We start from the raw sequence: 230,686 nt of genomic DNA on the forward strand, positions 1-230,686 counted from the left end.
TGACTCTGCTGACTCTGCTGACTCTGCTGACTCTGCTGACTCTGCTGACTCTGCTGACTCTGCTGACTCTGCTGACTCTGCTGACTCTGCTGACTCTGCTGACTTTGCTGACTCTGCTGACTCTGCTGACTCTGCTGACTCTGCTGACTCTGCTGAAGCAGTCGCTCTTACTGCATACCCAATATAATCAAAGGGCCACCCGGTTGGATGGCCCTAAAATAGACTAAAATAATAAAATCAGTGGATTACCTGTGAAAGGAATGCACGGGTTCTCTCAGACTTAGGATTAGAGAAAAACTCTTGTGGCGGTGCCTGTTCGACGATCTCCCCGCGATCCATAAAGATCACTCGATCCGCAACGGTGCGAGCAAAGCCCATTTCATGGGTAACACACAGCATTGTCATCCCGTCTTCAGCCAGACCAATCATCGTGTCCAGCACTTCTTTCACCATTTCTGGGTCCAGCGCGGAGGTAGGTTCATCAAACAGCATGATCTTTGGCTTCATGCACAGCGAGCGCGCAATCGCTACGCGCTGCTGCTGGCCACCCGACAGCTGGCCGGGAAACTTATGTGCATGTTCAGCAATGCGGACGCGTTCCAGATAATGCATAGCCAGCTCTTCTGCCTCTTTTTTCGGCGTTTTACGAACCCAGATTGGCGCAAGCGTACAGTTCTGCAGCACGCTAAGATGCGGGAATAAATTAAAATGCTGGAAAACCATGCCCACTTCCGTGCGCACGCGCTCAATATTGCGCAGATCGTCGTTAAGCAGAGTTCCATCAACCACAATGCGACCCTGCTGATGCTCTTCCAGATGATTGATACAGCGGATCGTGGTGGATTTACCGGACCCCGAAGGACCGCACAGAACGATTCGCTCGCGTGGTTTGACCGCCAGATTAATATTCTTCAGCACGTGGAACTGCCCGTACCATTTATTAACGTTTTCGAGCGTAATCATCATCGCATCGTCAGAAGGGGTAATAATTTGAGTCATTTAATTAACCTCAGTGCGGCGTACGCCCGGTGTGAAAGCGCTTTTCCAGATGCTGGCTGTAGCGCGACATGCTAAAACAGAAAATCCAGTAGACCAGTGCAGCAAAAACGTATCCTTCGGTCGACATACCCAACCAGGTGGGGTCGACGGTCGCCTGCTGCACGCTACTAAACAGATCGAATAGTCCGATGATGATCACCAGACTGGTATCTTTGAACAGGGCAATAATGGTATTTACCAGCCCCGGAATTACCAGTTTCAACGCCTGAGGCAGGATAACCAGCCCCTGCGTTTTCCAGTATCCCAGCCCCAGCGATTCTGCGGCTTCGTACTGACCCTTTGGCAGCGCCTGCAGGCCACCGCGAACCACTTCCGCCACATAGGCCGACTGAAACAGGATCACCCCAACCAGTGCGCGGATAAGCTTATCAATGGTGCTGCCTTCCGCCATAAACAGCGGCAACATAACTGAGGACATAAATAGCACGGTGATGAGAGGAACTCCCCGCCAGAACTCAATAAACAGGATGCACAGCGTACGGACAACCGGCATGGTTGAGCGACGACCCAATGCCAGCAGGACCCCCAGCGGTAGCGCCCCGGCAATCCCCACTGACGCAATAATCAACGTCAGCGTCAATCCCCCCCACTGACGAGTTTCAACCCGATCCAGGCCGAAATAGCCACCATACATCAGCAGCCAGACGACTATCGGGTAGGTAATTGCCCAGGCGGCAATATAGCGGCCTCTGCGCGGTAATCTGCTGACGAACATAGGCACGATCGATATCAGCCCGATAATCAGGGCCAGATTGATGCGCCAGCGCAGTTCATGCGGATACAGGCCATACATAAACTGGCCGAAGCGCGCATGGATGAATATCCAGCAGGCTCCTTCCTTAGTACAGTCTGCCCGGGTGGTGCCAAACCAGTTAGCCTGGAAGATCAGCCAGTTCAGAGCCGGTGGGATAACCGACCACATCACCCACAGACAAAACAGAGTCAGCAGGGTATTACCCCAGCTGGAAAACAGATTCTTCCTGGCCCAGGTCACCGCACGCGCAAGCGCGTTGGGAGCAGCGGGCGAAGTTTCATGAGTGACAACAGTCATAATTATCCGTTCTCTTAGCGCTCAATGAGGGCGATCTTGCGGTTATAAATATTCATGAGCAGCGATATCGACAGGCTGATAATGAGGTAAACCCCCATCGTAATGGCGATCGTTTCGATAGCCTGGCCTGTCTGATTCAGTACCGTTCCGGCAAACAGCGACACCATATCCGGGTAGCCAATCGCCGCAGCCAGAGAAGAGTTCTTCACGATATTGAGATACTGACTGGTCAACGGCGGAACGATGACCCGCATGGCCTGCGGAATAATTACCTGACGCAGCGTGACGGGGTTTGGCAGGCCCAGCGAACGGGCCGCTTCATGCTGACCGTAAGGCACTGACTGAATACCCGAGCGGATAACTTCTGCGATAAAGGAAGAGGTGTAAATTGACAGTGCCAGCGTTAACGCCGCCAGTTCCGGTATCAGCACAAAACCACCGCGGAAGTTGAAGCCGCGCAGCTCAGGGACATCCCAGTGCATTGGACGGCCTGCAAACAGCGATGCCACAAGCGGAAACAGGATCAGCATAGCGATAGCTGCAGGCCAGGTACGACGCAGTTGGCCGGTCTTCAACTGATGCATTCTGTTGTAGCGGAAGAGAGCGACGGTGATCACGACAGCCAGCAAAATCGCGATCAGGAACGGCCACGTTCCCGGCGCATACTCAGGCCAGGGAATGTACAGTCCGCGATTGCTGACAAACGCGAGGTCGAAGGCGCTGAGTGCCTGGCGAGGGCCGGGTAAATTACGCAATACGGCAAAGTACCAGAAGAAAATCTGTAACAGCGGCGGGATATTGCGGAACGTCTCAATATAGATATTAGAGATTTTACGCAACAGCCAGTTGTCAGATAACCGCGCCAGTCCAATAAAGAAGCCGAGAAACGAGGCAAACACAATACAGAGTGCGGAAACCAGCAGCGTATTGGTCAGGCCGACCAGAAAAACGCGAGCATAGGTATCGCCTTCACTGTAATCAATCAGATGCTGAACAATACCAAAGCCTGCACTGCGTTCCAGGAAGCCAAAACCGGAGGTAATTCCCCGGTTTGCAAGGTTGATGATGGTGTTATGGATCAGGTAGCCAGCAACGATAAGTACCGCGGCGATCGCAGCGATCTGATAAAACCATGCGCGAACCGCAGGATTACTGAATGAAAAATCCCTTTTTACGGTTGGGCGTTGAGACATGTTGAAACCTCAGTAACGAAAATTCTGATGTGGGCACCGCTGGAGCGGTGCCCGGTATTCGGAGGAATTAACGTACTGGCGGTGCGTACTGAATGCCGCCATTGTTCCATAGCGCATTCTGACCACGGGCAATTTTCAGCTGACTGTCTTTACCGACGTTACGGTCAAAGACTTCCTGATAGTTACCGACCTGCTTAACGATGTTGTAAGCCCATTTGTTGTCGAGCTTCAGATCTTTACCAAAATCACCTTCGGCACCCAACAGGTGAGCCATATCAGGCGTCGTAGGCTTCGCAGCCATCTGGTCAACATTTTTAGAGGTGATACCCATCTCTTCGGCATTCAGCATGGCGAACAGTGACCATTTCACAATCGTGAACCAGTCATCATCGCCGCGGCGTACCACTGGTCCCAGAGGCTCTTTCGAGATGACTTCCGGAAGAACGATAAATTCATCAGGCTTGCCCAGCTTGATACGCAGGGCATACAGCTGAGACTGGTCGGAGGCCAGCGTATCGCAGCGGCCGGTATCCAGCGCCTTAGCGGATTCGTCTGAACGGTCAAAGGTGACCGGCGTGTACTGCATTTTGTTCGCTTTAAAGTAATCAGCCACGTTCAGTTCGGTATCGGTACCGGCCTGAATACAAACCGTTGCGCCATCCAGCTCTTTTGCACTTTTCAGGCCTGCTTTCTGGTGGGTCAGGAAGCCGATGCCGTCGTAATAGTTAACGCCGGCGAAAATAAAGCCCATACCACCGTCGCGCGCAGAGGTCCAGGTGGTATTACGCGACAGAATATCAACCTCACCGGATTGCAGTGCGGTAAAACGCTCTTTCGCAGTCAGCGGGGTATATTTCACTTTTTCCGCATCACCAAACACCGCTGCGGCTGCAGCACGACATACATCCACATCAATACCGGTAAATTTGCCGCTGGCATCCGCATAGGAGAAGCCCGGCAAACCATCACTGATACCACATTGAATGAAGCCTTTCTTTTTAATGGCATCCAGAGTGGTGCCCGCGTGGGCCTGATTGGCAACGGCAAACAGTGTTGCAGCGGCAATCAACGTGGAGAGCATCATTTTTTTCATAAAGCATCCTGTGTGGCGGGATCATATTGTTATGTTTTAACGCACGCTTTGGTGCGCTTGCCTGTCTGGCTATTCACTGCTTTGCAAACACGGTGCCAGGTTTGCATTGCGCTGAATTCCTTGGAAAGCTTTACTAATAATCAGAAGGGAATTGAAAGTTTTATTAATATCGCGCACTGGGGCGGGGCAAAAATAGATGGCTTGGTCACAGATGGTGCAAACAGTTTCACTATATGGAAACGCTGTGAGAAAGGTAACAATTTTGTAAGGGTTTTGTAGGGAAATAGATAAAAGCCAGCGAGGATACGCTGGCTTTCATAATTCAGAGAGGGCTATTAGTAGAGAGAAGTCGCCCCTGCCGGGCGAGTTTTAAAGCGGCGATGCAGCCACATATACTGGTTTGGCGCGCGCATGATCTCGCGCTCAATCACGCGGTTCATATAGGCTGCTGCCTGCTGCTCGTCATCGATCGGATAATCTTTCAGTTCTGGTTGGATGACCAGTTCATAGCCGCTGCCATCCTCTTTGCGGATCAGCACGACGGTCACCATCGCCGGTTTTGCCATACGGGCCAGCATCCATGTACCGCTGGTGGTGGCGGCCTGGGGGACGGCGAACAGCGGCGCAAACACGCTGCCTTTCGGGCCGTAATCCTGGTCTGGAGCAAACCAAACGGCTTCACCCTGTTTTAGAGCCTGGACCATGCCACGTAGATCACGGCGGTTGATCATCGCCTTGTTAGAACGCATACGTCCTTTGGTCTGAACCCATTCCATCAGCTTGTTATTGTGCGGGCGGTACATGGCCATCATCGGCTGGCAGAGGCCCATCGCCCGGCCACCCAGCTCAAGCGACATGAAGTGCACGCCAATCACTAAGGCGCCGCGGCCCTCGCTCTGTGCAGCCTGAAGATTATGCAGGCCATTAACCTTGAACCAGCGCTTAACGCGACGATCTGACCAAAACCATGCCATTCCAGTTTCAATCAACCCCATCCCAAGGGATTCAAAGTTTCCGACGATGCGGTGCTCCAACTGCTCCCGATCCATATCCGGGAAACAGAGTTCCAGGTTACGGCGGGCAATCGAGACGCGGCGCTTCATAAAGCGCATTGAAGTGCGCCCCATCCAGCTGCCAAGTCGGTGTAATAACGGATACGGCAGCTGTACCAGCAAAAACAGTACGCTGACGCCAAACCAGGTAAGCCAGTAACGCGGGTGCAGATAGCCCCTCTGGAACTTAGGTGAATGCTTCATAATTACTCGTATAGCGTTAAGGGATGGTGAATCTGTATTGCATTAATGAAACGAATAGCTGCGGTACAGTAACTCAGACACCCAATCAGGACGATGGTTTAACCGGGTTCCGCTACCGGCAAAAACTTTACATTCGTGGGGCGTTACGCACTGCGGTCAGAAAGGTGAGGGCGGCGGGCCTGCGAAGGCATTTCCATTGGCGCTGAGTGTACACAGGTTACAGGCCATCCAGGAAGGGGGTAAGCCGAATAATCTGAGAAGAATTTCAAGAGCGAAAACTGTCAGGTCAGAGTCATTGAATTATCGACAAAAAATGCACTATCAGATTGACTCAATTTCTTCTGCCGAACGGAGCGTTTAAGCAATTTATCAGGCTATTAAAAAAGGCGCTTCCCATGCCGAGGAGCGCCTTTTATCAAACATATCACTGATTAGTATCAGTTCATGCCGTATTTTTTCAGTTTCTTACGCAGTGTTCCGCGGTTGATACCCATCATCAGGGCTGCACGGGTCTGGTTGCCACGGGTGTATTGCATCACCATGTCCAACAGAGGCTGTTCTACTTCAGCCAGTACCAGCTCATACAGGTCATTCACATCCTGACCATTCAGTTGAGCAAAATAGTTCTTCAGTGCCTGCTTGACCGAATCACGCAGTGGCTTTTGGGTCACCTGATCCTGTGAGTTCACGGTAGATACGGTCAGTACGTCAGAATTTACGCGTTGTTCGAACATAGTTCTGTCAGCTCTTTATTTCTAATTACGCAAGATTTTCGAAGTATGCCTCCAACGCCTCCAGCTGTTCGCTGGCATCCTCAATGGCGTTGAATGTGCGCCGAAACTGGTCGTTTGGGGCATGCTCCTGGAGATACCAGGAGACGTGCTTTCGGGCAATACGGTATCCTTTGCGGTGACCATAAAAGTCGTGCAGTTCCCGTAAGTGCTCGATGAGCAAGCGCTTTACTTCAGCCAGTGGCATCGGTGCCAGCAGCTCCCCAGTGTCCAGATAATGCTGGATTTCCCGGAAGATCCACGGTCTTCCCTGAGCCGCGCGTCCTATCATCAGGGCATCAGCCCCCGTATAGTCAAGCACAGCTCTGGCTTTATGCGGGTCAGTAATGTCTCCATTCGCGATAATCGGAATGGATACGTTCTGCTTAACTGTCCGAATGCTGTCGTACTCAGCTTCGCCGTTGAACAAACAGGCGCGTGTGCGTCCATGAATTGTCAGGGCCTGAATACCGCAGCGTTCAGCCAATTGGGCAATCTCTACGCAGTTGCGGTTGTCGCTGTCCCAGCCGGTGCGAATCTTTAACGTTACCGGTACGTCAACTGCATTGACCACCGCCGAGAGGATAGACTTCACCAGCTCAGGGTGCTGCAGCAGTGCCGAACCTGCCATTTTCCGATTCACTTTTTTGGCCGGACATCCCATGTTGATGTCAATGACCTGCGCACCTGATGCTGCATTGATACGCGCGGCTTGTGCCATCTCTTCCGGGTCACAACCTGCAATTTGCACGGTACGAATACCTGGCTCATCACTGTGTACCATACGCAACCGTGATTTATCGCTGGCCCAAACTTCAGGGTTAGACGACAACATCTCGGATACGGTCATTCCAGCGCCCATTGAATAGCAAAGGGTCCTGAACGGCCTGTCGGTGATCCCGGCCATCGGGGCTGCAATCAATCGATTACGAAGCTGGTGATTTCCTATGCGCATGAAAAAAAAGTGACCATAGTGTGTCCGCAAGGCGGCGTATATTACGCATTTTTTCAGGAAGATGAAAGGCCAAACTTTGAACAATCTAACGCTAGCGGTCAATGTCGTGCGTAGCTCAGCCCATGTTGTATATTTTAATTCATATAAAACAATAAATTAAAAAATTATGCTGAAATTGTGTACAAAGATTTTTCTTTTTTTGTGACCAATATAACAACATTTTTCACGTCAGATTGGGTGTTATTTGGCACATGTGACGCAAAGAACGCGCTGACACAGTTCTAATGACCTGCGCCAGCGAAATTTTAGTGGCGGATACCGGTAATACGGCACCACTCCTCTTTCTCGGCGACCGGGTCGAGAGTAAAGGTGTCTGCGTAGGCTTCACAGACGCTTTCTGCCTGGCTCGCCAGTACGCCGGAAAGTCCCAAATGACCACCGCTTTTTGGTAACACGCTAATCAGCGGTGCCAGTTCGCGCAGCGGGCCTGCGAGGATATTGGCAACTACCACGTCGGCACTCAGGTTGTCCGGCTGCTGGTGGGGCAGGTACAGCGACAGGCGTTCAGAAACACCGTTACGTTCAGCGTTGTCACGGCTTGCCTGAATAGCCTGAGGATCGATATCAATGCCAATCGCCTGTGCAGCACCCAGCTTCAGCGCCGCAATGGCCAGAATGCCGGAGCCGCAGCCAAAATCGATTACTGTTTTACCCACTAGGTCCAGGCCATCCAGCCATGCGAGGCACAGCGCTGTGGTGGGATGGGTGCCGGTGCCAAAGGCGAGCCCCGGATCGAGCATGACGTTAACCGCCTCAGGGTCCGGTACATCACGCCAGCTTGGGCAAATCCACAGACGCTGACCAAAGCGCATCGGGTGGAAGTTGTCCATCCACTCGCGCTCCCAGTCTTTATCTTCGATCTGCTCGATCTTATGGTGGAAGCTCGATCCCAGCAGCGGATGTTGTTCCAGTCCGGCGATCACGTCCGGCATCTCGGTTTCTGCATCAAACAGACCGATGACGTCGGTATCACCCCACAGGCGGGTTTCGCCCGGCAGCGGTTCGAAAACCGGATTATCGTGCGTATCCTGGAAGGTCACCGATACCGCGCCGTTTTCAATCAGTGCGTCACCGAGTTCTTCAGCCTGAGCGCCGGTCGTATTAATCTTCATCTGTATCCAGGGCATAGCAATTCTCTTATTCAAACAGGGTGGAGGCCTTCTGCGGTTCAGCAGCAGAGTGGCCAAAACGGTTGCCGGCAATAAAGGCCAGCAGGCTCAGCAGCAGCGCAGGCACAATGGGGTGGAAACCCATCGGCTCAATGTGCAGGCTGGCCAGCAGTGTGTAACAGGCTGCACCGGTAATCATGCTGCTCAGTGCGCCAGCGGCATTGGCCTTTTCCCAGTACAGCCCCAGCACCAGCGGCCAGAGGAATACGGCTTCAAGCCCACCGAACGCCAACAGATTCAGCCAGATAATCATATCGGGTGGATTCCACGCCGCCAGCAGCAGAAGCAGACCCAGCACCAGCGTTACCAGACTGGAGAAGCGTTTAAGCAGGCGCTCGTTCGCCATATGCTCGGGTCGTACACGCAGGTAGAGATCTTTCACGATCGTTGCCGATGATTGTAGCAGCTGGGCATTGATCGTTGACATGATCGCCGCCATCGGTGCGGCAAGAAAGATCCCGGCGGCCAGCGGTGGCAGTACCTGGATCATCAGCGTCGGGATCACCTGGTCGGGGATCGCCAGATCCGGCAGCACGGCGCGGCCCAGAGCACCGGCCAGATGCATCCCCAGCATCAGCACGGCGACCACGATGGTACCGAGGACGATGGCCATATGCACCGCTTTGCTGTCTTTATAGGAGATACAGCGCACGGCGGTATGTGGCAGGCCAATCACCCCGAAGCAGACCAGAACCGAGAAAGAGGCGAGGAACGTTGGCGTCAGAATATTATCCACACCGGAAGGCGTAATCAGCCGGGGATCGATCGCTTCCAGTTTGGCAACAGCACTGTGCATTCCGCCTGCCGCGTGGATCACCGCATACAGCAGCAGAAACGTTCCCAGCAGCATCACCAGGCCCTGCATTGCATCGTTCAGCACGCTGGCGCGGAAGCCGCCAAAGGCGGTATACAGGGCAATGCTGCCGCCGAAGATCAGCAGGCCGGTATCGTAAGGTATCCCTGCTGCCGTCTCCAGCAGGCGCGCGCCGCCGATAAACTGCACCGTCATCGCGCCGATAAAGGCAACCAGCAGACTCAGACTCGCCAGCCACACCAGCAGGGGGCTGCGGTAGCGGGCATACAGCATATCGTTGAGCGTGACGGCGTTATAGCGACGGGCAAGAATCGCGAACTTTTTCCCCAGTACGCCCAGCGCCAGCCAGACAGCGGGAACCTGTACCATCGACAGCAGCACCCAGCCGAGGCCGTATTTATAGGCGGCACCCGGGCCACCGATAAAGGAACTGGCGCTGATATAAGTGGTGGTCAGGGTCATCGCCAGCACAAAGCCGCCCATGGAACGGCTACCAAGGAAATACTCGGTGAGGAAACTGCCTTCGCGGCGCTTGCGCATGGCAAATACCGACAGACCGGCGACCAGCAGTAAATAGCCAATCAGCGGTAAAATAATCTCAAGCTTCACTGTCATCCTCCAGAGGAATATCGCGGAAAACCACGCGAACCATCAGCCAGCAGAGAAATATAAACAGGCCGGGCACCAGCAGGCAGGAGAGCTCAAACCAGTGTGGCAGCCCGGTGATGCCGGGGCGTTCGTCCCACAACCAGGCAGTCAGCACCCAGCAGGCAAGATAAGCCACCGCCAGCCAGAATGACCAGCGTGCTTCTTTATTCGCCTGTAGAAAACGCGTATCCATCCGTATCTCCTCAGAGTGACGGCAAAGGTTCATTTATGCAGGGATGGCAGAGTTAAGGCTCATGACCCGGCAACACCTTTAGAAGTGACTTACGGGGAAGGAGAATGGGCCTGACGATGCAGGCCCACGAGCAGGCAGGATTACTTCTCTTGCAGGCCGAGTTTCTTCTCCAGGTAGTGGATGTTGGTTCCACCGTGCTGGAAGTTCTCGTCTGACATGATTTTCATCTGCAGTTCGATATTGGTTTTAATCCCGTCAATAATCAGCTCCGCCAGCGCATTTTTCATGCGGGAGATAGCAACATCGCGGGTTTCACCGTAGGTGATCAGCTTGCCAATCATTGAATCATAGTACGGCGGCACGCTGTAACCGGCGTAGATATGTGATTCCCAGCGCACGCCAAAACCACCAGGCGCATGGAAGCGGGTGATCTTGCCTGGGCTTGGCAGGAAGGTGTTCGGGTCTTCGGCGTTAATACGGCATTCCACCGCATGGCCGCGAACGGTCACTTCTTCCTGTTTGATTGACAGCGGTTGACCGGCAGCGATACGCAGCTGCTCTTTGATCAGATCCACGCCGGTGATCATTTCAGTAACCGGGTGCTCAACCTGAATACGGGTGTTCATTTCAATGAAGTAGAACTCACCGTTTTCAAACAGGAACTCGAACGTACCCGCACCGCGATAGCCGATATCCACACAGGCTTTAGAGCAACGCTCGCCGATATAGCGACGCAGTTCTTCAGTAATGCCCGGTGCTGGCGCTTCTTCCACCACTTTCTGGTGACGACGCTGCATGGAACAGTCGCGCTCGGCCAGATAGATAGCGTTGCCCTGACCATCGGCCATAACCTGGATTTCGATGTGGCGTGGATTTTCCAGGTACTTTTCCATGTACACCATGTCGTTGTTGAAAGCCGCTTTGGCTTCCGCTTTCGTCATGGTGATGGATTGCTCCAGATCTTTGTCGCTGCGCACAACGCGCATACCGCGACCGCCGCCGCCGCCGGAGGCTTTGATAATCACCGGATAACCAATGCGTTTTGCAAAGGCACGGTTTTTATCCATGTCCTCGGTCAGTGGACCGTCTGAACCTGGCACGGTAGGCACACCGGCTTTCTTCATCGCGGTGATAGCGGAAACTTTATCGCCCATCAGGCGGATGGTATCCGCTTTTGGTCCGATAAAGATAAAGCCAGAACGCTCAACCTGCTCGGCAAAGTCTGCATTCTCGGACAGGAACCCGTAACCCGGATGGATAGCCACCGCACCGGTGATTTCCGCCGCAGAGATCAGCGCCGGAATATTCAGATAGCTTTTTACCGACTGAGCCGGGCCGATGCAGACGGTTTCGTCTGCCAGCAGCACGTGCTTCAGGTCGCGATCCGCAGTGGAGTGCACGGCAACGGTTTTGATGCCCAGCTCTTTACAGGCACGCAGAATACGCAGCGCAATCTCACCACGGTTAGCAATTACAATTTTATCAAGCATGGTTCGCCTCGTTATTCGATGACTACCAGCGGCTCGTCAAATTCAACTGGCTGACCGCTTTCGACCAGGATCGCTTTCACAACGCCGGATTTATCGGCTTCGATCTGGTTCATCATTTTCATGGCTTCAACGATGCACAGAGTGTCGCCGGCGTTAACTTTCTGGCCAATTTCAATGAAGGCTTTGGCATCCGGGCTTGGGGTACGATAGAACGTCCCTACCATTGGAGAGCGCACGATGTGGCCGCTGATCTCAGCTGCCGCTGGTGCTTCCATAGCCGGTGCAGAGGCAGGAGCCACGGCGGCGGCCAGAGCGGGCTGTGGCTGCTGCATCATTGGCGCAGCGTAAGCCTGCTGCATCATTGGATAGCCAACGTTAGCCGGGGAACGGCTGATACGAACTGACTCTTCGCCTTCAGAGATTTCCAGTTCAGCGATACCTGATTCTTCAACCAGTTCGATCAGTTTCTTAATCTTACGAATATCCATAAGTGTGGTTCCGTACTCTGTTTAATTAGATGGTGACAGGCGTTTTACCGCTGTCTGTAAAGCCCAGGAATAACCGTCGACGCCAAGTCCACAGATCACGCCGGCAGAAATATCAGAAAGATATGAATGATGGCGAAAAGGCTCACGGGCATGCACATTTGACAGATGAACTTCGATAAATGGGATGCTAACTGCCAGCAGCGCATCACGCAGTGCTACGCTGGTATGGGTGAATGCCGCCGGGTTGATGACGATATAATCGACATTGCCTTTTGCCTCATGTATGCGATCAATCAACGCATGTTCCGCATTGGACTGGAGATGGCTCAGGGTAACGTTCAGCGCTGCGGCCTGTGTCGTCAGATCGCTGACAATCTCGCCCAGCGTCGTGTGGCCATACTTTTCCGGCTCACGCGTACCCAGCAGATTCAGGTTGGGACCGTTCAAAAGGAGTACATGAAACTTATCCGTCATCTTGCTGCTATCTCCTGCGATAATTGAGGCATCGCACAAAATACATCGCCAAAGCCGGTTTGTCACCTCATTCAGATGAAATTTGATGTCGGCTGGCAAACGAAGTCGGGCATTATAACGATATCAACGCAATTAGCAGCTAAATACTGGTCTTATCAGCGAAGATAATCCACAGCGCCCGTGAAAAAGACGCCGAAGATTTATCCTGTTGTGACAGAGAACACGCTATCTGCGGGGGCAGAACCGATTACCACGGCCACCACTTGCGGAATGTTTTATAACGGAATGCCAGCAGGATCGCGGCAAGTAACGCATAAATCCACGGCTGTGGCGAAAGCACTTTCACCGACCAAAGATAGTGAATGGGTGCCAGAATTGCCACCAGGTAGACGGTGTAATGCAGCGTTTGCCAGCGTTTCCCTAATCGACGCTGGGCTTTCTGGAAGGAGGTAGCGGCCAGCAGCAGCAGGATAACCCAGCTGATCAAGCCGAAGGTCAGATACGGTCGGTAAATCAGTTCCGAACCCAGCAGGCCAATATTGTCGATCCCCAGCTCCAGTAGCGAATAGCTGACCAGGTGCAGGGTCGCCCAGGCAAAGCACCAGAGCCCCAGCAATCGGCGTACGCGGATCAGCAGGGGCTGCTTTCCATAGCGAGCAACAGGTGTGACGGCCAGGCTGGCCAGCAGAAACTTCAGCGCCATTCTGCCGGTAAAATGCTGGATATCCTTCGCCGGATCGGCGCTGAACCAGCCCTGGTCAATAGAGAGCAGCAGCCAGAGGAACGGCAGGAAGCCGGCCAGATGCAGCAGAACCTTCAGGACGGTTATTTGTTTCGCATTCAGGCGCATCACTTAAAAATTTTCCCGTAAATCAAGGCCACGGTAGAGCGAAGCCACCTGTTCAGCATAGCCGTTATAGAGCAGCGTCGGCTGGCGCTTAACATCAAGAATACCGCCTGATCCAATCACGCGCTCGCTGGCCTGCGACCAGCGTGGGTGATCGACGTGTGGATTCACATTGGCATAGAACCCGTATTCGTTGGGTGCCAGCTGGTTCCAGGTTGTGGGCGGCATATCTTTGACCAGACTGATTTTTACGATGGATTTAATCCCTTTAAAGCCGTACTTCCAGGGTACGGTCAAACGGATCGGCGCGCCGTTTTGCGGCGGCAGCGCTTTGCCATAAACGCCGGTGGTCAGCAGAGTCAGCGGATGCATGGCTTCATCCAGCCGTAATCCTTCTACATAAGGATAATCCAGCCCGCCGCCGATAAAACGATCCTGCTGACCGGGCATTTCATCCGGGGCATAGACCGTCTGGAAGGCGACATAGCGTGCATTGCTGGTGGGTTCGGCGGCTTTTAGCAATTTACCCAGTTCGAAGCCAATCCACGGCACAACCATTGACCAGGCTTCAACGCAGCGCATGCGGTAGATTCGCTGCTCCAGTGGAAAGCGCTTAAAGATATCATCCATATCTAAAGTCAGTGGTTTTGCCACTTCACCGTCGATGGTGATTTTCCAGTCGGTGGTTTTTAGCGTGCCCGCATTGGCGGCAGGGTCGGCTTTATCCAGCCCGAATTCGTAGAAGTTATTGTAGCCGGTGACCTTATCTTCCGGCGTTAGCGGTAAATCGGCCTGGTACTGCGCGGGCTTACTGAATTCCAGTGCCTTACCCGGCATCGCTTTTGGGCGATCGTTGCCTTTAAACCATGAAAGCACATCGGCTCTGGCAGCACCGGGCAGGGTGAAAGCCGCAGCCCCAAGTCCTAAGGTTTTTAACAGCGTCCGCCGGCGGGTATTAAACACGCTCTCCGGCGTGACGTCGTTTTCAGACAGTGTGTTTACGGTTTTCATGGGGAATTCTCGATAAAGACTGTGGATATTAGAGCATGGCCTGGCGAAGAAGTTTCAGCGAGCATTCAGGTAAAATGGAGCATTTGCGGTTAAATCAGCCCCGGCAAATAAACCGGGGCGAAAGGATTAGCGAACCCGTACCAGCGTCCGGCCGGTTATCTGATTATTTAACAATCTTTCTGCGGCCTCAGGGGCCTGTGACAGCGAAATCTCCGTAGTGGCCTGTTGATAGAACGAGGCAGGTAAAACCTTGACCAGGCGTTTCCAGGCGGCAATACGTCGTGCGGTCGGGGCCATCACTGAATCGACCCCCTGCAGGCGCACATTACGTAAAATAAACGGCATCACGCTGGTGGGCAGATCGAAGCCACCGGCAAGGCCACAGGCGGCTACCACGCCGCCCCAGGAGGTTTGCGCCAGAACGCTGGCCAGTACCTGGCCACCTGCGGCATCGATTGCCCCTGCCCAGCGCTGTTTTTCCAGCGGGCGGGAGGCTTCGCTGAACTCGCTGCGTGGCAAAATGTGGGTGGCGCCCAGCTGCTGTAAATAGTCGTGGGTAGATTCACGCCCGCTGACGGCAGTCACTCGGTAACCCAGCGCGTGCAGCAGTGCAATTGCCGTGCTGCCCACGCCGCCGCTGGCTGCGGTTACCAGTACCTCTCCGCTTTCCGGAGTCACTCCACCTTCTTCAAGTGCCATGACACAAAGCATGGCAGTCAGCCCGGCGGTGCCGATAATCATTGCCTGGCGAGCCTCCAGGCCTTCAGGTAGCGCAACCAGCCAGTCCGCTTTCACCCGCGCCTGTTCAGCCAGCCCGCCCCAGTGGTTCTCGCCAACGCCCCAGCCGGTGAGTACCACCGACTGGCCGCTGTGAAAGCGCGGATCGCTGCTGGTGTGTACTTTTCCGGCAAAATCAATGCCGGGAACCATCGGGAACTGGCGAATAATCTTTCCCTTACCGGTAATCGCCAGCGCGTCCTTATAGTTAATGCCTGACCACTCAATATCCACGGTAACGTCGCCGGGAGGGAGATCGCTGCTGTCAACCTGCTGGATGGAGGCCAGTGTTTTGCCGTCTGCCTGTTCGAGAACCAGTGCCTGCATGTGAATCTCCTGAAATCGCTTGTTCAATGAAAAAAGTACCTGGGACGACTATACTCGCAGAAACCTCTGATTATCTGACACCAGACAAGCAAACGGCATCCGGGTTATGGTATTTTTCCATTCCGTGTTACTCAGGCTAAGGGTGCCTGTTTCCGCCTGCCATTAATCTACGAGTGTACATTACCGTTAATGGCGTATCTGTCACCGCAGTTGAATGGGCACAAGGATGCGATTAACCACCAAACTTTCTGCGATTATCACACTGCTCTGCACATTAGGAATGTTGCTAATGCTGGTGGGCTGCGTGCTGAGCTTCTTCTATATTAGCAACCAGAGAGCAGAATTTCGGGTTGAACGGATGGCTGACGATGTCGATCTCGCCTTGTTAACCCAGTCCCCGCAGCAGATCTCTCCCTGGCTCCATCAGGTCATGAACCCCTTACAGATTGAGCGCATTGAGCTGAATGACGGCAACAACACTCTGTTGCAGGTCACCCGCCATCAGCAGTCACTGCTTGATGATGAACCGAACCGCTTTCGTCAGACCGATATTCATCTTCGCCAGCATCCTCATTTAACTCTGCGCATTATGTGGATCGATCCGACCAAAACGTGGTTCAGCTCGATGATTGGAGCCTCAACGCTATTGGCTATCGTTGCCGTGGTGGCGATCATGACATTTTTGCTGGTGCAGGCCCATCGCTGGCTTTACCGGCAGTTGAAAGGCCTGGAAAAGCTGGAGGTGCGTGCAGAAGCTATCATCAAAGGTGAGCGCGCCAGCGTACGTCCGGGGTCGATACATGAATGGCCGGCAAAAGCGAGTAGCGCAATTGATTTGCTGCTGGCGGATCTGAAAGAGGCGGGAGAGCAGCATTACCGCGTCGACACGCTGATCCGCACCTTCGCCGCTCAGGACCCGCGCACCGGGTTAAATAATCGCCTGTTCTTTGATAATCAATTGACCACGTTACTGGAAGATCCTGAGGCGGTTGGCACGCACGGGATGGTAATGATGATCCGCCTGCCGGATTTTGACACGCTGCGCGAGCGCTGGGGGCATACCGAGGTTCAGGACTATCTGTTTGCGCTGGTCAATCTGCTGTCGACCTTTGTTTTACGCTACCCCGGCGCGCTGCTGGCGCGTTACTTCCGCAGCGACTTTGCCGTGCTGTTGCCGCACCGCAGCATCAAAGATGCCGATGGCATTGCATCGCAGCTGATTAAGGCGGTGGATACGCTGCCGCCAACGCGCATGCTGGACCGGGACGATATGATTCATATCGGTATCAGCGGCTGGCGCAGCGGGCAGACTACGCAGCAGGTAATGGAAAATGCCGAACTGGCCACTCGTCAGGCAACTTTACAAGGTGGAAACGGTTGGTCGGTCGGTGAAGGTGCACTTCAGGATCTGGGGCGGGGCAGCGTGAAATGGCGCACGCTACTGGAAAATACCGTTAATCGTGGCGGCCCTCGCCTGTATCAGAAACCGGCGGTGACCAGCGAAGGCAAGGTTCATCACCGTGAGATGATGCCGCGCATATTTGACGGTGAAAAAGAGCTGCTGGCGGCGGAATACCTGCCACTGGCGCAGCAGCTTGGACTGGCAGAGCGCTACGACCGCCAGATGGTGACGCGGATCTTGACGCTGGTTGAACTGTGGCCCGAAGAGACGCTGGCGATTCCTCTGACACTGGACTCCCTGCTGCAGCGCAGTTTCCTCAACTGGCTGCGCGATAGTTTGCTGCAATGCACTAAATCACAAAGAAAACGTATTTTATTTGAACTTGCAGAAGCGGATGTGTGTCAACACTTCAATCGGTTAGACCCGGTGTTTCGTTTGATCTATGGTTTTGGCTGCCGCGTGGCCATCAATCAGGCAGGGTTAACCGTGGTTAGCACCGCTTATATACGACAGTTTCAGGTGGAGCTGATTAAGCTGCACCCGGGGCTGGTGCGTAATATCGAGCGGCGTACGGAAAATCAGCTGTTTGTACAGAGCCTGATTGAGAGCTGCAAGCACACATCAACACGGGTTTTTGCCGCCGGAGTGCGTTTTAAAGAGGAGTGGCAAACTCTGGTTGAGCTGGGCGTTACCGGTGGTCAGGGGGACTTTTTTGCATCCTCTCAGCCGGTCAACAGCAACGTGAAAAAATATTCGCAAAGATATCGAGTTTAGCCTGCCGTTAGCCGGGTTTTCACGTAGAATAGCCGCGCGGTGTGGTTCGAAGCGGCTTCCTTGCCAGCCGAAGCGAAACTAAAATGTTAAATATTATGTATGTTATGTCCGCTTTATCCGTCTAAACCCCAGGGCAGGATGCCGCGTTATAAGCATTTTTTGCAGAAGATGCTGCTGAAGGTTGTGACACCGGCGCGAGATAGCATGATTTTTCACCGAAGTAGACTGTTTTTGCGCCTTGTCGCTGCTTCGTGTGGTTGGTAAAGTAAGCGGATTTTATTTTCCGCCCCCAGCTTGCAGGATTATCCTTTAGTATGTTTAAAAAATTTCGTGGCATGTTTTCCAACGACTTGTCCATCGACCTGGGTACCGCCAATACCCTGATCTACGTGAAAGGACAGGGCATTGTTCTTAATGAGCCCTCCGTCGTTGCTATTCGTCAGGATCGTGCCGGTTCTCCTAAGAGCGTGGCGGCAGTAGGTCATGACGCAAAACAAATGCTGGGCCGTACGCCCGGCAATATCGCGGCTATTCGTCCAATGAAAGACGGCGTTATCGCTGACTTCTTCGTGACCGAGAAAATGCTGCAACACTTTATTAAACAGGTACACAGCAACAGCTTTATGCGCCCAAGCCCGCGCGTGCTGGTGTGTGTGCCCGTGGGCGCAACGCAGGTTGAACGCCGTGCTATCCGTGAATCTGCCCAGGGGGCTGGTGCGCGTGAAGTGTTCCTGATTGAGGAACCTATGGCCGCGGCAATCGGTGCTGGCCTGCCGGTATCTGAAGCGACCGGTTCGATGGTGGTGGATATCGGTGGCGGTACAACAGAAGTTGCCGTGATTTCCCTCAACGGCGTGGTTTATTCCTCTTCCGTACGTATTGGTGGTGACCGCTTCGATGAAGCCATCATTAATTATGTGCGTCGTAACTACGGTTCACTGATCGGTGAAGCAACCGCGGAACGCATCAAGCACGGTATCGGCTCGGCTTACCCGGGTGATGAAGTGCATGAAATGGAAGTCCGTGGCCGTAACCTGGCTGAAGGGGTTCCACGTGGTTTCACGCTGAACTCAAACGAGATCCTGGAAGCGCTGCAGGAGCCTTTGACCGGTATCGTGAGCGCCGTTATGGTCGCACTGGAACAGTGCCCGCCAGAGCTGGCATCTGACATCTCCGAACGCGGCATGGTACTGACCGGTGGTGGTGCGCTGCTGCGTAACCTGGACCGCCTGCTTATGGAAGAGACCGGCATTCCGGTAGTCGTTGCAGAAGATCCGCTGACCTGCGTAGCACGCGGTGGTGGTAAAGCGTTGGAAATGATTGACATGCACGGCGGCGATTTGTTCAGCGAAGAATAATTTGCCTGAAGGGAGTGGCGGGGCGCTGCCCGCACTCCTTTTTCATGTTGTCGAGGAAAACGCCGATTTTATGAAGCCGATGTTCAGCAGGGGGCCTTCCCTGCAGTTACGCTTATTTTTAGCGGTTATAGTGGCAATAGGCGTTATTGTTGCCGATAGTCGTATGGGGGCTTTCACCCAAATACGCACCTATATGGATACCGCCGTTAGTCCATTCTACTTTCTGGCCAATGGGCCGCGTCAAATTCTGGACGATGTTTCTGAAACATTGGCCTCCCGCCAGCAGATCGAGCTGGAAAATAAAGCCTTACGTCGTGAACTGATCCTGAAGAACAGCGAACTGCTGATGCTGGGACAATTCAAACAGGAAAATGCCCGCCTGCGCGAACTGCTGGGTTCGCCGCTGCGTCAGGATGAACACAAGATGGTGACCCAGGTCATCTCTACCGGTAGCGATCCTTATACCGATCAGGTAGTGATTGATAAAGGCAGCGTAAACGGTGTTTACGAAGGGCAGCCGGTTATCAGCGATAAGGGCGTCGTCGGACAGGTGGTTGCCGTCGGCAAAATCACCAGCCGCGTGCTGCTGATTTGCGATGCTTCCCATGCACTGCCGATCCAGGTGCTGCGCAACGATATCCGCGTTATCGCGGCGGGCAACGGCTGCACGGAAGATTTGCAGCTTGAGCATCTGCCGGGCAACACCGATATTCGTGTTGGTGACGTACTGGTGACGTCGGGCCTCGGTGGGCGTTTCCCTGAAGGCTATCCTGTCGGCGTTGTGTCGTCGGTGAAAGTGGATACGCAGCGTGCCTATACGGTGATTCAGGCTCGTCCAACTGCCGGACTGCAGCGTCTGCGCTATCTGCTACTGCTGTGGGGGGCCGATCGTAACGGCACCATGCCAATGGCGCCTGATGAAGTTCACCGCGTGGCAAACGAACGTCTGATGCAGATGATGCCTCAGGTACTGCCGCCGGTGAGCGAGATGGGGCCTCCGGCTCCGCCTGCCGTTAGTGATAGTGGTAGCACCGCGCCCGGCACGGCTGCCGTGACGGAACCCGTGCCAGCTCAAGCTGCGCCGGTTCGCCGCCAGTCACCGGTGCGTGGAGGTCAGCCTTGAGTAGCTATCGCAGTCATGGCCGCTGGGTCATCTGGCTCTCATTCCTCGTTGCGTTGGTATTGCAAATCATGCCCTGGCCGGAACAGATTTATATGTTCCGGCCATCCTGGCTGCTGCTGATCTTAATTTACTGGGTGCTGGCGCTGCCGCATCGGGTAAATGTCGGTACGGGATTCGTGATGGGATCTATAATGGACCTCATCTCTGGTTCAACGCTGGGCGTACGTGCGCTGGCATTGAGCATTATCGCGTATCTGGTGGCGTTTAAATTCCAGCTGTTCCGCAATCTGGCGCTGTGGCAGCAGGCACTGATGGTGATGGTGCTGTCGCTGGCGATGGATGTGATCGTCTTCTGGGCCGAATTCCTGGTAATCAACGTTTCGTTCAGACCAGAAATTTTCTGGAGCAGCGTCATCGACGGCATCCTCTGGCCCTGGTTGTTCTTACTGATGAGAAAAATTCGCCGCCAGTTTGCCGTACAATAAAGGACAATTATGGTATCCCTGTATCTGGCTTCTGGTTCTCCCCGTCGTCGTGAACTACTGACTCAGCTTGGTTTATCATTTGAGCGCATCTCTACTGAGGTAGAAGAGCAGCGCCGCGATGGTGAACAGGCCGAACACTACGTCCGTCGTCTGGCGCTGGAAAAAGCGCAGGCCGGCGTGGCCGTTGCCCGCCAGGATCTGCCCGTACTTGGGGCTGATACCATAGTCGTATTACATAATGAAGTGCTGGAAAAACCAGCCGATAAAGATGCTGCAGCCGCAATGCTGGCAAAGCTCTCCGGCCAGACCCATCAGGTGATGACGGCCGTAGCGTTTGCCGACAGCCAGCGGTCGCTTGATTGCCTTGTTGTCACCGATGTGACGTTTCGCTCACTGACACCAGATGATATCAGGAACTATATCGCCAGCGGCGAGCCGATGGACAAAGCCGGTGCGTATGGTATTCAGGGACTGGGTGGAAACTTTGTCAGAAAAATTAACGGAAGCTATTACGCAGTGGTGGGATTGCCTCTGGTTGAAACAGCTGAGCTGTTCAGCAGCTTTCTGGCGCTGCGTGACGTGAGAGGACAATATGACAGCTGAACTGCTGGTTAATATTACGCCGTCGGAGACCCGCGTTGCCTACATCGACGGCGGCATTTTGCAGGAAATTCATATCGAGCGCGAAGCGCGCCGCGGCATCGTCGGTAATATTTATAAAGGCCGCGTCAGCCGGGTACTGCCTGGGATGCAGGCGGCGTTTGTGGATATCGGTCTGGAGAAAGCGGCTTTTCTTCACGCCTCCGACATCATGCCGCACACCGAATGCGTCGCGGGCGATGAACAGAAAAACTTCTCGGTGCGGGATATTTCCGAGCTGGTTCGCCAGGGGCAGGATCTGATGGTGCAGGTGGTGAAAGATCCGCTGGGTACCAAAGGCGCGCGTCTGACCACCGACATTACGCTGCCATCACGCTATCTGGTCTTTATGCCGGGAGCTTCACACGTGGGCGTTTCACAGCGCATCGACAGCGAAGCCGAACGCGACCGCCTGAAAGCGGTGGTCTCCGGCTACTGCGATGAGCTGGGCGGCTATATTATCCGCACAGCGGCGGAAGGCGTGGGTGAAGAAGAGCTGGCCTCGGATGCTGCGTTCCTCAAGCGCCTGTGGACCAAAGTGATTGAGCGCAAGAAGCGCAATCAAACCCGCTACCGTCTGTACGGCGAGGTGGCGCTTTCACAGCGTATTCTGCGTGACTTTGCCGGTGCGGCGCTGGATCGCATTCGTATCGACTCACGTCAGACTTTCGAACACCTGGTGGAATTCACCAGTGAGTACATCCCGGAAATGACCGCCAAGCTGGAGCTGTACACCGGCAAGCAGCCCATTTTCGATCTGTTCGACGTGGAAAATGAAATTCAGCGCTCGCTGGACCGTAAGGTTGAGCTGAAATCCGGTGGTTACCTGATTATCGATCAGACCGAAGCGATGACCACCATCGACATCAATACCGGTGCGTTCGTTGGCCATCGCAATCTTGAAGAGACCATCTTCAATACGAATATCGAAGCCACACAGGCCATCGCCCGGCAGCTGCGGCTGCGTAATCTCGGCGGCATTATTATTATCGACTTTATCGATATGAGTAATGAAGACCACCGCCGCCGGGTGCTGCACTCGCTGGAGCAGGCGCTGAGCAAAGATCGGGTGAAGACCGGTATTAACGGTTTCTCCCAGCTTGGCCTGGTGGAAATGACACGCAAGCGCACCCGCGAAAGCATTGAACACGTGCTGTGCCAGGACTGCCCGGTATGTAAAGGGCGCGGTACGCTTAAAACGGTAGAAACCGTGTGTTACGAAATCATGCGTGAGATCGTTCGCGTACATCATGCTTATGATTCCGACCGATTCCTCGTCTATGCTTCTCCTGCGGTCGGTGAGGCACTGAAGAGCGACGAATCCCATGCGCTGGCAGAAGTGGAAATCTTCGTCGGAAAACAGGTTAAAGTACAGATTGAGCCGCTCTATACGCAGGAACAGTTTGACGTAGTGATGATGTAGAGTAAAAACTGTTACCCCGGAACGAAACAAGGAGAGGCATGTGAGGCAACTGCCGAGGATTTTGCTACTGGCTGGCGCAACGTTAGTTGTGGTTATTGCGCTGCTGGTCAGTGGCTTACGCCTGGTGATGCCGCATATGAATACCTGGCGCGAGCCGATTCTTGAGCGCGTATCGGCCGCGGCAGGCGGTAAGGTAACGGCCAGTTCGCTGTCTGGAAATTGGGAATCTTTCGGTCCGCGCCTGGAAATTAAGGATATTCAGGCGGCGCTGTCTGACGGCGGCAGCGTCAGCATTCAGCGCGTCACGCTGGCACTGGATGTCTGGCAGTCACTGCTGCATCTGCGCTGGCAGTTTCGCGATCTGACCTTCTGGCAGCTTAATCTGGTCACCAACACCCCGCTCACCGGCGGCGGCGGTCAAACCGATTTACAGGCCGATCGCCTCAACAACCTGTTCCTGCGGCAGTTCGATCACTTCGACCTGCGCGACAGTGAAATCAGCTTCGTTACCCCTTCCGGCCAGCGCGCCAAACTGGCGATGCCTCAGCTCACCTGGCTTAATGAAAGCAACCGCCACCGGGCTGAGGGGCTGGTCAGCCTCTCCAGCTTCACCGGCCAGCACGGCGAGGTGCAGGTTCGCCTCGATCTGAGTGACAGCAACGGTTATCTCGATACCGGCCGCGTGTGGATGCAGGCCGATGATGTGGATGTGAAGCCGTGGCTGGGGCAGTGGATGCGCGATAATACCAGCCTGGAAAGCGCAAAATTCAGCCTTGCCGCATGGATGGAAGTGAAAAACGGTGAGGTCTGGGGTGGCGATGTCTGGCTGAAGCGAGGCGGAGCAAAGTGGGAGGGTTCCGATCGGCCGCACCACCTGCGCGTGGATAACCTGACTGCGCATATCAGCCGCTTTAACCGTGGCTGGCTGCTTAACATCCCGCAAACGCGCTTTATCACCGACGACAATCCGTGGCCAAAGGGTCAGCTTTCCATGCTCTGGCTGCCGCAAAGCAGCGACCTGCCGGGGCCGGATAAGCAGGCGGAACTGCGCGTGCGCGCCACGCATCTGGATTTAGGTTCGCTTGACCCATTGGTTCCGCTGTTTGCCAAACTGTCGCCGGAACTGCTGGAAAACTGGCGCGCGCTGCAGCCGCGCGGTGAGATACAGTCGCTGGCCGCCGATGTGCCGCTGAACCAGCCCGAACTGACCCGTTTCCAGGCACGCTGGCAAAACCTCAGCTGGCAGCAGTGGAAGCTGCTGCCGGGCATGGAGCACCTTAACGGTTCGCTTTCCGGCAGCGCGGCGGACGGCCAGCTGGCGTTTGCCGTACAGCAGGCGACAATGCCCTACGGCGATATGTTCCGCGCTCCGCTGGAAATCAGCCGGGCTTCTGGTGCGCTGAACTGGCAGCATAATGCCGACGGATTGACGCTGTCCGGCGAGCAGCTTGACGTACAGGCCCGTTCGCTCTGGTCCCGCGGTGATTTCCATTACCAACAGCAGAAAGGTCAGTCCCCGCGCCTGGACATCCTGGCCGGTATCAAGCTGACGGATGCCGCCGATGCCTGGCGCTACTTCCCTGAACCGCTGATGGGCACGTCACTGACCAACTACCTCAGCGGCGCGCTAAAGGGCGGGCAGGTGGATAACGCTACGCTGATCTTCGCCGGGGACCCGCATCAGTTCCCGTTTAAACACAACGAAGGCATGTTTGAAGTGGCGGTACCGCTGCGAAAAGCCACCTACGAGTTCGAGCCCGGCTGGCCGCTGCTGGAAAACCTGGCGATCGATCTCGACTTTGTGAATAACGGCCTGTGGATGAAGGCGGAAGAAACAAAACTGGGTGAGGTGCAGGGGCTTAACATCTCGGCGGTCATCCCTGATTATCTGGAAGAGAAACTACTGATTGATGGTGAAATCAGCGGCGGCGGTGACCAGGTTCGCGACTATTTCAATGATTCGCCGTTGAAGCCTTCGCTGGGTGCTGCACTGGATGAACTGCAGGTCGGCGGCAATGTGAGTGGTAACTTACATATTGATATCCCGCTGGATGGCCAGCAGGTGCGCGCTACCGGCGACGTTAACTTCAGAAACAACTCGCTGCACATTAAACCGCTGGAAACCACCTTTGAGCAGCTTAGCGGGCGGCTCACCTATGATAACGGCGACTTGAAAAGTGACCAGATGCACGCCCGCTGGTTCGGTCAGCCGCTGGCGGTCAGCTTTAACACGCTGGAAGGCGAGAAAGACTATCAAATTGGCGTGGATCTGCAGGCCGACTGGCAGCCCGGCGAGGTCAATGCGATACCGGCAGCGGTAAGGTCGCAGCTGGCGGGGAATCTGCCGTGGCAGGGTAAAGTTCAAATCACGCTACCGCACGGCGGCGGTGCAAATTATCAGGTTGATATCGACAGCGACCTGAAAAATGTAAGCAGTCACTTACCTGCGCCGTTAGATCTCAGTAAACCCGCGAATACACCGGTCAAACTGGTGGCTAAAGGTAATCTCAACAGCTTCGACCTTAGCGGTTCAGTCGGCAGCAGCCATCGTTTTAACAGCCGCTGGCTGCTGGGCAAACAGCTGCGCATCGATCGCGGAATTTGGGAGAACGATGCCAAACGCACGCCGCCGCTGCCGGAGACTCAGGGCATGGTACTGAATCTGCCTCCGCTTGACGGTAGCGCATGGATGGGGCTTATGGCCGCGGCCGGTTCGGAGAGCGGAAAAGCGGGCAGCAGCGCGTTGCCGGGCGATATCCGGCTGCATACACCCGCTCTGACGCTGGCGGGGCAGCGATGGCAGGATCTCAACGTTACGCTAAGTCAGGATGTTGCTGGCGACACGACGGTCGCGGCGAAGGGGAAAGAAGTGGAGGGGACGCTGATGATGAAGCGCTCGGCCCCCTGGATCGCTCAGCTCAAATATCTCTATTACAATCCGCAGTGGCAGACCTCGGGCGGCGGTGCTCCGCTGCCGACTGATGCTTCCAGCATCGATTTCAGCCGCTGGCCTGCGCTGAATCTCAACTGCGCCGAGTGCTGGCTGCGCGGGCAAAAATTTGGCCGCATGCAGGCTTCTCTGACGCCGACGGGCGACACGCTGAAGCTGGAAAACGGACTGATTGACAGCGGTAACGCACGCCTGACGGTTAACGGTGAGTGGGTAAATCGCCCGGATGGTCAGCGCACCTCATTAAAAGGTGTCCTGAGCGGCAAAAAAATCAACGAGGCGACCAACTGGTTTGGCATCAGCAGCCCGCTGCGCGATGCGCCATTCAACTTCGACTACGATCTACACTGGCGCTCCGCACCGTGGCAGCCTTCGGAAGAAACGTTAAGCGGCGTGCTGAAATCGCACATCGGCGCCGGACAGATTACCGACGTCTCAACCGGGCGTGCCGGTCAGCTGCTGCGCCTCGTCAGTTTCGATGCGCTGATCCGCAAGCTGCGTTTTGATTTCAGCGACACCTTTGGTCAGGGCTTCTGGTTTGATTCGATCAACGGCACCGCCTGGATAGAAAATGGCGTGATGCACACGGATAACCTGCTGGTGGATGGGCTGGAAGCGGACATCGCCATGAAGGGCAAAATGGATCTCGTAAGACGGCAGATTGATATGGAAGCGGTGGTCGCGCCGGAGATTTCAACGACGGTCGGGGTTGGCGTGGCCTTTGTCGTTAACCCGGTTGTGGGTGCTGCCGTGTTTGCCGCCAGCAAGGTGCTGGGGCCGCTGTGGAATAAAATTTCAGTACTGCGCTATCACATCACCGGGCCAATTGATAAGCCTGAAATCAATGAGGTACTGCGCAAGCCGCGAGAAAACGACGATAAGTGAATTTGACGTGGCTATGGAATTGCCTCACGCTGTAAACATAGCGAACCTAAATGAATATCGAGGGCCAGTCGCATCTGGCTCATCCATACTGAGTGAGAATTCATGAGTCTGAATTTGGTGAGTGAGCAGCTACTGGCTGCCAATAACATTAGTCATAACGATCTGTTTGCCATTCTCGGCCAGCTCTCCGAGCGTAAGCTGGATTACGCCGACCTCTATTTCCAGTCCAGCTATCATGAATCCTGGGTGCTGGAAGATCGCATCATTAAAGATGGCTCCTACAATATCGATCAGGGTGTGGGCGTGCGCGCGGTAAGCGGTGAGAAAACCGGTTTTGCTTATGCCGATCAGATCACCTTGAATGCGCTGCACCAGAGCGCAACGGCGGCCAGAAGCATCGTGCGCGAGCAGGGTAACGGCCAGTCCCACACCTTAGGTGCGGTGCTGCATCGCCCGCTGTATCCGGCGCTCGATCCGCTGCAAAGCCTGACCCGCGAAGAAAAAATTGCCCTGCTGCACCGTGTTGACAGTGCCGCGCGCGCAGCAGATAAGCGCGTTCAGGAAGTTTCAGCCAGCCTGACCGGCGTTTACGAACTGGTGCTGGTGGCGGCCACGGATGGAACGTTGGCGGCGGATGTCCGTCCGCTGGTTCGTCTGTCCGTCAGCGTACAGGTTGAGGATAACGGCAAGCGCGAGCGTGGCTCCAGCGGCGGCGGCGGTCGTCATGGTTATGAGTTCTTCCTGGCGAATGAAGACGGTGAAGTTCGTGCCGACGCCTGGGCGCGTGAGGCGGTCCGTATGGCGCTGGTGAATCTGAACGCCGTAGCGGCCCCGGCAGGCTCCGTACCGGTGGTACTGGGCGCAGGCTGGCCGGGCGTACTGCTGCATGAAGCGGTGGGTCACGGCCTGGAAGGCGACTTCAACCGTCGTGGTACCTCGGTATTCAGCGGTCAGATGGGGGAGCTGGTGGCTTCCGAACTCTGTACCGTAGTGGATGACGGCACCATTGAAGGGCTGCGTGGTTCACTGGCCGTTGATGATGAAGGTGTTCCGGGACAGTACAACGTACTGATTGAAAACGGTATTCTGAAAGGCTACATGCAGGATAAGCTCAATGCGCGCCTGATGGGCGTTAAGCCAACCGGTAACGGCCGCCGTGAGTCCTATGCGCACCTGCCGATGCCACGGATGACCAACACCTATATGCTGGCCGGTAAATCGACGCCATCGGACATTATTGCCAGCGTTGAATATGGCCTGTACGCGCCGAACTTCGGCGGCGGTCAGGTTGATATCACCTCCGGTAAATTCGTCTTCTCAACCTCGGAAGCTTATCTGATCGAGAACGGCAAAGTGACCAAGCCGGTGAAGGGCGCAACCCTGATCGGTTCCGGCATTGAGGCGATGCAGCAGATTTCGATGGTCGGTAACGATCTGGCGCTGGATAAAGGCGTTGGCGTCTGCGGTAAAGAAGGGCAGAGTCTGCCGGTTGGCGTCGGCCAGCCAACGCTGAAGCTGGATAAAATCACGGTAGGCGGTACGGCGTAACTCAACGCCGGTTTTCTCGCAACGTTCTGTTATTTAACTCGGGCGATCGCACAGGCGGCCGCCCTTTTTTTTATTTCCCCGCTACACCTTGCGGAATTCCCGGTAGATCTCATCCACCTTATCGAAATAACTGATAAGGTAGTTAATACACACCTGAACTTTCAGCGGCAGCTTGTCTTTTTGCGTATAGAGCGCATAGACCGGGCGCGGCATCGAATGATAGTGGGTAAACAGGATCTCTACCTCACCGGCGTTAATCTCTTCAATTACCCACATCAGCGGCACGTAGGCGATACCGGTCCCGGCTTTCAGCCAGCGAATTAACGTCTGAGCATCATTGGTGGCAAAACGCCCCTGCGGCGATAAGCGAACGGACTTGCCTTCCGGCGAAGTCAGTTCAAAGTCGTTATCTGTCCTCACGCTGTATTCAAGCCATGAAAAATTACTGATATCCCCTGGATTTTCCGGCGTACCGTGCTGTGCCAGATAGCTTTTTGCTGCACAGACCACCATCGGCATCGATCCCAGACGTTTGGAAAACAGTCCTGAATCCTGAAGAGCGCCCACGCGGAGGACCAGATCCAGACCATCGGCAATCAGGTCAGGGGCGGGAATACCGGTGACCAGATTAATTGTCAGGCCGGGATATTCTTTCAGCATCTCCACCGTCATCGGGGCCAGCAGGTTTTGCGACATGGTGGAAGAGCTGCCGATGCGCAGCGTACCGATGGGCGTATTATTAAATGCCCACAGCTGTTCATGAACCTGTTGAACCTCAGACAGCATTCTCCGGCAACCCTGAAAATAGATCTTCCCTGCTTCGGTCAGGCCGATACTGCGCGTGCTGCGATTAAGTAACTTAACCTGCAGCTCATCTTCCAGCCGGGCGACGATCTGGCTGACCGCAGAAACGCTGAGCTGTAGCTGCTGTGCTGCGGCGGTGAACGAGCCCAGTTCCACCACTTTGGCGAAAACGGACATGCCTTTCAGTCTTTCCATTATTAACCCTGGCTTAAAAGTGATTTAGATCACATTTGGTAGATAACTTATAGTCAAGCGCGTTACTATAGCAGTGCCGGACTACCGTTCTGAAGTCCTACTCCCTATTTTAAAGCTCACTTTATAAGCTACTATTCTGTGAGTACCGGTTGTGATCCGGGCCCGACTTCGTGGCCATCATCAGCCTGAACTTTAAACTGCCCTGAAACAGGTGGGAGATCGTTATTGCGTCTTCGTATTCCGGCACTGTTTTTACAAGGATAAGAGATGAGTGTGCTTCCTGTTATCGTGGTTTTCGGGCTTTCTTTTCCGCCCATTTTCTTTGAAATCGTCGTGTCATTGATGCTGTTCTGGCTGGTTCGTCGCCTGCTTATGCCGACCGGACTCTATGACAGGGTCTGGCATCCAGCGCTGTTTAACACCGCGCTTTACTGCTGTCTGTTCTACCTTGTATCCCGCTTGTTCGTCTGAGGTCATCGTGAAAGCACTAATAAGAAAAATTTCCCGGTTCGCCATTACCCTGATTTTGGTGGCGATCGCGGTGGTTCTGATTTTCCGCGTTTGGGTGTTTTACACCGAATCCCCGTGGACCCGCGATGCGAAGTTCACCGCCGATGTGGTCGCGATTGCACCCGATGTGAGTGGCCTGATAACCGATGTGCGTGTGCGTGATAACCAGCTGGTTGAGAAAGGCCAGGTGTTGTTCGTGATTGACCAGCCGCGCTATCAAAAAGCGCTGGAAGAGGCGAATGCCGACGTTGCCTATTACCAGGCCATTCTGGATGAGAAACGTCGCGAAGCGTCTCGTCGTAACCGGCTTGGCGTTTCCGCCATGTCGCGTGAGGCTATCGATCAGGCCAACAATGATTACCAGACCACGGAGCATCAGCTGGCGAAATCCATCGCCACGCGCGATCTGGCGAAGCTGGATCTGGAACGTACCGTGGTGAAGGCACCGTCGGCGGGGTGGATTACCAACCTGAATGTCTATGCCGGTGAGTTTATCACCCGGGGCTCCACGTCAGTGGCGCTGGTCAAACAGGATTCGTTCTATGTACTGGCCTTTATGGAAGAGACTAAGCTGGATGGTATTCGTCCTGGCTATCGTGTTGAGATCACGCCGCTCGGCAGCAACCAGGTCATTCTTGGATCCGTTGACAGCGTGGCCGCCGGGGTGACGAACAGCAGCAGTACCGTTGACAGCAAAGGCATGGCGACCGTCGATTCGAATCTGGAGTGGGTTCGTCTGGCACAACGTGTGCCGGTGCGTATTCGCCTGGACAAGCAGCCGGGTAACCTGTTCCCGTCAGGCACCACGGCGACCGTTGTGGTAACCGGTGCGCAGGATCGCCAGGAAAAAGACATCTCCCCGCTGATGAAACTGATGCATCGCCTGCGCGAGTTTGGCTAAGGTGGAGTAAATGATGCAGTGGTATCGTCTGCGATTTCCCATCAAGCTGACTTTTGCCATCATTCTGGCGCTGTTTGTGGGCTTCGAATTCAATCTTGAAACTCCGCGCTGGTCGGTGATGACCGCCGCGATTGTTGCCGGCGGTACGGCCTTTGCCGCCGGGGGCGATCCCTTCTCCGGGGCGCTGCGCTATCGCGGTATGCTGCGTATTGTCGGGACCTTCATCGGCTGTATCGCGGCACTGACCATCATGATCGCCACCATCCGCGCGCCGCTGCTTATGCTGCTGCTTTGCTGCCTGTGGGCCGGCGTGTGCGTGTGGCTGTCATCGCTGATCAAGCTTGAGAACTCCTATGCCTTAGGCCTGGCCGGTTATACCGCGTTGATTATCGTGGTCAGCGTTGATTCCAGCGGTTCGCTGCTGCTTGCGCCGCAGTTTGCCGTAGAGCGCTGTAGCGAAATCATTATTGGTATTGTTTGCGCCATTCTCGCCGATATGCTGTTTTCGCCGCGATCCATCAAGCAGGATATCGACCGCGAGGCCGATGCACTTCTGCTGGAACAGTATCGGCTGATGCAGCTTTGCGTTGCCCATGCCGACAAGGATGAAGTGGATAAAACCTGGGCTGGGCTGGTTCGTCGTACCACGGCTCTGAAAGGAATGCGTTCGCTGTTGATGATGGAGTCGGGCGGATGGCCGAAGGTGGAGCGCCGAATGGCGGTGCTGAACACGCTTTCGCTGACGTTGATTACCCAGGCCTGCGAAACGTTTCTGATCCAGAATTCCCGCCCGGAATATGTGCCGCCACAGTTTCTGCTGCTGTTTGAAAAGCCGGTTGAAAGCACGGCAGACATCCATAAGCGGATGAAGATCATGCGCCGAATTATCACCGTCAGCGGCAGCAAAAATACACCGGCAACGATTCGCAGCTGGGTCGCTGCGGCCAGCCGCTATTTGTTGTTGCTGAAGGGTATCCACACCAACAGCAGCATCAGCCGTATCGAAGAAGAGGTGCTGAATGCCGAGCCGGTCGTCAGAATGCGTTCGGCTGAAAGCCGACATGCATTGATTAACGGTATTCGTACTTTTGTCGCGACGGCCGTCGGTTCAATTTTCTGGTTATGGACAGGATGGGCCTCCGGCAGCGGGGCGATGATTATGCTGGCGGTCATTACCGCTCTGGCTATGCGTATGCCAAACCCGTTGATGATGGCTAAGGATTTCCTCTACGGGATGATTTTTGCCGTTCCGCTTGGTGCGTTGTATTACATGGTGATCATGCCCGCGACGCAGCAAAGTATGCTGCTGCTGTGTATTGCTCTTGGCGTGATGGCATTTGTGGCTGGTATCTTTATTCAGCGGCGTCAGATCGGCACGCTGGGCGCGCTGGTTGGCACAATTAACATTTTGACGCTGGATAACCCGATGACCTTCCACGTCAGTACTTTCCTTGACGGTGCGCTGGGGCAGGCCATTGGCTGTTTTGTGGCACTGTTGGTGATTCTGCTTATTCGCGACAGCTCCAAGGCGCGTATAGGCCGCACGCTGCTGAATCGCTTTATGTATGCGGCGGTGTCAGCGATGACCACCAATACGGCAAGGCGGCGGGAAAACCATCTGCCTGCGCTGTATCAGCAGCTGTTCATGCTGCTGAATATCTTCCCCGGCGATATTGATAAATTCCGCCTGGCGCTGACGCTGATTATTGGCCATCAACGGCTGCGCGATGCGGATATTCCGATTAATGACGACCTGTCGGCCTTCCATAAACAGCTGCGCCACACTGCTGACCGGGTTATTTCGGCGAGTAGTGATGCCAAACGGCGTCACTATTTCACCCGTCTGCTGTCCGAGTTTGATATTTACCAGCAAAAACTGGCGCTGTATGAGGCACCGATCAGCGTGACCGAACCGGTTGCCCGACTTGCTCAGATGCTGAAAAAATACCAAAACACCCTGATTCAGATTTGATCCTTCCGCCGGTAGCACGGGCTACCGGCACCGCATTTTCCTCCTGCCGATATCACTCCGTCACAAAACGGCATGGGTTTGCCATCTATACTTATTGAGATAACGGCAATCAAAACAGGAGGAATCATGACGATCTCATCATTTAAGGATAATGAACTGTTCCAGACCGGATACCTGGCGGCAGGAGAGTGGCTGCAAACGGGGTCCACGTTCCCAGTATTCAACCCTGCCACTGGCGAAACCATCGCTGAAGTTGCTAAAGCCGGTAAAGCAGAAACCGAACGAGCGATTGCAGCCGCGGCGGCGGCCTTCCCCACCTGGCGAGCGAAAACGGCAAGCCAGCGCTCGGAAATTCTGTATCGCTGGTATCAACTGATGCTGGAAAATAAAACCTGGCTGGCGCAGCTGATGACCGCCGAGCAGGGCAAACCACTCAAGGAAGCTGAAGGCGAGGTGCTGTATGCCGCCAGCTTTATTCAGTGGTTTGCCGAACAGGCCAAGCGCGCCAATGGTGAAATTATTCCACCTGCCCGGCCCGGAACGCGCATTCTGGCCACCCGTGAACCGATCGGCGTGGTGGCGGCCATTACCCCCTGGAATTTCCCAATGGCGATGCTGACCCGCAAGCTGGGTCCTGCGCTGGCCGCAGGCTGCACGGGGATTATCAAGCCGGCCAACAATACTCCGTTGTCCGCATTCGCACTGTTAGCGCTGGCGAAAAAAGCCGGAGTGCCTGACGGTGTACTTAATGCGGTAGCCGGCGATACCGCCGCCATCAGTGACGCGATCATGGCCAGTAAAGAGGTGAGAAAAATCTCCTTCACCGGTTCCACGCAGGTCGGCAAGCTGCTGATGCGCAACGCAGCGGATACAATGAAAAAAGTGTCGATGGAGCTGGGGGGCAATGCCCCGTATATCGTTTTTGACGACGCGGATATTGATGCTGCGGTAAAGGGGGCGATTGCCAATAAATTCCGCAACGCCGGTCAGGTTTGCGTCAGCGTTAACCGCTTCTATATTCAGAACAGTGTTTACGATCGCTTCGTGGAACGGCTGGCCGAAGAAGTGAAAAAGCTGAAGGTTGGCAACGGAGTCGAAGAGGGGGTCGTTGTCGGGCCGTTGATTGAAGCTTCCGCATTGAAAAAGGTGGAAGAGCACGTTAACGATGCGGTGGCAAACGGAGGGCGCATCGTGGTCGGTGGTGCCCGGCACGCGCTGGGCGGAAACTTCTGGCAGCCTACGGTGATTGCCGATGCCAGTGAAAAGATGAAACTGGCGAAGGAAGAAACCTTTGGCCCGGTTGCCGCCTGTTTCCGCTTCGATGATGAAGACGAGGTGATTCGTCGTGCCAACGACACCGAGTTTGGTCTGGCGGCGTATTTTTACACGCAGAACCTGCAGCGGGTATTTCGCATATCGGCGGCGCTGGAAAGCGGCATGGTGGGCATTAATGAATGTGCAGTATCGACCGAACTGGCTCCCTTTGGCGGCGTAAAAGAATCAGGCCTGGGGCGTGAAGGGTCGGTGCTTGGGCTGGAGGAGTTTCTTGAGGTAAAAGCCCTGCATATCGGCGGACTGTAACCCGACGGGCGACGAGCGTTGTCCGGCAGTTTTTTCAGCGGAGCAGCCTTAATGAGAAAAGAGATTTTTGACTTTAATGTGATTGTCGATCGGGCGCATTTTTATCGTCAGTTCAGCGAGCGCTTCGCTCTTGAGCCACACGGTATTACCGATCTCGACAGCTTATGGGATGTGCTGATCGCGGCGAAGGTGCCGTTGCCGCTGGAAATTGAGTTTATTCATCTGGGAAGTGGGCAGAAGCGCCGCTATGGTGCGCTGATCCTGCTGTTTGACGAAGCTGAAGAGGAGCTGGAGGGCCAGCTCCACTTCAATGTCAGATAGTCTTTATCAAAAAGGGCCCCGGCGAACGGGGCCAAAGGGTTCGTCATAGGCGGCTATCAATGGATAGCCTCGACGAGGAATTACTTGTAAATCTCAGCGGTCACGTGCCAGTTGTCCTGATTGCGGGCTTCTACCACGCGATAGGCGCTGGCACCCTGCATATCTGCTTTCTGTGACAGCTGCTGGCGAATATCCGAGGGTACTCCGGCCACACCGCTTAGCGTAATTGTCCCCGCAGATTGCAAGTTCTCTGCCTGTTGGCTATTGACCAGTTCGGCGGCAGAAGCGCCGAAACCGATCATTGACAAAAGACTCAATGCAGCGATGGTTGTTTTGATTTTCATAGATTATCTCCCATTTGCAATCAACAACCTACGGGCTACAGCATAATGACCAGGTCGTCGATATCACCACCGGATGCTACGCATCCGGCACGATCAATTATTTGTACAGTTCAGCCGTGGCGTGATAGTTGCCATCGTTATGCGCTTCAATCACGCGATAAGAGGTTGCACCCTGCTGGTCAGCTTTATCTGACAACTGCTGGCGGATATCGCTTGGCGCCGCATCAATGCCGCTGACGCTGATGGTACCGACAGACTGCAGATTCTGTTGAGCAACCTGATCGTTAGTCACCAGTTGTGCAGCGCTGGCACCGAATGAAAGAACAGAAGCAAGACCTAAGGCAGCGATAGTAAATGTAGTTTTCATGATATTGACTCCAGATAATGTTTTTTCGATAACCGAAAGGGCTAAAAAGCATTTATTATTCTTGGGGTTACCGTACTGATCGTATTGATGCTGAATGATTTTTTTTAATCGGCCTTATTTATAGATCTCAGCGGTAGCATGCCAGTTACCGTTCTGATAGCTCTCGATAACGCGGTAGGCACTGGCACCTTTCTCCGTCGCTTTGCTATCCAGCGCCTGGCGAATATCCATTGGCGAACCGGCGATGCCGCTGACGCTGACCACACCGATTGACTGGAGATTCTGCGCCTGAGTAGCATTAACAGATTCGGCGGCAAATGTGCCGAATGACAGAGCAGAGAGTACGCTTAGAGCGGCAATAGTAGTTTTAACGTTCATGATTTTATTCCTCGTCAACTGTTTTTATCTTTTTAGTTACTGTGATTCTCATCACGGAAACAAGTATAGATCTGATAACGGGAAATATTAATAGCAGGCTAATAATATTTTTCTGGGATTTATTGCAACTGTGTGCGGTTTTAATAACCAGTAGTTATAATAAGTGCTTATATTTTGCTCTGGCTTTGTTAAATTCACGTAAAAACATCAACCTGGATTACTTTAACTATTTGTGCGGTTATTTGCGGGCGATCACACAGGTGAAATAAATTGTGCTTTACCAGACAGGCTGTTTTCTCGCGAAAAGCCAGTGATATCTGCTGATAGACGGGGGTGGTGGCTCGACAACTGAAGTAAGAGCTGCCTTGCGACAGCTCATAAATGCCCCGGTAACAGGTGTTAGCACGAGGTTAAGCAATGGGGCATAACAGGACTGCTTATAACTCTTTCCTTTAAAGCTCCTGTTCGAACAGGACCAGGATTGCATCATGCAGCTGCTTGACGGTAAAGGCGCGGGCAGGGGTAATAAAGATGGTATCGTCCCCGGCGATAGTACCAAGAATACCTTCGGCTTTTCCCAGTGAGTCGAGCAGGCGGGCAATCAACTGAGCGGCTCCCGGACTGGTATGGATCACGACCAGGGCATCATTGAAGTCGACATCCAGCACCAGGTTTTTCAGCGGGCTGGTGGTGGTGGGAACGCCAAGTTCAGCCGGCAGGCAGTACACCATTTCCATTTTCGCATTACGGGTGCGAACCGCGCCAAACTTAGTCAGCATCCGCGAGACTTTTGACTGATTGATATTCTCGAAGCCTTCTTCCTGCAGTGCATTGACGATTTCGCCCTGCGAGCTGAATTTTTCTTCTTTCAGTAAGGCCTTGAACGCCTTAATCAGTTCTTCTTGCTTTGATGGGTTACGCATAGGTTACCGATAAAAAGGAAGTGAATGGGGGAACCCCAAGCGGGATAGTACATTATTATGCAATTAAATGAATTTTTATGCAAACTTGAATTGTGGTGCGAGGTGAAAGCCTGGCAGGGAGCCGAAGTCTAACAAACTTTGGCACTGAAAAGAAATCTAACGGGCCGGTACTACTTTGCACAATAAGTGAACAATTTGTTATAAAATTGATGTTGTTCGGATAAGTGCTATAGGTGTAAGGTACGCCGGATCACGATGTCTGCATGTTGCAACGACTGGCGACCAGCGATAACAGGATGTAATGCGGGCATATCTTCAGCATTTGCTGCTTTTTAGTGCTTAAGCACGCAAAACCGTAAACCCGCTATCGTCATTATCCCGCAGGTCGTCTAAGGTCGTAAGCAGATGGATTTCCCGGCATAACATGCTCAAAATAATAAGGAGTTTAGGATGAAAGTTGCAGTTCTCGGTGCAGCGGGTGGTATCGGTCAGGCTCTGGCCCTCCTACTGAAAACCCAGCTTCCGGCTGGTTCAGAACTCTCTCTCTATGATATCGCCCCCGTCACTCCGGGTGTTGCGGTAGACCTTAGCCATATCCCTACAGCAGTCAAAATTGAAGGCTTCAGCGGTGAAGATGCGACCCCGGCTTTGCAGGGCGCTGATGTGGTTCTGATTTCCGCTGGCGTAGCACGTAAACCGGGTATGGACCGTTCCGACCTGTTTAACGTCAATGCGGGCATTGTACGCAACCTGATTGAACAGGTTGCTGCGACCGCGCCGAAAGCGCTGATTGGCATCATTACTAACCCGGTTAATACCACGGTGGCCATTGCGGCTGAAGTGCTGAAAAAGGCCGGAGTGTATGACAAAAACAAACTGTTCGGCGTGACCACGCTGGATATTATTCGCGCCAACACCTTTGTGGCTGCGCTGAAAGGCAAACAGCCGCAGGAGCTGAACGTTCCGGTCGTGGGCGGCCACTCTGGTGTTACCATCCTGCCTCTGCTGTCGCAGATTGAAGGCGTCAGCTTTACCGAGCAGGAAGCGGCGGATCTGACCAAACGCATTCAGAACGCCGGTACTGAGGTTGTTGAAGCGAAGGCGGGTGGCGGGTCGGCGACGCTTTCAATGGGCCAGGCTGCGGCACGCTTCGGGCTTTCTCTGGTTCGCGCGTTGAAAGGGGAAAGCGATGTTGTTGAATGCGCCTATGTTGAAGGCAGCGGCGAATACGCGCGTTTCTTCTCACAGCCGCTGCTGTTGGGCAAAAACGGTATTGTTGAACGTCGTCCGATTGGCAAACTGAGCGCGTTTGAACAGCAGTCTCTGGATCAGATGCTGGACACGCTGAAAAAAGATATCGCTTTGGGCGAAGATTTTATTAAGTAAGTCCACATTTCGCCCCGTCGTAAGACGGGGCGATACAAAAACTTTTCCCTACTGACTTTTGTTCTCTTCCGGGTATTCCAGTACCGTGACCGGTAGCGTCATCTTCTTATCGTTACGCAGGATGTCAACCTCTATGACTGTTCCAGGACGGATCTCCGCGACCTGATCCATGGTTTCCATGGCGGAAACGGCGGGAACATTATTCACCCGCGTAATCACATCGTGGATCTGCAAGCCGGCTATCTGTGCCGGGCCGGTAGGGTTCATACCGGTGATGACAATGCCCTGCGGATGCTCCAGCGTGGTATTCTGGCCGGTAAAGCGCGGGATTTCTTCCCCGGTGATACCGATATATCCGCGGATCACTCGTCCGTCGCGGATCAGCTTATCCATAATTTTGGTGGCCAGCCGTGTCGGGATAGCAAAACCCAGCCCTTCCGGCGTTTCGCCATCGCTGCTCTTATCGAATGAAAGCGTGTTAATCCCCATCAGTTCGCCCAGCGAGTTAATTAGCGCACCGCCGGAGTTACCGCGGTTAATCGAGGCGTCCGTTTGCAGGAAGTCCTGATGGCGTGATGGGCTCAACCCCACGCGGCCGGTTGCACCAATAATGCCCTGAGTGACCGTCTGACCGATGTTATAAGGATTACCAATCGCCATCACCAGATCGCCGATATGCGCCACGCGTTTCGGGTTGATCGGGATGACCGGCAGATTCGATGCGGTAATTTTCAGCACGGCAAGGTCGGTCAGCGAATCTGACCCCACCAGCATTGCTTCAAAGTAACGGCCATCCTGCAGGCGCACAATAATCTGGTTGGCATCGTTGATGACGTGCTTGTTCGTCAAAATATAGCCGCGAGGGTCCATGATGACGCCGGAACCCAGGACATCAGAAGAGTTGCTGGCGCTGCGGTTATAAACGTAAACCACCGCCGGTGCCGCACGCCGCACGGCATCGTTGTAGCTGACCGGTTCCTGGTCGGCGTTGTCGCCAGGCTGGGACAGCAGATCGCCGCCGAACTTAAGGCCCGGAACGGCTACCAGAAGAATACCCGCCACAATCAGGCCGAATATCACGGAACGTAAAAGTTTAAGAAACATGGTTTTAAGCGGTGAATGAATGAACTAAATGCAGGATAACATGAGTTGCGCGGACACAGTAGCCTGTGCCCGCGCAGGGGACTACTGAAGCAGTAAATAGATGCTGTCGCTACCGCGAATAATATTCAGCGCCAGTAGCGGAGGTTTGCCCTCCAGCAGCTTGCGCAGTTCAGCCAGATTCTGAACCGGGGTACGATTCAGACCGACAATGACATCATCTTTCTGCAGGCCTGCGAGCGCCGCAGGAGTGCCTTTCTCAACATTATCCACTTTGACACCTTTGGTACCATCGGCAGCCGCTCCGTCGCTGAGCGTTGAGCCCTGAAGGGCCGGGGCCAGCTGTTCTGCACTCACGGTGCTCTGGCTGCTGTTATCCAACTTAACGCTGACGGTCGCCGGTTTTCCTTCGTGCAGCAGGCCAACCTTCACCTCCTGTCCCGGTGCGGTGGTACCGATTTTCACCCGCAGTTCGGCAAAATTATTAACCGGTTTGCCGTCCACGCTGATGATAATGTCACCGGCTTTGATGCCTGCTTTTGCCGCTGCCGAACCTGCCAGCACTTCGTTGACGAAGGCCCCACGCTGGACGTCAACGTTAAAGGCTTTGGCCATATCGGCGGTCATTTCCGTGCCTTTAATGCCGAGCTGTCCGCGTTTTACTTCGCCAAATTTAATCAGCTGCTGGGCCAGATTTATTGCCATATTGCTCGGAATCGCGAAACCGATGCCGATATTGCCGCCCGCCGAGGAGAGAATTGCGGTATTTAAGCCAATCAGCTCACCGTTCAGGTTAACAAGCGCACCGCCGGAGTTGCCGCGGTTAATCGCGGCGTCGGTCTGGATAAAGTTTTCCAGCCCTTCCAGATTCAGGCCGCTGCGACCCAGCGCCGAGACAATGCCGGACGTTGCCGTCTGGCCTAAACCAAACGGATTCCCGATGGCAACGGTAAAGTCACCGACTTTTAGCTGGTCCGAGTCGGCAATACTGACCTGGGTCAGCTTGGTAGCGCCATTTAGCTGAATAAGCGCCACGTCGGTTTGCTCATCGTCACCAATCAGTTTGGCGTCAAATTCACGCCCGTCGCTGAGCTGGACTTTAATCTTGTCTGCGCCGTTCACCACATGGTAGTTGGTCAGCACATAGCCTTTCGCCGCATCGATGATGACACCGGAGGCCAGGCCTTCAAAAGGCTGCTTGGGTCCGTCATCCTGTTCGCCGTCCTGGCCCAGAAAACGTTTCAACTGTTCAGGGATCTGCTGTTCCTGCTTCTGTGTGCCTTCCACGTAGACGCTGACCACGGCAGGTAACACTTTTTCCAGCATAGGGGCCAGGCTGGGCAACGGTTGCCCTTCAACTTGCGAAGGGAGGGAAGCCAGGGCCGAAGGAGTCATCAGAGCCAGATTAAGGCCGAGACTGAATGCTAATGCGCTTAACAGAAATGACTTTTTTTTCATCGCTACGACGCTCTCGCTACCGGGGAAGTGATATGAATACCCTGCACATGCAGGCTCTGAGGTGTGACTGACAGCGATACTTGCAACGAAATGGGGTGCCAGGCACCCCATAAGAATGGCTTATTTTCCTGCGGGGCGTTCACCGCGCAGCAGGCCGGAAGCGCTGTCCGGGTAGTCCCTAGGCATCTGAACCGGTGCCTGATCGTTATCGGCTTCTGACTCAGTTAGCTGATAAGCAAAGGGATTTTTCTCTCCCGGCAGGTTCGGTAACAGGTCGTTAGACCCTTTTGCCATATGTTGGTACAGCTGGCGATAATCGCGGGCCATATTGTCCAGCAGCTCAGCGCTGTGGGCAAAATGGTTGGTCAGCTCTTCACGGTATTCCGCCAGCTCAGCTTTGCTTTTTTCCAGTTCATACTGCAACGAGCGCTGCTCACGCAGTTTCTTGTTGCCAAAACGCATTGCAACCGCGCCGATAATAATCCCAACAACTAACCCAATGAGCGCGTATTCCCAGGTCATAATAACTCCCGTTTTGTCTTCGTTGTTCCGTAGGGTCTTTCCATTCACTACTAGCCACTATAACCGCTAATGTTATGGAAGTGGAATCCTGTGGCCGCTTCGCTTAGTGTAGAACGACTTTTTTTTCGACGATCAACCCCCCGGCACGGCCATTTTTTCAGGGAATGTGACTAAATTATGCAAAAGATGTCCCCTCTGGCGCTCTATGAGCAGGCGCTGGAAAACGGCGAGTATCAGCCTGATGAAGTACAGCGCGCAGCAATCACCCAGCTTGACGGCATATGGCAGGCGTTAAGCGGTTCTCGTCCTGCTCCCGCCCCGAGCAGCGGTGGGTTGTTTGGCAAATTAAATAAGCTGTTAGGCAAAGGGAAAACCGACCCTCAGCCCCCGGCGCGTGGCCTGTATATGTGGGGTGGCGTTGGGCGTGGAAAGACCTGGCTGATGGACATGTTTTTTCAGGCAATTCCTGGTGAGCGCAAACAGCGTCTGCATTTTCATCGTTTTATGCTGCGTGTGCATGAAGAGCTGACCGAGCTGCAGGGGAAAAGCGACCCGTTGCAAACCGTCGCCGACCGCTTCAAGGCAGAGACGGATCTACTGTGTTTTGATGAGTTTTTTGTCTCCGATATCACCGACGCGATGCTGCTGGGGACACTGATGGAAGCGCTGTTCAGCCGTGGTATTACTCTGGTGGCAACGTCTAACATCCCACCAGACGATCTCTATCGTAACGGTTTGCAACGCGCACGTTTTCTGCCGGCTATCGAAATGATTAAGCAGCATTGCGACATTATGAACGTTGATGCCGGGATTGATTATCGCCTGCGCACGCTGACTTCTGCTCATTTATGGATGACGCCGCTGGACGCCTCCACCTCAAAAGAGATGGAACGGATGTTTGTCGCGCTGGCCGGTAAACCCCGTGAAGCGCATGCACCGTTGGAAATCAACCATCGCCAGCTCCCTACGCTCGGCATGGCGGAGGGCGTACTCGCAATGAGTTTCCTCACCCTGTGCGGTGAAGGACGAAGCCAGCACGACTATATTGAGCTATCTCGCCGTTTTCACAGCGTATTGCTGTATGATGTGCCGGTGATGATTTACAAAACCGAAGATCAGGCCCGGCGTTTTCTGGCGCTGGTGGATGAGTTTTACGAGCGTCACGTGAAGCTGGTGGTTTCGGCGGAAACATCACTGTATGAAATTTATCAGGGCACGCGGCTGAAGTTTGAGTATCAGCGCTGTGTTTCCCGCTTGCAGGAAATGCAGAGTGAAGAATACCTGCGCCTGCCGCATCTGCCCTGAGTAAAAAAGGACCTGGCGGAACGGCAATTTTATCGTAGAAAGTGTTCGATTTTTATGGGCGACTTCTCTATAATCTTGCGACCCCACGTTACAACAAAGGTTTTTTTCCCAAAACTCTTTGTGTTCCAGTAACTCTATCCGAAGGGGTGGGCTTACTGGTCAAGATGGTCGTGTGAGCTCCAACCGTTTATTCAAGCGTTTGGGATTTCACCAACGTGTAACTTAATTTGGGTAAGCTTTTAGATGAAAACTTTTACAGCTAAACCAGAAACCGTCCAACGTGACTGGTATGTTGTTGACGCAACAGGCAAAACTTTAGGTCGTTTAGCGACTGAACTTGCTCGTCGTCTGCGCGGTAAGCACAAAGCGGAATACACTCCGCACGTAGATACTGGTGATTACATTATCGTTCTGAACGCTGAGAAAGTTGCCGTAACTGGTAACAAGCGTACCGATAAAGTGTATTACCATCACACCGGCCACATCGGTGGTATCAAGCAAGCGACCTTCGAAGAGATGATTGCTCGCCGTCCTGAGCGTGTGATTGAAATCGCGGTTAAAGGCATGCTGCCAAAGGGCCCGCTGGGTCGTGCTATGTACCGTAAACTGAAAGTTTACGCGGGCAACGAGCACAACCATGCGGCACAGCAACCGCAAGTTCTTGACATTTAATCGGGATTACAGGCAATGGCTGAGAATCAAAACTACGGCACTGGTCGCCGCAAAAGCTCTACCGCTCGCGTATTTATCAAGCCGGGCAGTGGTAACATCGTAATCAACCAGCGTTCTCTGGAACAGTACTTCGGTCGTGAAACTGCCCGCATGGTAGTTCGTCAGCCGCTGGAACTGCTGGACATGGTTGGTAAATTCGATCTGTACATCACCGTTAAAGGTGGTGGTATCTCTGGTCAGGCTGGTGCGATCCGTCACGGTATCACCCGCGCTCTGATGGAGTTCGATGAGTCTCTGCGTGGCGAACTGCGTAAAGCAGGCTTCGTTACTCGTGATGCTCGTCAGGTTGAACGTAAGAAAGTCGGTCTGCGTAAAGCACGTCGTCGTCCACAGTTCTCCAAACGTTAATTTATTCTGCTTCGGCAGAGTCAGTTATCGAAAACCCGGTGCTCAGCGCCGGGTTTTTTATTTTCTGCTGGTGCAAAAAGCGCGAAAGTTATCTTGCTTTATCACTTTTCCCTCGTAAATCGGCATTCGTCTCCGCACAAGCTGACTAAAATCTGGTAGACTATGTGTCACTTTGTGCCCATTGGCCAGTCAACAATGACGTGCAGCTCCCGCTTACGGCTGGAGTGGTCAATCATCGGGCTAATGGCAATAACGAGTCGCCGCGTGGATGGCTATTCGCAGTAATTTTCTGGATAAACTTGGAGGTTTACATGGCTGTCGCTGCCAACAAACGTTCGGTAATGACGCTGTTTTCTGGTCCGACTGACATTTTTAGCCATCAGGTTCGTATCGTACTGGCTGAGAAAGGTGTAAGCGTCGAGATCGAGCAGGTTGAAACGGATAATCTGCCCCAGGATCTGATCGACCTCAACCCGTACCGCACCGTGCCGACACTCGTTGATCGTGAGCTGACGTTGTATGAATCTCGTATCATCATGGAGTATCTGGATGAGCGTTTCCCGCATCCTCCATTGATGCCGGTGTATCCGGTCGCACGTGGTGAAAGTCGTCTGATGATGCACCGTGTTGAGCAGGACTGGTACAGCCTGATGCGTAAAGTTGAGAACGGCACGGCGCAGGAAGCCGAAGCGGCTCGCAAACAGCTGCGTGAAGAGCTGCTGGCGATTGCCCCACTGTTCTCCCGCACGCCGTTCTTTATGAGCGAAGAATTCAGCCTGGTTGACTGCTATCTGGCTCCGCTGCTGTGGCGTCTGCCGCAGTTGGGTATTGATCTGAACGGTGCCGGTTCGAAAGAGCTGAAGGGCTATATGACTCGTGTCTTTGAGCGTGATTCATTCCTTGCTTCCCTGACGGAAGCCGAGCGTGAAATGCGCCTGCAAACGCGGGGCTGATTACGATGGAAATGTCGCAACTTACCGCACGTCGTCCTTATCTGTTGCGCGCTTTCTATGAGTGGTTGCTTGAGAACCAGCTCACCCCGCATCTGGTCGTCGATATTAATTTGCCGGGTGTGATGGTCCCCCTGGAATATGCGCGGGATGGTCAGATCGTACTGAATATCGCGCCGCGTGCCGTGGGGAATCTGGAGCTGGGCAACGATGAAGTTCGTTTCAATGCTCGCTTTGGTGGTGTTCCGCGCCAGGTGAACGTTCCGCTGGCAGCGGTGCTGGCGATCTACGCCAGGGAAAACGGTGCCGGTACGATGTTCGAACCGGAGCCAGCCTACGACGGTGCCGGGGAGTTTGATGCTTCAACCGAACAGGATGAGGCACCGGAAACCCTGATGTCGGTGATCGATGGCGATCGTCCTGATGATGAAAGTGACGATCACACGCCAGACGATGAGCCGCCGCCGCGCGGTGGCCGCCCGGCATTACGCGTTGTGAAGTAAGCCATTATTAAGCAGCATAAAAAAACGGGCCAGCTGGCCCGTTTTTTTTTAACTGCATATCGTCAATGGATGCGGACTGGCCCGCATCCAAGGGATGATTAATAAACGTCGCGCAGGTAGCGCTTCTCTTTCTTCAACTGATCGATGTAGTCAGCTGCGCGTTCTGCAGACATACCGCCAAACTGAGAAACGATTTCATACAGTGCTTTATCCACGTCTTTCGCCATGCGTGATGCATCGCCGCACACGTAGAAGTAAGCCCCTTCCTGCAGCCACGCAAACAGTTCAGCACCCTGTTCCAGCATACGGTTCTGCACGTAAATCTTTTTCGACTGATCGCGTGAGAAGGCCAGATCCAGATGGGTCAGCAGACCGCTTTCCTGCCAGCCGTTAAGCTCATCCTGGTAAATAAAGTCGTGTTCCTGGTGCTGATCGCCGAAGAACAGCCAGTTTTTACCGCTGGCGCCGGTTGCCTGACGCTCCTGAAGGAAGGCGCGGAATGGTGCAATACCGGTGCCCGGGCCGATCATGATCAGCGGTGCATTGCCGTTTGACGGTACGCGGAAAGCTTTGTTAGGCGAAATAAAGATTGCCGGCTTGCCGCCGCGGCCAACGCGCTCTGCCAGATAGGTTGAGCAAACGCCGTTACGCGCACGTCCTGCGCTGTGATAGCGCACGGAAGCAATAGTCAGGTGTACCTGATTAGGGTGCGCCTTCGAGCTGGACGAGATGGAGTAAGCGCGGTGCTGAAGCGGACGCAGCAGCGTAACAAACTCAGCGGTGGTCAGCGTACGGGTCAGATCCAGCTGCAGCAGATCCAGGGTGTCTTTACCCCACAACCAGACGCCAAGCGCATCTTTATCATCGTGCTGAAGCACGTGACGCAGCTCCTGGTTAGTGGTGTTCTGGCCCACCCATTCGATCAGCTTGCGTGAAGGCTCGGAGATTTCGAACTGATAGGTCAGCAGATCGCCCAGGCTGCGGTCAAAGCCAGGAACCGGGCTCTGATAATCGGATTTGAGCTGCGTCAGCAGCAGATCGACCAGCACCGGATCGTTGACCGGGATTACACCCAGTGCATCGCCGGCTTCATATTTCAGGCCGCTGTCGGTCAGATCGAACTCAAAGTGGCGAATGTCTTTACCGGACGCCTCGCCGGACAGGCGCTTATTGGTCACCAGGGCGGCGGCATACGGGTTGTTCTTGTTGCTGCCCGGGATCACCGGCGCTTCCGGCAGGTTCTCCAGTGCTGCACCGGTGCTGCCTGCACTGGCGGCAAACTGCGGCATTGAGCTGGCAATCCACTCACCGGCAGGTTCTTCATAATCAATGTCGCAGTCAATGCGGTCGAATACGCGCTTCGCACCCAGCTGCTCAAGACGCATATCGAAGAATTTACCCGCCTGGCAGAAACCGTCGTAGCCGGTATCACCGATGGCGAGAATAGCAAAGTGCATCTGCTCCATACGCGGTGCGGTGCTGGCAGAAAGCGCCTGCCAGAACAGCTCGGCGTTATCCGGCATTTCACCTTCACCATAGGTGGAGGTAATGATCAGCACGTGGCGCATGGTGGCGAAAACATCGATATCGACTTCACCCAGCCCCTGAACCACCGGTACCAGACCTTTGGCGCGTGCAGCTTTCGCGGCGCTCTGCGCTAACGCTTCAGCGTTACCGGTCTGTGAGCCAAACAGGATATGCAGCTGGGTGGTGGTTGCCGCGCCCGCGCTTGCTCCCGCCTGCGGTTTGTCTTCCAGCACCAGCAGACGTGAATGTAACCCGGCGAGGAAGCCTGCCAGCCAGAATTTCTGCTCACCATTAAATGGTGCATCTTCAGGAATATAAGGAATTTTCATGGGTTTTCTATACTCAATCCCGTTTCGTCATGTTCAGTAACCTGCATTCCGGCGCGGCATCCCGTGGGATATCGCGCCGGTTAACGCGGTTGATTCAGGCTGTTATCAGGCCAGTTTGCCTACCGCAGCGGCTAACTCCGGCAGCGCGGCGCGGGCAAACAGTTCCTCAAAGTCAGGCAATCCACCCAGCACCTGACGGTTGCTGGCATCCTGATAGATGATCCAGCCGTAGGTCGCCAGACTATCCATTGAGCGGATGTTACGCTGAGTCAGTGCTGCCTTGTAGTCCGCCATACGTTTGGCAGCAATCAGGCAGGACAGCTCTTCGTCGTTGTAGTTCTCAATCGCTGCGCGAGCGTGACGCTGCAGCTTAGAGATCAGGGCAAAGTCTTCTGTCATCAGCAGGTTACGTACCGCTTTTTCAACGGCGGCATCATCTACCGCAGTGCCTTTCGGCAGGCGGGAGAGTGCTAACTGCTGGGCAGAACTCAGCACGGTGTAGTTATTCAACAACACCAGCATTTCCGGCGTATCGGTGGCACCGTAGGCCGGTACTGCACCGTTAGCGATCGGCTTACCTTCACGCCATGCGGCTTTGAATTTCGCTACCTGATGGCCGGCCAGAGCGGTAGACAGCTCTTCCAGCAGATCCTTACGGGTTTTCGCTTTCAGGATCTCTGCGCTGTCCTGATACAGCAGCAGGGAGCGCGGCATCACGTAGACAAAGTTCTGGCACTCGGTTTCCCAGTGGTCCAGCAGCCAGGCGGCGCGAGGTGAGTTCGTTGCCTCCAGATGCCAGGTCAGCATGGTGAACACCGCCTGTTTGTGCACGCGGGCCATTTCATTGTCTTCGGCGATGGAGCCGAACAGCACGGAATCACCGGCAGCATGGCTGGCTAGCGATCCGTACGGATCGTACTGGTAGGCAAAGCCGCCGCTCATCCCGTTACCGAAACCTTTACCGAACGTACCGAGGTTCAGAACGGCACCGTTGGTCATATATTCGCAGCAGAAATCACCGACGCCTTCCACAACTGCGGTCGCACCGGAGTTACGTACCGCGAAGCGGTCACCGGCCTGGCCCTGAACGAACAGACGGCCACCGGTGGCACCGAACAGCGCGAAGTTACCGATCAGCACGTTGCCTTCAGCATCTTCAGAGCCGCCGCCAGGTGAAACAACGATAATCTCGCCGCCGCACTGGCCTTTGCCCACACCGTCGTTACAGGTGCCGGAATGCGTCATCTGCATCCCGTCGTTACAGAATACGCCATAAGACTGACCGGCAGATCCAGAGGTGAAGACGTTCACCGTGCCCGGCGCCAGGTAGCGGCGGCCGCGATCGTCGAGCAGCGCAGCCGGGATATCTGCCAGCTGTTCAGCGTTCAGCGTGTGGTTCAGCATACGCTCGATATCAATGGCCAGCTGGCCGCCGACGCTCTTGTTACGGTTGTTCAGCGTGATGCCATTGCCCAGGCGGATATCAGTGCTTCCCTGAACCACCAGCGAGTCGTTCAGCAGCTCCACCCAGTCGTTATCAAGGGCGAAGTCTTTTTCCAGATAAACTGGCTTGGCGATCTTCACTTCCGGTACCACGGTGAGCATGGCACGCAAATCGAGTTTGCCGACTTCAAGCGGGTGATCCATCAGGTGCAGCAGGTCAGAGCGTCCGCGCGCTTCGCGCAGAGAGCGTAATCCCAGGCGAGACAGCATCTCACGCACTTCATGCGCAACGTTGATGAAATACTGTGCCAGCTGGCGAGGATCGCCATCGAAGGCTTCGGCATTGGTGGTCAGACCGGCCGGGCACTTCACGTTACAGTTTTTCGCCATTACGCACTTCAGCATCATCAGCGCAGTAGTACCAAATTCGAAGCTGTCGCCGCCGAGCAGGGCCGATTTCACCACGTCGCTGCCGGTCTGCTGTGCGCCAGAGCAGCGCAGCAGTACTTTTTCGCGCAGGCCGTTGGCGCAGAGTGCCTGGTGCACTTCGGCAATACCGATTTCGGCAACGCGACCGGTGTATTTCAGACTGGTCACCGAGGCTGCACCGGTTCCGCCCGTGTTACCCGCCACGTTGATCACATCGGCACCGGCTTTCGCCACACCGACCGCGATAGTGCCGATCCCTTCAGAGGAAACCAGCTTAACGATGACGCGAACGCGCGCGGCCTTACAGTCGTGGATCAGCTGTGCCAGATCCTCGATGGAGTAGGTATCGTGGTGCGGAGGAGGGGATACCAGCTCCACGCCCGGCGTACCACCACGAGCAGCGGCGATCTCAACCGTCACTTTCGGCGCAGGCAGCTGACCGCCTTCACCCGGTTTTGCACCCTGACCAATTTTGATTTCCAGCTCTTCCAGCATCGGGTCGGCCAGATAGGCCGCCCAGACGCCAAAACGACCGGATGCCAGCTGTTTAATGCGAGAGGCACGGATGGTGCCGTGGCGCGAATAGTGCTCGCCGCCTTCACCGCAGTTGCTCATGCCACCAACCATGTTGGTGCCGTGGGCCACCGCTTCGTGAGCCGGAGCAACCAGCGCACCGTGGCTCATCGCACCGGAGGCGAATGTGCGGGTGATCTCGCAGGCCGGCTGCACTTCGCTCAGCGGCAGGGAAGGCTGAGTAGCGAAAATACGTGACAGATAGTCAGCCGCTTTGCCTTGTGCGGTGATCTGCAGGCCGTCAGCGGTAATTTCAGTGTGTTCAATTTCATCCAGGAAGCGGTTTTTCAGCGCAGTTGCCAGCACCAGCAGACGCTCGTGTTCCGGCTTCAGGCCTTCAATCGCATCGGTCAGGCGCAGAGTGAACTGGCCTGCACTTCCGGCTTCACAGGTCAGTCCGCGTACGGCGAAGCTGTTGTTCACCAGCGAATAGCGACCCAGCTTGCGGCTGAATTCAGCCAGGCTGTCAACGTGGGTCAGATCGCACGGGAAGGCGAGGATATCGCGCAGCGCGGCCGGGCGACGTTTACGCTCTTCGTGCATCAGGCTGGAGAACTGGCGGTAATCCGGCGTGATGGTGAAGGCGTTAATGACGTCATCAGGGATGCGCTCGAAGCTGCTGTCAGCAAAGGACTTCGCTTTGATATTGAAAGCGTTGTCCAGTTTGGCCAGCGTCAGCAGGCGAATAAACTGATCTTCTTCACGCTGCTTATCCGCGAAGCGAATAGGCTGCTCTGTCATGTCGATAAAGGTACGTACGGCGATGGTTCCGTAAGAGTGACCGGCACCTTCTGCACGTTCTTTAAACAGGCCCAGCAGCGGAACTTCAGCTTCTCCCTGAATTTTCAGGGCGCTCTGATGCCAGTCCACCGCCATCTGCGCGATAGAGGCAAAGCCTGCGCCACCCACCGGGGTTTTAATGTTCGGGAAGTATTTCTTCAGCACGCGATCTTCCGTATCGAGGAAGTTTGGCTCGAAGAATTCACCACAGCTGTAGCTTTCGACGGTACACAGGCCCACTTTGCCCATGGTTTTCATCAGTGCTTTTTCTGCGGCCTTGGCATAGCGCTTAAAGGCTTTATTGCCTTCTTCACCTTCACCATATTTCTCTTCGGCACGCATCTGCACGCCCAGCGGATAGATTGCTGAGGCACCAAAGCCCAGCGCAGCGGCGATGTGGTGCGAAGAGATACTCTGGCCGCTTTCAACCACCAGAGACACGTCAAGACGCAGACCTTCCTGCACCAGGCGCTGGTTGATGGCGGACACCACCAGCAGCATCGGCATCGCGGCTTGAGTCGAGGAGATATGGCGGTCGGTCAGTACTGCAATGCCGCCCTGTTCACGTGCAAAATCAACCACCTGCTGAGCAAGATCGTCAATTGCCTGCTCCAGCGTATCGGCATTTTTCTGGCGACTTTCTGCATCGCTGCCCAGCACCGGTGCATAGAGCATCTCAAAACGGGCATACGGTGCCACATCCTGTTCGCGCAGCTGTAGCATATCCAGGTGGGTCAGGATCGGCGTTGGCACGATGATCTGGCGACCTTTACTGCGGCCCAGATGCGGCTTCGCACCCAGCGCCACGCGCAGCGTCATGCCGTCAACTTCACGAATGGAGTCTAACGGTGGGTTCGTCACCTGCGCAAAGCGCTGGGAGAAGTAGTGCGCCATGCCGCCTTCATGATCGGATAAGGCGTTGATCGCGTTGCCGTAACCCATTGCTGAAATTTTTTCAGCTCCGGTGTTCAGCATCGGGTCCATCATGAATTTGAAGCTTTCCTGGTTGTAGTAGTAAGCCACAAATCGCTGATAGGTTTTCAGGTCGCCGCTGTAACGCAGCGGGGAGCCCTGTTTTTCCGCCGGGATTACCGGCAGCTCTTGCAGAGTAATACGAGCCTCAGCAACCAGTGCCGGGTAGTCTTTCTCTGCAGCGAGTTTTTCCAGCGCTTCTACGGTGGTGTAGCTGCGTTTCTCGCTGTGATCGTAGTACAGCATCCCGCCCGCTTCGATACGGCCGCGGCGCAGCACGCTTTCCGGTGGGAAGGCGATCTGGCCGGCTTCGGACATTGCACCGATGTATTCGGCGGTTTCCACCGAACGCAGCGGACGCAGGCCCAGACGGTCAAGGCGGGCACCGATGATTTCACCGTTACCAAAGATCAGTGCTGCCGGGCCGTCATTCTTCTCTTCATAAAGGGAGAAGTATTCGAGCATGGCGCGAACGTTATCGGAAAGAGATTCATCGTTTTCCCAGGCCGGTGGCATCATGGAAACCACGGCGTTAATCAGGTCGAGATTATCTTCCATCAGGCGGCTGTGGATGCTCTGGTCCAGACGCGAGCTGTCCGACTGCCCTTTAGGACGCACGATTTTCTTGCCGCGTGCGGACGCCAGTGCGGATTCCGCAATGCGGTTTTTACGGTCGGTATTCAGCTCACCGTTGTGCGCCATCAGACGGAACGGCTGCGCCATCGTCGTATGCGGATCGGTGTTGGTTGAAAAACGGGTATGGAAGAACAGACCGCGAACGCGATGATCGGGATCGGTCAGATCTTTGAAGTAAGGGATCACTTCATTCGAGTTCAGGCGTGCCTTGAACACCTGGGTACGTGAAGAGAGCGACAGCGGGTAGAGGCCGCCAAACTCGCTTTCGGTAAAGGCGCGGGCTTCAATATCCAGCAGGGCACGATAAATGCGTTTTTCGAAATCGTTTTGATTATCGATATCCTGAGGAATAGTGAAGATCCACTGTGCGATAGGCAGCTGTGAGACAATGGCTGCCGGACGCAGTACGTCAGTGTCCAGCGGCATATCACGTTTTAAAATCACCGACAGGCCGTAAGCCGCAAGGGTTTCCTCAACCAGACGCTCGGCATTTGCGCGCAGCGCACTGTCTTTCGGTACAAAGAAATTGCCTACGCCAAAACGACCCGACTCAAGCTGTTGACCGGTAATTTTGCGGAAGAAATGCAGAGAGATGTCGACGTTGACGCCCGCGCCGTCGCCCACGCCTTCAGCGGACATACCGCCGCGATGAGGAACGGTACACAGGGCACTGTGTGCCATCTGGAGGACCTCATGAGTTTGCTCGCCGTCCTTACGTGTAATGAAACCCACGCCACAGCTATCACTCTCTTTTGTTGGATCATACAAGCCATAGGGATAAGGTTTTGAGTCAGACATCGAGGGCCTCCTTAACTTCTTTTGTACATTACCTATATTGTTCAGGCACAGAACGCAGCTGAGCGGTCACCTCAGGGTCTGTATCAATTTTCTTTGCCGCTAAAACGCGGACACCATGACTCCGAGCATTTCATCCTGAGACATAAGTGCATCGTCCGTGAATGAAAAACTCTCTAGATTCCTGGTCTCATTAAATGGAGATATCCGGTATCACGAGGGAGTCGTCTAACTGCATATGTATGCCGAGACACTGGCCCGTAAGCAAAGCTTCCAGCGGATTCCCAACTTATCGGGAAAGCGTACAGAGGTCAAATACCGATCTTTCTTATGCCTTTTTATGAGTTTTTTAAGTTAACTTCATGATATGTAATTAAATATTGTCATATTTTACCCCTATGGATGGGGGGGCGTCGTGTAAAGAAGTGTGAGCTGTCTCACTATAGTGCAGTGAGCAAATCGCTGCACCATGCTGGAATAGCGTCCGGTTGCAGCATAATATGCTAAATGAGGGGTAATACCCACATCAACGCACTGTTTTTAATCAGTGGGGATATTTGAATTAAACAGGGGGGGTTATTAGCAAAATTAATCACCATGGGTGTGACTAGAATTTCGGATTTTATGAATGATTATTCGTTTGGATGTAACCAAGGAATAGTGAACGATCTGCATCATCACTATGAATTATATTGGCGAAGCGGGTTGCTCTGGATTTTGAGCGGCTTTATAGATTATGCAGTTATAAAATTTAGTCAATATGTACGACGGCAACTTTTTGCTCTGAAGGCAAAATAATTAAATTTTCTCTCAAGGGCCGCGCCAGTACAGGCTGTAAGACGAATCTCACCGGCAGAATCTAAACTTCTTCAGGCGACGAAAATTCCATAATAATACCTTTCAGGATATAGAGTGTGCTGCACTAATATTGTGCAATAGTTTCGTTAATAAAAAATCAATGAACCATAACTGTGCAATATATGTTTTGGTTAACATTTGATGAACTATAACCGTGCAAATGTTCCGTTCTTTATTGTGCATTGCACTATTTTTGTGCGTTTTTCTCATCGCGTTAACCTGTGGGACTTTTATCCGATTCCGGTATGATTGTGTGATTCAGACCGGAAAGGACCCTACATGAAACAAATTCGATTATTAGCCCAGTACTACGTTGATTTAATGGTTAAGCTGGGGCTGGTGCGCTTCTCTTTGCTGTTGGCCTCCGCCCTGGTGGTACTGGCAATGATTGTCCAGATGGCCGTGACCATGGTGCTGCGTGGGCATGTGGAAAGCATCGACGTGGTGCGTTCGGTGTTTTTCGGCCTGCTGATTACGCCCTGGGCGGTGTATTTCCTTTCGGTCGTTGTTGAGCAGCTGGAAGAGTCACGTCAGCGACTGGCACGGCTGGTCGATAAACTTGAGGAGATGCGCAATCGCGACCTTGAGCTGAATCAGCAAATGAAGGAAAACATCACACAGCTCAATCAGGAAATTGCCGATCGTATTAAGGCGGAAGAAGCGCGTCTGCAGGTGATGACCCGGCTGAAAGAGGAAATGGCACGTCGTGAGCAGGCGCAAATCGAACTGGAGCAGCAGTCGACCTTTCTGCGCTCATTTCTGGATGCTTCGCCGGATCTGGTCTTCTATCGTAACGCCGATCAGCAGTTCTCCGGCTGTAATCGGGCTATGGAGCTGCTGACGGGGAAAAGCGAGAAGCAGCTTATCGGGTTAACGCCTAATGACGTCTATGACGACGATGCCGCGTTAAAAGTGCTCGAAACCGACGAGAAAGTCTTCCGCCATAACGTTTCTCTGACCTACGAGCAGTGGCTACAGTATCCCGACGGCCGTAAAGCCTGTTTTGAGATCCGCAAGGTTCCTTATTACGATCGCGTGGGGAAACGCAGCGGCCTGATGGGCTTCGGACGCGATATAACGGAGCGTAAGCGTTACCAGGACGCGTTAGAGAATGCCAGTAGGGAGAAGACGACCTTTATCTCTACGATCAGCCACGAGCTTCGTACGCCGCTTAACGGCATTGTCGGACTAAGTCGCATTCTGCTGGACACCCATCTAAACCAGGAACAGCTCAAATACCTTAAAACCATTCATGTCTCCGCCATCACTCTTGGCAATATCTTCAATGATGTGATTGAGATGGACAAAATCGAGCGCCGGAAGGTGCAGCTGGATAATCAGCCACTTGATTTCACCGGTCTGCTTGCCGATCTGGAAAACCTGTCCGGCCTGCTGGCTGAACCTAAAGGACTGAAATTTATTCTGCAGCCTGAGCTACCGCTGCCGCACAAAATTGTGGCGGACGGGACGCGGTTACGGCAGATCCTGTGGAATTTGATCGGTAACGCGGTGAAGTTCACCCAGCGTGGCGAGATAGTCGTCCGGGTAGGTTACCTTGACGAAGACCGCCTCTATTTTGAAGTGGAAGATTCCGGAATGGGCATCCCGCAGGATGAACAGGATAAAATCTTTGCCATGTACTATCAGGTTAAAGACCAGCGCGGTGGGAAACCGGCAACCGGCACGGGTATTGGTCTGGCGGTATCTCGTCGTCTGGCGCAGGCCATGGGCGGCGATATCAGCGTGCGTAGCGCACAGGGGCAGGGTTCATGCTTTACGCTGACGCTGAGTGCGCCTCGGGTTGCGGAAGAGGTTGAGGATGAACAACCTGAAGACGACCTTCCTCTGCCTGCGCTGCATGTGCTATTGGTGGAAGATATTGAGCTTAACGTGGTGGTGGCGAGGTCGGTGCTGGAGAAGCTGGGTAACAGCGTCGAGGTGGCGATGACCGGGCAGGAAGCGTTGGATATGTTCGATCCGGATGAATTCGATCTGGTTCTGCTGGACATCCAACTGCCGGATATGACCGGACTGGATGTGGCGCGTGGCATTCATCAGCGCCATGCAGGGAAACAGTTACCGCCTCTGGTGGCACTAACCGCCAACGTGCTGAAGGATAAACGGGAATATCTGGATGCGGGAATGGATGATGTGTTGAGCAAACCTCTTGCAGTGCCTGCTCTCACAGCGATGATTAAGAAGTACTGGAACTATCAAAGCGAGGAGCAGGCGGTGCCTGCGCAGGAGATCAATATGGATGAGAAAAAACTGGCACTGCTGGATGTGGTGATGCTGGAGCAGTATATCGAACTGGTTGGGCCGAAGTTGATTCATCAAAGTCTGGAAATGTTTGAGCAGATGATGCCTGGTTACCTGGATGTTCTGGATTCCAACATGATGGCCCGCGACCAGAAAGGCATTGCGGAGGAAGGGCATAAGATTAAAGGCGCAGCAGGTTCAGTTGGGCTGGTACATTTGCAGCAGATTGCTAAACAGATTCAAAGCCCTGAGCTACCCGCCTGGTGGGACAATGTACAGGAGTGGATTGATGAGCTTAAACAGGAATGGCGTAACGACGTGAATGTGTTGCGTGAATGGGTTAAGGCCTCTGAAAAAAAATGACCCCGACCTAGGCCGGGGTGCGCGAATACTGCGCCAACACCAGGGAAAATGGAAACCCACGCTATTCTGATATGAATCGTCGGGAGCGCAGGCCGGGTATTGGGTAAAACTCTCAGTCACTACCTTAGCAAATCTAACATCACATGTTACCAGATTCATTAAAATGTGTGATGTTGAGCAGTGTTTGTAAATAGAAGACATCAAATTACTTTCTCAGTCAAGCAGGTAATTCATTTTGCTTTTTTTATGATGGATTATTGTACGATTGTTGTATTTTATTCATGGAAGTTCTTGACGGGTTACGTTGTCGGATTGGATTGTCCCGGCCCCGCAGCTGAAATGCTATTTCAGCATTTTCAATGCGTTTAATGTGCTGTTTGTACTGCGTTTTTTGTGGTTTTTGCTGAATTCTTCCGAAACGTTTTGGTTTCTGCTAGCACAAACAGGCTTCAGGGCGTGATTCGGCGAAAAAATGCTGACACAGTTCAGCAAGATAAATCTCACGATTTAATAGAAAACCCTGCAAACAAGATGTTCTTTCGTTTCATTTATCGATGGTTTTCTATTTCGAGTTTTGTGATTTCGAAATGTACCCAGTGAAATTTATAAGCAATGCAAATCAATTTGAAAATGTTTTTTCGCCCTGAATAGTAGCCCCCTAAAATGTATTAAACTATGGCGCGTCATGGAACCGATTCCTGGGCAAGCAGCTCATGGTAGGGACCTGACCAAAATAATTAGCTTTGTCTGAAGATGATGATAATGGAGTCGACGAATGAGCCGTAACCGACGCCCGGGGTGGGTATGGATGAAAAAGGCCGTGCTGCGTTTGCTGATGGGGATTGTCGGTCTTTGGCTGGTCGGTATTGTGCTCTTCGCCTTTATCCCTGTGCCTTTCTCCGCGGTTATGATTGAAAGGCAGCTTGGTGCCTGGCTACAGGGTGATTTTAGCTATGTTGCCCATTCTGACTGGGTCGGGCGCGATGAAATATCTCCATGGATGGCACTGGCCGTTATTGCTTCTGAGGATCAAAAATTCCCCACGCACTGGGGTTTTGATGTCGATGCCATTCAGTCTGTGCTGGATAATAACGGCGAAAACTCTCGTATGCGCGGTGCTTCAACGTTGTCTCAGCAAACCGCTAAGAATTTGTTTCTTTGGGACGGACGTAGTTGGGTGAGAAAGGGACTGGAAGCCGGGCTGACAGTCGGTATTGAAACCGTGTGGACTAAACGGCGTATTCTTACCGTTTATCTTAATATCGCTGAGTTTGGTGACGGTGTGTTTGGTGTGGAAGAGGCGGCGCAGCGTTACTTTAATAAGCCCGCCAGCCGGTTAACCATGTCTGAAGCGGCGCTGCTGGCAGCTGTTTTGCCGAATCCAATACGTTTTAAAGCCGCAGCACCTTCAGGTTATGTTCGCCAGCGTCAGCAGTGGATCATGCGACAGATGCGTCAGTTGGGTGGTGAAACTTTTCTTTCCAGAAATCACCTCAATTAGCTGGAAATTATCACAACCCTGGCAACTACTCTTCGTCGAATCCGGCATCGAACAGTTCAATAACTGCCGCCAGCGCTTCCGCTTCCTGCGGTCCGCTGGCCTCAATTTCGATATGACCGCCCTTGGCGGAATCCAGCATCAGTAGCGCAATAACGCTGCTGGCTTCGGCCTCCGTACCACTTTCGTTTCTCAGCAGCACTTCAGCGTCAAAGCTCTGCACCAGTTCAAAAAGCTTCATTGCCGGACGAGCGTGCATGCCCAGCTTATTCCTGATTTCCACGGTTTGTTTAACGGTCATGATTTACGTTTTTCCAGCGTACGGTGACGGGACTGCACGTTTTTACCACGCGAACGGAAGTAGTCGGCTAATTGCTCAGCGATATATACCGAACGGTGTTTACCGCCGGTACAGCCAATCGCCACGGTCAGGTAGCTGCGATTGTTGGTTTCCAGCATCGGCAGCCACAGTTCAAGGTAGCTGCGCGTCTGATAGATAAAATTATGCACCTCGGTATGGCGGTCGAGGAAGGCCGCTACCGGGCGATCGAGACCGGTCATCGGACGCAGTTTAGGGTCCCAGTGCGGGTTTGGCAGAAAGCGGACATCGAAGACATAATCGGCATCAATTGGGATTCCGTGCTTAAAGCCGAATGACTCAAATACCATTGTCAGCTCGCGCTCGCGCTTGCCTAACAGCCGGGTCCTCAACATCTCGGCCAGCTCATGAACTGACATTTCCGAAGTGTCGATAATCAAATCAGCACGGGAACGCAGCGGCTCCAGCAGATCGCTTTCTTCATCAATAGCGCTCTCCAGCGACAGGTTTTTGCTGGAGAGGGGATGCAGGCGACGAGTGTCACTGTAGCGACGGATTAACGTGTTGCGATCGGCATCCAGGAACAGAAGCTGCGGCGAAAAGCAGTCGGGCAGATTGTTGAGTGCGGTTTCGAAAACTTCGGGGGATTCCGGCATATTACGAACGTCAATACTGACCGCCGCAGACATATTGCGTTCAGAGAGCGAATTAGCAAGATCGGGAAGCAGCACCACGGGGAGGTTGTCCACGCAGTAGAATCCCATATCCTCCAGCGCACGTAACGCCACGGATTTACCTGAACCGGAACGACCGCTGACGATCATCAGCACCATTAACTCTTCCCCCAATTTAACCTGTTACCACGGATATCGTGGTGAATATACAACGGCTGGCTTAATCGTGATCTTCCGTGATGATCTCGTACAGCTCTTCATCGCTCTGGGCCGCGCGCAGACGTCGGCAAACGGTTTTATCTGCCAGACGTTTGGCTACCAGTGAAAGCGTATGCAGGTGAGTTTTACATTGGTCTGCCGGGACCAACAGGGCGAACAACAGATCCACTGGCTGATTATCAATGGCGTCAAAGGCAATCGGCTGATCCAGGTGGATAAATACACCAACCGCCCGCAGCGTATCTTCGAGTAATTTACCGTGCGGGATGGCGATCCCGTTACCGATACCCGTACTGCCCATTCTTTCGCGCGTCAGAATTGCTTCGAAAATAGTCTGATGCGGAAGGTTTAGCTGTTTGGCCGCCAGTTCGCTGATAATTTCCAGCGCCCGTTTTTTACTCTGGCAATGTACACCATTACGGGTGCAGGACAGGTTCAGGACCGAGCCCAGTTCCAGTTTTAGATCGTTGTTCATCATAGTTTCACTTACGTGTTCACATCCGCATGGCGATTAACTCAGGCCGTTTTAATGGCCGTCGTTGACCCCCTGATTGATTAGCGGCTCGTACCCTTGTAAAGATACGAGCCGCCGCTGACTTTAGCTTAACCCGATGTGGGATGCTGCAGAGACAATCAGCGCATGGTGAAATTTAGTGTTGTTTAAGCTTATCTTTGTGTTTATTTAACTGGCGAGCCAGCTTATCTACCAGGCCGTCAATCGCCGCGTACATATCTTTTTCTTCTGCGGTTGCATGCAACTCCCCGCCGTTCACATGCAGCGTCGCATCTGCAATTTGAGTCACTTTTTCCACCTTCAAAACAATATAGACCTGATTAATCCGGTCAAAATATTGTTCAAGTTTACCGAATTTCGCTGTCACAAATTCGCGCAGGGATTCGGTAATTTCAACGTTTAGTCCAGTGATATTGAGTTGCATGATGTCTTCCTTCTCAGTTCTTTCAGACCAGCTGTTTGCGCTGGTTTGATGGCGGGATGGATAAAGACTCTCGATATTTTGCCACAGTACGGCGCGCGACCATAATCCCCTGCTCAGAAAGCAGAGAGGTCAGCTTGCTATCGCTCAGCGGCTTGGCGGGATTTTCCGCCGAAATTAATTTCTTAACCAATGCACGAATAGCAGTAGAAGAGGCTTCACCCCCGCCTTCAGTGCTCACGTGGCTGGAGAAAAAGTACTTCAGTTCAAATATACCGCGTGGACTGTGCAGATACTTCTGCGTTGTTACGCGCGATATAGTTGATTCATGCATATCGACTGCGCTGGCTATGTCTGCCAGTACCATCGGCCGCATATATTCCTCGCCCTGTTCAAAAAATGCCTGCTGTTGATCGACAATACAGCGGGTCACTTTTAGCAGCGTGTCGTTGCGGCTCTCAAGGCTTTTAATCAGCCATTTTGCTTCCTGCAAATTACTACGGATAAATTGTGAATCACTGTCGTTACGGGTTGAACCGCCCAGTGCAGCATAGTGCTGATTGATCTTTAAACGCGGAACGCTGTCGGCGTTAAGTTCAACCGTCCAGCGCGCACCGACTTTGCGTACCAGCACGTCAGGAATGACATATTCAGGTTCCTGCGTATTGATCGACTGTCCGGGACGCGGGTCGAGTGACTGAATCAGCTGTACGGCACCCTTGAGAACGTCTTCTTTTAACTTTGTCAGACGCATCAGGCTGCGGAAATCATGATTGGCTAACAGATCGAGGTGATCGCTGACGATCAGCCGCGCTTCTTTCAGCAGGGGGGAATCGTCAGGGAACTGAGAAAGCTGGACCAGCAGGCAGTCGCGCAGATCGCGGGCACATACACCCACCGGATCGAATCGCTGTACGCGCTTCAGCACCGCTTCAACTTCATCCAGGCTGAGATCTTCATTCCCCATACTCTCGAGAATATCGTCCAGCGAGGTGGTCAGATAACCGGTTTCATCCACGGCATCGACGATTGAGGTGGCGATCGCCCGATCGGTGTCGGTAAAAGGCGTTAACTCTACCTGCCACATCAGATAATCCTGAAGTGACTGGGTGGTTTCCCCCTGATAAACCGGCAGTTCGTCGTCGTGGTAGTCAGTGCCGGTACCGGAAGGGGTACCCGCGGTATAAATTTCATCCCAGGTAGCATCCAGCGGCAGCTCTTCAGGCATATCCTTCTGTTCAAGCGCTTCTCGTGTGTCCAGCGCTTCGGTTTCCTGATATTCGCGAGAGTCGATTTCCTCGTGAACATCGCTCTGCTCGAGCAACGGGTTGCTTTCCAGCGCCAGCTGAATTTCCTGCTGTAGTTCAAGCGTAGAGAGTTGCAGCAGCCGAATGGCCTGCTGTAACTGTGGCGTCATGGCAAGCTGTTGGCTCAGCCTGAGTTGTAAACCTTGCTTCATATTCAGGATAATAATTCCCTAAAAAACAAACCTTATGGCCACCTTATCAGAGTCTGAACTCTTCGCCCAGGTAGACGCGTTTCACCTGCTCGTCGGCAAGGATTTCTTCAGGCGTACCGTGTGCGATAAGGTGCCCCTGGCTGACGATATAAGCGCGTTCGCAGACCGCCAGCGTTTCACGAACGTTGTGGTCGGTAATCAGCACGCCAAGTCCGCTATCACGAAGATGCTCGATAATCTTTTTAATATCAATAACGGAAATAGGGTCAACACCGGCAAAAGGTTCATCCAGCAGGATAAATTTGGGATTTGCAGCCAGCGCGCGGGCAATTTCAACCCTGCGACGTTCACCGCCGGAAAGCGCCTGGCCCAGGCTGTCGCGCAGATGTTCGATGTGGAACTCGGCCATCAGCTCATTGGCACGATCTTCGCGCTGTTCGCTGGTCAGATCTTCACGAATTTGCAGGACCGCCATCAAATTATCGTAAACGCTCAGACGGCGGAAAATGGAGGCTTCCTGAGGGAGATAACCAATCCCCCGGCGCGCGCGCGCGTGCAGGGGCAGGATACTAATATCTTCATCATCAATCACGATACGGCCTGCATCGCGCGGAACGATACCCACTACCATATAAAAGGTGGTGGTTTTGCCGGCCCCGTTTGGTCCCAGTAGTCCGACAATCTCACCGGATTTCACTTCCAGACTGACGTCTTCAACCACGCGGCGGCCTTTGTAGGCCTTCGCCAGATTTTCCGCAATTAACGTTGCCATGTTAGTTAGTTACTCTTCTTCTGACCGTTAGACGGTGTGCTTTTATCCTGCAGCTGTGACGGTACAAGTACGGTCGTCACGCGTTTGCCGGTGCTGCCGTAAGCCTGCATTTTCTGCTCTTTGACCAGATAGGTAATGCGATCGCCTTTGACATTGCTGTCCAGCTGCTCCAGATAGGCATTACCCGTCAACTCAACAAAATCTTTGGCCAGTTCATAGTGCATTTTCTGCGCGTGTCCCTGAACCGGTTTGCCGTTGTCCTGCATCTGATAGAAGGTTGCGGGATTGCCATAGGCATCCACGATGGTTTTATTGCTGTCGCCACCGGGACGAGTCACCACCACTTTATCGGCGGTGATCTTGATCGACCCCTGGGTGACGATCACTTTACCGGTAAACGTAGCCACGTTCCCCTGCATGTCCAGTGCCTGATTTTCCGAGTCGACATTGACCGGTTTGTCAGAATCCCCGGTCAAGGCCAAAGCCGGAACGCTGGCAGCGAGGAGCAGAGATGCCGTCAGGAACTTAAGGCTGTTTTTCATTTTGAATTTCATAAGATGTTTTGACCTTTTCAATCAACTCGGCAGTTTTCTTCCGTAAATTTCCGCGCATCTTCATTCCCGTGGAGTTAAAGCTGCGGCCATAAAGCGTAACTTGATCGTTAGAGGTGACATCCTGAGTCGTCAGGTTCACCAGCGCATTGTCGGTTGTAATTTTCTCCAACTGCGCATCTTTCGTCAGGCTTTTTACGACTACATTGCCGTACAGAAACAGCATACGATCGTTAGTCAGTTTGGCTTTATCGGCGCTTACTGACCAGGTAGCCACTTTGTTTTCATCGTAAGTCGTCATCTTCGGGTTGTCGAACCAGCTAACGGCGTCTGTTGAAAAGTAAGTCACCTTGTCTGAAATCAGTCTGTAGCTCAGCCCACCCTCGGGGTTGTAAACGACGGTATGTGAATTATCACTCAGATAGGTGGGTTCGCTATCGTTGTTGCTGACTGCACCGTCACCATTATCAGAATCCGCCAGATTCCAGCCTATCAATATGATGGCAATCAACGTCAGTAAAAGTGTAATCCAGCGTCTTGTTTTACTCATACAGACTGCCCTATGGCCTTATCAAACGTACCCTGAGAAATTAAGATCAGGTCACAAAGTTCCCGAACGGCTCCGCGTCCCCCGGCAATTCGGGTCACGTAGTCAGCTTTAGGCAGCAGTACCGGATGCGCATCGGCGACGGCCACGCTCAGGCCAACCTGGGCCATAACCGGCCAGTCAATCAGGTCATCACCAATGTAGGCAACCTGGCTGGCATTCAGCGCTAGTTTATCCAGAAGTTCGCGGAAGGCCAAAGTCTTATCAGACTGCCCCTGGTAAAGATGGGTAATACCCAGCGTGGTACAGCGATCTTCCAGCAGTTTTGCTTTGCGACCGGTAATAATCGCCACCTCCACATCCGAGGTCAGCAGGCAACGGATGCCGTAGCCGTCTCGAACATTAAATGCTTTCAGCTCTTCACCGTTGTTACCCTGATAGATCACGCCATCAGACATCACCCCATCCACATCACAGATCAGCAATTTAATTTGCTGTGCCTGCGCCATGACCTGCTGACTTATCGGGCCATAACAGGTGTCAACGGTGGCTGCTGGATTACTCATTCTCGTTTTATTCCTTATCAAACAACGCCGGCACGCAGCATATCGTGCATATGTACCACGCCCAACAGATGGTCGCCGTCGGCCACCATCACGGAAGTAATGTTCTTGTTCTGCATCAGATTCAACGCATCCACCGCCAGCGTATTGGGCCGGACGCGAATGCCACCAAGGGTCATCACGCTGGCAATACTGGCGTGCTGTATATCGATGCCCATATCAAACACGCGACGCAAGTCACCATCAGTAAAGATACCTTCGATTTTCATCAGATCGTTACAAATGACCGTCATACCCATATTTTTGCGGGTAATTTCCAACAGCGCATCGCGCAGTGATGCATCGCTACTGATATGCGGCATTTCGTCACCAGAATGCATAATATCATCAACCCGCAGCAGCAACTTACGCCCCAACGCTCCACCAGGATGCGACAGTGCGAAGTCTTCTGCGGTAAAGCCGCGAGCTTTAAGCAAAGCAACCGCTAAGGCGTCACCCATTACCAGTGTAGCCGTCGTGCTGGTTGTTGGTGCAAGGCCCAGCGGACAGGCTTCCTGCGGCACTTTAACACACAGATGAATATCGGCAGCACGCCCCATTGCGCTATCGGGGCGGCTGGTCATGCAAATCAGGGAAACATGCAGGCGTTTCAGCACCGGTATCAGGGCCAATATTTCGGAGGATTCTCCAGAATTAGAGATGGCGATAACCACATCATTGGGACTGACCATCCCCAGATCGCCATGGCTGGCTTCACCCGGATGGACAAAAAAAGCGGGTGTCCCGGTGCTGGCAAAGGTGGCGGCGATTTTTTTGCCGATGTGCCCGGATTTGCCCATCCCCATGACGACCACTTTGCCACGGCAGCGTGAAATCAGCGCACAGGCCTGGTTAAAATCACCGTTAATGTACTGATCGAGCTGCTCCAGTCCCTCTCGCTCGATCTGTAAAACCTCTTTTCCGGCCGTTATAAAGTCAAAATCAGAATCGGTAATGATATGCGCCATAACTCTTCAGTCCTTTTACCAGAAAGTCACTGAGGGGAAACCGTACAGCATGACCACCCAGAGGATAAATCCGCACAGCAGCAACGCACCGGCTATCCGACCAATCCGGCGGTTGCGTTGCAAACAGATCAGCGTAAACAGGGCGCTGACGCCCAGCATGACCCAGTAATCTCGGGCAAATGCGCTGGCATCAAAGCTGCCGGGATGAATCAGTGCCGGGATGCCCAGGACAATCACCATATTATAAATGTTAGACCCAATCAGGTTACCGATGGCGATATCATCTTCGCCTTTCAACGCGCCGGCGATCACCGTGGCCAGCTCCGGCAGACTGGTGCCAACTGAAATGATCGTCAGTGCAATAACCAGCTCGCTGATGCCGAAATAGTCGGCAATCACCGTGGCATTATCAATCACCATACGGGTTGAAACCGGCAGTAATATCAGCGCAACGGCCAGCCACAGGAAAGCTACCGTGTTGCCGACATCATCACGCGGTAGCTCGGCCAGCTGCTCGCGGGTCAGGGTGTCATTATTCTCACGCTCTGCACGGCGGGCGATCTTGATTGTGCACAGTAGCCAGCACGCGGCGATGGCAATCAGCCCCAGCCCGTCATTCCGGCTGAGGTGATTATCAAAGAGTATGATGCCGCACAGCAGAGTCACCAGCAGCATCAGTGGCAGCTCGCGGCGTATCAGGTTGGAATGTACGGTGAGTGGATGCAGCAGTGCTGCACCGCCGAGAATGAGCAGAATATTGGTAATATTGGAACCGATTGCTGTCCCAACGGCGATATCCATCTGTCCGTGCGTTGCCGCTGAAAACGAAACAATCAGTTCCGGCAGGGAGGTGCCAATGCCTACCACGGTCATCCCGATGATCAGCGGCGGGATACCCAGCGATCGGCATAAAATAGCGGCGCTAAACACCAGACGATCGGCCCCATAAACCAGTAAGGCTAAACCGATAATCAATAGTGCTATAGCTACGAGCATGAAATGTCCTTTTATCGGATATAATCGTCGGTTGCTGCATGTGACGAAGCGTTTCTGGTTACGTGTTTTTAATGCCCGTGATTTTGACGGTCTAAAGCTAAAAAGTAAAACTTATGCCAGCTTTCGCGAAGTGATTGCGGTAAGTTTCTGTAAAAGTGTCCAGTCCGGCGGTTAATGCGTTACCATCGGAAGTATATTTAACGCCTGAATTGAGGATCGAGGTAACTATGGGCCAGACGGAAACGAATTTGGTAGATGTCCGGGATGTCTGTTTCTCCCGTGGCAGCAGGCCTATTTTCGATAACATCTCGCTTACGGTGCCCAAAGGGAAAATTACCGCCATTATGGGACCCTCTGGCATTGGTAAAACAACGCTACTGCGTTTGATCGGCGGACAGATACCGCCCGACAGTGGTGAAATCTGGTTCAACGGTGAAAATATCCCTACACTTTCACGTTCCCGTTTGTATGCCGCCCGCAAAAAAATGAGCATGCTGTTCCAGTCCGGTGCATTGTTTACCGACCTGAGCGTTTTCGATAACGTTGCCTGGCCGCTGCGCGAGCACACTCAGCTGCCTGCGGCGTTGCTGCACAGCACGGTGATGATGAAGCTGGAAGCGGTGGGGCTGCGGGGTGCGGCAAATCTTAAGCCTTCCGAGCTGTCCGGTGGTATGGCGCGCCGTGCTGCGCTGGCACGCGCCATTGCGCTTGAACCCGATCTGATTATGTTTGATGAGCCATTTGTTGGTCAGGACCCTATCACGATGGGCGTGCTGGTAAAGCTTATCGACGAACTAAATCATTCGCTGGGTGTCACTTGCATTGTGGTTTCCCACGATGTGCCTGAAGTACTGAGTATTGCTGATTACGCGTATATCATTGCCGACCAGAAAGTGATCGCTCAGGGTACGGCACCTGAGCTGAGAGAGAATAATGATGCTCGCGTGCGTCAGTTTATTGATGGCATTGCTGATGGGCCGGTGCCGTTTCGTTTCCCGGCGGGAGATTATCTTCACGATTTAGTCGGCTCAGGGAGTTAACATACTGATGTTTCTACGAGCGCTGGCGTCATTAGGACGTCAGGGAATTAATACCTGTGCCGCCTTTGGCCGTGCCGGATTGATGCTTTTCCATGCACTTATCGGCGTTCCCAGTTTTCGCAAGCATGCGCCGCTGTTGGTAAAGCAGCTTTATAGCGTTGGCGTATTATCGCTACTGATTATCGTGGTTTCCGGCTTGTTCATTGGTATGGTGCTGGGTCTGCAAGGCTATCTGGTGCTGAATACCTATGGTGCCGAAACCAGCCTCGGGATGCTGGTGGCGCTCTCGCTGCTGCGCGAACTGGGGCCGGTGGTCACCGCGTTGCTGTTTGCCGGACGGGCCGGTTCAGCGCTGACCGCTGAGATTGGCCTGATGAAAGCCACGGAACAGCTCTCCAGCATGGAAATGATGGCGGTCGATCCGCTGCGGCGTATTGTCTCACCGCGTTTTTGGGCTGGGGCGATCAGTATGCCTCTGCTGACGCTGATTTTTGTCGCCGTGGGGATACTCGGCGGTGCGATGGTTGGCGTGAGCTGGAAAGGGATCGACAGTGGCTTCTTCTGGTCAGCGATGCAGAATGCGGTCGACGTGCGTACTGATATTATCAACTGCGTGATTAAGAGCCTCGTGTTTGCCATTACCGTGACCTGGATTGCGCTGTTTAACGGCTACGACGCCATTCCGACGTCTGAAGGGATTAGTCGGGCAACAACGCGTACTGTGGTACATGCCTCTCTGGCAGTACTCGGTCTGGATTTTGTGCTTACGGCACTGATGTTTGGGAATTGATTCGATGCAAACGAAAAAAAGCGAAATTTGGGTAGGTGCCTTCTTATTGTTAGCGCTTTGCGCGATCGTTTTTCTGTGTCTGCGCGTTGCCGATCTGAAGTCTCTCGGTAATGAACCGACCTGGAAACTCTATGCTACCTTTGACAATATCGGCGGCTTAAAATCAGGATCGCCGGTAAAAGTGGGTGGCGTTGTGATTGGCCGCGTAACGGATATCACGCTTGACCCGAAAAATTACTCACCGCGGGTCACTATGGATATTGATGAAAAGTATAACAATATCCCGGATACCAGCTCACTGGCGGTACGTACATCAGGCCTGTTGGGCGAACAGTTTCTGGCGATGAATATCGGTTTCGATGACCCGGAAATGGGTACCGCGACGCTGAAAGATGGCAGCACGCTGCAGGACACCAAGTCGGCAATGGTGCTGGAAGATCTGATCGGCCAGTTCCTCTACAAAAGCGGAAATGGCAACGATAAGAGCGCAGACAAAGCAGATGACAACGGTGCTTCTGAGCAACCGGCTGTGGCTAACACTCCAGGAGAGGATAAGTAATGTTTAAACGTTTACTGATGGTGGCAATGCTGATCGTTGCCCCGATTGCGGCTAACGCGGCGGCTGATAAAACTAACCCTTATTCGATGATGAATGAAGCGGCAGCAAAAACCTTCGATCGTTTGAAGAATGAGCAACCTAAGATCAAGCAGGACCCGAACTATCTGCGTCAGGTTGTTAAAGAAGAACTGCTGCCGTACGTGCAAATAAAATATGCCGGTGCGTTGGTGCTGGGCCGCTATTACAAAGAGGCCACTCCGGCACAGCGAGAAGCCTATTTTAGCGCTTTTGGTGACTATCTGGCACAGGCCTACGGTCAGGCTCTGGCGCTTTACAACGGTCAGACATACCAGATAGCTCCCGAGCAGCCGCTGGGGAATGCCGATATCATTGCTATCCGCGTTACCATCATTGATAAAAATGGCCGCCCTCCGGTACGTCTGGATTTCCAGTGGCGTAAAAACAGCCGCACTGGCGAATGGCAGGCGTATGACATGATTGCCGAGGGGGTCAGTATGATCACTACCAAACAAAACGAATGGAGTGACATACTGCGACAGAAAGGCATTGATGGTTTGACCGAGCGGCTGAAATCCTATGCGCAACAGCCAATCACGCTGGACAAACAGCAGTGAGCGACATGACGGCAGATTTGCTGAGTTGGACAGTCGACTCCGGCCTGCTCCGTCTTAGCGGTGAGCTTGAGCGCGAAACCCTGCTGCCGCTATGGCAGCAGCGGGATCAATTAATGCAGCAGGCTGAGGTTATTGATGTCTCCAGCCTGGATCGCGTTGATTCTGCGGGGCTGGCATTACTGGTGCATCTGCGGCAAATCGCGTTACAAAATGGTAAAACACCTCATTTCACCGGTATCCCCGATAAGCTCCGTTCTCTGATTACCCTGTATAATCTTCAGGAAATTATTGCCGATAATCGTTGATCCAGGATACGGCGGCTCAGGCCGCCGTGCTCTTGCGGAACATATTGAGTTCGTTGATCTTTGCTTTCCTTTTCGTTCCCCTCGATCCTCCAGGCCTGAGCGACGTATAGCGTTATTCATTCTCATTTAGCCTTTTTCTGACGATCCTGGCATTTATTGCTTGTTTAAGAGTAAGGCAGATTCCACTAATATGTGTGCCTGTTTATTATCAGGTGAATTTGAAAGCATCATGGAAAATAGTGAAATTCAGTCCGTGCTTATGAGCGCGTTACCGCTGCAGGAAGTCCACGTCACTGGCGATGGCAGCCATTTTCAGGTGATTGCCGTAGGTGAATTATTCGGTGAACTGAGCCGCGTGAAGAAGCAGCAGACGGTCTATGCACCCCTGATGGCCTACATTGCGGACAACCGTATTCACGCCGTTTCAATCAAGACTTACACTCCTGAAGAGTGGGCGCGTGACCGTAAGTTAAACGGTTTCTAAGCGGCAGCTGTCCACCACGCAATAATATGCGGGCGGGCTGAGCCGCAGATTTTTGGTCTGACAACAGAGAGCAGTTGCAATGGATAAATTTCGTGTGCAGGGTCCAACCCGGCTGAGTGGTGAAGTCACAATTTCCGGGGCTAAAAATGCTGCCCTGCCGATCCTGTTCGCTGCTTTGCTGGCTGAAGAACCGGTAGAGATTCAGAATGTCCCGAAACTGAAGGACATCGATACTACCATGAAGCTGCTGGGCCAACTGGGTGTAAAGGCCGAGCGTAACGGCTCGGTGCATATGGATGCCAGTAAGGTTGATGTTTACTGTGCCCCATACGATCTGGTGAAAACCATGCGAGCCTCTATCTGGGCGCTTGGCCCGCTGGTGGCGCGTTTTGGCCAGGGTCAGGTATCGCTTCCCGGCGGCTGCGCTATTGGCGCGCGTCCGGTCGATCTGCATATTACCGGCCTGGAACAGCTGGGTGCTGAGATCAAGCTGGAAGAGGGCTACGTTAAGGCCTCGGTTGATGGCCGCCTGAAGGGCGCGCATATCGTCATGGATAAGGTCAGCGTGGGCGCTACGGTAACCATCATGAGTGCCGCTACGCTGGCAACCGGCACAACGATTATCGAAAACGCCGCGCGCGAGCCGGAAATCGTTGATACCGCCAACTTCCTGAATACGCTGGGTGCAAAAATTACCGGCGCGGGCAGCGATCGCATTACCATCGAGGGCGTTGAGCGCCTGGGCGGCGGAGTATATCGCGTGCTTCCCGATCGTATCGAAACCGGTACGTTCCTCGTGGCGGCTGCGATTTCCGGTGGTGCAGTGGTCTGCCGTGCGGCTCAGCCCGACACGCTGGATGCCGTATTGGCCAAACTGCGTGAGGCGGGGGCTGACATTGAAGTGGGCGAGGACTGGATAAGCCTTGATATGCACGGCAAGCGCCCGAAAGCCGTGAACGTGCGCACCGCGCCGCATCCAGGATTCCCGACGGATATGCAGGCACAGTTCAGCCTGCTGAATCTGGTAGCAGAAGGAACTGGGGTGATCACTGAGACCATTTTCGAAAACCGCTTTATGCACGTACCGGAGCTGGTACGCATGGGCGCGCACGGTGAAATTGAAAGCAACACGCTGATTTGCCACGGTGTAGAAAAGCTATCGGGTGCCCAGGTAATGGCGACCGATCTTCGCGCATCAGCCAGCCTGGTTCTGGCTGGCTGTATTGCGGAAGGTACAACGATCGTCGATCGTATTTATCATATCGATCGTGGCTATGAGCATATCGAAGACAAGCTGATGGCTCTGGGTGCCAATATCCAGCGGGTCAGCGGTGACGAATAAACGTTGCCTGTAGTCTTTTAGCAAGGGCCGGTCTTCAATACCGGCCCTTTTTATTTTCTGATCAGTTTTTTACGATCGATCAACTGCTTTGTCTTAGGATCGTAATAGCGGCTGGGCCAGATCTCTGCCGGATGTATCTCCAGGGCGTCAGCAATCAGCCATTCCCCCTTCGGCCACGGCCGGCATAGCGTATTAGCCAGCGTTGATGAGCTTAAACCTGCGCGGCGCGACTGTTCGGCGAGAGTGGTGCCTCTTTTACGCAGGGCGGCAATGATATCGGCAGGATGCCAGTCTTGAGAATTATAGGCCACGTGCTCTTTCTCCTTGTGCACTTGTGGAAACAACAGGAAATAATCTGCACAGGGAAAGTCTTTTCCTGCGCATCCGTATTTACCGTATTAACCCTGACGATAGTAACGGAATTTATAAGAGCTTTATATCAACTTGTTTCCTTTAATTTCCAGTAATTTTTATGCAAAGAGCCAGTTTTGCGTAGCTCTACGCAAAAGTGGAGACAAATGATGTAACGTTACATTGTGCAGTAATATCAGGACTGGCGGTGGGGGAATGGCTAAGATGAATCATGAAAAGCGCGGATTTCCGCGCATTTTCAATCAGAATTCACGCTGTACAGACATATGAGCAAGTGCCTCAAGTGCACTGCGCCACGGAGATTCAGGCAGAATTTGCAGGGCAGTAATGGCTTTGTCCGCTTCCTGCTCGGCAGCACGACGCGTCCATTCCAGCGAACCGCACTGGTTCATGGTTTCCAAAACTGGTTCCAGTAAATGGCGGCCATTACCTTCCTCAATAGCCTTACGGATCATGCTGGTCTGCTCGGGAGTACCGTTACGCATGGCGTGCAGCAACGGCAGCGTCGGTTTACCTTCGCTGAGATCGTCACCCACATTTTTACCAAGCGTTGCACCATCAGCGCTGTAATCCAGCAGATCGTCAATCAGCTGGAAAGCGGTGCCGATGTAGCGTCCGTAATCCTGCAGAGCCTGTTCCTGCTCTGCGGTGGCACCTGCCAGTATCCCGGAAGACTGCGCGGCGGCTTCAAACAAGCGAGCCGTTTTGCTGTAAATCACCCGCATATAGCTTTCTTCAGTGATGTCCGGATCGTTACAGTTCATCAACTGTAACACTTCACCTTCGGCAATCACGTTAACCGCTTCAGACATCAGCGCCAGCACCCGCAGCGAGCCGAGGCTGGTCATCATCTGGAAGGCGCGGGTATAAATAAAATCACCAACCAATACGCTGGCCGCGTTGCCAAATGCCGCATTGGCCGTTGCTTTACCACGGCGCATATCCGATTCGTCGACCACATCGTCGTGCAGCAGCGTTGCGGTGTGGATAAATTCGATCAGTGCCGCCACGGCGATGTGCTGCTTGCCGTCGTAATTGTTGATAGCGCGTGCAGCAAGAACGGCAATCATCGGTCGGATACGTTTCCCACCGCCGCTAATAATGTAATGGCCCAGCTGATTGATAAGGGATACGTCCGAGTTCAGCTGGTCGAGTATTGTCGCGTTGACATCCGCCATATCCTGCGCGGTAAGTTCATTTATCTGTTCTAAGTTCATCAGTCTGTTCAGCTATCGCTCGCTCAGTTTGCTGGTATGATAAGCGCCTTTACGCGTGCCTGTGGCATGAAATGTATGACAGATTGTACTTGAAAAACACAACGGTGAAAGCGTCCCATGCACGTTGCGTTTTTTTTCTGCAATACAGCGTAACTGGCACTTGTCATTGGCAGCGAAGTTGCGTAGAATTCGCGCCCTATTGTGAATATTTATAGCGCAGCCTGATAATCAAAAAAAGGCAAGCGCGAGAGCGGAGTTTTATATGTACGCGGTTTTCCAAAGTGGTGGTAAACAACACCGAGTAAGCGAAGGTCAGACCGTTCGCCTGGAAAAGCTGGACATCGCAACCGGCGAAACTATTGAGTTCGACCAGGTTCTGATGATTGCCAACGGCGAAGACGTTAAAATCGGCGCGCCTTTAGTTTCAGGTGGCGTGATCAAAGCGGAAATCGTTGCTCACGGTCGTGGCGACAAGATCAAGATTGTTAAGTTCCGTCGTCGTAAGCATTACCGTAAGCAGCAGGGTCACCGTCAGTGGTTCACTGATGTGAAGATCACTGGCATCAGCGCCTAAGAGGAGATCTGACAAATGGCACATAAAAAGGCTGGTGGCTCGACTCGTAACGGTCGTGACTCCAATGCAAAACGTCTGGGCGTAAAACGTTTCGGCGGCGAATCAGTTCTGGCAGGTAGCATCATCGTTCGTCAGCGTGGTACTAAATTCCACGCCGGCACCAATGTTGGCTGCGGTCGTGACCACACCTTGTTTGCAACTGCAGACGGCAAGGTCAAATTCGAAGTTAAAGGCCCGAACAACCGTAAATACATCAGCATCGTTGCTGAGTAAGGTTTTCGAGCCGCAGAGTGATTTTTAAGTCACTTCTTGCTGCGAAATTAAAAGCCCCGCATCTCAGTGCGGGGCTTTTTACATTCTGCCCGTTAGGAATGCTACTGCGTCGACTGGCCTCGCAACAGATCCTGTTTTTGCTGTACACTTTATGTTCAGTGGTGGTGCTGCCGGTGAGGGGTATTCCTTTCATCGAACGGGTGGTACTGGTCAGCGAAAAAGAGACGCTGACGCCTTTACGCTGAAGTTTTCAGAATTATTATCGCCTGGCTGGTTCGAACGCTTTCCATTCCGCCTCTGAAGTTTCAGGGTTCAATCGGAGTGACTGGCGCCCGGCCAGGTGCCATATTTTCCGCAATGGGTCATCGCTTATGGCCACGGCGGAGCAATCCCGTTCCGGTGCAAAGACACTGGGCCACGGGCGAATGAGTGACGGAGAAGTAAAATGAAGTTTGTTGATGAAGCGACGATCCTGGCTGTAGCAGGTGACGGCGGCAATGGTTGCGTCAGTTTCCGTCGTGAGAAGTATATTCCTCGTGGTGGACCGGACGGCGGCGACGGCGGTGACGGCGGCGATGTTTACATGCAGGCCGACGAAAACCTGAATACCCTGATTGACTATCGTTTCGAAAAATCCTTCCGCGCGGAACGGGGTCAAAACGGCCAGAGCCGCGACTGTACCGGTAAACGCGGTAAAGATATCATTATTAAAGTTCCTGTCGGTACGCGTGTTATCGATCAGGGAACGGGTGAAACGCTGGGCGATATGACCCATCATCAGCAGCTGCTGATGGTCGCGAAGGGCGGTTGGCACGGGCTGGGTAACACCCGCTTTAAGTCATCCGTTAACCGTACTCCACGCCAGAAAACAATGGGTACGCCGGGTGAGAAACGTGACCTGCAGCTGGAACTGATGCTGCTGGCTGACGTAGGTATGCTGGGCCTGCCTAACGCGGGTAAATCGACCTTCATTCGCGCCGTATCTGCTGCAAAACCAAAAGTTGCCGATTATCCCTTCACTACGCTGGTACCAAGCCTGGGCGTGGTGCGTATGGACAACGAGCAGAGTTTTGTGGTTGCCGATATTCCGGGTCTGATTGAAGGTGCCTCTGATGGTGCTGGACTGGGTATTCGCTTCCTGAAGCACCTTGAGCGCTGTCGCGTTCTGCTGCACACCATCGATCTGGCACCGATCGACGAAAGCGATCCGGTAGAAAACGCCCGCGTTATTCTGGGTGAGCTGGAAAAATACAGCGAGAAGCTTTTCCAGAAACCGCGCTGGCTGGTGTTCAATAAGGTTGACCTGCTGGACAGCGAAGAAGCCGAAGCACGTGCGAAGGCGATTGCTGATGCGCTGGGCTGGACCGATAAGTACTACCTGATTTCTGCCGCGAATCGTGTAGGCGTTAATGCATTATGCTGGGACATTATGTCCTTCATGAATGCCAACCCGAAACAAGCTGAACTGGAAGCTAAGCAGCCAGAGAAAGTGGAGTTTATGTGGGACGACTACCATCGTCAGCAGCTGGAAGAAGCACAGCCTGCCGTCGAAGAAGATGACGATTGGGATGATGACTGGGATGATGAAGACGACGAAGGCGTTGAAATTATCTATCAGCGCTAATCTGCGATGAAAACAGGGACGCTATGGCGTCCCTGTTTATTTTCATTAGCCGATAATGGCAGTGGTCAGGCGCGAAATGCAGCATAACCGATCGCGATCGTCAAAGATCTCAATCTGCCATACCTGACTGGTCGTCCCGGCGTGTAAAGCACGACAGACGCCGCGTACCGTACCGCTGAATACACCCCGCAGGTGGCTGGCGCTGATTTCTGTACCTACCACGTTCTGCCCATGCTGCGAACATAACCAGCCCGCCATCGATCCCAGTGACTCCGCTAAAGCCACCGAGGCACCGCCGTGCAGCAGGCCAAACGGTTGATGGGTACGTGAATCAACCGGCATGGTTGCTTCCAGATGGTCATCGGCCAGTCGAGTGAAGCAGATCCCAAGCCCGGCAATCATATTACCCTGGGCCATCTGGTTCAGCGCCTCAGTATGACTTTGGCGCTTCCACAACGATTTCGGCTTATGCACCGAGCGTAGCCCCACCGTCAACCACAATATCCTGCATGATAATATGGCTGGCGCTCTCGGAAGCCAGGAACATCACCGCGCTGGCGATGTCATCAGGGCGGGCAATTTTCCCCAGCGGGATGCCCAGTTTGTACTGCTCCGGATAACCCGCAATCATCTGCTGTTCATCTGCCGGGGTTTGCCACAGGCTGCGCTGCATCGCGGTATCCGTTGAACCCGGCGAAACAATATTACAGCGCACGCCGTAAGGTGCCATTTCGAGAGCGACGGTCATGCACAGGCTGCGCAGCGCGGCTTTTGAAGCACCGTAAGCCGACATGCCGATACGCGGCGCATGAGCTGCGTTAGAAGCCACCGTGACTATCGCACCGGCACGCTGCTGACGAAATACCGGCAGAGTCTGCTGGAACAGGTTGAAAGCGCCTCCGGCATTAACCGCCAGGCAGGCCTGCCAGTCTGCAAATGCCAGTTCCTCGGTGGAGCCGGTACGTAAAATACCGGCAGCATTGACCAGCACGTCAAGATGTTGGGTATCGGAAAGTACTTTTTCGCAGACGCGCTTCACCTGCCACGGATCGGCGATATCGACGATCTCCCGCTGGAACGGATAATCGCTCTGCGAGAACTGTTTATCAAAGCCGACAACGGAAGCGCCAGCGGCAACAAAAGCCAGCGCGGTGTGGTAGCCGATGCCCTGGCCCGCGCCGGTAACCCAAACCTGCTTACCGGTAAAATCGAAACTGGCGGACATTATGCTGGCTCCCGTGACAGTAACTTCCACCAGCCATCGATACTCGGATCTTTGGCCAGAGAAATAAAATCGATATCGCTATGGATCTGGCGCCAGCGGGCGGCCAGCTCCATCATCCGCACGGAATCAAGACCGTAGTCCACCAGATTATCCGCATCATCCAGATCCTCTGCATCGTCATCCAGCAGCGGCAGTACCAGCGCGCGCAGCTGGGCTTTACTGGCTGGTGTTGTTGCCGGCAGCAGTTCAGAGGTCATCACCACCTTTCCGCTGCGCCCGGCGGTATAGTTCAGCGCCATCATGTGTTCCTCGCGGCTGAAATCTGCCAGCGCGTCGGCAACCATAAACGGTTTAATGTCGCGCATAAATGCATCGGTCGCGGTGGTCAGGCAGCCAATGTGGGCGTAAACGCCGCAAATAATCAGCTGATCCCGCCCGGTTTCTTTAAGGATCGACTCAAGCGGGGAGCGATGAAAAGCGCTGTAGCGCCATTTCACCAGTACCTGATCCTGCTCATCGGGTGCCAGCGCGCTGACCACTCGCTGCTGATCGGGATGCTTGTTGAGACCGGGGCCCCACATATCATTCAGCAGCGCGCGATCCTGGTCACTCTGCTGATTGGGTTGGGCGGTGTAAAACACCGGGATGTCCTGAGATTTACAGAACTGACGCAGGCGAGCAACGTTCTCCACTACCTGATCGATCAACGGGCTGTTTTCTCCCCAAAAGTTGAGGAAATATTCCTGCATATCATGAATTAACAGCGCCGCACGTGCGGGGTTAAAATCCCACTTCACTTTGTTTACCGGCAGCTCTGCCTGCGTAGGTAGCAGATAGGACTGGAGTTTAGGGATAGCCATGGTCTCTCCTGAAAATTAGAGGCTCTGAGTATGGGCAAGCTGCTGGCGCAGGCGTTTTTTATCTACTTTGCCGACCGGTGTGAGGGGCAGTGAATCAACACATTCGATGCGATCCGGCAGTTTGAACTCCGCCACGCCCAGCTCACGCAGATGGCGGCGAAGCGCCACCGGCTTCAGCACCCCCTGTGCCACAATAAAGGCACAGCTTTTCTCGCCCATCAGACTGTCTTCCATCGAAACCAGCGCGGCGTGGATCACCTGAGCGTGGCGGAGCAGCAGGTTTTCGATCTCCTCTGCCGCGATCTTTTCACCACCTCGGTTGATCTGATCCTTTTCACGCCCCTGCACGGTGATATAGCCATCGGGAGCGATGGAGATCAGATCGCCAGAGCAGTAAAACCCCTGACGATCGAAGCTGGCGGCATTATGTTCAGGGCTGTTGTAGTAGCCGCGAAACGTGTAGGGGCCACGGGTCATCAGACGTCCGGTTGTTCCGGCTGGGAGCTGATTGCCGAACTCATCGGCTACCCAGACCTCGTCATCTTCAGAGATTGGTCGCCCCTGGGTGGTCAGAATATGCTGGCTGTCGTCATCCAGGCGGGTGTAGTTAACCAGTCCTTCGGCCATACCAAACACCTGCTGTAGCTGGCAGCCGATTTCCGAGGGAATGCGAGCAGCAAGTGACTCACTCAGCCTGGCCCCGCCAACCTGCAGCAGGGTCAGGGAAGCCAGAGCGCGGTTGCTGCCCCACTCCTGGATAGCCTGTAGCCACAGGCTGACGGCTGGCGGGACCAGTGCGGCAACGTTGACCTGATGTTTTTCGATCAACGGGAAGCATAGGTTGGCGCTGGGATCGTTCGCCATTACTACACAGCCACCGGCGTAAAAGACACCCAGTGCGCCCGGGGAGCTCATCGCATAGTTATGTGCAGCGGGCAGGGCACAGAGATAGCGGGTGCTGCGGCTGAACTGACAAATATCAACGCTGCCACGAATGCTGTAGTAGTAATCATTGTGGGTTCGCGGGATGAGTTTCGGCGTACCTGTGCTGCCGCCGGAAAGCTGGAAGAAGGCCACCTCATCTGCCGCAGAAGGTGTTTCTGAGAAGCTTCCAGCTGCCTCATCGGCCATCCCCGCCAGTGACATCGCCACACCATGTTCATGACGTAAGGCGATCACGCTGAGTGCCGGAATAGCCTGTTTGAGCTGCTGCAGATAATCATCATTGCTGAAAAGCGGATGCTGTCGATCGGCAATGAGCAATGAAGGCTGCAGCTGTGACGCGTAGGCGTCCAGCTCGTTACGCTGGTGACTGAACAGCGCATTAACCGGTGCGACCCCGATTTTAAGCAGGGCGAAAAACACCATATAGAAATCGGCAACGTTGCCGAGCTGAACCAGCGCAGTATCCCCGCTTTTCAGCCCACGTCGCTTGAGTGCCGCAGCCAGTCTTTCGGACTGCTGTGCCAACTGTTGATAGCTGTAATGTCGATCGCCTTCGATAATTGCGATGGCGGAGCTATTGGCCTGCCGCAGCAGAATGTCCGTCATCGGCAGGTCCAGCCAGTAACCCTTCGCGCGATAGCGTGCGGCCAGCTCATCAGGCCAGCGAGTGTAAGGAATAGTCATGATTTACCTTTAATTGAGGCCAAATGCACGCAGCATGGTATTCAGTTTGACACCGGTCTCACGCCATTCGGATTCAGGCGTTGAGTCGGGAACAATTCCCGCCCCGGCAAACAGACGAACCCGGTTTCCGGCAACTTTCCCGCAGCGGATAGTGACCACCCACTCGCCGTTGCCATGCTCATCGCACCAGCCGACAATGCCGCCGAATAAATCACGCTCGAAGGGTTCCAGTTTGGCAATCATCTGCATTGCGCTGGCATGAGGATATCCGCTCAGCGCCGGAGTTGGATGCAGCAGGCAGGCCAGCGAAAGCGCGTTTTCTGCCGCATGACTGACTTCACCCTCTATCGGGGTGCCGAGATGCCACAGCGTGCCGGTGGTCAGCAGCTCCGGTTCCGCAGGGATGGCGAGGCGCTTGCTGCGCGATTGCAGCACATGGCGCAGAGCATCGATTACCAGTTGATGTTCATAGCGGTCTTTTTGCGAATTCATCAGTTGCTGACCGGCCGCGCGATCCCGTTCGCGATCGCTGTCCCGCTTTGCCGAGCCCGCCAGCGGGTGGGTGTAGTAGCGGCGATCGTGCATGCGCAGCAGCAGTTCCGGGCTGGCTCCCAGCAGGGACCCACCTTGCGCAAGCGGTACGTGAAAGTTGTAGCTAGTGGGGTTCTGCACGATGAGCTGTTGCATCAGGCCAGTAATGTCGACCGGTTTTTCCGTGACGATGTCCATCAGGCGCGAGAGCACGACCTTATCCAGCTGCGAGGAAGCCGTGGCCGCAATAGCTTCGCTGACCATTCGCATAAATTCAGGCTGCTCAGGTAGTGCAGTACGCCGCAGAATGTCGTTATGTGATGAGCCGTGTGTCTGTACCTGCCGCTGAAAGCTGCTGCGGTCAAAAAAGTGGCTGGTTTCAGGGATAAACAGAGCTGAAGGCTGGCGGACATCAAAAGGGATTGCTCCCACAACGACCGGATGACGTATTCCCTGCCGTTTTGCTTCTGACAGATGATGCCGGATATCGTGTTGAAAACGACCCGTCAGCATCTCACCTTCATATGCCGGCGTATTGATAGTGGTAAAGCAACCTTTCGCTGCGAGACTGCGCCAGGGAGACATAAAGAAAAAGCCACTGGCGGCAGCATCTGCGGCAAATTGCAGCGTGCTTTCTGAGGTTAACAATTCCATTCTACGTCCTTATTTAAATGATAAACTAAGTAAGAATTATTATCATTTGCTTTCAGGGCCAGTAAGCTACGTTGAATGCTGCGAAGTGTCAATAAAGGTAAATTGATTTATTAGGCTCGTACTCGTGAGGGAATAATCGCTTTTTACACTATTTTTAGCGGTTTTTCGTTGATCTGACAGGGTAATTACAGGTGATCGACTTTTAACGGGTTAGCGTTGCTAATTAAAATTCCAGAATGTTCTGTAAGAATTGCTGGCTCAGTTGAGCTGCTGCGGGAACCTGCATCGGGCATCAAGCCCGCTACGATCGGTGCGATTGGTCAGGCTTAGCTGGCCGTGGTGGAGTTGCACTATGCGCTGAACGATATTCAGACCCAGGCCGCTGCCGCCAAACCGCTGATCCATTCGGCGGAACGCTTTCACCACTTCCTGAACCTCGCTGGCATTAATGCCAGGACCTTCATCACGCACGGTCACTATGCTACCGCTTTCGCTGGATGTGACTATCAACGTGATAATGCTGCCCTGTGGGCTGTAGCGCGAAGCGTTCTCCAACAGATTACGTAGCATCAGGCGCAGCAGTACGGCATCACCCTGCACGCGGCGGCCGTCGCTGGTATCGTCAACAACAAGTCGTTGCTGGTTAAGCGCCAGCATCTCTTCCATCTCCTGACGCAGTGGCTGAATCACTTCTTGCCAGCTCAGAGTCTGGTAGTGACCACTTACCATCATTTGTCCGGCTCGCGACAGCATCAGTAGCTGCTCGATAACATGCATCAGCTGATCGACCCGTGCGACCAGCATCGTACCCAACGGGTTGCCGTCCTGCTCCAACAGCTCCAGGTGCAGCCGCAAGCCAGCCAGCGGGGTACGTAATTCATGAGCCGCATCTGCCGTAAACAGCCGCTCCTGCTGCAGCGTATGGTCCAGACGCGCCAATAGCTGATTCAGTGCGCCGGTAACCGCCACAATTTCATCCATATCCGAATGCAGCGGCAGGGGTGTCAGGTTGTCCGCAGAGCGTGAGGCCAGGCTGCTTTGCAGCGAGCGCAGAGGTCGAATTATCCAGCTGATTGCCCAGAAGGAGAGCAGAAGGGTAAAGCACACCATCACCAGGGACGGCAGCAGCAGCGAGGCAATGGCTTCGCGGATCTCATTTTCGACATGCTCATTGCGGGCATGATTAGTTAGCGTTTCATTTACCAGAAAACTGATTTGCTCTCGGCTTTCATGCCACAGCCAAAATGCACTCATCAGCTGACAGCTCAGCAGAATTAGCGCCAGCATAATCAATAAACGCCGACGCATGCTGTTCATTCGCGCTCTTCCAAACGATAACCGACGCCGCGAACGGTTTTGATGCGATCTTTGCCAAGTTTGCGTCGAAGATTATGGATATGTACTTCAAGTGTGTTCGAACTGGTGTCATCCTGCCAGCTGTAGAGATCCTGCTGTAGCGTTTCGCGATGAACCGTCTGGCCCAGGCGCATCAGCAGGCGAGTCAACAGGGCGAACTCCTTTGGCGTGACTTCAACGGGGAGATTCTCGACGGCCACCTGCTGAGATGTGAGATTTAGCGTGATGTCGCCGCGCTCCAGCAGATTATCGCTGTGGCCCTGATAGCGGCGAATCAGCGCCCGAACGCGGGCTTTCAGTTCAGCCAGTGCAAACGGCTTCACCAGATAGTCGTCAGCACCGGCATCCAGCCCTTCAACCCGATCTTCCAGCGCGTCACGTGCCGTCAGGATCAGCACCGGCAAATCGTTTTGTTCTTTACGCCACTGGCGCAGCAGTTCGGTACCGTCACGATCGGGCAAACCGAGATCCAGCACGATCAGGCTGTACTGGCCGCTGCGCAGGAATGCGACCGCCTGGGTCGCATTTGCCGCACAGTCCACAGCGTAACCTTCTCCGGTCATGGCCAGAGTCAGGCCTTTTTGTAGCAGTTCATCGTCCTCAACAATTAATATTTTCAATGATTAATTATTCCGGTAAACGTCCTTATACAGACGACTTTCAAAGCGAACCAGCGGGATGCGGCGCTGGCGTTGATCTTCGGGCGGCACGGCATAACCGGAGAGGAACTGTACAAAGGCTACCCGTTGCCCGCTGGCGGTGGTCATAAATCCGGCCAGGTTATATACACCCTGCAATGAACCGGTTTTGGCGGAGACTTTGCCGTCAACGCCCGCTTCATGCAGCCCGCCGCGATAGCGCAGCGTGCCATCATAACCGGCCAGCGGCAGCATCGAGATGATATTGAGCTGCTGATCGTTCTGTGCGATATATTGCAGTACCTGCATCATGGTAGCAGGAGAAATCAGATCGTGGCGGGATAGCCCGGAGCCGTCTACCTGAATACTATTGCCCAGATCGATATTGGCTTTCTGACGCAGGATTTGGCGCACTGCATCCGAGCCGGCGCGCCAGGTACCCGGTACGTTAAAGCGTTCATGACCAATCGTACGGAATACGGTATCCGCAATCATGTTATCTGACTTTTTCAGCATAATTTTCAGCAGGTCGCGAAGCGGCGCCGACTGAGTTTGTGCCAGTACGGTTCCTGGCTGGGTGACCTGAGTCTGGCGTATCAGATGGCCAGTGTAATCAATACCCGCATTTTGCAGTTCAGATTTCAGGATCGCTCCGGCATAGCTGGCGCCATCCTGGATAGCGAAAGCCAGCGGCAAGGGCTCAGAACGCTGGGTAAGGCAGCCGGTTAGCGTAAAGCGATTCAGTTCACCCGGAACGACATCCAGCTCACAATACTGCGCGTCTGCCGATCCTCTGGCCAGCGTTCTGACTTCGCTGAACATATTGACCGGATACCAGGAAGCCACGCGAATAAAGGCTTTTTCCCCCGGGGTCGGTGCGCTGTAGAGTGAAACCGAGAAGCAGTTACGGTCTACGATTGCAGCACCCGGCGGCGCGCTGAAGCACTGGGTCATATCGTTCCACGGCCAGCCGGGGGCCTTATCGTGGCTGGCAAAAACCGAGGTATCAATCACCAGATTCCCGGCAATATGTTCCACGCCCTGTTTTTTCAGGTTCGTGACCATATTACGGAGATCCTGGCGCGTTAACGTTGGGTCGCCGCCGAAACGGGCAACCAAATCGCCGCGCAGCGTATTGCCGCTAATGCTACCCTTGCTTTCCAACTGAGTGTTGAAGCGGTAATCAGGGCCCAGTTGTAACATAGCGGCCAGCGCTGTAATCACCTTCATTGTGCTGGCAGGCAGCGCCATCTGCTGGCTGTGATAATCAATAGAGGGCGTTGTCGCCCCAATTTTTTGCACTACGAGCGCCAGGTTTGCGCCGTCGGGAAGGTACTGGGTGTAGTCTTCGACGGGGGCTGCCTGCGCCTGCAGCATAAAAGCGCAGCTAAGGCCGGTAACAATTCGTGAAAATCGCATAATCTCGCGGTAACTGACAGGTGATGCTGTCATACTACGGTGCATTGCGGTGGAAAGTAAACGATGACCCCCAGGGAACTCTGGGGTAAAATGCGTATCAAATTGCAAAATAGATCCTGACCTGGAGTTTACTCCGGGTCAGGCTTCTTTTGTTTTAAATCAGTAGAAAGCGCCGCAGAACGCCTTTTCTGCATACCATCCGTCAGGACGACGACACTTTGAACAGGAAAGATTTTAAGAGGTATTGAGATGAATCAGATTCCGATGACGTTAAAAGGCGCAGAAAAATTGCGCGAAGAGCTGGAAGAGCTCAAAACTGTTAAACGCCCCAGGATTATTGCCTCAATTGCTGAAGCACGGGAGCACGGTGACCTGAAGGAAAATGCGGAATATCATGCTGCTCGCGAAGAGCAGGGATTCTGCGAGGGCCGTATCCAGGAAATTGAATCAAAGCTTTCTAATGCCCAGGTGATTGATGTCACAAAAATGGCTAACAACGCTAACGGCCGGGTGATTTTTGGTGCCACCGTTACCGTGTTAAATGTGGATACTGATGAAGAGTCTACCTATCGTATTGTGGGTGATGACGAAGCGAACTTTAAGCTTAATCTGATCTCCATCAATTCGCCGATGGCGCGTGGTCTGGTAGGTAAGGTTGTTGATGATGTTGCTATCATCAAAACGCCGGGCGGCGACGTGGAATATGAAGTGTTAAACGTCCAGTATCTCTGATATTGACTATCCTCATTATGGATGAGGGTTTTGTAAAGATAAGAAAAAGGCCGCACTGCGGCCTTTTATCGGAATGAGGAGCGTGGCACTTTCTCCTGACCTGAGTTTGTTCGGAAAGGCCGGTCAGCTGACCAGCCGCCCCCTCAGCGCGGAATGGAGATCTTGCGTTCCTTCGTTGGACGGTACAGCACCAGCGTCTTGCCGATTACCTGCACATTAACTGCACCGGTTTCGCGCACGATAGCTTCAACCACCAGGGTTTTCGTCTCACGGTCTTCCGTGGCGATTTTCACCTTGATGAGTTCATGGTGCTCCAGTGCATGTTCGATCTCGGCCAGCACTCCCTCGGTCAAGCCGTTGTTGCCCAGCATGACTACTGGCTTCAGCGGATGGGCCAGACCTTTCAGGTGCTGTTTTTGTTTGGTACTCAGATTCATCGTATTTTTTACTTACATTGGGATTGAAAACGGGTCATTCTACCGCCATCTCGAGTGTATCACCAAATCGGCTTCGCTGATTTGTGCGGTTATTTATCGCGAACAATGAATCATAGTTGGAAATTGTATGACTGGTAAAAAGCGTTCGGCCAGTTCCAGCCGCTGGCTACAGGAACACTTTAGCGATAAATATGTGCTTCAGGCGCAGAAAAAAGGGCTGCGTTCGCGCGCCTGGTTTAAACTGGATGAAATACAGCAGGGTGACAAACTTTTCAAACCCGGTATGACCGTGGTTGACCTCGGTGCGGCTCCGGGCGGTTGGTCACAGTATGTGGTAACGCAGATTGGGTCAAAAGGTCGTGTTATTGCCTGTGATATTCTACCGATGGACCCCATTGTTGGCGTTGACTTTCTTCAGGGCGATTTTCGTGACGAAAGCGTACTGAAAACTCTGCTGGAACGTGTGGGAGAGACCAAAGTTCAGGTTGTGATGTCGGATATGGCACCCAACATGACGGGTACACCTGCAGTTGATATTCCCCGGTCGATGTATTTATGTGAGCTTGCCCTGGATATGTGTCGTGACGTATTGGCACCCGGTGGCAGCTTTTTAGTAAAGGTGTTTCAGGGAGATGGTTTTGAAGAATACCTGCGGGAAATTCGCTCCCTGTTTACGAAAGTAAAAATTCGTAAGCCGGACGCTTCACGTTCTCGTTCGCGTGAAGTGTATATTGTAGCGACAGGGCGCAAACTGTAACCATCATCGCCGGATCAGCCGCAGTTTTGTAGCGATTCCAAGTGTGAAGGATATGTAGTACCCTACGCTGTCTGTTAACACAGTTGTAATAAGAGGTTAATCCCTTGAGTGACATGGCGAAAAACCTAATTCTCTGGTTAGTCATCGCAGTTGTGCTGATGTCTGTATTCCAGAGCTTTGGGCCCAGCGAGTCGAATGGCCGTAGGGTTGATTACTCAACCTTCCTGTCTGAAGTGAACCAGGATCAGGTCCGCGAGGCACGTATTAACGGGCGTGAAATTAACGTAACCAAAAAAGATAGTAATCGCTACACGACCTACATTCCCGTCAACGATCCCAAGTTACTCGATAACCTGTTGACTAAAAATGTGAAAGTAGTCGGTGAACCACCGGAAGAGCCAAGCCTGTTGGCTTCGATCTTTATCTCATGGTTCCCAATGCTGTTACTGATTGGTGTCTGGATCTTCTTTATGCGGCAGATGCAGGGCGGAGGCGGCAAGGGCGCGATGTCCTTCGGCAAAAGCAAAGCCCGCATGCTGACAGAAGATCAGATTAAAACCACCTTTGCTGACGTTGCAGGCTGCGACGAAGCGAAAGAGGAAGTGGGCGAGCTGGTTGAATACCTGCGCGAGCCTAGCCGTTTCCAGAAGCTGGGCGGTAAAATTCCGAAAGGCGTACTGATGGTCGGTCCTCCGGGTACCGGTAAAACCCTGCTGGCGAAAGCGATTGCAGGCGAGGCGAAAGTACCGTTCTTCACTATCTCTGGCTCTGACTTTGTTGAAATGTTCGTTGGTGTGGGTGCATCCCGCGTGCGCGATATGTTTGAACAAGCTAAGAAAGCCGCGCCGTGCATTATCTTCATCGATGAAATCGATGCGGTAGGTCGTCAGCGCGGTGCAGGTCTGGGCGGTGGTCACGATGAGCGTGAACAGACGCTGAACCAGATGCTGGTTGAGATGGATGGTTTTGAAGGTAACGAAGGCATCATTGTTATTGCCGCTACCAACCGTCCAGATGTGCTTGACCCTGCACTGCTGCGTCCGGGTCGCTTCGACCGTCAGGTTGTCGTTGGATTACCGGATGTTCGTGGTCGTGAGCAGATCATGAAAGTGCACATGCGCCGTGTACCGCTGGCACCAGATATCGATGCGGCAATCATTGCCCGCGGTACCCCTGGCTTCTCCGGTGCAGATCTGGCTAACCTTGTTAACGAAGCGGCGCTGTTTGCAGCCCGTGGTAACAAGCGTGTGGTGTCGATGGTTGAGTTCGAAAAAGCGAAAGACAAAATCATGATGGGTGCAGAACGTCGCTCTATGGTGATGACTGAAGCTCAAAAAGAATCAACCGCTTACCATGAAGCAGGTCACGCCATTGTGGGTACGCTGGTTCCGGGTTATGACCCGGTGCACAAAGTCACCATCATTCCTCGTGGCAGAGCGCTGGGCGTAGCCTTCTTCCTGCCGGAAGGGGACGAAATCAGTGCCAATCGTCAGAAGCTGGAAAGCCGAATTTCCGTGGCCTACGGTGGACGTCTGGCTGAAGAGATTATCTACGGTTCGGATTATGTTTCTACCGGCGCGTCGTCTGATATCAAAATGGCGACCAGCGTTGCGCGTAACATGGTTACTCAGTGGGGCTTCTCTGAAAAGCTGGGTCCATTGCTTTATGCTGAAGAGGAAGGTGAAGTGTTCCTCGGCCGTTCAGTGGCTAAGGCTAAGCATATGTCCGACGAAACGGCACGTATCATCGATCAGGAAGTGAAAAAACTGATTGATACTAACTATGCTCGTGCTCGCCGCATTCTGGACGAAAATATGGACATTCTTCATGCGATGAAAGATGCGCTGATGAAGTATGAAACCATTGATGCACCTCAGATCAGTGATCTGATGGCGCGCCGTGAGGTTCGTCCGCCAGCGGGCTGGGAAGGGCCAGTTAATATTGAGAAAACAGCAGCGCCTCAGGCATCTCGCCCGAACGACGACATGCCAGGTTCAGATAAAATCGTGTGATAGCAGTGTGGCGGAAACCTGATGGAGTCCGCCAGATTGCAGTCAATATGCTGTTATAATGCAAACCCCGGCTATGGTCGGGGTTTTTTTATATCTACTATTACCGGAGACCGTTTGTTATGAAGCTGTACGCCAGAGATACCGTACTCGACCTCTCACATCCGCATGTGATGGGTATCCTGAACGTCACTCCCGATTCGTTTTCAGATGGCGGCAAGCATAACGAACTGATCCATGCTCTGACCCACGCTAACGAGATGATTAACGCCGGTGCCACGATTATTGACGTCGGGGGAGAGTCTACCCGTCCCGGAGCCAAAGACGTCAGTGTGGAAGAGGAGCTGGAGCGCGTTATTCCAGTGGTAGAGGCGATTGCGCAGCGTTTTGAGGTGTGGATATCGGTGGATACCTCCAAACCCGAGGTTATCCGCGAATCTGCCCGCGTGGGGGCGCACATTATCAATGATATTCGTTCACTACAGGAACCGGGAGCGCTTGAAGCCGCTGCGGAAACCGGCCTGCCGGTATGCCTGATGCATATGCAGGGCGAACCGAAAACCATGCAGCAGTCACCGAACTATCAGAACATTCTGCGCGATGTTGATGACTTTTTCGTTCAGCATATTGCCCGATGCGAAGCGGCAGGGATAAAAAAATCGCAGCTGCTGCTCGACCCGGGTTTTGGTTTCGGTAAGAATCTTTCCCATAATTATCAACTTCTGGCGCACCTGGCAGACTATCATCATTTTGGCCTGCCGCTATTAGTCGGCATGTCACGTAAAAGTATGATTGGCCAGCTGCTGAACGTGGGTCCCGGGCAGCGTTTAACCGGCAGCATCGCCTGTGCGGTGATTGCTGCCATGCAGGGCGCTCATATTTTGCGCGTACACGATGTAAAAGAAACCGTAGAGGCGATGCGCGTCGTCGAAGCGACACAGTCAGCGAAGGAAGAATAACGTTATGAGCAACCGCAAGTATTTTGGTACCGATGGCATTCGCGGCAAAGTGGGTGAATATCCCATCACTCCTGATTTTGTGCTGAAACTTGGCTGGGCAGCCGGAAAGGTGCTGGCACGCCACGGTTCGAAGAAGATTATCATCGGGAAAGATACGCGTATCTCTGGCTATATGCTGGAGTCTGCGCTGGAAGCGGGTCTGGCCGCAGCCGGATTGTCAGCCGCGTTTACCGGGCCAATGCCTACGCCTGCGGTGGCCTACCTGACACGTGCATTCCGTGCCGAAGCGGGTATTGTTATCTCTGCCTCTCATAATCCGTTCGACGATAACGGCATTAAGTTCTTTTCCACCGAGGGCACCAAGCTGCCGGATGAAGTGGAAGAGGCGATTGAAGCCGAGATGGAAAAGCCGATTACCTGCGTTGAATCTATCGAACTGGGACGCGCCAGCCGTATTGTTGATGCCGCCGGGCGCTACATCGAGTTTTGCAAAGGAACCTTCCCGAGCGAGTTAAGCCTTAACGGATTAAAAATCGTGGTGGATTGCGCGAACGGCGCGACGTATCACATTGCGCCTAATGTGCTGCGTGAACTGGGTGCGGAAGTTATCTCGATTGGCGTTCAGCCTAACGGAATGAACATTAATAAAGAGTGCGGTGCAACCGATCTGCGCCTGTTACAGGAACGCGTACTGGCTGAGAAAGCCGATCTGGGGCTGGCTTACGACGGTGATGGCGACCGTATCATGATGGTTGATCATCTCGGGCAGAAGGTTGATGGCGATCAGATCCTCTATATCATCGCCCGTGAGGGCTTACGCCAGGGGCAGCTGCGCGGTGGTGTTGTCGGTACGTTGATGAGTAATATGGGCCTGGAGCTGGCGCTTAAACAGCTGGGTATCCCGTTTGCCCGGGCGAAAGTGGGTGACCGATACGTACTGGAAAAGCTGAAGGAAAAAGGCTGGCGTCTTGGCGCTGAGAATTCAGGCCACGTAATCCTGCTTGATAAGACGACCACCGGCGACGGAGTTGTTGCAGGTTTGCAAGTACTAACTGCGATGGTCCGAAATCATATGACTTTGCACGATCTGTGTAGTGGAATGAAGCTGCTGCCACAGATTCTGGTTAACGTGCGCTTCAGTGGCGAAAACGATCCGCTGGAAGATGCACAGGTTAAAGCGGTAACCAGTGAAGTGGAAGCTGAGCTGAAAGGGCGTGGTCGTGTGCTGCTGCGTAAATCCGGCACCGAACCGCTGATCCGCGTGATGGTGGAAGGTGAAGACGAAGCGCAGGTTACCGCACTTGCCCATCGCATCGCCGATGCGGTGAAAGCCGTTTGATTCGGAGCGGGGTCGAACAGTCACTTCGGCCCCTGTTTCAGGGTGTTTTCTATCGTACTAAACGACGCTCTTTCTGTTCTTTGCCTGGCCGTGTTTTGGTGAAAAATCATTGATGAATAGCGCGTTTTTTCTCCACAAATTGATCTTTTGCCGCTTTTTTCTGCAATCAGTATGATGTTGTAAAATTGCCCTTGCACGGGAGAGCGCCTTTGGTTAGTATTCACACCCGCTTCTGATGGGTAGTGATTCACTATCGATTTAACTGGTTTGAAGCTTTTAATGCACGTTTAACGTGCAAGGAAGAAGGTTGATTATGTACGAAGCTCTTTTAGTAGTTTTCCTTATTGTGGCAATCGGCCTTGTTGGTCTGATCATGCTGCAGCAAGGTAAAGGCGCTGATATGGGAGCATCATTTGGTGCAGGCGCTTCTGGTACACTGTTTGGTTCTAACGGTTCAGGTAACTTCATGACCCGTATGACTGCAGTGCTGGCAACCCTGTTCTTCATTATCAGCCTGATCCTGGGTAACCTTAATAGCAACAAAACCCAGAAAGGAAGCGAGTGGGAAAATCTGACTCAGCCAGCACAGTCTCAGCAGACTGCGCCAGCTAAACCGGCAGCGCCGGGCAGTGACATCCCGCAGTAAGACCTGAGTTACATTTCGACGCGATAGAAATAAAAAAATCGCAACTTTAGTGCCGTGGTGGTGGAATTGGTAGACACGCTACCTTGAGGTGGTAGTGCCCGCATGGGCTTACGGGTTCAAGTCCCGTCCTCGGTACCAAATCTCAGTTTTGCTTGCAATTTGTGCAAGTTTTGCGTAGTATTCGGACGCGGGGTGGAGCAGCCTGGTAGCTCGTCGGGCTCATAACCCGAAGGTCGTCGGTTCAAATCCGGCCCCCGCAACCACTTTCCCTTAGAGTTCTTTTTCAAATATACTGTATGCACAGAACGGCGCGTTTACAGCGAATTTTGAAAAAAATTCTTTTGGATTGTGCCGAGCCGCAGCTATTGCGGTATACAGGGTCCAGTCGCATAAAGCCCCGAATTTTCGGGGTTTTTTGTTATCAGGAAACAGTAACACTGGGCTATAGGCCCTTTTTTTATGTCTTGGGGGTGGGATTGTCCACATTAGAGCAAAAATTAACAGAGCTGATTTCAGCACCGGTAGAAGCGCTTGGCTACGAACTGGTAGGTATTGAGTTTGTACGCGGTCGCACATCCACCCTGCGCATCTATATTGATAGTGAAGATGGCATCAATGTTGATGATTGCGCTGATGTGAGCCACCAGGTTAGCGCGGTGATGGACGTTGAAGATCCGATTACCGTGCCATACAACCTTGAAGTCTCTTCACCTGGTCTTGACCGTCCAATGTTTACCGCAGATCATTACGTACGTTTTACTGGTGAAGAAGTCAGCCTGGTTCTGCGTATGGCGGTACAGAACCGCCGCAAATGGCAGGGCATCATTAAATCTGTCGAAGGTGAAATGATTACCGTTGCCGTTGAGGGTAACGACGAAGTGTTCGCACTGAGCAACATCCAGAAGGCGAACCTGGTTCCCCACTTTTAAAAGTCCGGATTGAGGCATACCAGGATGAACAAAGAAATCTTAGCTGTTGTAGAAGCGGTCTCTAATGAGAAATCCCTCCCGCGCGAGAAGATTTTCGAAGCGCTGGAGAGCGCGCTGGCTACAGCCACCAAGAAAAAATACGAGCAGGAAATTGACGTTCGCGTCACCATCGATCGTAAAAGCGGCGATTTCGACACCTTCCGTCGTTGGCTGATCGTTAACGAAGTGACGCTGCCGACCCGTGAAATCACGCTGGAAGCAGCACGTTACGAAGATGAAGCACTGAATCTCGGTGATTTCGTTGAAGATCAGATCGAATCCGTGACCTTTGACCGTATCACCACTCAGACCGCCAAGCAGGTTATCGTTCAGAAAGTCCGTGAAGCAGAACGAGCAATGGTCGTGGATCAGTTCCGCGAGCAGGAAGGCGAGATCATCACCGGTGTGGTTAAGAAAGTTAACCGCGACAACATCTCCCTGGAAGTTCGGCCTACCGATGGTTCTAACACTAATGCCGAAGCTGTCATCATTCGTGAAGATATGCTGCCGCGTGAAAACTTCCGTCCGGGTGACCGCATTCGTGGTGTTCTGTATGCCGTGCGTCCAGAAGCCCGCGGTGCGCAGCTGTTCGTCAGCCGTTCCAAGCCGGAAATGCTGATTGAACTGTTCCGTATTGAAGTGCCGGAAATTGCTGAAGAAGTACTTGAAATTAAAGCCGCCGCGCGCGATCCAGGCTCCCGTGCCAAAATCGCTGTGAAAACCAACGATAAGCGCATCGACCCGGTCGGTGCCTGCGTTGGTATGCGCGGTGCGCGTGTTCAGGCGGTATCCAGCGAGCTGGGTGGCGAACGTATTGATATCGTACTGTGGGATGATAATCCGGCGCAGTTCGTGATCAACGCGATGGCTCCAGCGGATGTCGCTTCTATCGTGGTTGATGAAGATAATCACACCATGGATATTGCCGTTGAAGCCGGGAACCTGGCTCAGGCAATTGGCCGTAATGGCCAGAACGTGCGTCTGGCTTCACAGCTGAGTGGCTGGGAGCTGAACGTGATGACGGTCGACGACCTGCAAGCTAAGCATCAGGCCGAAGCACACGCTGCCATTGACGTCTTTACTAAACACCTCGATATCGATGAAGACTTCGCTACCGTACTGGTAGAAGAAGGCTTCTCTTCTCTGGAAGAGCTGGCTTATGTGCCGATCAACGAGCTGTTGGAGATCGACGGCCTGGATGAAGAGACAGTAGAAGCGTTGCGCGACCGAGCTAAAAACGCGTTAACCACCCTGGCCCTTGCGAAAGAAGAGAGCCTGGGGGATGCCCAACCTGCGGAAGATTTACTGGGCCTTGAAGGTCTGGAACGTGAGCTGGCTTTCAAGCTGGCCGCGAAAGGCGTTCGTACGCTGGAAGATCTTGCCGAGCAGGGTGTTGACGACCTGTCAGATATTGATGGCCTGACCGATGAGCGGGCCGGTGAGCTGATTATGGCTGCACGTAATATTTGCTGGTTCGGCGACGACGCGTAATAAACTGTAGCAGGAAGGAACAGCATGACGACAGATGTAACCGTAAAATCACTGGCAGCAGAGATTCAGACACCGGTTGAACGCCTGGTACAGCAATTTGCTGATGCAGGGATCCAAAAGTCTGAAACAGACTCTGTTACCCAGCAAGAAAAAGAAACTTTACTTACCCATCTGAATCGCGAACATGGCGGTGGATCTGGTAAGCTAACTCTGCAGCGTAAAACACGCAGCACCTTGAATATCCCAGGCACCGGGGGTAAAAGTAAATCGGTGCAAATTGAAGTCCGCAAAAAACGCACCTATGTAAAAGGCGATCCGGCTGAAGCTGAACAGGCTGAAGCAGAAGCGCAGGCACAGCGTGAAGCGGAAGAACTGGCTCGTCGCGAGGCTGAAGAAAAAGCCCAGCGCGAAGCTCAAGAGAAAGCGAAGCGTGAAGCCGAGGAGCAGGCCAAGCGTGAGGCAGCTGATAAAGCCAAACGTGAAGCAGCGGAAAGAGATAAAGTGAGCAATCAACATACCGATGAAATGACCCGGGCTTCACAGTCCGACAAAGCCCGCCGTGAAGCTGAATCAGCTGAACTGAAGCGTAAAGCCGAGGAAGAAGCGCGTCGCAAGATTGAAGAAGAAGCGAAGCGTGTAGCCGAAGAAGCGCGTAAAATGGCGGAAGAAAAAGGTGAAGAGTGGGCATCAGTCAAAGAGGAAGAAGACACCTCTGACTACCACGTCACAACATCCACTCACGCGCGTGCTGCAGAAGACGAAAACGATGCACAGGTTGAAGGTGACCGTCGTACTCGTGCGGCAGCGCGTCCAGCTAAAGCCCCGGTTCGTAAAAAAGGCAACAAACACGCTGAAGCTAAAACTGACCGTGAAGAAGCGCGTGCGCAGGTTCGCGGCGGTAAAGGCGGCAAGCGTAAGCCAAGCTCGCTGCAGCAGGGCTTTAATAAGCCGGCTCAGGTCGTAAACCGCGATGTGGTGATTGGTGAAACCATTACCGTAGCGGAACTGGCTAACAAGATGGCGGTGAAAGGCTCCCAGGTCATCAAAGTGATGATGAAGATGGGTGCTATGGCGACCATCAACCAGGTCATCGACCAGGAAACTGCACAGCTGGTTGCGGAAGAAATGGGTCACAAAGTGACGCTGCGCCGCGAAAACGAGCTGGAAGAAGCGGTAATGAGCGACCGTGACACCGATGCCGTGCTGGAATCCCGTGCGCCGGTCGTGACCATCATGGGCCACGTTGACCACGGTAAAACCTCACTGCTGGACTATATCCGCTCCACGAAAGTCGCCTCTGGCGAAGCGGGCGGCATTACCCAGCACATCGGTGCATACCACGTTGAAACTGACAACGGTATGGTGACCTTCCTTGATACCCCGGGCCACGCCGCGTTTACCGCAATGCGTGCTCGTGGTGCTCAGGCTACCGATATCGTTATCCTGGTTGTTGCTGCTGATGATGGCGTGATGCCACAGACTATCGAAGCAATCCAGCACGCCAAAGCGGCGAAAGTGCCGGTTGTTGTTGCGGTGAACAAGTGCGATAAGCCAGAAGCCGATCCGGATCGCGTTAAGAACGAGCTGACTCAGTACGGAATTATTCCGGAAGAGTGGGGCGGTGAAAACATGTTCGTTAACGTATCTGCGAAAGCCGGTACCGGTATTGACGACCTGTTGAACGCTATCCTGCTGCAGGCTGAAGTTCTTGAACTGACCGCCGTGCGTCAGGGTATGGCGAGCGGTGTGGTTATCGAATCCTTCCTGGATAAAGGTCGTGGTCCGGTTGCTACCGTGCTGGTGCGTGAAGGTACGCTGAACAAAGGCGATATCGTACTGTGCGGTTTCGAGTACGGTCGTGTTCGTGCGATGCGTGATGAGCTGGGTCGTGAAGTTCTGACCGCTGGCCCATCAATCCCTGTTGAGATCCTCGGTCTGTCCGGTGTTCCTGCTGCGGGTGATGAAGCAACGGTTGTTCGTGACGAGAAGAAAGCGCGTGAAGTTGCGCTGTATCGTCAGGGCAAATTCCGTGAAGTTAAACTGGCACGTCAGCAGAAATCTAAGCTGGAAAACATGTTTGCGAACATGACCGAAGGCGAAGTATCTGAACTGAACATCGTACTGAAAGCCGACGTACAGGGTTCTGTAGAAGCTATCGCTGACTCACTGATGAAACTTTCTACCGATGAAGTGAAAGTGAAAATCGTTGGTTCAGGCGTGGGCGGTATCACCGAAACCGACGCCACTCTGGCTGCCGCATCTAACGCTATCCTGGTTGGCTTCAACGTCCGTGCCGATGCCTCTGCTCGCCGCGTGATTGATTCTGAAAGCCTGGATCTGCGTTACTACTCCGTGATCTATAATCTGATCGACGAAGTGAAAGCTGCGATGAGCGGCATGCTGGCACCAGAGTACAAGCAGCAGATCATTGGTCTTGCAGCGGTGCGTGACGTGTTCAAATCACCGAAATTTGGTGCTATCGCGGGCTGTATGGTCACCGAAGGTAACATCAAGCGTCACAACCCAATCCGTGTACTGCGTGACAACGTGGTTATCTATGAAGGCGAGCTGGAATCCCTGCGCCGCTTCAAAGATGACGTTAACGAAGTTCGTAACGGCATGGAATGTGGTATCGGCGTGAAGAACTACAACGATGTTCGCGTTGGCGATATGATCGAAGTATTCGAAATTATCGAAATTCAGCGCACCATCGATTAATCGACTGGCAGATATCCGGTAGATTTCGCGTTGCAGCAGGGCAGTTAACGCAGCGGCGATGTGAAGATTGCAGGATATTATTTGGGAGGCTTCTGGCCTCCCAAATTATTTGGAGAGATAAATTATGGCGAAAGAATTTGGTCGCCCGCAGCGCGTTTCTCAGGAGCTGCAAAAAGAGATCGCTATCATTCTGCAGCGCGAGATTAAAGATCCGCGTCTGGGTATGATGGTTACCGTTTCTGGCGTTGATGTGTCCCGCGATCTGGCCTACGCGAAAGTGTTCGTCACGTTCCTCAACGACAAAGACGAAGCGGCAATTAAAGCCGGCCTGCGTGCGCTGGGTGATGCGTCCGGCTATATCCGTACGCTGCTGGGCAAAGCAATGCGTCTGCGCATTGTGCCGGAACTGACCTTCTTCTATGACAACTCTCTTGTTGAAGGGATGCGCATGTCTAACCTGGTGACCAACGTAGTGAAAAAAGACGTTGAGCGCCGTGGTCCGGCAGAAGATGAGCAGGAAGAAGGTAAAGAAGATTAATGAGCCGTCCTCGCCGTCGCGGTCGCGATATCCACGGGGTGCTGTTGCTGGATAAGCCGCAGGGCTTATCCTCTAACGATGCTCTGCAAAAAGTGAAACGCCTCTACAACGCAAATCGTGCGGGTCATACCGGCGCGCTGGATCCTTTGGCGACGGGCATGCTGCCTATCTGCCTTGGGGAAGCCACCAAGTTTTCTCAGTACCTGCTGGATTCAGACAAGCGTTATCGTGTGATTGCGCGGCTGGGGCAGCGTACCGACACTTCAGATGCAGATGGTGTGGTAGTCAGTGAGCGCCCGGTAACTTTCACTGCGGAAGCGCTGATGGAAGCGCTGGAAAGCTTTCGCGGTGAAACGCAGCAAATCCCGTCGATGTATTCTGCGCTTAAGTATCAGGGCCGTAAGCTGTATGAATATGCCCGCGAGGGGATAGAAGTTCCTCGTGAGTCTCGCAGCATCAATGTCTACGAACTGCTGTTCATTCGCCATGAGGGGAATGAGCTGGAGTTGGAAATTCACGTTTCCAAAGGCACCTATATTCGTACCATTATTGACGATCTCGGCGAAAAACTGGGCTGTGGTGCGCACGTTACCTATCTGCGTCGTTTGCAGGTCGCCACTTATCCGATTGCTAAGATGGTGACGCTGGAACAGCTGAATGCGCTGGCGGAAGAAGCACATCGAAGCGAACAGCCGCCTGCGGTTCTGCTTGATGCTTTACTGATGCCGATGGACAGCCCGGCAGCAGAATACCCGGTGGTGAACCTGCTGAGTGAAGTAGCCGCCTGGTTTAAACAGGGTATGCCGGTTCGGGTAGCAGGTGCACCAAGTGCAGGCCTGGTGCGCGTGACCGAAGGCGATGAACACAAATTCATCGGCATGGCCGAAATTGCCGATGATGGGCGAGTGGCTCCACGCCGTCTGGTTGTGGAACATTTCGACTAATTTACTCTGTTTCGTTCGGTCGGCAGACCTTGCTTCTGCTGACGAAAAGATAACGGGTAAATTTGCGCTTGCGCATTGCGCGGAGTAGAATGGCGCGGCTTTACACTGGGTTGCTGAATTAGAGATCGGCGCCTGTACATTTACCTTATAATTTGGAGTTGTCTCATGTCTCTAAGTGTTGAAACTAAAGCGCAGATCGTTGCTGATTTCGGTCGTGGTACTAACGACAGCGGTTCTACTGAAGTGCAGGTTGCTCTGCTGACTGCGCAGATTAACCATCTGCAGGGTCACTTCTCTGAACACAAGAAAGACCACCACAGCCGTCGCGGTCTGCTGCGTATGGTTTCTCAGCGTCGTAAACTGCTGGACTACCTGAAGCGTAAAGACGTTTCTCGTTACACCAGCCTGATCGAGCGTCTGGGTCTGCGTCGCTAAGTCTTAAGGCTGTTCTGCCCGTTTTCAGAGCGATCTGATAACAAAATGGCAAACGTACAGCCTGGAACGAGTTTCGCTGGAAAGGGGCCTTTATGGCCCCTTTTTTCAAGCAATCGGCAGCAATTCCGGGCAAACTATTGTATTGTTGCTGAGTGTGATCTTCAGTTGCAGAGGTTCGCGCGGCTAATGAGAGGCTTTATCCCATTTGGGATTAGGGTTGTCATTAGTCGCGAGGATGCAAGGTGAAGATTAGTAATCCACGGTGGGATTAAACCCTGCCCAGATGTTTAAGGAACTAATTTTGCTGAACCCGATCGTAAAAAAATTCCAGTATGGTCAGCATACCGTCACCATTGAGACCGGTATGATGGCTCGCCAGGCAACGGCTGCCGTAATGGTAAGCATGGACGACACCGCTGTGTTCGTTACCGTTGTAGGCCAGAAAAAATCCAAACCAGGCCAGGACTTCTTCCCGCTGACAGTAAACTATCAGGAGCGTACTTACGCTGCTGGTCGTATCCCGGGGAGCTTCTTCCGTCGTGAAGGCCGTCCAAGCGAAGGCGAAACTCTGATTTCTCGTCTGATTGACCGCCCGATTCGTCCTCTGTTCCCTGAAGGCTTCGTTAACGAAGTGCAGGTTATTGCTACCGTGGTTTCCGTTAACCCACAGGTTAACCCGGACATCGTCGCAATGATCGGTGCTTCAGCAGCGCTGGCGCTGTCTGGCCTGCCGTTCAATGGTCCTATCGGTGCAGCACGCGTCGGTTACCTTAACGACCAGTACGTACTGAACCCAACCAGCGATGAGCTGAAAGAGAGCAAGCTGGACCTGGTTGTTGCCGGTACTCAGGGCGCGGTACTGATGGTTGAATCAGAAGCTGAGCTGCTGAGCGAAGACCAGATGCTGGGCGCGGTCGTATTTGGCCACGATCAGCAGCAGGTTGTTATCAATAACATCAATGCGCTGGTAGCTGAAGCCGGTAAACCTCGCTGGGACTGGCAGCCAGAGCCTGTAAACGAAGCGTTACACGCACGTATTGCTGCCCTGGCTGAAGCGCGTCTGAGCGACGCCTATCGCATCACCGAAAAACAGGAGCGTTATGCTCAGGTTGACGTGATTAAATCAGAAGCGACTGCTGCACTGCTGGCCGAAGACGACAGCCTGGATGCTGGCGAAATCAGCGACATCCTGCACGCGCTGGAAAAAGACGTTGTTCGTAGCCGCATTCTGCGCGGTGAGCCACGTATCGATGGCCGTGAAAAAGACATGATCCGTGGTCTGGACGTGCGTACCGGCGTTCTGCCACGTACCCACGGTTCCGCACTGTTCACCCGTGGTGAAACTCAGGCGCTGGTTACCGCGACTCTGGGTACTGCACGTGATGCACAGAACCTGGACGAGCTGATGGGCGAACGTACCGACAGCTTCCTGTTCCACTACAACTTCCCTCCGTACTCTGTTGGTGAAACCGGTATGGTGGGTTCACCGAAGCGTCGCGAAATCGGTCACGGTCGCCTGGCGAAACGTGGCGTGCTGGCCGTAATGCCAAAAGGCGATGCGTTCCCGTACACCGTGCGTGTTGTGTCTGAGATCACCGAATCAAACGGCTCTTCTTCAATGGCTTCCGTTTGTGGTGCTTCTCTGGCGCTGATGGACGCGGGCGTGCCTATCAAAGCCGCCGTTGCGGGTATCGCAATGGGCCTGGTGAAAGACGAAAACAACTTCGTGGTTCTGTCTGACATTCTGGGTGACGAAGACCACCTGGGCGATATGGACTTCAAAGTTGCCGGTAGCCGTGAAGGTATCACCGCGCTGCAGATGGACATCAAAATCGAAGGCATCACCCGCGAGATCATGCAGGTTGCTCTGAACCAGGCTAAAGGTGCGCGTCTGCACATCCTGAGCGTAATGGAACAGGCTATCAGCACCCCGCGCGGCGATATCTCTCAGTTCGCACCGCGTATCCATACCATTAAGATTAGCGTTGATAAGATCAAAGACGTGATCGGTAAAGGTGGTTCTGTTATCCGTGCGCTGACCGAAGAAACCGGTACGACCATCGAAATCGAAGATGATGGTACGGTTAAGATTGCTGCAACCGACGGCGAAAAAGCGAAATTCGCAATTCGTCGTATTGAAGAAATCACCGCAGAGATCGAAGTTGGTCGCATCTACAACGGTAAAGTGACGCGTATCGTCGACTTCGGTGCCTTCGTGGCTATCGGCGGCGGTAAAGAAGGTCTGGTACACATTTCTCAGATCGCTGACAAGCGCGTTGAGAAAGTGACCGACTATCTGCAGATGGGTCAGGAAGTACCGGTCAAGGTACTGGAAGTTGACCGTCAGGGTCGCGTGCGTCTGAGCATCAAAGAAGCCAGCGAACAGGCTCAGCCTGAAGCTGCAGCTCCTGCGGCACCAGAAGCAGAATAAAGCACCACCATTGAGCTCTCCGTCGTATGGCGGAGAGCTGTTTCATCGCAGGGTTGGACCCCTGTATGCGGCAGGCGGATGACAGGATGATCATCCCAATGTTTGTTTGTGGGAGTGGGAAATGAAGCCATTTTTGCGCTGGTGTTTCGTTGCGACAGCTTTAACGCTGGCAGGATGCAGCAACACCAATTGGCGTGAGAACGAAATTTTGGCAGTTCCGCTGCAGCCTACGCTGCAACAGGAAGTCATTCTTGCTCGCATGGAACAAATTCTTGCCAGTCGGTCATTGACCGATGATGAACGCGCACAGCTGTTATATGAGCGCGGAGTGTTGTATGATAGTTTAGGTTTGAGAGCACTGGCGCGGAATGACTTTTCTCAGGCGCTATCTATCAGACCGGATATGCCCGAAGTATTCAATTACTTAGGCATATATTTAACGCAGGCAGGCAACTTTGATGCTGCCTATGAAGCGTTTGATTCTGTACTTGAGCTTGATCCAACTTACAATTATGCGCACTTAAATCGCGGTATCGCCCTTTACTACGGCGGAAGATTTAAATTAGCGCAAGATGATCTGCAGGCGTTTTATCAAGACGATCCTAACGATCCCTTCCGCAGCCTGTGGCTGTATCTCACTGAACGTGAGATCGACGCAGAACAGGCCAAAGTTTCGCTGAAGCAGCGTTACGACAAAGCGGTAAAGGACCAATGGGGATGGAATATTGTCGAGTTCTACCTGGGCGACATCAGCGAAAAAACGCTGACGGAGCGCCTCCAGGCGGACGCAACGGATAACACTTCGCTCGCTGAACATCTCAGTGAAACCAACTTCTATTTAGGTAAGTACTACCTAAGTCTGGGGGAGAAGGACAACGCAGAAGCGTTGTTCAAGCTGACGGTCGCTAACAACGTTCATAACTTCGTTGAGCACCGATATGCATTGTTGGAGCTGGCGCTACTCGGCCAGACACAAGACGATTTATCAGAATCCGACCAGCAATAGCTGACGAACTTTTATTGCCTGAACTTTGAAAAGTCATCATCTTCGCGGATGAGGGCATTTTTGTTCGTCGAAACCACTAATTTGAGCCGGTTCACACTTTTTGATGAAAATGACTGAAAATTTTCACGACGAGTTATGTAGACTGGCCGCCGAAATCTACGAGGCACGTGTACTACATGACTGATATTCAAACCACTTTTTCCGACCTTGGCCTGAACGCTGATATCCTTGAAGCACTGAACGGTATGGGCTACGTGAAGCCTTCCCCAATCCAGGCAGAGTGTATTCCTCACCTGCTGGCGGGCCGTGACGTTCTGGGTATGGCACAGACCGGGAGTGGTAAAACTGCGGCATTCTCCCTGCCGCTGCTGAACAACATTGACCCAACTGTTAAAGCACCACAGATTCTGGTGCTGGCACCGACCCGCGAACTGGCGGTTCAGGTTGCTGAAGCCGTAACCGAATTCTCTAAACACATGCGTGGTCTTAACGTTGTGGCCCTGTACGGCGGCCAGCGTTATGACGTGCAGCTGCGTGCTCTGCGTCAGGGACCTCAGGTTGTTGTTGGTACCCCAGGCCGTCTGCTGGACCACCTGAAGCGTGGCACTCTGGACCTGTCTAACCTGCGTGGTCTGGTACTGGACGAAGCAGATGAAATGCTGCGTATGGGCTTCATCGAAGACGTTGAAACCATCATGGCGCAGATCCCAGACGGTCATCAGACCGCGCTGTTCTCTGCAACCATGCCGGAAGCCATTCGCCGTATCACTAAGCGTTTCATGAAAGATCCACAGGAAGTGCGCATTCAGTCAAGCCTGACTACGCGTCCTGACATCAGCCAGAGCTACTGGACTGCCTATGGCCGTAAAACTGATGCACTGACTCGCTTCCTGGAAGCGGAAGACTTCGACGCTGCAATCATCTTCGTGCGTACCAAAAACGCAACGCTGGAAGTGGCTGAAGCGCTGGAGCGCAGCGGTTACAACAGTGCAGCGCTGAACGGTGACATGAACCAGGCTCTGCGTGAGCAGACTCTGGAGCGTCTGAAAGATGGCCGTCTGGACATTCTGATTGCAACCGACGTTGCGGCTCGTGGCCTGGACGTTGAGCGTATCAGCCTGGTGGTTAACTACGACATTCCTATGGATGCCGAGTCTTACGTCCACCGTATCGGTCGTACCGGTCGTGCTGGCCGTGCTGGTCGCGCACTGCTGTTCGTTGAGAACCGCGAGCGTCGTCTGCTGCGTAACATCGAACGCACCATGAAGCTGACCATCCCTGAAGTGGATCTGCCTAACGCAGAACTGCTGGGTGAACGTCGTCTGGCTAAGTTCGCAGCAAAAGTACAGCAGCAGCTGGAAAGCAGCGATCTGGATCAGTACCGCGCACTGCTGGCTAAACTGCAGCCTGCTGAAGAGCTGGACATCGAAACTCTGGCCGCAGCACTGCTGAAAATGGCCCAGGGCGAACGTCCTCTGATCGTTCCTGCTGATGCTCCACAGCGCCCACGTCGTGAATTCCGTGAGCGTGACGATCGTCGCGGTGACCGTCCAGAGCGCGGCCCACGTGAAGCACGCGGTGAGCGCGACGGTGACCGTCCGCGTCGTGAGCGTCGTGAAGTTGGCGATATGGAAGTGTACCGTATTGAAGTTGGCCGTGATGATGGTGTTGAAGTTCGTCATATCGTTGGCGCGATCGCTAACGAAGGCGATATCAGCAGCCGTTACATCGGTAACATCAAGCTGTTCGGTACTCACTCTACTATCGAACTGCCAAAAGGCATGCCGGGCGAAGTGCTTCAGCACTTTACTCGTACGCGTATTCTGAACAAACCAATGAATATGCAGCTGATTGGCGATGCACAGCCACGCAGCGATCGCGGTGGTGAGCGTCGTCCAGGCGGCCCAGGCCGTGGTGGTTTCGGCGGTGGCGAGCGTCGTGAAGGCGGTCGTGGTGGTGAAGGCGGTCGTCGCTTCAGCAACGAGCGCAGCGGTGAACGTCGCCCAGGCGGCTTCAACCGTGACGGTGGCAACCGTGGTCCACGTCGCGAAGAAGGCGGCAGCGCGCCAGCCCGTCGTCGTGATGCATAATCACTGATGCCAAATAAAAAACCAGCCTGCGGGCTGGTTTTTTTATGTCTGCAATTTGTGAAAAATTACAAAGAGTTTCGTACCTGCATGGCCAACTCAAAGGAGTAGAGGCGTGCCTCGGGATCGAAAATCTGCCCGTTAACCATAATTTCATCCGCCTGAGTCTCACGCATCAGGCTTGCCAGCCCCTGACGGACCTTCTCTTTATCTCCCACGACAGACATACTCAGCGCCTGCTGCACGCCGTACTGCTCGGAAGACGACCACAGACTATCAATATTTTCCACCGGCGGCGGCAGTGGACCCGGTTGACCCCGGCGCAGGTTAATGAACTGCTGCTGCATTGAGGTAAACAGGAACCGCGCATCGCGCTCGCTGTCGGCGGCAACGATATTGATACACACCATGGCATAAGGTTGCGACAGACGTGCCGACGGTTTGAAGTTTTCACGGTACAGATGCAGCGCCTGCATCAGCATGTCCGGGGCAAAGTGCGAGGCAAACGCAAACGGCAGACCCAGCTGTGCCGCCAGCTGTGCGCTGTAAAGGCTGGATCCCAGCAGCCACACCGGAATGTTTAATCCCAGTCCCGGCACTGGCTGCACCGCCGGTGCATCGTTCCCGGTTGCGTCGAACCAGCTAATCATCTCAGCCACATCGGCAGGGAAATTATCCACATGGCCGCCCATATGACGGCGTAGCGCCATCATCGTGCGCTGATCGGAACCCGGCGCGCGGCCAAGTCCCAGATCAATACGGCCCGGATACAGTGATTCCAGCGTACCGAACTGTTCGGCAATCACCAGCGGAGAGTGGTTCGGTAGCATCACGCCGCCGGAGCCAAGCCGCAGGGTTTGCGTATTCGCCGCCAGATACCCAATCAGCACCGAGGTCGCCGCGCTGGCAATACCGGTCATGTTGTGGTGCTCAGCCAGCCAGTAGCGGTGATAGCCCAGCTTCTCTGACTGCCTGGCCAGAGAGAGCGAATTGTGAAACGCCTCGCGCGGGGAAGCACCAAGCGGAATAGGGGCAAGATCGAGTACCGAAAGCGGTACTGTTTTTTTCTCAGACATAGATGCTCACTTATTCTCAGATTCCGACTCATACATCGTGCAAGGCTACGATATATGTTTGCCAAACGATTGTCCGTTTGCAGCACTTTGTAAAAGATTTAACCGCCCACGATCTTCGTGCGGGTGTCTGTGAATGCGTTATACCGCTAAAAGTGGTTTTACGGTAAGAAACCTTAAATCAGCGATCGTATATTCCTTCAATATGGACCATTTTTATGCAAAGGAAAGCACAATGGCTGGCTGGTCGTTTCCCCATTTATTGATAAAAAACGGGGAAGTTTCATGAAGAAAACGGCATTTTTTACCCTTCTGCTGATCGTTCTGGCAGTTGCTTTGACCATTTTGATTCGTGCACACAATCATTATTTGCTGTTACAGGGTGAAGTTGACGCTACGGAAGTTATTGTCTCTTCCAAAGCTCGTGGCCGCGTAGTCGAAAAACTGGTTCGTCGTGGTGATGATGTGGTTATCGGGCAACCTCTTATTCAGCTTGAAGCTCCCGAACTTATCGCCCAGTTGAAAGCCGCTGAAGCAGCTCGCGAACAGGCACAGCAGATACTCAACCTTTCCCTTGACGGTACTCGCGAAGAGACGATCCGTAATTTACGCGCTCAGTTCGAACAGTCCCGCGCCGACTATCTTAATGCCGAGGCAACCTGGCAACGTGACCTCTCTGTAGCAAAGCAGGGCTATATTTCCGCCCAGGACCTGGATAATGCCCGCAGAAGCCGCGACAGCGCCCGGCAGCAGATGCTGGCTGCACAGGCGAATCTCGATCAGGGTTTGCACGGCGATCGTGTTGAACAGCGTGCTGCCTATGCCGCCCAGCTGCATCAGGCAGAACAGGATCTGCTGGAGATTAAAGCGCAAACCGATGAACTGCTGGTCAGAGCGCCGGTTGCAGGCGAAGTTGGCCCGATCCCTGCTGAACGAGGTGAATTACTCAATGCCGGTAGCCCGCTGATTACGCTTCTTGAATTACCCACGGCGTGGTTTGTGTTTGATTTGCGCGAGGACATTCTTGCGCACGTGCGCAAAGGCGATAAAGTCCTGCTGCGTGTGCCTGCGCTGAACAATCAGCAAATTGAGGCTGAAGTTCGCTACATCGCTCCGTTGGGTGACTATGCGACAAAACGCGCGACCCGCGCCACCGGTGACTTCGACCTGAAGACGTTTGAAGTTCGCCTGTATCCGTTAGCACCGGTAAAAGACTTACGTCAGGGAATGAGTGCGCTATGGCAATGGCAGGAATGAGTCGCAGGCTTTGGGCCTTCCGGCGCGCATTTCGTCATGAAATTTTGGTTTCCTGGCGTAAGCCCGTCGTCCACTGGCTTGGCTGGTGTTTTCCTCTGCTGCTGTTTGCGCTGATCGCCAGTAATTTCTCTGCCGGAACCTTGCTCGATCTGCCGGTCGTGGCCGTCGATAGCGATCGCAGTGAGGCATCTCGTCAGCTGATTCGCGATCTGAATGCGGGGTCACATGCCGAAGTCACCGTTGCCGACGGGGGGTTACCGGATGCGCTGGAACGCCTTCGCCGTGCAGAAGATTATGCGGTGCTGATGATCCCCCCTTTTTTCGAGGCGGACCTGTTGGCAGGAAGACAGCCGCGTATCAGTCTTTACTACAATGCGCTGTTTTACGGTGCCGGATTTTATTCGACTCAGGACTTCAGCGGTCTGATGACCGATTTGAATAATCAGTATCGCCCCTGGCTGCTGGCGGCGAGTAGTCGCACGATGCCTGTCTTGCCAAATGTCAGCCTTGATTACGACAGCCTGTTTAATGCCAGTGCCAGCTATATCTACTATCAGCAGTTTGCGGCCTGCATTCATTTGGTTCAGCTGTTCACCGTGACGTTGACCATCTGGCTGCTGGCTCGGGCACGCCCGTTAATTTATCAGCGACATTTTGCATCGGCGGTACTGGGCAAACTGTTTCCTTTCACGCTTTGCTACACCGCGCTGTTGATGACCGAAATCGCTCTGCTGGTGGGGATTTTCGACGCAAGAGTGGTGGGTAATCCATTTTATATGCTGGCCGTGGCGTTTTTTTACGTCATGGCGGCGCAAAGCCTCGGGGTGATGCTGTTTACCTTTACCGGCAGCGCGATTACTGCCTACAGCATGATGGGGATTTTCGTCAGCCTTGCGCTGACCTTTTCCGGTATTGCGATGCCGGAACTGTCGATGCCATGGCCTGCTCAACTGATATCCAATATTGAACCACTGACTCATGCACTTTACGCCATGTTTGATATTTTTCTGCGTGATGTACCGGGGAAACCGGTAACCAGCGTTTGTGCGTTGTTGATGATTTATCCGCTGATCGCTGCACTGCTGGTTCGTAAGCGTCTCTACCAACGGCTGATTAAACCGGAGGTCGCACAGTGACGCTTTGGTGGCAAGCTTTTAGTTCTACGTTAATGCGTATGCTGCAAAAACCAATGTGGTTGATGCTGCTGTTTTCTCTGTGCGTGATGAGCACGGTGTATATGAATCGCAGCGTGTGGGACCTGCCGGTGGCGGTGATTGATATGGACCATAGCAAGGCCAGCCGATTAATTACCCGGCAGCTGAATGCCACGCCAAAGGTGAACACGCAGATCTATGAGAACCTGCCGGATGCTCTGCGCGATCTGGGACTGCGTAAACTGTTCGCGGTAGTCCTGATGCCACAGGACCTTGAGCAGAAAATGCTGTCAGGTAAACAGGTCAATATCCCGGTTTACGGTGATGCGACTAACCGGCTGGCAAACGGTCAGATTGAGCTGGATGTGATTGCCGCTTATCAGCAGGTGTTGGACCAGTACAGCATGCAGCTGATGCAGCAGCAGGGCTTCAGCACCCGTGAGGCAGACGTTATTCTTAATCCCGTCATTGGGCAAACGGTCGAGGTGTTTAACCCCGGGATCAGTTTTGCCGCTATCGTTTTTCCCGGCCTGCTGGTGATGTTACTGCAGCATTCGTTACTGATTGCCGGGGTGCGGGTCAATATCACTCTGCGCAGCCAGGGGAAGCTGCCGCTGGCGGTGACGATGGGAACGCTGTCAGCCCTAATCCCCGTCTGGCTATTTTTATCGATAGTGCTGTTTGGGCTGTGGCCCTGGGTGCTGGGATACCGACAAACGGCTCCGTTGGCTGAGATAGTGCTGCTGACGCTACCGTTTCAACTGGCGGTGCTGGGGCTGGCAAAGCTGTTGACCGAATGCATTCGAGAGGTAGAGCGTATTTATCTGTCGCTGTCGTTTATCACCACGCCGGTCTACTACCTTTCGGGTACTCTCTGGCCGGTGCAATCCATGCCGGACTGGGTACATACTATTTCCATGATGCTTCCCTCCACATGGGGGGCCAGAATGATTGCTGGAGTCAACCAGATGGGGCTGCCGGTCGTGGAAGTCAGGGAGTATGTCATTGTACTGCTGGCGATGGGCGCAGTTTATGCCACCGCGGGATTACTGGTGGCAAAACTGCGCGAAAACGGCTGGCGGCTGCGCCCACCGGGCTAAATGCTGCGCTTATCCGATCAGCTCCAGCCCGGCCACTCGCTGCCAGTAACCGTTGCAATCACCGCGTGCTGCCAGCGCTATCGGACGGTGGCCGGTTTCATTGGCCCGAAACTGGCTGACAACCTCCAGCGTATCGATGCCCGATGGAGAGAGGCGCACCACGTCGACCAGCCCTTGCATTGAGGCCAGCTCATTACCGAGGTTGTAGCAGTACCCACTCATGGTCTGAATACCGTTGAGTACGAACACCTGCTGATCTTCCTGAGTGTGCAGGCTGCGGCCCTGGGGATAGTTAATGCAGCAGGTCTGGCAGTCATCCTTGCTGCGGTTTTCCGAACGTGCGGTAAAGCAGCGGGCAGAATAAGCGAGCGGCAGATAACCGTAGCTCATCACCTCAACCTCGAACTTATCGCGAATACCCAGCTCTTCACACTGCGTCAGCAGGTTGGCCAGCCAGTCCCTTGAAAGCTCAACCGGCATACACCAGCGAGTCATCCCCATCTTGAGCAGCAGTTCCAGCGTGACGGCGTTATAGACATTCAGCGCAGGCCCGGCCACGAAGGGCAGCCCGGCCTCACTGGCCAGCGTGACCGCACCAAAGTCACTGGCTTCAATCATAAACTCGCCGTTATCCACATAGCGCTTCAGCTCGGTCAGCTCGGAGGGCGACTGCAACAGCGCCAGCGTGCTCAGCACCACCTGTTTTCCTGCTGCTGCCAGCTCCCGGGCCATTGCCAGCCAGTCGTTGAATTTGGTCGCCCGCCGCTTGCTGCATACCGATTCACCAAGGTAGATAATCTGCGCTTCGCTTCCTGCAGCCGCGCGATAGAAATCCTGCAGCGCCTCATGCGGCCAGTACCACAGCACCGGCCCCAGGGAATAATTCATTTTCAATTCTCCTATTGCCACTGCCGGTGCCAGGCACCCAGCGTGGTCTGCGTACCTTCACTCAGCTCGGACAATGCCGCCATCCACTGGGGCTGAGCGACAAAGTTTTCCGGGGACGTTTTGCAGCGATCGATAGCCTGTCGCCAGATACGCGTCACCTGAGCCACATAGGCGGGGCTGCGCTGGCGGCCTTCGATTTTGACCGAGGCGATATTGGTTGCCATCAGCTCCGGCAGCAGCTCCAGCGTGTTCAGACTGGTGGGTTCCTCCAGCGCGTGGTAGCGCTGACCGTCCAGCGTGTAGCGGCCTTTGCACAGGGTAGGGTAACCGGCATTTTCGCCGTTCTCGTAGCGATCGATCAGCACCTCATTCAGCCGCGACTCCAGCCCGTCAGCGGTCTGCTGCCAGCGAACAAAGCGCGCAGGAGAACAGGCTCCGACGGTATTGGGCGACTCGCCGGTCAGGTAAGAGGAGAGGTAGCAACGGCCCTCGGCCATAATGCACAGGCTGCCGAAAGCGAACACCTCCAGCGGCACGTTGGTATCCCGTGCGAGCTGGCGCACCTGATGGATAGATAGCACGCGCGGCAGTACCACCCGAGCCACATCAAAGTTACGCTGATAGAAACGCACGGCTGCGGCATTGGTCGCGGAGGCCTGTACAGAGAGATGGCGTTCAATCTGCGGATAGCGCTCAGCGGCGTAGGCCAGCATGGCGATATCGGCGAGGATCAGCGCGTCGGCACCGGCATCGGCGGCCATATCCACCGCTCGCTGCCAGCGGCTGTAGCCATCCGGATGAGCAAAGGTGTTAATTGCCACATGCAGCTTGCGTTTATGCTGATGAACGAAGCGAGATGCTTCCTGCAGGCGCTTATCCGTGAAGTTAAGACCGGCAAAATGACGGGCGTTGGTTTCATCTTTCAGACCGATGTAGACCGCGTCAGCGCCGTTTTCAATGGCGGCTTTCAGTGCCGGAAGATTCCCGGCCGGGCACAGCAGTTCCATAAGGATCAATCCCATTAGACAGAAGAATCGATGATTCTAGAGAGGAAAGCGGCGACAAATTTTGATTTAAGGCATCGAATGGCGTATTGATGAGGGACGGATTCCCTGCTAAAAACCGTATAGTTCGCCCATTTTATTGATCCAGCCGCCTGACGCGCTCTGCCATTGTGGCAAAATAGGCGAAATTTTTCGTAAGGAGTAATAATGGTGTTGAACCCGCTACGTACCCACTGCGTTCGTAAAGGGCCGCAGCTGCTGCGCTTCCCACTGCGATTCACCCCGTTTGCGCTGAAAAAGCCGCTATTACAGGGATTGTTACGCTGGCAGTTTCAGCAGGCGCTGGCAGAAGGCGAGCTGGATTTTCTTGAAAATCGCTGGCTGGGTATAGAAGTTAGCGATCTTGAGCTACGCTGGTCAGTCACGGTTGAAAATGGGCAGCTTTTGGTTGCCGAACGCAGCGACTGCGACGTCTGGTTTCGCGGCAATGCCAACGACCTGTTATTGATTGCGGCACGCAGGCAGGACCCCGACACGCTGTTCTTCCAGCGCCGACTGCATATTGAAGGCGATACCGAACTGGGTCTGGAAGTGAAGAATTTGATGGACGCAATCGATATTGAATCCATGCCGAAGCCAATGCGCCTCGGGCTTATGCAACTGGCCGACTTTGTTGAGGCCGGACTAAAAGAGGACGCGACTTCCTCGCCGGATCGCGCAGGTGTGTCATGTTAATTCGTACCGAAATTGGTGTTGATGCCGCCAGCATCGATGGTCTGCTGCGCCGCAGTTTCCCGACATCTGCTGAAGCGGAACTGGTGCAGCAGCTGCGTGAAGACGGGCTGCTGACGCTGGGCGTCGTTGCCACCGATGACGAAGGCCAGGTACTGGGCTACGCGGCCTTCAGCCCGGTCACGCTGAATGAAGAAGATCGGCAGTGGGTTGGCCTTGCCCCGCTGGCTGTTGACGAAAGCGTCCGTGGTCAGGGGCTGGGCAAGCAGCTGGTTTATGAAGGGCTGGATACGTTAAATGAGTTCGGCTATGCCGCCGTTGTGGTATTAGGTGACGCGGACTTTTACACGCGGTTCGGCTTTGAAAGCGCCGCGCAGCACCAGCTGTACTGCCGTTGGCCAGATACGGAAACGGCGTTGCAGGTCTATAAACTGGCGGACGATGCTTTTGAAAGCGTAACGGGTGAAATTGGCTATTCCGAGCCGTTTAACCGTTTCTGAGCCCTTCAAGCCAGGCAGATAAAGATTCAGGCTGATGGGTAATCAGCCTGATTTTTTCATTTCTTTTCAGCTGTTTCACCTGATATTCCAGCTTTGATGCCTGCGAGCGATCGCCGGCTTCACAGTGAAACAGCAGCTCCAGTGGCCCTTTCCCACGCAGCGCTTTCGCGCCTTTACCGCTCTGATGCTGGTTAAAACGCCGGTCTATATCGTTGGTGATGCCGGTATACAGCATGCCTTTCGCGGTGCGCAGGATGTAGAGTCGCCAGCTGGCGGCAGTTGTGCTCATAAGTCTTCTCGAAAACGGCGGTCACCGCTACTTTAGCGTAAAAATGCGTGAGCAGGGGGTGCGTCTCACCGCCGTCGCCGATCTTCAACGCAGCCGGTGGATCACCTGATTGCTGCTGCCGCGCCACAGCAGCGACGGATCGCGCAATTCCCGGACGTATTTCCCGTCAATCAGCACGTTGACCAGGGCCACCACCTCCTGCTGTCGTTCGCTCAGTTCCGCCATCTGATAGCCGGTCCACATCCAGATATCTTTTCCCGGGCAGTCGCGCCGCACACGGCTCAGCAGCCGTCGAACATCGCTCAGGTTGGCCGGATGCAGCGGATCGCCGCCGGACAGCGACAGCCCCTGGCGTGGGATGCGGCTGTCGTTGAGATCGGCGATCAGCCGCTCTTCCATCTCAATGGAAAAAGGCACCCCGGAGTTCACCCGCCAGGTACTCTGGTTATAGCAGCCGGGGCACTGATGCTCGCAGCCGGAGACAAACAGCGTGCAGCGTGTACCCGGTCCGTTAACGATATCAACCGGGTAATACTGATGGATATTCACCCCAGCTGACCTGATGCAAGGTGTTTCACCCGCCGCTTAACTTCTTCCTGCTTGCCGGAATTAAACGGGCGAGCATCCGGACTGCCGAGATAGCCGCACACCCGCCGCGTGACCGATACCCGGCTGCTGTCATGGTTACCGCATTTCGGGCAGGTAAAGCCTTTGCTGGTACAGTCGAACTCCCCGGTAAATCCGCACTCGTAGCACTCATCAATCGGCGTATTGGTGCCGTAGTAGGGCACGTGTTGGTAGCTGTAGTCCCAGACGTCCTCCAGTGCTTTCAGGTTGTGCTGAATATTCGGATACTCGCCGTAGCAGATAAACCCGCCGTTGGCTAAAGGCGGATAGGCGGCTTCGAAGTCGATTTTATCGTAAGGGTTCACCTTCTTCTCAACGTCCAGATGGAAACTGTTGGTGTAATAGCCTTTATCGGTCACACCGGCGACCACGCCAAACTCGGCGGCATCAAGACGGCAGAAGCGATCGCAGAGGTTTTCACTTGGCGTACTGTACAGGCTGAAGCCGTAGCCGGTTTCGTCTTTCCAGCGCTCCACTGCCTGGCGCAGGTGACTGACAATCGCCAGCCCGGTCTCCCGCAGACGGATGTCATCGTACGGGTGAACCGCGCCACCGCTCAGGGCGTTCAAGGTTTCATGAATCCCGATATAGCCGAGGGAAATCGACGCGCGGCCGTTTTTAAAAATACCGGCAACCGGTTCATCTGCCTGCAACCTCACGCCGCAGGCACCCTCCATATACAGGATGGGGGCGACCCGTGCCTTGACGTTTTCCAGCCGGGCAATGCGCGTCATCAACGCCTTTTTAGCCAGCAGCAGCCGACTGTCCAGCAGCGCCCAAAAGCGCTTTTCGTCACCGTTCGCTTCCAGCGCGATGCGCGGCAGGTTCAGGCTGATCACGCCGATATTGTTGCGGCCATCGTGGATCTGCTCCCCGTTTTCTTCATAAACGCCGAGGAAGCTGCGGCAGCCCATCGGCGTTTTAAAGGAACCGGTAACATCAACCACCCGGTCGTAATTAAGAATATCGGGGTACATACGCTTGCTGGCACACTCCAGCGCCAGCTGCTTGATATCATAATTAGCTTCGCCGGGCAGGCGGTTAAGCCCGGCCCTGATGGCGAATACCAGCTTCGGAAACACGGCGGTTTTGTGATTTTTCCCGAGCCCGGCAATGCGGTTGCGCAGAATCGACTGCTGGATCAGCCGGGCGGCCCAGCTCTCCCCCAGGCCAAAGCCGAAGGTGACAAACGGCGTCTGACCGTTGGCGGTATGCAGCGTGTTGACCTCATATTCCAGCGACTGGAAAGCGTCGTAGCACTCTTTTTCCGTACGACTGCGGGCATAGGCTTCGGCGTCCGCAATCTGCCAGCTGAGTGCCACCTGGCGATGTTTTTCCAGGCTGGCCTCAACGTAGGGAGCCAGCACCTCATCAATACGGTTGATGGTGGTGCCGCCGTAAATGTGGCTGGCGACCTGAGCAATAATCTGTGCGGTCACTGCGGTGGCGGTGGAGATTGATTTTGGCGGCTCAATCTCGGCATTACCCATTTTGAAGCCGTGGGTCAGCATGCCGCGCAGATCGATCAGCATACAGTTAAACATCGGGAAAAACGGCGAGTAGTCGAGATCGTGATAGTGGATCTCGCCACGCTCGTGGGCGCTGACCACATCGCGCGGCAGCAGGTGTTGGCGAGCATAGTGTTTTGCCACGATCCCCGCCAGCAGATCGCGCTGGGTTGGGATCACCTTGCTGTCTTTGTTGGCGTTTTCATTCAGCAGCGCGGTGTTGCTTTGTTCAACCAGCCCGCGGATCTCGTGATTCAGCCGCCCGCGTAGCTCGCGGGCGACATCGCGATCGTGACGATACTCAATGTAGCAGCGTGCCAGCTGCGGATAGGCACCGGCCATCAGCCGATCCTCCACCGCCTTCTGCACGTCGGCAATATCAACCCGCTGATGCCCGGCCAGTGCAGCACTGACCAGACCGGCGACGGTGGCACAGTAATCCTTATCCTCAACCCGTGCCGCCTGAGCGGCAGCACGAATCGCCGCCTCAATACGTGCGGGATCAAAAGCCACAATGCAGCCGTCCCGTTTGATGACCTCAGTTACCACCGCCACTCTCCTGTGAAATCTATATATAGGTTGCGAGTGGTATATTAAGCGCTATATGTAGTGCTTTGATCGTATTTAAACGAGATTTTGTTGACCTGAAACAAAGATTACGACGCGTGGGAGACAGGCCAGCCGTCTGGATGGATTGCTACAGATATTTCCAGGGGGCAGGAAATCAGGGCGCGGTGAAGAGGTAAAAATGACCCGCAGTGGATGAATACCTGAGCAGGCAAGCCGCATCAGTCTGCTTTTAGCCCGCTAGTGTGCTGTCGCAGTTGCATTCCTACCCCTGGAATTAATATTATTGCCGGTTGCCGTGGGGCAAAAGTGTATTTGCCCGATTCAACCAGGAATAACTGCACGATGTCGTCCGTCACCTACAACGAAAATCAGGTCGTCCGCTGGCTGGGGGTACGAACCGTTGCCCGTGCGCGCGATCTGGTCGCCAGCGTGCAGAATATCCAGTGGCAGAACCGGCTGCTGACCGGCGAAGTTGCCGGGCGAGCGGCAGAGCCTTACAGCGTACTGGTGCATTTCAGCCGTCCTCAGGGCAGGCTACAGGCCAGCGGCGAATGCAGCTGCGCGGTAAAAAATAACTGTCGCCACGTCGCCGCGGTGATGCTCGCCAATCTGCGCCCGCGGCAGACTGTGGAAAAAGCCGTACTGAACACCATCCACGCCGAGCCGATCCCCACGTTACAGCTTGAATCCCGGGCCAAGTTTATCAGCGGTTACGGCCACTACGGCCACCGGCAGAAACGCCTGGACTTCGCCTCGGTCAGCTTCGACTACGCCGGCGTGCGGGTCGATGCGGGAAGCCGTGCGCAAAGCTTTAGCGACCGTAAAGGACAGCACTATCACGTTGCCCGCCATATAGAAGAAGAACAGAACTGGCTGGCGCAGATCCAGCATGCCGGGCTGCAAACCATCCCGGCGGGCCATATCTATACCCCTGCGCCGCTGCCACCGGAGATCTTCGCCCCGGAAACGCCCGCTGAATGGCGAGATTTTATTAAAACCGGCCTGCCGGCACTGCGCAGGCGCGGCTGGAAAATCCGCATGGACAGCGACTTTACCTGGAACGTGACCGAAGTGGACGCCATTGAAGGGCGTGCGGTGCAGGCTCAGGATGGCTGGTTCGATCTGGAGCTGGCATTGAAACTGGGTCGCCAGCGCGTGAGGCTGGAACCGCTGCTGGCGGGGCTGTTTGCCCGCGACAGGCGCTGGATGGGCGGCAGCCTGAACCTGATTCCTGATGATGAACAAATTGAACTGCGCGATGAACGCGACCGGCGTTTGCTGTTCCGCGCCGCGCAGCTCAAGCCGCTGGTGGGTAATCTGATCGACCTGTTCGACAGGCAGGACCCGCAGCCGCTCAGGCTGGCCGCATGGGACGTCGGTCGCCTTGGCCAGAGCGATCCCTATAGCCGCTGGACCTTTGACAGCGACAGCGCGGTGCATCAGCTGTCGCAAAAGCTCAGCGGCAATGATGGCGTGCAGCCGGTCGCTCCGCCAGTGGGGCTGAAAGCCACGCTGCGAGACTACCAGCTGCAGGGCGTCAGCTGGATGCAGTTCCTGCGTCAGCATCAGCTGGCGGGCGTGCTGGCGGATGACATGGGGCTGGGTAAAACCATTCAGACTCTGGCGCATCTGCTGCTGGAGAAAGAAGCCGGCCGACTTGACCGACCGGCGCTGATCGTCGTTCCGACCACGCTGGTGCATAACTGGTGCTGCGAGGCGACTCGCTTTGCGCCCGACCTGCGCGTGCTGGCACTGACCGGTCCGCAGCGTAAAGACTTTTTCGAGCAGGTGGAGCAGTACGATGTGGTGATTACCACCTACTCCCTGCTGTGGCGCGATCAGCCGCAGCTGGTCGCACACGCCTACCACATGCTGATCCTCGACGAGGCGCAGTACGTGAAGAACAGCGCTTCACGTGCGGCCTCGGTGATCCGCGGGCTTAAGACCCGTCATCGTCTGTGCCTGACCGGTACGCCGCTGGAAAACCACCTTGGCGAGCTGTGGTCGCAGTTTGACTTCCTGCTGCCGGGGTTCCTGGGCAGCGAGCGCGACTTTATGCAGGAGTGGCGGGTCCCGGTTGAGCGTAACGGTGATAAAGCTCGTCGTGACCTTCTGGCGAAGCGCGTGCGGCCGTTTATGCTGCGCCGCCGCAAGCAGGAAGTGGCGAAAGAGCTGCCGCCGAAAAACACCATCGTGCGCAGCGTGCCGCTGGAAGGCGCGCAGCGGGAACTGTATGACCAGGTGCGCGCGGCGATGCAGGATCGGGTGCAGCTGGCGGTGCAACAGCAGGGGGCAGGGCGGAGCCATCTGCTGGTACTGGATGCACTGCTGAAACTGCGGCAAATTTGCTGCGATCCGCGGCTGGTGGAGGACGTGCGGGCGGAAAAAGTGAAGCACTCCGCCAAGCTTAAGCTGCTGCGCGAAATGCTCAACGATCTGCTGGCTGAAGATCGGCGTATTCTGATCTTCTCGCAGTTCACCTCGATGCTGACCCTTATTGCGGAAGAGCTACAGCGCGCGCGGATTGATTTTGTCACCCTGACCGGCAGCACCCGCGATCGCAATGAGCCGGTACGGCGCTTCCAGCAGGGCGAAGTCCCGGTGTTTCTGATTAGCCTGAAAGCGGGCGGCGTCGGGCTGAACCTGACGGCGGCGGATACGGTGATCCACTACGATCCCTGGTGGAACCCGGCGGCGGAAAATCAGGCGACCGATCGTGCCTATCGCCTCGGCCAGGATAAGCCGGTCTTTGTTTACAAGCTGATTGCGGCGGATACCATTGAAGAGAAAGTGGTGGCGTTACAGCAGCATAAAGCAGAACTGGCGGGGGAGATCCTGGCGGATGAACTGAGCGAACCGGCCAGCTTCAGTCAGGATGACCTGACCCTGCTGCTGACCTGATTTCCCCGGTCGGTCAATGCGGGGCGGAAGCCTCCGCCCGCACCTTTAGCGACGAACGGCGATCGCTTCGATCTCAATCTTCACATCTTTCGGCAGACGAGCCACTTCCACGCAGGAACGCGCCGGGAAGCTGGCCTGATGCTCGGTAAAGAAGGCTTCGTATGCGGCATTCACCGTGGTGAAGTCGTTCAGATCTTTCACAAATACGGTGGTTTTCACAATATCACCGACTTTCAGACCGGCCGCTTCCACGATGGCCCGTACGTTTTCCAGCGACTGACGCGCCTGCGCGGTAATATCATCGGGCACGCTGCCGGTTTTTGGATCTACCGGGATCTGGCCAGAAGTGATAATCATGCTGCCGAGATCGACGCCCTGAACATAGGGACCAATCGCTGCCGGGGCGTTTTCAGTACTGATTTCGCGAGACATAGTTTCTCCTGAATGTGTCTGAGGTTTGCGGGGCGACTTAGCGCGCCCCAGCGATATTTACCATATCGGCTCAAGCCTGCAAACAGGAATCAGTCGTTCGCCATAACCACATGGTGGGCAAACTCTTTCTCACAGTATTTGCACTTGAGGTAGAGACTGGCGTTGCGTGCTTTCACCGCGAAGCTGGAATACACCGGCTCGTTGCGGCTGATGCAGTTGCTGTTCGGGCAGGTCAGCACGCGCTCAATGCGTTCCGGTAGCGTCGGGGAGCTTTTCGCCACCACGTCATAATCATCAATGCGGTTAACCGTGGCGTGCGGCGCGTAGAGCGCCAGCTGGTTGATCTGATCGTCAGTGAGGAATGTATTCTCGATCTTGATGATATCCTTGCGCCCCATCTCGCCGGACGGCAGGTTCAGGCCGATGGTGATGCGCTGATCGGTTTCGGTCAGGCGGAAAAGGGAAAGCAGCTTAAAGCCTACCTGCGCCGGGATATGGTCAATCACGGTGCCGCATTTAATCGCTTCTACCTGTAATTTATTATCGTGCGTCATCATGCTTCTCCTGATTAGCCAGTTCGCTGTTGAGTACCAGCGCCAGCAGCGCCTGGCGTGCGTAGATACCGTTGCCTGCCTGCTGGAAGTACCAGGCATAAGGCGTGCTGTCGACGTCGGTATCGATCTCATCGATGCGAGGCAGCGGGTGCAGCACCTTCATATTGTCGCGGGCGTGGGCCAGGTCACTGGCGCGCAGAATAAACTGGGCCTTGACGTTCGCGTATTCCGACGGGTCCAGGCGCTCTTTCTGCACTCGGGTCATATACAGAATATCCACCTGCGGCACCACCTCTTCAATATTATCGTGGCGGGTCCAGACAATACCTTTTTCATCCAGCATATCGGTAATGTAGGTCGGCATGGCCAGCGCATCCGGCGCGATAAAGTAGAAGCGGTTGCCTTCGAACTTGGCCAGCGCCTGAGTCAGCGAGTGAACGGTGCGGCCATATTTCAGATCGCCGACCATCGCCACGTGCAGGTTGTTCAGACGGCCCTGCGTTTCCTGCAGGGTAAACAAATCCAGCAGGGTCTGCGTCGGATGCTGGTTCGCGCCGTCACCGGCGTTCAGGATCGGGATACCGCCGGAAAACTCGGTCGCCAGGCGTGCAGCGCCTTCCTGCGGATGGCGCATCACAATCGCATCGACGTAGGTGCCAATCACCGAAATGGTATCCGCCAGCGTTTCGCCCTTTTTACCCAGCGAGGTGTTGCTGCCGTCGGCAAAGCCCACTACGGAGGCACCGAGGCGGTGGATCGCCGTTTCAAACGACAGGCGGGTACGGGTCGATGCTTCGAAGAAGCAGCTGGCAATCACTTTATGTTTCAGCAGTTCCGGCTGAGGATTCGCCTTCAGGCTGGCGGCGGTGCGCAGCACCAGTTCCAGCTCTTCACGGTTGAGATCGTTAATCGAAATAATATGTTTGTGATATAGCGGATTGGCAATAGTCGCCATGTTCACTCTCCTCTACGCGTGCCGGTACTGAAAAAAGGACAAAAAAAAGCCCCTCAATGAGGGGCTTTCTTCTGATGATCGGTCTTGCAGCGGAAGGAAAAACGGCACTGCCCGCCTGTGTACAGACGTGGGTGAACGGTGATGTTGATAGCGTTCTGTGGCATGGTTCCTCCCGGCAAACGGGGGGCATTATACGCATTCGAAACGGCACGGCAAGTGAAAATCGCGCGCCGGGTAATCGTTTGCCTCCCGCCGGATTACTACAGTTTTGCCAGCGTCGCCACCATCACCGCTTTGATGGTATGCAGACGGTTTTCCGCCTGATCGAACACTACGCTGTGCGCAGATTCAAACACCTCATCGGTGACTTCCATACCGCCGTGCAGATCGTACTGTTGTGCCATCTGCTGGCCCAGCGTGGTTTGATCGTCGTGGAAAGCGGGCAGGCAGTGCAGGAACTTCACCTGCGGATTACCGGTCAATTCCAGCATCGCCGTATTGACCTGATAGCTACGCAGCAGCGCAATACGTTCGGCCCAGACTTCTTTCGGCTCGCCCATAGAAACCCAGACGTCGGTATAGATAAAGTCAGCGCCTTTTACACCCGCCGCAATGTCTTCGGTCAGGGTAATTTTGCCACCGGTCTTCTCAGCCGCTGTGCGACACTCTTGCACCAGCTTTTCATCCGGCCAGCAGCCTTTCGGCGCGACCAGGCGCAGATCCAGACCCACCAGCGCCGCCGCTTCCAGCATGGAGTTACCCATATTGTTACGTGCGTCGCCAACGTAGGCGAAGGTCATCTGGCTGAAGGCTTTCTCCGGCAGATGTTCCTGCATGGTCAGCAGATCGGCCAGTAGCTGGGTCGGGTGGAACTCATTGGTCAGACCGTTCCATACCGGCACCCCGGCATGTTCAGCCAGCGATTCCACCAGCGCCTGGCCGTGGCCGCGATACTGAATACCGTCATACATCCGTCCCAGCACGCGAGCCGTGTCCTTCATCGACTCTTTGTGGCCGATCTGGCTACCGCTTGGGCCAAGATAGGTGACGTTAGCGCCCTGGTCGTAAGCGGCAACTTCGAAAGAGCATCGGGTACGGGTCGAGTCTTTTTCGAAGATGAGCGCAATATTCTTGCCTTTCAGATGCTGAATTTCTTCACCGTTTTTCTTATCGGTCTTAAGCGTTGAGGCCAGAGCGAGTAAGCCGTTGATTTCGGCGGGGGTAAAATCCAGCAGCCTGAGGAAATGACGTTGGTACAGATGACTCATAAAGCACTCCAGGTAATCTTTAATGAATTTAAATTCAATCTAACCGTATTAATATTCACTTTCAACCCCGGCGTGCAGAAACTTTTGTATAAAGGTAGTGGCGCAGAGGGCGCTGTGGGAAAATAATCAAACAAGACCCATAAATTAAGGAACGGATCATGGCTAATGAAGCATTTTTGGCTGAGCAGCGTGAAGAGACGCGGTTAATTATCGAAGAGCTGCTGGAAGACGGTAGCGATCCTGATGCGCTGTATACGATTGAGCATCATTTTTCCTGCGACAGCTTTGACGCGCTGGAGAAGGCGGCGGTAGAAGCGTTCAAACTGGGTTATGAAGTCACCGAGCCGGAAGAGCTGGAACTGGAAGACGGCACCACCGTAATGTGCTGCGATATCCTGAGCGAAGGCGCGCTGAACGCGGATCTGATCGACAAGCAGGTTGAACAGCTGGTGGATCTGGTGGCGAAATTCAACGTTGATTACGATGGCTGGGGCACCTACTTCGAAGATCCTGATGCTCAGGACGAAGATGAAGACGGTGAAGATGAGGCAGACGACGAGGAAGACAACGGCGTACGTCACTAATCCCGCATAGTGCACGCCGCAGGCTCTCTGCGGCGTGCTGATTCTTTCCTCTCTGGTCCGAATGATGAATATCGAACATCTCCTTGCTCCCATTCACGGCTTCCTGCTTTGCCGCACACCGCAGGCGTGGATCGACGAAGCGCGTAAACCGCAAAATCTGGCCCTGCTGCTGACCGATCACCTGGTCTGTGAGCTAAAAGCGGCACAAACCGCCATGTGGCTGATCCGTAAGTACGTGGCCGATAAAGCCAGCGGCGATGCGCTGCTGGCGTGGCTGAAGCCGTGGGAAAACTTCGTCCACAATTCGCACAGCGACCTGACGTTTCTTGAACAGCACCGGGCGCTGTCTAAAACCATTATTACCCGCGAAGAAGCGCCCTACGGCGACGAGCTGGTTGATAAGATGGTGCTGCTGATCAAAGAAGAGCTGCATCATTTTTATCAGGTGTTGGAGATTATGCAGGCGCGGAATATTCCCTATGCGAAAATTACCGCCAGCCGCTATGCCAAAGGGCTGCTGCGAGAAGTTGCCACCTATGAGCCGCAGACGCTGGTGGATAAGCTGATTTGCAGCGCCTATATCGAAGCGCGTTCCTGCGAGCGTTTTGCCAGCCTGGCACCGTATCTTGATGACGAGCTGTCGGCTTTCTACGTCTCGCTGCTGCGTTCGGAAGCGCGACACTATCAGGATTATCTGGCGCTGGCGACGCTGATTTCCGGGCAGGATATCAGCGCACGGGTACGGAAGTTTGGTGAAACCGAGGCCCGCTTAATCAGTGAGCCGGATAGCGAACTGCGTTTCCATAGCGGGATGCCGGATTTTTGATGGCATGTCGGGGATCGGTTCTGGTACTGCCTGTTAGCTTGTTAGTGTGGGAGTACGGAGAGCGGCCTCTGCGGCTGCCGGACGGTCCTCGCGCCGCTTCGCGGTGCCTTCGGCTTCGGCTGCGGGCCTTTCGGATCGGCGCAGAGCGGGCGTCCTGCCCGCGCTGCGCCTGAGCCCAGCATCCCTGCTGGTCTCTCCGGTCCCACAGCCTGCTCCTCAGCGCTGCGGATTGTCCGTCAGCCGCAGAGGCCGCTCTCCCTTCACATAAGTTGCACGTTTTCCAGCTAACACAGGCTTTCATTGAAGGCTGGCGGTTGCTGATTTGTCCGTCTTTGCGTTGTCGATTATCTGGCAGTGGCCGCTATGCCTTCGCCTCAGGTACTCGTTTTTCCAGTAACGCAGACTTTATTTGCTGAGGGATTGTTGGTAGGTATGTCCACTTTTCCAGGTAACACAGACTTTATTTGCTGATGGGCTGTTGGTTGGTGTGTCAGTTTTTTCATGCAACACAGACGTTATCAGCGGACTGGCGGTGGCTTCGGTCGGTGCATCCGCAGCGCTGAACGGAGAGAGGAAGCCAGGATTCGCCCACACGGACGTGGGCGGAAGGCACGGTCTGGGCAGGAAGCCCAGTCTGTGGCGGTCCGACAGGCTAACGAACGAAGAGAAGGGACCGCAACGCGGCGCGAGGACCCGCCCGCCCGAAGCCACCGCCAGTCAGCGAGAGCACTAAAGTTCAGGCGACTCAGGTAAAATTAAAGCGCCTTCAGCATCGTGACTTCACAATCCACATGCCCGGTATAGCCCATCGGGCCATCGATATGCTGAAAACCAAGATGCTCATACAGGCGAATCGCGCGCGTCAGTGACGCGGTAGTTTCCAGATAGCAACGTTTAAACCCACGCTCACGACCAAACTCCAGCGCCTGCAATGCCAGATTTCGTGCCACGCCAAGACCGCGAGCCTCCGGCAGGAAATACATCTTCTGCAATTCACAAACATCCACATCACCGCCCTGTAACGGAGCCAAACCGCCACCGCCAACCACCTTACCTTCCACTTCTACCACCCAGTAGGCGCTGTTCGTTTCGCTGTACAGCTCATACAAACGATCGAGGTTCGGGTCGGAAACCGTATAGCCTTTATCCGCCGTTAAACCAAATTCAGCAGAAACCGTGCGGATCACCGCGGCAATATGGGGATTATCAGCAAGTGTAATCGGGCGTACTTGCACAGTCAGGGTAGATTGAATCGCGGTTGTCATAAATCAGGCTCGTAGCAGTTCGGCGGCAGGTAAGTGTAATAACATTGCTGAGGCGATGATGCAATGCGCGGATGAGTGATCTCCCGGCAGTACCAGGGTTAATCTTAATGATAACTATTCCATTGTTTGGCCATCGGCACCATGATTAAATAGCAGGCAGTTATACCGCTTTCATATTCTGAACTATTATTTAGCTCTCTTATTTTCAGGAAGAAAATCTAATGGAAAACAATACCTCGCATTCTCAGCGCCACCCGGTGCTGTTTCACGGCCGTGCAGGCGAATATTTCTCAATCTGGTTAGTCAATGCATTACTGACCATGGTGACGTTAGGAATATATTCTGCCTGGGCCACCGTACGCCGCCGCCGCTATTTCTATGGTAATACTGAAATTGCCGGCGATCGTTTTGATTATCACGCACGGCCAATCAATCTGCTTATTGGCCGCGTTATTGTTTTTATTGGTCTGCTGCTGTTCTTTATTATTTCCTCTATCTCCCCGACTCTGACTCTGTTCGCCATGCTGGCCTTCTTTGCGCTGATACCGTGGATCGTCATCCGCAGCTGGCGCTACAACGCGCTGATGAGCAGCTTCCGCGGCGTACGCTTTAACTACCACTGCCGCATTGGCCGTGCGTACTGGACGATGTACCTGGCACCGGTGCTGATGATTCTGGCGCTGTTACTGGTGGTCGGCATGATCGGCGCGGCAGGTGCGACCAGCGGTAATATCAGCACCACAATGACCGTCGGGGTGATTTGCTTCGTACTGTATCTGGTGGGACTGGCGGCAATACAGGGGACTGTTGCTGCGCTGAATCACGATCTGTATATCAATAATATGGCATTTGGTCAGCTGTCGTTTAAAGCCGAGCTGAGCAAAAAGACATTTATTAAAATGGTATTGATCAGCTTCCTGATTATGCTGCCGTTCCTGATTATCGGTGGCCTGTTGATTGGTTCTCTGTTTGCCTCGATCATCTATGCTTCGGCAATGGGCGTCAGCGATCCGGAAATGCTGGGTAATATGATGGCCGGCAACGTGCTGAATATTTTCCTGACCTTCCTGGTCATTCTGTTCGGTGGCTTAGTCTCCTCCGCTTATTTAGTGGTGGCTCAACGCAATTATGTTTTCGGCCAGACCCGGCTGGGCGATAAGCTGCGCCTGAAATCAACGCTGTCGACGGGCGCTTTCCTGGCTCTGACGCTGACTAACACGCTGATCGTGATCTTCACCCTCGGACTGGGTGCCCCGATTGCCGAAATCCGACTGGCGCGCTATCTGGCTAACAGTACCGAGCTGGAGGGCGATATTTCGCTGGATGAAGTGATGGCCCACCACGACTCGGCCCGAACAGCGGTGGCGGAAGAGGTGGTTTCTGCTTTCGATCTGAATGCGGGAATCTGATTTTGCAGCTTAACGGCTACTATCAATCTCCCGGACGGGCAGCTCGCGAGGCTGCCCGTCTCACGTTGCATGAGCGGCACCTGGTACTGGACCGCAACGGGCAGCAGCAGATTACGTTACTCAATGCGATTACGGTATCTGATGCGCTGGGTAGCATCCCCCTGACGCTGAGCTTTGCCGACGGCGGGCGCTTTGTGCCGGAGGACGATGCCGCATTCCGTCAGTGGTGGCAGCAGCGCCATCGTCCTGGCCTGGTCCATCGTCTGGAGCGGCACAAGCGCGGCGTCGGGCTGACCCTGCTGGCGACGCTGGCCGCTATCGCTCTGTATGTCTGGGTCATCCTGCCTGCTGCCAGTACCGCGCTGGCTTCAAATATGCCGGCTTACGTTGAGCGGCAGGTGGGGCAGCAAACCCTGACGCTGTTGCAGAGCAGCGGATTTAGCGACGGCAAACTGACGCCGGAGCAGCAACAGCGTATGGAACGCCTGTTCAGCCGTGTTATTCCCGGTGAGATGAAGCAGGATGCGGTGCCGCTGCGGTTGAAGGTTATGCATTTCGACGGTGGCGCGAACGCCTTTATGCTGGCGGACGGTACGCTGGTGGTCAGTGACGATCTGGTGCGCATGGCGAAAAGCGACGATGCGCTGGCGGCAGTGATGCTGCATGAGATTGGCCATCATCATTACCGCCATCCGATGCGGATGCTGGTGCGTTCGTCGCTGATTTCGCTGAGCTATATGTGGCTGACCGGGGACGTCAGCGGCATTGGTGATACGCTGTTACAGTCGGCGGCGTTTGTGCATCAGATGCAGTTTTCGCGCAGCATGGAGCGGGAAGCGGATGCATATGCGATTGCGCAGATGAAGGCGCAGGGGCGTTCACTGGCTGCGATGGCGGAGATTTATAGCCAGCTTCAGCAGTCGGGCGAGAAGGAGAGTCGCGGGCTGAGTTTACCGGAATGGATGAGTACCCATCCGGATATGCCGGAGCGGATTAAGGTGATTCGGGCGGCGGAATAGGGCAAAAAAAACCGCCATCAAAAGACGGCGGTTTTTCATCATCAGACTCGCTGAGAAAACTTACAGTGCGGCAATCACGCCCTGCTGCTCGATCAGCTTGATCTTAGCCTGCTCGAAGTCAGCCAGACGCTCGCGCTCCTTGGCGACAACCGCTTCCGGCGCACGGGCAACAAAACCTTCGTTACCCAGCTTGGCGGTAATCTTCTCCATCTCAACGTCAATCTTGCCCACTTCCTTCGCCAGACGCTCCAGCTCGGCGTTTTTATCCACCAGCTCGGCCATCGGGATCAGCAGCTCGGCACCGTCAACCAGCTTGGTCACCGACACCGGACCTTTATCACCGGCGGCCAGCAGCTCCAGCTTATCCAGACGCGCCAGCGTCTTCAGGAAGTTGTGGTTTTCATTGACGCGGCGAGCCGCATCATCGCTGGCGCCGCGCAGCAGCACATCCAGCGGCTTGGCCGGAGAGATGTTCATCTCGTTGCGAATATTACGCACCGCGACAATCGCCTGCTTCAGCCACTCGGTATCCGCCATCGCCACCTCATCCACGCGAGCCGCGTCAAACTCCGGCATCGGCTGCAGCATAATGGTGTCGTCACTGATGTTCTTCAGCACTTTCACACGCTGCCAGATGGTTTCGGTAATGAATGGAATAATCGGATGCGCCAGGCGCAGCAGGGCTTCCAGCACCGTCACCAGCGTATTACGCGTGCCGCGCAGCTGGGCTTCAGTACCGCCGTTCATCACCGGCTTAGCCAGCTCCAGATACCAGTCGCAGAACTGGTTCCAGGTGAACTCGTACAGAATACCGGCAGCGATATCAAAGCGATAGCTGTCCAGCGCGTCACGGTAGGCTTTCACCGTCTGGTTAAACTCAGCCAGTATCCAGCGATCCGCCAGTGACAGCTCCAGTTCGCCACCGTTGAAGCCACAGTCGTGCTCTTCTGTGTTCATCAGTACAAAGCGGCTGGCGTTCCACAGCTTGTTACAGAAGTTGCGGTAGCCTTCCAGGCGCTTCATATCCCAGTTGATGTCGCGACCGGTCGAGGCCAGCGCCGCCAGGGTAAAGCGCAGGGCATCGGTACCGTGCGGCTCAATACCGTTCGGGAACTGCTTCTCGGTGCGCTTGCGAATTTTCTCCGCCAGCTGCGGCTGCATCATATTGCCGGTACGTTTTTCCAGCAGATCTTCCAGCGAAATACCGTCAACCATATCCAGCGGATCGATAACGTTACCCTTCGACTTGGACATCTTCTGCCCTTCGTCGTCGCGGATCAGGCCGGTCATATACACGGTTTTGAACGGAACCTGCGGCTTGCCGTCTTCGTCTTTGATGAAGTGCATGGTCAGCATGATCATGCGCGCAATCCAGAAGAAGATAATGTCGAAGCCGCTGACCAGCACGCTGGTCGGGTGGAAGGTGCGCAGCGCTTCGGTATTCTCCGGCCAGCCAAGGGTAGAGAAGGTCCACAGACCGGAAGAGAACCAGGTATCCAGTACGTCTTCGTCCTGGGTCAGCACCACGTCGTCGGCGATGTTGTTTTCCGCACGCGCTTCCGCTTCGTTACGTGCCACATAGACGTTGCCTTCAGCATCGTACCAGGCCGGAATGCGGTGACCCCACCACAGCTGACGGGAGATGCACCAGTCCTGGATATCACGCATCCACGAGAAGTACATGTTTTCATACTGCTTAGGTACGAACTGGATATCGCCGTTTTCTACCGCTTCTACCGCGACTTTCGCCAGCGGTGCGGTACGCACGTACCACTGGTCGGTCAGCATTGGCTCGATGACCACGCCGCCGCGATCGCCGTAAGGTACGGTCAGATCGTGAGGTTTGATTTCATCCAGCAGGCCCAGCTCGTCCATGGCGGCCACAATGGCTTTACGCGCGGCAAAGCGCTCCAGCTTCTGGAACGCCAGCGGGATCTCGGTACCGTGGTCGTCGCACTCTTCGCCGTTGGTATCAAACACCTGAGCGGATTCGCGGATATCACCGTCGAAGGTCAGGATGTTGATCATCGGCAACTTGTGGCGGCGGCCCACTTCGTAGTCGTTAAAGTCGTGCGCCGGGGTGATCTTCACGCAGCCGGTGCCTTTTTCCATATCGGCGTGTTCATCGCCAACGATTGGAATACGGCGGTTAACCAGCGGCAGCACCAGGAACTTGCCGATCAGATCTTTATAGCGCGGATCTTCCGGGTTCACGGCCACGCCGGTATCACCGAGTACAGTTTCCGGGCGGGTCGTCGCAACGACCAGATAATCTTTACCGTCGGCGGTTTTCACGCCGTCGGCCAGCGGGTAGCGCAGGTGCCACATTGATCCTTTGGATTCGCGGTTCTCCACTTCCAGATCGGAAATGGCGGTGCGCAGTTTAGGATCCCAGTTGACCAGGCGTTTGCCGCGGTAGATCAGGTTTTCTTTATGCAGGCGAACGAATACTTCTTTCACCGCGTTGGACAGGCCTTCATCCATGGTGAAGCGCTCACGCTCCCAGTCAACCGAGTTGCCGAGGCGGCGCATCTGGCGGGTGATGGTGCCGCCGGATTCTTCTTTCCACTGCCAGATTTTTTCGATAAACGCGTCGCGGCCGTAGTCCTGACGGGTTTTACCTTCTTCGGCAGCGATTTTGCGCTCAACTACCATCTGAGTAGCGATACCGGCATGGTCGGTCCCCGCCTGCCACAGGGTGTTTTTCCCCTGCATACGCTGGTAGCGGATCATGGTGTCCATAATGGTCTGCTGGAAGGCGTGACCCATATGCAAGCTACCGGTGACGTTCGGCGGCGGGATCATGATGCAGAAGCTTTCCTGGCTGGTATCGCCATTTGGTTTGAAGTAGCCCTGCTTTTCCCAGTGCTCGTAAAGCGGCTGCTCGATATCTTGCGGGTTATATGTCTTTTCCATGTTCTGCTATGTCGTTGGTGGCAAGGGCGGCGTTGCCGTATTCAAGTGGAATCCAACGCTGCGATACACTTTGTAGCGATCGCGCGCCAGCTGTTTCAAAGATTCTTCATAGGGTACGAAGTCTATCACTTCATAGAAAGCGGTGGCAAAATCTGCAAACTGCGGCAGCAGGCTGATCAACAGATCGCGCGGTGCATTGCCCCGGCGCTGCGGCCAGGCCAGCTCGACCGGCGCGCCATATTTCGGGCCTTCACCGGCCAGATTATGCGGCACAAAGGCGCTGGCGGGGCGCTGCCACAGGGCCTCGTCCAGCCGGATAGCCTGCGCTTCGTCTTCACAGGCTATCAGCACGCGTTTGCCGTCACGCCAGCGGGCCTCGGCCAGATCGCAGACCAGCGCTTCCTGCGCGCTCAGCCCGCCGACCGGCGTATCGGTTTCCAGCAGATAGAACGTTGCGTTTTTCATGCATCAGGCCTGGTTGGAGAAAAAACAGCAACGGCGGATTGGAGTCCGCCATTGCAGGGTTATGTCATCAGCCGCGGGCGGAGTGTGTCTCCGCCCCGGCGGGAAGCCGTGTCGCTTCCCGCTCGATGCTGTTAATCGTCGCCGTTCAGACCGGCGCGGTTAAGCAGGAACTGAGACAGCAGCGCGACTGGGCGACCGGTTGCGCCTTTCGCCTTACCGGAGCGCCATGCGGTTCCGGCAACGTCGAGGTGCGCCCAGTTGTACTTACGGGCAAAGCGCGCCAGGAAGCAGGCGGCGGTAATCGCTCCGCCAGGACGGCCACCAATGTTTGCCATGTCGGCAAAGTTGGAGTCCAGCTGCTCCTGATACTCGTCGGCCATCGGCAGGCGCCACGCGCGGTCACCGGCCTGTTCAGACGCGCTGATCAGCTCGTGCGCCAGCGGATTGTGGTTCGACAGCAGGCCGCTGATATGGTGGCCCAGAGCAATGACGCAGGCCCCGGTCAGCGTCGCCACGTCGATCACCACTTCCGGCTCGAAGCGCTCAACGTAGGTCAGCGCGTCGCACAGCACCAGGCGGCCTTCGGCATCGGTATTCAGCACTTCAACCGTCTGGCCGGACATGGTGGTCAGCACGTCGCCCGGACGATAGGCGCGGCCACCGGGCATGTTTTCACAGCCCGCCAGCACGCCCACCACGTTCAGCGGCAGATTCAGCTCGGCAACCATGCGCATCACGCCGTACACCGACGCCGCGCCGCACATATCGTACTTCATTTCGTCCATCGCTTCGCCCGGCTTCAGCGAGATGCCGCCGGTATCGAAGGTAACGCCTTTACCGACCAGCACGATCGGGCGCGCTTCCGCATCCGGGTTGCCTTTGTACTCGATAACCGACATCAGCGATTCATTCTGCGACCCGGCACCGACGGCGAGATAGGCATTCATCCCCAGCTCTTTCATCTGCTGTTCGCCGATGACGCGGGTGGTGATGTTTTTGCTGTAGGCATCCGCCAGCTGACGCGCCTGCGAGGCGAGGTAAGCCGCGTTACAGATATTCGGTGGCATATTGCCGAGGTCTTTCGCCGCCTTCACGCCGGCAGCAACCGCCAGACCGTGCTGGATTGCGCGCTCGCCGCTGGTCAGCTCGCGGCGGGTTGGCACATTGAACACCAGCTTGCGCAGCGGGCGACGTGGCTCAACCTTATTGCTTTTCAGCTGATCGAAGCTGTAGAGCGTCTCTTTCGAGGTTTCAACTGCCTGGCGCACTTTCCAGTAGGTGTTGCGCCCTTTAACGTGCAGCTCGGTGAGGAAGCATACGGCTTCCATCGAACCGGTGTCGTTCAGGGTGTTGATGGTTTTCTGAATGACCTGCTTGTACTGGCGCTCGTCGAGCTCCCGCTCTTTGCCGCAGCCAATCAGCAAAATACGCTCAGAGAGAATGTTTGGCACATGGTGCAGCAGCAACGTCTGCCCCACTTTCCCTTCCAGTTCACCACGGCGCAGCAGGGCGCTGATGTAGCCATCGCTGATTTTATCCAGCTGTTCAGCAATCGGTGACAGCCGGCGCGGTTCAAATACGCCCACCACAATACAGGCACTGCGCTGTTTTTCCGGGCTACCGCTTTTTACACTGAACTCCATGCACTCTCCTGAATCTTAAAGACAACGGCGCTTGCTGCGGCTAGTATATGTCGCTTGCGTAACGAAATGTGCCGTTGCGTAAACGTCGTTTAGTCACGAACGTCAGATTGAGTTTCGGTGATAATTTTTTGTTTTTTCATCACCAGAACGCGATTTATTGCCATACTATTTTAGCTATGACATGGCCATTGATGAGAAAAAATGGCGTATAAGCGATGAAACTAGCGATTTTCCTGCAAAAAGACAAGTTTTCACAGGCGTATTCAGCGTGATCATCATTAGATATCTGGTTCGGGAAATGCTCAAAAGCCAGCTGGCTATCCTGTTCATCCTGCTGCTGATCTTCTTTTGCCAGAAGTTAGTCAGGATTTTAGGAGCCGCGGTTGATGGCGAAATCCCAACAAATTTAGTACTGACATTATTGGGCCTTGGCGTGCCGGAAATGGCACAACTTATCCTGCCACTGAGCCTGTTTTTAGCCATTTTGATGACGCTTGGCCGGTTATACACCGAGAGTGAAATCACCGTGATGCACGCCTGCGGTTTGGGCAAAAATGTGCTGGTTAAAGCGGCGATGGTGCTGATGCTGTTTACTGCGCTACTGGCGGCGGTCAACGTCGGCTGGCTTGGCCCCTGGTCATCGCGCCATCAGAGCGAAGTGATGCAGAACGCCAAGGCCAACCCCGGTGCGGCAGCGCTGGCGGCGGGGCAGTTCCAGCAGTCCTCGGACGGCCAGTCGGTGCTGTTTATTGAAAACGTGAAAGGCAACAGCTTTGACAGCGTTTTCCTTGCGCAGCTGCGGCCGAAAGGCAATGCCCGCCCGTCGGTGGTGGTGGCCGATCACGGTCATATGAATCAGCGCGCGGACGGCTCCCAGGTGGTGACGCTGGACAACGGTACCCGCTTTGAGGGCACCGCCATGCTGCGTGATTTCCGCATTACCGATTTCAAAAACTATCAGGCCATCGTCGGCCATCAGACGGTCACGCTGGACCCGAACGATTCGGAACAGGCGTCGCTGTTAGCCCTGTGGCAGTCGGATAAAGCCGATTTCCGCAGCGAGCTGCACTGGCGCCTGACGCTGATCTTCTCGGTGCTGGTGATGGCGCTGATGGTGGTGCCGCTCAGCGTGGTCAACCCGCGTCAGGGGCGCGTGCTGTCGATGCTGCCCGCCATGCTGCTGTATCTGGTGTTCTTCCTGCTGCAAAGTTCCCTGCGCTCCAGCGGTAGCAAAGGCCGCATCGATCCGGCTGTCTGGATGTGGGCGGTCAACCTTGGCTATCTGGGCCTGGCGGTATTGCTGAATATGTGGGATACGGTGCCGATGCGTCGTCTGCGCGCGCGGTTTAACAAGAGAGGCACAGTCTGATGTTTGGCGTTCTTGACCGCTATATCGGTAAAACGATATTCAACACCATCATGGCGACGCTGTTTATGCTGGTGTCGCTCTCCGGCATCATCAAATTTGTCGATCAGCTGCGCAAAACCGGGCAGGGCGAATACACCGCCGCCGGGGCCTGGCTGTATACCATGCTCAGCGTGCCGAAAGATATCGAGATCTTCTTCCCGATGGCGGCGCTGCTTGGCGCGCTGCTGGGCCTGGGTACGCTGGCCCAGCGCAGCGAGCTGGTGGTGATGCAGGCATCCGGCTTTACCCGCCTGCAAATTGCCGCTTCGGTGATGAAAACGGCGATTCCGCTGGTGCTGCTGACTATGGCCATCGGTGAATTTGTTGCGCCTCAGGGCGAGCAGATGGCGCGTAACTACCGCGCTCAGCAGCTGGTGGGCGGCTCGCTGCTCTCCACGCAGGGCGGGCTGTGGGCGAAAGACGGCGATAACTTTATTTTTATCGAGCGCATTCGCGATGATAACCAGCTGGCCGGGATCAGTATTTACAGCTTTAACCACGATCGCCGCCTGCAGTCGGTGCGCTATGCGGCTTCGGCGAAATACAACGCCGAGAAAAAGGTGTGGGAACTGGCGCAGGTTGATCAGTCTGACCTGACCGATCCTGAACAGGTGAAGGGCAGCCAGACGCTGAGCGGCGAGTGGAAAACCTCGCTGACGCCGGACAAGCTGGGCGTGGTGGCGCTGGACCCGGAAGCGCTGTCGATTCGCGGCCTGTATAACTACACCAAATACCTTGAGCAGAGCGGGCAGACGCCCGGCCGCTATCAGCTGAATATGTGGAGCAAAATCTTCCAGCCGCTGTCGGTGGCGGTGATGATGCTGATGGCGCTGTCGTTTATCTTCGGCCCGCTGCGCAGCGTGTCGATGGGCTTCCGCGTGGTGGTGGGGATCAGCTTTGGCTTCCTGTTCTACGTGCTGGACCAGATTTTTGGTCCGTTAAGCCTGGTTTACCATATTCCGCCGCTGCTGGGCGCGCTGCTGCCAAGTGCCGCGTTCTTTGCGGTCAGCGTGTTCCTGCTGCTGAAGCGGCGATAGTGCTGGCGTAGATATTGCGTGACAAAGAAGGGCCGGTATTTCCGGCCCTTCTCGTTTCTCGTTTACTGACTGCTCCAGCTCCAGTTCCAGTTCCAGTTCCAGTTCCAGCTCCAGTTCCAGCTTCCGGTCTCAGCCCCCGCTATTTCTGCCGCAGCTGCTGATTAATCGCGGCGATCATCCGCTCCAGATTCTGCATCGCGCGCACGCCGTCCTCAATGGTTGGTGCCTGGCTGCTTTCGCCCTTCATCCCGCGGAACACATCGCGCAGCAGCGCGTGGTAGCCCTTATGATCCTCATTGGCGGCGGCGGTAAAGTTTGGCGTCCAGCACAGGGTGTCGCTGGCGTTATCCAGCCGCGCCAGCTCATCCTCGGCCTTAAACGGCGGGTCGCGGTGCCATGCCACGTTAATCACGTTATCCACCTCAATCCTCTGGTGGTTGCCCATTACGGTGATGTTTTCCATCGGCGTACCGCGCGACTGCACGGTGCCCATCACCAGCGTGCCGATCGCGCCGTTGGCAAACGCCATATTCAGATGCGCCAGCAGGTGGCCGGGGCGATGCTCCAGCGCTCTGGCCTGCAAATCAACGATTTCCGCGCCGACCAGCCACGGCATCAGATCCATATAATGCACGCAGTGATGCAGGTAGAAACTGGTGTAGTCCACCGCACCGGTAAAGTAGCCCGGCGCGGTCATATAGTTACCCTGGAAGCCGAGCACGTCGCCGAAGTCGCCGCTGCGCAGCACGTTCCCGGCGATTTTGTTACCGGTGGAATAGCGCTTCATAAAGCCGACGTAAGCCGCCACGCCGGTACTGCGGGAGGCAGCGGCAATCGCCTGCGCGCCCTCGGCGCTGCCGCCCGGCGGCTTCTCAATAAACACCGGCAGCCCGCGCTTCAGTGCGGCAATGGCAAACTCCTCGTGCTGCTGCGGACCCACCGCCATGCCGATAGCATCCAGCCCCGGGTGCGCCAGCAGCTGTTGAAAATCGCTGTAAACCGCCGAGACGCCGTAGTGCCGGGCCACGTCCTGCGCGGCCTGTTGATTCAGGTCGCAGACCGCGCCCAGAGTCACGTTGTTCGGTGCCAGCTGCGGCAGCAGCATCTGCGTTGCGTGTCGGCCGCAGCCGACCCAGCCAATGGTTAAACTCATCCGGCCACTCCTGCAAAGGTTAAAGAGGATTTCACCAGCGCCAGCCCGGCGCGTAATTTTTCTGATTCATCTTCATGCGGCGCACGCCAGTGGGCGATCGGCAGACCGACCCGCCAGTCGTCGCGGCGGAACGGCTCCAGCGACACCGGACCGCGATAGTCAACGTCGTGCAGAGCGCGCATCACCTCGGCCCAGTTGACGTGGCCGGTACCGGGGAAGCCGCGATGATTTTCATTGGCCTGGAAGTGGACGATGCGCGAACCGGCGGCGCGGATCGCCCCCGGCAGGCTGCTCTCTTCCATATTCATATGGAAGGTATCCAGCAGCAGCCCCAGCGCCGGATGGTCAACGGCGTCCACCACCTCAATCCCCTGCGCCACGGAGCAGATGATATCGGTTTCAAAACGGTTCAGCGGCTCCAGCGCCAGCGCGACGCCGCCGTCGGCGGCCTGCGGGGCCACCTGGCGCAGGGCGCTGACGGTGGCTTCAAGGCGGCGGGCAATCTGTGCATCATCCGCCGGGGTGGGCGCACGCCCTGCGAACACCAGCGGTTCACCGTACAGCGGGCCTCCTACGATAGTGGCCCCCAGCTGCGCGGCGCTGTCGATGCAGTAGCGCAGGTAGTCGATACCGCCCTGGCGCGCGGCGGCGTTTTCACTGGCGATGCTGCGCTGCATATTGACCCTGGCCGCCAGCACCACGCCCAGCCCGCTGTCGGCCAGCGCCTGGCGCACTTCGTGCAGATTAAGCTGGTCTTCCGGCTCGGGAACCAGCAGCTCGATAAAATCGAAGCCCAGCTCGCGGATATGGCTGAACAGCGACAGATCCTTGCTTAAAAACGGACGAACAAACTGCATTGAAATAATGCCAACCGGGTTATTCATTACATCCTCCTGCGCCGTCAGCCTTTGACTGCGCCTTGTGTCATGCCACTGATTAAACGTTTTTGTACGATAAGGAACAGCACGGTGGCGGGCAGGGCACCGATAATGCCGCCTGCGCTGAGCAGTCCCCATTCGATCTGGTATTCGCCGATCAGCTTTTGAATGGCGACGGTAATGGTTTTGACGTTGCGCCCGCCGAGGGTCAGGGCATAGAGATACTCGTTCCAGGCGGTGATAAAGATGTAGATACCGGTGGCGACCACCCCCGGCGTGCAGAGCGGCAGCACTACCTTCCACATCGCCTGCAGGCGGCTACAGCCGTCGGTCATCGCCGCTTCATCCACCGATTTCGGAATGCCGTTGATGTAGCTGGTCATCATCCAGATGGAGAACGGAATGGCGACGGTGGAGTTGGCGATAATCAGCCCCAGATGCGAATCCAGCAGGCCGATCTGCTTCATCAGCACAAACAGCGGCAGGATCAGCAGCACTACCGGGAACATATTGATCACCAGGAACTGCATCAGCAGCACCCGCTTGCCGCGAAAGTTAAAGCGCGAGAAGGCATACGCCGCCGGGATACTCAGCAGCAGGCCGAGCACCACGGTGCCGCCCGCCACGATGGCGCTGTGCATCATGTTTTCCAGAAAACCGACGCGGGCAAACAGGTTGGTGAAGTTCTCGAACGTCGGATGGCTGATGCCCGGCCCGGTGGTAAACAGCCGCTCTTTTGGCGTAATGGCGGTGAAAAACATCCAGATATAGGGGCCGAGCGTGAAGGCGAGGATCGCCAGCATCGGCAGATGTATCGTCAGCAGACGCCTGGGCAGAGATTTGTTAATGACCATTATGCAACCCTCCGCATGGTACGGCGCAGGTAGATCACCACCAGAACCAGCAGCATCAGGGTGAAGCTGACCGCCAGCGCCGAGCCGTAGCCGAAGTCCAGATTGGTGCGCGCTTTGATAAACGAATAGAGCGGCAGGGTATAGGTGGAATAGCCGGGGCCGCCGCCGGTCATCACGAAGATCACATCGATCGAGTTAGCCACCCAGATAATGCGCAGCAGCACGGCGGTCAGCAGCACGCCGGAGATCCCCGGCAGGGTGATGTGCCAGAACTGCTTCCAGCGTCCGGCCCCGTCCAGCGAAGCGGCTTCATAATAGCTCTGCGGGATCGACTGCAGCGCGGCCAGTATCATCACCGTAAAGAACGGGAAGCCCTGCCAGGTCAGCGTCAGGATCACCGCATACAGCGCGGTATCCGGGTTCGACAGCCAGCCGATCGACGTGGTGATCAGCTTCATGCGCAGCAGGAAGTCGTTCAGCACGCCGTAGTTCGGATCGTAGATCCACGCCCACATCAGCGCGATCACCACGCTGGGCAGCGCCCACGGAATGATGATCAGCGCGCGGGCCAGCGGCCGCCAGAAAAACTGCTGGTTAAGCAGCAGCGCGGTAACCAGCCCCAGCAGCAGCTGGGCGGGAATGGTCACGCCGATCCAGATTGCCGTGTGTTTCAGCGAGGTCCAGAACACCTCGTCGGCAAACATTTTGTACCAGTTATTCAGGCCGCTGAAGGTAAAGGCCTTTGGCTTCCACAGCACGTAATCATGAAAGCTCATCCACGCGGCCTGCACCATCGGCAGGAAGACAATCGCCAGTGTCACCAGCACAGCGGGAGAGAGCAGCGCATAGGGCAGCACACGCCTGGCCAGCCCGTTACGGCGCAGCCGGGGCGGGGCGAGAGAATTTTCCATCACCATAATCACACCTCAAAGTGGCAGTTCGGCCCTTGTTACTGCGGGCTGAACAGGGATTCGATTTTGCGGTTCATCTGCTCAACGGTGATCTGCCCCAGCATCGCCTGCTGCATATTGACCGGCCAGACGGTGTTGATGAAGTCAGAGAGCTGCGGCGTATTCGGGTAGTCTTGGGCGTCCGGCAGCGAGTTGACGGTGGCGTCGATAAAGCGCTGCGGATGGGTTTTCCACGTTTTGGTGTCGCTTTTAGTCACCGGCAGCTGCCCGGTGGCGCGGTTAAACTGCGCGTTGTTTTCGTGGCTGGAGAGGAAGGCGATCCACTTCCACGTCGCCTCTTTGTCGGCGGCGGTAGCGAAGATGGCGTTAGATTCCACGGCAATCGGTGCCCAGCGTTTTTCATTACACGCAGGCAGCGGTACGGCCGAAACCTTATCGCCCAGCACCGCCACCAGATCGTTGGCCGAACCGATATGGTGGATGGTCATCGCGGTTTTGCCCGCTTTAAACGCGCCGATAATGTCCTTAAAGCCGTCGGTGGTGGCGGAAGGCGGGAACTCACCGGCCTTGTAGGCATCGACAATGCGCTGACTGGCCTGCAACACGGCCGGTTTGGTCAGCCCGCCCTTGCTGAATTCGCCACCGGCCGGCATCACCAGCGGGGCCCACATATCCTGGCCGCCGACGCCGCCGCGGAATCCAAAGCCGTAAATATCGGTTTTGCCGTCGCCGTTGGTATCCTGAGTGAGTTTCTTAATATCGGCATAAAACTCATCGCAGGTTTTTGGCGGCGTCAGTCCGGCCTTCTCGAAATAGTCGGTGCGGTAATAGAGGTAGGAGACGATATATTGCACCGGCAGGTAATACTGTTTATCCATACCGCCGCGGGCGATATCCACCGTATTTTCCAGCAGGTCGCCTTTGCCGGACCATTGATTGATGTAGTCATCCAGCGGCTCCAGGGCTTCCATCTCGTGCAGGCGCGGCAGGGCGAAGCTTTTCACCATCGCGGCATCCGGCGCGTTGCCGCCCACCAGCGAGGTATAAAGATTATCGTAATAGCTGTTCCACGGAATATTCTCCGCGTCGATCTTAATTCCCGGGTTGGCTTTTTCGAATTTGCTAATTAAATCCGACATGGTGTTGTCGGCATTATCCAGGTGATACCAGTAGTGGACGGTGGCGGCCTGGCTGGCGGTAGCCGACAGGCAAAGGGAGGCCGCTAACGTCAGCGATGACATTACTCGTTTCATTTCTTGTGCTCCTGATTATTTTATAAGTTTGCAGGATAGCTGTAGGGTTCAGTCGCGATTTATCGCGTCAGGTGATGCCAGGCATGGGCCGCCTCCTTGTGTGCCGTCACTGCCGCAGGCAGGCGCAGGGTCATCTGCATAAAACCGTGGACCACGCCGGGGACGATGCTCAGGCGATCGTCGCGGCCCAGCGCGTGCAGGCGGGCGGCGAACAGCTCGCTGTCGCTGCACAGCGGATCGATTTCTGCCGCATTCAGCCACAGCGGCGGCAGCGCCTTCAGCGCCGCATCGCTGGCGTGCAGCGGGGCAGTCAGCGGCTGCTGGCGCGCTTCCGCATCCGGCTGATACCAGTGCCAGTAGCGCTGCATTTTTTCCCGGGTCAGACCGGGGCCGCTGGCGAACTGCTGGTAAGAGGCGGTGGTAAAATCCGCGCCGTACACGCCGTAAAACAGCAGGCCGCAGCAGGGGCGAACGGCGTCTTCCGGCAGAGAGAGCATCAGCGCCACGGCCAGATTGGCCCCGGCGCTGTCTCCGGCCAGCCCCAGGCGCTGGCGGTCCAGATGCGGGAACAGCGCGCCGCTGCTGAGCTGCTGCCACAGGCGCTGCGTGTCCTCCAGCCCGGCGGGATAGGGATGTTCCGGGGCCAGGCGATAATCAAACAGCAGCACCGGCACACCGCTTTCGGCGGCCAGTACCCGCGCGCTGCGCTGGTGGCTGGCGGCGCTGCAAAACGCCCAGCCGCCGCCGTGAACGTAGACGATCGCGCCCGGCCCGGCGTTTTCCGGGGTGTACAGCGTTCCGGTTATCGTCGGCTGCCCGGCTTCCTTGAGTGTAAACGGCGTCACCTGCGCCATCGGCGGCAGCTGCTGATTCCAGCGCTGGTTGCCGCGCTCCGCCTGCGCCCGTCCCTCGGCGGGGGAGAGCGTGGTCGGGTCCGGCAGCCCGGCATCTTCCTGCTGGAGTTCACGCAGCAGCGCGGCCATTTCCGCCGAAGGCACTCCGTTCAGGCTCACAGCATTTTCCCCGCGTCCGGCTGGGTCAGGTCCGGCCCGAAATCAACGGCGGTGCGGATATGGTGCGACAGGCAGGCGACCAGCGCCGCGCTGTCTCCGCCGTCGATAGCCTCGATCAGCAGGTGGTGGCGTTCGGCGCTGTCCAGCAGCCGCGAGGTGTCGCCGCCGCCGCAGTGCAGAATTTTGTACCGGTGGTTGTGCACCAGGCAGCGCTTGAGGATCGGCTCCACGTTGGGCAGCTGCGCGCAACTGTAAAGCCGCAGGTGGAACGCGCGGTCGTAGCAGGAGAGCAGGTACTCATCCCCGGCGCGGGCGGCGGCGATCATCGCCTCGATATCCTTCAGCAGCAGGGTGCGCAGCTGGGCGCGGGCGTCCGCCGTCCGTTCCAGCACGCGCGATACGGCGCGGCACTCAATATCGTGGCGGATATGGATCATTTCTATCGCTTCCTGTTCGGTGCAGGGCGAGATTTGGGTTCCCCGGTGCGGCTGACGATGAACCAGACCTTCCTGCTGGAGCGCCAGCAGCGCCTCGCGCACCGTGCTCTGGCTGTAGCCAAAGCGCTGCGCCAGATCCAGCTCCAGTACCACCGACATCGGCGGCAGGATGCCGAGCACGATCTGCTGCTGCAACAGCTCGAACAGCGCGCTGCTGCGGCGGCCGATATCGCTGATTTTTCCAGGAAGTGTGCTCAGGTTAAAAGTTTCAATCGCCATTTTTTATTAACACTTGTTTAACGTTATCGATAACGATATTTATACTTACGAACAAAAAACATGCAATGTACGGTTCTGAAAATGTGATCGACCCGGAAAAATAAAAATCGGGAGATGACTTACCTAAACTCTGCATGGTCGTCTGGAAGTCTGCGGTATCCCGGCCATGACCTGGAACGATGAGGCAACAACCATGGCAGTGATTTCACTGGAAAAAATTACCAAGCGTTACGAGCATATTCAGGCCATCCACGGTATCGATCTGCATATCGAAGACGGTGAATTCGTCGCCTTTGTCGGCCCGTCCGGCTGCGGAAAAAGCACCCTGCTGCGCATGATCGCCGGGCTGGAGGAGATCTCCGGCGGCCTGCTGCGCATCGGCGATGAGGTGGTGAACCACCTGGAACCGAGCGAAAGGGAGATCGCCATGGTGTTCCAGGACTACGCGCTCTATCCGCATATGACTATCGCGGAGAACATCGCTTTCGGCCTGAAAATGAAAAATAACGATCGCGAAGATACCCGCCAGCGGGTGGAAGAGATCGCTAAAATGCTGCAGCTGAGCCATCTGCTGGCGCGTAAACCCGGCCAGCTCTCCGGCGGCCAGCGGCAGCGCGTGGCGATGGGCAGGGCGATTATCCGCCGCCCGCGCGCCTTCCTGTTCGATGAGCCGCTGTCCAACCTGGACGCCAAGCTGCGCGTGGATATGCGTATTCAGATCAAGCGGCTGCACGCGCTGCTGAAAACCACCACCATCTACGTGACCCACGATCAGGTGGAGGCGATGACGCTGGCGGACCGGGTGGTGATCCTGCGCGAGGGGCGCATCGAACAGGTGGGCACGCCGATGGAGGTGTATAACCACCCGGTGAACAAGTTTGTCGCCGAGTTTATCGGATCGCCGCAGATGAACATGCTGGAAGTGGAAGTGCAGCAGCTGACCGGCGGTCCGGTGCTGAAGTTTGGCCGCTGTGAGATCCCGCTGCGCTCGGTTGAGGCGGAGCACGGCACCCGGCTGCTGATGGGCATTCGCCCGGAACATCTGGAGCCGCCGCGCTTTGGCGTACGCAGCGAGCGCATTCCGCTACCGGCGCTGGCCGATGTGATTGAGCCGCTGGGTTCCGATACGCTGGCGCTGTGCCGGGTAGAGGAGCAGGAGCTGACCGCGCGCCTGACGCCGGGGCGCGTCAGCCAGCCGGGGGATTTTGTCGAGCTGTCCATCGACCCCGCGCAAATCCACCTGTTTGACGACAACGGGGCGCTGGTGCCGTTTACTCACCTGGACGGTGGGCTGCATACCCCGTTCCTCTACAGCGCGGAGTACAGCCAGCAGCAGATCGCCCGGCACAGCTGAGCTAAATCAGCATCGGGATCAGCGACAGCAGATAGAGCAGTAGCCCGATCGCGCCGCCGACCAGCGTGCCGTTAATGCGGATGCGCTGCAAGTCGCGGCCGATATTCAGCTCCACCTGGTGCGACATATCGGCCGCGTCCCAGCTTTTGACCGTGTCGCTGATATGGCGGCTGAGGAAGTCGGAGAACTCCGGCGCCACGCCCGCCGCCGCCTCTTCCAGATGCTGATTCAGCGAGCCGCGCAGGGTGGCATCCTGCATCAGGGTGTCGCCGAACCACTGCCCGGCGGCGCTGACTTTCGCATGCAGTCGGGAGTCCTCACGGCTGAGATCCTCCTTCAGCCAGCCGCGCAGATCGCCCCACAGCTGAGCGATATAGCCGTTCAGCGCCTCGTCCTCTTTCAGATAGCGCTTCACCTCTTCGGCCTTCTGCGCCATCTCCGGATCGGTTTTCAGCCGCACGATCAGCCGCTGCACCGCGCGGTTAAAGCCCTGGCGCAGCGCGTGGGTGGGATCGTTTTCGATCTCGTTGAGAATCGACTGCACCGCGCTGGCCGCCAGATCGGCGCTCTTTTCCCCCAGCCACTCGCTGGGCAGCACTTTTTCCTTCAGCGGATGCTCGCGCTTCAGCCAGCGCACCACCTGCAGGGCGATAAATTCGTGGGTGCCGGGGCGGTTGATCAGCTGTAACACCTGGGCGAGAGCGTCATCCAGCAGCTGCTGGTGGCGGTTATTTTTGGTCAGGCTTTCCAGGATTAGCGCCGACGACTGGCTGAGATCCACCTTGTCGATCGCCTTATGAATCGCCTGGCGCATAAACTGCTGAATCCGCCGATCGTCGGCCAGATCGAGGAAGCCGCGCACCAGCTTGAGCAGATAGCCGCTGAGCCGCGCGGCGTTTTCCGCTTTGCTCAGCCATTCGGCCACGATCCGTGCCGGATCGTGGCGGCGGATCAGTTCCAGCAGCGATCCGGTATTGAGGAATTTATCCTGCACGAACAGCGCAAGATTATCGGCGATACGATCCTTGTTGCGCGGAATGATCGCCGTGTGGCGGCCGACCAGCGGGATCGGCACCCGGCGGAACAGCGCGCTGACCGCGAACCAGTCCGCCAGCGCGCCCACCATCGACGCCTCGGCCACCGCCTTCAGCCCGCTCACCCACAGGCTCGGCGGGTAGTACAGCGGCCAGATCAGCGTGGCGATAAACAGCAGCGCCGCACCGCCCAGTAACAGCAGCGGCAGGCGCTTTGCCTGCCTCAGTTCACGTTCTTTATCCATAAGCTCCTTACTTCTTCCTGCCACCCATAATACTGCCCAGCACGCCGCGAATAATCTGGTTGGTGATCTGCCGTGCGGCGCTTTTCGCCACGCTCTGTACCACGCCATCGCGCTTGCCGCCGCGCGGCCCGGTGCTGCCGAACAGAATATCCTTCAGCCCGCCGAGAATACCGTCATCCACCGCTACGCTGTTGCCTTTGGCCGGCGGGGCGCTGGCCCTATCGCTGGCCTCCTGCGCGCCCTGCTGCAGTTTTTCCCACGCCGATTCTCGGTCCAGCACCTCATCATACTTGCCGGAGAGCGGCGAGTGATTGATCAGACCGTTGCGTTCATCGTCGGTGACCGGGCCCATCCGCGATCCGGGGGCAATCACCATCGCACGCTGCACCATCGACGGGCTGCCTTTCTCATCAAGGAACGAGATCAGCGCTTCTCCGGTACCCAGCTCCTGAATGGCGGTGACGGTATCGAAGGCGGGGTTGGCGCGCATGGTGTCCGCCGCGGCCTTAACCGCTTTCTGATCCTTCGGCGTAAAGGCGCGCAGGGCGTGCTGCACGCGGTTACCGAGCTGGCCGAGCACCATATCGGGGATGTCCGCCGGGTTCTGCGACACAAACCACACGCCAACGCCCTTCGAACGGATCAGGCGGATCACCTGCTCAATTTTATCCAGCAGCACCTGGGGCGCGTCGCTGAACAGCAGGTGCGCCTCATCGAAGAAGAACACCAGCTTCGGCTTATCGAGATCGCCCGCTTCCGGCAGCTGCTCGTAAAGTTCGGACAGCAGCCACAGCAGGGTGGTGGCGTACAGCTTGGGCATCTGATAGAGCTTTTCAGCGGCTAAAATATTGATGATGCCGCGCCCGGCATCGTCGGTGCGCATCCAGTCGCGGATATCCAGCATCGGCTCGCCGAAGAAGTATTCCGCCCCCTGCTGCTCCAGCGCCAGCAGCCCGCGCTGGATGGCCCCGACCGAGGCGCTGTTGATATTGCCGTACTGGCTCTGGAAGGCTTTGGCGTTCTCGCCGATGTACTGGGTCATCGCCCGCAGATCTTTAAAATCGAGCAGCAGCAGCCCCTGATCATCGGCCACGCGGAAGATGATTTGCAGCACGCCGCTCTGCACTTCGTTAAGGTTCAGCAGCCGTGCCAGCAGCAGCGGGCCGAGATCGCTGACCGTGGCCCGCACCGGATGGCCGCGCTCGCCGAAGATATCCCACAGCACCGCCGGATTGCTCTGCGGCTCCCAGTCGGTGACGCCGATTTTAGCCAGCCGCGCGCTGAGCTTCTCGGAGCTGACGCCTTCTTTCGCTACCCCGGTCAGGTCGCCCTTCACGTCCGCTAAAAACACCGGCACGCCGATGGCGGAGAAGCTTTCGGCAATTTTTTGCAGCGTGACGGTTTTCCCTGTGCCGGTTGCGCCGGTGATCAGCCCGTGGCGGTTGGCAAAGGCGGGCAGCAGATGCAGCAGTTGTTCAGGGGTTCGGGCAATCAGCAGCGGCTCGGTCATAGTCAGGTATCCATCTGGTTGAAAGGCGGGTGATTATCCTTCAAGCATAGCAGGCAGCCCCCGGCAGGAGTAAAGCAAGTCCGTGCAGACGTTTTCACTGCCGCAACACGCGTAGACTTATGTAAATCCAGATTATCAATCGTAATGCATCCAATAGCACAAATTACCATAGGCATAAAATGATAAGCGGACTAATGATCGGGGCTGGTTTATTCATCTGATAAGGGTAACGCTATGTCAATTAATGGAAAAGTGGTCCTGGTAACCGGCGCGGGTCAGGGGATTGGTCGTGGAATTGCATTACGACTGGCACGCGACGGGGCAGATATTGCACTGGTAGACCTGAACGACGACAAAATTAAGCTGGTGGCCGAAGAGGTGAAAGCGCTGGGCCGCCGCGCGATCACTATCAAAGCCGATATCAGCGTGCGCGAAGAGGTTTTCTCGGCGGTGAATGAGGCGGAAAAACAGCTTGGCGGCTTTGACGTGATCGTCAATAACGCCGGGATCAGCCAGACCAAAAACCTGCTTTCCGTCACCCAGCAGGAAGTGGAAAAGATCTTCCAGATCAACGTGCAGGGTACGCTGTGGGGTATCCAGGCGGCGGCCAGCAAGTTCAAAGAGCGCAAGCAGAAGGGCAAAATTATCAACGCCTCTTCCATTGCCGGTCATGAAGGCTTTGCGCTGCTCGGCATCTACTCCGCCACCAAATTCAGCGTGCGCGCGCTGACCCAGGCGGCGGCGAAAGAGCTGGCGGCGTTCGGCATCACCGTTAACGCCTACTGCCCGGGCGTGGTTGGCACCGATATGTGGGTGGAGATCGACAAACGCATGTCCGAAGAGACCGGCGCGCCGCTGGGTGCCACCTACGATAAATATGTTTCCGGCATCGCCCTTGGCCGCGCTGAAACCCCGGACGACGTGGCGGCGTTTGTCTCTTACCTGGCAGGCCCGGATTCTGACTATATGACCGGCCAGGCACCACTGATCGACGGCGGTTTGGTATTCCGTTAATCCTCCCTTAACCGTCGGCAACTTTATCTTTGCGATGGGGTTGCCAGCCGTCCGCCTCTCTCAGTAAGTTAGAAGGCTAACTATGAGGGAGGTGAATGATGGATGCAGCGGTATTATCGGTAGTCTCAATTGGTGCAGCGCTTGGGCTGGGTGCGATGAGCCCCGGCCCGAGCTTTATTCTGGTGGCGCGGACCGCCGTGGCGTCATCACGCCGTGCGGGCATTGGTGCCGCATTAGGGATGGGGGCGGGGAGCTTCCTGTTTGCCATTATCGCTCTCGCCGGGCTGCACACGCTGCTGAGCGCGGTGCCGACCCTGTGGCTGGTGCTGAAAACTGCCGGTGGCCTCTACCTGCTGTGGATGGCGTATAAAATGTTCCGCGGCGCGCGTCAGCCCCTGGCGCTGGATCTGCCGGGCAGCAACGGTAAAACCGCCCGCCGGGCCTTCCTCACCGCGCTGACCACTCAGCTGAGCAACCCCAAAACCGCCGTGGTATTCAGCGGCGTGTTTGCCGCACTGCTGCCGCAGCAGGTTTCCTTCAGCATGTATCTGGCGATCCCGCTGGTGGCGATGATGGTCGACGGGCTGTGGTATCTGTTTGTGGCCTTCGCGCTGTCGTCACGCGGCCCGCGCAATACCTATCTGCGCTTTAAAGCCCCGCTCGACCGCCTGGGCGGTGGGGTGATGGCGCTGCTCGGTATCCGGCTGATTGTGAAGTGATGGTGCTGCCCGGTATACGGCTGACAGTGAAGTGATGGTGCTTCCCGGTATACGGCTGACAGTGAAGTGATGGTGCTGTCCGATATACGGCTGACAGTGAAGTGATGGTGCTGCCCGGTATACGGCTGACAGTGAAGTGATGGTGCTGTCCGATATACGGCTGACAGTGAAGTGATGGTGCTGCCCGGTATACGGCTGACAGTGATGTAATGGCGCTGTTCGGGATCCGACAGATTGTGAAGTCATGGCATTGCCCAGAATCCGGTTGATTATGTCGTGATGGATGGCGGAGAGGAGGTTAGTTTTCGCCTCTCCGCCAAGATTCAACCCAGCGCGCGCACGATAAATCCGCTGACGCGGCGCAGCACCTCATCCTGATTGGTCTCATTAAAAATCTCATGCTGCGCACCGCTGTACAGCTCGCGGTCAAAATCACTGCCGCGCAGCTTATTCAGCGTCTGCTGGCTCTCATTCGGCAGCACCAGCTTATCTCCCTCACCGTGCAGCCACAGCGTTGGCAGGCTGCCGAAACCTGGCCCGTGATGAATGGTGCTCAGCATGTCGCACATCGCCCCCAGCGTGGCACGCTTAAACGGCCCGTGCCACACCAGCGGATCGGCCTGATATTTCGCGCCGACCTCGGGATCGCGCGACAGAGTGCGGATATCCAGCGGCGTATCGGGAATGTCTGCCAACCCGAACATATCGCTAATCTGCGTGTGCTCGCCCAGCAGCGGACCGGAGAGCACCAGCGCACGTACCTCATCGGCGAAGCGCTGCACGTAACGGGTGGCGATCATCCCGCCCATCGAGTGGCCGATAATCACCAGCGGCAGATCGGGGAACTGCTGACGCACCGAGGCCACCGCCAGGTGCACATCGTCCACCACCGCTTCGTAATCCTCAATCAGCACGCGCTCGCCCTGCGACAGCCCGTGGCCGAGATGATCCGGGCCAAATACGTAGCCACCCAGATGGTTCAGCCGTTCGGCAACGTGATGATAGCGGGCCAGATGCTCGCCGTAGCCGTGAACCAGCAGCACCAGAAAACGCGGCTGCGGCACCGGCCAGTGATGCAGCGCGATATCGCCCAGATGACCAGAAATATGACTTAATCGGTAATCAGACATGATGTTGACCTTATTATTTTTAGCCAGGGTAATCATCCTGAAGGCTGTAACTGCGGCTGTCTTTGACAATTAATGCCGGATGCGATCGCCAGCCATAAAAAAGGGCCGCATCGCGCAGCCCTGAAAAAAGCGGGGAGGGGACAGCCTCACCGCCATAATAAGCGTGGTTCATTAAGAGAGAAACTTCCACCCCTGCTTCAACACTAAATCGCAGGCCTTGGTTTTTACCTGCTTGCCGAGCTGCGTTTCGCCCAGTGATTTAAGGTTCACCTGCTGATTGTTGCCGGTGTTCAGTAGCCCCAACAGACCCTGCTGATAGTCGGTGGACTGCTGCTGCTTTTGCGTATCCTGCAGGCCCAGCTTGCCGAGCAGCTGCTCCTTCATGGAGGAGACGTTGTTATCCACCAAATTGTTCTTCATGCAGTACTGCAACACACCGGCGGCGTTGGTCATGGTGCCTGCGCTCAGCGACTGGCTGCCGCCGTTCAACAGCCCGGCCAGCGCCCCCAGCGAGGTGCCGTTCTGCGCGGTGGTATCTTTAGCGGTACCGCTGCCGCTCTCTGAACTCTGCCCCAGCGCATTAGCGGCGGAGCTTAACTGATCCTGCCAGCTGGTGGCACCGGCTGCTGCGGAGAAAAGGGCGCCGGAAAGGGAAAGCGCCATTACCAGGTGGGTAACTTTCATCATGATTGTGCCTTGTTAACGTTCTGTCATCTGACTGGCCGCATGCAAATAGCCGTGCGGTAATTGACTGTTCCGACTGCCAAAACGCGGCCGAGTTCCGTAAGCGCAACGGCAGCCGCAGTTAATGGCTAAGGATTGAGAGTAATCTGGGGCGGGTGAGGGGGATTCAGAATAGAGGACGATTAACCGCTGAACGATTGAGGCCTGATATGGCGCGGGATGCCTGCACGCCCGGGGACGATTAAACCGGGAATTCTTGCCGGGCTTCGCTGGATTTTTCAGCACTTGGTAACGATGGGTAAGGAATTGAGTTGCGTAAACAGGGGGTAACGGTATAATCGCCAACGTTTTCCGCATACCCTTCAGTGCCGAAGTGGCGAAATCGGTAGACGCAGTTGATTCAAAATCAACCGCCGCGAGGCGTGCCGGTTCGATTCCGGCCTTCGGCACCAAAAGCATGTAAATGGACCTCAACTGAGGTCTTTTTTTATGTCTAAAATCCAGTATTTATCTATCTTTCCCGCTATATTAACTCTCTCAAGGTCAACCGACATCAATGTACATCTACCAACAGATGTTGGTACAGATGATGGTATTTCCGGTTCGATAATGCTTGTACCAACAGGGAGGGGATAAGCATGGCTCTAACAGATATCAAAGTCAGAACAGCCAAGCCAATGGATAAGCAATACAAACTGACCGATGGCAGCGGTATGCACCTGCTTGTCCATCCAAATGGTTCTAAGTACTGGCGTTTGCAGTACCGTTATGACGGCAAGCAAAAGATGCTGGCACTTGGGGTTTACCCTGAAATCACACTGGCGGATGCCAGAGCACGTCGTGACGAAGCGCGTAAGCTGCTAGCGAATGGCGTCGATCCGGGAGACAAAAAGAAAAATGATAAGGTTGAACAGAGTAAAGCACGAACCTTTAAAGAGGTAGCGATCGAGTGGCATGGCACCAATAAAAAGTGGTCTGAAGATCACGCCCATCGTGTGCTAAAAAGCCTGGAAGATAATCTCTTCGCAGAGCTCGGGGAGCGTAATATCACGGAATTAAAGACTCGCGATTTATTAGCACCTATTAAAGCCGTGGAGATGTCTGGACGTCTTGAGGTTGCTGCCCGTCTTCAACAGCGAACCACAGCAATCATGCGTTATGCTGTGCAGAGTGGATTGATTGATTATAACCCCGCTCAGGAGATGGCTGGGGCAGTTGCTTCTGGAAACAGGCAACATCGTCCGGCACTGGAGTTAAAGCGCATCCCTGAGTTACTTGAGAAAATAGATGGCTATACCGGCAGGCCGCTAACCTGCTGGGCAACAGAACTTACTTTGCTTATCTTTATTCGCTCCAGTGAGCTGCGTTTTGCTCGCTGGTCAGAGATAGATTTTAAAACGTCAATGTGGACAATCCCGCCGGAACGAGGAGCCTATTCCTGGAGTGAAACATTCTCATCGCGGTTCAAAAATGCGCACACCGCATCTGGTTCCGCTTTCTAAGCAGGCATTGGCGATCCTGAAACAGATAAAACAGTTTTGTGGGGAGCACGAGCTGATTTTCATTGGCGATCACGACCCGCGTAAACCCATGAGTGAAAACACGGTTAACAGTGCCCTACGGGTTATGGGTTACGACACTAAAGCTGAGGTTTGCGGTCACGGCTTTCGTACAATGGCCTGTAGTTCGTTAATTGAGTCAGGGCTATGGTCGAAGGATGCGGTTGAAAGGCAGATGAGCCATATGGAACGCAATTCGGTGCGGGCGGCGTATATCCATAAAGCGGAACATCTGGATGAGCGCAAGTTGATGTTGCAGTGGTGGGCTGATTTTCTGGATGCGAACCGGGAGAAAGGGATTACGCCGTTTGACTATGCGAAGATCAACCGGGGAGCAGGTCACAGGAGGAACATATCAAAAACAGGCAGATACACAATTTAAATTACAGTCTCTTTCATCGATTTTTGTCCATTATGATGACACTCTATATTCGTATTGAAATCACAGTAATACAGTGCATTTTTTAGTAATATTTAACCTATTGATTATTTCAAGGAATAATGACCGTTGAAATTTGCACAAGCTCTCAGCATTCTCTCAAAGTCTTCACCGTATGCGGTCAGTACCGAGAGAGAGCACTATCAAGATCACCTCGTTGGATTCAAGAGATACATATACATCACGACAGATATAGAAGCGGATTTTAAAAAAGCACTCCTATCTGCTAAGTCCAATCAAGTCATCTTCCTATGCGGAAGTAGTGGTGATGGCAAGTCTGAGATCTTGACGCAGTACAGCCAAAAGCACAAAGTGACTCATGACTTCCATTTGGATGCGACTCACAGCTTCAATCCAAGCCAGACAGCCATTCAAGCTCTTGATCAAAGATTCACCCAGTTCAAGCAAAGTCATAAACCACTTGTTGTGGGTATTAACGTTGGTATGCTCGGCAATTATGCAGAAGAAGGTTCCAAAGAGCATAGCGACATCAAAAAGGTGCTCAGAGACTTTCTCTCTCGTAAGCGATCAGCAATTCCAAAGCAGTACGTATTCTTGGATTTTGAAGACTATCCAAAATTCACCTTCAATGCTGAGGGCTGTGCATCAGACTTTGCAGAAAAATTTCTAAAAAGATTGACAGCACAAACGCTTGAGAATCCTTTCTATGCGCTTTATGACAAAGAGCTCAAATCTCTAGGTCATACTCGCCTGACGGCAAACTATGCGCTGCTGAGTCGCCCTTCAGTTCAGGAATCTCTGATCGGCTTATTACTCAAAGCCCGTCTTATCAAAGATCAGTTCCTCACGGCCCGAGCGTTACTGGATTTCATTTTCCAGTTGCTCGCGGCGGATGGCTACTTGTTCGACAACTTGTTTGCAGGCAGTGATAACGAGCTGTTATCCCGTATACAGGGTTTTGACCCAAGTAATCTGCACACGCGCACTGTCGATGAGTTTGTGCTTCAGCATGAGCTGGGCATTGAAGATGAGCGTTTCAATGCGTTTAGATCTAAAATTAACGAGCTTGGTTTTTACGAGGTAACCAAAGCAACGTCTTTTCTTCGCCTTTTCTATTTGCTTCGGGGTGACAAAGAGCTCAGCAATGAGTTTGTAACGCCTATCCAAAACGAGTTCACAAACAATCTGGTAGAAACCTATGCATCTGTCTGGATGCGACATCGTGATTTCGATGGTTCAGGAAAGATGCGCAAACTGCTTGGCAGTTTCTACAAAGAAACGCTGATCGCAGCGCTTCACCGCTATTGTAATCGTCATGCCCCAACACTCGACAAAGACGAGTATTTAGTTTCTGAGCTTAATGGCTACAAAACGGCGGTGTCTCTTGAAGTTAAGGCCGATTTTTCAGCAATACAAAACAGTACACTCGAAAAAATAGGCACCTTCAATGTGTATCTGAAAGTCGATGAACAATCGCTTAAGCCAATGCCAATTAGCGTCAAACTACTTGAGCTTTTGGTCAAGATTGGGCTGGGGTATCGCCCTAACAAGCACGACAAAAATGCTGTTTTGTTACTTGATGAAGCATTGGAACAGATGCTGACAGTAGCTAAGCAAAAAGAGACCTTTTTTATTCTCAAGGGTGATAAGCGCTACAAAATCGTGAAAGAAGAAAGTGACTATTTTGAAGTGAGTGGTATGCACTAATGACGACCGATAATTTCACATTACCGATAAAGGCCGGTTTGCCACAAACGGTAGCTGATAAGTTCCAAAATAAGAATACGTTGAGCAGTTACATTCCCATTCGTACGCAAGGCAATGATTTTGACTGGTCATCAGTCGTGGGCTTAGTCCTGCGTGGATTACTTTGTAAAAAAATAGAAAAGTACAATTACCAAGATTTTACTGCGGATTGCAAAAAAAACTTACAAAACAAATTGGGTGAAGAGGAATTTTGGAGTGTACTTGAAGATATGTATTTCACTAATGAAAATATATTCTCGGTAACCCCTGAGTTTCTGTTGTTTAAGAGCCAGAAGAGTCAAGATAACAAGTACACGCGCGACATGCGAATGGCATCCTTGTTTATTAACTTACTTCAAGGACAGCAAATTGAACGATTTGAATCTAACTTGAACTTCCTCGAAGAGGAGTTTCTTAAAACGCTTTTAGACAAAACAAAGTCAGATCGTGACAAGGACTTCCAAGTGACCGAGTCACCATATTTGCCCTATATAGCAGAGGCGTTTAAACGTGACCTCGAGTTTTTAACTGGTTATCCGAAATACCTGTTGGATGAGTTCGAGCGTTTCTTGGCATTCTATGGCTTTGCTTACACGGCTCAATTAAGCCTATCGTTGTCGGATTGGAAAACAGGTGAAGCCCCAACCGCGAAACCGCTGTATTTCATCATGGATCATGAGCGCGCCAGCAGTGAACGTATCCATATCAAAAAGCACGGTTACAAGCTTTTTAGCGAATCGTCTTTCAAGCTGTTTCCCTTCCTCTCTATGCTGGAAAATCTTCAACCAAACCCAGAAAAATTAAAAAAACCTTTGTGGCAATTGGCAAAGGATATTAAGAGTTCAGAGCGGAGTGATCTAGCTGGGTATATTGAAAATTACGCAAAAATGTTTCGCCACAACAGAAAACTTGAAACAGCAATACCTGAAAAAGCAGAAACCGCAATTGATTGGTTGGAATATGCTTTGAAGCTTGCTGAAGAACAGTTCAGAGACCCTAAAACCGACCGTCCGGGGACTATCAAAAAATATATTAAAGCGGTTGAAGAAAACATGGCTACTGGCTTCGTGCAAGCTCGTGGTCGCTCTGGTCGGGTGTTAGTACTCACTCAAGACCACATTATTTTGCTTACTAACCTGGTGGTGGGTAAGGAAGAAAAGCTTCGCTTCCATGAGCTGGTAATTGGCTTACAGCAAAGGGGGATTTTTGTTGATAAGCAGACAGAACAAGAGCTTATTAAGTTCTATGAGCGAATTGGCAACGTTGAACGCATGAGTGATAGTGGAGATGCAGTGTATGTGCGCAAAACAATTTGAATCGTTTCTGGTTGAGCAGTTTTTACTGCACGCGAAAGGAAACATCCGCGCAGGCTATCGCTACCAGTTTAACTCTCCTGACCATGCTAATAGTCAGCGACTTTTCGATGCGCTCTTAGCGCGAAAAGGAGGAGAGAGCGAAGCTCGCAATGGTGTAGCGCTGAGCTATTTAGACCTAGAAGACTGCAAAGTGGTGCCAGTGCTTCATAGCGAAGATGCTTGTGAAACGGGCTTTACCGAAAACTACATCTCTAATTTGCGTGACGAAATAGCAAGCCAGGAAGGTCCGTTGAAGGGCTGTGCACTGGTGGTGATTCACAATAGTCGCCTAGATACTCTCATCAACTCGGCGGAAGATCTTGGCCAGTCTGGCCAGGTGTGGAGTCCAGGGAAAATCAAATTCGCTCTTAGTGGCTTTATTGAGCAATCTGACAAATCTCGAGACGTTTCGCTTTGCCTTTTGGACGACCAATTTGACGCGATTTTGGAAGATGGTGCGACCATGTTCGGTTTCGAGTCTTTATACAAGGCAGTTGAGGATGGCGAGCTGTGTTTCAGCGAGCTAGGCATGTTTGAGGATCCTTTTGTTGCTGAGTTATCGGGCAATAAAAAACAGATCAAACAGCGCCTAGAAGAAAACCGTACTCTTTACCAAGAGTTGTCGTTTGAAGTAGAGCATTTTGGTCAGCAACTCGAAGAAAGGCTGAAAGGCTTTAGTAGTAGGTTTATCAAAGAACATTTTTCTGACGATGGTTGGAAAGATGTGGAGTTTGAAACTTATCGAGAAGAGATCAAAAGGAATAAGATTCAGAACCTTAAGCATGAAGGTGAAGACGAGACCAATAATGCGCAAGTGATTGGTCGCTACCCAAAAGAAACTAAAGCAGGATTGCGTGACCGTCACTTGATTATTGCACTGGAAGAAGGGCAAAGTGAGTTTGAACTTAAACTGAGCTTTTCTGGCATCAGCGATTTAAGAAAAGAGCAGTTTAAAGTCTCGCCAGCGAATGCACTTGGCAAACAAGAAGTCATCAGCACGCGCCTAACTAGTAAAGGGGCAAACGCTACTCTAGCAGCTAGTTATGCCAATGAGCCTTTGTTTTTCACGCTAGCATTGAAGCGTGACAATACCTCTGAACACCATAACTTCCGTTGCTTGGTTGTCAGAAAAGGCGAGTTTCACCTCGAGGCATTCAAAAACATTTTCGCCGTTGAGCCTTCAAAAAAACGCCTTACCTTGAAAACGGTAGACAACAGCTTGGTTATTAACCCGGCGCTAACTGCAAACCGAAGCCTAGATGATGTCGGTGAAGTGGTTGACTGCGCAGAATTTGGTGTTGTCTATTTTGAATCTTTGGCCAACGAGTCAGAAGAAATCAGCTTTGTGGTGAAATCAGGTGATAATTCCCTGACATTTTATATTGAGGGTGAACAGGTAGAAAGCAGCCTGTCCTTCCCATTGCTGCTTAACCAATCTCGCTTCCACAAATTGTTTGACGATCACGTGTTTGGCGAGCTTTATCCGAGTAAAGACGTTGTCGCGATCGATCATAGTGAATTTCGCGTCATGGAGCCGCGCATTAGCCTACTTCGTTGGGAAGAGTGTTTCGTTCAGCAAAAGCAAGTCTACCTAGCGGAATCCAACAGCATGGCGTTGGAACAGTTAAGGTCTATTGATGACGGTCTTCACTCAGCATACCAAGCACTGTTTGACTATCTAGCGAGCCGACGAACAACTATTTCGTTGGTTTCGTGGGGGCCTATATTTACGGCACTCGTGAAAGCGACCGTGGATGCATTCCTTGATTATTTCAACGCGATCCCAACTGGTGGCATGCTTACCAAAGAGCAAAAGCTTGTGATGCAAATCGGTTTGGTTCGCGAGAATGGTGAAGAATATTACTCGCCATTCCACCCAATGGTGTTGGCTTACTACTTAAATCTTTGTAATGAAATGCAAAAAGATGACAGCTTTGCTGACTTGCCAACTGTCACGTTCAATCGCTTGGGGCCAAGTGGACTGCTTCCGTATGTCTATCATCTCAAGCATGGGTTTGCCTACAACCAGCAAGTAACAGAAAACGGGTTTTGGGTTAAAAGTGTCCCTCACCAGAAAAGTTGTCTGAAGTTCGTTCGCAAGCTGGTTAAAGAAAAGATCAACGAGTTCCAAAAAGCGTTTCGCCACTTGTTTACCGGCTCAGAGAAGAGTGTGTTGGTGAATGCCGTGAATCAAGATCGTGCAGAAGAGTTATTCCTCGGTTTGGTTGACTATGTAAAAGATAACCTCGATAAAGCGGCATCAATTCATGTCAACCTCTACGATGATGAGCTGGTTTTCAATGCATTTGACCAGTTTGCAGAAACGTTCAATTACGAAAAATTAAAGTCTTGGTTGGAATTGGACCGAGAGAAAGTGCGAGAAAATGCCGACACCATTATCGATATTCTGCGAACCCGGCTAACTTACAGCAAGTTTACCAATGCTCAAAGTGAACGCGAAGGGCAAGCCTACTCGCACCTGTCTTTTTTCAGAAACAACGACAACGTGAAGTTAACGACCTTGAGCGTTGACGACATGCCTAGTGGTATTGCGTGTGATGGCCTGCTGACGGGCGACGCTTCTAAAAGTGATGAAGGCTCATACTTCACTGCATTTGGTTTGCAAAACGTTCAATATAGTAACCAACCACACTTGGAAATAGCGAAGTATGTTGGCTCGTTAATAGAACCAGCATTTAAGCCCAGCACACAATACACGGGGGCCAATGCTCCTGCTCTTGCGGTCAGTGAAGACTTTAAATCTCTGCTAGCGCGCTCTTATGACAGCTCGATTTGGACCACCATCATCGACCCGAAAGTGACGCTAGACTTCTTCCACGCCAATCAATGTATCGTGCTTATTCATTATTCTGATCAGTACACCAGCTCAGCCAGCTACGATGCGATAACCGTGACGGCACAGCGTGGTTTGTTCGAAAGGGTGGTTGCACAAAGTGGCGGCAAGCAGATTAACGAGTTCAATGCCTTCAATGGTGATTGGCTACTGAAGATGTTGACTTGCAACGACACCATTCGCAAAGAGCGAACTGGCATTATCGGCGCCTATAAATTTGCGACGTGTCTGGTGCACCAATCTGATATCACCTGGGTTCCGCTCTCAGTTGGTGAAATGATCCGCGTGTCGGGTAACATCGGCCTGAAAATGACCGACAGTGACTTCTCACGCAATGTGCAGAGATATAAAAAAGGCGCGATTTCAGATGATATACTGCTGGTGGGCTTTAAAGAGGGTAACCTTTATTTGCTTCCTGTCGAAGTGAAAACAGGCTCCACGCCAGACTACAAAAAAGCAGTACAGCAAGCGAATGAGCTTCGCCGCTATCTAACAGAGCTTTTGAGCGACGAGACACTGGCGTCGAAGCTATACCGAGGCTTGTTTATCCGCCAAGTGTTGATGCAAATCGACAAATACCGTCTGTACAACGTATTCAGCAATGACTATTTCGAAGCCCTGCTGGCAGAGAAAGAAGAGTGGCTACGCGGTAACTACGCGATTGCGGAGCTTGAGAACTATCCAGCAGGTCTAGTGGTTAGCCACCTTGAAAGCGGAAGCTGTTTCGAACCTGGCTATAACATGCAGGATGGCGTGTTGAAGGTTGACCTTCCTATGTCTTTGCTGCCTTCACTGGTGCAACACCCGCTTCAAGTATTAATGAACGAAAAGGACATCGCACAGATCTGCCATGTGCCGGCGGAGTATATGTTGGTGGGGCAGACAGCTTTGAAAAAAAGAGAGTCGCTCGTTCCATTAGACGTTGTGGTCGATAAGCCAGAGGATTTAAAACCGAACCTCCAAACAGAGGAGCCGTCAAAGTTAGCTGCAGAGCCAACCCCAGATTATGCGAGTGAATGCCGAGTTGAAATTGGTCAGAATACGCTTACCGGCGAAAAAGTTTTCTGGGAGTACGGGCACAAGGATTTAGCAAACCGTCACCTGATCATTTTTGGTAGCTCAGGGCAGGGTAAGACCTACTGTATACAAGGTTTGTTGATGAGCTTGGCCGATGCTCAAATTCGGTCGCTGGTGATTGATTATACAAACGGATTCTTGCCGAATCACCTTGAGCCGGAGTTTATTGAACGAACAAATCCTAAATCCAATATTCTTTGTAATGAGCCATTTGGTATGTCGCCATTTAGAGCTCAAAAGCAAGATTTTGGCGGGATTTTTCTCGAAGAGAAGCCTCATATGGTGGCTGGAAGGGTAGCCTCTGTTTTTAACAAGGTATATTCGACAATTGGCGAGCGCCAGATCGCAGTGCTCAATGAAGTGATTGAGTCTGGTGTCCAACGATATGGTAGTGCTTATAGCTTACAGAATATGTTGGATGACCTAAACGAGGAAGAAACTGCAGGACCAGCACTTGCAAGCAAGCTGGCTCCTCTTGTTAAGTCTAACTTGTTTTCATCTGACAGTGATAAAAGTTGGAATGATGTGTTTGAGAGTGAACATCACCGCTCAACAATTATGCAACTTGCGTCGCTTAACCACGATATTTCAATGCTTTGTACTGAGTTTTTACTTTGGGATCTATACTCCTACGCATGTAGTTACGGTAGTAAGGAAAAACCGATTCCTATTGTATTGGATGAAGTGCAGAACCTCGATCATCGCCTGGAGAGCCCATTGGGCAAAATGTTAACGGAAGGACGCAAGTTTGGGGTATCCCTAATTCTGGCGACTCAAACGCTAAGTATGCTGCGTAAAGATGAGCAAGATCGTTTATTCCAGGCGTGTCACAAGCTGATTTTTGCACCAGCAAAAACAGAGACAAAGACGTACGCGAAAATTCTTGAACTGAGCATGCCAGGTACAAAGCAGGCTGAGTGGGAAAAGCAACTAGGAGACCTATCCAAAGGACAGTGTTTATCAGTTGGCTACCATTTGGATAACGGTCAGTTGAAGATGAGTGTTAAGAAAGTGAAGGTTTCCTCCATGTTATCCCGCCTGAACAATTCTAAGGGTTGAGCCTGGTAGGTCTATGGATCTTAGCTTTCTGAAAAATTTAGTTAATTTCGTGCTGGCGGCGAGGGGACTAAAGGGCCCCTCATAATCCTTTGATGTTGTTATATGCACTGGTAATCCCCCCTGCATTCAGGTTAGGAGAAAATTCTACTTATGCCTGCATCGATTTTTCGGGGGGATTACCATATGTCAGATCAAGTCGCGACTAATACAGATTACCGTTGTTAGTGTGCCATTTTCATGCTTTGTTAGCAAAGATGGGGTGAATATCGACTTATTATTTTCCATTATTTGTATACTCCATATACAAAATCTTTTACCGAGCGATAGTTTCTTAACCCCGCAATCCCATCCTCAACATGTGCTGCCCAGGCTTTAATCATATCCTTCTGCGTCATCTGTGGATAAAGCATCTTCAACACCAATTCTGTAGTCTGTAATGTCTCCCCCAGCCACGTAATTTTATCCAGTACCAGCGAGCCATCCAGCTTCTTGGTATCCCGCTCAGGCGAATAACGGAACTCGCTCTCTACCGAACGGAAAAATGCCAGCCGAGCAGCGACATTGGGCGTAATCCCTGTATATCCTTTCAATTTTTTAAGCTGCTCTTCAGTCTGACGACTAAGCACCATTCGATTCGGGAGCATCAGATCGCCTCCTTAGTTAATTCCCAGAAATAGCCAGGTTTCAGTGCAGACGATTTGGTATGTGCATTAAACACAATCTCATAAGCATGAGAGATATCATCACGCAATTGATCAACAAAATAACGCTCATCCACTTCCGTATCAGTAGATAGCAGCACTACCTGATGGCTGGCAAACGGGAAATAGTGGTTAATCAGTTTATCCCGATGCTGAGAATCCAGACGTCCTAATGGCGTATCGATAATCACCGGTAAATCACGGCCTGAGGTTTTTGCTAAAGCCTCAAGAATAGCAATTGCATAAATTTGCTTTTCACCGGCAGAAAGCAGCTTACGTTTTATGACGGATCCTTGTTCATCAATCAGCTCTACGTCAAACGTCTCTGGGTTAATGTGCGCACTAAGTTGTAAATCTTCTTTACGGGCCAGTTTGCGATAGGCTATTTCGAAATTCGCTGACAGTGTTTTCACTCTTGCCTGCGTTAATACATCACTGTATCGATCGAGTAAATTAATCGTTTCTTGAGCGTTTTTAAAGGCGCAACTCAAGCCATGCTGACTTCGGGCAACATCATGCATTTTTTGTACCTGACGAACGCAATCCAGTTGCTGTTGCTTAATTCGTTTAGCATCTTCCAGCAATGAAAGATATTTTTGCCGCTGTTTTTCACGTTGCTTATCCAGTTCGCGTAGCTTCTCAAAGAGCTCCATTAACTGGTCGTCTTCCGGGGCGCGGGCAATATTTGCAGCAGCCTGCTCTAACTGCTGTTCAGTCTCTGATAACTGGGTACGGTAAAGATCGAAGCGTTGCCATGCCTTTTTGCTGTCTTGTTCAATCGACTGTTGGAGCATACCGGCTTCACGTTCAGAGATATCAAACAGCAAATCGCCTTTAGGCTTAGTTGCCATATACTCTTTTAGATTATCGGTAATCGCTTCAGCTGCTATTTTGCCAGTTCCCTCAGAACGAAATGCAATATCATTTCTGAGTTGCGTTAAAAACTGGCTCAGCTCTTTTTCAAAGCTTTTTGCCTGTTTAATCTGCGTTTCATCAGTAATTTGTTGCAGTAAACGAGACAAAATAGTGGGCGCAAGCGCATAAGGTAGCGGCCCATCACATTCCTGACGCAGTGCTTTTTCCAGACGTTCCTTATCTTTCAATAACGCATCAACTTTCTGCTTTTCCTGCGCTTTTGTCTGGGCAAAAGCCCCCCCCTGAGCATTTAGCAAACCTTCATAACGGATAATATCTTTAGAAATAAACTCAATCCGCGATTTGGCAAAATCGGCTCTTTCCAGTATCTCTTCAGTCTGGCAGGCCAATTCTTTACTTTGTTTTTCAAGCTCTGCAATCTGCTGTTGTTGAGAACCCACCAACTGGCTGGATTGCTGGCGCTTAACAAAAATCATTAAGTCATTACGCAGTTTGGATATCAGATCCAGACCTAATAAACGGCGCACTGCGGTACGCAAAATATTGCCGGATTCATCTTCCGCCAGCTCCGCAATTTTCTCGCCATCAAAAAAGAACAGATCGGCAATGCCATGCGGGATTAATTCATTAAGAAACCCCTGGCACTGATCGTAATCCAGCTCACTGAGTGGCTGTCCATCCTGTTGCAGAGATAGGCGATCTTTCTTACCTTTTTTCCAGGTTCGCGTAACGGTAAATTCCGCTTCATGGCCGCCCTTATTATAGGTAAAGGTCAATTCGACAGCGGCTTCCTCAGGTTGTTCAATATCGTACGCACCGTTGTGAATTAACGAACTAAGTTGCTCGACATATTCCTGTTGTTGAGTGGCAAGGCCAAACGCCAGCCGACCATATAGTGCTAGACGGATCGCTGATAGGATCGACGTTTTCCCTGCACCGTTTAAACCACCAAACAGTACAATAGGTCGTGGATTCAAATCGTGTGGGCGCTTTCTGGGGGCGAGATCAATGGTATGAGTACCGTTAAATACCCGAAAATTATGTAACACTAGTTGTTTAATGAGCACGTTCGTTTTCCTCCTCGACTAAAACAGAGGATTCACTGGCATCGACAATTCTTCGCTGTAGAACCTGAAGTTCAGCTTCCAGCCTGGTGACTTCTTCCTGGTGAATATCCCGGTCGTTACGTTTTTGTAGTGCTGCTTGTTGCTGCTTAATCTCTTCGAGACTACCCCAATCCTGTTTGAGGATGGTACCTAGCTTGTCAAAAATTCCCTGGCGGCGACTAAGCCCTTCCAGAGAAACCTCCAACTCAATCAGTTTCATAACCATCTCAGGAACTACATCAAATCCCTGGGCTATCTGGGTAAGAAGATCTGCATCGCTAGCATTAAAACGGGATTGGTCGTCTGTAACCCAGTCCAGATTTTTCCCGTAAACGTCACTGTAAATCCCCGGTAAAGTGTCATACCAATCTGGCTCGTTCGGGTCTTTAAGCCATTCCTGACGGATAGCATGTAATTCGGGTTGGGTAATTAATACAATTTCGTGTCCCTGAGCATTCATGTCTCTTTCAATGGTAAGTAATTCTTTTAACCATTGTTGGCGGTATTTTAGCCAATACGGGCCTGGAACATGTTTACGGTCGGCTGTGAGCTCTTCACCATCCTTTGCATATTGATAGCTTACTTTGCCTGTGCGACGTTTATAATTACGATAAGTGTCCTTATTTACAGGATCGGTAGTAAATGCCAGAAGATCCCGATATTTGAGCAACGGAGACATCCAGACTTCACCATTTTGAATCAGGCTCTCCATTGCCTTATCTTTTGTTACAACGGTACAGGTCCAACAGCCAAAACGTGAGCTGCCGCATGATGGAGTGCTGTCATCGATAACAAGTGGGCACTCACCCTGTGCGGAAGAGTCCATATACAATGTCCAAAGTGGGCGGTTATTACCTCCCCACGGACTTTCCCACTCATTGATATCATCTGGGGCGTAGCGGAACGCGCCACGTAATAATTTCCATACGTCTTCTACATCCCATGTATCAATCGGGGTATAGATAAATGCGTTTGCCAGCGTTGTATGCCTTGCCAGCCGGGAACCATCAATTTTGTGTTTTGCAATAACTTGTGCACGAGAAGCGCTTTCACTACTCCGTGAACCCAGTACAACTATTACCTCATCAAACTGGCTGACTTTATCCTTGATGAAGCCACTTACTGGGTTGATCTTCATTCGCTCAGTACACCAGCGAAAACTACGGGTTGGGGCAGGGTAACCCTTCCCCAACAGGTTAACCCAAAACGTTTCATTGGTTTTTGGTATGACCGCATGCTGTGTGATTGGCAGACCATCGCGTTTTGCCCCAGCCTCAATCTGCAACATGGTTTTCTTAATCAGATCAACTACTACTGGGGTTTCAACCAGCGTGTCAGATGACACCAAAAACACATTTTTGCTACGCATTTCTGGGGGCAAACCCAGCAAAGCCAGATACACGAGAGTTATAACAGCGGAGGAATCTTTTCCTCCACTGTATCCGATGACCCACGGGCGTTTATCTGCGCAATAAATTCTTTGTACTTCGGCAACATATTCGGCCAGAGGGCGTCCGGCAAACTGCTCCTGATTAATAAAATCTTCGTATTCGGCCAGATCGAAGGCCTGAGCTAATTTACTCATAAGACAACCATTTGAGCTTCAAGCTCCTGTTCTTCAGGAGTGAGAGAAATTGAGAGAGCGATTTTTAGCGCATTGCAGGTAAGCTGGATAGCGGTACTGGTTTTACTCAGTTTACCGTGCTGCATCGCGCGTTTAATCAGGTCTGGATTGTTTCGGCGCCAGTTAAAAGTTTTGAGTGAATCAATTTTATCCGGCCACTGTTCAGGATAGTCGGTCAACAGTGTGTACCCCAGTTGTCCCAGCGCCTGCAAGCCAATACCGTGAGCGTGGACATAGTCCTGCCGTAGTTGAACCGGTGAAACCTCTTTTTTCGCCGCTAACTGCCAATCGGGCATAACATAAAAAATTGCTTTCCAGTATTGGGCTGCAACTCGGGTGCATTCTTCGAAGTTGCTCTCTTTGGGTTCCTTGCCCAACAAAGCGCGGGTTGCTTGTTTGATGCTGCTGAGCGTAAACAACTTATTTGAACGTTGACTGATACCTGACTTCTCCAGTTCAGTCATCCCGACGAATGGTTCCACGGACATTGCGAGGTAGCGTGCCAGACTTGAACAGGCATCACGGTGGTCGTACAGCGATGATAATGAAGGACTGGGGCGGATAGCATATTTATTCAAATCGGCAAACATTTGCTGACTACGTTTGAGCCCTTCGTCTACAAAAAACAGCACCGGGATATTGTCCTGCCCCAGCTCGGGACGAGCGTCTAAAGCATCTTCAATCGCCTTGCGGCGGTGCTGGCCATCATTGATAAGGATTTGAGCATCCATTGGTACACATAAGGTACCCAGGTTATTGGAACCAGGGAACTCGTCAAACTGTACGTCTACTGCTATGGACGCCGTCAGGGCAGAAAATACATAATCTTTCGGATTATCAAGCAAGTACCTGACCATTTCGGGAATGCGTGATTTATTAAGTGTGCGTTGTGCTCGCAGTTCAGGCGGGACGTCATTTTCATCAAAGCTGAAAATCTTAGGGATGATGCGCATCGGGCATGTAGCAATATAGAAGGGGCGGCCTGCCTGAATGCCGCGGATCGCGGGAAATGAGTAGCAGTAATCTGCGTCAACATTGGCCATACTTGAAACTCCCTCCAAAATCTAACAATGTATGTTACGTGATATTTTACGTAACAATCGGAAGGATTTACAGTCTTTTAACGTGAAATTTTGCGTACTAAAATTGTTTCACCTACAGATTTGCATGAAAAATCAAAACCCTGGAATTACTAATCGCGTCATTTCATTGATGACCTTTATCAGAATTGCATGGGTTTTGTATGTAGCGATTCAATTGTAGCGAAAGAGCAACCATGCCTTATCGCAAATTCAGGTTTGGAATGCAGTTCGCAAAATGATACCCGGAACAGATACGATTACAAACGACGCAGTGCGAAGAAATTTGCTTTTGAAGGTAAAAAAATAGGAAACTGGGACACCGTTCCGCCTGCTTATTTTGCTTTACCGTTCATCCCTTTGGTGGGACTGAGGTCTTACAGGCACAGTAGAGCTCCACGGCGTAAACCATTGCAGCATATTAATTTTGATTAAAGGCAATCAGAATATTGTCGATGGTAATTCTGATTATGGATTAATATATTAAACGGATAAAATAATGTCTTGGCTTAATTCCCTCTTAGTGGCGCTTACGTCTGTGGAACCCCATTGGGTACCTTACACCGTTATCGGCCTCGTCATCTTTTCATTTGTCTGCTTTATTTTCTTTTATTTATCCAGAGCCATAAAAATTGCTAATGACCTAAAAAAATATACAAAGTCAATCAGCAGCGTTGGAGCCAGTGCACCAGACGCCCAACTAGAACAGCTTAAAAGCCTGTTCCAGGGGCCTGAACTCAAGCATGCGTGGAATGAGTTCAAAGATTCCCTGCACCCGCAGCGTGAACTGGAGAACGGGGAAGAGAAAATCGTTCGAATTCGCGCTACCGTTCCGAGCGCCAGCTTTTTCTCGGAAGAGCAACTGGTCGATATTCCGCTGAATACTGAATTCTTCAAACACCTGCCCGGTATTCTGACCGGCGTAGGGATTATCGGCACTTTCTATGGTTTGATGATTGGCCTCAGCCACTTCGACCCCAGCACGCCAGAGCAGGTCTCCAGCAGCGTCAATAACCTGTTACGGGATGTGTTATATGCATTCCTGGGCTCAGCATTCGCGATTACGTTTTCTATCATTATCACCTGGCTCGAAAAATTCTATCTGGCGAAATGCTACAAGCAGCTGGAAAAATTCACTGCGGCCCTGGATTCCCTCTATAACAGCGGCGTTGGAGAGGAGTACCTTGCTTCACTGGTCAAATCCAGTGATGAAAGCGCGACCCAGGCCCGCCATTTGAAAGAAAGTCTGGTCACCGATTTGCGCGATATGTTGCTGCATCTGGCTGAAAGCCAGAAAGAGGAAAACGAGCGACTGGCTGCAACGCTTAGCACCACTTACCGTGAATCAGGACAACAGTTTGCCGAGCAGGTGAGTGGCGCAATTGAAAACAGCCTTAAGTCGCCGCTGGATAAAATTGCCGGGGCCGTACAGACCGCCAGTGGCGATCAAAGCGGCATGGTACAGCATATGCTGCAGGATGTGCTGACGGCATTTATGGCCAAGCTCGATACCACCTTTGGTCAGCAGTTTACGAATCTCAACGACATGATGGGCCAAACCGTTGGCGCTATTCAGTCAATGCAAACCGGCTTCTCCACCTTATTACAGGACATGCGTCAGGTGAGCGATGATTCCCGTCAGGGCAGTGCGCAACTCATTGAGCAACTGTTATCAGAGATGAAATCTGGCCAGCAGGCTATGCAGGCTGGCATGAATGACATGCTGACCAGCCTTCAGGCCTCAGTGGCTAAAATTGGGGCGGAGGGTGAAGGGGCCGGTGAACGTATGGCTCGGCAGCTGGAAAAAATGTTCGCCGATAGCGAAGCACGAGAAAAAGCGCAGGCAGAACATATGGCTGCGTTTATTGAAGCCATTCAGAACTCGGTGCAGCAGGGGCAAAGCGCCACAATGGAAAAAATGGCAACGTCGGTTGAAGCGCTTGGCGAACAACTGGGTAGCCTGTTTGGGCAGATGGATAAGGGGCAGCAACAGATTTCATTGAATCAGCAAGCGAGCCAGCAGTCCCTGCATGAACAAACACAGCGTGTGATGAGTGAGGTTGACGATCAAATTAAACAGCTGATTGACACTGTTGCCAGCCAGCATCAGGGAACGACCGAAACACTCCGCATGCTTGCGGAACAAACTAACCGGCAGATTCAGGATATGCAAAATGGTGCGGACAAAATGCGTTTGGCAGCTGAGCGCTTTGAACATGCTGGCGATCGGGTTTCAGAAGCCAATCACATTACCGCTGAAGTGCTGAATAAAGCGCAATCAGCAGGGGCATCACTTTCCCTTGCTACCAGCGAACTGTCGTCCGTTGTGGCTGATTACCGTAATAATCGCGAAGCAGTGAGCAAATCGATTGCCATGCTGGAACTGCTTGCTGCCAATACGCAGTCTGAACAAGCCACGCGTCATCAATTTATTGCCGACCTCAAACAGCACGGTGAGCGTCTGCAGAGCTATAACCGGGAAGCGCAGGACTTTATGGAAAATGTCAGTGGCGTGCTCGGGAAAGGATTTGAAGACTTCTCTGAAGGTGTTTTACGCAGTCTGGATAAAACAATGGGCAAGCTGGACGTTGAAATGGCAAAAGCCTCTAGTTTGCTTGCCAGCTCTGTCGAACAGATTGGAGACAGCGTCAGCGAGCTTGATGATGTTCTGTCGCGTGTGCGCGCCTGAGGAGTAACGGCTGATGTTTGGAAACGCATTTGGCGTTAAAAAGCGCCGCGGCGATGAAGCGGAGAAACCATTCTGGATCTCCTATGCCGATCTGATGACGGCCATGATGGTGCTATTTTTAGTCGTTATGGTGGCGTCATTGAGCTCCGTTACGCAACGCATTCAACGAGCGGAGCAAGGTGAAAAAACAAGAGGGCAGGATATATCCCGACTGTGTGAACGCCTTGAACTGCATGCCCGAAACATGAACAAAACCATCGTGGTGGACTGCCATGATAATCGCATCAGCTTTGGTGAGGCAGGGCGTTTCAATCACAATCAATTTTTCCTGAATGCTGAGGGCCAAAAAGCGTTGCAGGATGTTGTTCCGCTGGTGCTGGAAGCGGCCGACAGTGAAGAAGGGCAAAAGTGGTTCAAGCAAATTGTCATTGAAGGGTTTACCGATACCGACGGCTCATATTTGTATAACCTGCATCTTTCGCTACAGCGTTCTGAATGGGTGATGTGTAGCCTGCTCGACAGCCGCAGCCCTTTGCAAAAGAACCTTTCTGCGCAACAGCAGCTGCAAATTCGTAAGCTGTTCCTGGCGGGGGGCGTCTCCTTTAACAATGCGAAAGAAAGCAAAGAAGCCAGCCGACGGGTCGAGTTACGTATGCAGTTCTTCGGGTTGAAGGATAAGCGGGATAAGGCCGATGAGGTGGATTTCCCCCCGGTCGTGAATAAAGAAGTGTGCCAGCTGGTAATGCCCCAATGACGCCCGCTCTGAGCGCTCTTTCTCAACGCATTGCTGGGAGGCTCGCATTCCAAAAACGGGATGACGGTTATCTGCAAAATGATTTCCATTCGCTGGCCTCCGCTGCCCTTGATATGGAAAAGCGTTTTGATAAGGCTGAAAAAATTCCTTCACCGCCGCAGGAAATGCGGTTGGCGGCTTTGCGCCGCCTCCGTCTCGCTGAAGAACTCACGGAACGAGAGTGGCGGATGGTATTTTATGGACTTGCCGATAACGATCCGTCATATCCTGACCAGCCAATACTGCTGGAGGATGATGCGTTCTTTCCTGAGGTAGACGATGCCATCAAAAGAAGGCTTGAAACTAAGACGCTGAAACGCAAGGATTGGGCTGCGCTTTGTTCAAGCTATTTTGCCTACCAGCGTGAATTACCCGAGGCTAACCCTCACTGGTGCGTACTGCGTGGGCATATCGCTCAAGGCTATTTCGTGGTGAAAGCCGCGATACGGCGAGAAAAATCGTGGATGAAAACCATCGAGTTTTATCACGATATATTTACCCCGCAGGCCGGGGGCGTCATCTCCAGGCAGTTGCTGGCGGGGGAAAGTAATTCACTGTCGTCGTTAGAGAAAATTGCGCAAATTCCCGATAGCAGCTGGCTGTGGAAGCGCATTTTTACGGTGCTTTTAGCGCAACTTGACACACTTGACGATCCCCAGTTTATGGAAAAAATTAACTGGTTGTTAGGTCTGGCCGCGCAGTGGGTACGTTTTCGTGATGACATCATGACGGCGACCCTGACCCGCTATTACCATTCAGTTTATCGCGATCAGGCACATTCCGCGCTGAAGCAGGCTGCACTGGAATACTGGGATAATCCCCAATTGAAAAGCCAGCAGAATAAATGGCATCAGTATGTCTCCGAGTCGGTTGCGGCAATGGTTCGGGGATGGTTGGCAAAACAGGATCTGACACATTTCTTTGAACTGCTGCGTGGAAACGGCGATGTCGATCAGGCGCGACTGCACTACTGGCTGCGTTTTGCCAATCAGATGGGATTCACCCGAATCGTCATGGGAGCTGATGCCTGGCAAGATCGCGGAAGTGACTTTGTGAAATTCCGTGAAGAAAACAAGGGACGGTTAAGCGAGTTAAGAGGTGGACGTAGCCTCGATAACGCCATGATTATGCAGATTAACAATTATCTGTTCGTTGAGTTTTCAGGAACAGGAAACGCGATGTATGCCTATAAAATAGGTAACGCGCCATTTAATCCAGAATCAAGCACACTTGATATCAACATTCACCTAAAAAATCAGAGTCGCTGCGCTGTCAGACTTCCCCATACGCCACGAGCCGAGGGCTATAACAAAGTCCGTATAACGGGTTGGATGTTGAAATATGACGATGAGCTACGTAAGTTGGGAATTCGGTGGATGGCGGAAGAACCCGTCAAATTTATCGATAAAAAAGCGTCCACTCCTGCCTCTGTATCTAATATCAAAATCATCAACCCGCTGAGGGATACGGCAATACAGCACTTGGTAGAAAACTCGTCGTGTATCGTCAGCGATAACCGACAAAATGGCGGATTGTTGTCTGTACAGCTCAAGATGCCTGATGACGCAATAGAAAGGGAATTGTTACGACTAGGCTTTGCGCCCGTGGCAAAAGAACCGCATCGTTACTGGATACAATAATGCTGAAACGTCTGTTAAGTAGACTGACGGGTGACCGTCAGCAGATAGAGCGCCATCTAAAGAATCAGTATCAGGTTGAGGACAGTGGCCTCAGCTTTCCATTATCGGTGGTTGAGGATTCACAGCTTTGGGCTCTGGCCTCCTGGCTTGAGCAGCTGGCTGAAGAAGACTATCTGATATCACTAACAGATCGATGGCTGTTGAGCTGGGATGCTTTGTATCGCCTGTTGGAAGATGAAGAACACGCCAGCAGTTTGCCTCTGATCGGTATACCTGACGTGCTGCCATTACGCGCCAGCCTGTGTTCACGTGGTGCATTAAGCGACAGTGATTTTCGTGTCTGGATTGATGGATGGGCCACGCTTCCCGCCCGTCGCCCCATCCATTTTAGTCGTACTGGGGCCATTTTTACCGATGAGGGTGAGCAGTACCTGTTATCACGGGAAAACTGGGCACTCTTAAAAGCAACAGAACAGCTAAAGGTTCAACAAAGTCATGCTTCCGGTGAAACCACTAACCAGCTGGGATGGGCCACTATCCGCAAATGTGCAAAACAAGCTGCCGCAAAATTTGATGATTATTTAGAGAAAACGAACGTCGTCAAACCAACATCATTGTCATTGCGTTTACGTAAAGCAACGATTGCTGATACTGCGGTTATTGAAATTGAACCGCATTTTGAGGATCAGCCGGCTAACTGGCTGGGCAGTTTTGACAAGAACTCGCAGGTTCACGATAGCTATCGTATTCCTGGTGTTAATGGCGAACTCAGCCACGTCATCATCACCCCTGAAGTGAAAGAAGTGCTGAATTCATTACATTCAATCCCTGGAAGGCGAGTGGCGGGAAGCGAAGCGCTTTCGTTTGTTCGCAATCCCTATACATTTTTAGGCGAAGACGCCGCCGATGTTATCGCTCCCGAAAAACATGAACAGGCGTTGTTTGATGCCGGAATTTTCTTTCACCATTTCAAGTTGATACCTCAGCAGAATGCTGAGAATAAGATTGTGGACGTGACGCTGTTGCTTGAACCTGTTTCGCCTGTTCCGCAGCCAGAAACTACGTTTGTATTCACTGCGCCCTGGGAGCTTGAAAAATTCATTCAGCAACTTGGCATTAGCGTCGCAGCACAGATGCCTGCAGGCTCCTGGCAAGGTTATGAACTGGAGTTAAGTCAGTTCACCGATCGGCAGTGGTGCGATTGCCAGGCATTGCTGATCCGCTGGCAACAGGAAATTGAAGGGAAAGAATTTTCCGATGTTCTGGATATTGCCAAGTATGGCGATCGGGTAATAGGCATCGGTGAATTTGAGAAAATTTCCTCTCCGTGGCTGACCAAGGCCGAAAGCGAAAGCTGGCTTCCTGATGATATGGATTTTTCAGAGTTTTCAACCGAAATACTGGATGGCTGGCAATCTGAAAACGCTCACCAGTTGGATGAGCTTCGGGAGAGAATCGCCCAGGCAGAAGCCGCTGGTGAAACCCAGATCACCGCACCCTGGAATGACAGTGAGTTATCACTGGATGTAGCCAAAAAACTCACTAAAAACTGGGAAAAAAAGCTGGAGGCGGAAAGGGGGGATCAGGAACATGCTGCTGATAAACCGGGCCGTGCCGTACTCAAAATTGAGCAAAATATTGAAGAAGCGGCTTACATTAAACAGCGCCGGGATTCACTTCTTAATGCGCGTCATGCCGAGCCTGAAATTCCCCTGAGCCTTAAAGAGCATATCCGACTCAAAGATCATCAACGTGAAGGTGTGGCCTGGCTTCAGCAGCTCTTCCTTCGTTCACCTGAGGAAACCGCTGGCTGCCTGCTTGCCGATGATATGGGGTTGGGAAAAACGCTGCAAATTCTGAGTTTCCTGGTATGGTTTATCGAAAAATTTCCGCAGGAACCGCCAAGCCTCATTGTTGCCCCTGTCTCTCTTTTAGATAACTGGGAACGAGAGCTGAACAATTTCTTCCACACCTCGGGCATACCCGTGTTGAAATTGTATGGCGAAACAATCAAAGCAGTGAAATATCCCAAACAGGCTATTCCAGCTCATCTGCAGTCCCAGGGAATAAAGAACCTACTTAAACCTGGCTGGCAAGGTGAGGCGAAAATCATTCTGACGACTTACGAAACGCTTCGCGATCAGGAGTTTTCACTGGCACGCCAGCCCTGGTCCATTATGGTGTGCGACGAGGCTCAGAAAATCAAAAATCCCGCTGCGCTAATCACGCATGCTGCCAATGCTGTACAGGCCCGGTTTAAAGTGGCGTGCACCGGTACGCCTGTTGAAAACACGCTTGTAGACCTGTGGAGCTTATTTGATTTTGCGCAGCCAGGATTGTTAGGGGCACTCAATGAATTTGGTAAACACTATGTTCGTGCCATAGAAAATGAGGCAGGGCGCGATACGGAGCGACTGGAACGTTTGCGAGCGCTGATTGAGCCCCAGACATTACGGCGAACTAAAGAAGAGGTCGCCCGTGATTTACCACAAAAAATTGAAGTGGAAAGTTGTAAGCAATTGGCGTTTTCTGGTGTACAAAAACAGCTCTATCTTTCGTCTGTTGCAAACTGGCAACAACAGCAAGCATTAAGCGAAGGGATGCAGCAGGTGGGAGCAGGTATGCTGAGTTTGTTGCACCGATTAAAGCTTATTTGCGCACACCCTGCCGTCGTGAATCCTGAACCACGTTTTCGTGATAACTCACCTAAGCTTAACTGGTTGCTGAAAATACTCGGTGAGATAAAACACAGCACTAAAGATAAAGTGATTATTTTTACTGAGTTACGAGATTTACAGCGTGAACTTCAACATGCTATCCATCAAAAATTTGGTTTACGCCCCGTAATAATTAATGGTGATACCAGTACCAACAGTCACAGCCAAAACAGCCGTCAGCGCCTGATTGACGATTTTCAAGCCCAGCCTGGATTTGGAGTGATCATTCTCTCTACGGTCGCAGTTGGGTTCGGTGTTAACGTCCAGAAAGCCAATCATGTTATTCACTTCACTCGATGCTGGAATCCAGCCAAAGAAGATCAGGCAACGGACCGGGCGTATCGAATTGGGCAAACTAAAGACGTCTATGTCTATTACCCGACGGTAAGGGACAGCGAAATCACCACGTTCGAAGAAACCTTGGATGATCTTCTTCAGCGAAGACGTTCATTGGCGAGAGATATGCTTTGCGCCACTCCTGATCTGAGTGGTGCCGATTTTGAGGTGATTCTGAAAGGGGCTTAAACCTATTCAATTCGCCTTACATAACTAAACAGTAATCAATTCTATTGCAGAGGACATTGTTCACTGTCCCTGCAACTGGATTAAACGGAATCTTTGATAAGGAAATCAGCATGAAAAAATGGTTGGCAAAAATCTTTGGCAAGGCAAACCCTACGCAGAGCACCCCAGCCGGTTTGGTATTCCCGATCCCGTGGGAAATTAACCGGCAAAGTATCTATCAGTATTTATTGCCTTATGCCAAAGAGAATGAGCCACTGCCCGAAAAAGCGCAGATTCTCCCTGATGAAAATAGGCTGAAAGGGGAGCTTCGCTGGGTGGCGGGCGGCATTGATGGCGCTTTTGGGCATCATGGCGGAGGCTCTACTGCGGAAGAAACAGCAGAACAGCTGCTCGATATGTTAATTGCCGTGCTTGAACATCCCTCTAAAAGCAATATGCAAAAACTTTATGCCTTGCTCACCGATGAGTCCCCGCTTGATTACATCGATTTGCTGATGGAAAAGCTGCTGCAGTCCCCTTCACTTTCTCCGCCAAAATTATGCGATCTGATGCATTGGCTGGCAGTCGAAAGCCCCGATCGCAACCCGGTGAAATGCGCGATCGCTTTGCTGGCCTATTTTCCATCAGACGAGAACAAAACGCTGGTGGCCACGCTTGGATTGCACGAGGAATTTACTCTTTTCACTGTTGTAGCGCTGCGTAACATGCTTCCTGCAGAATGCCTTGAAGAGGCGCTGTTTAAGCTTGCAAAAAGGGTAACAGGATGGGGTAGGATTCAGCTTATTGAGCGTTTGCCGGACGATGTTTCCGCAGCGACCAAAGACTGGTTGCTGCGCGAAGGTTACTCCAATTCCGTGATGCTGGAATACACCGCCTGGGATTGTGCCACTAAGGGGCAGCTTCTTACTGCGCTGACGAACGATAATGTTGATTCCGGGCTGCTTATTGGCGCGGGTGATATTCTTTCTGTACTAATTAACGGCGGTCCAGCGCGAGATATAGATGACTATGCTGACGGTGCGCAGGCCTGCCATCGTTTTCTGGCGTTAGTGCGGCAAACTGCGGATGACAATATAAATCACCTGTTGAACGCTGGAATTATCGGCGACTTTGTTAATGACAAGGATAAAAACTGGGAATCTCTGCTGGCAAAAGGCTGGAGCAAAGAGCTCAGGCAGAAAATGAGTGATGATGCTGGAGTTATTCTTGACCAGCCAAAATGGCGGGAGAAGGTCGAAAAGGATCTGACGCTCAGTGAAAATCCACACTACCTGACGATTCAGGCCGCTAAGCGGTTAGAGATCGATTACTGGGGCGCAATTTTCGCCAGTCAGTCACTTTGTCCGGAAGTGAGTAACTGGTATGAATTGATGCAGACCGAATCTGTAGAGCGCCTTGAACAGATTCTGGCTCTGGCGGAGTCACAGCTGGATCTGCCCGCGATAGCAACAGGACCCGATACGCAAATGGGCCTGGGGCCACAGTACCAGCAGCACAGCGCGCTAGGTTTTATTCTGCAGGATCTTAAACGTTTTCCCGGTAAGGGATGGAAGCTCATCAAAACAGGTTTATGCAGTCCTGTCATCCGTAACCGTCATATGGCATTGAATGCTCTGGAAAACTGGCCGCTGGAGAAGCACCCTGTTGAATTGCATGAATTGCTTGTCGCCGCTTATCAACATGAGCCAGAAGAAGGTATTCGTGAACGGTTAGAGAAGGCTCTGAGCGAGTGTAAGGTTTAAAGCTGTAGAGGCGATAATCGTCTACTAATTATTGTAAGGCAACAGCCTAAAGGGAAGCCAGGATATGACAAAGGGTGAATACGCGTCAGTGTTGCAAAATATTCTGAAATTACACACGCAGGAGGCTATCGATAAGATTATCAATATTAATCGTATTCTTCCTGAAAAAGCGTGTATTACTGAGGTTGGCATCCATCCTACTCAGGATGAGGAAGGCATGTTTTCAATCATTGTCCACCTTTGTGGCCCGGACTTGTATCTACTTAATCAGGTGATCGCACCCTATCGGGTATTATTCGATGTGAAGTATAGCGAGGGTAAGTTACAACCGGATGTTCCTCTATTTTGCCCTGAAGAAACTAGCTTCTCGGTCAATGATTTGATTGTAGAAGTGAGTATTAATTGGGTTCAGGAAATATGGGCTCTTTCAGGTGGCTTAGGTATCCCGGCATATACTTTTGGAGAAGAATGCTCAAAGCCTGAAGGACTTATTCCTCTGAAAAGTATGTGATTTTTAGTTGGTCATCACGTGATTCTAACCTAAATACAACACCGTCAAGATAAAGATACATAATGTTAAAATTGTTTGATGTCTGTGAAATAAATGGGGGGAGCTGGTTAGGTTGTTACAACTTCTGAGTTATTAAGAAGCGCTGTTCGGTATGTTTGTCGAAGGAGGATGCTATAACAAGAGTATCCAGGTTGATCTTGCAGATGTTAATACTGACCCTGTGATAAGTCACTCGGGAATAGTGAATTTTGCCAATCGTTTAAAGAAATCCTGATAAATGGAAATTCACTGGGCGATTAGATCTCAAAATCATCTTGAATGTATCTGCCGTTTTGCTATTCAGTACAGCCGTAAGCATGCCGCAACGGCTTTAAGGTTTACTATGGACTCCGTGATAACGGTACTTACATCGTGGAGCTCTGGCATAAAAAATGAACTATGAGGAAAAGCCTTTTCGTTAAATAATATTGTAAGTGATTTTCGATATTGGGTATTATATCCAAAATAAACATAACGTTACATAAAATAGTAGAGCGTTCCTGTTGTTAAAAAGCATCTCACTTCCTTGAATATAATCATTATCAGGAGTACGTAGATAACGAGAAAAATAATAGAATCTAGCGTCGAATTAAAGTTATTTTGCGATAGTTTCTGCGTGCTTATAATTTAACTTCCTATCATTTTATGGATAAAATTCTATGTTATACCAAAAGATAAAATCGTATTTTCTTTATATAATTCTATCGCTATTTTTAATTTCTAATGTTTTTCTTGTTGGGCGCGAATTCCCTTTTAAAGAATGGGTTATTACACTCTCTCTTTTTTTTACGGTAGTTATTTGTTACTTTCAAAAGGATTCTTTTAACAAAGTAATATATTATTTTATTTATTTTAACAATGACAAGGTCGTCAAGAAAATTTCAGGAGGGTTATCTCTACTAGCTTGGTTGTTCTTTATCTCATCTTTATTTTTTCTAAATATAGGTCTCGTGTGGCTTGCGAGATGGCTTATTTTGATGTTTATTATATTCGTTGTTATTAGCGGTGTATTTACCTTTTATGACCTCGATCGTGGGAATCATATTGTCTTTAGTAAACTTAAAGTTCTGTTTATCAGTGGTTCATCTTTACTTTATTTTATTACAAGTGCATATGCGGCTAGTTATTTTATGCAAATGAGTAATATGGATGTAAATGATTCTCCGTTGCTTGAATTCGGATGGAAATTTGCTTTTTTTGCTATTTATTTTTTCATGTTATTACAACCGATTTCATACGGTATTTTCCTATTGGTATCAAATCAGTTAAAGGGGCATCAGTTGATGACTATTTTTGGAGTCATCATGTTAACATCATTACTGCTATTTGCTGTGCCTCATTGGGCTGAAAATTTTATAGTGCTCGTACTCGATTGGGCTACTAGTAGTGAATGGCATACTTCTGCAATGTGTGGTTCAGTCAATATTAGTGATTCAACGGAGCATTATTTTGGATTTAATACAGACAAGTATACAGTATATTTTTCAAATCGCGATGGGATGTGGGGTTTTGAAGAAATAAACTGTATTAAAGATGATAATAACCAAGACTCATTAAAACGTATTCTTGTAAGTCAATCAAAAATGCCAAAATGGTTTAAAGAATGATCGACTTTACAGAAACACTATCCATCAGTTAATTTCGTATCTATCCTTACACTGCTCCAGACCATTTTAAATGGGCTGGAGTTGGCTCTTTTTTTGTAATTTATTTTTTCTATTTCGAGTAAAAATAATGTAATTATGAATCCATAAGTGAATTTTTAACCGATCTTGTTTTAAGGTGATACATCTAATAACTTAACTTCAACCATGGTTATTATGAAAGAGTAATTGCATCGAATACCGAGAAAACTGTGATGACACCAACCATGAATAATCCGGTGGTCGTATTATTCATGACTGGTTTAAATAGCCCTTATTGATTTCACTCACTCTATTTACTCAATTCACGCAGTAGCCTGGTATTGATATATAGCTTTTCTCGGCCAACGCTCATTTCCTCCAGCACGCCAATCTCGACCAGCTGCTTCAGGTAGACCGATGCTGTCTGGCGTTTTGCTACACCGCGTTCAACAAGGTTGTCGATCCGGCAGTACGGCTGCGCAAAAAGGGTCTGGACAAGTTCATGAGTATAGATTTTCGGCAATTTCTCACGTACGTACTCTGCAGCTTCGGCCATCAACGATCGCACAATCGATATCTTGTCTGTCGTCCATCGGGATGTGCTCGTCACCGCTTCCAGCATAAATAATATCCATGCTTCCCAGTCACCGTTTTCGGTGACTCTGCGCAGCAGCGTGTAGTAATCATCGCGTCTTTCCAGAATAAAACGGGACAAATACAGGATCGGCAGAGAAAGCAATTCACTCTGAATCAGATACAGAATATTCAGGATGCGGCCCGTTCTTCCATTTCCGTCCGGGAATGGGTGGATGCATTCAAACTGATAGTGCGCAATCGCCATTTTCACCAGGGGGTCCAAATCATCATCCCCGTGTAAAAAACGTTCCCAGTTCGCCAGCAAGTCACGAATAGCCTCTTCACCCACTGGTGGCGTGTAGACTACATGGTTATTTTGATCGCGTAATACCGTACCCGGAGTCTTCCTTATATCGGTTTGTACTGCGCGCAATTTGGTGCAGATAGCTATCGCGGTATTTGTACAAAGCGGATATTTCTCAAGGTGGGTATAGGCGTCATAAAGCGCTGTGCGATAACGCAATGCTTCTTTGGTGGCAGGATCTGCCCCTTCTTCACGGTCAGCATACTGAAAAAGCCGATCGCTGGTGGTAACAATGTTCTCAATGCGTGAGGAATCTTTTGCTTCCAGCATCGGCAGGATGTTGATGAGTAAAGCCTGATCGGGGATCAGCTCACCGGCAGTTTTAAGCTCTGCGATTGCTGCGCGCGCACTGATACACGCTTTGAGCACACTGCGTGTTTCAATCTGCTCCAGGTCAGGCGGCAGGAGCGGCAAAGCGTTGTAAGGGGTTTGTGGATGCCAGTTCATATGTTTATAAAAACCGTTTTTATCGACATATCGCCATAGTATGTCGATACCATAAACATGTCATCCCAACATGTTTAAAAAATCGTGTTTTATCGACATATCGGCCAGATGTGTCGATGCCATAAACATGTTCGGGCCACATGTTTAAGCAAAGCGGTTTTATCGACATATACTGAGAGGTAAAATGCATGTTTTACGGCGCTATCGGCAGCCGTTTTCAGCCACATCTGTGGCAAAACACTCGCTCCATCATTAAGGAAGATATCCATGTTAAAACCCCTCCTCACCGGCACGCTGCTCCTCGCCGCATCCACTCCCGCTTTCGCCGCACCCACAACTGACGCACAGCTGGCCGATGTGGTTAACCGCACCATCGCGCCGTTAATCAAAGAACAGGCGATCCCGGGGATGGCGGTGGCGGTGATTTATCAGGGCAAACCCCATTACTTTACCTGGGGACTGGCGGACGTGGCGGCGAAGAAGCCGGTCACGCAGGAAACCCTGTTTGAGCTGGGTTCGGTAAGTAAAACCTTTACCGGCGTGCTGGGCGGCGATGCGATTGCCCGTGGGGAAATCAGCCTGAGCGATCCGGCCAGCAAATACTGGCCTGCGCTGTCCGGTAAGCAGTGGCAGGGGATAACGCTGTTGCATCTGGCGACCTATACCGCCGGTGGCCTGCCGCTACAGGTGCCGGATAACGTCACCGACGCAGCCGCGCTGCAAACCTATTACCAGTCCTGGCAGCCGGAGTGGGCACCGGGGGAAAAGCGTCTGTATGCCAATTCCAGCATCGGTCTGTTCGGCGCGCTGGCGGTGAAGCCTTCGGGCATGGGCTTTGTGCAGGCAATGAACAGCCGCGTACTGCAGCCGTTGGCGCTGAAGCATACCTGGTATCAGGTGCCGGCAGGCGAGGCTGAAAACTATGCCTGGGGCTATCGCAACGGGAAAGCGGTGCACGTCTCTCCGGGCATGCTGGATGCGGAAGCCTACGGCGTGAAAACCTCGATTGAGGATATGGCCCGCTGGGTACAGGCCAATATGCAGCCGGAGAAGATAACAGATGCGTCGCTGCAAAAAGGCATCGCGCTGGCGCAGTCGCGCTACTGGCAGGTCGGGGATATGTATCAGGGGCTGGGCTGGGAGATGTTGAACTGGCCGCTTCAGGAAAAAAGCGTGGTGGACGGCAGCGATAATAAGGTCGCGCTGGCCCCGATGAAAGCTACGGAGATTGCGCCTCCCGCGCCGCGTCAGCAGGCGTCATGGGTGCATAAAACCGGGTCTACCGGCGGATTTGGTAGCTACGTGGCGTTTATCCCGCAGAAGGATATCGGCATCGTGATGCTGGCGAACAAAAGCTACCCGAACCCGCTCAGGGTAGAGGCGGCTTACCGCATTCTGACCGCGCTGGAGTAACCTTTTTCAGCCTGCATCGGCAGGTTGATGTATTTCACGGCGGTTGGTCGCACTGGTGCGATCGGCCGCCGTAATGGTTATCAGGCACGCTCTAAATTACAGGCTCTCTGAGTTGCAATAAAAAGCCTGAGCCTGAGCCTGTGATTTAGATTCTCTGTTTTGACCTGATCCAATCGGGTGCCCGGCGAAAAGCCCAATATTGACCTCCTCGCGCAGGGCACCCGCTAATGCTTTTGCTATTCGCTATTCTCAATAACTCATCACACCAGCCCCTTCACCATATCCATCAGCTTCACCACATCTTCAGGCCGCGTGCAGCCCGTTGTTGGATCGATAATCGAGCTGTAGATATGCGGCATCACGCGCGGTACGCCCGCCTGCAGGCAGGTTTGCAGGATGATGCCGAAGTTATCCAGATCGATGCCGCCGGTGGGTTCAATCAGCGTCATACCGTTGCGTGCGGCGGCGGTGGCCAGCGCGTGCAGCTCGGCCAGCGATTTCTCACCGCCCATCGGGAAAAACTTCGCCGCGTGTGCGCCCATATCCTGCATCATCCGTACCGCCGCATCACAGGAGACGCGGGCTGGCGTTCCCTGGCTGCTGCTGACCCCGGTAGAGATCAGCACCTCGCCCGGCGTGCCGGTGGGGCTGACCAGCGCGTTGATATGCGTCTGCTCGCCGCCGGTTGCCGCCAGCGCACCGGCGGCAAAACCGCTGCCGGTAAAGGTCTGGTTAACGTGGGCCGGATGCACGGCAGAGGCGATCATCGCCGCCTTATAAAACTGCGACGGATCGCCCGCGCCCAGCCCGACGGAAACGGAAGGCACGGCGGCCGTCCAGCGCTTCACTTCGCGCACGCCCTCCTCAACGGAGGCAAACTGCGCGGAAAGCACGCCGATAACCGCATGGCCTTCGGCGGCGTCATAGATTTCCCTGGCGTTGGCGATATCTTTCGCCAGCACGTTAATCGCCACGCGCTGGCGATAAAAATTAATTTGCTGCATGTTCGGCAATCTCCTTTAAACGCGCCACGATAAGCGCCATTTCGCCCTCTGCCACCGTACGCGGATCGAGGCTGAAAACGCCCTGGTGCAGGTTGTAGCGGCGGGCATAAATCGCGATCTCCCCGCCGCGCAGCTGCGTCTCTACCTCGCGGGCGTCCAGCCCCAGCACGCTGGCCTCCACCCGGATGCGGATACGCCAGATGGCGCGACCCGCCTCATCCTGCTCGATGTCGGCCGCCAGCCCGCGAATCGCGGAAATCGCCTCGGCGGTGGGCTGGAGCTGTCCGGCGGTCACCACGGTCTGCCCCTGGTGGTAGTTCTCCAGCGCGTATACCAGCCCGACCATATTCTCCTTGCCGATTTTCATCGCCCGGGCAATGCCCTCGTGCTGGGCTTTGCAGGCGTCTATCCAGCGCGCTGTACCGGTAATAAAGCCGGAAGTCGGCGCGTTAAACGCCTTCGCGCCGCTGTAAATCACCATATCGGCCCCGCTGGCGACCCAGGCGTGCAGATCCTCTTCGGCGGCGGCATCGACGATCAGCGGCAGCTCGTGCTGACGGGCGACCGCCACAAAGTCCGCAATGCTCAGCATGCCTTTCTGTACGCAGTGGTGCGATTTCACATACAGCAGTGCGGCGGTGCGCGGGGTAACCGCGCTTTCCAGCTGCCAGCGTGCAGACAGATTACTGGAGCCGACCTCCACCACCCGTCCGCCGCCGAGGCGGATGGCGCTGGTAATCGGTGCGCCGTAGTCCACGTTGTGCCCGCGCAGCATCACCACCTCGTTCGCCATGCCCGTGCTGTCCGGCATCATCGCCACGCGGGCCGGATCGCCCCGGGTAATGGCCGCGGCAACGGCGATGGCAATCCCCGCCGAGGCGCAGGAGGTGATATAGCTGGCCTCCGCGCCGGTATAGCGGGAAACCAGTTCGCCGCTGCGGTCCACCAGCCGGTCAATCTCCACAAAGGCAGCCGCCGCCTGCGCCGTGGCCTGCATCACTTCCGGGGCCACGCTGGATACGCCCAGAATGGTCATCTTGCCGCAGGCGTTGATCACCCGTTTCAGCCCCAGACGTTGATAGATATTTTGCGTCATGATTTACAGTACCCCCAGCAGCGAACAGACCACGCTCAGCGCGACAATCGACAGCAGAATGGTGGTGTAGCGCGGCCCTTTTTTCACCAGATAGAAGTAGACCGAGAACACCGCCGCCAGCGGCAGCAGGCCGGGAGCGATCGAATCCAGGATCTGCTGCACCACCACTTCCGATCCTTCCAGCGCGCTGATCTTCAGCGGGGTAGTGATCTTCACATAGCTGGCAGACAGCGCGCCCATCATAATCAGCCCCAGCACGTTGGCACCGTAGATCAGCTCTTTGATCCGCCCGCCCTGCAGCAGGCCGATTATCGAGTCGCGGCCCAGGGTGTAGCCTTTGTGGATCATGCCGTAGCTCACCGCCAGGGTAATCGCCGGATAGAGGATCAGTGGAATAATCCCGCCCATCGCGCTGCCGCCGGCGGCGAAGGGGATAAAGATGGCGATCAGCAGCGGCATCACCGCCGCCCAGATGATCGAGTCACCCATCCCGGCCAGCGGCCCCATCAGGCCGGTTTTGATCCCGGTGATCGACGCGTCGCTGATCGGTTCGCCCCGCGTTTTTTGCTCTTCCATGGCGATGGCGATCCCCTGGATCACCGCGCCGAAGGTCTGCTCCGAGTTAAAGAAGTTCAGATGGCGTTTCAGCGCTTCGACCTGTTCCTCTTTCTGCGGATACAGTTTTTTGATAATCGGCGTCATCGAGGCGCAGAAAATCAGGCTCTGCAAACGCTCGTAGGAGCTGGAAACCTCCGCGCCCAGCCAGTAAATAAACCAGGCTTTGGTGATATCGCCCTTGGTCAGCGCCCGGCTCTCCCGTGCGCGCTCCACCAGTTCATGCTGCATTACGTCGCTGCTCATCACGCCGCTCCTTCATTTTTCGCCAGGCCCTTAATCAGGAAGGCCACACAGGTACCGAAGATCGCCATCGCCATGATGTCTAACTTGAGGTACAGCACCGCAAAGAATCCGCCGATAAACCACGGCAGCAGGCTCTTTTTACCAATCACCATAATGGTGATGGCGAAGCCGAGCGCCGGGAGAATCCCGCCCATGATTTCAAAGGAGTGGGTCAGCCAGTGCGGCATCAGTTTAAGGAAACTTTCCACCACGTTCTGACCGAAGTAGTTGGCGGCAAACACCACCGGGAAGCGCAGCGCCAGCCCGAGCAGCGCCGGATAGAGAAAGGCGCAGCGCATAATGCCGGACATATTGGCGGTTTCGGCGTGCTTATCGGCCATATGCACCCAGGCGGCGTTCAGCGTGCGGCGCAGCTGATCGAGGAACACGCCGATCACGCCAAACGGAATCGCCAGGGCAATCGCCAGGTTCGGATCCATCCCGGCCTTCACGGCGATAGGGATCGAGATACAGGCGGCCAGCGCCGGGTCCGACGGCACGTTACCGCCGGGCGTGGAGGTCACGCCGAGGTACACCAGCTGCATGCCCGCGCCGATAATCATCGCCGTATGCATATTGCCCAACAGCAGGCCGACAAACACCGCGATCACCACCGGCTGTAGCAGCATGGCGGAAAGGGTATATCCGAGGCGTAAACGGGCAAACCAGTAGTACAGGCCCATCAGGCTTGCAAAGAGTAGAGTATCCATAATGTTATCCTTTACACCTTATCCTTCAGGCGGGCTGCGCCTGAAAGAGGGGTGCAGTGAGTGAGTTAGAATTTTTTCAGGATATCGTCCAGCGACTGCGGCTTATCTTCCGGGATGGTCTGGAAGAACACCTGCACGCCGCGATCTCGCAGATCTTTCAGAATGCCGACGTCTTTCTCGTCCAGGGTGATGTTCTGGAAGACCGCTTTGCGGTTAGGTCCACCGCCCAGCCCGCCGACCTGCACATTGGTCACATCAAATCCCTGCTGTACCGCATCCTGGATCGCCGCCAGCGACGGGAACAGCACCAGTACTTTGCCGTCGCCGAGCTGGTTCTCTTTCCACGATGCCGCAAAGCTTTGATTGCTGTAGCAGTCCACTTTGATGTTCGGCGGTGCGGCCATCAGGTAGATGTTTTTCATAAACGGATCGGCGTCCAGCTCGTCGCTGACTACGGCGATGCGGTTGGCCTGGGACTGCCCAACCCATTTGGTGACCACCTGGCCGTGAATCAGGCGGCTGTCAATGCGGCATAAAACGATCGTTGCCATGCTGTGTTCCTTTTTATTGTGGTTGTTGTAATTGACGAACGTGGGCGACCACGTCCAGGCAGCTGCTGCGCCCGGCATCGACCAGATCGGCCACGCAGTCGGTCAGCGGACCCGCATCGCGGCGGTCCAGCGCTTCCAGCAGCAGGGAGGCATTCAGCCCGCAAATCACCGCCACCGGGTAGTCCGCGCTGAGCCGCGCCGCCACGTTAGAGGTGGTGCCGCCGATAAAATCGGTGAGGATCAGCGAGCCGTGCGGCATCGCTTTCACCACGGCTTCCACCCGCTGATAAAACTCGCCGAGCGTATCCACCGGCATCAGAGCGATTTCCATCACGCCCTGAATTTCGCCGGTCACCATGCGCAGGCTGTTGCAAAGCTGTTCTCCCCAGCCGCCGTGGGTCAGCAGCAGGATCTGGGGCAAGGGTTCAATAGGGACAGCGGTAGTCAAAGTGGCCTCCTGGCTCAATTACGTTTACAGACGTACATAGAGCAAGGGCTGTGCCAGAGTTTGTGTCACGCGGGGAAGGGGGCAGGCACGGCGGGGCGCGGGGCCCCGCCGGATAAGGGATTAACCGTAAAGCAGTTCGTAGATATAAAAATATTCCGCGTCGGACATTCTAATGGCGTAGGCCTCTTCAATCGGCAGAAACGCGGTTTTGATGACACTAAGCGCGCGGACATCGAGATCGGGCCGGTTTTCCAGCGCCATCTGTAACGGTTTTCGATTAATCACGATACGCTCGACCATGCAGCAGCAGTGGATCAGGAAGCGCAGTGTCACCTGGCGGCTCGGTTTGAGCGAAAGGGCGGTGGTGAGATGGTCAAATACGCTCTCCATCTCCTTCAGTATGCGCTGAGGATTGAGCACCGAGATGTGGTTGATGATGCTTTCCATCGTTAGCGCGCTGATAAAACGCATCGCGCTGCGCTCCATTTCCAGCCGACGTTCGGCGCTGGAGAGATCCGGCGTCAGCAGGCTCAGCACCAGCTCCGGCCCCTGCTCGGAGAACAGCTCTTCCAGCGAGATAAAAGGAATATCCGGCAGCCCAGGCTGGAAGGTGCCGACGATGCCCGCCAGCCGTTCACCGGGCTTCAGCGCCTGCTGCACGCGTTCCAGGCTGCGCACCTCGTTGTAATCGAGGATCGCCAGCCGGGTATCCTGCGACATCAGCTCGCCGAAACTTTCCTCCAGCACCTTTTTGATTTTCTCTGCCGTGCCCATGCCGGTAATGCAGGAGATGGCCAGCACCTTGCCGCCGTGCTCCTGCTGCGGCGTGCAGAACTGGCTGGCAATGCCTTTATCCTGCATCAGCTGGGCCAGCTGCGGCAGATCGCTGGTTTCATAGCTGAGATCCAGCCCCACTTCCAGCAGGCTGGTCAGGGTGATATTTGGCATCAGCAGCACGTCGATCTGGAACAGTTTGCTGATGGTGCTGCCAAAATGGACCAGCGAACCGATATCCACCATCAGGATCAGCCGCCGGTACTGGCGGGCCTGAATCATCTGCGTCAGCGTTTCCAGCGTATCGTGCACCGACTGTTCAAACGGCATATCAATGGCGCTGAACAGCTCGCGTTCCAGCACCCGGTTCACGTACTGCGCCATGCTGGTGGCGGTAGTCGCGCCGTGGGCAATCAGGATCACCCCGCAGTCGGGGCTGGCGTCGATCCGCTGGCGGTAATGGCGGCACTCCTTAAGGAACAGGCACAGCCAGACGACTTCCGTCGCCGGGCACTGAATATGCAGCAGCTCGTTGATTTTACGGCACAGCAGGGTGGCATTCTCGTACTCATCCTTACAGCGGTCGAGGATCAGATTCGATGAATAAAGCTGTGGGATCAGTCCACGCTGTACGTAACCAATCAGCGCGAGGAAGTGTTTGCGCAGCGGGTTCAGCAGGTTTTCCGGCAGGGCAAAGCCCAGCACCTGCTCCACGCAGCCGATCAGCAGCGTGACCCGCTCTTCGATCCGATCGCCGTAGCGCGGCGGATGCGCGGTACTGTCGCGGCTGTAGAGTCCGTATTCAAAAATCGAGCTGAGCTTATTTTTCAGGATCGCCAGCGTTTCCGCGGGCGGCACGTTGCTGTTGCGCAGGTTGACGTATTCGCGGGTCAGGAAGCTGTAGAACAGATCGCTCTCTTCCGCCTCCATCCCGCTGGCCAGCGAGGTTTTTAACGCGGGCAGAGTGCGCGCATCCACGCTCAGCCGCTCCTTACCGGCAAACAGACCATCCACCAGCTGGCGCTGTTCTGGCGTGGCGTTAAACGGGTTCTCTACCAGTTGCTTATCCAGCTGGAGCGTATCGTTATGTTCCGTCATTCCCGCCGCCCAGGCCTGCGCGCACAGGAACTGAATATCGCTTTTCAGCTGGCCGATATTGCCCTCCAGCGGCTTATTCAGCAGCCAGAGCAGCAGCGTTTTATCAATGCTGACGGTGCGCTCGATCTTGCGGCTTTCACGCTGTAAGAAGCCAACGATCAGTTCGATCTGTTCCTCAACCGTTCTCTGACGGATGCCCGGCAGATCGATGCAGACCTGAATTCGCCGCTGGAAGGTGCGCAGCAGGGCGGAGCTGACCGGTTCGGTCGTGGCACAAATCAGCCGGATGGCAATCGGGCGCGGCGTGCTGCTGGTTCCCAGCGGGCGATACTCGCCCTTATCAAGGATAGAGAACAGTTTTTCCTGGCCTTCATACGGCAGGCGATGCACTTCATCCAGCAGTAGATAGCCGCCGTCCGCCTGCTCCACCAGCCCGATTTTATTTTCGCTGGCACCGGTAAACGCGCCCTGGCGATGTCCGAACAGATGGGAAGAGAGTAGCTCCGGGTTGTGGGCGTATTCCGCGCAGTTAAAGTAGACCAGCGGCGGGGGAGTTCCGGCCGTGTGCTTGCAGGCAAAGCGATGCATCAGCTCGGCGAAAAAGGTTTTTCCCACACCGGAAGGGCCGGTCAGCAACACGTGCAGCCCGTGTGGGTAGAGCACGGCGGCACGGCCTTTTTCCACCGCATCGCGCAGGCTGCGATCGAAGCCAGTCAGCGCGGTGAAGGGATCGTCGGTAGCGTGATTTTCCCGGCGCGGCAGCAGGTCGGCGATCGATCGCACTTCGCGCTCGGACTCATCCAGCGAACGGCCCAGCAGCGCTTCCGCCGCCCGGCGGTGCAGAAAGAACACCGGACGGCCACGGCTTTTGATCGCCAGGCCATCATTCCACAGCTGATTAAGGTCCTTGCTCACCGAGTTGCGCGCCAGCCCGAGGTTAAATCCCATCGCTTCGGCGGTGCAGGCTTTTTCCTCCGCCAGATCGGTCAGGCTGAGTCCCTGCGTTAACCGTTCCAGCTCCCCAAGTATGATTTCAATCCGTTTCATCTCTTTACCGCTTAAAAATAAATGACGATTGAGAACATACACTAATCGGCGGGTGGAGAAAGAGACGAGGGTTACAGATGCGGGGTGGGATGGGATTGCTGCGAGTCTTGCTGCCGGGTTGCGTTGAGATTGGCGAGTGGGGCACGTCCTCTGCGGCGGTCGGGCGGTCCTCACGTCGCTGCGCGATGCCTTCGGTTACGGCTGCGGGTCTTGCGGATCGGCGCAGAGCGGGCGTCCTGCCCGCGCTGCACCTGAGCCCAGCATCCCTGCTGGTCTCTCCGGCCCCGCTGCCTGCACCTCAGCGCTGCGGATTGCCCGGCCGCCGCAGAGGACGTGCCCCTTTTGGCTAATTGCTCGCTGTTTTAGAACTTGAGAGTTTGAGTTCAGGCTTACCGGGCGGTAAGCCTGTCTTTCACTCTTTGGCTCAGAACGTGTAGTTCAGCGATACCCAGTAGTTGCGGCCAGGCGTTACGTAGCCGGTGGTGGAGGCCAGCGTCTGGAAGTAATCGCCCGCGTAGGTGCTGCTGCGGCCAGCCTGATACAGACTGACTTTCGAGAAGTCCTTATCCAGCACGTTGTTGATCGAGCCGTTCACCGTCAGCGCCGGGGTGATTTTATAGGCTGCGCCCATGTTCACCACCGTCCAGGCCTTCAGATAGGCACCGCGGTCGTCGTAGACCGTTTTCTCAATCGCGCTCAGGTTGCCGTAGCCGGTGGTGTAACGCGGGGTTTTGCCGTGATATTCCGCCGCGATCCATGAGGTCAGATCGTCGCTCATCTGCCACGACATTTTCGCGTTAGCCATATGGCGTGCGGTATTGGTCAGTGGTGCGCCCGGATTATCGCCACCGCGCTGTTTGCTGTCGGTGTAGGTGTAATTCAGATTCAGCGTCAGTTCCGGGATAACCACCGGGAAGGAGGAGGCGAACTCAATCCCCTGGTTAATCGCCTTACCGACGTTACGATACGAGTTTGTCGAATCGTCGATGGTTTCACTGGAAATCGCGTTACGGAAGTTGCTGATAAAGCCGGTGACGTTGGCTTTTACATTGTCGGCATTTTCATAGTAAATCCCGGTTTCGTAGTTAACGCTGGATTCCGGCTTCAGGTTCGGATTACCGAGGGTGCTAATCAGACCATTGCCCGCCACGCCGCTAACGCCGTTATGTAGCTGGGCGAGGGAAGGGGCTTTATAACCGGTGCTGACACCGCCCTTCACCGTCCAGTCGTCCAGCGCGTTCCACACCAGGTAGGCGCGCGGGCTGACGTGGCCGCCGAAGCTGTCGTGTTTCTCGTAGCGCGCGCCCCAGGTCAGGGAAAGCGGATCGATAATCTGCCAGTCGTCTTCGGTAAACAGGGACCAGGTTTTCTGTTTGAAGGTCTCGCCGCTGTTCGCCAGCACGATGCCGTCCTTCAGGCGGGAATCCCAGTATTCACCGCCCACGGTCAGCAGGTGGTCGTCACCAATCGGCGCAACGAGACTGGTATTGAAAATGGCATTGGTGTTCTTCAGTTCGCGATCCTGTCCACTCAGGCCACTGTTCTCCGCAGAAAGCGTACGCGGGGTCAGTACGCGGCCTTTGTTTTCCGTAACCGCATAGGAAAGGCTGGAGCTCCAGCGGCCCAGAGACAGGTCGGTGTCGTGGCCGATAACCACTTTATTGCGCTGATAGTGCAGTTTGTCGCGATAGCCGCCGCCGCTGGTGCCGATCGGGCCAAGCTGACTGTGGCTGTTGTCATACTCCTGCTCGGCGGTTTCACCATCGATCCACAGAGTATTTTTATCGCTGGTTTTGTAGTTCAGCCGCCCGCCTACGGTGTAGTTATTGCTTTTGGTAGGGTAAGGAACGCGTGTGTCGCTGCCGCTATCGCTGAGGCTGGTAACGCTGGAACCCTGGCGGTGTTCGAAGTTGCCGCGCAGGGTCAGATCCAGCGTATTGGGGATCAGCGCGCCGCTGGTGTACAGGCCCACGGTCGAGCTGTCGCCCCATTTGCTGTGTTCCTGTACCGAATGAGAGAGGTTCAGCCCGCCGTGCCATTCGTCGGTGTTTTTCTTAGTAATAATGTTGATCACGCCACCCATGGCATCAGAGCCGTAGAGCGTTGACATCGGGCCACGGATTACTTCGATATGATCGATAGCGGAAAGCGGCGGCATCATAGCGGTATTCAGGGTACCGAAACCGTTGGGGGTGGTATCGGAGCTGGCATTCTGTCGGATACCGTCGATGAGGATCAGCGTATAGCTGCTGGGCATGCCGCGTATAGAGATATCCAGCCCGCCGGTTTTCCCGGTTCCGCCGCGTACGTCTACACCTTCCATACCGCTAAGTGCTTCACCCAAATCACTGTAGTTTTTTTTGGTCAGTTCATCCTGGCTGACAACGGAAATTGAGGCAGGAGCATTGGTGAGTTTTTGTTCATAGCCGCTGGCGGTGACAACCAGAGTGCCTTCCTGGGCAAAAACGGGTACTGATGCCGCAAAAAGGATTGCAGCCGTGATTTTATTGATTTTCATTTCAGAACCATTAGGAAATTTTGCAAGACGCGGCGTTACATTAATAAACACTTTCTAAACGGATTCTTAACGGTGACGAGAATGATAATGATTGGCGTTACTGTTTTGAGCGATAAATTGGCTGTGCGTTGAGATTGGCGATCGGGGCACGTCCTCTGCGGCGGTCGGGCGGTCCTCGCGTCGCTTTGCGATGCCTTCGGTTTCGGCTATGGGCCTTGCGGATCGGCGCAGAGCGGGCGTCCTGCCCGCGCTGCGCCTGAGCCCAGCATCCCTGCTGGTTTCTCCGGCCCCACAGCCTACACCACAGCGCTGCGGATTGCCCGGCCGCAGCAGAGGATGTACCCCGTTTGGTTTAGTGTTCGCTGTTTGAAGAACGCTAATTAGCACCGAATGTGGGAATCTCGCCAGTATTGTGAAAGAAGGAAGAGCTGATGGGTTTTTCAGGCAACGTGAAAGTCAGAAAGCAGGCTGGTTGTGCCCCCGAGCGGGCAATCCACAGCGCTGAACGCAGAGAGGAAGCCAGGATTCGCCCACAGGGAAGTGGGCGAAAGGCACAGCCGCGCAGGACGCGCGTCTGTGCCGATCCGTCCGACTGACGAGCGAAGTGAAGGAACCGCGCAGCGGCGCGAGGACCGCCCGATCGGGGGCACAACCAGCCAGCGCCATCCCAGACCTTGCAAACGACACAGCGAAAATGCGCATCCCTACCGGTCCGGCAGATTATCACCGTAGTCTTGCCACTACAGGGTTCAATCCCGGCGTGAAAACGACCAGAAACCTGTACATATGATCTATTTTTTGTAAAAGTTTGTCGCATCCCCCGATCCTCTGAGAAATTTCTGGATATTGCACTAGGCTTTGCAAATAAAGCCATGTGAATGTCAGGGGTAGCCTGCAACGATGAACAATCATGAAGACGAACTGAAAAGGCTACGTGAAGCCCTGCAGAACCGCCTGGATCAGCTACTGCCCGCCGGAGAACAGCAGGATCTGGTGTTTACCGCCATGCGTGAAGGCACGCTGTCAGCGGGCAAACGTGTTCGCCCCCTGCTGCTGATTCTGGCCGCCCGCGATCTGGGCTGTGCGGTGGAGCAACCCGGCCTGCTCGATCTCGCCTGCGCGGTTGAAATGGTGCATGCCGCGTCGCTGATGCTGGATGATATCCCCTGTATGGACAATGCGTTACTGCGCCGCGGCCGTCCGACTATCCACTCTCAGTACGGTGAAAACGTCGCTATCCTCGCCGCCGTTGCGCTGTTGAGTCGTGCTTTTGGTGTGGTGGTGGAGGCGCAGTCGTTGCCCCCCCTCTGCAAAACCCAGGCCGTTGCAGAGCTGTCGCTGGCGGTGGGATCGCAGGGGCTGGTGCAGGGCCAGTATCTCGATCTCAGCGAAGGCAGCCGGGCGAGAAGCAGCGAGGCGATCCTGCTGGCCAACGAACTCAAAACCAGCCGTTTATTTGATGCATCATTGCAGATGGCGGCCATCGTTGCCGGATCTTCACTCCAAACCCGTCAGCGCCTGCGCTGTTTCGCTCAGGATCTGGGGCAGGCATTCCAGCTGATGGACGATCTCTCCGACGGGCTGAGCAACACCGGCAAAGACGCGAATAAGGACAGTGGCAAATCGACGCTGGTGGCCTTGTTGGGGGCTGAAGCCGTCCATCAGAAGCTGCGTGAGCATCTGCGCAGTGCGGATGAACATATCGCCAGCGCCTGCCATCGTGGCCTCTCTACCCGGCATTTTATGCATGCCTGGTTTGACAAGCAGATGGCGCAGTTTGGCAAAAGCAGCACGCAGCCGGGGTGCTAATGAGCGATCTTATCCAGCGAAAAAGCGATCACCTCGATATCATTCTTGATCCATCGCGCAGAGTGAAAACCCGTACAACCGGTTTTGAACGATGGCGCTTTGAGCACTGTGCGCTGCCGGAGCTGAGCCTCGATCGCATCGATCTTCACACCGCGCTTTTCGGCAAAACGCTCAAAGCGCCGCTGCTGATCAGCTCGATGACCGGTGGGACCCGGCGCGCCAAAAGTATTAATCGTCATCTGGCGGAGGCCGCTCAGGCGCTCGGGCTGGCGATGGGCGTCGGCTCCCAGCGCGTGGCACTGGAAAGCGAACAGGACTGGGGGCTGACGCGCGAACTGCGCCAGATCGCGCCAGATATTCCGCTGCTGGCTAATCTTGGCGCGGCGCAAATCGCCGGGAAAAGCGGCACGGAATATGCCCGGCGGGCGGTCGGAATGATTGAGGCCGATGCGTTGATTATCCATCTTAATCCGCTGCAGGAAGCCCTGCAGCACGGGGGTGACCGCGACTGGCGCGGGGTGCTGGCCGCCATCGCCCATACGGTTGAAGCATTGCCGGTGCCGGTGATTGTCAAAGAAGTTGGCGCGGGGCTGTCCGTACCGGTGGCGCGTCAGCTGGTTGACGTGGGTGTGGCGATGCTGGATATCGCTGGCGCGGGCGGCACCAGCTGGGCGGCGGTGGAAGGAGAGCGGGCCGCATCGCCGCAGGCCCGGGCGGTGGCGATGGCTTTCTCCGACTGGGGTATCCCTACCGCGCAGGCGCTGACAGAGCTGCATCAGGCGCTGCCGCACGTGCCGCTGATTGCTTCCGGCGGTATTGCCGATGGCATAGATGCGGCGAAAGCGCTGCGCCTGGGAGCCGATTTAGTCGGCCAGGCCGCAGGTGTACTGAGCTGCGCAACGGTCTCCGGCGAGGCGGTAGTAGACCATTTTCAGGTGATGATTGAACAACTGCGCATAGCCTGCTTCTGCTCCGGCAGCGGCAGCCTTCGCGATCTCCGCCAGGCTAAACTGGTCCCCGCTGAATGAGTGCACCTCGCTGGGATCTGATACTGGTGGGTGCCGGGCTGGCGAATGGTCTGATTGCCTGGCGGCTGCGTCAATTGCAGCCAGGGCTGCGCGTGCTGATGATTGAAGCGGATGCAGCGCCGGGCGGTAATCATACCTGGTCCTTCCACCAGCGCGATCTGCTGCCGGAACAGCATCGCTGGCTGGCGCCGCTGGTGGCGCATCGCTGGGCGGGATACGACGTGTGCTTCCCGGCGCTGAACCGCACGCTGGCGGGCGAGTATATCAGCGTGACCTCAGAACGCTTTGCCATCGCGATCCGTCAGGCGCTGGGCGATCGTCTGTGGACCGGCGCTCGAGCCGTGAGTCTGACGCCGGAAACGGTGACGCTGGATAATGGACAAACGCTGAGCGCGGCGGCAGTGATTGACGGGCGCGGCTATCGGCCCGGTCCCCATCTTATCGTCGGCTGCCAGGCCTTTTTAGGCCAGCAGTGGAGCCTGAGCCAGCCGCACGGTCTGACCCGGCCGATACTGATGGATGCCACCGTTGACCAGTCGGCGGGCTACCGTTTTGTTTACACCCTGCCGCTTTCCGAACATCGGCTGCTGATTGAAGATACGCACTACATCGATCGCGCTACGCTGAACGGCGATCTCGCGCGGCAACAGATCCGCCAGTACGCGGCACGTCAGGGCTGGATGCTGGAAGAATTGGAGCGGGAAGAGCAGGGCAATCTGCCAATCGCGCTGGCAGGGGATGCGCGTGCATTCTGGCAGGCGCAGGCAGGGCAGCCGGGCAGCGGGCTGCGCGTCGGGCTGTTTCATGCCACCACCGGTTATTCACTGCCGCAGGCGGTGGCGCTGGCGGATTTAATCGCCGCAGCCCCCGATCTGAACGCCGCTGCGTTGTTCAGGCTGATTCAGGATTACGCCCTGGCACAGTGGCGGCGTCAGCGCTTCTTTCGCCTGCTTAACCGCATGCTGTTTCTCGCCGGGCCGCCGCAGGCACGCTGGCAGGTGATGCAGCGATTTTATCAACTGAACCACGGACTGATTGCCCGCTTCTACGCGGGTCAGCTAACGCTGCAAGACAGGGTGCGGATTCTGGCAGGTAAGCCACCGGTTCCGGTTGGCGAAGCCCTGCGCGCCGCACTGAACTACTCCCCCCGGCTGCGAGTTTTTCACGATGAATAAAACAGTCGTTATCGGTTCTGGCTTCGGCGGCCTTGCCCTGGCGATCCGCCTGCAGGCCGCAGGTATCCCCACGCTGCTGCTGGAGCAGCGAGATAAACCGGGCGGCCGCGCCTATGTTTATCAGGACGACGGATTTACCTTTGACGCCGGACCGACGGTGATTACTGACCCGACGGCGATCGAAGAGCTGTTCAGCCTGGCCGGTAAGCGCATTGAGGATTACGTCGAACTGCTGCCGGTCACGCCGTTTTACCGGCTTTGCTGGGAAGATGGTGAAGTCTTCGATTACGACAACGATCAGGCAAGGCTGGAAGCACAGATCCACCGCCTCAACCCGCGCGATGTGGAAGGCTACCGCCAGTTTCTGGCCTACTCGAAAGCGGTGTTTAAAGAAGGGTATCTGAAGCTGGGCAGCGTACCGTTTTTATCCTTCCGCGATATGCTGCGCGCCGGGCCGCAGCTGGCACGGCTTCAGGCGTGGCGCAGCGTCTACGGCAGGGTGTCGGCGTTTATTGAAAACGAACAGCTGCGGCAGGCATTCTCCTTCCACTCGCTGCTGGTCGGCGGCAATCCCTTCGCCACCTCGTCCATTTACACGCTGATCCACGCGCTGGAGCGGGAATGGGGCGTGTGGTTTGCGCGCGGCGGCACCGGGGCGCTGGTGCAGGGGCTGGTGAAGCTGTTTGAGGATCTCGGCGGCACGCTGGAGCTGAACGCCGAAGTGACCAGGCTGGAGGCGGAAGGCGAGCGCATCTGCGCGGTACAACTGAAGGACGGCAGGCGTATTGCTGCCGCTTCGGTTGCTTCAAATGCCGATGTGGTACAGACCTATGCAAAACTTCTGGGGCACCACCCCATCGGCGCGGCACGCGGCGCATCGCTGAAGCGTAAGCGCTTGAGCAACTCGCTGTTTGTACTCTATTTCGGGCTGAATAAGCATCACAGCCAGCTGGCGCACCACACCGTCTGTTTTGGCCCGCGCTATAAGGCACTGATCGATGAGATCTTTCACTCCCCCACGCTGTCGGAAGACTTTTCCCTTTATCTGCACGCGCCCTGCGTGACCGATCCGTCCCTGGCCCCGCCGGGCTGCGGCAGCTATTACGTGTTAGCGCCGGTGCCTCATCTCGGCACGGCGGATCTCGACTGGACGGTGGAAGGCCCGCGCCTGCGCGACCGCATTTTCGCCTATCTGGAGCAGCACTATATGCCCGGCCTGCGCGAGCAGCTGGTGACGCACCGCATGTTTACCCCGTTTGATTTCCGCGATCGGCTGGGTGCCTGGCAGGGATCGGCATTTTCCATCGAACCGATCCTGCGGCAGAGCGCCTGGTTCCGGCCGCATAACCGCGACAGCCGGATAAGCAACCTCTATCTGGTTGGTGCGGGCACACATCCGGGGGCGGGCATACCCGGGGTCATCGGTTCGGCAAAAGCCACCGCGCGCCTGATGCTGGAGGATCTCCAATGACGAACGGCACGCTGATGGATCACGCCACCGAAACGATGGCGGCAGGATCAAAGAGTTTTGCCACTGCATCGAAGCTGTTCGATGCGCCGACCCGCCGCAGCGCGCTGATGCTCTACGCCTGGTGCCGCCACTGTGATGATGTGATTGACGGCCAGGTGCTGGGCTTCCATCAGTCAGCACCGGACAGCGACAGTGCGGCGCAGCGGCTGTACTGCCTGAAAATGCAGACGCAGCGTGCCTTTGACGGCATAAAAATGGACGACCCGGCCTTCGCGGCGTTGCAGGAGGTGGCGCTAAGCCACGGCATTCCCCCACGTCTGGCTTTTGAACATCTTGAAGGCTTCGCGATGGACGTGCGGGAAACGCACTACGTTACGTTTGAGGATACGCTGCGCTACTGCTATCACGTGGCGGGCGTGGTGGGCCTGATGATGGCGCGGGTGATGGGCGTGCGCGACGAGTCGGTGCTGGATCGCGCCTGCGATCTGGGGCTGGCGTTTCAGTTGACCAACATCGCCCGCGATATCGTGGAAGATGCGCAGGTGGGGCGCTGCTATCTGCCCGCGCAGTGGCTGGCTGAGGAAGGGATAATCGCCGCTCAGATCGCCGATCCGGTTAATCGTGAAAAACTGGCGCGCCTGGCGCAGCGGCTGGTGGCGGCAGCGGAACCTTACTACGCCTCTGCCCGCGCCGGTCTGCCCGGCCTGCCTTTACGCAGCGCGTGGGCGATTGCCTCTGCGCACGGCGTTTATCGCGAAATTGGCGTGAAGGTCAGTGCGGCAGGCCCCCGCGCCTGGGATGTTCGTCAGGGGACCAGTCGGCCGGAGAAGCTCGGGCTGCTGATTAAGGGTGCTGCACAGGCGCTCAGTTCTCGCCTCGCGAAGCCGACGCATCGTGCGCGCGATCTGTGGCAGCGTCCCCGCTAGCCGCTTTTTCGTTTCCGGTTGTGGCGTGTGCCTGCTGATTGCGGCGGCGAAGCGTCGCCTGTAGCTTTGCCACCGGCGGCGCATAGAGAAAACCGAACGACACGCAGTGCTCTTTACCCCGCACCGCATGATGCAGCCGATGGGCCAGATACAGGCGTTTTAAGTATCCCTTACGCGGAATATAGCGAAACGGCCAGCGCTGGTGGACCAGGCCATCGTGAACGATAAAGTAGAGCAGGCCGTACAGCGTCATTCCCGCACCAATCCACTGTAGTGGCCAGACTCCCGACGCGCCGGTGGCGATCAGCGCGATGGCCAGCGCGGCAAAGACCACGGCATACAGGTCATTCACTTCGAATTTGCCGCTGTGCGGTTCATGGTGTGAGAGGTGCCAGCCCCATCCCCAGCCGTGCATGATGTATTTGTGCGTCAGCGCGGCGATAATTTCCATTGCGGCGACGGTCGCCAGGACAATCAGGGTGTTCCACAGCACGAGCATTTGTATTCCTTGTTGTCCAGGGGCTGAGAGGGTATGTGCTCCGGGTTATTGATAAGTATAGCAATGGGGTGGGGGGCTGCCGGATTAGCTGCTGAGTACGCGGTGTTATTTGCTGTGGGATTAGTGATTTGGGTCTTGCGGCTGGTTTGCGTTGAGATTGGCGATCGGGGCACGTCCTCTGCGGCGGCCGGGCGGTCCTCACGTCGCTGTGCGATGCCTTCGGTTACGGCTGCGGGTCTTGTGCTGCTGGGTTGCGTTGGGATTAGGGATCGGGGCACGTCCTCTGCGGCGGCCGGGCGGTCCTCGCGCCGCTGCGCGGTCCCTTCGGTTCCGGCTTCGGGTCTTGCGGATCGGCGCAGAGCGGGCGTCCTGCCCGCGCTGCACCTGAGCCCAGCATCCCTGCTGGTCTCTCCGGCCCCGCAGCCTGCACCTCAGCGCTGCGGATTGCCCGGCCGCCGCAGAGGGCGTGCCCCGTTTAGTTAAGTATTCGCTGTTTGAAGAACACTAATTAGCGCGAATATGGGAATCTCGCCAGCATTGTGAAAGAAGGAAGAGCTGATGAGTTTTTCAGGCAACACAGAAGTCAGAAAGCAGGCTGGTTGTGCCCCCGAGCGGGCAATCCACAGCGCTGAACGCAGAGAGGAAGCCAGGATTCGCCCACAGGGAAGTGGGCGAAAGGCACAGCCGCGCAGGACGCGCGTCTGTACCGGTCCGACAGGCTGACGAGCGAAGTGAAGGAACCGCGCAGCGGCGCGAGGACGCCCGACCGGGGGCACAACCAGCCAGCGCCAACTCAGACTTTGCAAACAAGCGACTGTACCGGTCCATTCGGCTGACAAACAAAGTGAAGGAACCGCACAGCGGTGCGAGGACGCCCGATCGGGGGCACAACCAGCCAGCGTTACCACCGATTCACATCGAATCTCACCGACCGTTAAACCGCTGGAGCATCCACCTCATTTAATCCCCCGTTAATACGAAAAGCCACCCGCTGCGGATGATTCACCGAAACCAGATACTCAATTGGCCGACGCTGCCTGTCGTAAATCACCCCGCGATACACCAGTGCGGGGCTCTCCGGCTTCGCCTGCAACAGCTGATGTTCCTCTTCATTCATCGCCGCAGCGCGAAGCGTTCCTTCATCGTACACATCCTGAATCTGGTAGCGTTCGGCCAGCAGGCGATACAGCGATCCGGCCTCTTCCAGCATTTCGGCACTGAGATCCACGACCCGCGCACGGGGTAAATAGCTGGTTTCCAGACAGAAAGGCTGCCCGTCGGCCAGACGCAGGCGTTTGATCATCACCACTTCGTCGCCCTCTGCGATGTGCAGCAGGCGCGCAATACGGGCGCTGGCGGTGGATATATGGAAATAGATCAGCTGGCTGCTGGGAACGGCACCGTTAAGCTCCAGGATCTTACCGATCCCCAATGCGGGCTGTAGCGGTCGTTCAATGGGGGTATCCAGCAGCCAGGTGCCCTGATTGCCCCGTCGCTCCAGCACACCTTCCTCAACCAGCTCTGCCAGCAGTTTGCGCACGGTCATCCGGCTGAGGGACAGTAGCTCACACAGCTCGCGTTCGGCGGGGATCTGATCGCCGCTGTTGAAATCGGGGGAATGGAGGATCTCCAGCAGCCGTTTACGTGCCTCAAGATAGCTTTTTCTGGGCTTCCTGGTCTGCTTTTCAGATGTACTCATGGTCTGTTTAGCTCTGATGTTGAAAATGAAACAGGTTGAATATCAAGATATTGTTTTAGTGAACTAAATGTGTTTATTTGAAGCGATAAGTTGCACAAATAATAACATACCATCCGGATTTTTTTGGTATTTAATCAACAATAATTGTTGCTATATAAAGCACTAAAAGCGTATATCAATACTCATGGTATGTTTTTTGGTATAAATGCAACACCAGGGGAACAGCTATGAGAATAAAAACAACTATCGCAGTACTGGCAGCCGCTCTCGTTCTGTCAGCAAGCGTCCACTCGGCAACGGCTGCGGATCAGATCCGTTTCGGCATCGATCCCACCTTCCCGCCGTTTGAATCGAAAAACGCCAGCGGTCAGCTGGTTGGCTTCGATATCGATCTCGGCAATGCCATCTGTGCGGAGATGAAAGTGGAATGCACCTGGGTTCAGAACAGCTTTGACGGGCTGATCCCGGCGCTACAGGCCAAGAAATTTGATGCGATTCTCTCGTCCTTATCGATCACCGAAGAGCGTAAGAAAGCGATCGCTTTCAGCAACAAGCTGTTCAACACGCCGGCATTCCTGATCGCTGCGAAGAACAGCTCGCTGCATCCCACGGCGGAATCGCTGAAGGGAAAGCGTATTGGCGTGCAGCAGGGATCGGTGTTTGAAACCTACGCCAATCAATACTGGCGTAGTGCGGGCGTGGAAGTCATTACCTATCCGGATGCGGAATCGGTGTATGCCGACCTGATCAACGGTCGCCTTGACGGCACGCTGGACGACGCGGTGGTGATTACCGAAGCGCTGCTCAGCAAGCCACAGGGGCAAAGCTTCACGCTTATCCAGCCGCAGGTCAAAGACGATACGATCTTCGGGCCCGGCACCGGTATCGGTCTGCGCCTGAAGGATCAGGTTCTGCTGGCCCGTTTTAACCAAGCTATCGATACCATCCGCGCTAACGGAACTTACGATCGTTTAGCGAAAAAATACTTTAATTTCAACATCTACGGTGAGTAACGCCATGCAGACCCAAACCATTATCGCCTCCCTGATGAGCAGCCATTTCCAGACAACTCCGCTGCGTCAGATTTTCCTGGTGGCCTGCGGTGGCTCGCTGGTGGATATGTATCCCTCTCACTATTTCCTCAGCGAGCAGAGCGACATCCTGCGTTCGTGGATGATGACCGCCAATGAGTTCGCTTACGCCACGCCGAAAGCGCTGGGGGCATCATCGCTGGTTATCGTCTGCTCGCACGGCGGTAACACGCCGGAATCCGTCGCGGCGGCGAAGCTGGCGAAAGCGCGCGGTGCGGCAACGGTAACGCTGACTCACAATGCGGAAGCGCAGCTGTTGCAGTGGGCCGATCATAACCTGCTGTACCAGTGGGGAGATGACACGCCGGTGACCGATAATCCAATGGCGCTGATCCTCAGTCTGTGTGTCGATGTGCTGCGCCAGGTGGAGGATTATGCCGGATGGCAGGATTTCCAGCAGGGCTTCACGCAGATCGATGCGGTGATCCGCCAGGGCCGGACGCAGGTAGCCGATCGCTGTACGGATTTTGCGGAACGTTATCAGCATGATTCCCTGTTTTACGTGCTTTCCAGCGGTGCGTCTTACGGCCATGCCTATGGCTTTGCCATCTGCTCGCTGATGGAGATGCAGCGTGTTGATGCTGCCTCCATCCACAGCGGCGAGTTTTTCCACGGCCCGTTTGAAGTCACCGACAATCACGTGCCGTTTATTCTGCTGATGAACGAAGGCCGTACGCGTGAACTCGACCAGCGCGCGCTGTCATTCCTGAACCGTTACAACGATAAAACCGTGGTAGTGGATGCCCGTGAGCTGGGCCTGAACGCGCTGCCCGCGTCGGTAGTGGACTACTTTAACCCGGTACTGTTTTACAGCATCATGTGCGACTACCGCGCGGCGCTGGCCGATATCCGTCAGCATCCGCTTTCAACCCGTCGCTACATGGGCGTCGTGGACTACTAAGGGCAGCGTAAGATGAAAGTGATTGGCGTGGGCGACAACGTTGTCGACAAATATGAGCACCGGCGCGTGCGTTACCCCGGCGGCAATGCGCTGAACTTCAGCGTCTATGCCGCGATGCTGGGGGCGGAGTCTGCCTATCTGGGGATTTTTGGTGATGATAATGCGGCGGAGCACGTGCAGCGTGCGCTGGCCGCGCGCAGTATTGATACACGCTACTGCCGCCAGGTGGCGGGGGAAAATGGCTATGCGCGTCTGACCATCCAACAGGGTGAGAGGGTGTTTCTTGATTCCAATCTTGGCGGCGTGCGGCAGACAGAATCGATGGCGTTTATTTTGCCGCATCGCGACTGGCTGCAGGATTTTTCGTTGATCCACACCAGCAGCTACAGCTATATCGATGAACAGCTGCCCGAGCTGGCGCAGCTCCCCGGCTGGCTGAGCTATGATTTCTCGGATGATTTCGTAACTGAACAGGCGCTGCCGCTCTGCCGCTGGCTGGACGCGGCATTTTTCTCCTGCGCGGATCGTTCACTTGAGGAAACGCGCGAACTGCTGGTTAAGGTGGTTGAAGCCGGGAGCCGATACGCGATCGCCACGCGCGGTGCTGAAGGTGCGCTGCTGTTCGACGGGAAAAACTGGTATCAGCAGGCACCGGAAGCGGTCATACCGATCGATACGCTCGGCGCGGGAGATGCATTTATCACCGCCTTTCTGCTGAGTTTCCGCCAGCAGGGGGATATTGCGGCAGCACTACACGCCGGAGCGCAGTTCGCGGCGAAAATCTGCCTGCTGGAAGGCGCTTTTGGTGACGGGGAAGCTTACTGAGGGTTCACCAGAAGAAAGCCGGAATTCATTTTTCAGGCAACACGAAAGTCCGAAAGCAGGCTGGTTGTGCTCCGAGTGAACAATCCGCAGCGCTGAACGTAGAGAGGAAGCCAGGATTCGCCCACAGGGAAGTGGGCGAAAGGCACAGCCGCGCAGGACGCGCGTCTGGGCCGGTCCGACAGGCTGACGATCGAAGTGAAGGCACCGCGCAGCGGCGCGAGGACCGTCCGACCGGGGGCACAACCAGCCAGCGCCAGCTCCAGACTTTGCAAACGACCCGGCGCAAGTGCCAATCAGGGCCGGTCCGACAGGCTGACGATCGAAGTGAAGGCACCGCGCAAGCGGCGCGAGGACGCCCGATCGGGGGCACAACCAGCCAGCTTAATCACCTGGCTGGCCCGAAGCTGCAACCATCACCCCACATTAATATCCTCAGCGTGCGCCAGCAAATACTGCTCCGCCTCGCCGGACCAGATCCCATGATGCCGCTCCAGAATCGCCGCCAGCTCAGGATCGGCAATCTTACCCAGCGGCGTCAGCGGCAGTGATTTACCTGTGTACACCAGCTTTTTCCCACCGCCCACCGCAGGCAGATCCAGCGTCGTTTCCCCGGCCGCATTCAGCCCAAGAATATGAGTGACGATCTTCGCCGCATTGACTTTCTTCGCCTGCATCAGCTCAACGGCGGCACGCATATCATCGGTGTTGCCGCCGGAAGTACCGACGTAGTGGGTAAAGGCATAGTGGACATCGTAGAAGTTCACCGGCGCGCTGAAGGCCTTATCCTGCGGACCGGCGAAGAAGTTAACGCAGCCGTCCGGGGCCAGCAGTGAAGAGGAGAGGGTCAGCAGATGCTCCTTCGGAACGAAAACGAAAATATCATCGAAGCCCTTGCCGTCGGTCAGCGCCATCAGCGTATCGTAGTCGGCTTCATTACCGTCGATATAGTGCAGTTCGGTCTGCGGCTCTGAATGATAGTGCTGGCGCGCATAGCTCATCTTCGGCTTGTTGGTATCGGTAACGACCAGCAGCGACGGGTTGATCGGGCCGTGCAGGGCATAGTCGATGGCCAGCAGCCCCATCGGGCCGGTACCGCCGAGGATCAGCGTGCGCCCCTGCGGGCGAATACCCATCACGTGGTTATAAGTGCCTTCCTGCAGGTGATAGTTGGCGTTAAACGCGCCGATCACGCAGGAAAGCGGCTCGACCATCGATCCTTCAAACCAGGTATCGCCCTCCCAGGAGAGCAGACAATCCTGCTCCATCACCTCGTTGGGGATCACCACGTGAGTCGCGCCACCGCCGATCCACGGGAACGAGTAGCCCGGGCAGTCGGGGCGATCCGGTAGTTGCAGGTTGGCCTGGATCACGTAGCGCTGCCCGGCGTGGAATTTATGCTGCCACTTCTTGCCGACTGCGAGGATCTCGCCGCAGAACTCGTGGCCGATAATGATCGGATTGGTTGCCACGTCGTCCGGCACCTTTTTGTGGTCCGCGCCAAGATTGGCCTCTTTCCAGGAAGAGAGGCACAGACTGTCGGTCACCACGCGTGCCAGAATTTCATCGTCCTGCATCTCCGGTAGCTCGAAAGTTTCCAGGCGCAGATCGCGTTTGCCGTACAGGCGTAAAGCTGTTGTTTTCATAAACCACCTCATTGTTTAGTATGCCCCGCCAGCGATGCGGGGCGGAAAATCAGGACAGGAAGCCCAGCGCGTTGCCGACAATTCCTAAGCCAAACAGGGCGAAGATCAGCCACACCGGGTTAATTTTTTTGTTGAGAAGGCGCACCATCAGCAGCGTCAGGCCCAGCGCCAGCAGGCCGGGGCAGAGCTGATCGAGGATGTTCTGTACGGTAGTCGTCACCGTGCTGCCATCCGGGCCGGGCGTTTGGGAAACGATCACCGGCACGCTGATGCTGGTCCATTTGGTCACCAGCACCCCCATCACAAACAGGCCGAGGATCGATGCTCCTTCGGTCAGTTTTTGCAGCAGGTTACCGCCCATATCGCTGACGATGTTGACCCCTTTACGGAAGCCCCAGGTCAGGCCGTACCACTTCAGTGCCAGGCGCACCGCATTGAAAATAAAGAAGAACAGTAGCGGGCCGAGGATATTGCCGGACAGCGCCAGTGAGGCACCCAACGCGGCGGTGATCGGGCGCAGCGTGCCCCACACCAGCGGGTCGCCGACCCCGGCCAGCGGTCCCATCAATCCCACTTTGATACCGTTAATTGCACCGTCATCAATATCCGCGCCGTTGGCGCGTGCTTCTTCCATCGCCACCGTCACGCCAATCACCGGGCCACAAACCGCAGGCGTGGTATTAAAGAACACCAGATGCCGCTTCAGCGCCGCGACCTGATCTTCCTTCAGCGGGTACAGGCGCTTGATGGCGGGAACCATGTCGTAGCAAAAGCCCAGCCCGTGAATACGTTCGAAGTTGAATGACGCCTGCTGCAGGTTCGAGCGCAGAAACATTTTAATCAGGTCGCCCTGGGTGATTTTTCTCTGTTCCATTGTGTTCACCATCAGTCATCAAGCTGGTCGAGGGAGGAGGAAGATGTGGTGGAAGCCTGAGGTTCTGCCTTGCGCCACTGCGGATTAAGCTGGATATAGATCAGCGCGATAATCACACCGACGCCGCCGAAGGCCAGCAGGCTGAAATTGAGGTAGCCGCCCGCGAGGAAGCCGAGGAAGAAGAAGGGCATCAGGTACTTCACGCCCATCATGCGCAGCACCATGGCGTAGCCGACCACCACGATAAAGCCTCCGGCGATTTGCAGGCCGCGGGTAACGAATTCCGGGATGGCGTTCAGCATATTGCTGACCATATCGGCGCTGACAAACATCGAAACAATCAGTGCCGGAACGGCCACGCGCAGCGCCTGAACGCCTAGCGCGGAAACGTGCAGCAGATCGATGGTGCCAAACTTCGCTTCCTCCGCGGCTTTATCCGCCGCGTGCTGGAACACCACGGTAATGGTGCGGGCGAGCACCGTCAGCACCTGGCCCGCCGCCGCGACCGGCAGCGCAATAGCAATACCGGTGGCGATGCTTTGGTGACCGACAATCACCAGAATGGCGGAGATGATGCTGGCCAGCGCGGAGTCCGGCGACTGCGCCGCGCCAACATTCATCCAGCCCAGGGCAATAAGCTCCAGCGTGCCGCCGAGCATAATCCCGGTTTTTAAATCCCCGAGAATTAAACCAATAACGGTACAGGCAATTAACGGACGGTGGGTCTGGAATTCATCCAGCACGCTGCCCATTCCGGCAATACAGGAAAAAATAAAAATAGCGATTATTTGTAGGGTACTTATTTCCATCGTTTTCACCATTGAAATATGACGGTACCTGCCTGTCACGGCATAAATACAGGCGCTGTTGTTTTTTATTCTGTGGCAGCGTGTTCTTTAATCTTGTCGAGGATATTTACCGATGGATCGGACGCCACCACGCGTAAATCCAGTTTTACACCCAGCTTATCCAGTTCGGTGAAAGCCTGAATATCCTGCTCATCCAGAGAAACCGCTTTGGTTAACTGTTTTTTCCCCGGTCGCCATGCCATACCGCCAATATTCAGTGTGGCAATTTTCACGCCCTGTTTAACCATCGCCAGCGCATCCTGCGGATTGGTAAATAAATAGAAGACGGTTTCATTCTGATATTGTGGGTTGTGATAAACCGCGACGGCCTTTTCAATATTCACCACGTTCACTTTCATGCCCGGCGGCGCGGCCTGGCGCAGCAGCGTGCGGCGGACCTCATCGTTAAATACGTCATCATTGCAGATAATAATGCGCTGGGCGTTAGCCACTTTCGACCAGACGGTGGTGACCTGGCCGTGGATCAGGCGGTCATCAATACGGGCGAGCGTAATGTTCATTACAAATCCTCCTCAACGGTTTCCGGTTGCTGCCAGACGACGCAGCACTGACTGGCTATCGCGGTCAGGTGCTCGCACAGGGCATCAACGTTCAGTGCATCCTGGTTATCCACCACCTCCAGCGCCAGCGGTAACGACAGGCCGCTGATGACCCTCAGTCGGGGATTGTGCATGGCCAGTGCTGCCGCCGCATTCCACGGGCTTCCGCACTGTAAATCCACGGCTATCAGCCACTCCTGTTCATTGTGAGCACTAACTAACTTTTCCAGTTTGGCCGTGATATCCCCGGCGTTTTCACCCGGGACAAACTCCACCGCCGTGGCGTTGACCTCGCCGTACACCATCCTCACGGAATCCAGTACGGCGCAGGCAAACTGGCCGTGGGCACAGAAAATAACGTTGACCATTTTTCTCTCCTTAACCGCGCGTTTTACCGCCAGCGATGTTAGTGGTCACTCCGGTTATATAGCTTGCACGCTCTGAAAGCAGGTAACAGGTGAAGTCCGCGACTTCGCTCAGGCGGCCAGAGCGGCCGATCGGGATGGCATTTTTGCTGTAGCCGTCGCGCAGCTGCTGCACGCTGATATTGCGCGTCCAGGCCAGCGCCTCTTCATATTCCGGGGTACGCAAACCGGTTTTCTCCAGAATGCCCGGCGCAACGCCCACTACGCGAATGCCGTGTTTGCCCAGCTCTTTTGCCCATGAGCGGGTAAAGCTGTTCAGCGCCGCCTTGGTTGCCGCATAGCAGCTCTGGCCTTCGGAACCTTCCAGCCCGCTTTCCGATGAGACATTAACGATCACCCCTTCGCGCTGTTTGACCATCTGCCGCGCGACCGCCTGCGACATTAAGAACACGCCTTTTTGATTGATATTGACCATTTTCTCAAAGGCCGCTTCATTCAGTTCATAACGGCCCGCCGGTGCCTTTTCATCGACTAATAAACGCGGGAAGTTGACCCCGGCGTTATTGACCAGGCCATCAATGCGGCCAAGTTTTTGAATGATATTTTCTACGCTTTGATTAACGTCAGTCGCGCTGGAAATATCGGTTGGCCAGAAATGATAATTCTCGCTATTATGATGTTTATCACCGCCGTGGATATCGGTCATCTGAACATTGGCACCCTGCGCCAGTAATTCATCGACGATTGATAAACCAATTCCCGATGCGCCACCGGTAACAATAATTACTTTCCCTTCCAGGTTTAACCATGTATTCATTTCATGCCCCTCGTTTTTTAGATAAAGGGATTCCCCGCAGAAAAATCTGCGTGAAATCACGTTGTTATTTTTACTTCAGTAACGACTCGGCGGTTTCTTTATTCGTTATCAGACCATTAATATATTTACCGTGCAGTGCGCCAAGAATGCCTGCGTATTTGGCTTCCCCCATTGCAATGCCGATGCGATAGCGCGCCTGTTTTAGTTTTTCCATTTTTATCGACAGCGTTTTTTCATTCATATTGGTTTCAACCATTTCGCCGTCGATATCGTAAAAGCGCGAACAGATATCGCCGACCACGCTGCGGGCGTTGAGATCGTCACTCTCTTCGCTGCCATAAAACGCGTGCCAGTTGGCGCCGTCGCGGATCGCCGGGGAGCCAATTCCCACCAGGGCGATGTCCAGATTGTCCCAGTAGGAGGAGATGGTTTTAAAATGCTCGGACTGCATAATGCCGTTGCGAATCAGCGTATTGTCCAGCAGCGCCGGGAAATCTGCCAGGTGAGACTCTGCTTTTAACTTCGCGGCGGCGTCGTAGGTCAGCGTATTCACGTGATAGCGGCTTTCCAGTTTCCCGGACGGGCCGCCGATAATCGGTACGCAAATCGTATGCCGGGACTGGCCGGCCTGCGGCAGATTGTCAACCAGCGCACGTAAGGCCCGGCCCCATGAAAAACCGACGATATCGCCCGGTTCCAGCAGTCTGTCTACCAGCTGCGCGCCGTGCTGGCCGATGATGTTCAGCTGGTCGTCCTCCAGCTGTGATTCACAGGAAGCGACCACCACCTCTTTCAGGCCGAATTTCTGTTTGAGCTGCTGTTCCAGCCACAGGTTTTCGTTGCAGTCGTAGTTGATGGCAATCGTCACGATGCCCCGATCGCGGCCGCGTTTCAGCAGGCGGCTAATCGTGGTGCGGTAGATCCCCAGTTCGCGGGCAATTTGTGCCTGCGTCATATCCTGCTCGTAATAGAGCTGGGCGATTTTTACAATCAGGCGGATATCGTCGCTGGTTTCCATCGTCATCCTCGGGTTTCTGCACATTTGTGCAAATCACGTTTTCGCTGTCCTGATCTGATATAACCCGATCGATGAACGACTTAAAAGTAATATTCACGTGTTTCAGGCCGGTTTTACGGAGCTTTGTCTTGCACATTTGTTTAATGATTGGGTGTTTTCCGGCACGTTTGTGCAGCTGGTTCTAATTAATTGATTATGCTGTTTTTTGCTGGGCAAGTTTGCACGAGGTGGGAGTGGGCACTTTTGTGAAGAAAGGTGTAATGGATCACAAAATGATTGCGTGGCCGGTGGCGGTTGGAAACGCCGCCACCGGCGTGCGGTTCACAGACGGTTTGCTTCTTCGCGCAGCCACTGCTGCAACGCTTTGCCTTCTTCGCTCAGTTCCACTCCCTGCCGCACGCAGAGATAGTAGTCGCGGCCGTCGTCGCTGGCGTGGTCGAACAGCTTAACCAGTTCGCCCGACTGCAGATAAGGGGCGATCATCGGCTCGCGCATCAGCGCGCAGCCCAGCCCGGCCCGTACTGCGGCCAGCGTCAGCAGCCCGTCCTCAAACAGCGCGCCATCGCGGCGAAAGCGCCTGACGTTTTGTTCGGTGAACCACTGCTGCCACGACGATCGCTCCTCGTCGTGTACCAGTCGGCTCTGCGCCAGAATCTCCGGGGTATCAATGTAGCCGTGCACGCGCAGGAAGTCGCGGCTGGCGACCGGGATCATCCTGCCTGGGATCAGCTTCTCCGCCTGATAGCCGGTCCACTGGCCGCTGCCGAAGCGAATCGACAGATCCGAGGCGTCACTGTGGTAGTTACGGTGGTTGGCATAAACCACGTGGATCTCGATCGACGAATGGGCGTTAGTGAAGCGCGGCAGCCGCGGAATAAACCAGCCCATACCGAACAGCGGGATCAGGCTGATAGTCACCTGCCGCGAGCGGTTCTGTTCCATCAGGTGCCCGGTTGCCTGGCGCAGCACGCTGAAGGCCGATCGGATCGAGCGGTAATATTCGCGGCCGGCGGCGCTGAGGATCAGCCGCCTCCCCTGGCGGTGGGTCAGCGGCTGCTGGAGAAACGTCTCCAGCACGCGCAGCTGGTGGCTGACCGCCGACGGCGAGATATCCAGCTCGTTCGCTGCGGCGCTCAGGCTGCCCAGCCGGGCGATCGCTTCAAATACGCGCACCGCCCGCAGCGGCGGATCGTCTGATAGTTCACCGCTCGCCGGAAAATCCGACTGTTCTGTTTTATTCATATGAATCAATAATTCTCAGTTTTAAGGTGGTTGGCGTTTTTATAAAACATAGTGAATTCAGCTAACTACCTCAAATCAATTTTACGATAAGTAAGAAGGATTCCGTATTTCACAATTTAACTCAGTTAACGGATCGTAGGCCCGCAACGCACTATTCCATACGACAACTGTGGATACCCGATTGGCGGCTACGCTTGTGTCGGGGGTAACTAACGGGAGAGGCACGATGAGCTGTAGTCAGAATCAGGAGCTGGGCATTCTTGCCCGCCGGAAAATTGAAGCGGAGATCATCAAACCGATCTATGACCTGCTGGTGCGCGATCTGGGCAAGGATCGTGCACAGGCGATCATTGGCGAGGCGATCGAAAACGCGGCGATCCAGGCCGGGCGCGAATTTGCCGCCCGGGAGCCGAAACGGGCCGATCTGCGCAGCTTCGTCGCTCTGCAATACCTGTGGGAGAAAGACAACGCGCTGGAGGTACGGGTGCTCGACGACGACGGCCAGCAGTACAACTATGACGTTACCCGCTGCCGTTACGCGGAGATGTATCACGAAATGGGGCTGGGTGAGATTGGTCACTTGCTCTCCTGCGCGCGCGACGACAAGTTTATCGTCGGCTATGCGCCTGACGTTGAGCTGATGCGGACCACTACCGTGATGTCGGGCGCGCCGCGCTGCGATTTTCGCTACCGGGTGAAACCGGACGGCGAACGATGAGCGCCGATCTGCGGGTTAACGGCGAGCGCCTGTGGCAGACGCTGCACACCTTTGCCACGTTCGGTGCCACCCCGGCGGGTGGAGTTACCCGGCTGGCGCTGAGCGCCGAGGACCGCCAGGGGCGCGATACGCTGCGCCACTGGGCTACTGAGGCGGGTTTTCACTGCGAGATTGACGAGATTGGCAATCAATTTATCCGCCGACCGGGCCGCAATCCGCAGCTGGCACCGGTAATGACAGGTTCACACGGCGACTCGCAGCCGCTGGGCGGCAATTACGACGGCATTTACGGCGTGCTGGCGGGGCTGGAGGTACTGCGCACCCTCAACGAGCGCGGTATTGAGACTGAACGCGATCTGCTGCTGGTGAACTGGACCAACGAGGAGGGCGCGCGCTTCACCCCGGCGATGCTGGCATCCGGCGTGTGGACCGGGGTGTTCTCCCGCGAGTACGCGCTGGCACGCCGCGACGGCGACGGCATCAGCGTGGATGAGGCGCTGCGGGCCATCGGCTATCGCGGTACGGCAGCGGCGCGGGCGATCCCGCTTCACGCCTGCTTCGAGCTGCACATTGAGCAGGGACCGATTCTGGAGGAGACCGGCACCGACGTGGGCATCGTGCGCGCGGCGATGGGCCAGCGCTGGTTTGAAATCACCCTGACCGGCTTTGCGGCGCATGCCGGAACCACACCGATGGACCTGCGACAGGATGCGCTGTGCGGCTTCGCCGAGGTGGCGCTGGCGGTAGAGCGCATCGGCAGGCAGTTCGCCGACGACGGCCGGGCGACGGTCGGCATGGCGCAGCTGACCCCCAATTCGCGCAACGTGGTGCCGGGCCGGGTGTTTTTCACCGTTGAGTTTCGCCATCCCGACGCCGACGCCCTCGATCGCATGGAGGCCGCGCTGCACGCTGCGCTGGCAACGCTCGGCGAGCGGCGGCTGACGGTCAGCGCCGGGAAAATATTTGACTACGCGCCGATCGCCTTTGATCAGGGCTGCGTTGCGCGCATTGAGCGTGCGGCCGGAGCGCTGGGGCTGACGCAGCGCAGCATGGTTTCCGGAGCGGGGCACGACGCGTGCTACCTCAGCCGGGTGGCTCCGACGGCGATGATCTTTATTCCCTGTGAAAAAGGCATCAGCCACAACGAGGCCGAGAACATCCTGCCAGCGTGGTCAACGAACGGCGCTGACCTGCTGCTGCACACGCTGCTGGCGGCGGCCAACGAGCCGGGCTGATCGTTCTGTTTTATTCATATATTGATGTTATTTCGCCTGATGTGATTAATGAGCTTGTTTATATTTTCATTAAAAACAACATGATAAGCGTTAATTAAAAAATAATAAGAAAGAATAACTGCGTATTTCCCTCTTCAATTCAATTATCGGATTGTAGGGGTATTACAGACGTTGAGATGAAAATAATGAACCAGTGGCAAACCTTTACAGCACAGAGTGACGACGGTCCGGCGCGGCACGCGGCAATTGGCCTGATCGTGCTGGACAGCGATGTGGTGATTGAACAGGAGGTGCGGCGCTTCCTGCCGGCCGACGGTGTCGGGCTGTTCGCTTCCCGCATCAGCATGGCACCGACGCTGTCGCCGGAGACGCTGGGCGCGCTGCGGGATGAGATCCCGGCGGTGGTCGCGCGGCTGGTCCCTAACGACCGGCTGGACGTTGTCGCCTTTGGCTGCACCTCGGCGTCTATGGTTCTGGGCAGCGCAGCGCTGGAACAGATTATCCGGGCGGCGCGCCCGCAGGTGGCGGTGACCGACCCGATCCGCGCGGCGCTGGCGGCGGTCTCAACGCTGGGGATTAACCGGCTGGCGGTGCTGACACCCTACGAACCGGCGCTGAATCAGCTGTTCGACGACTTCTGGCCGGCGAACGGGGGAGCGGCAGTCGTGGCGCGCGGCTGCTTCAGCAAGAATAGCGATCCGCAGATTTGCCGCGTTGCGCCGCAGGCCATCTGGCAGGCCGCACTGCAGCTGGTACGGCAGTCGGGTGCCGACGGCCTGTTTATCTCCTGCACCGCGATGCGCTGCTCCGACATTATTACCCGACTGGAAGCCGACCTCGGTATTCCGGTGATTACCAGTAACCAGGCACTGGCCTGGCATGCAATGCAGTTAGCTGATTGTCATCATAATTCAATACATTACGGCAAAATTTTCTCTTACTAACACCAGGGGCACTTATGAAAAAATCACTCGTACTGTTAGCGACGCTGCTGCTCGCTAACGTCTCTGCCTGGGCGCAGAGTACCACCATCAAGATCGGCGCGAATACCTTTGTCGGCTACGGCCTGCTGTATCTGGCGCAGGAAAAAGGCTATTTCAAACAGCAGGATCTCAACGTCGATCTGGTCAGCACCGAAGATAAGCCGTCAACCGCTGCCGCAGTGGTGCGCGGCGATCTCGACGGCTGGGTCAGCACCGTAGACACCTTCATCTTCTACGATGCCGAGAAGCTGGGCCTGAAGCAGGTGCTGGATATCAGCCAGTCGTACGGCGCCGAGGGGATTCTGGCAACCAAAGATATCACCGACGTTGCGCAGCTGAAGGGCCGCAAGATCGGCGTGGAGGAAGGGTCTCCGGCGTATTTCCTGCTGCTTAACGCGTTGAAAGACGCCGGGCTGAAGCCGTCGGATATTTCGGTGGTGAATATGAAAGGTTCCGATGCCGGTGCGGCGTTTATCGCCGGTCAGATCGACGTTGCCGCCACCTGGGACCCATGGCTGGCGCAGGCGAGCAAACGTGCCGGTGGCCATGTGCTGTACAGCACCAAACAGAAACCGGGCCTGATTGCCGATACGCTGGCGCTGCGTACCGACTTTATTGCTCAGCATCCGCAGGCGGTCACCGGCTTTATTAACGCCTACTTTGCTGCATACCAGTTCTGGCACAGCCATCCGCAGGAGAGTGAAGCCATTATCGCCAAAACGTCCGGCATCCCGCTGGAGGATGTGAAGAGCGGCCTGACGCTGCTGAAATTCGGCTCGCCGGAAATCAACAAAGCCTATTTTTTGCAGGATGATGGCATCGACAGCGTGATTAATAACGGTTCGGCGATTTATCAGCAGGCCGGTGCCATCGCCAAACCGGCGACGGCGGACAAGCTGGTTGACCGCAGCGCACTGCGCACCGTACTGAAATAACGGGCGGGCAGTAATGAATCCTCTGCAGCAACGCGCGTCGCGTCATCGCCGCGGGCGGCAATACCGCTACGGCCTGCTCGGCATTTTCATCCTGCTCGCGCTGTGGCAGGGGGTGTGGCTGGCGCAGCTGTTCCCGGCGATGTTCCTGCCGGGACCGCTGGCGGTCGCCGCCCGCGCGCAGCAGCTGTTTATCGACGGCAGTTTGAGCCGCGACCTCGGCGTCAGCATTCTGCGGGTGACCGCCGGCTTCCTGCTGGCGGTGCTGGCGGCGGTGCCGTTCGGCGTGCTGATGGGCGTGACCACGCGCGGCCGGTACCTGCTGGCCCCGCTGTTCTCGTTTATCCGCTATATGCCCGCCACCGCCTTTATTCCGCTGCTGGTGCTGTGGATGGGCATTGGTGAGGGACAGAAGCTGGCGGTGATTTTTATCGGCGCCTACTTCCATCTCACCCTGATGGTCGCGGGCTGCCTGCGCGAGGTGCCGAAAGAGTTTAAGGAGTCGGCGGCGATCCTCGGTGCCACGCGCGTCCAGCGCCTGCTGCGGGTGATCCTGCCCGCCGCACTCCCGGCAATATGGGAGAAGATGCGCATTACGCTGGGCTGGGCCTGGACCTACATTGTGGTGGCGGAGATGGTGGCGGCACAGAGCGGCATCGGCTTCGCCATCCTGCGCGCCTCCCGCTATATGGACATCACCACGCTGTTCGCCGGGGTGATTGCCATTGGCGTGGTCGGTATTATCAGCGACGCGCTGTTCGTGCTCGGTGGCCGGCTGCTGTTTCCCTATGTTCCTTCGGCACAGGAGGCCACGCGATGACCAGCGTTGTCGACGTTCGCCAGCTGGGGAAAACCTTCCCCCACGCTGGAAAAAACAGACAGGTGCTGCGGGATATTGACCTGCAGGTAGCGCAGGGCGAGATCGTGGCGCTGCTCGGCCCGTCGGGCTGCGGCAAGTCGACCCTGCTGCGGATTATTGCCGGGCTGGAACAGCATGATTCCGGCGAGCTGCGGCTGGCACCGGCGGTGAAGATCGGCATGGTGTTCCAGTCGTATTCCGTGTTTCCCTGGCTGAGCGTGGAGGATAACGTCGCCTTCGGCCTGACGCTGCAGGGCGCGACGAAAAAGGCCGCCCGGCAGGCGGCACGCGAGCTGCTGGAGAAAGTCGGGCTGGCCGGGCAGGCAAAGGCGTGGACCTCGGTACTTTCCGGCGGCATGAAGCAGCGGCTGGCGATTGCCCGCGCGCTGGCGGTGCGCCCGCAGCTGCTGCTGATGGACGAGCCATTCGGCGCGCTCGATGCTTTTACGCGTTTCGAGATGCAGCAGCTGTTGCTGCGGCTGTGGCAGGAGAGCGGGAAAACCGTGGTGTTTGTCACCCACGATATCGACGAAGCGATTCTGCTGGCCGACCGTATCGTAGTGCTGTCGCCGAACCCCGGCAGCGTAAACAGCATTATCCCGGTGGATCTGCCGCGCCCGCGTCACGATCTGACGGACCCAACGCTGCTGCAGCGGCAGGCGGCGCTGCGCAGTCACCTTTATCAACTGTTTTTCAGTATGCAGTGCCCGGTCGGGGCATCGCACTAAACTGCGCCGGTCAGGGAGGCCCGCGCCGCTACAGCAGATCCAACTGGCCGCCGTTCTCTTCTTGTTGCCTGCCTTTCTTTACTGCTTTTTCCGGTGGAGCGGGCCGCTGCATCTCATGGTTAATCCAGTGCAGAATTACCTCGCAGACCCACTGCTGCTGCTCTTCACTCATCGGTTGATGCGGCGGGATATCATGCCATTTACTCAGGCAGCCACGGCAGCAGGTGGCGGTGGCGTGCTGGGCGATAAACACCGGATGGCCGCGCATCGGCGTCTGTTTTCCTTCATTGGCCGGTTCTGCCGGTGCCAGTCGGGCACGGACAAACTCTGCGGTATGCTGCTCGACCAGCGCCCGGCCTTTCTCCTGGCAATAGCGATATTCCGCGCTGCCCAAATGAAAGCGCTGACGGAACGGGGAGCGGGCAAGCCGCTGGAAGAGGTGATCGAGAGTGTTCATAGCCGGGTCGTTTCAGGATTAATTCGTCGGATTGCCATGCTTATAAAGTTGTTCGGTTGCCACTGTTATCGTGCTCGAAAATTTTGTGCTGAATGATGCGATTTCGCAGCCAGTTAAGCGAATTGCCCACGTTCTTTTTCTTCGACCAGAGCAAATCGACGCCAACCACCCAGTCCGTATGAGGATATTCCTGCTGGCGCAGTTCGACAAGCGTACCTTCGCTAAGCTCTTTCTGAACAAACAGACGCGGCAGAGATGCCCACCCCAATCCCGCGATGGCAGCGGCAATCATGGCGTTATAACTTTCTACGCGCCAAAGCATCGGACTGCCAAGATATTCTGTAGTCGCAATATGCTGTTCCTGGAGGCCAAAAGTGATATGCCGCCAGCGATGCAGATCTGTAAATGAGACGGGGCTTTGATTCACCAGTGGGTGTGAGGCACTGACGACATGAACCATAATTAATTTTCCCAGTTGAATAAACTGGAGCCGATCGCTATCAATACGCCGGGAGAGGACAATTCCCGCATCAACTTCTCCACGGCTCACCAGGCCCGCAACATCGCCGTGATGGGGTTCTCGGATATGGATATCAACCTGGGGAAATGTCATAGCAAATTCATATAAAACAGGCGCAATTGTTGGGTAAGGTACTTCAATCGCCAGGGTGATGCAGGCCTCGGTCTGAATGTTGTAATCCGCCACCCTTTGTTCAAGGACGTTGCATTGTTCGAGTACGGTTTTTATATATTCCCGCAATACCGTTCCTTCCCCGGTTAATGTGACCTGGCGGGGAGAACGCTCAAATAAGCGGACATTAAATTCATCCTCAAGATTACTCATTGCCATGTTCACCGCTGACTGCGACCGCTTCATATTTCGCGCGGCGGCAGAAAATGAACCCGATCGGGCAACCTGCTCGAACACCATAAGCTGTTCCAATGAATACTTCATATTAGCCCCGAGATTTCAATAAAACTGAAAGCAGCTAACTAACTTATATCATGTTTACCCACATATAGTTGGCCATCTCTTTCCTTTGCGAGTTCATTAGGGGATTAACATGGCTAATGTTGTAGACAACCAGAGCACCGCTGACCCGCTGACAATAAAACGTATTGCGTCTCTGGGAATTCAGCATGTTTTAGTGATGTATGCCGGTACGGTTAGCGTACCGCTGATTCTGGCGGCCGTGCTGAAATTGAGCAGCAGTCAGACGATTACGTTGATCAACGCCTGCCTGCTGACTTCGGGTCTGGCAACGCTTTTGCAGGCAGTGGGTATTGGGCGTTTCGGCAGTCGTTTACCCTTAATCCAGGGATGCTCTTTTATCGTACTGGCTCCGATGATTATGATTGGGCAACAATACGGTATTGCTACTATCTTCGGATCGGTGATTGCCTGCGGCCTGTTTACTATGGTGGCTGCGCCCTTTTTTAGCCGCCTGGTGCGTTTTTTCCCGCCGCAGCGATATGGCTGGGAGGAGGGAACCCTGACGCCCCTGATTTTGCACAGCCGCAAAATTTGCTACTCGGTTTTTCCACCCTCGCTATCACTCTGTTGTTTTATTGCAATACCCGTGGAGTGATGCGCAACTTCAGTATCCTGTTCGGCCTGCTCATCGGCACTTTAATTGCCTGGCTGTGCAACATGACTCACTTCAGTACCGTAGCCGAGGCTCCCTGGGTCGGTTTTAGCCTGCCGTTTGCCTTTGGTAGCCCACAATTTTCTATCGCACCGATCGTGGTGCTGTGTCTGTCAATGCTGATAGTGATGACCGAGACGACGGGCAATATTTTGATGATAGATAAACTCATCGGGCAGCCAACGACGTCACGGCGTCTGGCCGATGCGATTCGTGCAGACGGACTGTCCACCATGCTTGGCGGTTGCCTGAATAGTTTTCCTTATAACGCCTTCTCACAAAATGCGGGCCTGCTGATGTTGACCAAAGTCACCAGCCGAAGCGTGCTAATGGCGGCTGGTCTTATCCTGGTGCTGATGGGGCTGTTTCCAAAACTCGGCGCGATTGTGGCGTTAATCCCGAATCCGGTACTCGGTGGGGTGGCTGTTTTAATGTTTGGCATGACCCTGGCGGCGGGTGTTCAGGAGTTGAAAAATGTTGATTTTGGCGATGAGAAAAACGTCCTGATTGTCTCCGTCTCTATTGCGATCGGCGTGCTGCCGGTGGCATTTCCTGCCCTTTTCCAGCACTTACCGGCGTCAATAAGGCTGTTTATGAGCAGTGGGATTTTTATCGGTGGATTCACCGCCGTGCTTCTCAATTCGTTACTTCATCGGCGCGCGCTTAAAACGGAGGTTTCACTGTGATTACCCCTGATGATATTCAGTTTCTCCGATTATCTAATGAGGTGGGCCGCCGGGCTATCGCATTGGGTCGACATCCCTTCGGTGCCGTGCTGGTTGCCCCTGATGGCAGCACCGTATTATTAACGCAGTGCAACATTGATACGGTTAATCACGCTGAATCGACGCTGGCCAGAATTGCTGCCAGCAACTACCCAGCGGAATATCTCTGGCGATGTACGCTTTATACGGCCGTCGAGCCCTGTTGTATGTGTGCTGGCACGATCTACTGGGCGAATATCGGTAAAGTGGTTTATGGCATGAGCGAGGATAAGCTGCTGGCCTGCACGGGTGGGCACCAGGAAAATCCAACGATGAGCATCCCGGCTTCCTATATCTTTAGACATGGGCAGAAAGACATTGTACTTCTCGGCCCGGTGGCAGAAGTCGAGGATGAAACGTTGTCCTTGCAGCGTGAATTCTGGCTGGCGCGGTAATCACAGCGAGCGGCTCGCGTTCTTACGCCTCCGCCAGCCCGATAAAGCCCATAAATGCCAGCGACATCAGACCGGCGGTAATCAGCGAAATAGGTGCGCCTTTGAAGGGGGCGGGCGTTTCAGCGTGTTCCAGTCGTTCACGAATCGCGGCAAACAGCACCATCACCAACGAGAAACCCACCGCCGCGCTGAAGCCGTAAAATGCGGCATGCAGGAATCCGTGCTGATGGTTGGTGCTCAGCAGAGGAACGGCGAGTACGGCACAGTTGGTGGTGATTAATGGCAGGAAAATACCCAACAGGCGGTAGAGCGCCGGGCTGGTTTTGCGGATCACCAGCTCGGTAAACTGCACGACCACCGCGCTGGCGGTAATGTAAACCAGTACCCGCAGATAGGTCAGCTCCAGCGGCACCAGGATCAGATGATTGGCGATCCATGACAGCACCGCCACCAGGGTCAGCACGAAGGTGGTCGCCAGCCCCATGCCGATGGCCATTTCCATCTTCTTTGATGAACCCATAAACGGGCAAAGCCCGAGAAATTTTACCAGCACAAAATTGTTAACCAGCACGGTGCCAATAAAAAGTAAAAAGTATTCCGCCACGGGCTCTTCCCCTGAGAAAAGGGGAAGTATCACCCAAACAGGAATCGTTCTCAATTGTCATCTTTGTAAAGTTAAGTACACCACAGCCTCAGATCGTTTGGGCTTCATTTTCTTCAGGCATCCTCGATTCTGACAGGATTGCAGAACCAAACGGACTAACGCTACGGGGCGCATCGGGATAAAAAAGCCACGTTTCGTGACCATTTCTGGCGGGGATAATCGCTCCCGCGTATCCTGTGAGCCAATGACAGTCGCCCTATTTGAACAGAACGATTCCGAAGGAAAAAAGATGAATTCAATCGGCATTTTTTGCGGTTCAGCTGAAGGATGTTCCCCAGAGTATATGAATGCAGCGCGCGCCACGGGCCAGCTGCTGGCGCAAAAGGATATTGCCGTAGTTTACGGCGGTGGCCGGGTGGGGCTGATGGGCGCGGTCGCGGATTCTGCCCTGCAGCACGGCGGACGCGTGACCGGGGTGATCCCTCATGCGCTGTTTGAGCGAGAAATTGGCCATACCGGGTTGACCGAGCTGGTGGTGGTGGAAAATATGCACCAGCGCAAGCAGCGGATGGCCGAGCTGTCCTCCGGGTTTATCGCGCTGCCCGGTGGGGCCGGTACGATGGAAGAGATCTTCGAACAGTGGACGTGGGCGCAGCTCGGTATGCATCAGAAACCCTGCGCATTCCTGGATGTGAACGGTTTCTACCAGCCGCTGAAAGCGATGATTGAGCGCATGGCCGCTGAAGGATTTATCAGGCAGAGCTATATCGATATGCTGCTGTTTTCCGACAGCCTGGTGGAAATTATCGACTACTTTAACGACTACACGCCGCCGGCAACCAAGTGGGCTTCGCCAGTAGGGAGCCAGCATGGTTGATAAGAAGAAGATCCATATCGCCGCTGCGGTGATCGTCGACGATGCCGGGCGTCTGCTGCTGGTGCGTAAACGTAACACGTCCTACTTTATGCAGCCGGGCGGTAAGCTGGATGCCGGAGAGTCGCCGGAATCCGCGCTGATCCGCGAACTTCAGGAAGAGCTTGATTTGGTGATTACGCCGGGCGATCTGACCCCGCTGGGGCAGTTTACTGACGTGGCCGCCAACGAGCCGGATCATCTGCTGGTGGCTGATATTTTCCGTATTCAAAACGTGAACGGAGAGCTGCAGCCTGCAGCGGAGATCGAAGAGGTGAAATGGGTATCTGCGGCAGAGTTCGACAGCGTGATGCTGGCACCGCTGACCGCGAAGCAGATTATCCCGCTGGTGTATGCTCCGGTCTGATAATTATCCGGCTGAAGGCTAAAAGATCAGGGCTGATAGCGGGTGACAGGGGATCGGTCTGAAGGTTGGCAGGTGGCATGAAAAAAGCGTGCAGACCGCGCCGAGTTTCCGATCTGTTGAGGGTAACGGCATCGCCGCAGCCATGTCGTTACCCCTATCAATTAGGCTTTGAAGCCTGAGCCGATAACGATGACTTAGCGGCTCAGCGTGGCGTTCAGCGCATCAATCGACGTCTGTAATCCCGCTTCCACGCTCATGGTCAGATCTTCCATCTCCAGCGACACATAGCCGTCGTAGCCGGTCATGCGCAGCACCGAGAAGAACTCCTTCCACCACAGCAGATCCTTGCCGCAGCCCACCGCCACATAGTTCCAGGTGCGGGTTTTGGTATTGGTCACCGGCTGATACTCCATCAGGCCGTCAACGTCCGCCAGGCCGCGCTCGATGCGGGCATCTTTACCGTGAACGTGGAAGATCGCGCCTTCCAGCTTGCGTGCCGCTGCGATCGGGTCCGCGCCCATAGCAATCAGATGCGAAGGATCGAGGTTCATACCGATCATCTCATCCACTTCGTTACGCAGGCGCAGCAGCGTGGACGGGTTGTACACCAGCTGGCACGGGAACTCTTCAATGGCGATCTTCTCGATCCCGTGCTGCTTCGCGTGCTGTACGAATTTTTTCCACCATGGGATCGCCACTTCATTCCACTGGTAGTCGATCACGCCAGGCATGTAATCAGGCCAGGAGATGGTGGAGGTGATCCAGTTCGGCACGCGATCTTCCGGTCCGCCGCCCGGCAGGCCGCTCATCATCACGATCTTTTTCACGCCCAGCTTGCCCGCCAGCTCAATCGCGCGGTAGCTGCTTTGAGTGTGCTTCTCGCCCAGTTCGCCGGGTGCCAGCGGGTTGCCGGAACAGTTCAGCGCCACAATTTCGATATCGCGTTTAGCCAGCTCTGCCTGGAACTGGCGCAGTTTTTCCGGCGAGCCCAGCAGCTCTTCGGTTTTCACGTGCGGGCACGGCGACCAGCCGCCAGCGGTCATTTCCACACCGGAAATGCCATAGCCTTTCACTTTATCCAGCATATCCGGGAAGGAAAGATCGGCCAGAACGTCGGTACATAATGCAAGTTTCATGGTACATCCTTAATAAATAGATTAATGCTGTTCAAACTGGTCAATAAATTCACGTTTGGTCTTAGCGCTGGCGAGGATTAATGTATTGGCATCATCCCCCAGCATATCGGCAATATCCGCCAGCACCTGGACGTGTTCATTTTTCGTTGCCGCCACGGCCACCATAATAAAGACCACCTGGCCCGCTCCCCAGCTCACGCCGTTCGGAAACTGGAAAATCAGGAAGCCGGTTTTTTTGACCAGATCGATATGTTCTTTGGCACAGTGTGGAAAGGAGATGCCCGCGCCGATCCAGGTCGAGACGTCTTTTTCCCGCTTCAGCATCGCCTCAAAAAAGCCGGGCTTAACGTAGCCCGCTTTTTCCAGCTCATTCGCAGCGATTTTAATTGCCTCGGTTTTATTCGCGGCCTGGCAATCCAGATAAATAACCTCTTCAGACAATTTCAACATGGCGTTCTCCTGACACTGACTGTGTTATGCCAAATAAAGAGCAGGGCACTCTGGAATAGTGACATCGTGTTTCTGGCCATCTTTCAGCGATGCCAGACCGGCATCACACACCAGCGCAACAACATAGCCATCCCACGATGACGGGCCGGTCATGGCGCTGCCGCGGGAAATATTGTCGACAAAGTTCTGCACTTCACGGTCGTAAGCGGTGGCGAAGCGCTCCATGCAGGACTGGGAAATATGGCGGCTGACCCCGTTGGGGGAGCGGGTGTAAGTCAGCGCCTGCTCGGTCAGGCCGCTGATGGCGTTCTCACCGATCACTTCACAGCGAATGTCGTAGCCGTAGTTGCAGTTAACGAACAGCTCGTCATCAATGCGCACGCCGGATTCCGTTTCGAAAATCACAATCAGCGGGTCCTGCAGATGCGGATACGCCCGGCTGGTTTTCTTACGCGGTTTATCTACGCGCACCGAGACGATATTTTCATTTAGCAGGTAGCGAATAATGTCGATTTCGTGGGTGGCCGAGTCGTTGACCGCCATTTCCAGCGTATAGCTTTCCGGGACCGACGGATTACGGTGCGCGCAGTGGATCAGCATGATCTCACCCAGCTCACCGCTGGCGATGGTCTGCTTCAGGGCCTGATAGCCCGGGTCGAAGCGGCGCATAAAGCCCAGCTGCAGCAGGCGCTTACCTGCAGCGACTTCAGCAGCGATGATTTCCTGCGATTCATCTGCGGTTGGCGTTAGCGGCTTCTCGCAGAATACCGGCTTGCCGGCTTTGAAGGCCGACAGGATCTGCGCTTTATGTACCGGGCCAATCGAGCAGATAAATATGGCATCAACCTGGTCTGAGTTAATCAGCTCGTCGGCATCATAAAACGCCGTGGCGTGATATTCGGCGGCAACGGCATCGGCGGCTGCACGGTTAATATCACAGACTGCGGTAACCTGCGCGCCGGTAATGACATTGTTAAAACGCTGAAGATGGTCGCGGCCGATCATACCCAGGCCAATTAAACCGATTTTTACCGTCATTTTATTTCCCTTTACATCTTTAAGTTAAAAACGAAACTTTTTCTCGATCTGTTCTAACGTCAGGCCGCGCGTTTCCGGCAGATATTTCACCAGCAGAACCAGCATGACGATATTCGTAGCAGCGAAGAAGCCGAAGGTCATTCCGCCGCCGTACTGGCTGAGCAGCACCGGGAAAATAAGCTGAATAATAAAGTCGAAGATCCACAGGCCGAATACCGCAAAGCCCATTCCCACCCCGCGCATCCGCAGCGGATAGATTTCTGCCAGCATCAGCCAGAACACCGGGGCAATCCAACCCTGCATAAAGACCAGGAACACCAGCATTAAGCCGAGAATGATGTAGCTGGCGCCGTCGAAATTCGCGTGCAGCGTGTCAACGCCGTTGAGGGTTTCGGTGTGGAAGAAAACCTTAAAGGACAGTCCGATTAATATCAGGCTGATGGTGACGCCCGCCTGGCCGGTAAAGAACATTTTGCGCCGCGAGTGTTTGCCGATTAAAACCATTCCCAGCAGCGTGGCCAGTACCGATACCACGCCGTTAGCTACTGCGCCGGTCACCGCGGCGGCATCGCCAAGCCCGGTCGACTTCAGCACCGTTGGTGCGTAATACATGATGGTATTAATTCCGGTCACGCGGGTGGCCAGGACGATCATCAGGCCGATTAACAGCAGCTGTACCACCCAGCGCTTTTTCAGCTCTTCGAACAGATTAAACTTCACCGCATCGGCTTTAATAACCTGTTGGATCTCTCTGATTTCACGCTCAACTTCTTCCGGAGCGCGAATGGTCTTTAATACGTTAATGGCTTTTTCGGTTTCGCCACGGCGCATAAAGAAGCGCGGCGATTCCGGCATCATTAACATGCCGATCCACAGCAGCGCGCCCGGCAATGCGGGGATGGCCAGCATGATGCGCCAGTTGTGGCCCATATCCGGATAAAGATTAACGATGGTGGCGTTGACGCTGTAGGCGAGGAACTGCCCGGTCACAATCATCAGTTCGTTAACCGTCACCAGCCGCTCACGCTGATCGGCGCGCGCCAGCTCGGAGATGTAAATCGGCACCGTCACCGAGGCACAGCCGACCGCCAGGCCGAGAATAAAGCGCGCCACGATCATCGATGGCACATCCCAGGCAAATGCGGTTCCCAGCGCGCCAAACATAAAGATGGCGGCTACCCATAGCAGATTTTTGCGACGTCCCTGTTTATCGGAGAAATAACCACCAAATAATGAACCCAGTGCCGCGCCGAATAACAGGAACGAGGTAATAAACCCTTCTTCCGCTGGCGTCAGATTTAAATCATATTTCATAAAAATTAATGCGCCGGAAATAACCCCGGTGTCATAGCCGAAACACAGACCGCCTATCGTCGAGACGATAGTAATCATTCGCATCCGTTTATTATTTTGCAGGTTTGTAATATTAGACATAACTGTTCCATCTGGTTATAAGGAAAACAGGAGCAAGCCGATATTATCGATTAGGTTATGATTAATTAAATTCCATAGCGAAATTAAGACGCTAAATATTCAGTCACCTTTTCCTGACTGTGAAGGACAGAGCAGAAATCCATTTTTTCACCGGGTTGTTACGTAGTGAAAGTGCTGTCGTTGAGGTTACGTTACATCAAAGTGAAAATAAAAAACCATGAGGGCGAAAAGATAAGATTTAAGAACGTGCCGGAGATCATAAAATGCGCATGATATTGCGCATTTTGAGTGACATTAATCACATTAACCATCGTCATGATTGACAAAGCAAGAATGAAGATGTGCTTAAAGTGAGTTTTTAACGTAGGTGAATATAAGGGGGCAAGCCTGATTGATGAGCCATCGCTTGCCGCATAAGCCGACTGTGGTAGAGGGGGGCTCAGCGGATCGCTCTGCTTTATAGCAGTAAAAAAATAAGGGATTAAATAAACATCGAAACATCTACCGTTTTGATGATTTTTAATTATTCCGGCATTTCAGCGGATAAATTTTAGTAAATTGGGTCTGTGCTTTTGCACTGCATGATTTTTCCCCACTGCCGTATTTGTATTAAAATTACTCAGTTCGGGTGCGGTTTCTGAGCGGATTAAAATGTGACGGCGATCATGTTTCCTTTTCTGCAAAATTAGCGATAGCAAATTTATACATTTCTGCCACTGGCGATTATTTTCAAAGCTTTTAAACTCAACAGGTTAAATAATCATAAAAAGCAAAAATGATGACTACTGCCGCAATCGATGATGTAAGAATAGCGGCACATTCACTGGAGACATCATGCAGATCTACTGCCTCAACCCACAGTCCTCTTCCCGCTTCTTTGAGCAGGGCACACGGCCAAAACTGGCGTTTGTCTGCAAGGCTGAAGGCATGGAGGCCGCCATTCCGCGCGTGATGCACCAGCATGATGACCGCTTCGAGCTGATGTTTATCGCTGAGGGCAGCGGCATTTACAACATTGACGGTCGCGGCTATCACGTGAAGCGCGGCGACATTCTGCTGTTTAACCACGGCATCCTGCATGATGAAAATCCCCATGCCTCAGACGATCTGCTGATTTTTAGCTGCGGAGTCGAACAGCTGAAGTTTGACGGGCTGCCGCTCAATTTTCTTACCGCCCGTTCGCAGGTTGCGGTCATGCCCAGCGGTGAGGCTTACGCCGAGATTTGCGGAATGTTCGGACAGATGTGGCAGCACGTTAGCAGCAGAAGCGTATACGGGGAAGAAATCAGCCAGGCATTGCTCTGCGCACTGTTACTGCTGTGCCGCAGTATCTGGGTTGCCAATAAGCAGGAAAAAGAAACCTCGGAATCCCTGCTGGGCCAGAGAATTAAAGATTACATCGACAGCCGCTATAAAAGTGATATTGCCCTTAAATCGATTACCGCTGCGCTAAATATGAACCAGTTTTATCTGGCACACGTATTCAAAGCCTATTCAGGCTATTCCCCTAAGCAGTATCAAACCCGGCGGAGAATAGGCGAAGCGCAGACGCTACTGCTCAGTACCGATTTAGGCGTAACGGAAGTCGCTAATGCGGTGGGCTATGACAACGTGAATAACTTCCACCGCATCTTTCATAATCTTGTTGGCATACCGCCGGCCCGCTATAAAAAATTCTGGCTGACGGGGCAGATAAAGTCCTGATGTTTATCCTTCATCTGGAAAGTAAATTAAATAATTCTCATATGGCTTGAATATTCTGTCAATTTAATTTGCATTTTCTCCTGTGGCTCCAATAGTATTGTCGCCCGACATATTATTTTACGGTTTGCAGTATTTTGAACAGGCACCTTAATACGATCGTAGCTTGCTTTCTGGTTTGGAAAGCGAAAGGCGAGGTGCCGTCATGGATGACAACGCAAGGAGCAGGGAATGCGCCAGGACTGCGCTCAGGGTTTATTACGTCTTATCCGGTGGGGATGGCTTAGCCTGTCCGTCGCCGTCACGCCGGTATTGGCTTCACCCAACAGCCCCGCGCGGGAAGCCGCCTCGATAGATGCGCAGGAACAGCTTCGCCAGCAGGAGCGCGAGCGCGAGCGCGTGCTGCGTGAGGAAAATACCCCGCAGCCCGATGCCCGGCTGCGCCGCCCGGATGTGGCTCTGCCCGATTATCCGCAAAATGAGTCTCCCTGCTTTATTATCAACAGCCTGCGCCTGACCGGGGATTCCGCCGATCGTTTTGGCTGGGCGCTGAATGCTGCAAAGGGCGCAAAAGGGCGCTGCCTCGGTAGTCAGGGTATCGTGCTGACGATAAACAAGGTACAGAACGCCATTCTGGCCGCAGGCTATGTCACTACGCGAGTGATGGCGCAGGAGCAGGATCTGACGACCGGCGTGCTGACTCTGACGCTGCAGCCGGGCCGTATCGGCCAGGTCCGCTTTGACGATACCGTTTCGTGGCGCGGTCGGCTGTGGAATGCCATTCCGGCCTCCCCCGGTGAGATCCTTAACCTGCGTGATATCGAACAGGGGCTGGAGAACTTTAAACGCGTTCCCAGCGCTGCCGCCGATATTCAGATCGTTCCCGGTCAGCAGGATGCAACCAGCGATCTGCTGGTGAACTGGCAGGAAGGCCGCCCGGTACGTTTGAGCCTGGGGCTGGATGACAGCGGGTCGAAAAGCACCGGCCGCTACCTGGGATCGGCCACACTGGCTGTGGATGCTCCCTTTGCTCAGAACGACTTGTTCTACGCGAATGCGGGCAAAGACCTGTTGGAGCACGGGCCGTTTGGCAACCATTCTCATGCCCTGAACTACTTTTTCCCGTTCGGCTACTGGGCGCTGTCGGCCAACTACAACAACTATACCTACCACCAGAACATCCCCAACGCCAACGAGGTACTGACCTACAGCGGCAAAAGTAACAATGCCCAGCTGACCCTGTCGCGGCTGATTTTTCGCAATCAGTCACACAAAACCACGCTGAATCTGCGCGGCTGGCGCAAGCGTTCCACCAATGCGGTCGACGGCATCAATATGGATCAACAGAGCCGCCGCACCGCCGGATGGGAAATTGGCGTTAATCAGCACAGCTACCTCGGCGACAGCACGCTGGATGCCAATATCAACTGGCATCGCGGCACGGGGGCATTGGGCGCGAAGCGCGCCCCGGAAGAACTCACCCACAGCGGCAGCGCCCGTACCGGCATCCTGCTGGCGGATCTCAGTCTTAATCAGCCTTTCGCACTGGCGGAACAGCCGTGGCGCTACTACACCGCGGTACGCGGCCAGTGGAGCAGCAACGCACTGACGCCGCAGGAGCGCATGGCCATTGCCGGGCGCTACACGGTACGCGGCTTTGACGGCGAGCAGATGCTCTCCGGCGAGAAGGGATTTCTGTGGCGCAACGAGCTGGCGTGGAACGTGCTGGCACAGGGGCAGGAGCTGTACCTGGCTGCGGACTACGGGCGCGTAAACGGACCCGGCACCCGCTATCTGGTGGGACACCAGCTGGCGGGCAGCGCCCTGGGCGTGCGGGGATCGCTGTGGCAGCGGTTCAGCTACGACCTGTTTGCCGGCGTGCCGTTGTATAAAGCGGACAGCTTCCACACCTCAGGCGCTACGGCGGGTTTTAGCCTGAACCTGGAAATCTGACACCGCTGATTATCCTTACCGCTGGCAGGAAACGCCACGGCGGCAACAAACGGACTGGCTTTTTTCACGGACGAAAATCATGAATAAACATTGCTATCGCCTTATCTTCAGCCGCACTCACGGAGAGCTGCGGGTGGTTTCCGAGCTGGCCCGCAGCTGCAGTACCGAACCGGGGCAGAGCCGGGGCAGCGGTGCACCACGGCTGTGGGTGACCGTTCGCCGTGCAGTGTGGATGCTGGGGCTGGCTATCGCCGCCGGGCCTGCCATCGCCGGTGGGATCGTGGCCGACGGCAGCGCGGCTCCCGGCCTGCGTCCGCAGGTGATTGCCACGCAGAACGGGCTGTCGCAGGTCAACATTACTGCGCCGAACCCGGCGGGCGTCTCACACAACCAGTTCACACAGTTTGATGTCGATCGAAATGGCGCGATCCTCAACAACTCATCGCTGATGACCTCCACGCAGCTGGCCGGGATGATCCAGGGTAACCCGAATCTGAAGCCGGGCAATGCGCCTGCACGCGTGATCCTCAACGAGGTGAACAGCAATAATCCCAGCCAGCTGCGTGGTTTTCTGGAAGTCGCGGGCGGGCGTGCTCAGGTCATTGTTGCCAACCCGTCGGGGATCGTATGCAGCGGCTGCGGCACCATCAACGCCGGGCGAATGACGCTGACTACCGGTAAACCACAGCGGGATGCCAGCGGAGCGATCTCCGGCTATCAGGTTGAGCGCGGCACGATCCGCATTGAAGGCGGCGGCCTGAATGGCGATGCCCGTCACGACACCGGCTATGTCGATCTCCTTGCCCGTGCGGTTGAGGTCAATACCGGCATCTGGGCTAACGATGAACTGGCGGTAATCGCCGGCCGCAACCGCATCAGCGCCGACGGCAAGTCGGTACAGCCGATCTCCGGCGGCGATGCAAAGCCCGAGCTGGCAATCGATATGGGCCAGATGGGCGGCATGTACAGCGGACAAATCCGCATGATCGGTACTGAAACTGGCGTTGGCGTGCGGAATCAGGGCGGGCATTTGCAGGCGGGAAACGCCCTGACCGTTAGCAGCGCCGGGCGTCTGATGTGGCAGCCGGGCAAGCAGGAGGCGTTCACGCAGGCCGCTGGCAGCATCACGCTAACCGCGCAGGAAAGCATTGAGCATCACGGCAAACTGCACAGCGGCGGTACGCTGACCGTCGAAAGCCGTGGAGGCGACATCCGTCAGTCCGGCACGCTGGCCGCTGCCGGGGATGTGCACCTTAAAGCGGGCGGTAATATCGCCAGCAGCGGGCATCTGCTGGCGGGCAGTAATGCCAACAGCCAGCTGGTGCAGGCGGCGAATCTGACCTTAAAAAGCCAGGGGGATATCCGCGCCAGCGGCAGCCTGCTGAGTAAAAAAGAGGTCAGTCTGAGCGCGCGGCAGGTCGATATCAGCCAGAGCCAGCTCGCTGCCAGCCACGCCACGATAGCGGCGAAAAGCGGCAGTGTGGCGATCCGCCAGGCGAAGATCGACAGCGGCAGCCTGGACATCAGAACAACGGGAAATGTCGAGGCGCAGCAGTCGCAGGTGAAAGCCGGGCACTGGGACATCAGCGCCAGCAACCTGCTGAATCACGAGGGTGCCTGGTCGCAGTCGGCAAGTGCGGAAAGCCGCTTTACGCTCAGCGGCACGCTGGACAACAGCCACGGCACGATCGAAGCGCAGCGGCTGGCGTTGAACAGTAGCGGCCTGATTAACCAGCACGGGCGGCTGGTTTCCCTTGATGGCACCGCGCAACACTGGCAGATCGCCGGAGATCTCAATAACACCCGTGGTGAACTGGGCAGCAATGGCGATCTGGCACTTGATGCTTCGCGCCTGATAAACCAGAGCGGCACCCTCGTCAGCCAGGCGGCGCTTACCGTCAGCACTGAAGGTGATATTGATAATGCCGCCGGTCAGCTGCTGGCGGGAAAACGCCTGACGCTGAATACCGCAGGCGCGATCGATAACCGTGGCGGTACTCTGAACGGCGGCGAGCTGAAGATGACGATGCAGCAGCTGCACAACGTGCAGGGCAGCGTTATCAGTCAGGGCGATCTGAACCTGGCTTCTCAGCAGGACCTCGATAACCGGCAGGGGATGATTGGCGCGGGCGGCAGACTGACCATCACCACGGAAGGCGACTGGCACAATCAGGCCGGTACGGCGCAGGGCGAAACCGAGCTGAGCGTATCTGCGCAAAATATTGATAACGCGGGCGGCAGGCTGCTCTCCGGCCAGCGGCTGGTGCTGAATGCCCGTAGTGCGCTGGACAACCGCGACGGCGAAATCGGCGGTGAAACGCTCAGGCTGATTGCCGGGCGGATCGACAATAGCAACGGGCGGATTATCGGCCAGCACTCGCTGACACTGGAGGCCCGCCAGGCGCTGCAAAATACCCTCGGGCTGCTGGCCGCCGGAAAACAGCTGGATCTGGCGGCTCAGCGATTTAATAACGCCGAAGGCCGGATCGTCGCGCAGCAGGATCTTAAACTGAACGCACAACAGGCGCTGGATAACACCGGTGGACTGCTTGAGGCGGGTGAGCGGCTGTCGGTCAGCAGCGGCGGAGAGTGGGATAACCGCAAGGGTACTGCGCAGGGTGGAACCGCTGTTATCGCAGCCGCTGCCCGCCTTGATAATCGCGGCGGCAGATTGCAGTCCGGCGGCGATCTTCAGCTCAGCACGTCGGGCGATGTGCTGAATCAGGCCGGGCGGCTGACGGCGCAGCGGGCGCTGGGCTGGCAGGGCGGTGCAGGCAGCGGCCTGAATAATGACGGCGGTTCACTGCAAAGCGGCGGCTCGCTTTCCCTGACCGGTGGCCAGCTCAGCAACCGCCAGCAGGGCGTGGTGTTAAGCCAGCAGGCACTGTCGCTGGCACTGACGGGCGAGTGGAATAACCAGGACGGCACGCTGACCGGCAGCGGCGATACCGCGATCCGCGCGGCTGCGCTGAACAACGAGCGGGGGGTGATTAATGCGCTCGGTAGCCTGGATATACAGCTTAGCGGGCGGCTGGATAACGGCAGCGGTCGTATTTTCAGCCAACGGTCGCAGGTGCTTCAGGCGCAGGATATTTTCAATATTCAGGGCTGGATGGGTAGCCAGGGCGGCTGGCGTGCCGTCAGCGGCACTTTCGATAATCATCAGGGCAGCGTGCAAAGCCAGCAGGATGTCACGCTTGCCGCAACCAGCCTGAACAACGAGCTGGGCATGATGCAGTCCGCCGCCGGGCTGGCGCTGCAAATCACCCGGGATATCGTTAACCGTGCGGGGAAAATCAGCGCGGGCGGGCAGCTGAGCGTGCAGGGCGACAATGCCACCGCGGCCGGTCGGCTGAATAACGCCGGTGGGCAGCTGCTGGCGGGTGAGCGGCTGACCGTATCCGCACGGGAAGTGGATAACCGCCAGAGCGGCCTGCTCTACAGCCAGCAGCAGATGATGCTGACGCTGGGCGAGGGGCTTGATAACCGTTCGGGCCAGCTGCAAAGCGGCGAAAGCCTGACGCTGGTGGCACAGTCCCTGCTGAACGGCGACGGAGCGATAGACAGCCAGCAGCAGCTGGCTCTGCGCATTCTCGGCGAGATCGGCAATGCCGCCGGGGCAATCCGCAGCAACGGCGATCAGCACATTACCGCAGGCCAGATCGATAACCGCAAGGGCGTATTCAGCAGCCGTGGCGGCATGGAAATGACCGCCGTGCGGCTGGAAAATACCGATGGCACGGTGATTAGCCAGGGCCGTGGTATTTACCGCGTTGAAACGCTGAATAACCGGCAGGGTAAGATCCACAGCGGCAATACGCTGACGCTGACCGCCACGCAGGTAAGCAATCAGAGCGGGCAGCTGGTTTCTACCGGAGCCCTGGCCCTTCATGCCGCACAGCTGGATAACAGCGCAGCAGGGACTGTCAGCAGCCAGGATGCACTGAGCGTGCAGGCGGAGCGGCTGAACAACCGCGACGGCGGCCTGCTGCTGGGCAGCGCGCTGACGACAGTCACCGTGCAGGCACTGGATAACACCGCAGGTCGGCTGCAAAGCGCCGGTGCAATGACATTCAGCGGGCTGAATACGCTGGATAATCGCCAGGGTCGTATTCTGGCTAACGGCGCACTCAGTTTTAATGCCGGTGCCGTGGCTTCTGCCCTTGCGCTACTCAACCAGGGCGGCACCATCCAGAGCGGCAATACGCTGCACCTCAATACCCGCACGCTGAACAATCAGGGCGGCATGCTGCAAAGTCAGCAGGCCCTGACGCTGGCAGTACAAACGGACTATACCCATCGCACAGGCGATACCCTGAACAGCAACACGGCGGTCACGCTGACCGTGGCCGGTGTGATGACCAACCTCACCGACTGGCTGCTGCCCGGCAGCCTGACCCTTAACAGTACGCATCTGACCAACCGCGGATCGCTGGTGGGGAAAGTGCTACGGCTGACAACCGGCATGCTGGTCAACGGCGGGCGTCTGGAGGCCGACCGGATGACGCTGAATGTCGACAGTCTGGATAACACGGCTGCGGTGATGGGTGATGAGATCACGATCCATGGCCGGATCGTCGATAACCACGGCGAGGCGGCAGCGATCGCCGCCGTGCAGGATCTGGATCTGCAGGCGACGCAGCGCATCACCAACCGCGACGGATCGCTGATCTACAGCGGAGATCGTCTGCATCTTGGCAGCGGCGATCTGATCGAAAACCGCGCCAGCTTTATCGAAGCCGATGGTGATATCACGATCGAGGCCCGCCGTCTGGAGAATCTGCGCGAAGGGCTGGAAATTGAGCGCGACGCGGAGAAAAGCGAATACAAGTGGCATCGGTATAACTACTACTGGCGATCGTATGGATCGGAAGTCGGTACCGATAAAAACACCATGGCACCGACGACACAGCAGCTGACGTTCCGGAATGATGATGCGGTGCAAAACAACCGTTACGGTACGCTGTTAGAGATCGATGCGGCAGGAAAACGGGCCAAAGTAAGGGTAAAGTTTGACCAAGGGGCTGTGACCGAAATTTGGGTGAATTATCTCTCTCTGGTCCCCCATACCGACGGTAGCTATGCCATGACGTTTTATGAAACGCGAGGCTTCCGGCAAAACAGCGTGCCAACGCCTTATCACAACACATTCTGGCGTGAACACGATCGCGGGCGTCTTGAACAATGGGACCCTGAAAGGCATCTGGACATCTTTGATGCGCCGTTTGTAGACGATTACAACAACCTCCGCGAGCGTTCCGTTACCGGTACAACATCGCGCGACAGGCTGATCTCGGAAGGCACCGGCGCACGTATCCTGGCGGGCGGCAGTATGGCACTGCATATTACCGACAGGCTGCTGAACGATGCCAGCACCATTTCCGCCAACGGCAATCTGTCTATCGGCGGCGGTGGGACGGTGGAAAATAAAGGCTATTCGGTTAACGAACGCCGCCAGGAATACATCGTTGACCACTACGATCGTAATACCAAACACTGGTATCCCACTTTCAATCTTGATGAAACGACGGCGCTGACCACTATTGACGGCATCATTACCGGCAACGGTAACGTCACCATCAGCGGTGCCAGCATCAGCAACACCACGGTTAATCAGGCACAGATTAGCAGCGTGGAAGCGGCGCTGAAGGCGGCGGAAGCCGAACGCGCCGAGTGGCAGCGCAATCCGCTGGCCTTTGAGGTTGAAGGAGCAGGCCGTCAGGAGGGGGAAACGCAGCTTGCGCCGGGCAGCAAGCCATCGGAGACGATAACCTTCCCCGGGCGGCCGCTGCCTCCTGCTGAACTGGCGCTCACCGAAAAACAGCATCTGGGTGACGTTGCGACCTCAATACCGAATAACGGCTTGTTCCGCCAGGATACTGCCGCTGGCTCTCCGTTCCTGATCGTCACCGACGAGCGTTTTACCAGCCGCAGCAAATTTATCAGCAGCGACTACATGCTGGAGCGGGTGGGCTACGATCCGTCCCGGGTACAAAAACGGCTGGGCGACGGCTTCTATGAGCAGCGCCTGGTGCGGGAACAGGTGTTGAAGCTGACCGGCCGCGCATCGGTGCGGGGCGAAGACGCCATGGAGCAATACCAGCAGCTGATGAATAACGGCGTGAAGGTGGCGGAGGCGTTTAGTCTGCTCCCGGGCGTGGCGCTGACGCCGGAGCAAATCTCGGCACTTCAGCAGGATATCGTCTGGCTGGTCAGTGAAACCGTACAGACCGCCAGCGGCCCGCAAACGGTATGGGTTCCGAAAGTGTACCTGGCGCAGAACACCCTGCGGCTGACCGGCGACGGCGCGCTGATCGCCGGGGGGGATCTGCAACTTTCCGCCGACAGCGTGCAGAACGCGGGCAACCTGTTCGCCGATCGGGCGCTCAGCATTGATGCGACAGACTTCCGCCATCAGGGCGGAGAGATAAAAGCCGACAGCATCAACGTGCAGGCCGACAGTCTGTCGATAAGCACCAATCTGCAGGATGCCCTGCGGCAGGCAACGATGAGCGCCGGGGATATCTCTTTGAGCGGTAGCGACATCAGCCTGCAGGGCGCGAAGCTGGATGCCACGCAGAACCTCAGCCTTAGTGCGCGCAACAGTCTGGATATCTCGGCGGCGAAAAGCAGCCACACCGCCAGCCTGGAGGTGATCTCCGGGGCGATGGGCAAT

General features: G+C 54.5%; 198 protein-coding genes, 3 tRNA genes and 2 pseudogenes (1 of these 203 cut by a window edge). 100 read left to right on the plus strand and 103 right to left on the minus strand.

Annotated features, from left to right (window positions below):
• Positions 1 to 227, plus strand: a 227-nt coding sequence (locus JOE09_RS16355) for a hypothetical protein (protein WP_205066519.1), incomplete at its 5' end; no start/stop codon positions are given.
• 10 nt (positions 228 to 237) lie between these two features.
• On the opposite strand, the gene JOE09_RS16360 is transcribed toward JOE09_RS16355, so the two are convergent.
• The 16 genes from JOE09_RS16360 to acuI all read right to left on the minus strand — a co-directional run bounded on the left by JOE09_RS16360 (position 238) and on the right by acuI (position 15,675).
• A complete protein-coding gene (locus tag JOE09_RS16360; RefSeq protein WP_105592870.1) occupies positions 238 to 999 on the minus strand; it encodes an amino acid ABC transporter ATP-binding protein in 762 nt (253 codons plus the stop codon).
• Positions 1,000 to 1,009: 10 nt separating this feature from the next.
• Positions 1,010 to 2,110, minus strand: coding sequence for an amino acid ABC transporter permease (locus JOE09_RS16365; RefSeq protein WP_205066520.1), 1,101 nt, complete (start codon positions 2,108 to 2,110; stop codon positions 1,010 to 1,012).
• A 14-nt stretch (positions 2,111 to 2,124) separates the two neighbouring features.
• Positions 2,125 to 3,303 (minus strand): amino acid ABC transporter permease, encoded by a 1,179-nt coding sequence (locus tag JOE09_RS16370; RefSeq protein WP_205066521.1) that lies wholly within the window; start codon positions 3,301 to 3,303, stop codon positions 2,125 to 2,127.
• 67 nt (positions 3,304 to 3,370) lie between these two features.
• Complete coding sequence (locus JOE09_RS16375; protein ID WP_105592873.1) at positions 3,371 to 4,396, minus strand: amino acid ABC transporter substrate-binding protein; 1,026 nt, start codon at positions 4,394 to 4,396, stop codon at positions 3,371 to 3,373.
• A 335-nt stretch (positions 4,397 to 4,731) separates the two neighbouring features.
• Positions 4,732 to 5,652, minus strand: a complete 921-nt coding sequence (gene lpxP, locus JOE09_RS16380; RefSeq protein WP_205066522.1) for a kdo(2)-lipid IV(A) palmitoleoyltransferase — start codon at positions 5,650 to 5,652, stop codon at positions 4,732 to 4,734.
• A 437-nt stretch (positions 5,653 to 6,089) separates the two neighbouring features.
• Positions 6,090 to 6,386 (minus strand): DNA-binding transcriptional regulator Fis, encoded by a 297-nt coding sequence (fis, locus tag JOE09_RS16385; protein ID WP_000462905.1) that lies wholly within the window; start codon positions 6,384 to 6,386, stop codon positions 6,090 to 6,092.
• A gap of 25 nt (positions 6,387 to 6,411) precedes the next feature.
• Complete coding sequence (gene dusB / locus JOE09_RS16390) at positions 6,412 to 7,377, minus strand: tRNA dihydrouridine synthase DusB (RefSeq protein WP_105592875.1); 966 nt, start codon at positions 7,375 to 7,377, stop codon at positions 6,412 to 6,414.
• Between the two features lie 305 nt (positions 7,378 to 7,682).
• On the minus strand, positions 7,683 to 8,564 hold the full coding sequence (prmA, locus tag JOE09_RS16395; RefSeq protein WP_205066523.1) for a 50S ribosomal protein L11 methyltransferase: 882 nt from the start codon (positions 8,562 to 8,564) through the stop codon (positions 7,683 to 7,685).
• A gap of 10 nt (positions 8,565 to 8,574) precedes the next feature.
• Positions 8,575 to 10,029: a sodium/pantothenate symporter gene (gene panF, locus JOE09_RS16400; protein ID WP_205066524.1), complete on the minus strand. Its 1,455-nt coding sequence runs from the start codon at positions 10,027 to 10,029 to the stop codon at positions 8,575 to 8,577.
• A complete protein-coding gene (locus tag JOE09_RS16405) occupies positions 10,019 to 10,261 on the minus strand; it encodes a YhdT family protein (protein ID WP_105592878.1) in 243 nt (80 codons plus the stop codon). The genes panF and JOE09_RS16405 overlap by 11 nt, the downstream gene beginning before the upstream one ends.
• Positions 10,262 to 10,401: 140 nt before the next feature.
• Positions 10,402 to 11,751: an acetyl-CoA carboxylase biotin carboxylase subunit gene (gene accC, locus JOE09_RS16410; protein ID WP_200561802.1), complete on the minus strand. Its 1,350-nt coding sequence runs from the start codon at positions 11,749 to 11,751 to the stop codon at positions 10,402 to 10,404.
• Between the two features lie 11 nt (positions 11,752 to 11,762).
• The gene (gene accB, locus JOE09_RS16415; RefSeq protein WP_200546516.1) at positions 11,763 to 12,239 is read right to left on the minus strand and encodes an acetyl-CoA carboxylase biotin carboxyl carrier protein; all 477 of its coding nucleotides are present in this window, start codon (positions 12,237 to 12,239) and stop codon (positions 11,763 to 11,765) included.
• Between the two features lie 21 nt (positions 12,240 to 12,260).
• Positions 12,261 to 12,713, minus strand: a complete 453-nt coding sequence (gene aroQ / locus JOE09_RS16420) for a type II 3-dehydroquinate dehydratase (RefSeq protein WP_205066525.1) — start codon at positions 12,711 to 12,713, stop codon at positions 12,261 to 12,263.
• A gap of 247 nt (positions 12,714 to 12,960) precedes the next feature.
• Positions 12,961 to 13,563, minus strand: coding sequence for a protein-methionine-sulfoxide reductase heme-binding subunit MsrQ (msrQ, locus tag JOE09_RS16425; protein ID WP_105592882.1), 603 nt, complete (start codon positions 13,561 to 13,563; stop codon positions 12,961 to 12,963).
• 3 nt (positions 13,564 to 13,566) lie between these two features.
• Entirely contained in the window at positions 13,567 to 14,571 is a 1,005-nt protein-coding gene (gene msrP, locus JOE09_RS16430; protein WP_105592883.1) for a protein-methionine-sulfoxide reductase catalytic subunit MsrP, read from the minus strand.
• A gap of 126 nt (positions 14,572 to 14,697) precedes the next feature.
• The gene (gene acuI, locus JOE09_RS16435) at positions 14,698 to 15,675 is read right to left on the minus strand and encodes an acrylyl-CoA reductase (NADPH) (protein WP_205066526.1); all 978 of its coding nucleotides are present in this window, start codon (positions 15,673 to 15,675) and stop codon (positions 14,698 to 14,700) included.
• 226 nt (positions 15,676 to 15,901) lie between these two features.
• On the opposite strand from acuI, the gene csrD reads away from it, so the two are divergent.
• From csrD to tldD, 8 genes are all read left to right on the plus strand, one after another.
• Positions 15,902 to 17,851, plus strand: coding sequence for an RNase E specificity factor CsrD (gene csrD, locus JOE09_RS16440; RefSeq protein WP_205066527.1), 1,950 nt, complete (start codon positions 15,902 to 15,904; stop codon positions 17,849 to 17,851).
• 314 nt (positions 17,852 to 18,165) lie between these two features.
• Positions 18,166 to 19,209 carry a rod shape-determining protein MreB gene (gene mreB, locus JOE09_RS16445; protein ID WP_105592886.1) on the plus strand — a complete coding sequence of 348 codons (1,044 nt, stop codon included), beginning with the start codon at positions 18,166 to 18,168 and terminating at the stop codon, positions 19,207 to 19,209.
• A gap of 70 nt (positions 19,210 to 19,279) precedes the next feature.
• The gene (mreC, locus tag JOE09_RS16450) at positions 19,280 to 20,332 is read left to right on the plus strand and encodes a rod shape-determining protein MreC (RefSeq protein WP_338049366.1); all 1,053 of its coding nucleotides are present in this window, start codon (positions 19,280 to 19,282) and stop codon (positions 20,330 to 20,332) included.
• Positions 20,329 to 20,817: a rod shape-determining protein MreD gene (gene mreD, locus JOE09_RS16455; RefSeq protein WP_105592888.1), complete on the plus strand. Its 489-nt coding sequence runs from the start codon at positions 20,329 to 20,331 to the stop codon at positions 20,815 to 20,817. The genes mreC and mreD overlap by 4 nt, the downstream gene beginning before the upstream one ends.
• Positions 20,818 to 20,826: 9 nt before the next feature.
• A complete protein-coding gene (locus JOE09_RS16460; RefSeq protein ID WP_205066528.1) occupies positions 20,827 to 21,420 on the plus strand; it encodes a Maf family protein in 594 nt (197 codons plus the stop codon).
• Positions 21,410 to 22,879 (plus strand): ribonuclease G, encoded by a 1,470-nt coding sequence (gene rng, locus JOE09_RS16465; RefSeq protein ID WP_105592890.1) that lies wholly within the window; start codon positions 21,410 to 21,412, stop codon positions 22,877 to 22,879. The genes JOE09_RS16460 and rng overlap by 11 nt, the downstream gene beginning before the upstream one ends.
• 40 nt (positions 22,880 to 22,919) lie before the next feature.
• Positions 22,920 to 26,714, plus strand: coding sequence for an AsmA2 domain-containing protein YhdP (gene yhdP / locus JOE09_RS16470; protein ID WP_205066529.1), 3,795 nt, complete (start codon positions 22,920 to 22,922; stop codon positions 26,712 to 26,714).
• Positions 26,715 to 26,816: 102 nt separating this feature from the next.
• Entirely contained in the window at positions 26,817 to 28,262 is a 1,446-nt protein-coding gene (gene tldD / locus JOE09_RS16475) for a metalloprotease TldD (protein WP_205066530.1), read from the plus strand.
• A gap of 81 nt (positions 28,263 to 28,343) precedes the next feature.
• Here tldD and aaeR read toward each other — a convergent pair whose 3' ends face one another.
• Positions 28,344 to 29,261 (minus strand): HTH-type transcriptional activator AaeR, encoded by a 918-nt coding sequence (aaeR, locus tag JOE09_RS16480; protein WP_200546522.1) that lies wholly within the window; start codon positions 29,259 to 29,261, stop codon positions 28,344 to 28,346.
• A 267-nt stretch (positions 29,262 to 29,528) separates the two neighbouring features.
• Here aaeR and aaeX point away from each other — a divergent pair, with 267 nt between their 5' ends.
• The 5 genes from aaeX to JOE09_RS16505 all read left to right on the plus strand — a co-directional run bounded on the left by aaeX (position 29,529) and on the right by JOE09_RS16505 (position 34,546).
• On the plus strand, positions 29,529 to 29,732 hold the full coding sequence (gene aaeX / locus JOE09_RS16485; RefSeq protein ID WP_105592894.1) for a p-hydroxybenzoic acid efflux pump operon protein AaeX: 204 nt from the start codon (positions 29,529 to 29,531) through the stop codon (positions 29,730 to 29,732).
• A gap of 7 nt (positions 29,733 to 29,739) precedes the next feature.
• A complete protein-coding gene (gene aaeA, locus JOE09_RS16490) occupies positions 29,740 to 30,672 on the plus strand; it encodes a p-hydroxybenzoic acid efflux pump subunit AaeA (RefSeq protein ID WP_205066531.1) in 933 nt (310 codons plus the stop codon).
• A 13-nt stretch (positions 30,673 to 30,685) separates the two neighbouring features.
• Positions 30,686 to 32,644, plus strand: a complete 1,959-nt coding sequence (aaeB, locus tag JOE09_RS16495) for a p-hydroxybenzoic acid efflux pump subunit AaeB (RefSeq protein ID WP_420830663.1) — start codon at positions 30,686 to 30,688, stop codon at positions 32,642 to 32,644.
• Between the two features lie 126 nt (positions 32,645 to 32,770).
• Complete coding sequence (locus JOE09_RS16500) at positions 32,771 to 34,225, plus strand: NAD-dependent succinate-semialdehyde dehydrogenase (RefSeq protein ID WP_205066533.1); 1,455 nt, start codon at positions 32,771 to 32,773, stop codon at positions 34,223 to 34,225.
• Positions 34,226 to 34,276: 51 nt separating this feature from the next.
• The gene (locus tag JOE09_RS16505) at positions 34,277 to 34,546 is read left to right on the plus strand and encodes a barstar family protein (RefSeq protein WP_105592898.1); all 270 of its coding nucleotides are present in this window, start codon (positions 34,277 to 34,279) and stop codon (positions 34,544 to 34,546) included.
• An 80-nt stretch (positions 34,547 to 34,626) separates the two neighbouring features.
• Here the strand turns inward: JOE09_RS16505 and yhcN (JOE09_RS16510) are convergent, their stop codons facing one another.
• The 4 genes from yhcN (JOE09_RS16510) to argR form a co-directional block, all read right to left on the minus strand.
• Positions 34,627 to 34,890, minus strand: a complete 264-nt coding sequence (gene yhcN / locus JOE09_RS16510; RefSeq protein ID WP_105592899.1) for a peroxide/acid stress response protein YhcN — start codon at positions 34,888 to 34,890, stop codon at positions 34,627 to 34,629.
• Positions 34,891 to 34,987: 97 nt separating this feature from the next.
• Complete coding sequence (gene yhcN, locus JOE09_RS16515; protein ID WP_105592900.1) at positions 34,988 to 35,257, minus strand: peroxide/acid stress response protein YhcN; 270 nt, start codon at positions 35,255 to 35,257, stop codon at positions 34,988 to 34,990.
• A 114-nt stretch (positions 35,258 to 35,371) separates the two neighbouring features.
• On the minus strand, positions 35,372 to 35,635 hold the full coding sequence (yhcN, locus tag JOE09_RS16520) for a peroxide/acid stress response protein YhcN (protein ID WP_200561816.1): 264 nt from the start codon (positions 35,633 to 35,635) through the stop codon (positions 35,372 to 35,374).
• A 452-nt stretch (positions 35,636 to 36,087) separates the two neighbouring features.
• Positions 36,088 to 36,558, minus strand: a complete 471-nt coding sequence (gene argR / locus JOE09_RS16525; protein WP_105592902.1) for a transcriptional regulator ArgR — start codon at positions 36,556 to 36,558, stop codon at positions 36,088 to 36,090.
• A 450-nt stretch (positions 36,559 to 37,008) separates the two neighbouring features.
• On the opposite strand from argR, the gene mdh reads away from it, so the two are divergent.
• Positions 37,009 to 37,944 (plus strand): malate dehydrogenase, encoded by a 936-nt coding sequence (gene mdh, locus JOE09_RS16530; RefSeq protein WP_205066534.1) that lies wholly within the window; start codon positions 37,009 to 37,011, stop codon positions 37,942 to 37,944.
• Positions 37,945 to 37,992: 48 nt separating this feature from the next.
• On the opposite strand, the gene degS is transcribed toward mdh, so the two are convergent.
• From degS to zapG, 3 genes are all read right to left on the minus strand, one after another.
• Positions 37,993 to 39,048 carry an outer membrane-stress sensor serine endopeptidase DegS gene (degS, locus tag JOE09_RS16535; RefSeq protein WP_205066535.1) on the minus strand — a complete coding sequence of 352 codons (1,056 nt, stop codon included), beginning with the start codon at positions 39,046 to 39,048 and terminating at the stop codon, positions 37,993 to 37,995.
• 81 nt (positions 39,049 to 39,129) lie between these two features.
• The gene (gene degQ, locus JOE09_RS16540) at positions 39,130 to 40,503 is read right to left on the minus strand and encodes a serine endoprotease DegQ (RefSeq protein WP_205066536.1); all 1,374 of its coding nucleotides are present in this window, start codon (positions 40,501 to 40,503) and stop codon (positions 39,130 to 39,132) included.
• A gap of 120 nt (positions 40,504 to 40,623) precedes the next feature.
• Positions 40,624 to 41,025: a Z-ring associated protein ZapG gene (gene zapG / locus JOE09_RS16545; RefSeq protein WP_105592906.1), complete on the minus strand. Its 402-nt coding sequence runs from the start codon at positions 41,023 to 41,025 to the stop codon at positions 40,624 to 40,626.
• 177 nt (positions 41,026 to 41,202) lie between these two features.
• Here zapG and zapE point away from each other — a divergent pair, with 177 nt between their 5' ends.
• From zapE to sspB, 5 genes are all read left to right on the plus strand, one after another.
• Entirely contained in the window at positions 41,203 to 42,330 is a 1,128-nt protein-coding gene (gene zapE, locus JOE09_RS16550) for a cell division protein ZapE (RefSeq protein ID WP_105592907.1), read from the plus strand.
• Between the two features lie 243 nt (positions 42,331 to 42,573).
• The gene (rplM, locus tag JOE09_RS16555) at positions 42,574 to 43,002 is read left to right on the plus strand and encodes a 50S ribosomal protein L13 (RefSeq protein WP_105592908.1); all 429 of its coding nucleotides are present in this window, start codon (positions 42,574 to 42,576) and stop codon (positions 43,000 to 43,002) included.
• A gap of 15 nt (positions 43,003 to 43,017) precedes the next feature.
• A complete protein-coding gene (rpsI, locus tag JOE09_RS16560) occupies positions 43,018 to 43,410 on the plus strand; it encodes a 30S ribosomal protein S9 (RefSeq protein WP_056231096.1) in 393 nt (130 codons plus the stop codon).
• Between the two features lie 311 nt (positions 43,411 to 43,721).
• On the plus strand, positions 43,722 to 44,363 hold the full coding sequence (gene sspA / locus JOE09_RS16565) for a stringent starvation protein SspA (RefSeq protein WP_105592909.1): 642 nt from the start codon (positions 43,722 to 43,724) through the stop codon (positions 44,361 to 44,363).
• A 5-nt stretch (positions 44,364 to 44,368) separates the two neighbouring features.
• Complete coding sequence (gene sspB / locus JOE09_RS16570; protein WP_105592910.1) at positions 44,369 to 44,863, plus strand: ClpXP protease specificity-enhancing factor; 495 nt, start codon at positions 44,369 to 44,371, stop codon at positions 44,861 to 44,863.
• A 98-nt stretch (positions 44,864 to 44,961) separates the two neighbouring features.
• On the opposite strand, the gene JOE09_RS16575 is transcribed toward sspB, so the two are convergent.
• Both JOE09_RS16575 and JOE09_RS16580 read right to left on the minus strand, forming a co-directional pair.
• On the minus strand, positions 44,962 to 46,719 hold the full coding sequence (locus JOE09_RS16575) for a sulfite reductase subunit alpha (protein WP_205066537.1): 1,758 nt from the start codon (positions 46,717 to 46,719) through the stop codon (positions 44,962 to 44,964).
• A gap of 105 nt (positions 46,720 to 46,824) precedes the next feature.
• Positions 46,825 to 52,350: a glutamate synthase-related protein gene (locus JOE09_RS16580; protein WP_205066538.1), complete on the minus strand. Its 5,526-nt coding sequence runs from the start codon at positions 52,348 to 52,350 to the stop codon at positions 46,825 to 46,827.
• A gap of 1,134 nt (positions 52,351 to 53,484) precedes the next feature.
• On the opposite strand from JOE09_RS16580, the gene arcB reads away from it, so the two are divergent.
• Positions 53,485 to 55,827 carry an aerobic respiration two-component sensor histidine kinase ArcB gene (arcB, locus tag JOE09_RS16585; protein ID WP_200546536.1) on the plus strand — a complete coding sequence of 781 codons (2,343 nt, stop codon included), beginning with the start codon at positions 53,485 to 53,487 and terminating at the stop codon, positions 55,825 to 55,827.
• An 808-nt stretch (positions 55,828 to 56,635) separates the two neighbouring features.
• On the plus strand, positions 56,636 to 57,328 hold the full coding sequence (mtgA, locus tag JOE09_RS16590; protein WP_420830664.1) for a monofunctional biosynthetic peptidoglycan transglycosylase: 693 nt from the start codon (positions 56,636 to 56,638) through the stop codon (positions 57,326 to 57,328).
• A 25-nt stretch (positions 57,329 to 57,353) separates the two neighbouring features.
• Here mtgA and npr read toward each other — a convergent pair whose 3' ends face one another.
• The 11 genes from npr to JOE09_RS16645 all read right to left on the minus strand — a co-directional run bounded on the left by npr (position 57,354) and on the right by JOE09_RS16645 (position 65,367).
• Positions 57,354 to 57,626, minus strand: coding sequence for a PTS phosphocarrier protein NPr (gene npr / locus JOE09_RS16595; RefSeq protein ID WP_105592915.1), 273 nt, complete (start codon positions 57,624 to 57,626; stop codon positions 57,354 to 57,356).
• Positions 57,623 to 58,477, minus strand: a complete 855-nt coding sequence (rapZ, locus tag JOE09_RS16600) for an RNase adapter RapZ (RefSeq protein WP_105592916.1) — start codon at positions 58,475 to 58,477, stop codon at positions 57,623 to 57,625. The genes npr and rapZ overlap by 4 nt, the downstream gene beginning before the upstream one ends.
• Positions 58,478 to 58,538: 61 nt before the next feature.
• The gene (ptsN, locus tag JOE09_RS16605) at positions 58,539 to 59,015 is read right to left on the minus strand and encodes a PTS IIA-like nitrogen regulatory protein PtsN (protein WP_105592917.1); all 477 of its coding nucleotides are present in this window, start codon (positions 59,013 to 59,015) and stop codon (positions 58,539 to 58,541) included.
• Between the two features lie 172 nt (positions 59,016 to 59,187).
• Positions 59,188 to 59,475, minus strand: coding sequence for a ribosome hibernation promoting factor (gene hpf, locus JOE09_RS16610; protein ID WP_200546538.1), 288 nt, complete (start codon positions 59,473 to 59,475; stop codon positions 59,188 to 59,190).
• A 22-nt stretch (positions 59,476 to 59,497) separates the two neighbouring features.
• A complete protein-coding gene (gene rpoN, locus JOE09_RS16615) occupies positions 59,498 to 60,931 on the minus strand; it encodes an RNA polymerase factor sigma-54 (protein ID WP_205066540.1) in 1,434 nt (477 codons plus the stop codon).
• Between the two features lie 46 nt (positions 60,932 to 60,977).
• Complete coding sequence (gene lptB / locus JOE09_RS16620; protein WP_200546540.1) at positions 60,978 to 61,703, minus strand: LPS export ABC transporter ATP-binding protein; 726 nt, start codon at positions 61,701 to 61,703, stop codon at positions 60,978 to 60,980.
• Between the two features lie 5 nt (positions 61,704 to 61,708).
• Positions 61,709 to 62,257 (minus strand): lipopolysaccharide ABC transporter substrate-binding protein LptA, encoded by a 549-nt coding sequence (lptA, locus tag JOE09_RS16625; RefSeq protein WP_105592921.1) that lies wholly within the window; start codon positions 62,255 to 62,257, stop codon positions 61,709 to 61,711.
• Positions 62,229 to 62,804 carry an LPS export ABC transporter periplasmic protein LptC gene (gene lptC / locus JOE09_RS16630; RefSeq protein WP_105592922.1) on the minus strand — a complete coding sequence of 192 codons (576 nt, stop codon included), beginning with the start codon at positions 62,802 to 62,804 and terminating at the stop codon, positions 62,229 to 62,231. Before lptC ends, lptA begins: the two co-directional genes overlap by 29 nt.
• The gene (gene kdsC, locus JOE09_RS16635) at positions 62,801 to 63,367 is read right to left on the minus strand and encodes a 3-deoxy-manno-octulosonate-8-phosphatase KdsC (protein ID WP_205066541.1); all 567 of its coding nucleotides are present in this window, start codon (positions 63,365 to 63,367) and stop codon (positions 62,801 to 62,803) included. The genes lptC and kdsC overlap by 4 nt, the downstream gene beginning before the upstream one ends.
• Before the next feature lie 17 nt (positions 63,368 to 63,384).
• A complete protein-coding gene (kdsD, locus tag JOE09_RS16640; RefSeq protein WP_205066542.1) occupies positions 63,385 to 64,371 on the minus strand; it encodes an arabinose-5-phosphate isomerase KdsD in 987 nt (328 codons plus the stop codon).
• A 15-nt stretch (positions 64,372 to 64,386) separates the two neighbouring features.
• The gene (locus tag JOE09_RS16645) at positions 64,387 to 65,367 is read right to left on the minus strand and encodes a calcium/sodium antiporter (RefSeq protein WP_105592925.1); all 981 of its coding nucleotides are present in this window, start codon (positions 65,365 to 65,367) and stop codon (positions 64,387 to 64,389) included.
• 227 nt (positions 65,368 to 65,594) lie between these two features.
• Here JOE09_RS16645 and mlaF point away from each other — a divergent pair, with 227 nt between their 5' ends.
• From mlaF to murA, 7 genes are all read left to right on the plus strand, one after another.
• The gene (gene mlaF, locus JOE09_RS16650) at positions 65,595 to 66,407 is read left to right on the plus strand and encodes a phospholipid ABC transporter ATP-binding protein MlaF (protein WP_205066543.1); all 813 of its coding nucleotides are present in this window, start codon (positions 65,595 to 65,597) and stop codon (positions 66,405 to 66,407) included.
• A gap of 7 nt (positions 66,408 to 66,414) precedes the next feature.
• Entirely contained in the window at positions 66,415 to 67,197 is a 783-nt protein-coding gene (gene mlaE, locus JOE09_RS16655) for a lipid asymmetry maintenance ABC transporter permease subunit MlaE (protein ID WP_105592927.1), read from the plus strand.
• Between the two features lie 4 nt (positions 67,198 to 67,201).
• Complete coding sequence (mlaD, locus tag JOE09_RS16660) at positions 67,202 to 67,756, plus strand: outer membrane lipid asymmetry maintenance protein MlaD (protein WP_200546544.1); 555 nt, start codon at positions 67,202 to 67,204, stop codon at positions 67,754 to 67,756.
• Entirely contained in the window at positions 67,756 to 68,391 is a 636-nt protein-coding gene (gene mlaC, locus JOE09_RS16665; protein WP_105592928.1) for a phospholipid-binding protein MlaC, read from the plus strand. Before mlaD ends, mlaC begins: the two co-directional genes overlap by 1 nt.
• Positions 68,392 to 68,396: 5 nt before the next feature.
• Positions 68,397 to 68,696, plus strand: a complete 300-nt coding sequence (mlaB, locus tag JOE09_RS16670) for a lipid asymmetry maintenance protein MlaB (RefSeq protein WP_205066544.1) — start codon at positions 68,397 to 68,399, stop codon at positions 68,694 to 68,696.
• Between the two features lie 229 nt (positions 68,697 to 68,925).
• Positions 68,926 to 69,180 (plus strand): BolA family iron metabolism protein IbaG, encoded by a 255-nt coding sequence (ibaG, locus tag JOE09_RS16675; protein WP_105593107.1) that lies wholly within the window; start codon positions 68,926 to 68,928, stop codon positions 69,178 to 69,180.
• 79 nt (positions 69,181 to 69,259) lie between these two features.
• Positions 69,260 to 70,522: a UDP-N-acetylglucosamine 1-carboxyvinyltransferase gene (gene murA, locus JOE09_RS16680; RefSeq protein WP_200546546.1), complete on the plus strand. Its 1,263-nt coding sequence runs from the start codon at positions 69,260 to 69,262 to the stop codon at positions 70,520 to 70,522.
• Positions 70,523 to 70,572: 50 nt separating this feature from the next.
• Here murA and JOE09_RS16685 read toward each other — a convergent pair whose 3' ends face one another.
• Together JOE09_RS16685 and ispB are read right to left on the minus strand one after the other, a co-directional pair.
• On the minus strand, positions 70,573 to 70,833 hold the full coding sequence (locus JOE09_RS16685; RefSeq protein WP_105592931.1) for a helix-turn-helix domain-containing protein: 261 nt from the start codon (positions 70,831 to 70,833) through the stop codon (positions 70,573 to 70,575).
• Between the two features lie 303 nt (positions 70,834 to 71,136).
• Complete coding sequence (ispB, locus tag JOE09_RS16690) at positions 71,137 to 72,111, minus strand: octaprenyl diphosphate synthase (protein WP_205066545.1); 975 nt, start codon at positions 72,109 to 72,111, stop codon at positions 71,137 to 71,139.
• Between the two features lie 262 nt (positions 72,112 to 72,373).
• Between ispB and rplU the strand changes: the two genes are divergently transcribed.
• The 4 genes from rplU (at position 72,374) to cgtA (ending at position 74,582) form a co-directional block, all read left to right on the plus strand.
• Complete coding sequence (gene rplU / locus JOE09_RS16695; RefSeq protein ID WP_004155106.1) at positions 72,374 to 72,685, plus strand: 50S ribosomal protein L21; 312 nt, start codon at positions 72,374 to 72,376, stop codon at positions 72,683 to 72,685.
• A 15-nt stretch (positions 72,686 to 72,700) separates the two neighbouring features.
• Positions 72,701 to 72,958 carry a 50S ribosomal protein L27 gene (rpmA, locus tag JOE09_RS16700; RefSeq protein ID WP_017349604.1) on the plus strand — a complete coding sequence of 86 codons (258 nt, stop codon included), beginning with the start codon at positions 72,701 to 72,703 and terminating at the stop codon, positions 72,956 to 72,958.
• Between the two features lie 98 nt (positions 72,959 to 73,056).
• On the plus strand, positions 73,057 to 73,203 hold the full coding sequence (locus tag JOE09_RS26445; protein WP_420830659.1) for a hypothetical protein: 147 nt from the start codon (positions 73,057 to 73,059) through the stop codon (positions 73,201 to 73,203).
• A gap of 200 nt (positions 73,204 to 73,403) precedes the next feature.
• Complete coding sequence (gene cgtA, locus JOE09_RS16710) at positions 73,404 to 74,582, plus strand: Obg family GTPase CgtA (RefSeq protein ID WP_105592933.1); 1,179 nt, start codon at positions 73,404 to 73,406, stop codon at positions 74,580 to 74,582.
• Between the two features lie 45 nt (positions 74,583 to 74,627).
• Here the strand turns inward: cgtA and JOE09_RS16715 are convergent, their stop codons facing one another.
• The 8 genes from JOE09_RS16715 to dacB form a co-directional block, all read right to left on the minus strand.
• The gene (locus JOE09_RS16715; protein WP_200546548.1) at positions 74,628 to 74,999 is read right to left on the minus strand and encodes a hotdog fold thioesterase; all 372 of its coding nucleotides are present in this window, start codon (positions 74,997 to 74,999) and stop codon (positions 74,628 to 74,630) included.
• Between the two features lie 49 nt (positions 75,000 to 75,048).
• A complete protein-coding gene (gene dhbA / locus JOE09_RS16720) occupies positions 75,049 to 75,807 on the minus strand; it encodes a 2,3-dihydro-2,3-dihydroxybenzoate dehydrogenase (protein ID WP_205066546.1) in 759 nt (252 codons plus the stop codon).
• On the minus strand, positions 75,807 to 76,667 hold the full coding sequence (locus JOE09_RS16725) for an isochorismatase family protein (protein ID WP_105592935.1): 861 nt from the start codon (positions 76,665 to 76,667) through the stop codon (positions 75,807 to 75,809). Before JOE09_RS16725 ends, dhbA begins: the two co-directional genes overlap by 1 nt.
• Before the next feature lie 15 nt (positions 76,668 to 76,682).
• Positions 76,683 to 78,296 carry a (2,3-dihydroxybenzoyl)adenylate synthase gene (locus JOE09_RS16730; protein WP_205066547.1) on the minus strand — a complete coding sequence of 538 codons (1,614 nt, stop codon included), beginning with the start codon at positions 78,294 to 78,296 and terminating at the stop codon, positions 76,683 to 76,685.
• A 9-nt stretch (positions 78,297 to 78,305) separates the two neighbouring features.
• Entirely contained in the window at positions 78,306 to 79,481 is a 1,176-nt protein-coding gene (locus tag JOE09_RS16735) for an isochorismate synthase (protein WP_205066548.1), read from the minus strand.
• Positions 79,482 to 79,739: 258 nt separating this feature from the next.
• A complete protein-coding gene (gene pmrB, locus JOE09_RS16740; protein ID WP_205066549.1) occupies positions 79,740 to 80,798 on the minus strand; it encodes a two-component system sensor histidine kinase PmrB in 1,059 nt (352 codons plus the stop codon).
• Positions 80,795 to 81,457 carry a two-component system response regulator PmrA gene (gene pmrA, locus JOE09_RS16745; RefSeq protein WP_105592939.1) on the minus strand — a complete coding sequence of 221 codons (663 nt, stop codon included), beginning with the start codon at positions 81,455 to 81,457 and terminating at the stop codon, positions 80,795 to 80,797. The genes pmrB and pmrA overlap by 4 nt, the downstream gene beginning before the upstream one ends.
• A 3-nt stretch (positions 81,458 to 81,460) precedes the next feature.
• A complete protein-coding gene (dacB, locus tag JOE09_RS16750; RefSeq protein WP_205066550.1) occupies positions 81,461 to 82,894 on the minus strand; it encodes a serine-type D-Ala-D-Ala carboxypeptidase in 1,434 nt (477 codons plus the stop codon).
• A 249-nt stretch (positions 82,895 to 83,143) separates the two neighbouring features.
• Between dacB and greA the strand changes: the two genes are divergently transcribed.
• A complete protein-coding gene (greA, locus tag JOE09_RS16755) occupies positions 83,144 to 83,626 on the plus strand; it encodes a transcription elongation factor GreA (protein ID WP_105592941.1) in 483 nt (160 codons plus the stop codon).
• A 143-nt stretch (positions 83,627 to 83,769) separates the two neighbouring features.
• Here greA and yhbY read toward each other — a convergent pair whose 3' ends face one another.
• Positions 83,770 to 84,063, minus strand: a complete 294-nt coding sequence (yhbY, locus tag JOE09_RS16760; RefSeq protein WP_105592942.1) for a ribosome assembly RNA-binding protein YhbY — start codon at positions 84,061 to 84,063, stop codon at positions 83,770 to 83,772.
• Between the two features lie 127 nt (positions 84,064 to 84,190).
• Here yhbY and rlmE point away from each other — a divergent pair, with 127 nt between their 5' ends.
• The 17 genes from rlmE to JOE09_RS16845 all read left to right on the plus strand — a co-directional run bounded on the left by rlmE (position 84,191) and on the right by JOE09_RS16845 (position 102,394).
• The gene (rlmE, locus tag JOE09_RS16765; protein ID WP_105592943.1) at positions 84,191 to 84,820 is read left to right on the plus strand and encodes a 23S rRNA (uridine(2552)-2'-O)-methyltransferase RlmE; all 630 of its coding nucleotides are present in this window, start codon (positions 84,191 to 84,193) and stop codon (positions 84,818 to 84,820) included.
• Between the two features lie 113 nt (positions 84,821 to 84,933).
• A complete protein-coding gene (gene ftsH / locus JOE09_RS16770; RefSeq protein WP_234480164.1) occupies positions 84,934 to 86,832 on the plus strand; it encodes an ATP-dependent zinc metalloprotease FtsH in 1,899 nt (632 codons plus the stop codon).
• 119 nt (positions 86,833 to 86,951) lie between these two features.
• Positions 86,952 to 87,788 (plus strand): dihydropteroate synthase, encoded by an 837-nt coding sequence (gene folP / locus JOE09_RS16775; protein ID WP_205066551.1) that lies wholly within the window; start codon positions 86,952 to 86,954, stop codon positions 87,786 to 87,788.
• 4 nt (positions 87,789 to 87,792) lie between these two features.
• Positions 87,793 to 89,127: a phosphoglucosamine mutase gene (gene glmM, locus JOE09_RS16780; RefSeq protein ID WP_205066552.1), complete on the plus strand. Its 1,335-nt coding sequence runs from the start codon at positions 87,793 to 87,795 to the stop codon at positions 89,125 to 89,127.
• A gap of 313 nt (positions 89,128 to 89,440) precedes the next feature.
• On the plus strand, positions 89,441 to 89,773 hold the full coding sequence (gene secG / locus JOE09_RS16785; RefSeq protein WP_105592949.1) for a preprotein translocase subunit SecG: 333 nt from the start codon (positions 89,441 to 89,443) through the stop codon (positions 89,771 to 89,773).
• Positions 89,774 to 89,824: 51 nt separating this feature from the next.
• Positions 89,825 to 89,911: transfer RNA gene (locus JOE09_RS16790), tRNA-Leu, on the plus strand.
• 48 nt (positions 89,912 to 89,959) lie between these two features.
• Positions 89,960 to 90,036, plus strand: a tRNA-Met gene (locus tag JOE09_RS16795).
• A 213-nt stretch (positions 90,037 to 90,249) separates the two neighbouring features.
• A complete protein-coding gene (gene rimP, locus JOE09_RS16800) occupies positions 90,250 to 90,702 on the plus strand; it encodes a ribosome maturation factor RimP (protein WP_146114134.1) in 453 nt (150 codons plus the stop codon).
• Between the two features lie 24 nt (positions 90,703 to 90,726).
• Positions 90,727 to 92,232, plus strand: a complete 1,506-nt coding sequence (gene nusA / locus JOE09_RS16805; protein WP_205066553.1) for a transcription termination factor NusA — start codon at positions 90,727 to 90,729, stop codon at positions 92,230 to 92,232.
• Positions 92,233 to 92,256: 24 nt separating this feature from the next.
• The gene (infB, locus tag JOE09_RS16810) at positions 92,257 to 94,950 is read left to right on the plus strand and encodes a translation initiation factor IF-2 (RefSeq protein WP_205066554.1); all 2,694 of its coding nucleotides are present in this window, start codon (positions 92,257 to 92,259) and stop codon (positions 94,948 to 94,950) included.
• Between the two features lie 124 nt (positions 94,951 to 95,074).
• Entirely contained in the window at positions 95,075 to 95,488 is a 414-nt protein-coding gene (gene rbfA / locus JOE09_RS16815) for a 30S ribosome-binding factor RbfA (protein ID WP_105592952.1), read from the plus strand.
• Positions 95,488 to 96,432 (plus strand): tRNA pseudouridine(55) synthase TruB, encoded by a 945-nt coding sequence (gene truB / locus JOE09_RS16820; protein ID WP_205066555.1) that lies wholly within the window; start codon positions 95,488 to 95,490, stop codon positions 96,430 to 96,432. The genes rbfA and truB overlap by 1 nt, the downstream gene beginning before the upstream one ends.
• A 165-nt stretch (positions 96,433 to 96,597) precedes the next feature.
• Complete coding sequence (rpsO, locus tag JOE09_RS16825; protein ID WP_105592954.1) at positions 96,598 to 96,867, plus strand: 30S ribosomal protein S15; 270 nt, start codon at positions 96,598 to 96,600, stop codon at positions 96,865 to 96,867.
• A gap of 301 nt (positions 96,868 to 97,168) precedes the next feature.
• Complete coding sequence (pnp, locus tag JOE09_RS16830) at positions 97,169 to 99,298, plus strand: polyribonucleotide nucleotidyltransferase (RefSeq protein ID WP_205066556.1); 2,130 nt, start codon at positions 97,169 to 97,171, stop codon at positions 99,296 to 99,298.
• A 121-nt stretch (positions 99,299 to 99,419) separates the two neighbouring features.
• Positions 99,420 to 100,304, plus strand: a complete 885-nt coding sequence (nlpI, locus tag JOE09_RS16835) for a lipoprotein NlpI (RefSeq protein WP_105592956.1) — start codon at positions 99,420 to 99,422, stop codon at positions 100,302 to 100,304.
• 109 nt (positions 100,305 to 100,413) lie between these two features.
• Positions 100,414 to 100,488: a protein YrbN gene (gene yrbN, locus JOE09_RS26450; RefSeq protein ID WP_370348261.1), complete on the plus strand. Its 75-nt coding sequence runs from the start codon at positions 100,414 to 100,416 to the stop codon at positions 100,486 to 100,488.
• On the plus strand, positions 100,481 to 102,394 hold the full coding sequence (locus JOE09_RS16845; RefSeq protein ID WP_205066557.1) for a DEAD/DEAH family ATP-dependent RNA helicase: 1,914 nt from the start codon (positions 100,481 to 100,483) through the stop codon (positions 102,392 to 102,394). Before yrbN ends, JOE09_RS16845 begins: the two co-directional genes overlap by 8 nt.
• A gap of 65 nt (positions 102,395 to 102,459) precedes the next feature.
• Here JOE09_RS16845 and JOE09_RS16850 read toward each other — a convergent pair whose 3' ends face one another.
• Positions 102,460 to 103,467, minus strand: a complete 1,008-nt coding sequence (locus JOE09_RS16850) for a luciferase-like monooxygenase (RefSeq protein ID WP_205066558.1) — start codon at positions 103,465 to 103,467, stop codon at positions 102,460 to 102,462.
• 282 nt (positions 103,468 to 103,749) lie between these two features.
• Here JOE09_RS16850 and JOE09_RS16855 point away from each other — a divergent pair, with 282 nt between their 5' ends.
• The 3 genes from JOE09_RS16855 to JOE09_RS16865 are packed head-to-tail and all read left to right on the plus strand — an operon-like array spanning position 103,750 to position 106,975.
• A complete protein-coding gene (locus JOE09_RS16855) occupies positions 103,750 to 104,721 on the plus strand; it encodes an HlyD family secretion protein (protein WP_205066559.1) in 972 nt (323 codons plus the stop codon).
• Positions 104,703 to 105,857: an ABC transporter permease gene (locus JOE09_RS16860; protein WP_205066560.1), complete on the plus strand. Its 1,155-nt coding sequence runs from the start codon at positions 104,703 to 104,705 to the stop codon at positions 105,855 to 105,857. Before JOE09_RS16855 ends, JOE09_RS16860 begins: the two co-directional genes overlap by 19 nt.
• Positions 105,854 to 106,975 carry an ABC transporter permease gene (locus JOE09_RS16865; protein ID WP_205066561.1) on the plus strand — a complete coding sequence of 374 codons (1,122 nt, stop codon included), beginning with the start codon at positions 105,854 to 105,856 and terminating at the stop codon, positions 106,973 to 106,975. Before JOE09_RS16860 ends, JOE09_RS16865 begins: the two co-directional genes overlap by 4 nt.
• A gap of 9 nt (positions 106,976 to 106,984) precedes the next feature.
• Here JOE09_RS16865 and JOE09_RS16870 read toward each other — a convergent pair whose 3' ends face one another.
• Both JOE09_RS16870 and ubiU read right to left on the minus strand, forming a co-directional pair.
• The gene (locus JOE09_RS16870; RefSeq protein WP_205066562.1) at positions 106,985 to 107,863 is read right to left on the minus strand and encodes a U32 family peptidase; all 879 of its coding nucleotides are present in this window, start codon (positions 107,861 to 107,863) and stop codon (positions 106,985 to 106,987) included.
• An 11-nt stretch (positions 107,864 to 107,874) separates the two neighbouring features.
• A complete protein-coding gene (gene ubiU / locus JOE09_RS16875) occupies positions 107,875 to 108,870 on the minus strand; it encodes a ubiquinone anaerobic biosynthesis protein UbiU (RefSeq protein WP_205066563.1) in 996 nt (331 codons plus the stop codon).
• Between the two features lie 207 nt (positions 108,871 to 109,077).
• Between ubiU and ubiT the strand changes: the two genes are divergently transcribed.
• Both ubiT and JOE09_RS16885 read left to right on the plus strand, forming a co-directional pair.
• The gene (gene ubiT, locus JOE09_RS16880) at positions 109,078 to 109,602 is read left to right on the plus strand and encodes a ubiquinone anaerobic biosynthesis accessory factor UbiT (protein WP_420830665.1); all 525 of its coding nucleotides are present in this window, start codon (positions 109,078 to 109,080) and stop codon (positions 109,600 to 109,602) included.
• Positions 109,596 to 110,099 (plus strand): GNAT family N-acetyltransferase, encoded by a 504-nt coding sequence (locus JOE09_RS16885; RefSeq protein WP_205066564.1) that lies wholly within the window; start codon positions 109,596 to 109,598, stop codon positions 110,097 to 110,099. The genes ubiT and JOE09_RS16885 overlap by 7 nt, the downstream gene beginning before the upstream one ends.
• On the opposite strand, the gene JOE09_RS16890 is transcribed toward JOE09_RS16885, so the two are convergent.
• From JOE09_RS16890 to nrdD, 3 genes are all read right to left on the minus strand, one after another.
• On the minus strand, positions 110,086 to 110,388 hold the full coding sequence (locus JOE09_RS16890) for a GIY-YIG nuclease family protein (RefSeq protein WP_105592967.1): 303 nt from the start codon (positions 110,386 to 110,388) through the stop codon (positions 110,086 to 110,088). The two genes, JOE09_RS16885 and JOE09_RS16890, sit on opposite strands and share 14 nt — an antisense overlap.
• 84 nt (positions 110,389 to 110,472) lie before the next feature.
• Positions 110,473 to 110,937: an anaerobic ribonucleoside-triphosphate reductase-activating protein gene (nrdG, locus tag JOE09_RS16895; protein WP_105592968.1), complete on the minus strand. Its 465-nt coding sequence runs from the start codon at positions 110,935 to 110,937 to the stop codon at positions 110,473 to 110,475.
• Positions 110,934 to 113,072, minus strand: a complete 2,139-nt coding sequence (nrdD, locus tag JOE09_RS16900) for an anaerobic ribonucleoside-triphosphate reductase (RefSeq protein ID WP_205066565.1) — start codon at positions 113,070 to 113,072, stop codon at positions 110,934 to 110,936. Before nrdD ends, nrdG begins: the two co-directional genes overlap by 4 nt.
• Positions 113,073 to 113,435: 363 nt before the next feature.
• On the opposite strand from nrdD, the gene JOE09_RS16905 reads away from it, so the two are divergent.
• Positions 113,436 to 115,994, plus strand: a complete 2,559-nt coding sequence (locus tag JOE09_RS16905) for a DEAD/DEAH box helicase (RefSeq protein ID WP_205066566.1) — start codon at positions 113,436 to 113,438, stop codon at positions 115,992 to 115,994.
• A 45-nt stretch (positions 115,995 to 116,039) separates the two neighbouring features.
• Here JOE09_RS16905 and ridA read toward each other — a convergent pair whose 3' ends face one another.
• The 4 genes from ridA to argF all read right to left on the minus strand — a co-directional run bounded on the left by ridA (position 116,040) and on the right by argF (position 119,203).
• The gene (gene ridA, locus JOE09_RS16910; protein WP_105592971.1) at positions 116,040 to 116,426 is read right to left on the minus strand and encodes a 2-iminobutanoate/2-iminopropanoate deaminase; all 387 of its coding nucleotides are present in this window, start codon (positions 116,424 to 116,426) and stop codon (positions 116,040 to 116,042) included.
• 89 nt (positions 116,427 to 116,515) lie between these two features.
• Positions 116,516 to 116,980, minus strand: coding sequence for an aspartate carbamoyltransferase regulatory subunit (gene pyrI / locus JOE09_RS16915; RefSeq protein ID WP_105592972.1), 465 nt, complete (start codon positions 116,978 to 116,980; stop codon positions 116,516 to 116,518).
• Positions 116,967 to 117,926: an aspartate carbamoyltransferase gene (gene pyrB / locus JOE09_RS16920; protein ID WP_205066796.1), complete on the minus strand. Its 960-nt coding sequence runs from the start codon at positions 117,924 to 117,926 to the stop codon at positions 116,967 to 116,969. Before pyrB ends, pyrI begins: the two co-directional genes overlap by 14 nt.
• Positions 117,927 to 118,195: 269 nt before the next feature.
• A complete protein-coding gene (gene argF, locus JOE09_RS16925) occupies positions 118,196 to 119,203 on the minus strand; it encodes an ornithine carbamoyltransferase (protein WP_105592973.1) in 1,008 nt (335 codons plus the stop codon).
• 158 nt (positions 119,204 to 119,361) lie between these two features.
• On the opposite strand from argF, the gene rraB reads away from it, so the two are divergent.
• Together rraB and miaE are read left to right on the plus strand one after the other, a co-directional pair.
• Positions 119,362 to 119,787 (plus strand): ribonuclease E inhibitor RraB, encoded by a 426-nt coding sequence (rraB, locus tag JOE09_RS16930; RefSeq protein ID WP_105592974.1) that lies wholly within the window; start codon positions 119,362 to 119,364, stop codon positions 119,785 to 119,787.
• A 64-nt stretch (positions 119,788 to 119,851) separates the two neighbouring features.
• Positions 119,852 to 120,613, plus strand: coding sequence for a tRNA isopentenyl-2-thiomethyl-A-37 hydroxylase MiaE (miaE, locus tag JOE09_RS16935; RefSeq protein WP_105593111.1), 762 nt, complete (start codon positions 119,852 to 119,854; stop codon positions 120,611 to 120,613).
• Between the two features lie 755 nt (positions 120,614 to 121,368).
• Here miaE and JOE09_RS16940 read toward each other — a convergent pair.
• Entirely contained in the window at positions 121,369 to 121,878 is a 510-nt protein-coding gene (locus tag JOE09_RS16940) for a GNAT family N-acetyltransferase (RefSeq protein ID WP_205066567.1), read from the minus strand.
• A 221-nt stretch (positions 121,879 to 122,099) separates the two neighbouring features.
• On the opposite strand from JOE09_RS16940, the gene JOE09_RS16945 reads away from it, so the two are divergent.
• Positions 122,100 to 123,287, plus strand: coding sequence for a YjgN family protein (locus JOE09_RS16945; protein ID WP_205066568.1), 1,188 nt, complete (start codon positions 122,100 to 122,102; stop codon positions 123,285 to 123,287).
• 2 nt (positions 123,288 to 123,289) lie between these two features.
• Positions 123,290 to 124,306 carry a M48 family metallopeptidase gene (locus JOE09_RS16950; protein ID WP_205066569.1) on the plus strand — a complete coding sequence of 339 codons (1,017 nt, stop codon included), beginning with the start codon at positions 123,290 to 123,292 and terminating at the stop codon, positions 124,304 to 124,306.
• A 60-nt stretch (positions 124,307 to 124,366) separates the two neighbouring features.
• Here the strand turns inward: JOE09_RS16950 and JOE09_RS16955 are convergent, their stop codons facing one another.
• The 3 genes from JOE09_RS16955 to pepA form a co-directional block, all read right to left on the minus strand.
• Positions 124,367 to 127,222: a valine--tRNA ligase gene (locus JOE09_RS16955; RefSeq protein WP_205066570.1), complete on the minus strand. Its 2,856-nt coding sequence runs from the start codon at positions 127,220 to 127,222 to the stop codon at positions 124,367 to 124,369.
• 6 nt (positions 127,223 to 127,228) lie between these two features.
• On the minus strand, positions 127,229 to 127,687 hold the full coding sequence (locus JOE09_RS16960) for a DNA polymerase III subunit chi (protein WP_105592979.1): 459 nt from the start codon (positions 127,685 to 127,687) through the stop codon (positions 127,229 to 127,231).
• 131 nt (positions 127,688 to 127,818) lie between these two features.
• On the minus strand, positions 127,819 to 129,330 hold the full coding sequence (gene pepA / locus JOE09_RS16965) for a leucyl aminopeptidase (RefSeq protein ID WP_105592980.1): 1,512 nt from the start codon (positions 129,328 to 129,330) through the stop codon (positions 127,819 to 127,821).
• Between the two features lie 268 nt (positions 129,331 to 129,598).
• Here pepA and lptF point away from each other — a divergent pair, with 268 nt between their 5' ends.
• Positions 129,599 to 130,699 (plus strand): LPS export ABC transporter permease LptF, encoded by a 1,101-nt coding sequence (lptF, locus tag JOE09_RS16970; protein WP_205066571.1) that lies wholly within the window; start codon positions 129,599 to 129,601, stop codon positions 130,697 to 130,699.
• Positions 130,699 to 131,775, plus strand: a complete 1,077-nt coding sequence (lptG, locus tag JOE09_RS16975; protein ID WP_205066572.1) for an LPS export ABC transporter permease LptG — start codon at positions 130,699 to 130,701, stop codon at positions 131,773 to 131,775. Before lptF ends, lptG begins: the two co-directional genes overlap by 1 nt.
• Positions 131,776 to 131,914: 139 nt before the next feature.
• On the opposite strand, the gene JOE09_RS16980 is transcribed toward lptG, so the two are convergent.
• From JOE09_RS16980 to JOE09_RS17010, 7 genes are read right to left on the minus strand one after another with little or no spacing between them, the layout of a single operon-like run.
• On the minus strand, positions 131,915 to 132,928 hold the full coding sequence (locus tag JOE09_RS16980) for a Gfo/Idh/MocA family protein (RefSeq protein WP_205066573.1): 1,014 nt from the start codon (positions 132,926 to 132,928) through the stop codon (positions 131,915 to 131,917).
• The gene (locus JOE09_RS16985; protein ID WP_205066574.1) at positions 132,925 to 133,812 is read right to left on the minus strand and encodes a sugar phosphate isomerase/epimerase family protein; all 888 of its coding nucleotides are present in this window, start codon (positions 133,810 to 133,812) and stop codon (positions 132,925 to 132,927) included. Before JOE09_RS16985 ends, JOE09_RS16980 begins: the two co-directional genes overlap by 4 nt.
• 17 nt (positions 133,813 to 133,829) lie before the next feature.
• On the minus strand, positions 133,830 to 134,660 hold the full coding sequence (locus tag JOE09_RS16990; RefSeq protein ID WP_200546583.1) for a carbohydrate ABC transporter permease: 831 nt from the start codon (positions 134,658 to 134,660) through the stop codon (positions 133,830 to 133,832).
• Positions 134,660 to 135,577, minus strand: coding sequence for a carbohydrate ABC transporter permease (locus tag JOE09_RS16995; protein WP_205066575.1), 918 nt, complete (start codon positions 135,575 to 135,577; stop codon positions 134,660 to 134,662). The genes JOE09_RS16990 and JOE09_RS16995 overlap by 1 nt, the downstream gene beginning before the upstream one ends.
• 32 nt (positions 135,578 to 135,609) lie before the next feature.
• Positions 135,610 to 136,824 carry an ABC transporter substrate-binding protein gene (locus JOE09_RS17000; protein WP_205066576.1) on the minus strand — a complete coding sequence of 405 codons (1,215 nt, stop codon included), beginning with the start codon at positions 136,822 to 136,824 and terminating at the stop codon, positions 135,610 to 135,612.
• Between the two features lie 59 nt (positions 136,825 to 136,883).
• The gene (locus JOE09_RS17005) at positions 136,884 to 137,837 is read right to left on the minus strand and encodes an alpha/beta hydrolase fold domain-containing protein (RefSeq protein WP_205066577.1); all 954 of its coding nucleotides are present in this window, start codon (positions 137,835 to 137,837) and stop codon (positions 136,884 to 136,886) included.
• On the minus strand, positions 137,834 to 138,553 hold the full coding sequence (locus JOE09_RS17010) for a GntR family transcriptional regulator (RefSeq protein ID WP_205066578.1): 720 nt from the start codon (positions 138,551 to 138,553) through the stop codon (positions 137,834 to 137,836). Before JOE09_RS17010 ends, JOE09_RS17005 begins: the two co-directional genes overlap by 4 nt.
• 193 nt (positions 138,554 to 138,746) lie before the next feature.
• On the opposite strand from JOE09_RS17010, the gene JOE09_RS17015 reads away from it, so the two are divergent.
• Complete coding sequence (locus tag JOE09_RS17015; RefSeq protein WP_105593113.1) at positions 138,747 to 139,907, plus strand: ABC transporter ATP-binding protein; 1,161 nt, start codon at positions 138,747 to 138,749, stop codon at positions 139,905 to 139,907.
• Position 139,908: 1 nt separating this feature from the next.
• Here the strand turns inward: JOE09_RS17015 and JOE09_RS17020 are convergent, their stop codons facing one another.
• Positions 139,909 to 141,186 (minus strand): DUF445 domain-containing protein, encoded by a 1,278-nt coding sequence (locus JOE09_RS17020; RefSeq protein ID WP_205066579.1) that lies wholly within the window; start codon positions 141,184 to 141,186, stop codon positions 139,909 to 139,911.
• 7 nt (positions 141,187 to 141,193) lie between these two features.
• Positions 141,194 to 142,696, minus strand: a complete 1,503-nt coding sequence (locus JOE09_RS17025) for a helicase HerA-like C-terminal domain-containing protein (RefSeq protein ID WP_200546588.1) — start codon at positions 142,694 to 142,696, stop codon at positions 141,194 to 141,196.
• Between the two features lie 234 nt (positions 142,697 to 142,930).
• On the opposite strand from JOE09_RS17025, the gene JOE09_RS17030 reads away from it, so the two are divergent.
• Both JOE09_RS17030 and JOE09_RS17035 read left to right on the plus strand, forming a co-directional pair.
• A complete protein-coding gene (locus tag JOE09_RS17030) occupies positions 142,931 to 143,710 on the plus strand; it encodes an acetoin reductase (RefSeq protein WP_205066580.1) in 780 nt (259 codons plus the stop codon).
• Between the two features lie 98 nt (positions 143,711 to 143,808).
• Entirely contained in the window at positions 143,809 to 144,429 is a 621-nt protein-coding gene (locus tag JOE09_RS17035) for a LysE family translocator (protein ID WP_205066797.1), read from the plus strand.
• Between the two features lie 323 nt (positions 144,430 to 144,752).
• On the opposite strand, the gene JOE09_RS17040 is transcribed toward JOE09_RS17035, so the two are convergent.
• A complete protein-coding gene (locus JOE09_RS17040) occupies positions 144,753 to 145,559 on the minus strand; it encodes an alpha/beta hydrolase (protein ID WP_205066581.1) in 807 nt (268 codons plus the stop codon).
• A 171-nt stretch (positions 145,560 to 145,730) separates the two neighbouring features.
• Positions 145,731 to 146,246 (minus strand): YjjA family protein, encoded by a 516-nt coding sequence (locus tag JOE09_RS17045; protein ID WP_200546590.1) that lies wholly within the window; start codon positions 146,244 to 146,246, stop codon positions 145,731 to 145,733.
• 364 nt (positions 146,247 to 146,610) lie between these two features.
• Between JOE09_RS17045 and JOE09_RS17050 the strand changes: the two genes are divergently transcribed.
• The 5 genes and pseudogenes from JOE09_RS17050 (at position 146,611) to dptH (ending at position 156,293) form a co-directional block, all read left to right on the plus strand.
• Positions 146,611 to 146,695: transfer RNA gene (locus JOE09_RS17050), tRNA-Leu, on the plus strand.
• A gap of 186 nt (positions 146,696 to 146,881) precedes the next feature.
• Positions 146,882 to 148,184 (plus strand): annotated as a pseudogene (locus JOE09_RS17055) (tyrosine-type recombinase/integrase).
• A gap of 126 nt (positions 148,185 to 148,310) precedes the next feature.
• Positions 148,311 to 149,909 (plus strand): DNA phosphorothioation-dependent restriction protein DptF, encoded by a 1,599-nt coding sequence (gene dptF / locus JOE09_RS17060; protein WP_205066582.1) that lies wholly within the window; start codon positions 148,311 to 148,313, stop codon positions 149,907 to 149,909.
• Entirely contained in the window at positions 149,909 to 151,264 is a 1,356-nt protein-coding gene (gene dptG, locus JOE09_RS17065) for a DNA phosphorothioation-dependent restriction protein DptG (RefSeq protein ID WP_205066583.1), read from the plus strand. The genes dptF and dptG overlap by 1 nt, the downstream gene beginning before the upstream one ends.
• Complete coding sequence (gene dptH, locus JOE09_RS17070; protein ID WP_205066584.1) at positions 151,245 to 156,293, plus strand: DNA phosphorothioation-dependent restriction protein DptH; 5,049 nt, start codon at positions 151,245 to 151,247, stop codon at positions 156,291 to 156,293. The genes dptG and dptH overlap by 20 nt, the downstream gene beginning before the upstream one ends.
• A gap of 284 nt (positions 156,294 to 156,577) precedes the next feature.
• Here the strand turns inward: dptH and dndE are convergent, their stop codons facing one another.
• Genes dndE through dndB form a run of 4 tightly spaced genes read right to left on the minus strand, consistent with a single transcriptional unit; the run spans position 156,578 to position 161,643 of the window.
• The gene (dndE, locus tag JOE09_RS17075; RefSeq protein ID WP_058675766.1) at positions 156,578 to 156,937 is read right to left on the minus strand and encodes a DNA sulfur modification protein DndE; all 360 of its coding nucleotides are present in this window, start codon (positions 156,935 to 156,937) and stop codon (positions 156,578 to 156,580) included.
• Positions 156,937 to 158,937 (minus strand): DNA sulfur modification protein DndD, encoded by a 2,001-nt coding sequence (dndD, locus tag JOE09_RS17080; protein WP_001577626.1) that lies wholly within the window; start codon positions 158,935 to 158,937, stop codon positions 156,937 to 156,939. The genes dndE and dndD overlap by 1 nt, the downstream gene beginning before the upstream one ends.
• Positions 158,927 to 160,561 carry a DNA phosphorothioation system sulfurtransferase DndC gene (dndC, locus tag JOE09_RS17085; protein WP_205066585.1) on the minus strand — a complete coding sequence of 545 codons (1,635 nt, stop codon included), beginning with the start codon at positions 160,559 to 160,561 and terminating at the stop codon, positions 158,927 to 158,929. Before dndC ends, dndD begins: the two co-directional genes overlap by 11 nt.
• The gene (gene dndB, locus JOE09_RS17090) at positions 160,558 to 161,643 is read right to left on the minus strand and encodes a DNA sulfur modification protein DndB (RefSeq protein ID WP_205066586.1); all 1,086 of its coding nucleotides are present in this window, start codon (positions 161,641 to 161,643) and stop codon (positions 160,558 to 160,560) included. Before dndB ends, dndC begins: the two co-directional genes overlap by 4 nt.
• A gap of 535 nt (positions 161,644 to 162,178) precedes the next feature.
• On the opposite strand from dndB, the gene zorA1 reads away from it, so the two are divergent.
• The 7 genes from zorA1 to JOE09_RS17125 all read left to right on the plus strand — a co-directional run bounded on the left by zorA1 (position 162,179) and on the right by JOE09_RS17125 (position 173,942).
• The gene (gene zorA1 / locus JOE09_RS17095; protein WP_205066587.1) at positions 162,179 to 164,368 is read left to right on the plus strand and encodes a type I Zorya anti-phage system protein ZorA1; all 2,190 of its coding nucleotides are present in this window, start codon (positions 162,179 to 162,181) and stop codon (positions 164,366 to 164,368) included.
• Between the two features lie 13 nt (positions 164,369 to 164,381).
• Positions 164,382 to 165,122: a type I Zorya anti-phage system protein ZorB1 gene (gene zorB1 / locus JOE09_RS17100; RefSeq protein ID WP_200547089.1), complete on the plus strand. Its 741-nt coding sequence runs from the start codon at positions 164,382 to 164,384 to the stop codon at positions 165,120 to 165,122.
• Positions 165,119 to 166,801 (plus strand): type I Zorya anti-phage system protein ZorC, encoded by a 1,683-nt coding sequence (gene zorC, locus JOE09_RS17105; RefSeq protein WP_205066588.1) that lies wholly within the window; start codon positions 165,119 to 165,121, stop codon positions 166,799 to 166,801. Before zorB1 ends, zorC begins: the two co-directional genes overlap by 4 nt.
• Entirely contained in the window at positions 166,801 to 170,043 is a 3,243-nt protein-coding gene (gene zorD, locus JOE09_RS17110) for a type I Zorya anti-phage system protein ZorD (protein ID WP_205066589.1), read from the plus strand. The genes zorC and zorD overlap by 1 nt, the downstream gene beginning before the upstream one ends.
• A gap of 110 nt (positions 170,044 to 170,153) precedes the next feature.
• Positions 170,154 to 171,785, plus strand: a complete 1,632-nt coding sequence (locus JOE09_RS17115) for a hypothetical protein (RefSeq protein WP_205066590.1) — start codon at positions 170,154 to 170,156, stop codon at positions 171,783 to 171,785.
• A gap of 64 nt (positions 171,786 to 171,849) precedes the next feature.
• Positions 171,850 to 172,296 (plus strand): DUF6389 family protein, encoded by a 447-nt coding sequence (locus JOE09_RS17120; protein ID WP_205066591.1) that lies wholly within the window; start codon positions 171,850 to 171,852, stop codon positions 172,294 to 172,296.
• A gap of 698 nt (positions 172,297 to 172,994) precedes the next feature.
• On the plus strand, positions 172,995 to 173,942 hold the full coding sequence (locus JOE09_RS17125; protein WP_205066592.1) for a hypothetical protein: 948 nt from the start codon (positions 172,995 to 172,997) through the stop codon (positions 173,940 to 173,942).
• A gap of 328 nt (positions 173,943 to 174,270) precedes the next feature.
• Here JOE09_RS17125 and fic read toward each other — a convergent pair whose 3' ends face one another.
• Entirely contained in the window at positions 174,271 to 175,347 is a 1,077-nt protein-coding gene (gene fic, locus JOE09_RS17130; protein WP_205066593.1) for a protein adenylyltransferase Fic, read from the minus strand.
• Positions 175,348 to 175,614: 267 nt separating this feature from the next.
• Here fic and ampC point away from each other — a divergent pair, with 267 nt between their 5' ends.
• Positions 175,615 to 176,760: a CMY2/MIR/ACT/EC family class C beta-lactamase gene (ampC, locus tag JOE09_RS17135; RefSeq protein ID WP_205066594.1), complete on the plus strand. Its 1,146-nt coding sequence runs from the start codon at positions 175,615 to 175,617 to the stop codon at positions 176,758 to 176,760.
• Between the two features lie 260 nt (positions 176,761 to 177,020).
• Here the strand turns inward: ampC and dagF are convergent, their stop codons facing one another.
• The 8 genes from dagF to JOE09_RS17175 all read right to left on the minus strand — a co-directional run bounded on the left by dagF (position 177,021) and on the right by JOE09_RS17175 (position 186,906).
• Positions 177,021 to 177,764 carry a 2-dehydro-3-deoxy-phosphogluconate aldolase gene (dagF, locus tag JOE09_RS17140; RefSeq protein WP_205066595.1) on the minus strand — a complete coding sequence of 248 codons (744 nt, stop codon included), beginning with the start codon at positions 177,762 to 177,764 and terminating at the stop codon, positions 177,021 to 177,023.
• Entirely contained in the window at positions 177,751 to 178,860 is a 1,110-nt protein-coding gene (gene dgaE / locus JOE09_RS17145) for a D-glucosaminate-6-phosphate ammonia lyase (protein WP_205066596.1), read from the minus strand. Before dgaE ends, dagF begins: the two co-directional genes overlap by 14 nt.
• Before the next feature lie 3 nt (positions 178,861 to 178,863).
• Positions 178,864 to 179,724: a PTS system mannose/fructose/sorbose family transporter subunit IID gene (locus JOE09_RS17150; RefSeq protein WP_200547103.1), complete on the minus strand. Its 861-nt coding sequence runs from the start codon at positions 179,722 to 179,724 to the stop codon at positions 178,864 to 178,866.
• Positions 179,721 to 180,470: a PTS mannose/fructose/sorbose/N-acetylgalactosamine transporter subunit IIC gene (locus JOE09_RS17155; RefSeq protein ID WP_105593015.1), complete on the minus strand. Its 750-nt coding sequence runs from the start codon at positions 180,468 to 180,470 to the stop codon at positions 179,721 to 179,723. Before JOE09_RS17155 ends, JOE09_RS17150 begins: the two co-directional genes overlap by 4 nt.
• Positions 180,471 to 180,535: 65 nt before the next feature.
• Positions 180,536 to 181,021 carry a PTS sugar transporter subunit IIB gene (locus tag JOE09_RS17160; protein WP_105593016.1) on the minus strand — a complete coding sequence of 162 codons (486 nt, stop codon included), beginning with the start codon at positions 181,019 to 181,021 and terminating at the stop codon, positions 180,536 to 180,538.
• A gap of 13 nt (positions 181,022 to 181,034) precedes the next feature.
• On the minus strand, positions 181,035 to 181,451 hold the full coding sequence (locus tag JOE09_RS17165) for a PTS sugar transporter subunit IIA (RefSeq protein WP_338049369.1): 417 nt from the start codon (positions 181,449 to 181,451) through the stop codon (positions 181,035 to 181,037).
• Positions 181,452 to 181,589: 138 nt separating this feature from the next.
• Complete coding sequence (gene dagR / locus JOE09_RS17170; RefSeq protein ID WP_205066598.1) at positions 181,590 to 184,388, minus strand: transcriptional regulator DagR; 2,799 nt, start codon at positions 184,386 to 184,388, stop codon at positions 181,590 to 181,592.
• A 424-nt stretch (positions 184,389 to 184,812) separates the two neighbouring features.
• Entirely contained in the window at positions 184,813 to 186,906 is a 2,094-nt protein-coding gene (locus JOE09_RS17175) for a TonB-dependent receptor (protein WP_105593117.1), read from the minus strand.
• 900 nt (positions 186,907 to 187,806) lie between these two features.
• On the opposite strand from JOE09_RS17175, the gene JOE09_RS17180 reads away from it, so the two are divergent.
• From JOE09_RS17180 to crtB, 5 genes are read left to right on the plus strand one after another with little or no spacing between them, the layout of a single operon-like run.
• Positions 187,807 to 188,715 (plus strand): polyprenyl synthetase family protein, encoded by a 909-nt coding sequence (locus JOE09_RS17180; RefSeq protein ID WP_205066599.1) that lies wholly within the window; start codon positions 187,807 to 187,809, stop codon positions 188,713 to 188,715.
• Positions 188,715 to 189,743, plus strand: a complete 1,029-nt coding sequence (fni, locus tag JOE09_RS17185; protein WP_205066600.1) for a type 2 isopentenyl-diphosphate Delta-isomerase — start codon at positions 188,715 to 188,717, stop codon at positions 189,741 to 189,743. The genes JOE09_RS17180 and fni overlap by 1 nt, the downstream gene beginning before the upstream one ends.
• Complete coding sequence (gene crtY / locus JOE09_RS17190) at positions 189,740 to 190,918, plus strand: lycopene beta-cyclase CrtY (RefSeq protein ID WP_205066601.1); 1,179 nt, start codon at positions 189,740 to 189,742, stop codon at positions 190,916 to 190,918. The genes fni and crtY overlap by 4 nt, the downstream gene beginning before the upstream one ends.
• Positions 190,911 to 192,389 (plus strand): phytoene desaturase, encoded by a 1,479-nt coding sequence (locus JOE09_RS17195; RefSeq protein WP_205066602.1) that lies wholly within the window; start codon positions 190,911 to 190,913, stop codon positions 192,387 to 192,389. The genes crtY and JOE09_RS17195 overlap by 8 nt, the downstream gene beginning before the upstream one ends.
• On the plus strand, positions 192,386 to 193,315 hold the full coding sequence (gene crtB, locus JOE09_RS17200) for a 15-cis-phytoene synthase CrtB (RefSeq protein WP_205066603.1): 930 nt from the start codon (positions 192,386 to 192,388) through the stop codon (positions 193,313 to 193,315). The genes JOE09_RS17195 and crtB overlap by 4 nt, the downstream gene beginning before the upstream one ends.
• Here the strand turns inward: crtB and JOE09_RS17205 are convergent.
• Both JOE09_RS17205 and JOE09_RS17210 read right to left on the minus strand, forming a co-directional pair.
• Positions 193,254 to 193,814 (minus strand): sterol desaturase family protein, encoded by a 561-nt coding sequence (locus JOE09_RS17205; protein WP_205066604.1) that lies wholly within the window; start codon positions 193,812 to 193,814, stop codon positions 193,254 to 193,256. The two genes, crtB and JOE09_RS17205, sit on opposite strands and share 62 nt — an antisense overlap.
• Positions 193,815 to 194,748: 934 nt before the next feature.
• Positions 194,749 to 195,513, minus strand: coding sequence for a GntR family transcriptional regulator (locus tag JOE09_RS17210; RefSeq protein WP_200562404.1), 765 nt, complete (start codon positions 195,511 to 195,513; stop codon positions 194,749 to 194,751).
• 227 nt (positions 195,514 to 195,740) lie between these two features.
• Here JOE09_RS17210 and JOE09_RS17215 point away from each other — a divergent pair, with 227 nt between their 5' ends.
• The 3 genes from JOE09_RS17215 to JOE09_RS17225 are packed head-to-tail and all read left to right on the plus strand — an operon-like array spanning position 195,741 to position 198,330.
• Positions 195,741 to 196,526: an ABC transporter substrate-binding protein gene (locus JOE09_RS17215; RefSeq protein WP_205066605.1), complete on the plus strand. Its 786-nt coding sequence runs from the start codon at positions 195,741 to 195,743 to the stop codon at positions 196,524 to 196,526.
• 4 nt (positions 196,527 to 196,530) lie between these two features.
• Positions 196,531 to 197,505: an SIS domain-containing protein gene (locus tag JOE09_RS17220; RefSeq protein WP_205066606.1), complete on the plus strand. Its 975-nt coding sequence runs from the start codon at positions 196,531 to 196,533 to the stop codon at positions 197,503 to 197,505.
• A 12-nt stretch (positions 197,506 to 197,517) separates the two neighbouring features.
• The gene (locus JOE09_RS17225; protein ID WP_205066607.1) at positions 197,518 to 198,330 is read left to right on the plus strand and encodes a PfkB family carbohydrate kinase; all 813 of its coding nucleotides are present in this window, start codon (positions 197,518 to 197,520) and stop codon (positions 198,328 to 198,330) included.
• A 413-nt stretch (positions 198,331 to 198,743) separates the two neighbouring features.
• Here JOE09_RS17225 and sorE read toward each other — a convergent pair whose 3' ends face one another.
• The 8 genes from sorE to JOE09_RS17265 form a co-directional block, all read right to left on the minus strand.
• Positions 198,744 to 199,973, minus strand: coding sequence for an L-sorbose 1-phosphate reductase (gene sorE / locus JOE09_RS17230; RefSeq protein WP_105593029.1), 1,230 nt, complete (start codon positions 199,971 to 199,973; stop codon positions 198,744 to 198,746).
• 49 nt (positions 199,974 to 200,022) lie between these two features.
• A complete protein-coding gene (locus tag JOE09_RS17235) occupies positions 200,023 to 200,847 on the minus strand; it encodes a PTS system mannose/fructose/sorbose family transporter subunit IID (RefSeq protein ID WP_200562398.1) in 825 nt (274 codons plus the stop codon).
• An 11-nt stretch (positions 200,848 to 200,858) separates the two neighbouring features.
• Complete coding sequence (locus JOE09_RS17240; RefSeq protein WP_200547122.1) at positions 200,859 to 201,656, minus strand: PTS mannose/fructose/sorbose transporter subunit IIC; 798 nt, start codon at positions 201,654 to 201,656, stop codon at positions 200,859 to 200,861.
• Positions 201,657 to 201,721: 65 nt separating this feature from the next.
• Positions 201,722 to 202,216 carry a PTS sugar transporter subunit IIB gene (locus JOE09_RS17245; RefSeq protein ID WP_105593031.1) on the minus strand — a complete coding sequence of 165 codons (495 nt, stop codon included), beginning with the start codon at positions 202,214 to 202,216 and terminating at the stop codon, positions 201,722 to 201,724.
• Positions 202,216 to 202,623, minus strand: coding sequence for a mannose/fructose/sorbose PTS transporter subunit IIA (locus tag JOE09_RS17250; RefSeq protein ID WP_200547124.1), 408 nt, complete (start codon positions 202,621 to 202,623; stop codon positions 202,216 to 202,218). Before JOE09_RS17250 ends, JOE09_RS17245 begins: the two co-directional genes overlap by 1 nt.
• 10 nt (positions 202,624 to 202,633) lie before the next feature.
• Positions 202,634 to 203,437: an SDR family oxidoreductase gene (locus JOE09_RS17255; protein WP_205066608.1), complete on the minus strand. Its 804-nt coding sequence runs from the start codon at positions 203,435 to 203,437 to the stop codon at positions 202,634 to 202,636.
• A gap of 70 nt (positions 203,438 to 203,507) precedes the next feature.
• The gene (locus tag JOE09_RS17260; protein ID WP_205066798.1) at positions 203,508 to 204,455 is read right to left on the minus strand and encodes a sugar-binding transcriptional regulator; all 948 of its coding nucleotides are present in this window, start codon (positions 204,453 to 204,455) and stop codon (positions 203,508 to 203,510) included.
• Positions 204,456 to 204,776: 321 nt separating this feature from the next.
• Positions 204,777 to 205,697 (minus strand): LysR substrate-binding domain-containing protein, encoded by a 921-nt coding sequence (locus JOE09_RS17265; protein ID WP_105593034.1) that lies wholly within the window; start codon positions 205,695 to 205,697, stop codon positions 204,777 to 204,779.
• A gap of 226 nt (positions 205,698 to 205,923) precedes the next feature.
• Here JOE09_RS17265 and JOE09_RS17270 point away from each other — a divergent pair, with 226 nt between their 5' ends.
• The 6 genes from JOE09_RS17270 to JOE09_RS17295 all read left to right on the plus strand — a co-directional run bounded on the left by JOE09_RS17270 (position 205,924) and on the right by JOE09_RS17295 (position 211,152).
• Complete coding sequence (locus JOE09_RS17270) at positions 205,924 to 206,415, plus strand: L-2-amino-thiazoline-4-carboxylic acid hydrolase (protein ID WP_205066609.1); 492 nt, start codon at positions 205,924 to 205,926, stop codon at positions 206,413 to 206,415.
• Positions 206,412 to 207,650, plus strand: coding sequence for a Zn-dependent hydrolase (locus JOE09_RS17275; protein ID WP_205066610.1), 1,239 nt, complete (start codon positions 206,412 to 206,414; stop codon positions 207,648 to 207,650). The genes JOE09_RS17270 and JOE09_RS17275 overlap by 4 nt, the downstream gene beginning before the upstream one ends.
• A gap of 176 nt (positions 207,651 to 207,826) precedes the next feature.
• Entirely contained in the window at positions 207,827 to 208,594 is a 768-nt protein-coding gene (locus tag JOE09_RS17280) for a maleate cis-trans isomerase family protein (RefSeq protein ID WP_205066611.1), read from the plus strand.
• A gap of 14 nt (positions 208,595 to 208,608) precedes the next feature.
• Positions 208,609 to 209,568 carry an ABC transporter substrate-binding protein gene (locus JOE09_RS17285; RefSeq protein WP_205066612.1) on the plus strand — a complete coding sequence of 320 codons (960 nt, stop codon included), beginning with the start codon at positions 208,609 to 208,611 and terminating at the stop codon, positions 209,566 to 209,568.
• A 13-nt stretch (positions 209,569 to 209,581) separates the two neighbouring features.
• Complete coding sequence (locus JOE09_RS17290) at positions 209,582 to 210,385, plus strand: ABC transporter permease (protein ID WP_205066613.1); 804 nt, start codon at positions 209,582 to 209,584, stop codon at positions 210,383 to 210,385.
• On the plus strand, positions 210,382 to 211,152 hold the full coding sequence (locus JOE09_RS17295) for an ABC transporter ATP-binding protein (protein WP_205066614.1): 771 nt from the start codon (positions 210,382 to 210,384) through the stop codon (positions 211,150 to 211,152). Before JOE09_RS17290 ends, JOE09_RS17295 begins: the two co-directional genes overlap by 4 nt.
• Positions 211,153 to 211,180: 28 nt before the next feature.
• On the opposite strand, the gene JOE09_RS17300 is transcribed toward JOE09_RS17295, so the two are convergent.
• Together JOE09_RS17300 and JOE09_RS17305 are read right to left on the minus strand one after the other, a co-directional pair.
• On the minus strand, positions 211,181 to 211,609 hold the full coding sequence (locus JOE09_RS17300) for a DUF4186 domain-containing protein (RefSeq protein WP_205066615.1): 429 nt from the start codon (positions 211,607 to 211,609) through the stop codon (positions 211,181 to 211,183).
• A 40-nt stretch (positions 211,610 to 211,649) separates the two neighbouring features.
• Complete coding sequence (locus JOE09_RS17305) at positions 211,650 to 212,564, minus strand: LysR family transcriptional regulator (RefSeq protein ID WP_200562381.1); 915 nt, start codon at positions 212,562 to 212,564, stop codon at positions 211,650 to 211,652.
• A 196-nt stretch (positions 212,565 to 212,760) separates the two neighbouring features.
• On the opposite strand from JOE09_RS17305, the pseudogene JOE09_RS17315 reads away from it, so the two are divergent.
• Together JOE09_RS17315 and JOE09_RS17320 are read left to right on the plus strand one after the other, a co-directional pair.
• A pseudogene (locus JOE09_RS17315) lies at positions 212,761 to 213,941 on the plus strand (nucleobase:cation symporter-2 family protein).
• Positions 213,938 to 214,414 carry a nucleoside deaminase gene (locus tag JOE09_RS17320; protein WP_105593044.1) on the plus strand — a complete coding sequence of 159 codons (477 nt, stop codon included), beginning with the start codon at positions 213,938 to 213,940 and terminating at the stop codon, positions 214,412 to 214,414. The pseudogene JOE09_RS17315 and the gene JOE09_RS17320 overlap by 4 nt, the downstream one beginning before the upstream one ends.
• A gap of 22 nt (positions 214,415 to 214,436) precedes the next feature.
• Here the strand turns inward: JOE09_RS17320 and rsxA are convergent, their stop codons facing one another.
• On the minus strand, positions 214,437 to 215,018 hold the full coding sequence (rsxA, locus tag JOE09_RS17325) for an electron transport complex subunit RsxA (RefSeq protein ID WP_105593045.1): 582 nt from the start codon (positions 215,016 to 215,018) through the stop codon (positions 214,437 to 214,439).
• Between the two features lie 289 nt (positions 215,019 to 215,307).
• On the opposite strand from rsxA, the gene JOE09_RS17330 reads away from it, so the two are divergent.
• Together JOE09_RS17330 and JOE09_RS17335 are read left to right on the plus strand one after the other, a co-directional pair.
• Entirely contained in the window at positions 215,308 to 215,895 is a 588-nt protein-coding gene (locus JOE09_RS17330) for an LOG family protein (RefSeq protein WP_205066618.1), read from the plus strand.
• A complete protein-coding gene (locus JOE09_RS17335; protein WP_205066619.1) occupies positions 215,888 to 216,298 on the plus strand; it encodes an NUDIX hydrolase in 411 nt (136 codons plus the stop codon). The genes JOE09_RS17330 and JOE09_RS17335 overlap by 8 nt, the downstream gene beginning before the upstream one ends.
• A 194-nt stretch (positions 216,299 to 216,492) precedes the next feature.
• Here the strand turns inward: JOE09_RS17335 and JOE09_RS17340 are convergent, their stop codons facing one another.
• The 4 genes from JOE09_RS17340 to JOE09_RS17355 are packed head-to-tail and all read right to left on the minus strand — an operon-like array spanning position 216,493 to position 220,356.
• The gene (locus JOE09_RS17340) at positions 216,493 to 217,434 is read right to left on the minus strand and encodes a sugar phosphate isomerase/epimerase family protein (RefSeq protein WP_105593048.1); all 942 of its coding nucleotides are present in this window, start codon (positions 217,432 to 217,434) and stop codon (positions 216,493 to 216,495) included.
• 21 nt (positions 217,435 to 217,455) lie between these two features.
• Positions 217,456 to 217,884 carry a PTS mannitol transporter subunit IIA gene (locus JOE09_RS17345; protein WP_205066620.1) on the minus strand — a complete coding sequence of 143 codons (429 nt, stop codon included), beginning with the start codon at positions 217,882 to 217,884 and terminating at the stop codon, positions 217,456 to 217,458.
• Positions 217,885 to 217,908: 24 nt separating this feature from the next.
• Positions 217,909 to 218,922 (minus strand): Gfo/Idh/MocA family protein, encoded by a 1,014-nt coding sequence (locus tag JOE09_RS17350; RefSeq protein WP_105593050.1) that lies wholly within the window; start codon positions 218,920 to 218,922, stop codon positions 217,909 to 217,911.
• Between the two features lie 24 nt (positions 218,923 to 218,946).
• Positions 218,947 to 220,356 (minus strand): sugar porter family MFS transporter, encoded by a 1,410-nt coding sequence (locus JOE09_RS17355; RefSeq protein WP_205066621.1) that lies wholly within the window; start codon positions 220,354 to 220,356, stop codon positions 218,947 to 218,949.
• An 834-nt stretch (positions 220,357 to 221,190) separates the two neighbouring features.
• Between JOE09_RS17355 and JOE09_RS17360 the strand changes: the two genes are divergently transcribed.
• From JOE09_RS17360 to JOE09_RS17370, 3 genes are all read left to right on the plus strand, one after another.
• Positions 221,191 to 222,060: a helix-turn-helix transcriptional regulator gene (locus tag JOE09_RS17360; protein WP_205066622.1), complete on the plus strand. Its 870-nt coding sequence runs from the start codon at positions 221,191 to 221,193 to the stop codon at positions 222,058 to 222,060.
• Between the two features lie 228 nt (positions 222,061 to 222,288).
• The gene (locus JOE09_RS17365) at positions 222,289 to 224,010 is read left to right on the plus strand and encodes a ShlB/FhaC/HecB family hemolysin secretion/activation protein (protein ID WP_205066623.1); all 1,722 of its coding nucleotides are present in this window, start codon (positions 222,289 to 222,291) and stop codon (positions 224,008 to 224,010) included.
• Between the two features lie 79 nt (positions 224,011 to 224,089).
• On the plus strand, positions 224,090 to 230,686 hold the 5' portion of the coding sequence (locus tag JOE09_RS17370; RefSeq protein ID WP_205066624.1) for a hemagglutinin repeat-containing protein. Its footprint extends 2,760 nt past the window's final position; the window shows 6,597 of its 9,357 coding nt (coding positions 1–6,597); its start codon is at positions 224,090 to 224,092; its stop codon lies off the right edge, out of view.

Source organism: Pantoea coffeiphila (genome assembly GCF_016909495.1).
GTDB classification, from domain to species: Bacteria; Pseudomonadota; Gammaproteobacteria; order Enterobacterales; family Enterobacteriaceae; genus Erwinia; species Erwinia coffeiphila.

Excerpts from the sequence above, each read along its gene's own strand:
- JOE09_RS16360 (WP_105592870.1), bottom strand. The coding sequence starts at position 999 with ATGACTCAAATTATTACCCCTTCTGACGATGCGATGATGATTACGCTC.
- JOE09_RS16365 (WP_205066520.1), bottom strand. The coding sequence starts at position 2,110 with ATGACTGTTGTCACTCATGAAACTTCGCCCGCTGCTCCCAACGCGCTT.
- JOE09_RS16370 (WP_205066521.1), bottom strand. The coding sequence starts at position 3,303 with ATGTCTCAACGCCCAACCGTAAAAAGGGATTTTTCATTCAGTAATCCT.
- JOE09_RS16375 (WP_105592873.1), bottom strand. The coding sequence starts at position 4,396 with ATGAAAAAAATGATGCTCTCCACGTTGATTGCCGCTGCAACACTGTTT.
- lpxP (WP_205066522.1), bottom strand. The coding sequence starts at position 5,652 with ATGAAGCATTCACCTAAGTTCCAGAGGGGCTATCTGCACCCGCGTTAC.
- fis (WP_000462905.1), bottom strand. The coding sequence starts at position 6,386 with ATGTTCGAACAACGCGTAAATTCTGACGTACTGACCGTATCTACCGTG.
- dusB (WP_105592875.1), bottom strand. The coding sequence starts at position 7,377 with ATGCGCATAGGAAATCACCAGCTTCGTAATCGATTGATTGCAGCCCCG.
- prmA (WP_205066523.1), bottom strand. The coding sequence starts at position 8,564 with ATGCCCTGGATACAGATGAAGATTAATACGACCGGCGCTCAGGCTGAA.
- JOE09_RS16405 (WP_105592878.1), bottom strand. The coding sequence starts at position 10,261 with ATGGATACGCGTTTTCTACAGGCGAATAAAGAAGCACGCTGGTCATTC.
- accC (WP_200561802.1), bottom strand. The coding sequence starts at position 11,751 with ATGCTTGATAAAATTGTAATTGCTAACCGTGGTGAGATTGCGCTGCGT.
- accB (WP_200546516.1), bottom strand. The coding sequence starts at position 12,239 with ATGGATATTCGTAAGATTAAGAAACTGATCGAACTGGTTGAAGAATCA.
- aroQ (WP_205066525.1), bottom strand. The coding sequence starts at position 12,713 with ATGACGGATAAGTTTCATGTACTCCTTTTGAACGGTCCCAACCTGAAT.
- msrQ (WP_105592882.1), bottom strand. The coding sequence starts at position 13,563 with ATGCGCCTGAATGCGAAACAAATAACCGTCCTGAAGGTTCTGCTGCAT.
- msrP (WP_105592883.1), bottom strand. The coding sequence starts at position 14,571 with ATGAAAACCGTAAACACACTGTCTGAAAACGACGTCACGCCGGAGAGC.
- acuI (WP_205066526.1), bottom strand. The coding sequence starts at position 15,675 with ATGCAGGCACTGGTTCTCGAACAGGCAGACGGCAAAACACTGGCCTCC.
- csrD (WP_205066527.1), top strand. The coding sequence starts at position 15,902 with ATGCGATTAACCACCAAACTTTCTGCGATTATCACACTGCTCTGCACA.
- mreB (WP_105592886.1), top strand. The coding sequence starts at position 18,166 with ATGTTTAAAAAATTTCGTGGCATGTTTTCCAACGACTTGTCCATCGAC.
- mreC (WP_338049366.1), top strand. The coding sequence starts at position 19,280 with ATGAAGCCGATGTTCAGCAGGGGGCCTTCCCTGCAGTTACGCTTATTT.
- JOE09_RS16460 (WP_205066528.1), top strand. The coding sequence starts at position 20,827 with ATGGTATCCCTGTATCTGGCTTCTGGTTCTCCCCGTCGTCGTGAACTA.
- rng (WP_105592890.1), top strand. The coding sequence starts at position 21,410 with ATGACAGCTGAACTGCTGGTTAATATTACGCCGTCGGAGACCCGCGTT.
- tldD (WP_205066530.1), top strand. The coding sequence starts at position 26,817 with ATGAGTCTGAATTTGGTGAGTGAGCAGCTACTGGCTGCCAATAACATT.
- aaeR (WP_200546522.1), bottom strand. The coding sequence starts at position 29,261 with ATGGAAAGACTGAAAGGCATGTCCGTTTTCGCCAAAGTGGTGGAACTG.
- aaeX (WP_105592894.1), top strand. The coding sequence starts at position 29,529 with ATGAGTGTGCTTCCTGTTATCGTGGTTTTCGGGCTTTCTTTTCCGCCC.
- aaeB (WP_420830663.1), top strand. The coding sequence starts at position 30,686 with ATGCAGTGGTATCGTCTGCGATTTCCCATCAAGCTGACTTTTGCCATC.
- JOE09_RS16500 (WP_205066533.1), top strand. The coding sequence starts at position 32,771 with ATGACGATCTCATCATTTAAGGATAATGAACTGTTCCAGACCGGATAC.
- JOE09_RS16505 (WP_105592898.1), top strand. The coding sequence starts at position 34,277 with ATGAGAAAAGAGATTTTTGACTTTAATGTGATTGTCGATCGGGCGCAT.
- yhcN (WP_105592899.1), bottom strand. The coding sequence starts at position 34,890 with ATGAAAATCAAAACAACCATCGCTGCATTGAGTCTTTTGTCAATGATC.
- yhcN (WP_105592900.1), bottom strand. The coding sequence starts at position 35,257 with ATGAAAACTACATTTACTATCGCTGCCTTAGGTCTTGCTTCTGTTCTT.
- yhcN (WP_200561816.1), bottom strand. The coding sequence starts at position 35,635 with ATGAACGTTAAAACTACTATTGCCGCTCTAAGCGTACTCTCTGCTCTG.
- argR (WP_105592902.1), bottom strand. The coding sequence starts at position 36,558 with ATGCGTAACCCATCAAAGCAAGAAGAACTGATTAAGGCGTTCAAGGCC.
- mdh (WP_205066534.1), top strand. The coding sequence starts at position 37,009 with ATGAAAGTTGCAGTTCTCGGTGCAGCGGGTGGTATCGGTCAGGCTCTG.
- degS (WP_205066535.1), bottom strand. The coding sequence starts at position 39,048 with ATGTTTCTTAAACTTTTACGTTCCGTGATATTCGGCCTGATTGTGGCG.
- degQ (WP_205066536.1), bottom strand. The coding sequence starts at position 40,503 with ATGAAAAAAAAGTCATTTCTGTTAAGCGCATTAGCATTCAGTCTCGGC.
- zapG (WP_105592906.1), bottom strand. The coding sequence starts at position 41,025 with ATGACCTGGGAATACGCGCTCATTGGGTTAGTTGTTGGGATTATTATC.
- zapE (WP_105592907.1), top strand. The coding sequence starts at position 41,203 with ATGCAAAAGATGTCCCCTCTGGCGCTCTATGAGCAGGCGCTGGAAAAC.
- rplM (WP_105592908.1), top strand. The coding sequence starts at position 42,574 with ATGAAAACTTTTACAGCTAAACCAGAAACCGTCCAACGTGACTGGTAT.
- rpsI (WP_056231096.1), top strand. The coding sequence starts at position 43,018 with ATGGCTGAGAATCAAAACTACGGCACTGGTCGCCGCAAAAGCTCTACC.
- sspA (WP_105592909.1), top strand. The coding sequence starts at position 43,722 with ATGGCTGTCGCTGCCAACAAACGTTCGGTAATGACGCTGTTTTCTGGT.
- sspB (WP_105592910.1), top strand. The coding sequence starts at position 44,369 with ATGGAAATGTCGCAACTTACCGCACGTCGTCCTTATCTGTTGCGCGCT.
- JOE09_RS16575 (WP_205066537.1), bottom strand. The coding sequence starts at position 46,719 with ATGAAAATTCCTTATATTCCTGAAGATGCACCATTTAATGGTGAGCAG.
- JOE09_RS16580 (WP_205066538.1), bottom strand. The coding sequence starts at position 52,350 with ATGTCTGACTCAAAACCTTATCCCTATGGCTTGTATGATCCAACAAAA.
- arcB (WP_200546536.1), top strand. The coding sequence starts at position 53,485 with ATGAAACAAATTCGATTATTAGCCCAGTACTACGTTGATTTAATGGTT.
- mtgA (WP_420830664.1), top strand. The coding sequence starts at position 56,636 with ATGAAAAAGGCCGTGCTGCGTTTGCTGATGGGGATTGTCGGTCTTTGG.
- npr (WP_105592915.1), bottom strand. The coding sequence starts at position 57,626 with ATGACCGTTAAACAAACCGTGGAAATCAGGAATAAGCTGGGCATGCAC.
- rapZ (WP_105592916.1), bottom strand. The coding sequence starts at position 58,477 with ATGGTGCTGATGATCGTCAGCGGTCGTTCCGGTTCAGGTAAATCCGTG.
- ptsN (WP_105592917.1), bottom strand. The coding sequence starts at position 59,015 with ATGATGAACAACGATCTAAAACTGGAACTGGGCTCGGTCCTGAACCTG.
- hpf (WP_200546538.1), bottom strand. The coding sequence starts at position 59,475 with ATGCAACTCAATATCACTGGACTAAACGTTGAAATTACCGAATCCCTG.
- rpoN (WP_205066540.1), bottom strand. The coding sequence starts at position 60,931 with ATGAAGCAAGGTTTACAACTCAGGCTGAGCCAACAGCTTGCCATGACG.
- lptB (WP_200546540.1), bottom strand. The coding sequence starts at position 61,703 with ATGGCAACGTTAATTGCGGAAAATCTGGCGAAGGCCTACAAAGGCCGC.
- lptA (WP_105592921.1), bottom strand. The coding sequence starts at position 62,257 with ATGAAATTCAAAATGAAAAACAGCCTTAAGTTCCTGACGGCATCTCTG.
- lptC (WP_105592922.1), bottom strand. The coding sequence starts at position 62,804 with ATGAGTAAAACAAGACGCTGGATTACACTTTTACTGACGTTGATTGCC.
- kdsC (WP_205066541.1), bottom strand. The coding sequence starts at position 63,367 with ATGAGTAATCCAGCAGCCACCGTTGACACCTGTTATGGCCCGATAAGT.
- kdsD (WP_205066542.1), bottom strand. The coding sequence starts at position 64,371 with ATGGCGCATATCATTACCGATTCTGATTTTGACTTTATAACGGCCGGA.
- JOE09_RS16645 (WP_105592925.1), bottom strand. The coding sequence starts at position 65,367 with ATGCTCGTAGCTATAGCACTATTGATTATCGGTTTAGCCTTACTGGTT.
- mlaF (WP_205066543.1), top strand. The coding sequence starts at position 65,595 with ATGGGCCAGACGGAAACGAATTTGGTAGATGTCCGGGATGTCTGTTTC.
- mlaE (WP_105592927.1), top strand. The coding sequence starts at position 66,415 with ATGTTTCTACGAGCGCTGGCGTCATTAGGACGTCAGGGAATTAATACC.
- mlaD (WP_200546544.1), top strand. The coding sequence starts at position 67,202 with ATGCAAACGAAAAAAAGCGAAATTTGGGTAGGTGCCTTCTTATTGTTA.
- mlaC (WP_105592928.1), top strand. The coding sequence starts at position 67,756 with ATGTTTAAACGTTTACTGATGGTGGCAATGCTGATCGTTGCCCCGATT.
- mlaB (WP_205066544.1), top strand. The coding sequence starts at position 68,397 with ATGACGGCAGATTTGCTGAGTTGGACAGTCGACTCCGGCCTGCTCCGT.
- ibaG (WP_105593107.1), top strand. The coding sequence starts at position 68,926 with ATGGAAAATAGTGAAATTCAGTCCGTGCTTATGAGCGCGTTACCGCTG.
- murA (WP_200546546.1), top strand. The coding sequence starts at position 69,260 with ATGGATAAATTTCGTGTGCAGGGTCCAACCCGGCTGAGTGGTGAAGTC.
- ispB (WP_205066545.1), bottom strand. The coding sequence starts at position 72,111 with ATGAACTTAGAACAGATAAATGAACTTACCGCGCAGGATATGGCGGAT.
- rplU (WP_004155106.1), top strand. The coding sequence starts at position 72,374 with ATGTACGCGGTTTTCCAAAGTGGTGGTAAACAACACCGAGTAAGCGAA.
- rpmA (WP_017349604.1), top strand. The coding sequence starts at position 72,701 with ATGGCACATAAAAAGGCTGGTGGCTCGACTCGTAACGGTCGTGACTCC.
- JOE09_RS26445 (WP_420830659.1), top strand. The coding sequence starts at position 73,057 with ATGCTACTGCGTCGACTGGCCTCGCAACAGATCCTGTTTTTGCTGTAC.
- cgtA (WP_105592933.1), top strand. The coding sequence starts at position 73,404 with ATGAAGTTTGTTGATGAAGCGACGATCCTGGCTGTAGCAGGTGACGGC.
- JOE09_RS16715 (WP_200546548.1), bottom strand. The coding sequence starts at position 74,999 with ATGGCCCAGGGTAATATGATTGCCGGGCTTGGGATCTGCTTCACTCGA.
- dhbA (WP_205066546.1), bottom strand. The coding sequence starts at position 75,807 with ATGTCCGCCAGTTTCGATTTTACCGGTAAGCAGGTTTGGGTTACCGGC.
- JOE09_RS16725 (WP_105592935.1), bottom strand. The coding sequence starts at position 76,667 with ATGGCTATCCCTAAACTCCAGTCCTATCTGCTACCTACGCAGGCAGAG.
- JOE09_RS16730 (WP_205066547.1), bottom strand. The coding sequence starts at position 78,296 with ATGACTATTCCTTACACTCGCTGGCCTGATGAGCTGGCCGCACGCTAT.
- JOE09_RS16735 (WP_205066548.1), bottom strand. The coding sequence starts at position 79,481 with ATGGAATTGTTAACCTCAGAAAGCACGCTGCAATTTGCCGCAGATGCT.
- pmrB (WP_205066549.1), bottom strand. The coding sequence starts at position 80,798 with ATGAACAGCATGCGTCGGCGTTTATTGATTATGCTGGCGCTAATTCTG.
- dacB (WP_205066550.1), bottom strand. The coding sequence starts at position 82,894 with ATGCGATTTTCACGAATTGTTACCGGCCTTAGCTGCGCTTTTATGCTG.
- greA (WP_105592941.1), top strand. The coding sequence starts at position 83,144 with ATGAATCAGATTCCGATGACGTTAAAAGGCGCAGAAAAATTGCGCGAA.
- yhbY (WP_105592942.1), bottom strand. The coding sequence starts at position 84,063 with ATGAATCTGAGTACCAAACAAAAACAGCACCTGAAAGGTCTGGCCCAT.
- rlmE (WP_105592943.1), top strand. The coding sequence starts at position 84,191 with ATGACTGGTAAAAAGCGTTCGGCCAGTTCCAGCCGCTGGCTACAGGAA.
- ftsH (WP_234480164.1), top strand. The coding sequence starts at position 84,934 with ATGGCGAAAAACCTAATTCTCTGGTTAGTCATCGCAGTTGTGCTGATG.
- folP (WP_205066551.1), top strand. The coding sequence starts at position 86,952 with ATGAAGCTGTACGCCAGAGATACCGTACTCGACCTCTCACATCCGCAT.
- glmM (WP_205066552.1), top strand. The coding sequence starts at position 87,793 with ATGAGCAACCGCAAGTATTTTGGTACCGATGGCATTCGCGGCAAAGTG.
- secG (WP_105592949.1), top strand. The coding sequence starts at position 89,441 with ATGTACGAAGCTCTTTTAGTAGTTTTCCTTATTGTGGCAATCGGCCTT.
- nusA (WP_205066553.1), top strand. The coding sequence starts at position 90,727 with ATGAACAAAGAAATCTTAGCTGTTGTAGAAGCGGTCTCTAATGAGAAA.
- infB (WP_205066554.1), top strand. The coding sequence starts at position 92,257 with ATGACGACAGATGTAACCGTAAAATCACTGGCAGCAGAGATTCAGACA.
- rbfA (WP_105592952.1), top strand. The coding sequence starts at position 95,075 with ATGGCGAAAGAATTTGGTCGCCCGCAGCGCGTTTCTCAGGAGCTGCAA.
- truB (WP_205066555.1), top strand. The coding sequence starts at position 95,488 with ATGAGCCGTCCTCGCCGTCGCGGTCGCGATATCCACGGGGTGCTGTTG.
- rpsO (WP_105592954.1), top strand. The coding sequence starts at position 96,598 with ATGTCTCTAAGTGTTGAAACTAAAGCGCAGATCGTTGCTGATTTCGGT.
- nlpI (WP_105592956.1), top strand. The coding sequence starts at position 99,420 with ATGAAGCCATTTTTGCGCTGGTGTTTCGTTGCGACAGCTTTAACGCTG.
- JOE09_RS16845 (WP_205066557.1), top strand. The coding sequence starts at position 100,481 with ATGACTGATATTCAAACCACTTTTTCCGACCTTGGCCTGAACGCTGAT.
- JOE09_RS16850 (WP_205066558.1), bottom strand. The coding sequence starts at position 103,467 with ATGTCTGAGAAAAAAACAGTACCGCTTTCGGTACTCGATCTTGCCCCT.
- JOE09_RS16855 (WP_205066559.1), top strand. The coding sequence starts at position 103,750 with ATGAAGAAAACGGCATTTTTTACCCTTCTGCTGATCGTTCTGGCAGTT.
- JOE09_RS16860 (WP_205066560.1), top strand. The coding sequence starts at position 104,703 with ATGGCAATGGCAGGAATGAGTCGCAGGCTTTGGGCCTTCCGGCGCGCA.
- JOE09_RS16870 (WP_205066562.1), bottom strand. The coding sequence starts at position 107,863 with ATGAATTATTCCCTGGGGCCGGTGCTGTGGTACTGGCCGCATGAGGCG.
- ubiU (WP_205066563.1), bottom strand. The coding sequence starts at position 108,870 with ATGGAACTGCTGTGCCCGGCCGGGAATCTTCCGGCACTGAAAGCCGCC.
- JOE09_RS16885 (WP_205066564.1), top strand. The coding sequence starts at position 109,596 with ATGTTAATTCGTACCGAAATTGGTGTTGATGCCGCCAGCATCGATGGT.
- JOE09_RS16890 (WP_105592967.1), bottom strand. The coding sequence starts at position 110,388 with ATGAGCACAACTGCCGCCAGCTGGCGACTCTACATCCTGCGCACCGCG.
- JOE09_RS16905 (WP_205066566.1), top strand. The coding sequence starts at position 113,436 with ATGTCGTCCGTCACCTACAACGAAAATCAGGTCGTCCGCTGGCTGGGG.
- ridA (WP_105592971.1), bottom strand. The coding sequence starts at position 116,426 with ATGTCTCGCGAAATCAGTACTGAAAACGCCCCGGCAGCGATTGGTCCC.
- pyrI (WP_105592972.1), bottom strand. The coding sequence starts at position 116,980 with ATGACGCACGATAATAAATTACAGGTAGAAGCGATTAAATGCGGCACC.
- argF (WP_105592973.1), bottom strand. The coding sequence starts at position 119,203 with ATGAGTCATCTGTACCAACGTCATTTCCTCAGGCTGCTGGATTTTACC.
- rraB (WP_105592974.1), top strand. The coding sequence starts at position 119,362 with ATGGCTAATGAAGCATTTTTGGCTGAGCAGCGTGAAGAGACGCGGTTA.
- miaE (WP_105593111.1), top strand. The coding sequence starts at position 119,852 with ATGAATATCGAACATCTCCTTGCTCCCATTCACGGCTTCCTGCTTTGC.
- JOE09_RS16940 (WP_205066567.1), bottom strand. The coding sequence starts at position 121,878 with ATGACAACCGCGATTCAATCTACCCTGACTGTGCAAGTACGCCCGATT.
- JOE09_RS16945 (WP_205066568.1), top strand. The coding sequence starts at position 122,100 with ATGGAAAACAATACCTCGCATTCTCAGCGCCACCCGGTGCTGTTTCAC.
- JOE09_RS16955 (WP_205066570.1), bottom strand. The coding sequence starts at position 127,222 with ATGGAAAAGACATATAACCCGCAAGATATCGAGCAGCCGCTTTACGAG.
- JOE09_RS16960 (WP_105592979.1), bottom strand. The coding sequence starts at position 127,687 with ATGAAAAACGCAACGTTCTATCTGCTGGAAACCGATACGCCGGTCGGC.
- pepA (WP_105592980.1), bottom strand. The coding sequence starts at position 129,330 with ATGGAGTTCAGTGTAAAAAGCGGTAGCCCGGAAAAACAGCGCAGTGCC.
- lptG (WP_205066572.1), top strand. The coding sequence starts at position 130,699 with ATGTTTGGCGTTCTTGACCGCTATATCGGTAAAACGATATTCAACACC.
- JOE09_RS16980 (WP_205066573.1), bottom strand. The coding sequence starts at position 132,928 with ATGAGTTTAACCATTGGCTGGGTCGGCTGCGGCCGACACGCAACGCAG.
- JOE09_RS16985 (WP_205066574.1), bottom strand. The coding sequence starts at position 133,812 with ATGAATAACCCGGTTGGCATTATTTCAATGCAGTTTGTTCGTCCGTTT.
- JOE09_RS16990 (WP_200546583.1), bottom strand. The coding sequence starts at position 134,660 with ATGGTCATTAACAAATCTCTGCCCAGGCGTCTGCTGACGATACATCTG.
- JOE09_RS16995 (WP_205066575.1), bottom strand. The coding sequence starts at position 135,577 with ATGGTGATGGAAAATTCTCTCGCCCCGCCCCGGCTGCGCCGTAACGGG.
- JOE09_RS17000 (WP_205066576.1), bottom strand. The coding sequence starts at position 136,824 with ATGAAACGAGTAATGTCATCGCTGACGTTAGCGGCCTCCCTTTGCCTG.
- JOE09_RS17010 (WP_205066578.1), bottom strand. The coding sequence starts at position 138,553 with ATGGCGATTGAAACTTTTAACCTGAGCACACTTCCTGGAAAAATCAGC.
- JOE09_RS17015 (WP_105593113.1), top strand. The coding sequence starts at position 138,747 with ATGGCAGTGATTTCACTGGAAAAAATTACCAAGCGTTACGAGCATATT.
- JOE09_RS17020 (WP_205066579.1), bottom strand. The coding sequence starts at position 141,186 with ATGGATAAAGAACGTGAACTGAGGCAGGCAAAGCGCCTGCCGCTGCTG.
- JOE09_RS17025 (WP_200546588.1), bottom strand. The coding sequence starts at position 142,696 with ATGACCGAGCCGCTGCTGATTGCCCGAACCCCTGAACAACTGCTGCAT.
- JOE09_RS17030 (WP_205066580.1), top strand. The coding sequence starts at position 142,931 with ATGTCAATTAATGGAAAAGTGGTCCTGGTAACCGGCGCGGGTCAGGGG.
- JOE09_RS17035 (WP_205066797.1), top strand. The coding sequence starts at position 143,809 with ATGGATGCAGCGGTATTATCGGTAGTCTCAATTGGTGCAGCGCTTGGG.
- JOE09_RS17040 (WP_205066581.1), bottom strand. The coding sequence starts at position 145,559 with ATGTCTGATTACCGATTAAGTCATATTTCTGGTCATCTGGGCGATATC.
- JOE09_RS17045 (WP_200546590.1), bottom strand. The coding sequence starts at position 146,246 with ATGATGAAAGTTACCCACCTGGTAATGGCGCTTTCCCTTTCCGGCGCC.
- dptG (WP_205066583.1), top strand. The coding sequence starts at position 149,909 with ATGACGACCGATAATTTCACATTACCGATAAAGGCCGGTTTGCCACAA.
- dptH (WP_205066584.1), top strand. The coding sequence starts at position 151,245 with ATGTGCGCAAAACAATTTGAATCGTTTCTGGTTGAGCAGTTTTTACTG.
- dndE (WP_058675766.1), bottom strand. The coding sequence starts at position 156,937 with ATGCTCCCGAATCGAATGGTGCTTAGTCGTCAGACTGAAGAGCAGCTT.
- dndC (WP_205066585.1), bottom strand. The coding sequence starts at position 160,561 with ATGAGTAAATTAGCTCAGGCCTTCGATCTGGCCGAATACGAAGATTTT.
- dndB (WP_205066586.1), bottom strand. The coding sequence starts at position 161,643 with ATGGCCAATGTTGACGCAGATTACTGCTACTCATTTCCCGCGATCCGC.
- zorA1 (WP_205066587.1), top strand. The coding sequence starts at position 162,179 with ATGTCTTGGCTTAATTCCCTCTTAGTGGCGCTTACGTCTGTGGAACCC.
- zorB1 (WP_200547089.1), top strand. The coding sequence starts at position 164,382 with ATGTTTGGAAACGCATTTGGCGTTAAAAAGCGCCGCGGCGATGAAGCG.
- zorC (WP_205066588.1), top strand. The coding sequence starts at position 165,119 with ATGACGCCCGCTCTGAGCGCTCTTTCTCAACGCATTGCTGGGAGGCTC.
- zorD (WP_205066589.1), top strand. The coding sequence starts at position 166,801 with ATGCTGAAACGTCTGTTAAGTAGACTGACGGGTGACCGTCAGCAGATA.
- JOE09_RS17115 (WP_205066590.1), top strand. The coding sequence starts at position 170,154 with ATGAAAAAATGGTTGGCAAAAATCTTTGGCAAGGCAAACCCTACGCAG.
- JOE09_RS17120 (WP_205066591.1), top strand. The coding sequence starts at position 171,850 with ATGACAAAGGGTGAATACGCGTCAGTGTTGCAAAATATTCTGAAATTA.
- JOE09_RS17125 (WP_205066592.1), top strand. The coding sequence starts at position 172,995 with ATGTTATACCAAAAGATAAAATCGTATTTTCTTTATATAATTCTATCG.
- fic (WP_205066593.1), bottom strand. The coding sequence starts at position 175,347 with ATGAACTGGCATCCACAAACCCCTTACAACGCTTTGCCGCTCCTGCCG.
- ampC (WP_205066594.1), top strand. The coding sequence starts at position 175,615 with ATGTTAAAACCCCTCCTCACCGGCACGCTGCTCCTCGCCGCATCCACT.
- dagF (WP_205066595.1), bottom strand. The coding sequence starts at position 177,764 with ATGCAGCAAATTAATTTTTATCGCCAGCGCGTGGCGATTAACGTGCTG.
- dgaE (WP_205066596.1), bottom strand. The coding sequence starts at position 178,860 with ATGACGCAAAATATCTATCAACGTCTGGGGCTGAAACGGGTGATCAAC.
- JOE09_RS17155 (WP_105593015.1), bottom strand. The coding sequence starts at position 180,470 with ATGGATACTCTACTCTTTGCAAGCCTGATGGGCCTGTACTACTGGTTT.
- JOE09_RS17160 (WP_105593016.1), bottom strand. The coding sequence starts at position 181,021 with ATGGCAACGATCGTTTTATGCCGCATTGACAGCCGCCTGATTCACGGC.
- dagR (WP_205066598.1), bottom strand. The coding sequence starts at position 184,388 with ATGAAACGGATTGAAATCATACTTGGGGAGCTGGAACGGTTAACGCAG.
- JOE09_RS17175 (WP_105593117.1), bottom strand. The coding sequence starts at position 186,906 with ATGAAAATCAATAAAATCACGGCTGCAATCCTTTTTGCGGCATCAGTA.
- JOE09_RS17180 (WP_205066599.1), top strand. The coding sequence starts at position 187,807 with ATGAACAATCATGAAGACGAACTGAAAAGGCTACGTGAAGCCCTGCAG.
- fni (WP_205066600.1), top strand. The coding sequence starts at position 188,715 with ATGAGCGATCTTATCCAGCGAAAAAGCGATCACCTCGATATCATTCTT.
- crtY (WP_205066601.1), top strand. The coding sequence starts at position 189,740 with ATGAGTGCACCTCGCTGGGATCTGATACTGGTGGGTGCCGGGCTGGCG.
- JOE09_RS17195 (WP_205066602.1), top strand. The coding sequence starts at position 190,911 with ATGAATAAAACAGTCGTTATCGGTTCTGGCTTCGGCGGCCTTGCCCTG.
- crtB (WP_205066603.1), top strand. The coding sequence starts at position 192,386 with ATGACGAACGGCACGCTGATGGATCACGCCACCGAAACGATGGCGGCA.
- JOE09_RS17205 (WP_205066604.1), bottom strand. The coding sequence starts at position 193,814 with ATGCTCGTGCTGTGGAACACCCTGATTGTCCTGGCGACCGTCGCCGCA.
- JOE09_RS17210 (WP_200562404.1), bottom strand. The coding sequence starts at position 195,513 with ATGAGTACATCTGAAAAGCAGACCAGGAAGCCCAGAAAAAGCTATCTT.
- JOE09_RS17215 (WP_205066605.1), top strand. The coding sequence starts at position 195,741 with ATGAGAATAAAAACAACTATCGCAGTACTGGCAGCCGCTCTCGTTCTG.
- JOE09_RS17220 (WP_205066606.1), top strand. The coding sequence starts at position 196,531 with ATGCAGACCCAAACCATTATCGCCTCCCTGATGAGCAGCCATTTCCAG.
- JOE09_RS17225 (WP_205066607.1), top strand. The coding sequence starts at position 197,518 with ATGAAAGTGATTGGCGTGGGCGACAACGTTGTCGACAAATATGAGCAC.
- sorE (WP_105593029.1), bottom strand. The coding sequence starts at position 199,973 with ATGAAAACAACAGCTTTACGCCTGTACGGCAAACGCGATCTGCGCCTG.
- JOE09_RS17235 (WP_200562398.1), bottom strand. The coding sequence starts at position 200,847 with ATGGAACAGAGAAAAATCACCCAGGGCGACCTGATTAAAATGTTTCTG.
- JOE09_RS17240 (WP_200547122.1), bottom strand. The coding sequence starts at position 201,656 with ATGGAAATAAGTACCCTACAAATAATCGCTATTTTTATTTTTTCCTGT.
- JOE09_RS17245 (WP_105593031.1), bottom strand. The coding sequence starts at position 202,216 with ATGAACATTACGCTCGCCCGTATTGATGACCGCCTGATCCACGGCCAG.
- JOE09_RS17250 (WP_200547124.1), bottom strand. The coding sequence starts at position 202,623 with ATGGTCAACGTTATTTTCTGTGCCCACGGCCAGTTTGCCTGCGCCGTA.
- JOE09_RS17255 (WP_205066608.1), bottom strand. The coding sequence starts at position 203,437 with ATGAATACATGGTTAAACCTGGAAGGGAAAGTAATTATTGTTACCGGT.
- JOE09_RS17260 (WP_205066798.1), bottom strand. The coding sequence starts at position 204,455 with ATGGAAACCAGCGACGATATCCGCCTGATTGTAAAAATCGCCCAGCTC.
- JOE09_RS17265 (WP_105593034.1), bottom strand. The coding sequence starts at position 205,697 with ATGAATAAAACAGAACAGTCGGATTTTCCGGCGAGCGGTGAACTATCA.
- JOE09_RS17270 (WP_205066609.1), top strand. The coding sequence starts at position 205,924 with ATGAGCTGTAGTCAGAATCAGGAGCTGGGCATTCTTGCCCGCCGGAAA.
- JOE09_RS17275 (WP_205066610.1), top strand. The coding sequence starts at position 206,412 with ATGAGCGCCGATCTGCGGGTTAACGGCGAGCGCCTGTGGCAGACGCTG.
- JOE09_RS17280 (WP_205066611.1), top strand. The coding sequence starts at position 207,827 with ATGAAAATAATGAACCAGTGGCAAACCTTTACAGCACAGAGTGACGAC.
- JOE09_RS17285 (WP_205066612.1), top strand. The coding sequence starts at position 208,609 with ATGAAAAAATCACTCGTACTGTTAGCGACGCTGCTGCTCGCTAACGTC.
- JOE09_RS17290 (WP_205066613.1), top strand. The coding sequence starts at position 209,582 with ATGAATCCTCTGCAGCAACGCGCGTCGCGTCATCGCCGCGGGCGGCAA.
- JOE09_RS17295 (WP_205066614.1), top strand. The coding sequence starts at position 210,382 with ATGACCAGCGTTGTCGACGTTCGCCAGCTGGGGAAAACCTTCCCCCAC.
- JOE09_RS17300 (WP_205066615.1), bottom strand. The coding sequence starts at position 211,609 with ATGAACACTCTCGATCACCTCTTCCAGCGGCTTGCCCGCTCCCCGTTC.
- JOE09_RS17305 (WP_200562381.1), bottom strand. The coding sequence starts at position 212,564 with ATGAAGTATTCATTGGAACAGCTTATGGTGTTCGAGCAGGTTGCCCGA.
- JOE09_RS17330 (WP_205066618.1), top strand. The coding sequence starts at position 215,308 with ATGAATTCAATCGGCATTTTTTGCGGTTCAGCTGAAGGATGTTCCCCA.
- JOE09_RS17335 (WP_205066619.1), top strand. The coding sequence starts at position 215,888 with ATGGTTGATAAGAAGAAGATCCATATCGCCGCTGCGGTGATCGTCGAC.
- JOE09_RS17340 (WP_105593048.1), bottom strand. The coding sequence starts at position 217,434 with ATGAAACTTGCATTATGTACCGACGTTCTGGCCGATCTTTCCTTCCCG.
- JOE09_RS17345 (WP_205066620.1), bottom strand. The coding sequence starts at position 217,884 with ATGTTGAAATTGTCTGAAGAGGTTATTTATCTGGATTGCCAGGCCGCG.
- JOE09_RS17350 (WP_105593050.1), bottom strand. The coding sequence starts at position 218,922 with ATGACGGTAAAAATCGGTTTAATTGGCCTGGGTATGATCGGCCGCGAC.
- JOE09_RS17355 (WP_205066621.1), bottom strand. The coding sequence starts at position 220,356 with ATGTCTAATATTACAAACCTGCAAAATAATAAACGGATGCGAATGATT.
- JOE09_RS17360 (WP_205066622.1), top strand. The coding sequence starts at position 221,191 with ATGCAGATCTACTGCCTCAACCCACAGTCCTCTTCCCGCTTCTTTGAG.
- JOE09_RS17365 (WP_205066623.1), top strand. The coding sequence starts at position 222,289 with ATGCGCCAGGACTGCGCTCAGGGTTTATTACGTCTTATCCGGTGGGGA.